This is a genomic window from Nocardia sp. NPDC056100 (assembly GCF_042266325.1).
Lineage (GTDB): Bacteria > Actinomycetota > Actinomycetes > Mycobacteriales > Mycobacteriaceae > Nocardia.
This window is the reverse complement of the sequence record NZ_JBHJVY010000001.1, coordinates 243,409-474,094: the sequence shown is the minus strand read 5'-3', so window position 1 is coordinate 474,094 and position 230,686 is coordinate 243,409. Positions and strand designations below refer to the sequence as shown.

Annotated in this window: 192 protein-coding genes, 3 pseudogenes and 2 riboswitches (2 of these 197 running past the window's edge); of the genes and pseudogenes, 82 read left to right on the top strand and 113 right to left on the bottom strand. The window is 67.1% G+C overall.

The window, feature by feature from the left end:
• Positions 1-333: the 3' end of an NAD(P)H-binding protein gene (locus tag ACFC0O_RS02165; protein WP_375953061.1), read on the top strand. It extends 498 nt beyond the left edge of the window; the window shows 333 of its 831 coding nt (coding positions 499-831); its start codon lies off the left edge, out of view; it ends in the stop codon at positions 331-333.
• A 38-nt stretch (positions 334-371) separates the two neighbouring features.
• On the opposite strand, the gene ACFC0O_RS02160 is transcribed toward ACFC0O_RS02165, so the two are convergent.
• Complete coding sequence (locus ACFC0O_RS02160) at positions 372-980, bottom strand: hypothetical protein (RefSeq protein WP_375953059.1); 609 nt, start codon at positions 978-980, stop codon at positions 372-374.
• A 697-nt stretch (positions 981-1,677) separates the two neighbouring features.
• A complete protein-coding gene (locus tag ACFC0O_RS02155; RefSeq protein ID WP_375953057.1) occupies positions 1,678-2,196 on the bottom strand; it encodes a winged helix-turn-helix transcriptional regulator in 519 nt (172 codons plus the stop codon).
• Positions 2,197-2,270: 74 nt separating this feature from the next.
• Here ACFC0O_RS02155 and ACFC0O_RS02150 point away from each other — a divergent pair, with 74 nt between their 5' ends.
• Both ACFC0O_RS02150 and ACFC0O_RS02145 read left to right on the top strand, forming a co-directional pair.
• The gene (locus tag ACFC0O_RS02150) at positions 2,271-3,146 is read left to right on the top strand and encodes an SAM-dependent methyltransferase (protein WP_375953055.1); all 876 of its coding nucleotides are present in this window, start codon (positions 2,271-2,273) and stop codon (positions 3,144-3,146) included.
• Complete coding sequence (locus tag ACFC0O_RS02145; RefSeq protein ID WP_375953054.1) at positions 3,134-3,754, top strand: TetR/AcrR family transcriptional regulator; 621 nt, start codon at positions 3,134-3,136, stop codon at positions 3,752-3,754. Before ACFC0O_RS02150 ends, ACFC0O_RS02145 begins: the two co-directional genes overlap by 13 nt.
• A 3-nt stretch (positions 3,755-3,757) precedes the next feature.
• On the opposite strand, the gene ACFC0O_RS02140 is transcribed toward ACFC0O_RS02145, so the two are convergent.
• The 7 genes from ACFC0O_RS02140 to ACFC0O_RS02110 form a co-directional block, all read right to left on the bottom strand.
• Complete coding sequence (locus ACFC0O_RS02140; RefSeq protein ID WP_375953053.1) at positions 3,758-4,465, bottom strand: hypothetical protein; 708 nt, start codon at positions 4,463-4,465, stop codon at positions 3,758-3,760.
• A gap of 82 nt (positions 4,466-4,547) precedes the next feature.
• On the bottom strand, positions 4,548-5,228 hold the full coding sequence (locus ACFC0O_RS02135) for a hypothetical protein (RefSeq protein ID WP_375953051.1): 681 nt from the start codon (positions 5,226-5,228) through the stop codon (positions 4,548-4,550).
• 374 nt (positions 5,229-5,602) lie between these two features.
• Entirely contained in the window at positions 5,603-6,346 is a 744-nt protein-coding gene (locus tag ACFC0O_RS02130; RefSeq protein ID WP_375953049.1) for an anti-sigma factor domain-containing protein, read from the bottom strand.
• Positions 6,339-6,995 carry an ECF RNA polymerase sigma factor SigK gene (sigK, locus tag ACFC0O_RS02125; protein ID WP_375953047.1) on the bottom strand — a complete coding sequence of 219 codons (657 nt, stop codon included), beginning with the start codon at positions 6,993-6,995 and terminating at the stop codon, positions 6,339-6,341. Before sigK (ACFC0O_RS02125) ends, ACFC0O_RS02130 begins: the two co-directional genes overlap by 8 nt.
• A 205-nt stretch (positions 6,996-7,200) precedes the next feature.
• Positions 7,201-8,499, bottom strand: coding sequence for a class I SAM-dependent methyltransferase (locus tag ACFC0O_RS02120; protein ID WP_375953045.1), 1,299 nt, complete (start codon positions 8,497-8,499; stop codon positions 7,201-7,203).
• On the bottom strand, positions 8,496-9,263 hold the full coding sequence (locus tag ACFC0O_RS02115) for a DUF1365 domain-containing protein (protein ID WP_375955905.1): 768 nt from the start codon (positions 9,261-9,263) through the stop codon (positions 8,496-8,498). Before ACFC0O_RS02115 ends, ACFC0O_RS02120 begins: the two co-directional genes overlap by 4 nt.
• Positions 9,264-9,288: 25 nt before the next feature.
• Positions 9,289-10,578: an NAD(P)/FAD-dependent oxidoreductase gene (locus ACFC0O_RS02110; RefSeq protein WP_375955903.1), complete on the bottom strand. Its 1,290-nt coding sequence runs from the start codon at positions 10,576-10,578 to the stop codon at positions 9,289-9,291.
• Positions 10,579-10,960: 382 nt separating this feature from the next.
• Between ACFC0O_RS02110 and ACFC0O_RS02105 the strand changes: the two genes are divergently transcribed.
• From ACFC0O_RS02105 to ACFC0O_RS02070, 8 genes are all read left to right on the top strand, one after another.
• The gene (locus ACFC0O_RS02105) at positions 10,961-11,593 is read left to right on the top strand and encodes a fasciclin domain-containing protein (RefSeq protein WP_375955900.1); all 633 of its coding nucleotides are present in this window, start codon (positions 10,961-10,963) and stop codon (positions 11,591-11,593) included.
• Positions 11,594-11,718: 125 nt separating this feature from the next.
• Entirely contained in the window at positions 11,719-12,378 is a 660-nt protein-coding gene (gene sigK, locus ACFC0O_RS02100) for an ECF RNA polymerase sigma factor SigK (protein ID WP_375955897.1), read from the top strand.
• Positions 12,375-13,124: an anti-sigma factor domain-containing protein gene (locus ACFC0O_RS02095; protein WP_375953043.1), complete on the top strand. Its 750-nt coding sequence runs from the start codon at positions 12,375-12,377 to the stop codon at positions 13,122-13,124. Before sigK (ACFC0O_RS02100) ends, ACFC0O_RS02095 begins: the two co-directional genes overlap by 4 nt.
• Before the next feature lie 33 nt (positions 13,125-13,157).
• Positions 13,158-14,726 carry a molybdopterin-dependent oxidoreductase gene (locus ACFC0O_RS02090; RefSeq protein ID WP_375953041.1) on the top strand — a complete coding sequence of 523 codons (1,569 nt, stop codon included), beginning with the start codon at positions 13,158-13,160 and terminating at the stop codon, positions 14,724-14,726.
• A 251-nt stretch (positions 14,727-14,977) separates the two neighbouring features.
• On the top strand, positions 14,978-38,167 hold the full coding sequence (locus tag ACFC0O_RS02085; protein WP_375953039.1) for a non-ribosomal peptide synthase/polyketide synthase: 23,190 nt from the start codon (positions 14,978-14,980) through the stop codon (positions 38,165-38,167).
• Positions 38,164-38,376: an MbtH family protein gene (locus ACFC0O_RS02080; protein ID WP_364635621.1), complete on the top strand. Its 213-nt coding sequence runs from the start codon at positions 38,164-38,166 to the stop codon at positions 38,374-38,376. Before ACFC0O_RS02085 ends, ACFC0O_RS02080 begins: the two co-directional genes overlap by 4 nt.
• Complete coding sequence (locus ACFC0O_RS02075; protein ID WP_375953037.1) at positions 38,376-38,969, top strand: fasciclin domain-containing protein; 594 nt, start codon at positions 38,376-38,378, stop codon at positions 38,967-38,969. The genes ACFC0O_RS02080 and ACFC0O_RS02075 overlap by 1 nt, the downstream gene beginning before the upstream one ends.
• A gap of 122 nt (positions 38,970-39,091) precedes the next feature.
• On the top strand, positions 39,092-39,769 hold the full coding sequence (locus ACFC0O_RS02070) for a hypothetical protein (protein ID WP_375953036.1): 678 nt from the start codon (positions 39,092-39,094) through the stop codon (positions 39,767-39,769).
• A gap of 201 nt (positions 39,770-39,970) precedes the next feature.
• Here ACFC0O_RS02070 and ACFC0O_RS02065 read toward each other — a convergent pair whose 3' ends face one another.
• From ACFC0O_RS02065 to ACFC0O_RS02050, 4 genes are all read right to left on the bottom strand, one after another.
• Positions 39,971-42,613, bottom strand: coding sequence for a LuxR C-terminal-related transcriptional regulator (locus ACFC0O_RS02065; protein WP_375953034.1), 2,643 nt, complete (start codon positions 42,611-42,613; stop codon positions 39,971-39,973).
• Between the two features lie 90 nt (positions 42,614-42,703).
• Positions 42,704-43,660, bottom strand: coding sequence for an amidohydrolase family protein (locus tag ACFC0O_RS02060; RefSeq protein ID WP_375953032.1), 957 nt, complete (start codon positions 43,658-43,660; stop codon positions 42,704-42,706).
• A gap of 1,531 nt (positions 43,661-45,191) precedes the next feature.
• Entirely contained in the window at positions 45,192-47,837 is a 2,646-nt protein-coding gene (locus ACFC0O_RS02055; protein WP_375953030.1) for an AAA family ATPase, read from the bottom strand.
• A 128-nt stretch (positions 47,838-47,965) separates the two neighbouring features.
• Complete coding sequence (locus tag ACFC0O_RS02050; protein ID WP_375955895.1) at positions 47,966-48,907, bottom strand: DUF1254 domain-containing protein; 942 nt, start codon at positions 48,905-48,907, stop codon at positions 47,966-47,968.
• A gap of 318 nt (positions 48,908-49,225) precedes the next feature.
• On the opposite strand from ACFC0O_RS02050, the gene ACFC0O_RS02045 reads away from it, so the two are divergent.
• Entirely contained in the window at positions 49,226-49,399 is a 174-nt protein-coding gene (locus ACFC0O_RS02045; protein WP_375953028.1) for a CsbD family protein, read from the top strand.
• A gap of 87 nt (positions 49,400-49,486) precedes the next feature.
• On the opposite strand, the gene ACFC0O_RS02040 is transcribed toward ACFC0O_RS02045, so the two are convergent.
• Together ACFC0O_RS02040 and ACFC0O_RS02035 are read right to left on the bottom strand one after the other, a co-directional pair.
• Positions 49,487-50,029: a DoxX family protein gene (locus ACFC0O_RS02040; RefSeq protein WP_375953027.1), complete on the bottom strand. Its 543-nt coding sequence runs from the start codon at positions 50,027-50,029 to the stop codon at positions 49,487-49,489.
• A gap of 27 nt (positions 50,030-50,056) precedes the next feature.
• On the bottom strand, positions 50,057-50,839 hold the full coding sequence (locus tag ACFC0O_RS02035; protein WP_375953025.1) for a dioxygenase: 783 nt from the start codon (positions 50,837-50,839) through the stop codon (positions 50,057-50,059).
• 92 nt (positions 50,840-50,931) lie between these two features.
• Between ACFC0O_RS02035 and ACFC0O_RS02030 the strand changes: the two genes are divergently transcribed.
• Positions 50,932-51,387, top strand: coding sequence for a MarR family winged helix-turn-helix transcriptional regulator (locus ACFC0O_RS02030; protein ID WP_375953023.1), 456 nt, complete (start codon positions 50,932-50,934; stop codon positions 51,385-51,387).
• 10 nt (positions 51,388-51,397) lie between these two features.
• Here ACFC0O_RS02030 and ACFC0O_RS02025 read toward each other — a convergent pair whose 3' ends face one another.
• Entirely contained in the window at positions 51,398-52,459 is a 1,062-nt protein-coding gene (locus tag ACFC0O_RS02025) for an alpha/beta hydrolase (RefSeq protein ID WP_375953021.1), read from the bottom strand.
• A gap of 285 nt (positions 52,460-52,744) precedes the next feature.
• On the opposite strand from ACFC0O_RS02025, the gene ACFC0O_RS02020 reads away from it, so the two are divergent.
• Positions 52,745-52,987, top strand: coding sequence for a hypothetical protein (locus ACFC0O_RS02020; protein ID WP_364635591.1), 243 nt, complete (start codon positions 52,745-52,747; stop codon positions 52,985-52,987).
• 109 nt (positions 52,988-53,096) lie between these two features.
• On the top strand, positions 53,097-53,912 hold the full coding sequence (locus ACFC0O_RS02015) for an alpha/beta fold hydrolase (protein ID WP_375953019.1): 816 nt from the start codon (positions 53,097-53,099) through the stop codon (positions 53,910-53,912).
• On the opposite strand, the gene ACFC0O_RS02010 is transcribed toward ACFC0O_RS02015, so the two are convergent.
• Positions 53,881-54,720: a helix-turn-helix domain-containing protein gene (locus tag ACFC0O_RS02010; protein WP_375953017.1), complete on the bottom strand. Its 840-nt coding sequence runs from the start codon at positions 54,718-54,720 to the stop codon at positions 53,881-53,883. The two genes, ACFC0O_RS02015 and ACFC0O_RS02010, sit on opposite strands and share 32 nt — an antisense overlap.
• 402 nt (positions 54,721-55,122) lie before the next feature.
• Between ACFC0O_RS02010 and ACFC0O_RS02005 the strand changes: the two genes are divergently transcribed.
• The 4 genes from ACFC0O_RS02005 (at position 55,123) to ACFC0O_RS01990 (ending at position 59,320) form a co-directional block, all read left to right on the top strand.
• On the top strand, positions 55,123-55,731 hold the full coding sequence (locus ACFC0O_RS02005; protein ID WP_364635582.1) for a DUF6907 domain-containing protein: 609 nt from the start codon (positions 55,123-55,125) through the stop codon (positions 55,729-55,731).
• Positions 55,732-55,821: 90 nt separating this feature from the next.
• Positions 55,822-56,133 carry a hypothetical protein gene (locus ACFC0O_RS02000; RefSeq protein WP_375953015.1) on the top strand — a complete coding sequence of 104 codons (312 nt, stop codon included), beginning with the start codon at positions 55,822-55,824 and terminating at the stop codon, positions 56,131-56,133.
• Positions 56,134-56,223: 90 nt separating this feature from the next.
• Entirely contained in the window at positions 56,224-57,828 is a 1,605-nt protein-coding gene (locus ACFC0O_RS01995) for an FMN-binding glutamate synthase family protein (RefSeq protein WP_375953013.1), read from the top strand.
• Positions 57,829-57,850: 22 nt separating this feature from the next.
• Positions 57,851-59,320, top strand: coding sequence for a hypothetical protein (locus ACFC0O_RS01990; protein ID WP_375953011.1), 1,470 nt, complete (start codon positions 57,851-57,853; stop codon positions 59,318-59,320).
• Here ACFC0O_RS01990 and ACFC0O_RS01985 read toward each other — a convergent pair.
• The 4 genes from ACFC0O_RS01985 to ACFC0O_RS01970 all read right to left on the bottom strand — a co-directional run bounded on the left by ACFC0O_RS01985 (position 59,311) and on the right by ACFC0O_RS01970 (position 64,358).
• Positions 59,311-59,766, bottom strand: coding sequence for a hypothetical protein (locus tag ACFC0O_RS01985; RefSeq protein ID WP_375953009.1), 456 nt, complete (start codon positions 59,764-59,766; stop codon positions 59,311-59,313). The genes ACFC0O_RS01990 and ACFC0O_RS01985 overlap by 10 nt on opposite strands.
• Positions 59,767-59,847: 81 nt before the next feature.
• Entirely contained in the window at positions 59,848-61,335 is a 1,488-nt protein-coding gene (locus tag ACFC0O_RS01980; protein WP_375953007.1) for a DNA mismatch repair protein, read from the bottom strand.
• On the bottom strand, positions 61,332-62,846 hold the full coding sequence (locus tag ACFC0O_RS01975; protein ID WP_375953005.1) for a DNA mismatch repair protein MutS: 1,515 nt from the start codon (positions 62,844-62,846) through the stop codon (positions 61,332-61,334). Before ACFC0O_RS01975 ends, ACFC0O_RS01980 begins: the two co-directional genes overlap by 4 nt.
• A 357-nt stretch (positions 62,847-63,203) precedes the next feature.
• On the bottom strand, positions 63,204-64,358 hold the full coding sequence (locus ACFC0O_RS01970; protein ID WP_375953003.1) for an FAD-dependent oxidoreductase: 1,155 nt from the start codon (positions 64,356-64,358) through the stop codon (positions 63,204-63,206).
• 74 nt (positions 64,359-64,432) lie between these two features.
• Here ACFC0O_RS01970 and ACFC0O_RS01965 point away from each other — a divergent pair, with 74 nt between their 5' ends.
• The gene (locus tag ACFC0O_RS01965) at positions 64,433-65,110 is read left to right on the top strand and encodes a TetR/AcrR family transcriptional regulator (protein ID WP_375953001.1); all 678 of its coding nucleotides are present in this window, start codon (positions 64,433-64,435) and stop codon (positions 65,108-65,110) included.
• A gap of 31 nt (positions 65,111-65,141) precedes the next feature.
• On the opposite strand, the gene ACFC0O_RS01960 is transcribed toward ACFC0O_RS01965, so the two are convergent.
• Positions 65,142-65,921, bottom strand: coding sequence for an alpha/beta hydrolase (locus tag ACFC0O_RS01960; protein WP_375952998.1), 780 nt, complete (start codon positions 65,919-65,921; stop codon positions 65,142-65,144).
• Positions 65,922-65,994: 73 nt separating this feature from the next.
• Positions 65,995-66,447, bottom strand: a complete 453-nt coding sequence (locus tag ACFC0O_RS01955) for a VOC family protein (RefSeq protein WP_364635556.1) — start codon at positions 66,445-66,447, stop codon at positions 65,995-65,997.
• Positions 66,448-66,582: 135 nt separating this feature from the next.
• Between ACFC0O_RS01955 and ACFC0O_RS01950 the strand changes: the two genes are divergently transcribed.
• The 3 genes and pseudogenes from ACFC0O_RS01950 to ACFC0O_RS01940 all read left to right on the top strand — a co-directional run.
• Positions 66,583-68,106 carry a sensor histidine kinase gene (locus tag ACFC0O_RS01950; RefSeq protein ID WP_375952994.1) on the top strand — a complete coding sequence of 508 codons (1,524 nt, stop codon included), beginning with the start codon at positions 66,583-66,585 and terminating at the stop codon, positions 68,104-68,106.
• 132 nt (positions 68,107-68,238) lie between these two features.
• Complete coding sequence (locus tag ACFC0O_RS01945) at positions 68,239-69,036, top strand: RNA polymerase sigma factor SigF (protein ID WP_375952991.1); 798 nt, start codon at positions 68,239-68,241, stop codon at positions 69,034-69,036.
• Between the two features lie 439 nt (positions 69,037-69,475).
• A pseudogene (locus ACFC0O_RS01940) lies at positions 69,476-69,910 on the top strand (M23 family metallopeptidase); the annotation flags it as partial.
• Positions 69,911-69,959: 49 nt separating this feature from the next.
• Here the strand turns inward: ACFC0O_RS01940 and ACFC0O_RS01935 are convergent.
• Positions 69,960-71,141, bottom strand: a complete 1,182-nt coding sequence (locus ACFC0O_RS01935; protein WP_375952988.1) for a cation:proton antiporter — start codon at positions 71,139-71,141, stop codon at positions 69,960-69,962.
• 161 nt (positions 71,142-71,302) lie between these two features.
• Positions 71,303-72,532, bottom strand: a complete 1,230-nt coding sequence (locus ACFC0O_RS01930; protein ID WP_375952985.1) for an alpha/beta hydrolase fold domain-containing protein — start codon at positions 72,530-72,532, stop codon at positions 71,303-71,305.
• Positions 72,533-72,641: 109 nt separating this feature from the next.
• Between ACFC0O_RS01930 and ACFC0O_RS01925 the strand changes: the two genes are divergently transcribed.
• The 8 genes from ACFC0O_RS01925 (at position 72,642) to ACFC0O_RS01890 (ending at position 79,775) form a co-directional block, all read left to right on the top strand.
• Entirely contained in the window at positions 72,642-73,076 is a 435-nt protein-coding gene (locus tag ACFC0O_RS01925; protein WP_375952982.1) for an alpha/beta hydrolase fold domain-containing protein, read from the top strand.
• Positions 73,077-73,085: 9 nt separating this feature from the next.
• Positions 73,086-74,312 carry an FAD-dependent monooxygenase gene (locus tag ACFC0O_RS01920; protein WP_375952981.1) on the top strand — a complete coding sequence of 409 codons (1,227 nt, stop codon included), beginning with the start codon at positions 73,086-73,088 and terminating at the stop codon, positions 74,310-74,312.
• Between the two features lie 95 nt (positions 74,313-74,407).
• Complete coding sequence (locus tag ACFC0O_RS01915) at positions 74,408-74,851, top strand: hypothetical protein (protein ID WP_375952978.1); 444 nt, start codon at positions 74,408-74,410, stop codon at positions 74,849-74,851.
• A 264-nt stretch (positions 74,852-75,115) separates the two neighbouring features.
• On the top strand, positions 75,116-76,189 hold the full coding sequence (locus ACFC0O_RS01910; RefSeq protein ID WP_375952975.1) for an ABC transporter substrate-binding protein: 1,074 nt from the start codon (positions 75,116-75,118) through the stop codon (positions 76,187-76,189).
• Positions 76,186-77,061 carry an ABC transporter permease gene (locus ACFC0O_RS01905; RefSeq protein ID WP_375952972.1) on the top strand — a complete coding sequence of 292 codons (876 nt, stop codon included), beginning with the start codon at positions 76,186-76,188 and terminating at the stop codon, positions 77,059-77,061. Before ACFC0O_RS01910 ends, ACFC0O_RS01905 begins: the two co-directional genes overlap by 4 nt.
• The gene (locus ACFC0O_RS01900) at positions 77,049-77,930 is read left to right on the top strand and encodes an ABC transporter permease (protein ID WP_375952969.1); all 882 of its coding nucleotides are present in this window, start codon (positions 77,049-77,051) and stop codon (positions 77,928-77,930) included. The genes ACFC0O_RS01905 and ACFC0O_RS01900 overlap by 13 nt, the downstream gene beginning before the upstream one ends.
• Complete coding sequence (locus tag ACFC0O_RS01895; RefSeq protein ID WP_375952967.1) at positions 77,927-78,997, top strand: ABC transporter ATP-binding protein; 1,071 nt, start codon at positions 77,927-77,929, stop codon at positions 78,995-78,997. The genes ACFC0O_RS01900 and ACFC0O_RS01895 overlap by 4 nt, the downstream gene beginning before the upstream one ends.
• A 13-nt stretch (positions 78,998-79,010) precedes the next feature.
• The gene (locus ACFC0O_RS01890) at positions 79,011-79,775 is read left to right on the top strand and encodes a GntR family transcriptional regulator (protein WP_375952964.1); all 765 of its coding nucleotides are present in this window, start codon (positions 79,011-79,013) and stop codon (positions 79,773-79,775) included.
• Here the strand turns inward: ACFC0O_RS01890 and ACFC0O_RS01885 are convergent.
• Both ACFC0O_RS01885 and ACFC0O_RS01880 read right to left on the bottom strand, forming a co-directional pair.
• Entirely contained in the window at positions 79,753-80,322 is a 570-nt protein-coding gene (locus ACFC0O_RS01885; RefSeq protein ID WP_375952962.1) for an HD domain-containing protein, read from the bottom strand. The genes ACFC0O_RS01890 and ACFC0O_RS01885 overlap by 23 nt on opposite strands.
• Entirely contained in the window at positions 80,319-81,452 is a 1,134-nt protein-coding gene (locus ACFC0O_RS01880) for a TauD/TfdA family dioxygenase (protein ID WP_375952959.1), read from the bottom strand. The genes ACFC0O_RS01885 and ACFC0O_RS01880 overlap by 4 nt, the downstream gene beginning before the upstream one ends.
• A gap of 111 nt (positions 81,453-81,563) precedes the next feature.
• On the opposite strand from ACFC0O_RS01880, the gene ACFC0O_RS01875 reads away from it, so the two are divergent.
• From ACFC0O_RS01875 to ACFC0O_RS01860, 4 genes are read left to right on the top strand one after another with little or no spacing between them, the layout of a single operon-like run.
• Positions 81,564-82,748: an anion permease gene (locus ACFC0O_RS01875; protein WP_375952956.1), complete on the top strand. Its 1,185-nt coding sequence runs from the start codon at positions 81,564-81,566 to the stop codon at positions 82,746-82,748.
• A 13-nt stretch (positions 82,749-82,761) separates the two neighbouring features.
• Positions 82,762-83,058, top strand: a complete 297-nt coding sequence (locus ACFC0O_RS01870; RefSeq protein WP_375952953.1) for a hypothetical protein — start codon at positions 82,762-82,764, stop codon at positions 83,056-83,058.
• A gap of 4 nt (positions 83,059-83,062) precedes the next feature.
• Entirely contained in the window at positions 83,063-83,371 is a 309-nt protein-coding gene (locus tag ACFC0O_RS01865; protein WP_375952950.1) for a DUF3349 domain-containing protein, read from the top strand.
• Between the two features lie 24 nt (positions 83,372-83,395).
• Positions 83,396-83,710 (top strand): DUF3349 domain-containing protein, encoded by a 315-nt coding sequence (locus ACFC0O_RS01860; RefSeq protein ID WP_375952947.1) that lies wholly within the window; start codon positions 83,396-83,398, stop codon positions 83,708-83,710.
• Position 83,711: 1 nt separating this feature from the next.
• Here the strand turns inward: ACFC0O_RS01860 and ACFC0O_RS01855 are convergent, their stop codons facing one another.
• From ACFC0O_RS01855 to ACFC0O_RS01825, 7 genes and pseudogenes are all read right to left on the bottom strand, one after another.
• On the bottom strand, positions 83,712-84,788 hold the full coding sequence (locus ACFC0O_RS01855) for a magnesium and cobalt transport protein CorA (protein WP_375952945.1): 1,077 nt from the start codon (positions 84,786-84,788) through the stop codon (positions 83,712-83,714).
• Positions 84,789-84,841: 53 nt separating this feature from the next.
• Positions 84,842-86,731, bottom strand: a complete 1,890-nt coding sequence (gene zomB, locus ACFC0O_RS01850; RefSeq protein ID WP_375952942.1) for a flagellar motor control protein ZomB — start codon at positions 86,729-86,731, stop codon at positions 84,842-84,844.
• On the bottom strand, positions 86,728-88,107 hold the full coding sequence (locus ACFC0O_RS01845) for a glycosyltransferase 87 family protein (protein WP_375952940.1): 1,380 nt from the start codon (positions 88,105-88,107) through the stop codon (positions 86,728-86,730). The genes zomB and ACFC0O_RS01845 overlap by 4 nt, the downstream gene beginning before the upstream one ends.
• Before the next feature lie 238 nt (positions 88,108-88,345).
• A complete protein-coding gene (locus ACFC0O_RS01840) occupies positions 88,346-88,879 on the bottom strand; it encodes a DUF4132 domain-containing protein (protein WP_375955892.1) in 534 nt (177 codons plus the stop codon).
• Between the two features lie 1,868 nt (positions 88,880-90,747).
• Positions 90,748-91,870, bottom strand: a pseudogene (locus ACFC0O_RS01835) (PQQ-dependent sugar dehydrogenase).
• A gap of 6 nt (positions 91,871-91,876) precedes the next feature.
• Positions 91,877-93,442 (bottom strand): adenylate/guanylate cyclase domain-containing protein, encoded by a 1,566-nt coding sequence (locus tag ACFC0O_RS01830; protein WP_375952937.1) that lies wholly within the window; start codon positions 93,440-93,442, stop codon positions 91,877-91,879.
• A 36-nt stretch (positions 93,443-93,478) separates the two neighbouring features.
• On the bottom strand, positions 93,479-93,916 hold the full coding sequence (locus tag ACFC0O_RS01825) for a GNAT family N-acetyltransferase (RefSeq protein WP_375952934.1): 438 nt from the start codon (positions 93,914-93,916) through the stop codon (positions 93,479-93,481).
• A 138-nt stretch (positions 93,917-94,054) separates the two neighbouring features.
• Here ACFC0O_RS01825 and ACFC0O_RS01820 point away from each other — a divergent pair, with 138 nt between their 5' ends.
• Positions 94,055-94,990: an alpha/beta hydrolase gene (locus tag ACFC0O_RS01820; RefSeq protein WP_375955889.1), complete on the top strand. Its 936-nt coding sequence runs from the start codon at positions 94,055-94,057 to the stop codon at positions 94,988-94,990.
• A 70-nt stretch (positions 94,991-95,060) separates the two neighbouring features.
• Positions 95,061-95,756: a DNA polymerase beta superfamily protein gene (locus ACFC0O_RS01815; protein ID WP_375952931.1), complete on the top strand. Its 696-nt coding sequence runs from the start codon at positions 95,061-95,063 to the stop codon at positions 95,754-95,756.
• A gap of 64 nt (positions 95,757-95,820) precedes the next feature.
• Here the strand turns inward: ACFC0O_RS01815 and ACFC0O_RS01810 are convergent, their stop codons facing one another.
• The 4 genes from ACFC0O_RS01810 to ACFC0O_RS01795 all read right to left on the bottom strand — a co-directional run bounded on the left by ACFC0O_RS01810 (position 95,821) and on the right by ACFC0O_RS01795 (position 102,301).
• A complete protein-coding gene (locus ACFC0O_RS01810; protein WP_375952927.1) occupies positions 95,821-96,207 on the bottom strand; it encodes a peptidase inhibitor family I36 protein in 387 nt (128 codons plus the stop codon).
• A gap of 128 nt (positions 96,208-96,335) precedes the next feature.
• Positions 96,336-97,889 carry a hypothetical protein gene (locus tag ACFC0O_RS01805; RefSeq protein WP_375952925.1) on the bottom strand — a complete coding sequence of 518 codons (1,554 nt, stop codon included), beginning with the start codon at positions 97,887-97,889 and terminating at the stop codon, positions 96,336-96,338.
• Positions 97,890-97,970: 81 nt separating this feature from the next.
• Positions 97,971-99,206 (bottom strand): hypothetical protein, encoded by a 1,236-nt coding sequence (locus ACFC0O_RS01800; RefSeq protein WP_375952922.1) that lies wholly within the window; start codon positions 99,204-99,206, stop codon positions 97,971-97,973.
• Between the two features lie 59 nt (positions 99,207-99,265).
• Complete coding sequence (locus ACFC0O_RS01795; RefSeq protein ID WP_375952920.1) at positions 99,266-102,301, bottom strand: alpha-mannosidase; 3,036 nt, start codon at positions 102,299-102,301, stop codon at positions 99,266-99,268.
• A 305-nt stretch (positions 102,302-102,606) separates the two neighbouring features.
• On the opposite strand from ACFC0O_RS01795, the gene ACFC0O_RS01790 reads away from it, so the two are divergent.
• Positions 102,607-103,659, top strand: coding sequence for a fatty acid desaturase family protein (locus ACFC0O_RS01790; protein ID WP_375952917.1), 1,053 nt, complete (start codon positions 102,607-102,609; stop codon positions 103,657-103,659).
• A 14-nt stretch (positions 103,660-103,673) separates the two neighbouring features.
• On the opposite strand, the gene ACFC0O_RS01785 is transcribed toward ACFC0O_RS01790, so the two are convergent.
• The 4 genes from ACFC0O_RS01785 to ACFC0O_RS01770 form a co-directional block, all read right to left on the bottom strand.
• Positions 103,674-105,407 carry a thiamine pyrophosphate-dependent enzyme gene (locus tag ACFC0O_RS01785; RefSeq protein WP_375952915.1) on the bottom strand — a complete coding sequence of 578 codons (1,734 nt, stop codon included), beginning with the start codon at positions 105,405-105,407 and terminating at the stop codon, positions 103,674-103,676.
• A gap of 57 nt (positions 105,408-105,464) precedes the next feature.
• Positions 105,465-106,574, bottom strand: coding sequence for a hypothetical protein (locus tag ACFC0O_RS01780; RefSeq protein WP_375952912.1), 1,110 nt, complete (start codon positions 106,572-106,574; stop codon positions 105,465-105,467).
• A gap of 194 nt (positions 106,575-106,768) precedes the next feature.
• The gene (locus tag ACFC0O_RS01775; RefSeq protein WP_375952909.1) at positions 106,769-107,995 is read right to left on the bottom strand and encodes a cytochrome P450; all 1,227 of its coding nucleotides are present in this window, start codon (positions 107,993-107,995) and stop codon (positions 106,769-106,771) included.
• Between the two features lie 148 nt (positions 107,996-108,143).
• Positions 108,144-109,607, bottom strand: a complete 1,464-nt coding sequence (locus ACFC0O_RS01770) for a glycoside hydrolase family 76 protein (RefSeq protein WP_375952906.1) — start codon at positions 109,605-109,607, stop codon at positions 108,144-108,146.
• A gap of 153 nt (positions 109,608-109,760) precedes the next feature.
• Between ACFC0O_RS01770 and ACFC0O_RS01765 the strand changes: the two genes are divergently transcribed.
• The gene (locus tag ACFC0O_RS01765) at positions 109,761-110,111 is read left to right on the top strand and encodes a hypothetical protein (RefSeq protein WP_375952903.1); all 351 of its coding nucleotides are present in this window, start codon (positions 109,761-109,763) and stop codon (positions 110,109-110,111) included.
• Between the two features lie 47 nt (positions 110,112-110,158).
• On the opposite strand, the gene ACFC0O_RS01760 is transcribed toward ACFC0O_RS01765, so the two are convergent.
• Positions 110,159-111,106: a MerR family transcriptional regulator gene (locus ACFC0O_RS01760; protein WP_375952901.1), complete on the bottom strand. Its 948-nt coding sequence runs from the start codon at positions 111,104-111,106 to the stop codon at positions 110,159-110,161.
• Between the two features lie 67 nt (positions 111,107-111,173).
• Between ACFC0O_RS01760 and ACFC0O_RS01755 the strand changes: the two genes are divergently transcribed.
• Entirely contained in the window at positions 111,174-111,821 is a 648-nt protein-coding gene (locus ACFC0O_RS01755) for a maleylpyruvate isomerase family mycothiol-dependent enzyme (protein WP_375952898.1), read from the top strand.
• 215 nt (positions 111,822-112,036) lie between these two features.
• Positions 112,037-112,204, top strand: a complete 168-nt coding sequence (locus ACFC0O_RS01750) for a hypothetical protein (protein ID WP_364635458.1) — start codon at positions 112,037-112,039, stop codon at positions 112,202-112,204.
• A 29-nt stretch (positions 112,205-112,233) separates the two neighbouring features.
• Here ACFC0O_RS01750 and ACFC0O_RS01745 read toward each other — a convergent pair whose 3' ends face one another.
• The 3 genes from ACFC0O_RS01745 to ACFC0O_RS01735 all read right to left on the bottom strand — a co-directional run bounded on the left by ACFC0O_RS01745 (position 112,234) and on the right by ACFC0O_RS01735 (position 114,432).
• Complete coding sequence (locus ACFC0O_RS01745) at positions 112,234-113,088, bottom strand: NAD(P)H-binding protein (protein ID WP_364635455.1); 855 nt, start codon at positions 113,086-113,088, stop codon at positions 112,234-112,236.
• A 5-nt stretch (positions 113,089-113,093) separates the two neighbouring features.
• On the bottom strand, positions 113,094-114,098 hold the full coding sequence (locus ACFC0O_RS01740) for a saccharopine dehydrogenase NADP-binding domain-containing protein (RefSeq protein ID WP_375952894.1): 1,005 nt from the start codon (positions 114,096-114,098) through the stop codon (positions 113,094-113,096).
• 166 nt (positions 114,099-114,264) lie between these two features.
• On the bottom strand, positions 114,265-114,432 hold the full coding sequence (locus ACFC0O_RS01735) for a hypothetical protein (RefSeq protein WP_364635449.1): 168 nt from the start codon (positions 114,430-114,432) through the stop codon (positions 114,265-114,267).
• Positions 114,433-114,617: 185 nt separating this feature from the next.
• On the opposite strand from ACFC0O_RS01735, the gene ACFC0O_RS01730 reads away from it, so the two are divergent.
• Entirely contained in the window at positions 114,618-115,307 is a 690-nt protein-coding gene (locus ACFC0O_RS01730) for a class I SAM-dependent DNA methyltransferase (RefSeq protein ID WP_375952891.1), read from the top strand.
• On the opposite strand, the gene ACFC0O_RS01725 is transcribed toward ACFC0O_RS01730, so the two are convergent.
• Positions 115,279-115,899, bottom strand: a complete 621-nt coding sequence (locus ACFC0O_RS01725; RefSeq protein WP_375952888.1) for a TetR/AcrR family transcriptional regulator — start codon at positions 115,897-115,899, stop codon at positions 115,279-115,281. The two genes, ACFC0O_RS01730 and ACFC0O_RS01725, sit on opposite strands and share 29 nt — an antisense overlap.
• 46 nt (positions 115,900-115,945) lie before the next feature.
• Here ACFC0O_RS01725 and ACFC0O_RS01720 point away from each other — a divergent pair, with 46 nt between their 5' ends.
• On the top strand, positions 115,946-116,794 hold the full coding sequence (locus tag ACFC0O_RS01720) for a phytanoyl-CoA dioxygenase family protein (RefSeq protein WP_375952885.1): 849 nt from the start codon (positions 115,946-115,948) through the stop codon (positions 116,792-116,794).
• Here ACFC0O_RS01720 and ACFC0O_RS01715 read toward each other — a convergent pair whose 3' ends face one another.
• Together ACFC0O_RS01715 and ACFC0O_RS01710 are read right to left on the bottom strand one after the other, a co-directional pair.
• Positions 116,795-117,436, bottom strand: a complete 642-nt coding sequence (locus ACFC0O_RS01715) for an antibiotic biosynthesis monooxygenase family protein (RefSeq protein ID WP_375952882.1) — start codon at positions 117,434-117,436, stop codon at positions 116,795-116,797.
• Between the two features lie 33 nt (positions 117,437-117,469).
• Positions 117,470-118,693: a PucR family transcriptional regulator gene (locus ACFC0O_RS01710; protein ID WP_375952879.1), complete on the bottom strand. Its 1,224-nt coding sequence runs from the start codon at positions 118,691-118,693 to the stop codon at positions 117,470-117,472.
• Between the two features lie 133 nt (positions 118,694-118,826).
• Here ACFC0O_RS01710 and ACFC0O_RS01705 point away from each other — a divergent pair, with 133 nt between their 5' ends.
• Positions 118,827-119,684, top strand: coding sequence for an alpha/beta fold hydrolase (locus tag ACFC0O_RS01705; RefSeq protein WP_375952877.1), 858 nt, complete (start codon positions 118,827-118,829; stop codon positions 119,682-119,684).
• 97 nt (positions 119,685-119,781) lie between these two features.
• The gene (locus tag ACFC0O_RS01700) at positions 119,782-120,072 is read left to right on the top strand and encodes a hypothetical protein (RefSeq protein WP_375952874.1); all 291 of its coding nucleotides are present in this window, start codon (positions 119,782-119,784) and stop codon (positions 120,070-120,072) included.
• On the opposite strand, the gene ACFC0O_RS01695 is transcribed toward ACFC0O_RS01700, so the two are convergent.
• On the bottom strand, positions 120,032-120,292 hold the full coding sequence (locus tag ACFC0O_RS01695) for a GlsB/YeaQ/YmgE family stress response membrane protein (protein WP_364635428.1): 261 nt from the start codon (positions 120,290-120,292) through the stop codon (positions 120,032-120,034). The genes ACFC0O_RS01700 and ACFC0O_RS01695 overlap by 41 nt on opposite strands.
• A gap of 265 nt (positions 120,293-120,557) precedes the next feature.
• On the opposite strand from ACFC0O_RS01695, the gene ACFC0O_RS01690 reads away from it, so the two are divergent.
• Together ACFC0O_RS01690 and ACFC0O_RS01685 are read left to right on the top strand one after the other, a co-directional pair.
• The gene (locus tag ACFC0O_RS01690; protein WP_375952871.1) at positions 120,558-121,052 is read left to right on the top strand and encodes a carboxymuconolactone decarboxylase family protein; all 495 of its coding nucleotides are present in this window, start codon (positions 120,558-120,560) and stop codon (positions 121,050-121,052) included.
• 134 nt (positions 121,053-121,186) lie between these two features.
• Positions 121,187-121,546, top strand: a complete 360-nt coding sequence (locus tag ACFC0O_RS01685; RefSeq protein WP_364635423.1) for a hypothetical protein — start codon at positions 121,187-121,189, stop codon at positions 121,544-121,546.
• Between the two features lie 11 nt (positions 121,547-121,557).
• Here ACFC0O_RS01685 and ACFC0O_RS01680 read toward each other — a convergent pair whose 3' ends face one another.
• A complete protein-coding gene (locus ACFC0O_RS01680) occupies positions 121,558-121,926 on the bottom strand; it encodes a hypothetical protein (RefSeq protein ID WP_364635420.1) in 369 nt (122 codons plus the stop codon).
• A 199-nt stretch (positions 121,927-122,125) separates the two neighbouring features.
• Here ACFC0O_RS01680 and ACFC0O_RS01675 point away from each other — a divergent pair, with 199 nt between their 5' ends.
• On the top strand, positions 122,126-123,133 hold the full coding sequence (locus tag ACFC0O_RS01675; RefSeq protein WP_375952867.1) for an LLM class flavin-dependent oxidoreductase: 1,008 nt from the start codon (positions 122,126-122,128) through the stop codon (positions 123,131-123,133).
• On the opposite strand, the gene ACFC0O_RS01670 is transcribed toward ACFC0O_RS01675, so the two are convergent.
• Entirely contained in the window at positions 123,130-123,975 is an 846-nt protein-coding gene (locus tag ACFC0O_RS01670; RefSeq protein WP_375952864.1) for a dienelactone hydrolase family protein, read from the bottom strand. The genes ACFC0O_RS01675 and ACFC0O_RS01670 overlap by 4 nt on opposite strands.
• A gap of 1 nt (position 123,976) precedes the next feature.
• Positions 123,977-124,582: a TetR/AcrR family transcriptional regulator gene (locus ACFC0O_RS01665; RefSeq protein WP_375952861.1), complete on the bottom strand. Its 606-nt coding sequence runs from the start codon at positions 124,580-124,582 to the stop codon at positions 123,977-123,979.
• A gap of 64 nt (positions 124,583-124,646) precedes the next feature.
• Here ACFC0O_RS01665 and ACFC0O_RS01660 point away from each other — a divergent pair, with 64 nt between their 5' ends.
• Entirely contained in the window at positions 124,647-125,666 is a 1,020-nt protein-coding gene (locus ACFC0O_RS01660; RefSeq protein ID WP_375952858.1) for a DUF3089 domain-containing protein, read from the top strand.
• A 114-nt stretch (positions 125,667-125,780) separates the two neighbouring features.
• Positions 125,781-126,185 carry a hypothetical protein gene (locus tag ACFC0O_RS01655; protein WP_364635405.1) on the top strand — a complete coding sequence of 135 codons (405 nt, stop codon included), beginning with the start codon at positions 125,781-125,783 and terminating at the stop codon, positions 126,183-126,185.
• Between the two features lie 50 nt (positions 126,186-126,235).
• Here ACFC0O_RS01655 and ACFC0O_RS01650 read toward each other — a convergent pair whose 3' ends face one another.
• Entirely contained in the window at positions 126,236-127,579 is a 1,344-nt protein-coding gene (locus tag ACFC0O_RS01650; RefSeq protein WP_375952855.1) for a M1 family metallopeptidase, read from the bottom strand.
• Positions 127,579-131,481: a Pls/PosA family non-ribosomal peptide synthetase gene (locus ACFC0O_RS01645; protein ID WP_375952852.1), complete on the bottom strand. Its 3,903-nt coding sequence runs from the start codon at positions 131,479-131,481 to the stop codon at positions 127,579-127,581. Before ACFC0O_RS01645 ends, ACFC0O_RS01650 begins: the two co-directional genes overlap by 1 nt.
• Before the next feature lie 168 nt (positions 131,482-131,649).
• Here ACFC0O_RS01645 and ACFC0O_RS01640 point away from each other — a divergent pair, with 168 nt between their 5' ends.
• A complete protein-coding gene (locus tag ACFC0O_RS01640) occupies positions 131,650-132,576 on the top strand; it encodes a cyclase family protein (RefSeq protein WP_375952849.1) in 927 nt (308 codons plus the stop codon).
• A 64-nt stretch (positions 132,577-132,640) separates the two neighbouring features.
• Here the strand turns inward: ACFC0O_RS01640 and ACFC0O_RS01635 are convergent, their stop codons facing one another.
• Positions 132,641-134,665 carry an MAC/perforin domain-containing protein gene (locus ACFC0O_RS01635; protein WP_375952846.1) on the bottom strand — a complete coding sequence of 675 codons (2,025 nt, stop codon included), beginning with the start codon at positions 134,663-134,665 and terminating at the stop codon, positions 132,641-132,643.
• A 43-nt stretch (positions 134,666-134,708) separates the two neighbouring features.
• On the opposite strand from ACFC0O_RS01635, the gene ACFC0O_RS01630 reads away from it, so the two are divergent.
• Together ACFC0O_RS01630 and ACFC0O_RS01625 are read left to right on the top strand one after the other, a co-directional pair.
• On the top strand, positions 134,709-135,575 hold the full coding sequence (locus ACFC0O_RS01630) for a hypothetical protein (RefSeq protein WP_364635390.1): 867 nt from the start codon (positions 134,709-134,711) through the stop codon (positions 135,573-135,575).
• Between the two features lie 99 nt (positions 135,576-135,674).
• Positions 135,675-136,178 (top strand): hypothetical protein, encoded by a 504-nt coding sequence (locus tag ACFC0O_RS01625; RefSeq protein ID WP_375952843.1) that lies wholly within the window; start codon positions 135,675-135,677, stop codon positions 136,176-136,178.
• Between the two features lie 12 nt (positions 136,179-136,190).
• Here ACFC0O_RS01625 and ACFC0O_RS01620 read toward each other — a convergent pair whose 3' ends face one another.
• The 3 genes from ACFC0O_RS01620 to ACFC0O_RS01610 form a co-directional block, all read right to left on the bottom strand.
• Positions 136,191-137,921, bottom strand: coding sequence for a protein kinase (locus ACFC0O_RS01620; protein WP_375952840.1), 1,731 nt, complete (start codon positions 137,919-137,921; stop codon positions 136,191-136,193).
• A gap of 135 nt (positions 137,922-138,056) precedes the next feature.
• The gene (locus ACFC0O_RS01615; RefSeq protein ID WP_375952838.1) at positions 138,057-138,992 is read right to left on the bottom strand and encodes a carbohydrate kinase family protein; all 936 of its coding nucleotides are present in this window, start codon (positions 138,990-138,992) and stop codon (positions 138,057-138,059) included.
• Positions 138,989-139,669: a class II aldolase/adducin family protein gene (locus ACFC0O_RS01610; RefSeq protein WP_375952835.1), complete on the bottom strand. Its 681-nt coding sequence runs from the start codon at positions 139,667-139,669 to the stop codon at positions 138,989-138,991. Before ACFC0O_RS01610 ends, ACFC0O_RS01615 begins: the two co-directional genes overlap by 4 nt.
• Before the next feature lie 53 nt (positions 139,670-139,722).
• Between ACFC0O_RS01610 and ACFC0O_RS01605 the strand changes: the two genes are divergently transcribed.
• Together ACFC0O_RS01605 and ACFC0O_RS01600 are read left to right on the top strand one after the other, a co-directional pair.
• Positions 139,723-140,355 carry a TetR family transcriptional regulator gene (locus tag ACFC0O_RS01605; RefSeq protein WP_375952832.1) on the top strand — a complete coding sequence of 211 codons (633 nt, stop codon included), beginning with the start codon at positions 139,723-139,725 and terminating at the stop codon, positions 140,353-140,355.
• A 23-nt stretch (positions 140,356-140,378) separates the two neighbouring features.
• Positions 140,379-142,442 carry a neutral/alkaline ceramidase gene (locus tag ACFC0O_RS01600; RefSeq protein WP_375952829.1) on the top strand — a complete coding sequence of 688 codons (2,064 nt, stop codon included), beginning with the start codon at positions 140,379-140,381 and terminating at the stop codon, positions 142,440-142,442.
• 14 nt (positions 142,443-142,456) lie between these two features.
• Here the strand turns inward: ACFC0O_RS01600 and ACFC0O_RS01595 are convergent, their stop codons facing one another.
• Entirely contained in the window at positions 142,457-142,633 is a 177-nt protein-coding gene (locus ACFC0O_RS01595) for a hypothetical protein (protein ID WP_375952826.1), read from the bottom strand.
• 239 nt (positions 142,634-142,872) lie between these two features.
• A riboswitch (M-box (ykoK) riboswitch) is annotated at positions 142,873-143,043 on the bottom strand.
• A gap of 175 nt (positions 143,044-143,218) precedes the next feature.
• On the opposite strand from ACFC0O_RS01595, the gene ACFC0O_RS01590 reads away from it, so the two are divergent.
• Positions 143,219-143,908 (top strand): respiratory nitrate reductase subunit gamma, encoded by a 690-nt coding sequence (locus ACFC0O_RS01590; protein ID WP_375952824.1) that lies wholly within the window; start codon positions 143,219-143,221, stop codon positions 143,906-143,908.
• On the opposite strand, the gene ACFC0O_RS01585 is transcribed toward ACFC0O_RS01590, so the two are convergent.
• The 6 genes from ACFC0O_RS01585 to ACFC0O_RS01560 all read right to left on the bottom strand — a co-directional run bounded on the left by ACFC0O_RS01585 (position 143,909) and on the right by ACFC0O_RS01560 (position 150,651).
• Positions 143,909-144,724 carry an SDR family oxidoreductase gene (locus ACFC0O_RS01585; RefSeq protein ID WP_375952821.1) on the bottom strand — a complete coding sequence of 272 codons (816 nt, stop codon included), beginning with the start codon at positions 144,722-144,724 and terminating at the stop codon, positions 143,909-143,911. It lies immediately after the preceding gene.
• Between the two features lie 40 nt (positions 144,725-144,764).
• Positions 144,765-145,796 (bottom strand): alpha/beta hydrolase, encoded by a 1,032-nt coding sequence (locus ACFC0O_RS01580; RefSeq protein WP_375955886.1) that lies wholly within the window; start codon positions 145,794-145,796, stop codon positions 144,765-144,767.
• Positions 145,797-145,959: 163 nt separating this feature from the next.
• Entirely contained in the window at positions 145,960-147,375 is a 1,416-nt protein-coding gene (locus ACFC0O_RS01575) for an amidase (RefSeq protein ID WP_375952818.1), read from the bottom strand.
• Between the two features lie 9 nt (positions 147,376-147,384).
• On the bottom strand, positions 147,385-148,848 hold the full coding sequence (locus ACFC0O_RS01570) for a sodium:solute symporter (RefSeq protein WP_375952815.1): 1,464 nt from the start codon (positions 148,846-148,848) through the stop codon (positions 147,385-147,387).
• The gene (locus tag ACFC0O_RS01565) at positions 148,845-149,045 is read right to left on the bottom strand and encodes a hypothetical protein (RefSeq protein ID WP_375952813.1); all 201 of its coding nucleotides are present in this window, start codon (positions 149,043-149,045) and stop codon (positions 148,845-148,847) included. The genes ACFC0O_RS01570 and ACFC0O_RS01565 overlap by 4 nt, the downstream gene beginning before the upstream one ends.
• Positions 149,046-149,070: 25 nt before the next feature.
• Entirely contained in the window at positions 149,071-150,651 is a 1,581-nt protein-coding gene (locus ACFC0O_RS01560; protein WP_375952810.1) for a carboxylesterase/lipase family protein, read from the bottom strand.
• Between the two features lie 79 nt (positions 150,652-150,730).
• On the opposite strand from ACFC0O_RS01560, the gene ACFC0O_RS01555 reads away from it, so the two are divergent.
• Positions 150,731-151,693, top strand: a complete 963-nt coding sequence (locus ACFC0O_RS01555) for an Lrp/AsnC family transcriptional regulator (protein WP_375952807.1) — start codon at positions 150,731-150,733, stop codon at positions 151,691-151,693.
• A gap of 6 nt (positions 151,694-151,699) precedes the next feature.
• On the opposite strand, the gene ACFC0O_RS01550 is transcribed toward ACFC0O_RS01555, so the two are convergent.
• Both ACFC0O_RS01550 and ACFC0O_RS01545 read right to left on the bottom strand, forming a co-directional pair.
• Positions 151,700-152,383, bottom strand: a complete 684-nt coding sequence (locus ACFC0O_RS01550; RefSeq protein ID WP_375952804.1) for a helix-turn-helix domain-containing protein — start codon at positions 152,381-152,383, stop codon at positions 151,700-151,702.
• A complete protein-coding gene (locus ACFC0O_RS01545) occupies positions 152,380-153,870 on the bottom strand; it encodes an APC family permease (protein WP_375952801.1) in 1,491 nt (496 codons plus the stop codon). The genes ACFC0O_RS01550 and ACFC0O_RS01545 overlap by 4 nt, the downstream gene beginning before the upstream one ends.
• Before the next feature lie 195 nt (positions 153,871-154,065).
• Between ACFC0O_RS01545 and ACFC0O_RS01540 the strand changes: the two genes are divergently transcribed.
• The 3 genes from ACFC0O_RS01540 to ACFC0O_RS01530 are packed head-to-tail and all read left to right on the top strand — an operon-like array spanning position 154,066 to position 157,939.
• Positions 154,066-155,520 carry an APC family permease gene (locus ACFC0O_RS01540; RefSeq protein ID WP_375952798.1) on the top strand — a complete coding sequence of 485 codons (1,455 nt, stop codon included), beginning with the start codon at positions 154,066-154,068 and terminating at the stop codon, positions 155,518-155,520.
• A 44-nt stretch (positions 155,521-155,564) separates the two neighbouring features.
• A complete protein-coding gene (locus tag ACFC0O_RS01535) occupies positions 155,565-157,523 on the top strand; it encodes a primary-amine oxidase (protein ID WP_375952795.1) in 1,959 nt (652 codons plus the stop codon).
• A complete protein-coding gene (locus ACFC0O_RS01530; RefSeq protein WP_375952792.1) occupies positions 157,520-157,939 on the top strand; it encodes a hypothetical protein in 420 nt (139 codons plus the stop codon). The genes ACFC0O_RS01535 and ACFC0O_RS01530 overlap by 4 nt, the downstream gene beginning before the upstream one ends.
• Here ACFC0O_RS01530 and ACFC0O_RS01525 read toward each other — a convergent pair.
• Complete coding sequence (locus ACFC0O_RS01525) at positions 157,914-158,567, bottom strand: TetR/AcrR family transcriptional regulator (RefSeq protein WP_375952789.1); 654 nt, start codon at positions 158,565-158,567, stop codon at positions 157,914-157,916. The genes ACFC0O_RS01530 and ACFC0O_RS01525 overlap by 26 nt on opposite strands.
• 82 nt (positions 158,568-158,649) lie before the next feature.
• On the opposite strand from ACFC0O_RS01525, the gene ACFC0O_RS01520 reads away from it, so the two are divergent.
• Positions 158,650-160,236 (top strand): FAD-dependent oxidoreductase, encoded by a 1,587-nt coding sequence (locus ACFC0O_RS01520; RefSeq protein ID WP_375952785.1) that lies wholly within the window; start codon positions 158,650-158,652, stop codon positions 160,234-160,236.
• 9 nt (positions 160,237-160,245) lie between these two features.
• On the opposite strand, the gene ACFC0O_RS01515 is transcribed toward ACFC0O_RS01520, so the two are convergent.
• Both ACFC0O_RS01515 and ACFC0O_RS01510 read right to left on the bottom strand, forming a co-directional pair.
• Entirely contained in the window at positions 160,246-161,400 is a 1,155-nt protein-coding gene (locus tag ACFC0O_RS01515) for a PucR family transcriptional regulator (RefSeq protein WP_375952782.1), read from the bottom strand.
• Positions 161,401-161,479: 79 nt separating this feature from the next.
• Positions 161,480-162,799, bottom strand: a complete 1,320-nt coding sequence (locus tag ACFC0O_RS01510; RefSeq protein ID WP_375955883.1) for a lipase family protein — start codon at positions 162,797-162,799, stop codon at positions 161,480-161,482.
• Positions 162,800-163,007: 208 nt separating this feature from the next.
• On the opposite strand from ACFC0O_RS01510, the gene ACFC0O_RS01505 reads away from it, so the two are divergent.
• Complete coding sequence (locus ACFC0O_RS01505; protein ID WP_375952780.1) at positions 163,008-164,024, top strand: LLM class flavin-dependent oxidoreductase; 1,017 nt, start codon at positions 163,008-163,010, stop codon at positions 164,022-164,024.
• 34 nt (positions 164,025-164,058) lie between these two features.
• On the opposite strand, the gene ACFC0O_RS01500 is transcribed toward ACFC0O_RS01505, so the two are convergent.
• Both ACFC0O_RS01500 and ACFC0O_RS01495 read right to left on the bottom strand, forming a co-directional pair.
• Positions 164,059-164,634, bottom strand: coding sequence for a TerD family protein (locus tag ACFC0O_RS01500; protein ID WP_375952777.1), 576 nt, complete (start codon positions 164,632-164,634; stop codon positions 164,059-164,061).
• 126 nt (positions 164,635-164,760) lie between these two features.
• The gene (locus tag ACFC0O_RS01495) at positions 164,761-165,183 is read right to left on the bottom strand and encodes a nuclear transport factor 2 family protein (RefSeq protein ID WP_375952774.1); all 423 of its coding nucleotides are present in this window, start codon (positions 165,181-165,183) and stop codon (positions 164,761-164,763) included.
• Positions 165,184-165,227: 44 nt separating this feature from the next.
• Between ACFC0O_RS01495 and ACFC0O_RS01490 the strand changes: the two genes are divergently transcribed.
• Positions 165,228-165,731, top strand: a complete 504-nt coding sequence (locus tag ACFC0O_RS01490) for a winged helix-turn-helix transcriptional regulator (RefSeq protein WP_375952772.1) — start codon at positions 165,228-165,230, stop codon at positions 165,729-165,731.
• Positions 165,732-166,049: 318 nt separating this feature from the next.
• Here ACFC0O_RS01490 and ACFC0O_RS01485 read toward each other — a convergent pair whose 3' ends face one another.
• The 10 genes and pseudogenes from ACFC0O_RS01485 to ACFC0O_RS01440 all read right to left on the bottom strand — a co-directional run bounded on the left by ACFC0O_RS01485 (position 166,050) and on the right by ACFC0O_RS01440 (position 187,596).
• A complete protein-coding gene (locus ACFC0O_RS01485; protein WP_375952769.1) occupies positions 166,050-167,453 on the bottom strand; it encodes a DUF222 domain-containing protein in 1,404 nt (467 codons plus the stop codon).
• Between the two features lie 215 nt (positions 167,454-167,668).
• The gene (locus ACFC0O_RS01480) at positions 167,669-168,100 is read right to left on the bottom strand and encodes a VOC family protein (protein WP_375955880.1); all 432 of its coding nucleotides are present in this window, start codon (positions 168,098-168,100) and stop codon (positions 167,669-167,671) included.
• Positions 168,095-168,802, bottom strand: a pseudogene (locus ACFC0O_RS01475) (haloacid dehalogenase type II); the annotation flags it as partial. The pseudogene ACFC0O_RS01475 and the gene ACFC0O_RS01480, both read right to left, overlap by 6 nt.
• A 59-nt stretch (positions 168,803-168,861) precedes the next feature.
• Positions 168,862-169,521 carry a hypothetical protein gene (locus ACFC0O_RS01470; RefSeq protein ID WP_375952766.1) on the bottom strand — a complete coding sequence of 220 codons (660 nt, stop codon included), beginning with the start codon at positions 169,519-169,521 and terminating at the stop codon, positions 168,862-168,864.
• 125 nt (positions 169,522-169,646) lie between these two features.
• The gene (locus ACFC0O_RS01465) at positions 169,647-170,918 is read right to left on the bottom strand and encodes a hypothetical protein (protein WP_375952763.1); all 1,272 of its coding nucleotides are present in this window, start codon (positions 170,916-170,918) and stop codon (positions 169,647-169,649) included.
• A 111-nt stretch (positions 170,919-171,029) separates the two neighbouring features.
• Positions 171,030-172,283, bottom strand: a complete 1,254-nt coding sequence (locus tag ACFC0O_RS01460; RefSeq protein ID WP_375952761.1) for a glycosyltransferase — start codon at positions 172,281-172,283, stop codon at positions 171,030-171,032.
• A gap of 3 nt (positions 172,284-172,286) precedes the next feature.
• Positions 172,287-173,576: a glycosyltransferase gene (locus ACFC0O_RS01455; protein WP_375952758.1), complete on the bottom strand. Its 1,290-nt coding sequence runs from the start codon at positions 173,574-173,576 to the stop codon at positions 172,287-172,289.
• The gene (locus tag ACFC0O_RS01450; RefSeq protein ID WP_375952755.1) at positions 173,509-174,657 is read right to left on the bottom strand and encodes an alpha/beta hydrolase; all 1,149 of its coding nucleotides are present in this window, start codon (positions 174,655-174,657) and stop codon (positions 173,509-173,511) included. The genes ACFC0O_RS01455 and ACFC0O_RS01450 overlap by 68 nt, the downstream gene beginning before the upstream one ends.
• A complete protein-coding gene (locus tag ACFC0O_RS01445) occupies positions 174,654-177,284 on the bottom strand; it encodes a thioester reductase domain-containing protein (protein ID WP_375952752.1) in 2,631 nt (876 codons plus the stop codon). Before ACFC0O_RS01445 ends, ACFC0O_RS01450 begins: the two co-directional genes overlap by 4 nt.
• Positions 177,271-187,596 carry an HAD-IIIC family phosphatase gene (locus tag ACFC0O_RS01440; RefSeq protein ID WP_375952749.1) on the bottom strand — a complete coding sequence of 3,442 codons (10,326 nt, stop codon included), beginning with the start codon at positions 187,594-187,596 and terminating at the stop codon, positions 177,271-177,273. The genes ACFC0O_RS01445 and ACFC0O_RS01440 overlap by 14 nt, the downstream gene beginning before the upstream one ends.
• Before the next feature lie 398 nt (positions 187,597-187,994).
• Here ACFC0O_RS01440 and ACFC0O_RS01435 point away from each other — a divergent pair, with 398 nt between their 5' ends.
• The gene (locus ACFC0O_RS01435; RefSeq protein WP_375952746.1) at positions 187,995-189,191 is read left to right on the top strand and encodes a cytochrome P450; all 1,197 of its coding nucleotides are present in this window, start codon (positions 187,995-187,997) and stop codon (positions 189,189-189,191) included.
• A gap of 56 nt (positions 189,192-189,247) precedes the next feature.
• Here the strand turns inward: ACFC0O_RS01435 and ACFC0O_RS01430 are convergent, their stop codons facing one another.
• The 6 genes from ACFC0O_RS01430 to ACFC0O_RS01405 all read right to left on the bottom strand — a co-directional run bounded on the left by ACFC0O_RS01430 (position 189,248) and on the right by ACFC0O_RS01405 (position 192,804).
• Entirely contained in the window at positions 189,248-189,691 is a 444-nt protein-coding gene (locus ACFC0O_RS01430; RefSeq protein ID WP_375952743.1) for a hypothetical protein, read from the bottom strand.
• A 55-nt stretch (positions 189,692-189,746) separates the two neighbouring features.
• The gene (locus tag ACFC0O_RS01425; protein ID WP_375952740.1) at positions 189,747-190,445 is read right to left on the bottom strand and encodes a cation transporter; all 699 of its coding nucleotides are present in this window, start codon (positions 190,443-190,445) and stop codon (positions 189,747-189,749) included.
• A complete protein-coding gene (locus ACFC0O_RS01420) occupies positions 190,445-190,774 on the bottom strand; it encodes a metalloregulator ArsR/SmtB family transcription factor (RefSeq protein WP_364635298.1) in 330 nt (109 codons plus the stop codon). The genes ACFC0O_RS01425 and ACFC0O_RS01420 overlap by 1 nt, the downstream gene beginning before the upstream one ends.
• Before the next feature lie 35 nt (positions 190,775-190,809).
• Positions 190,810-191,511 carry an HAD family hydrolase gene (locus ACFC0O_RS01415; RefSeq protein ID WP_375952737.1) on the bottom strand — a complete coding sequence of 234 codons (702 nt, stop codon included), beginning with the start codon at positions 191,509-191,511 and terminating at the stop codon, positions 190,810-190,812.
• The gene (gene ribB / locus ACFC0O_RS01410) at positions 191,508-192,128 is read right to left on the bottom strand and encodes a 3,4-dihydroxy-2-butanone-4-phosphate synthase (protein WP_375952734.1); all 621 of its coding nucleotides are present in this window, start codon (positions 192,126-192,128) and stop codon (positions 191,508-191,510) included. The genes ACFC0O_RS01415 and ribB overlap by 4 nt, the downstream gene beginning before the upstream one ends.
• A gap of 157 nt (positions 192,129-192,285) precedes the next feature.
• Positions 192,286-192,804 carry a hypothetical protein gene (locus ACFC0O_RS01405; RefSeq protein ID WP_375952731.1) on the bottom strand — a complete coding sequence of 173 codons (519 nt, stop codon included), beginning with the start codon at positions 192,802-192,804 and terminating at the stop codon, positions 192,286-192,288.
• Between ACFC0O_RS01405 and ACFC0O_RS01400 the strand changes: the two genes are divergently transcribed.
• Positions 192,803-193,588, top strand: coding sequence for a hypothetical protein (locus ACFC0O_RS01400; RefSeq protein WP_375952728.1), 786 nt, complete (start codon positions 192,803-192,805; stop codon positions 193,586-193,588). The genes ACFC0O_RS01405 and ACFC0O_RS01400 overlap by 2 nt on opposite strands.
• A 6-nt stretch (positions 193,589-193,594) precedes the next feature.
• Here the strand turns inward: ACFC0O_RS01400 and ACFC0O_RS01395 are convergent, their stop codons facing one another.
• The gene (locus ACFC0O_RS01395) at positions 193,595-194,290 is read right to left on the bottom strand and encodes a MerR family transcriptional regulator (protein ID WP_375955877.1); all 696 of its coding nucleotides are present in this window, start codon (positions 194,288-194,290) and stop codon (positions 193,595-193,597) included.
• Positions 194,291-194,402: 112 nt separating this feature from the next.
• On the opposite strand from ACFC0O_RS01395, the gene ACFC0O_RS01390 reads away from it, so the two are divergent.
• Entirely contained in the window at positions 194,403-195,614 is a 1,212-nt protein-coding gene (locus tag ACFC0O_RS01390) for an erythromycin esterase family protein (RefSeq protein WP_375952725.1), read from the top strand.
• Positions 195,615-195,660: 46 nt separating this feature from the next.
• On the opposite strand, the gene ACFC0O_RS01385 is transcribed toward ACFC0O_RS01390, so the two are convergent.
• Positions 195,661-196,242 (bottom strand): hypothetical protein, encoded by a 582-nt coding sequence (locus ACFC0O_RS01385; protein WP_375952723.1) that lies wholly within the window; start codon positions 196,240-196,242, stop codon positions 195,661-195,663.
• 89 nt (positions 196,243-196,331) lie between these two features.
• Positions 196,332-196,556: a hypothetical protein gene (locus ACFC0O_RS01380; protein WP_364635278.1), complete on the bottom strand. Its 225-nt coding sequence runs from the start codon at positions 196,554-196,556 to the stop codon at positions 196,332-196,334.
• A 195-nt stretch (positions 196,557-196,751) separates the two neighbouring features.
• On the opposite strand from ACFC0O_RS01380, the gene ACFC0O_RS01375 reads away from it, so the two are divergent.
• On the top strand, positions 196,752-197,630 hold the full coding sequence (locus ACFC0O_RS01375; RefSeq protein WP_375952720.1) for a helix-turn-helix domain-containing protein: 879 nt from the start codon (positions 196,752-196,754) through the stop codon (positions 197,628-197,630).
• Positions 197,627-197,836 (top strand): DUF397 domain-containing protein, encoded by a 210-nt coding sequence (locus tag ACFC0O_RS01370; RefSeq protein WP_375952717.1) that lies wholly within the window; start codon positions 197,627-197,629, stop codon positions 197,834-197,836. The genes ACFC0O_RS01375 and ACFC0O_RS01370 overlap by 4 nt, the downstream gene beginning before the upstream one ends.
• Before the next feature lie 38 nt (positions 197,837-197,874).
• Here the strand turns inward: ACFC0O_RS01370 and ACFC0O_RS01365 are convergent, their stop codons facing one another.
• Positions 197,875-198,459 carry a TetR/AcrR family transcriptional regulator gene (locus ACFC0O_RS01365; RefSeq protein WP_375952714.1) on the bottom strand — a complete coding sequence of 195 codons (585 nt, stop codon included), beginning with the start codon at positions 198,457-198,459 and terminating at the stop codon, positions 197,875-197,877.
• 93 nt (positions 198,460-198,552) lie between these two features.
• Here ACFC0O_RS01365 and ACFC0O_RS01360 point away from each other — a divergent pair, with 93 nt between their 5' ends.
• Both ACFC0O_RS01360 and ACFC0O_RS01355 read left to right on the top strand, forming a co-directional pair.
• Entirely contained in the window at positions 198,553-199,371 is an 819-nt protein-coding gene (locus ACFC0O_RS01360) for an SDR family oxidoreductase (protein ID WP_375952711.1), read from the top strand.
• A 60-nt stretch (positions 199,372-199,431) separates the two neighbouring features.
• Positions 199,432-200,457 (top strand): dihydrodipicolinate reductase, encoded by a 1,026-nt coding sequence (locus ACFC0O_RS01355; RefSeq protein WP_375955875.1) that lies wholly within the window; start codon positions 199,432-199,434, stop codon positions 200,455-200,457.
• Here ACFC0O_RS01355 and ACFC0O_RS01350 read toward each other — a convergent pair.
• A complete protein-coding gene (locus tag ACFC0O_RS01350) occupies positions 200,392-201,999 on the bottom strand; it encodes an AMP-binding protein (protein ID WP_375952708.1) in 1,608 nt (535 codons plus the stop codon). The two genes, ACFC0O_RS01355 and ACFC0O_RS01350, sit on opposite strands and share 66 nt — an antisense overlap.
• Positions 202,000-202,579: 580 nt before the next feature.
• Here ACFC0O_RS01350 and ACFC0O_RS01345 point away from each other — a divergent pair.
• Positions 202,580-202,915 (top strand): hypothetical protein, encoded by a 336-nt coding sequence (locus tag ACFC0O_RS01345; RefSeq protein WP_375952706.1) that lies wholly within the window; start codon positions 202,580-202,582, stop codon positions 202,913-202,915.
• A gap of 4 nt (positions 202,916-202,919) precedes the next feature.
• On the opposite strand, the gene ACFC0O_RS01340 is transcribed toward ACFC0O_RS01345, so the two are convergent.
• Positions 202,920-204,446, bottom strand: a complete 1,527-nt coding sequence (locus ACFC0O_RS01340) for an FAD-dependent oxidoreductase (RefSeq protein WP_375952703.1) — start codon at positions 204,444-204,446, stop codon at positions 202,920-202,922.
• A 194-nt stretch (positions 204,447-204,640) separates the two neighbouring features.
• Here ACFC0O_RS01340 and ACFC0O_RS01335 point away from each other — a divergent pair, with 194 nt between their 5' ends.
• Positions 204,641-204,871 carry a hypothetical protein gene (locus ACFC0O_RS01335; RefSeq protein WP_375955872.1) on the top strand — a complete coding sequence of 77 codons (231 nt, stop codon included), beginning with the start codon at positions 204,641-204,643 and terminating at the stop codon, positions 204,869-204,871.
• Here ACFC0O_RS01335 and ACFC0O_RS01330 read toward each other — a convergent pair whose 3' ends face one another.
• Entirely contained in the window at positions 204,872-206,047 is a 1,176-nt protein-coding gene (locus ACFC0O_RS01330; RefSeq protein ID WP_375952700.1) for a hypothetical protein, read from the bottom strand.
• A gap of 40 nt (positions 206,048-206,087) precedes the next feature.
• Between ACFC0O_RS01330 and ACFC0O_RS01325 the strand changes: the two genes are divergently transcribed.
• The 4 genes from ACFC0O_RS01325 (at position 206,088) to ACFC0O_RS01310 (ending at position 208,379) form a co-directional block, all read left to right on the top strand.
• Positions 206,088-206,477, top strand: coding sequence for a hypothetical protein (locus tag ACFC0O_RS01325; protein ID WP_364635248.1), 390 nt, complete (start codon positions 206,088-206,090; stop codon positions 206,475-206,477).
• A 65-nt stretch (positions 206,478-206,542) separates the two neighbouring features.
• Positions 206,543-206,687, top strand: a riboswitch (cobalamin riboswitch).
• A gap of 39 nt (positions 206,688-206,726) precedes the next feature.
• On the top strand, positions 206,727-206,942 hold the full coding sequence (locus ACFC0O_RS01320; protein WP_375952697.1) for a CbtB domain-containing protein: 216 nt from the start codon (positions 206,727-206,729) through the stop codon (positions 206,940-206,942).
• Between the two features lie 22 nt (positions 206,943-206,964).
• On the top strand, positions 206,965-207,813 hold the full coding sequence (locus tag ACFC0O_RS01315) for a CbtA family protein (protein ID WP_375952694.1): 849 nt from the start codon (positions 206,965-206,967) through the stop codon (positions 207,811-207,813).
• Entirely contained in the window at positions 207,810-208,379 is a 570-nt protein-coding gene (locus ACFC0O_RS01310) for a histidine phosphatase family protein (protein ID WP_375952692.1), read from the top strand. The genes ACFC0O_RS01315 and ACFC0O_RS01310 overlap by 4 nt, the downstream gene beginning before the upstream one ends.
• 1 nt (position 208,380) lies before the next feature.
• On the opposite strand, the gene ACFC0O_RS01305 is transcribed toward ACFC0O_RS01310, so the two are convergent.
• Together ACFC0O_RS01305 and ACFC0O_RS01300 are read right to left on the bottom strand one after the other, a co-directional pair.
• A complete protein-coding gene (locus ACFC0O_RS01305) occupies positions 208,381-209,256 on the bottom strand; it encodes an alpha/beta fold hydrolase (protein ID WP_375955869.1) in 876 nt (291 codons plus the stop codon).
• Positions 209,257-209,370: 114 nt separating this feature from the next.
• Positions 209,371-209,877 carry a hypothetical protein gene (locus ACFC0O_RS01300; RefSeq protein WP_375952689.1) on the bottom strand — a complete coding sequence of 169 codons (507 nt, stop codon included), beginning with the start codon at positions 209,875-209,877 and terminating at the stop codon, positions 209,371-209,373.
• Positions 209,878-210,073: 196 nt separating this feature from the next.
• Between ACFC0O_RS01300 and ACFC0O_RS01295 the strand changes: the two genes are divergently transcribed.
• On the top strand, positions 210,074-210,400 hold the full coding sequence (locus ACFC0O_RS01295) for a hypothetical protein (RefSeq protein WP_375952686.1): 327 nt from the start codon (positions 210,074-210,076) through the stop codon (positions 210,398-210,400).
• A gap of 165 nt (positions 210,401-210,565) precedes the next feature.
• Complete coding sequence (locus ACFC0O_RS01290; protein WP_375952683.1) at positions 210,566-210,982, top strand: pyridoxamine 5'-phosphate oxidase family protein; 417 nt, start codon at positions 210,566-210,568, stop codon at positions 210,980-210,982.
• Between the two features lie 5 nt (positions 210,983-210,987).
• On the opposite strand, the gene ACFC0O_RS01285 is transcribed toward ACFC0O_RS01290, so the two are convergent.
• The 4 genes from ACFC0O_RS01285 to ACFC0O_RS01270 form a co-directional block, all read right to left on the bottom strand.
• A complete protein-coding gene (locus ACFC0O_RS01285) occupies positions 210,988-212,202 on the bottom strand; it encodes a cytochrome P450 (protein ID WP_375952680.1) in 1,215 nt (404 codons plus the stop codon).
• The gene (asnB, locus tag ACFC0O_RS01280) at positions 212,199-214,139 is read right to left on the bottom strand and encodes an asparagine synthase (glutamine-hydrolyzing) (RefSeq protein WP_375952678.1); all 1,941 of its coding nucleotides are present in this window, start codon (positions 214,137-214,139) and stop codon (positions 212,199-212,201) included. The genes ACFC0O_RS01285 and asnB overlap by 4 nt, the downstream gene beginning before the upstream one ends.
• Positions 214,140-214,311: 172 nt before the next feature.
• Complete coding sequence (locus ACFC0O_RS01275; protein ID WP_375952675.1) at positions 214,312-215,655, bottom strand: TIGR01777 family oxidoreductase; 1,344 nt, start codon at positions 215,653-215,655, stop codon at positions 214,312-214,314.
• A 118-nt stretch (positions 215,656-215,773) separates the two neighbouring features.
• Positions 215,774-216,277 (bottom strand): hypothetical protein, encoded by a 504-nt coding sequence (locus tag ACFC0O_RS01270; protein ID WP_375952672.1) that lies wholly within the window; start codon positions 216,275-216,277, stop codon positions 215,774-215,776.
• 122 nt (positions 216,278-216,399) lie between these two features.
• Here ACFC0O_RS01270 and ACFC0O_RS01265 point away from each other — a divergent pair, with 122 nt between their 5' ends.
• On the top strand, positions 216,400-217,404 hold the full coding sequence (locus tag ACFC0O_RS01265) for a GlxA family transcriptional regulator (protein WP_375952669.1): 1,005 nt from the start codon (positions 216,400-216,402) through the stop codon (positions 217,402-217,404).
• On the opposite strand, the gene ACFC0O_RS01260 is transcribed toward ACFC0O_RS01265, so the two are convergent.
• From ACFC0O_RS01260 to ACFC0O_RS01240, 5 genes are all read right to left on the bottom strand, one after another.
• Positions 217,397-217,546 (bottom strand): hypothetical protein, encoded by a 150-nt coding sequence (locus tag ACFC0O_RS01260; protein WP_375952667.1) that lies wholly within the window; start codon positions 217,544-217,546, stop codon positions 217,397-217,399. The genes ACFC0O_RS01265 and ACFC0O_RS01260 overlap by 8 nt on opposite strands.
• A complete protein-coding gene (locus ACFC0O_RS01255; RefSeq protein ID WP_375952664.1) occupies positions 217,543-218,967 on the bottom strand; it encodes an amidase in 1,425 nt (474 codons plus the stop codon). The genes ACFC0O_RS01260 and ACFC0O_RS01255 overlap by 4 nt, the downstream gene beginning before the upstream one ends.
• A gap of 13 nt (positions 218,968-218,980) precedes the next feature.
• Entirely contained in the window at positions 218,981-219,814 is an 834-nt protein-coding gene (locus ACFC0O_RS01250) for a GntR family transcriptional regulator (RefSeq protein WP_375952661.1), read from the bottom strand.
• Positions 219,815-219,952: 138 nt separating this feature from the next.
• Positions 219,953-221,314, bottom strand: a complete 1,362-nt coding sequence (locus ACFC0O_RS01245) for an NtaA/DmoA family FMN-dependent monooxygenase (protein WP_375952659.1) — start codon at positions 221,312-221,314, stop codon at positions 219,953-219,955.
• Positions 221,311-222,423, bottom strand: coding sequence for an LLM class flavin-dependent oxidoreductase (locus tag ACFC0O_RS01240; protein WP_375952656.1), 1,113 nt, complete (start codon positions 222,421-222,423; stop codon positions 221,311-221,313). The genes ACFC0O_RS01245 and ACFC0O_RS01240 overlap by 4 nt, the downstream gene beginning before the upstream one ends.
• A 179-nt stretch (positions 222,424-222,602) precedes the next feature.
• Here ACFC0O_RS01240 and ACFC0O_RS01235 point away from each other — a divergent pair, with 179 nt between their 5' ends.
• Positions 222,603-224,234, top strand: coding sequence for an ABC-F family ATP-binding cassette domain-containing protein (locus ACFC0O_RS01235; RefSeq protein ID WP_364635207.1), 1,632 nt, complete (start codon positions 222,603-222,605; stop codon positions 224,232-224,234).
• A 1-nt stretch (position 224,235) separates the two neighbouring features.
• Here ACFC0O_RS01235 and ACFC0O_RS01230 read toward each other — a convergent pair whose 3' ends face one another.
• Complete coding sequence (locus ACFC0O_RS01230) at positions 224,236-225,408, bottom strand: P1 family peptidase (protein ID WP_375952652.1); 1,173 nt, start codon at positions 225,406-225,408, stop codon at positions 224,236-224,238.
• Positions 225,409-226,032, bottom strand: a complete 624-nt coding sequence (locus ACFC0O_RS01225; protein ID WP_364635201.1) for a TetR/AcrR family transcriptional regulator — start codon at positions 226,030-226,032, stop codon at positions 225,409-225,411.
• 116 nt (positions 226,033-226,148) lie between these two features.
• Here ACFC0O_RS01225 and ACFC0O_RS01220 point away from each other — a divergent pair, with 116 nt between their 5' ends.
• Both ACFC0O_RS01220 and ACFC0O_RS01215 read left to right on the top strand, forming a co-directional pair.
• Entirely contained in the window at positions 226,149-227,558 is a 1,410-nt protein-coding gene (locus tag ACFC0O_RS01220) for an APC family permease (protein ID WP_375952648.1), read from the top strand.
• A gap of 87 nt (positions 227,559-227,645) precedes the next feature.
• On the top strand, positions 227,646-227,897 hold the full coding sequence (locus ACFC0O_RS01215) for a helix-turn-helix domain-containing protein (protein WP_364635196.1): 252 nt from the start codon (positions 227,646-227,648) through the stop codon (positions 227,895-227,897).
• A 147-nt stretch (positions 227,898-228,044) separates the two neighbouring features.
• Here ACFC0O_RS01215 and ACFC0O_RS01210 read toward each other — a convergent pair whose 3' ends face one another.
• The 4 genes from ACFC0O_RS01210 to ACFC0O_RS01195 all read right to left on the bottom strand — a co-directional run.
• Positions 228,045-229,004: a hypothetical protein gene (locus ACFC0O_RS01210; RefSeq protein ID WP_364635193.1), complete on the bottom strand. Its 960-nt coding sequence runs from the start codon at positions 229,002-229,004 to the stop codon at positions 228,045-228,047.
• Between the two features lie 10 nt (positions 229,005-229,014).
• Positions 229,015-229,476, bottom strand: a complete 462-nt coding sequence (locus ACFC0O_RS01205; RefSeq protein ID WP_375952644.1) for a hypothetical protein — start codon at positions 229,474-229,476, stop codon at positions 229,015-229,017.
• A 170-nt stretch (positions 229,477-229,646) separates the two neighbouring features.
• Positions 229,647-230,063 (bottom strand): acyl-CoA thioesterase, encoded by a 417-nt coding sequence (locus ACFC0O_RS01200; protein ID WP_364635187.1) that lies wholly within the window; start codon positions 230,061-230,063, stop codon positions 229,647-229,649.
• 196 nt (positions 230,064-230,259) lie between these two features.
• On the bottom strand, positions 230,260-230,686 hold the 3' portion of the coding sequence (locus tag ACFC0O_RS01195) for a cupin domain-containing protein (protein WP_375952642.1). Its footprint extends 71 nt past the window's final position; 427 of the gene's 498 nt are visible here — the last part of the coding sequence; its start codon lies beyond the right edge, outside the window — the gene reads right to left on this strand; its stop codon occupies positions 230,260-230,262.

The window sequence follows — 230,686 nt, the reverse complement described above, 5'->3', positions numbered from 1 at the left end:
GCGAATGTCGCCGCGGCGGTACTGGCTCGGAAGGATCACTACGATCTCGCTCACGCCCTCAGCGGCCCGGCCGCGCTGCTACCCGCCGACCGCCTGGCCGCCCTGTCCGAAATCCTCGCTCGCCCACTGCATTTCGTCGCGCAATCCGACGCCGAAGCCAGGATCGAGATGACCCGAACCACCCCCGCCGAATACGTCGACGCCTTCTTCCGCTTCTTCGCCGACGGCGAGTTCGACGATTCGCCCGTCGTCCCCGCGGTCCGCGAGATCACCGGCCGAGCCCCGCACACCTTCGCTGACTGGGCCTCCGATCACGCGGACCAGTTCCGATAAGACCTGCCATCGCCCGCCATCTCGCGGTCGGTGGCGTGCTACTCCACCGCCGCGAAAATCGCCGGGTCGGCGTAGCGAGGGTCGCGAATGATGTCGAGGTGACCGGATTCGCCGACCTCCGTTGACGATTCGTATGCACCGGCCAGCTTGCCTATCAGATCGAAGAACTGATTCTCGGCCGGTTTGAGGGCCGAGATGGTTCGGGCCAGATCGGTATTCGTGACGAAACGCGCTCCTGACACGCCGACCTCGAGAGTTGACAGCCAGCCATTCCAGTTGGGTTCGCGTAGTGCGCAACTGGTTTCGGCCCAGAACAGGACCGTGCTATTCGCTGAGTCGGAGGTGAATTGCCCGGCCCCGGCAAGCATCAAGAGGGCGGTGTAGATATTCGATTCGCAGAACCCGAAATGCATCAGGTACGCCTCGAGCGCACCATCGCGGTGGGTGAGGATGTAGGTGAGGCCATCGCCCTCCTGAGCGAAGCAGTCCGCGAAGTATTCACGCGGGGTATCCCCGACCTCGGCCTGCTCCCAATCCGCGACCTTGCCATCCCAGTACCAGCCGGTGAACATCTCGGCGGGGTTGGCGATTGCGCTGGGCTCCGGTGCGGGCGTTTCGAGCCAGCGCTCGAAATCCGCCCGGCTCATAGGAATTCGAGCAGCAACCAGAAAGCTGTCCGACACAACCAACCCCTCATCCATAACGAGAACGCCCGCCGACGCGGACTCGCCGACCACCCTAGGGCCACGGTGCGACATCTCGCAGGGATGGGCCGGTCGATATCCATCGCCACGGATGCCGATGTGATGCCTCGTCGGACTCGGCTGGCCTGCGTGGTTGTCACGCCGTCCGACTATCGTGGAGATCTGCGATGTGGTGAGGAAGGGCTGACCGGGTGATGGCGATTCTGCGAGCGGGTGGGTGTGGTGACGGCTTCGCGTGAGATTCCCGATCCGTGGTCGGATGAGCGGGGGGTACAGCACTGGGTGCCCGCCCGGGGGTTGGCGAATGGGTTGCAAGCTCGGCAATGGGGGATTCTGGCCGATTTGGAGGAGGCGCAGGTTTATCGGGTGCTGTTCGCGCTGACCGATGCGGGGATCGCGGGGTATGTGATGCCGGTGCGGGCGACCGTGTTGGAGCGCGGGGATCCGGAGGTTTTGTGGCGGCTTCGGGTTGATCTATCGCGGTATCGGGCTGCGGAGGATTTGTTGATGGCGTTGTTGCGGTATGGGCGGCGGCGGTCGCCCGCGCCGGTGCAGGGGGTGCGGAAGCGCAGGCGTCGGCGGGTGGCGTTGGTTCGTAAGTCTGTGAGCGGGTAGGGATTTCGCGACGAGGTGGGATCGGCTACTTGGGGAGGGCGGCTTGGTAGGCGGCGGATAGTTGGGCTAGGACGCCGTGGGTGGGGGCGGGGGTGCGGGCCAGGTGGATGGTGCGGAGTTCGGTCATGAATTCGTCCCAGAGTGGGGGGCCGCCTTCGGCGAGCAGGAGTGCTCGGGCGGTTAGTTCGGGGGTGGTGTCGAGCCAGCGGGCGCCCCAGGCGCCCAGTTGGGCCATGACGGGGACGAGTTGGATGGCGGGCTCGGTGAGGTGGTATTCGACTTTTTGGCGGTGGCTGGGGTCGTCGTCTCGGGTGAGGAGACCGGCTTCGACGAGTTTGGCGAGGCGGGCGGCGAGGATGTTGGAGGCTATGCCTTCCATGGAGCGGGACAGTAGTTCGCGGAAGTGGGTGGTGTTGCCGAACATGATGTCGCGCAGGATGATCAGGCTCCAGCGGTCGCCGAGGAGTTCGACCGTCATATTGATCGGGCAGCCGGATTTTCCAGCGGGGACCGGGAGCTTGTCATTGGCAACTGGTTGCGGCATGGGATCAGTTTAGGTGGTTCGGATGGGTCGTGGACACCCTTGACCCTCGCGCAAACAGAATCTATCTTCTGTTTATGCGGCCCAGCTTCACCGCGCAGACCATGGCATTGCAACGAGCCATGGAGACGGCGCTACCCGAACGATCCCGGCTATTCAGTGATCCGCTGGCCACGGCCTTTCTGTCCGGTCCACTACGCGGTGCGGCGGCCCTGGTGAGGATGCCGCTGCTGGGGCGTACCGCTCCGCGCCTGTACGACCTGATCTGGCCGGGTCCGCGTCCGTCAGCGGTGGTGCGCACGCGCGTGATCGATGACGCCATCGACACGGCGGTGGCGGACGGGATCGATCAGGTCGTCATCCTGGGAGCCGGATTCGACAGTCGCGCATGGCGTTTGGATGCGTTGCGGCACACCCGCGTAATCGAGATCGATCGGCGCGAAACCCAGGAAATGAAAGTGGCGGCGTTGCGGCGGGCCCACGCGACAGTGGACTCGGTTCGCTTCGTACCGGTCGACTTCGAACGCGACGATCTCGAAAGCGCTTTGCGCACAGCCGAATTCGAGACGACGAAACCTGCATTGTTCCTGTGGGAAGGCGTCACCAACTATCTGACCGCCGAGGCCGTCGATCACACCCTCGATATCGTGCGCAGACTCAGTGCCCCGGGCAGCATGCTGGTTTTCACCTTCGTGCACGCGGGCGTGCTCGACGGCACCGCAGATTTCCCGGAAGCCGAACGCTGGGTACGTAGCGTCGCCAAGGTCGGCGAACCCTGGACCTTCGGTCTGAACCCCGCCGAATTGCACGACTACCTGGCCGAACGCGGCTTCGACCTGCTGTGGGAGGAGTCGACCGCGGCGGCGGGCCGCCGGTATTTCGCCCCGAGCGGGCGTGCGGACCGCGCATCCGAGCTGTACCGAATCGCGGCGGCGCGCATATGCCCAAGCTGACCGAACGCACGGCGCGGGAGCGCCGCCGCCGCATCCTCGACGCGGCGATCGAATGCTTCGCCGCCCGCGGACTGCACGCCACCACCATGGCCGATATCTGCCGCACCGCGAAACTGAGTCCCGGCGCGGTCTACTGCTGGTACGCCAGTAAGGAAGAGATCGTCGACGCGGTCGCGCGCGAGCGCCACGACCGCGAGCGGGAACTCCTCGAATCCGCACTCGGATCGGCGAATCCGAGTGCGGGCCTGCGCACGTTCCTGGACACCTATTTCGACTGGCTCGCCGATCCGGACGAACAGCAGCGCCGCCGGGTGGGCGTACAGGTGTGGGCGGAATCGCTTGTCAATGAACGCTTTCGGCCCTCGGTGGACGAGGGGATCGGCCAGCGCGGCCTAGCCCTCGACGCGATCCGCGCCGCACAGGCCGAGGGCGTCATCACCGCCGCGGCCGACGCCGACGGCATCACCCGCCTGGTGCTGGCCATCATCCAGGGCTTCATTCTTCAGCAGGCGTGGGAGCCCGATATCGATATCGAGAGCTACCGCCGCGCAGCGGATCTGGTCGTCGGTGCACTCACCGGCAATCCCGAAGCGCAGCAGAGTGATTGAGCGTCAGTCGATCCGCGCCGACTCATCGACACCCGCCCACCAGCGCTCGATCTCGTCATCCTCGATGAACCACAGCGGCGGCCGATAGCCCTCCGGCAGGTCGAAGGACACCGCACCGGTGCGAACGGCGACGTCTCGAATAGCCGCGAGAGCGGGGATTTCGGGCGCGGGCTCCAGCCAGACCTCGTCATCGAGCAGCGCCGAGTAGCCCAGTGCGTGCCAGAGCGCGATCAGTTCGATATCCCCGGAAACCGCTGCCGCGTCCACGATTTCGCGCACCACATCGAGCAGGCGCACCTTATGCGGCGGTTCGGCATCCGCACCCGATATAGCGCCGCGCTCGATCATCGTGCGCCAGAGAGACGTTCCGGCATCGCAGTACAGATACGGCGGATCGACGTACCCCTGATCGAGCCAGGCATCGTCATCGCGGCCATCCTCATCGGGCTCGGCGAGCGCGGTGAATTCGCGCAAACCATCGAAAAACGCCCGCCGACTCTCATATTCGGGATGCGCGCTTAGCTCGAACCGAAAGCTGAACCCGTGTTCGAGCAGAATCTCCAGCACCCGGAACCGGGTGAAGGAACAATCCTGCCCCTCCTGGAATCGATACAGCGCGGCAATGTGGTCCCGCAGGCGGCGTTCCCCTGCTGCCTCATGCAAAGCACGGATGGACGATTCGACCAGATCCTCGATCAAATGATTCGACATAGCCGATATCCGCCCATCCGTGTTCAGCGTGGAGACTGTACCGGCACGTTACGGCACCCGATCACCGCCCGGGCGGTCGCCGTCAGCGGAGCGCGAGCGGTTCGTATTCGGTAGCGGCGGGCGCTGTTTCGGCCGCCACCGGCGATGCCGCACTACCCGCCCCGAGCGCCGTGCTGCCGGTGGCGATCAGCGCAGCCAGACCGGTGCCCGCACCCGCGACGACCGGTGCGGCCGCCGCGCTACCCGCCCCGAGTCCCGCGCTACCCGTTCCCGCCAGCGCCGCGAACGGCGCGACGGCCGTGCCCGCCGCCGCGAGTCCGGCGCTGCCGGTGCCGAGTGCCGCACTGCCGGTGCCGAGTACGGCCAGCGGTGTGCCGAGCCCACCGGACGCGGCACTACCGGAGGCTCCGAGCGCCGCACTGCCGGTGCCCAAAGCCAGTGCCGCCGCACCCAATAGATCGCCGACGGGTGCCGCCGCCGCGCTGCCCGCGCCCAGCGCCGCACTGCCGGTACCGGCCCCGGCCGCCCACGGCGCGACCGCGACGCTGCCGGTACCGAGCGCGGCGCTACCGCTCGCGAGCAGTCCGGCGAAGCCGATTCCCGCTGCCGCACTGCCGGTTCCGGCGAGCGCGACGGGAGCCGCGACCGGTTCGAGCCGAAGGGGATCGCTGGTCGCCGGTACCGCCTGCGCGGTCATCGCCGCGGCGCTGATCGCGGCCATCGAGCAGGCCAGAGCGAGGATGGTGGTTCGTGCTGCCGACATGGTGAGCGCCTTTCCATCGAGAACCCGCGGGCCTCTCGTCGTGTGGAGAAGGCTGACCCTAGGGCGGATGGCGCATATCGGCAGCGCGTAGGCTACGAACCCGGCACCTGTTTGGCAACGGTAGCGGCTGGCTATATCTCAATCATGCGCGAACGAATTTCATTGCCACCGCGTGGTTTTCCAGACATTGGTACCGAATGGAAGTACAGTGACTGCTGTGGCGAACATTGAGCCAACCAAGGGTTACAGACTGGCAACCGAGACGGCGGCGCGGGCATGAGCCGCCGCCGCAGCCGCCCCGAAACATCGGTCCGCGCCGCGTGATCGCCAGGCTTATGACTTCGACCACATACGGCGCGGTTCGACGCGCGGCACTAACGCAGCTGCACCGCCACCAGGGGATCGGTGGTGGGTTGCGGGGAGCCACCCGCGGGTTCGACGGAGAGCGCGAGTTTGTCGGCATCGGTCAGCGGCATGAGCATGGGGTCGCGCGCGGTGGGCAGGGTCGCCAGCACCGCGAGTGAATGAGGTTGCGCCCCAGCGGGAATCACCCATAGCTGATAGGTGCGCCCGGTGGCGGGCGGAGGCACCGCGGCGAACGATACCGCCGCGGTATTCAGATCCCGTGACGCGCTGACCGTAATGGTCCCGCCCCCTCCGACATCCACGGTGGCCGTGCGGGTGTCGGAGTGAGTCTGGACCTTCTCGGCGGTGACCGCGCCGGAATCGGGGGAGTCGGAGCGGTACACCGCCACCGTCACCCCGAGCGCGATGACGGCGATGAGCGCCGCGGCGGCTGCCAGCCACCCGACCCGCCAAGATCTGCGAGCGGATGGCGATCCAGGTCCGCCTGTCCCGGAAGCGGATTCGGCCTGCTGCGCGTCGAGGGCGCGTTGCAGCGCGGTTTCCACCGCCGGTGGCGCGGGGCGCGCGTCCACTTCGGTCATGGTGGCCATGGTTTCGTGGATATCGCGGACGGTCGTCCGGAAGGCGGCCGCGGCCGTCTCATCGGCGGTGCTCAGCAGCTGCTCGACGGCGCGCCTGTCGTCATCGGACAGGGCGTCGAGGGCGTAGGGGTACGCCAGGTCGAGCAATTCGGTGTGTGGGTGCTCAGACATCGTGCGTTGATCCTGTCAAACAGTTCTGCAAGCGTTTGAGACCGTCGCGTATGCGTGTCTTGACGGTTGAGAGCGGAATGCCCAGATGTGTCGCGACCTCCGCGTAGGTGCGCCCGCCGTAGTACGCCAGCGCGAGGGTCTCACGCTGGGTGTCCGTCAGCGTGCGCAGGCAGTCCACTACCGCGCGTTCTTCCGAGCGCTGGCCGACCGTCTCGGCCACGATGTCGTGGTCACGGCCCAATTCGCGATGCCCGTAGGCGATATCGCGGGTGTACGAGCGCGATTCCACACGCACGCGATCGACCGCGCGCCGATGGGTGAGCATCATGAGCCAGCCGATGGGGCTGGCGAGCCGCCGGTCGTACTGCGCGGCGGCGTTCCAGACGTACAGATACACCTCCTGGGTGATCTCCTCGGCCACGTTCTCCCGGCGTAGGACGCGCAATGCCAGCCCGAACACCCGGTCGTGGGTGGAGTGATAGAACCGGGTGAAGGCTTCACGGTCCCCGGCGGCGATCGCGGTGAGCAACGTGATGAGACGGTTCTGCGCCTCGGGATCCGGTGCGGGCCGCGGCGTGGGACACGACGGATCCTCGGCGGGCCCGGCGCTATCGGTATGAATGGTGTACAAGCGGTGTTCGTCCGCCATGTGGTGGATTCTCCGTGGGGTTCGGCAACTCGACGATGGATCGTGCGGTCCGGACGCTCTCCCGAAGAGTAGTTCCACTTCGTGACGCATGGAAACCATATCGGCTGAGTTCATCGCGCCGGCCTCGGGCGGCAGTGGGCGGTGCGCCGCCGATGACCCCGATATCCGGGCCGGTCGGCCCCGGTTTGCTCGGGCCGCCGGGCGATCATCGGCAGTCCGCGATCTCGGACGCCCACGACTGTTCCTCCGGGCGATCGAGCACGATATGCCGGACATCGAGGTAGCCGGAGCGGAATCCGGCCTCGGAGTACGCGAGGTAGAACTGCCAGATGCGCCGGAAACGACCGTCGAACCCGAGCGATTCGATATCGGCGGTCCGACTGTCGAAGCGTTCGCGCCACAGCCGCAGCGTTTCCGCGTAGTGCGTTCCGAAGCCGAACTCCGAGCGCACCCGCAACCGGGTATGCCGGGCGGCGGTATCGGCGATCGCCTCCGAGGAGGGCAGGAAACCGCCCGGGAAGATGTACTTCTGAATCCAGGTGTAGGTATTGCGGGTGGCGAGCATGCGCCGATGCGGCATGGTGATGGCCTGCAACGCGATTCGCCCGCCCGGTGCGAGATAGCGATCCAGGCAGCGGAAATAGGTTTCCCAGTGCCGGTATCCGACCGCCTCGATCATCTCCACCGAGACGATGGCGTCATAGCTGCCCTGGATTTCGCGATAGTCCCGCAATTCGATGCGCACCGAATCCGCGTATCCCGCGGCCGCGACCCGCAGCCGCGCGAGTTCCTGCTGCCGCGCGGACAGGGTCACCGAATGCACCGTTGCGCCCCGCGCGGCCGCGCGGACACACAATTCGCCCCAGCCCGTGCCGATTTCGAGCACCCGGCTGCCCGCGCGCACCCCGGCCGCGTCCAGCAGCACATCGATCTTGCGTCGCTGCGCCCGTGCGAGCCGCTCCCAGCGCGCCGGTCCGGCGGCCATTTCGGCGGGATCGAACAACGCCGAGGAGTAGGTCATGGTCTCGTCGAGGAAGGTGTGGAACAGCTCGTTCGACAGGTCGTAATGGTGTTCGATATTGTCGCGCGCGTTATCCGCGGTGCCGATCTCACCGGCGGGCGGTGCGGGCAGCAGCGCCCGGAAGCGTTGCAGCGCAGGCGGTATCAGGCGGGTCAGATCGGTGGCGAGCACGGTGAGCACGGCCGCCGGATCCGGGGCGGTCCACTCCCCGGCGGTATAGGACTCTCCGAAACCGATCAGACCGTGCCTGCCCAGCCGTGCGAAGAACGCCGACGGATCGCGAATGATCATGCGCGGCAGCGGATCCGAATCGGCGTGCGCGCCGAGTACCGTGCCATCGGGGAATTCCACGCGCAACGGCAGTCCGGCGACCGCGCGGCGGAAGAGCATGGCCACCACCCCGGCGCTGATGCGGGCGCGAGTCCCGCTGGGCGGCAGGGGATTCCGGTGTTCGTCGGTGGTGGTGTGCAGGCAGGAGGTCACTGTGCTGTCCTTCGGGATGATTCGGCGAGTGGCCGCGGTGCGATCGGAAGTCCGCGCGCCCACAGCGCCACGCCGTGCTTGCGGATGCGGGCCGAGATGAGCAGGGGCGCCAAAGGTGTGCGCAGATGGGCGCGCACCACCGTGCGCGCGGTCACCGGAACGCGGTGGCCCGAGACCGATCCGGTGAAGGGCGGGCGATCCGCGCGCAGCAGCGCGATGCGCAGCGCGAGCGCGTCCTCGGGTTCGGGCAGGCGCAGCTGATAGCGGCCGTCGACCTCGTTGAAAGGTGAGACGTAGAACCGCTTATCGGTGTCCGCGCGGCCGAGTTCATCGGGCCGCACCAGGTAGGCGTGCCGCTCGCCATAGGTGTTGTGCACCTCCGCGATGACGCATCGCAGCGAACCGTCGGGCGCGTGACACCAGAAAACGGTGAGCGGATCGAAGACATAGCCCAGCGCCCGCGCGTTCATCAGCGCCGTGACGCGCCCGCCCGTGCAGTCGATGCCGTGCTCGGCCAGGAAGTCATCGACCCGGGCACGCAGGTCATCCCGTCGCGGGGGACCCTGCGCCGCATCGGTATTCGCTCGTGGCGGTGCGAGATGGTCCGCGGCGCGGAAGTAACTGAACGGGCGCAGCGCGATCGGCAGCACCGGCGGTCGCTCGATATCGAAATACCAGCTGTACCCGCGGTATTCGAACGAATGCCGCACCGGCTCGACGCGCGCATGCCGGATCCGCGTCAGGTACAGCGCGGGCTCGCGGATGTCGTTCACAACGCACCTGCCGGGTTCATCGCGCACCCACCGCGTCCGCCGTGCGCCCCGGCAGCAGGATCGGCCACCAGCCGCCCAGGCGTTCGGCCGCGCGCAGACCGGACAGCGCGCCGTCCTCGTGGAAGCCCCAGCCGTGGTAGGCCCCGGCGAATGCCATTCGGTCACTGTCGATTTCGGGCAGCCGGGCCTGTGCCGCGACCGATTCGGGGGTGTATATCGGGTGCTCATAGGTCATTTCGGCGAGCACCCGGGCGGGATCGACGAGTCCGGAACCGTTGAGGGTGACCAGGAATCGCCGATCGCGAATATGGTCGAGCCCCATCAGCCGGGTCAGATCGTAGGTGACCACCACGTCCTCGGCGCTGCCCGGCTCCCGGACCAGGTAGTTCCAGGAAGCGCGGGCGCGCGGCAGCGTCGGCAGCAACGATTCGTCGGTGTGCAATTGGGCGCGATTGATCGAATACGGCATGGCTCCCAGCACCGCCTCGGCGAGTTCGCTCGGTTCGCTGAGCAGGGTCAGCGCCTGGCGCGGATGGGTGGCGACGACCGCCGCGTCGAATCGGCGCACCCCGCCGCGATCGGTCACCAGCACCCCGTCGGAGTCCTCGTGAATCGCGATTACGGCTGTGCCCGTGCGAATCTCGTCGATGGTGGCCGCGATCTTCTCCACATAGCGGGCCGATCCGCCCACGACGGTGCGCCAGGTGGGCGAGCCGAACACGGTGAGCATGCCGTGATGGTCGAGGAACCGGAACAGATATCGCGCGGGATAGTGCAGCGCGACTTCCGGATCGCAGGACCACACCGCGGCCACCAGCGGCGTCATGAAGTATTCGGTGAAGTACGCCCCGAATCGATGCCGGGTCAGGAATTCCGCGAGGGTGAGTTCGCTATCACCGTCCCGTAACAGCTCGCGCGCGGCGCGATGGAATCGCGGCACTTCGGTGAGTAACCGCAGATAGCGCGGTTTCGCCAGCATTCGCGGGGCGGGGAATAGCCCGGATACTCCGCGCGCGCCCGCGTACTGGAGCCCGCGCGCGTCCGCGCGCACCGACATGGACATATCGGTGTCGTGGGTTTCCACGCCGAGTTCGGTGAACAGGCGCTGCAGCGTCGGATAGGTGCGGTCATTGTGGACCAGGAACGCCGAGTCGACCGATACGTGTTTGCCGGGAGCGAACTCCACCTCGTGGGTATGCGCGTGCCCGCCGAGTCGCGAATCGCGTTCGTACAGCGTCACCCGATCATGTTTGGCGAGCACATACGCGGCGGTCAGCCCGGCTACTCCGCTGCCGATCACGGCGATATTCCGGCCGGTACGACGGCTGTGATTCCGGCCGGTACGACGGCTGTGCGGCGCCGATCCCGAAGTGTCGTGAGCTGAACCCATACCCCGATTTCGACATGCCTCGCGGCCCGGTTTGGACGCGGCCGGAACTTTTTTACCGGATTCGGCGAGCGGGCTCTCACGAAAGATTTTGGAATCAGACCAAACCGGAGGAGGGTGCTGGGCGAAACCCTTTCCGCGCTCATCGGATACGGATGAGTGCCGGGGCACGAGCCGCCCCGCACCGGTCACCGGCCGACCATTCGCACCCCGACCAATCGGCCGGTGACCAGTGGCGGACTCGGGGGAGTTCGCGAAAACCCCTCCCTCCCTTATGCCTGAAGGAAATGACATGAAACTCATGCACCGTTCGCTCGTGTTCACCGCCGTACTAGCCGCCGCCACCGCCGGGATCGCCGGTTGTTCGAGCGACAAGTCCGACTCCAGCAGCGCCTCGACCACCTCGATGGCGGGCACCACCACCACCACCGCGGCGTCGGCCGCCAACCTGGTCGGCCCCGGCTGCAAGGCCTATGCCGAGCAGGTCCCGACCGGCGCCGGTTCGGTCAGCGGTATGGCACAGGATCCGGTCGCCGTGGCGGCCTCGAACAATCCGCTGCTCAAGACCCTGACCGCGGCGGTCTCGGGTCAGCTCAATCCGCAGGTGAATCTGGTCGACACCCTCGACGGCGGGCAGTTCACGGTATTCGCTCCGGTGGACGCGGCCTTCGCGAAGATTCCGGCGGCGACCGTCGACGGTCTCAAGACCGATTCGGCCACTCTCACCAAGATCCTCACCTATCACGTGGTGCCCGGCCAGATCGCGCCCGACAAGATCGCCGGTGCGCATAAGACGGTCGAAGGCGCGGACGTCACGGTCACCGGCAGCGGCGACACCCTCAAAGTCGGTGACGCATCGGTGATCTGCGGTGGTGTGCGCACCGCGAACGCGACGGTCTATCTGATCGACACCGTCCTGATGCCGCCCGCCTGAGTACTGGCCGACAGCTCATGGTCACGCACGTCCACCCCGTCCTCAGGAGGCGAGAGACAGATGTCGACGCCGCGAATCCCGTTCACCCCGGCAGGAACTGGAGGAATACCGCAGGTGCCAGCGTGATGGAGGAAGAGAATTCGCATGTCGTGCCCCTGCTCCGCGACCTCGGCGACGAGTCCGCCGCCGGACCCTCGTGTCCGGTCGGCGCACCCGAACGCGATGAGGAGCTGACCCAGCGCCTGACCGAACTGGTCGTGGCGGTGGGCGGCGGTGACCGGGACGCGTTCACCGAGCTGTATCGGCTGACCAGCCACCGGGTTTTCGGTCTGGCGCTACGCATGTCGCGCAATCGCGCGACGGCCGAAGAGGTCACCCAGGAGGTCTATCTCCAGGCCTGGTCCCTGGCCGCCCGCTATGACGAGCGAATGTCCAGTCCGATGGGCTGGCTGATGATGCTCGCGCATCGGCGCTCGGTCGATCGCATCCGAGTCGAGCATTCGGCCGCCGGACGCGATATCGCCTATGGCCAACTGCATTTGGGCCGCGATCACGATGTGGTGCTGGAGGCGGTGGAACAGCGTTTCGACGAGCGCGCGGTACAGGGCTGCCTGGCGACGCTCACCCCGATCCAGCGCGAGACCATCGCGCTGGCGTACTACGGCGGCCGCACCTATGCCGAGGTCGCCGAACAGCTGGGCACCCCGGTGCCCACCGTGAAAACCCGTATCCGCGACGGTCTCAAGCGCCTAGCGGCCTGCCTGACAGGAGGTGACCTCGGATGAGCACCATCGAGCGGCCGGACATGGATCTGCTCGAGCTCGCCTACCCGTATGCGATGGACGCCGTCACCGATTCCGAGCGTGGCGCCATCGAACAGCGGCGGGATCGCGCCGATCGGCTCACGGTCGCCGAATTCGACGCCACCGTGTCCTCGATCCGCGAGACGATGGCCGAACTCAGCATTGTCGACAGTTGTCCGGCCCCGGCCGATTTGGAAGATCGGCTCATGCGCGCCCTGGATCGGGTGATGGTGGCCGCCCTGGATCGCGATGATCGACGCCGAATCTGGGGGATGGGCCCGTTCTCCCGGCTGGATTGGCTGGCCGCGGCCGTCGTCCTGGTGGTGGCGCTCGGAATGGGCGTGGGCTTCATGGTCTTTCGGACCGGCGCGCACCCGACCGGTGATGTGCTGTCCGCGGCGATGATCGATCAGCAGCCCGATATGACGATTCGATTCGTTCCGGTCAGCACCGGCGGGCAACTCGAAATACATGTCTCCGCGGCGCTTTCCGCCGCCTCGGTGCGCTTTCGCGCGGTCCCGCAACCGCCGGACGCACATGCCTATCAGGTGTGGCTGGTTCCGCTCGGCGGTACCCCGCGCTCGGCCGCGGTGTTGTCCGGGTCCACCGGAGCGCCGCTGGTGACCCCGTTCCGATCGGTGGACACCCTCGCCGTCACCGTCGAACCGGCGGGTGGCTCCCCGGAGCCGACCACACCGCCGATCGCCAGTCTCAACCTCATCACCTGAGCCGGTAAATCCGGCCTACCGGAAGTAGCCGCCATGTCCGTCCCGAGCAGTACTCTCACAGCGCTCCAGCCGAATTCACCGGTCGAGCGCGGTCATCGGGTCAGGGGCGCGGTGGCCGGGCTGCTCGCGGCGGCGACCGTGCTGGGCGTGGGTCATCTGGTGGCCGTCCTCATCGATCCGGCGTCTTCACCGTTCTTCGTGCTGGGCTCGACCATGGTCGATCACACGCCACATGCGTTGAAGGACGCCGCGATTCGGCGCTTCGGCAGCAATGACAAACTGGCACTGTTCATTTCGATGGGTGCGGTGATGGCGGCCGGTGCCGCCGTGGCGGGCATGCTGGAGCGCCGGCGACCCCTGGGAAGTGTACTGCTGGTGGTGCTGGGCGTTGTCACCGCGGGGGCCGCGCTGCAGAGGCCGACGGCGGACATCCGGTTCGTGTTGCCCACCGCGGTGGGCATCGTCGCCGGAATCATCGCGTTGCGCCTGCTCGTCGGGGGCGCACCCGCGCTGCGGTCACTCGAACCGGTCGCGGTGTCGCGGCGCAGGTTCCTGGCGACCGCGGCGGGTGTGGGCGCGCTGGCACTGGTCGCGGCGGCGGCCGGGCGGCAATTGGGCGCGCGGTTGCACGATGTGGTCGCCGATCGCGCGCGGTTCCTGCTGCCTCGCCCGAATCGGCCCGCGCCCACGGTGTTCCCGGAGGTGCAGGCCCAGGTGGACGGTGTCACACCGTTCGTCACCGATGCCGCCGATTTCTACCGGGTCGACACCGCATTGCAGCTGCCCGCGCTGACCAGCGCCGACTGGCGGCTGCGGATTCACGGAATGACCGATCGCACCGTCGAATTCGATATGGATCGGCTGCGCATGCGGACCGCGGTCGAGCGCGTCATCACGCTCACCTGTGTATCCAACGAGGTCGGCGGCAATCTCGCCGGGACCGCGCGCTGGCTGGGCTATCCGATCGCGGATCTGCTGGCGGAGGCCGGAATTCATTCGGACGCCGATATGCTGCTGTCCCGCAGTATCGACGGTTTCACCATCGGCACCCCGCTGGCGGCGGTGCTGGACGGGCGTGACGCCCTGCTCGCCGTAGGTATGAACGGCGCACCGCTGCCGATCGCGCACGGCTATCCCGCGCGGCTGGTGGTGCCGGGACTGTACGGGTATGTCTCGGCCACCAAATGGGTGGTGGATCTGGAACTGACCCGCTTCGATCGGGTGCGCGCCTATTGGACCGAGCGCGGCTGGGCCGATCGTGCCCCGATCAAGACGGCCTCGCGGATCGATGTGCCCGCCGCCTTCGCGACGGTCCCGGCGGGCGTGGTGATGGTGGCGGGGGTGGCCTGGGCGCAGGGGCGCGGAATCGATGGCGTCGAGGTGCAGGTGGACGATCGGCCCTGGGAGACCGCCACTCTCGCGAGCGAGTACTCGCTGGACACCTGGCGGCAGTGGACCTGGCGCTGGGATGCCGCGCCGGGCAATCACACCCTGCGGGTGCGCGCCACCGATCGTTCGGGGGAGCAGCAGACCGATCGGCGCACGCCGCCGTTTCCCAGTGGGTCCACCGGCTGGCACAGCCGGGTGGTGACGGTGCGATGAGGACCGCCGTCTAACCCTCGGAAATTCAGCTCGGCCGGGCGCTTCGCGCACCGGCCGATTCTTGCTGCGCCAGTGAAGGAATCGCGCCGTTTGCCGGAATTGACCGGCTTATCAAGAGATTTCGGACGAATACCAATCCGGCCGCCTGGTCTGGACGACTCCCTACTCGGAGCTTTGCGGATGTGTTGCTGGCTGCCTCGAGCAAGTTCGGAGAAAGTCCTGATTCCTCTATCGGCGATTGGAGTGTTTTGATGACCGCCTTGGCCTCGGAGCCCGCAGGTCGTGACGCATCGGACACCGTTAGCTCTTTCCCCTTGTCAGAGGCGCAGACTGGTATCTGGAACGCCCAGCACATCGCGCCCGGTGTCCCGCTGACGGTCGCGCAGTACGTCGAGATCCACGGCGATTTCGACATTCCTCGCCTCGGTCACGCCATGCGTCTATGTGCTGATGATTTGCAGAGCTTTCGGCTGCGCATCGTCGAGGTAGCAGGCAGCCCACGGCAACTGGTCTTACCGGACGATTCCATCGATATCGACAGGCACGACTTCCGCTCCTGCGACGATCCGCGCGCCGCGGCCATGGCCTGGATGCGGCGCGACTGCGCCGAGCCCATCGCGCTGCTGGACAACCGGCTCTACGCCACGGCCGTATTGCGTACCGGCGAGGCCGAATACCTCTGGTACGCCAAGATGCATCACATCGCCATCGACGGTTACGGCGCCATGCTCTTGGTGGCGCGGATCGCCGAGCACTACAACGCGCTCACCGACGGCAGCGCGCCCAGTCCGGCCGCCGCGCCCGATCTGCGCGCGCTGTACGAACACGAATCCGCCTACCGCGAATCGTCGGCCTTCGAACAGGACCGGCGCTTCTGGCGCACCCAGCTCGACGCCATCGACTCCGCGTTCACCCTCAGCGACCGCTACGGTCCCGCCGAGGCCGATCGCTGGATTGAAGGCGGCATGCTCGCACCGGCCTGCCTCGCCGAACTCGATTCGGCGCGGGAACGACTGGGCGAATCGCGCGCGACGCTGCTCACCGCGGGCGTCGCCGCGTATCTGGCCGCGGTCACCGGACGCTCGCGGGTCACGCTGAGCCTGCCGGTCACCGCGCGCACCACCCATGAGCTGCGCATGTCCGCGGGCTACGTCTCCAATGTGATTCCGCTGCACATCGATATCGCCGCCGCCCGCAGCATCGCGGACCTGGCCGCGACGGTCGGCCCGAACATTCGGGACGCGCTGCGTCACCAGCGGTACCGGCACGAGGACATGCAGCGCGATCGCGGCGGCGCGGGCGAACACCGCAGCTTCTTCGGCCCGGTGCTGAACATCATGCTGTTCCACAACGGCATTCGCTTCGGTGACGCCGCGGCGACCATGCATCTGCTGTCCACCGGTGCGGTCGAAGATCTGTCGATCAATATCTACAACGGGTCCGGCCCGGGTGAGCTGCATGTCGACTTCATCGGCAATCCGGCCAGGTACACCGCCGAGGAGCTGCGCGCGCATCACCGCCGCTTCCTGGACTACCTCACCGAATTTCTCACCACCGCACCGGAATCCGGGCTCAATGAGGTGACGGTGCTGAGCCCGGCCGAACGTGAGCTGGTGCTGCGGGAATGGGCGCTGACCCCGGCCCGGTCACTGCCCGCGACCACCACCCTGGCCGAATTGTTCGACGCCGCCGTCGCCGCGCACGCGGGCGCGACCGCGGTGCTGCACGGTGATTCGACCCTGACCTACGCCGAACTCGACGCCCGGGCCAATCGTCTGGCCCGGGAGCTCATCCGGCACGGGGTCGGACCCGAAACGCTGGTCGCGGTGGCGCTGCCGCGCTCGATCGATCTCGTGGTCGCGCTGCTCGCGGTGATCAAGTCCGGCGGCGGATATCTGCCCGTCGATCCGGACTATCCCGCCGATCGCATCCAGTACATGCTCTCCGACGCCCGCCCGGCCTGCGTGATCACCACCGCCGCACTGCCTTCGGCGCTGCCGGGCGAGCTTCCGGTGATCATGATCGAGGCGGTCGACCCGGCCGCGGACGGCTCACCCGTGACCCCGGCCGACCGAATCGGCGCGCTCACACCCGGAAATATCGCCTACGTCATCTACACCTCGGGCTCCACCGGCCGCCCCAAGGGCGTACAGATCCCGCACGCCAATGTGGTCACCCTGTTCGCGAACACCGCCGCCGACTACGCCTTCGACCACCACGATGTGTGGACGCTGTTCCACTCCTACGCCTTCGACTTCTCGGTGTGGGAACTGTGGGGCCCGCTGCTGCACGGTGGCGCGCTCGCGGTGGTGGACTATGAGACCTCCCGCTCGCCCGAGCTGTTCCTGGAACTGCTGCGCCGCGAACAGGTGACGGTGCTGAACCAGACCCCGTCGGCGTTCTCCCAGCTGGTCGCCGCCGACCGCGCGGCCGCGGACCTCGATCCGAGCGCACCGCCACTGGCGTTGCGCTACATCATCTTCGGTGGTGAGGCGCTCGAGCCGCGCCGCCTGGCGGACTGGTATCAGCGGCATGAGGAGACCGCGCCGCGCCTGATCAATATGTACGGCATCACCGAGACCACCGTGCACGTCACCTATCGCGCACTCGATCGCGCGGCCGCGGCGGCGGGCGGCGGCGGTATCGGACACGCCATCCCCGGGCTCGGCATCTTCCTGCTGGACCATCGGCTGCGGCCGGTGCCGATCGGCGTCGCCGGTGAAATCTACGTCAGCGGTGAACAACTCGCGCGCGGCTACCTGGGGCAGCCCGCGCTGACCGCGACCCGGTTCGTGGCGGACCCGTTCGGCGCGCCCGGCACCCGGCTGTACCGTTCCGGCGATCTGGGGCGCTGGACCCCCGCCGGAGAGCTCGAATACCTCGGCCGCGCCGACGATCAGGTCAAGGTGCGCGGCTTCCGCATCGAACTCGGCGAGATCGAGGCCGCGCTGCTGGCGCAGGACCGCATCGGCCAGGCCGCGGTGATCGTGCGCGACGACGATTCCGGCGAACCCGCCATCGTCGCCTACGTGGTCACCGAATCCGCTGCCGCACTAGATATTCCGGAACTGCGGGCGGCGCTCGGCGAACGCCTGCCGGACTATATGGTGCCCGCCGCGTGCGTGGTCATGGACGCGATCCCCTTGACCGCCAACGGCAAACTCGATCGTCGCGCCCTGCCCGCGCCCGTCGCGGCGACCGTCAGCTATCGCGCACCGGTCACCTCGGCCGAGCGCGTGGTCGCGGCGGTGCTCGGCGAGGTGCTCGAGATCGAGCGCATCGGGCTGGACGACGGCTTCTTCGCGCTCGGCGGCAATTCGCTGAGCGCGACCCGGGTGGCCGCCCGCATCGGCGCGGAACTCGGTGTGGCCGTACCGGTCCGGCTGGTGCTGGAGGAGACCACGGTCACCGGTCTGGCCGCTCGGGTGGCCACGCTGCTGCCCACACCGGCGCATGCCGAGCTGGTCGCGCGCCCGCGTCCGGCGCATATCCCGCTCTCCCCGGCGCAGCTGCGCGTCTGGTTCATCAACCGCTTCGATCCGAGCGCCCGTACCTACAACATCCCCTTCGCGGTCCGCATGACCGGTGATCTGGATATCGCGGCACTGCGCGCGGCGGTCGCGGATCTGATCACCCGGCACGAACCGCTGCGCACCGTCTTCCCGGACAGCGCCGAGGGGCCGCACCAGTTGATCCTGGCCGCGGAGCGTGCGATACCGGCGCTCGAACTCGCGGAGGTGAACACCGCCGAACTCGATGATCGCCTGCGCGCCATCGGCTCTCGCGGATTCGACCTGACCACCGAGACCGCGCTGCGGATGGAACTGCTGCGCACCGGAGCCCGGGATCACGTGCTGGCCGTGGTCATTCACCACATCGCGGCCGACGGCTGGTCGCTCGCACCGTTTTTCGCGGATCTCTCGCACGCCTACACAGCGCGCACCAGCGGGCGGGCTCCCGGCTGGGCTCCGCTGGCGGTGCAGTACGCCGATTACAGCCGGTGGCAGGCCGAAACCCTCGGTGATGCCACCGATCCGTCGAGTCTTGCTGCGGCACAACTGGATTACTGGCGCACCCGGCTCGCCGACCTGCCCGATGAACTGTCGCTGCCCTACGATCGCCCCCGCCCGGCGGTGCAATCCTTCCGGGGTGCGAAGGCGGGCGTATCGGTGCCCGCCGCCGCGCACGCGGATCTGCTGCGGCTCGCGCGCGATACCGATGCGACCCTGTTCATGGCCGTGCACGCGGCTTTCGCGGTACTGCTGTCCCGGCTGTCCGGCGGCCTCGATATCGCGGTCGGCACCCCGGTCGCCGGTCGCGGTGAAGCACAGTTGGATGCCCTGATCGGCATGTTCGTCAATACGGTGGTGTTCCGGGCGCAGCCCGATCCCGCCGAATCCTTCCGCACCTTGCTGATCCGGCAGCGCGCCCTGGATCTGGCGGCGTTCGCGCACGCGCAGTTGCCGTTCGAGCGCCTGGTGGAGGAGCTGAACCCGGTGCGCTCCACCGCCCGGCATCCGCTGGTGCAGATCGGCTTCTCCTTCCAGAACCTGGGCCGCATCGGCATCGAACTGCCCGGGGTGACGGTGTCCGGCAGTGAGATCGAGACCGGCGTCGCCCAATTCGATCTGCAATTGGTGCTCACCGACGAGTACGACGAGTCGGGTGCGCCGGCCGGTATCACCGGCCACTTCGTCTATGCCACGGATCTTTTCGACGAGAGCACGGTGGCCGGAATCGCCGGTCGCCTGGAACGGCTGCTCGCCGATGTGGCCGTCTGCCCCGATCAGGTGATCGGTGAGCTGGAGCTGCTGGATCGGGCCGAGCGCAGGCGCATCCTGCAGCGCTGGAACGCCACCGGCCATCCGGTCGACCCGCGTCAAACTCTGGTCTCGCTGTTCGCCGCACAGGCCGCGCGCACACCGGGGGCGGTGGCCCTGGTGGACGCGTCCGGCTCGGCCGAACCGGGGTCGCTGACCTATCGCGAATTCTCCGAACGGGTGAATCGCCTTGCCCGCCATCTGATCTCACTCGGCGTCGGACCTGAGGTCCGGGTCGCGCTGGCCATGCGCCGCTCGGTGGAGCTGATCGTCGGCATGTACGCGGTATCCGCCGCGGGCGGCGCGTATGTGCCGTTGGATCCGGATCAGCCCGCCGAACGCCTGGCGGCCATCCTGGACACGGCCGCCCCGAACTGTGTGCTGACGGTGCGCGCGGACTCGGACAGCCTGCCGCACAACGGCATCGCGGTGCTCGAGATCGACGCGCTCGACCTGTCCGCACTGCCGCCGTACCCGGTACTCGACCATGACCGGATCACCTCGCTGCGCGCACTGAACACCGCGTACGTCATCTTCACCTCCGGCTCCACCGGACGACCCAAGGGCGTCGCGGTGCCGCATCGCGCGGTGGTCAACCAACTGCTCTGGAAACAAACCACTTTCGGCATTACCGGTGATGACACCGTGCTGCTCAAGACCGCCGCCACCTTCGACCTGTCGGTCTGGGAGTTCTACTCGGGTCTGCTCACCGGCGGCCGCACCGTGATCGCCGCCGCGGACGCCCAGCGCGATCCGGCCCGATTGACCGCGCTGATCCGGGAACAGCGGGTCTCGGTATTGCATCTGGTGCCGTCGCTGCTGACCGCGCTCACCGCCGGTTCGCAGGCGGAGCTATCGGATTCGGTGCGCGCGGTGCTCGCCATCGGCGAAGCGCTGCCCGCCGCGATCGCACAGCGCTTCCGCCGCGCCAATCCCGCTGTCCAGCTGTGGAATCTGTACGGCCCCACCGAGGCGGCGGTTTCGGTGACCGCGCACCTGGTCGACGACGCCGACGCGGACGGTGTACCGATCGGCCGCCCGGAATGGAACACCCGGGTCTATGTGCTCGACGCCCGTCTGCGCCCGGTGCCCGCCGGGGTGGTCGGCGATCTGTACCTGGCGGGAATCCAGTTGGCGCACGGCTATATCGGCCTGGGCGCGCTGACCGCGGAGCGGTTCGTACCGGATCCGTTCGCGGCCACCGCGGGCGAACGCATGTACCGCACCGGCGATCTCGCATCCTGGAGCGCGGCCGGAGAGCTGGAGTACCACGGGCGCACCGACTTCCAGGTGAAGGTGCGCGGATTCCGCATCGAACTCGGCGATATCGAGGCCGCGCTGCTGGCGCAGGACGATGTCGACGCCGCGGTCGTGCTCGCGCATACGGACGTGCGACGCGGTGAGCAGCTGGTGGCGTACCTCGCGCCCGCACCGGGCCGGGATATCGATCCGGACGCGCTGCGCACCCGGCTCGGCGCACTGCTGCCCGCCTATATGGTTCCGGCCGCGCTGATGGTGCTGCCCGAACTGCCGGTGTCCGCGACCGGCAAGGTGAACCGGAACGCCCTGCCGGAACCGGTGTTCACCGTGGCCCGCTTCCGCGCGCCCGGCACCCGCACCGAACGAGCGGTGGCCGCGACCCTCGCCGAGGTGCTCGGCATCGAACAGGTCGGTCTGGACGACGACTTCTTCGCCCTGGGCGGTAATTCGCTGCTGGCGACCAAGGTCGCGGGGCGACTCGGCCTGACCCTGCGTACCCGGGTGGAAGTACGGGCGCTGTTCGACGCGCCCACCGTCGGCGCGCTCGCCGAACTGCTGGACCGTTCGATGCCCGCGGTGGCGCGGCCGGTGCTGGAAGCGGGGGAGCGCCCCGCCCGGGTGCCGCTCTCGCCGGCGCAGCAGCGACTGTGGTTCCTCAATCGGTTCGACAGCACATCCGGCGCGTACAACATCGCGATCGGACTGCGACTGTCCGGAAGCCTGGAACCCGTTGCCCTGCACCAGGCTCTGGCGGATGTGGTGGGCAGGCACGAGGTGCTGCGCACCATCTTCCCGGAGGACGCCACGGGTCCGCACCAGGTGGTGCGGGCGACCACGGTGGAGGTGCCCTTCGCCGCCATCGACTCGGGCGTCGGCACCGCCGATGCCGATGCGCTCGAATTCGCCTCCGCCGGTTTCGATCTCACGACGCAACTGCCGATCCGCGCCGCATTGCTGCGGCTGAGCGCGACCGAGCACCTGCTGGTGGTGGTCATTCACCACATCGCCGCCGACGGCTGGTCGCTCACCCCGCTGGCCGCGGATGTGGCCACCGCGTACGCGGCCCGCCGTTCCGGGTCCGCGCCGCAATGGTCCGCGCTGCCGGTCCAATACGCGGATTTCAGTGTGTGGCAACACGATATGCTCGGCAGCCCCGAGGATTCGGACAGCCTGGTCGCGGAACAGCTCGGGTACTGGCGCGACCGGCTCGCCGAGCTGCCCGAATGCCTGGAACTGCCCGCCGATCGGCCCCGTCCCGCGGTGGCCTCGCAGCGCGGCGCGACCATCGACGCACCGCTGGACGCCGGATTGCACGCCGCGGTGACCACGCTGTCCCAGCGCTATGGCGTCAGCGTGTTCATGGTGCTGCACGCCGCGCTGGCGGCGACGCTGGCGCGACTGGCCGCGACCGAGGACATCGCCATCGGCACACCGGTCGCGGGCCGTACGGATCCGCGCCTGGACGATCTGATCGGCATGTTCGTCGGCACGGTGGTGCTGCGCACCGCCGTCGATACCGGCGCATCGTTCGCGGATCTGCTCGGCACCGTGCGCGAGGCCGATCTGGATGCCTTCGCACACGCCGAACTGCCCTTCGAACAGCTCGTGGACGCGCTGGCCCCGACCCGTTCGGCCGCACATCATCCGCTGTTCCAGGTGATGCTGTCGCTGCACAGCTCCACCCCGGCACCGCTGCGACTGCCCGGGCTGGAGGCTGTCGCCAGTGCCCTCGCCACCGGCGGGGCCCGCTGGGATCTGGAATTCACCCTCATCGAAAGGCAGACCGCACAGGGTGATCCGGCGGGCATCGACCTCGCCCTGACCTACGCCACCGATCTGTTCGAGGCGGAGTCCGCGCGCCGATTCACCGAACGGTTCACCGCGATGCTCACCGCCGCGGTGGCGGATCCGGAGCGTCCGGTCGGTGCGCTGCCGCTGCTCACCCCGGATGAAATCGCCGCTCTCACACCGGTTTCGGGTCCGGCGGCGGCCCCGGAGTGCACGCTGGCCGATATCTTCGCGGCCGCGGCCGCGATCGACCCGGCGGCCATCGCCGTGCGCTTCGGCGACGAGCAACTGACCTACGCCGAATTGGACCGGCGGTCCAACCGGCTCGCCCGCCTGCTCGTCGCGCACGGCGTCGGCCCGGAAACCATCGTGGCACTCGGTATTCCGCGCTCCATCGCCTCGGTGTGTGCCACGGTGGCGGTGGCCAAATCGGGTGCGGGATTCCTGCCCGTCGACCCCGCCTACCCGGAGCGGCGCATCGCGCACATGCTCACCGATTCGGGCACTCGCATCGGTGTGACCATGACCGCGCAGCGTGCCGCGCTGCCGGATCAGGGAGTCAGCTGGCTGGTCCTCGACGATCCGGCGCTCACCGCTCGCCTCACCGCACTGCCGGACGGTCCGATCACCGATGCGGATCGCACCGCACCGCAACGGATGTCGGATATCGCCTACCTCATCTACACCTCGGGATCGACCGGTACGCCCAAGGGCGTGGCCGTCACCCATACCGGGCTCACCAATTTCACCCGCACCATGGCCGATCGGTTCGGTGTGGAATCCGGCTCCCGGACACTGCATTTCGCCTCGCCCAGTTTCGATGCCGCGGTGCTCGAACTGCTGCTGGCCTGGGGTGCGGGCGCGACGCTGGTCATTGCCCCGGCACAGCTCTACGGCGGTGCGGAACTCGCGGAACTGCTGGAGCGCGAACACGTCACGCACGCCTTCCTCACCCCCGTCGTGCTGGCCGGACTCGATCCGGACGCGTACGCCCTGCCGGCGCTGCGCAGTCTGATCGTCGGCGGCGAGGCGGTGGGCGCGGAGCTCGTCGAGCGCTGGGCGGCCGGTCGCCGGTTGTTCAACGCCTACGGTCCCTCCGAGGCGACGGTCGCCGTCGCCATCTCGAACGCCCTGGTGCCGCAGCGTCAGATCGTGCTCGGCGGCCCGATTCAGGGCACCGGTCTGGCCGTACTGGATCGCCATCTGCGACCCGTTCCGGTCGGCGTGGTCGGCGAGCTGTACATCAGCGGCGCGGGCCTGGCGCGCGGTTATCTCGCGCGGCCGGGGCAGAGCTCTGCCCGTTTCATCGCGGATCCGTTCGGTGCGGCCGGTGCGCGCATGTATCGCACCGGCGATCTGGTGCGCTGGACGAGCGACGGTGAACTGGTCTTCATCGGCCGCGGCGATGACCAGGTCAAGGTGCGCGGCTTCCGGATCGAACTGGGCGAGATCACCGCGGTGGTCGCGGCCCTGCCCGGGATTCGCTTCGCGCACACCGAGGTTCGGCACGATGCGGCCGGGCGCGCGCATATCGTGAGCTATGTGCTGGCCGAGCCGCCGCATACGGTGGACCCCCGGGCGGTGCGCGCACACGTGGGCACCCGGTTGCCCGCGCATATGGTGCCGTCCTCGGTCACCGCGCTCGCCTCGATCCCCTTGTCTCCCAGCGGAAAACTGGATCGCCGCGCCCTGCCGGATCCGGAGTGGGACGCGGGCCTGACCGCGGGCCGGGCACCGGCGACCCCGACGGAGATCCTGGTGGCCGCGGAGATGGCCGAGCTGCTGGGCCGCGAGCAGGTCAGCGCCGATCACAGCTTCTTCGACCTCGGCGGCAACTCGCTCTCGGCGACCGGGCTGGTATCCAGGATCGCGGCCGCGTGCGGAATCCGCCCTGCGGTCCGCGATGTCTTCGAACATCCCACGCCCGAGGGCCTGGCCCGCGTGCTGGATCAGGCTGCCGGACAGACGTTCTCGGATCGGCCGCGACTGGGTGCGCTCACCCGGCCCGCGCGGGTGCCGCTGTCCTCGGTGCAGATGCGCCTGTGGTACCTCAATCAATTCGATCCCACCTCCGGCGCGTACAACATTCCGGTGGCACTGCGGTTGCGCGGTGCGATGGACGAGCCCGCGCTGCGCGCCGCCCTCACCGATGTCATCGCCCGGCACGAGATCCTGCGCACCCTGTACCCGCTCGACGATGAGGGCGTGCACCAGGTGGTCATGCCGATTCATGAAGCGCCACTGCCGCTGTCGGTGCTGGAGACCTCCCCGCTCGAACTCGAACAGCATGTCGAGGTCGCCGCCGAACAGGGCTTCGATCTGACCGCGGAACTGCCGTTGCGAGTCGAATTGCTGCGCACCGGCAATGACGAATACGCCCTCGCGCTGGTGGTGCACCACATCGCCATGGACGGCTGGTCGCTCGCACCGCTGGCGACCGATCTGATGACCGCCTACGCGGCCCGCCGCACCGGGCGCGCGCCCGAATGGTCGCCGCTGGCGGTGCAATACGCGGATTACTCGGTCTGGCACGCCGAACTGCTCGGCGACGAGGACGATCCGCAGAGCGTGGCCGCGCGGCAACTGGACTACTGGCGTACGCGCTTGGCCGGTATCCCGGACTGCCACGATCTGCCCACCGATCGGCCCCGGCCCACGGTGGCCACCCATTCCGGCGGTTCGGTGCGCGCCCGCGTGGACGCGGACCTGGCCGTGCGGGTGGCGGAACTGGCGCGTAAGCACGAGGTCAGCGAGTTCATGGTGCTGCACGCCGTGCTCGCGGTCCTGCTGGCCCGGCTCGGCGGCAGCTCCGATATCGCGATCGGCACCGCCATCGCCGGCCGCGCCGAACCCGAACTCGACCGGCTCATCGGCGCTTTCGTCGGCACCCTGGTGCTGCGCACCGGCGTCGACGGCGGCGCCTCCTTCACCGAGCTGCTGCGCACCGTGCGCGAGGCCGATCTGGAGGCGTTCGCGCACGCGGACCTGCCGTTCGAACGCCTGGTGAAGGCGGTCAACCCGGATCGCTCCACCGCGCACCACCCGCTGTTCCAGGTCAGCCTGTCGCTGGACAATTTCGCCGCACCGGCGCTGCGACTGCCCGACCTCGAGGTCGGCATCACCCGAATCGACCCGGCCGCGGCGAAATTCGATCTGCAATTCGCCTTCACCGAGGCGGCGGACAGCACCGGGCGGACCGGCGAGCTCGAACTGTGCCTGACCTATGCCACCGATCTGTTCGACCGCGGCACCGCGGTGGAAATGGCCCGCCGCTTCGTGCGCCTGCTGGACGCGGCGATCACCGATCCCGCTGCGGCCGTGGGTGATCTGGCACTGCTCACCCCGCTGGAGGCGCGGTCGCTGGCCCCGGTCCGCGGCGCGCTCACCGATACCGTCCGCACCCTGCCGGAGTTGTTCGCCGCCGCCGCGACCGATCCCGATCGGATCGCGCTGGTCTCGCGCACGCGCACGCTGACCTATCGTGAACTCGACGAATGGTCGAATCGCCTGGCGCGCACCCTGATCGCCCAGGGAGCCGGACCCGGTCAGGTGATCGCGCTGGGGTTGGCGCGCTCACTGGAATCGGTGCTGGCCACCGTGGCGGTGACCAAGACCGGTGCGGCCTATCTGCCGGTCGACGTGCGCCATCCCGAGGACCGGATCCGGCATATGCTCACCGACTCGGGTGTGCGATTGGGCCTGACCATCGCCTCGGATCGCGAGCGCCTGCCCGCCGAACCCGGCGTGTCCTGGCTGCTGCTCGACGAGCTGGATGCCACCGGATCCGTTGCCCCGGTGACGGATTCGGAGCGTTCACGACCGCTGCTGGCCGATGATCTGGCCTACATCATCTACACCTCCGGCTCAACCGGCCTGCCCAAGGGCGTTGCGGTTCCGCATCGCGGCCTGGCCGCCTTCGCCTTCGAACAGCGCGATCGATACGGCCTGGAATCACGCAGCCGCACCCTGCATTTCGCGTCGCCGAGTTTCGACGCCTCGGTGCTCGAACTGCTGCTGGCCTGGTCGGTGGGCGCGACCATGGTGGTCGCCGCCGCCGATATCTACGGTGGTGACGAACTGGCGGCCCTGCTGGAGGACAACGGGGTCACGCACGCCTTCATCACCCCCGCCGCGCTCGCGACCATCGATCCGGTGGCGTGGCCGTTGCGCGCGCTGCGCTGCCTGGTGGTCGGCGGTGAAGCCGTCAGTCCGGATCTGGTGGCGCACTGGGCGGGCGATCGCGCCATGTTCAACGCCTACGGTCCCTCGGAAGCGACGGTGGCCCCGGCGATTTCGGAGGCGCTGGCCCCGGATCGCCCGGTGGTGCTCGGCCGTCCCATTCGAGGAGCCGCCCTCGCCGTGCTGGACACCCGGCTGCGTCCGGTGCCCGTCGGAGTGGCGGGCGAGCTGTATGTATCGGGGATGGGTCTGGCCCGCGGCTATGTCGGCCGGGCCGCGCTCACCTCGGATCGTTTCGTGGCCAATCCGTACGCCGCGGCCCCCGGTGAGCGCATGTACCGCACCGGTGATGTGGTGCGCTGGAACGGTTCGGGCGAGCTGGTGTTCGTCGGCCGCAGCGATGATCAGGTGAAGATCCGCGGCTTCCGCATCGAACTCGGCGAGATCAGCGCGGTGCTGGCCGGATTCCCCGGAATCGGCTTCGCGCACACCGAGATCCGCGCCGATGACACCGGCACCCCGCGCATCGTCGGCTATGTGGTGCCGACCGGTTCGGAGCGACCGGATCGGGACGCGGTGCGCGCCCACGCCGCCACCCGGCTGCCCGGTTACATGGTGCCCGCGGCCGTCACGGTGCTCGAACGCATTCCACTCGCGCCCAGCGGCAAACTCGACCGCCGGGCATTGCCCGACCCGGAATACGAAGTGGCGCCGGGCCGGGCGGCGGAGACCCCCGCCGAGATCATGGTCGCCACGGCGATGGCCGAGGTCATCGGCCTGGACAGCGTGTGCGCCGACCATGACTTCTTCGAACTCGGCGGCACCTCGCTGTCGGCGACCCAGCTGGTGGCGCGCATCGCGACCGTGACCGGTCGCCGCCTCGGCGTGCGCGCGGTCTTCGAACATCCGACGCCGCAGGAGCTCGCCCGCTTCGTGGACGAGCTGCTGGCGCAGGACGATCCGGCACTGCCCGAACTCGGCCGGGCCACTCGCCCGGCCCGGGTGCCGCTGTCCCCGGCGCAGGCGCGACTGTGGTTCCTGAACCGGTTCGACACCGAGTCGGGGGCCTACAACATTCCGGTGGCGCTGCGGCTGCGCGGCACCCTGGATCGCGCGGCGCTGACCGCGGCACTGGGCGATGTGGTGCGACGGCATGAGGCGCTGCGCACCCTCTTCCCCCAGGACGCCGAGGGTCCGCATCAGGTGGTGCTGCCCGTGGACGCGGCCGAATTCGAACTGCCCGTGCGTGATTCGGCCGCCGAATCGGTGCAGGAGTGGCTGTGCGCGCTGGCCGTGCGCGGTTTCGACCTGACCACGGAGCTGCCGCTGCGGGCGGAACTGCTGTGCGTCGGCGAGCACGAGCATGTGCTCGCGGTGGTCGTGCACCACATCGCGGCCGACGGCGGTTCCACCGCACCGCTGGCCGGGGATCTGGCCGCGGCCTACACCGCCCGGCTGCGGGGCACCGCGCCCGACTGGGCCGAATTGCCCGTGCAGTACGCCGATTTCAGCATCTGGCAGCACGAATTGCTCGGCGATGAGGCCGATGCCGGAAGTATCGCCACCCGCCAGCTCGGGTACTGGACAGACCGCCTCCGTGGACTGCCCGAATGCCTGGAACTGCCCGCCGACCGGAACCGCCCGGCGCAGCCGTCGCAACGCGGCGCCTCGGTGACCACGCGGCTGGAGGGCTCCTCGCACGCCGCGCTGGCGCGCCTGGCCCGCGACCATGACGCGACGCTGTTCATGGTGCTGCACGCGGTGCTCGCGGTGCTGCTGGCCCGGCTGGCCGGTGTCGCCGATGTCACCGTGGGCACGCCTATCTCGGGCCGGTCCGATGCCCGGCTGCACCCGCTGATCGGCATGTTCGCCGGCACGCTGGTACTGCGCACCGAGGTCGATCGCGCCGCATCGTTCACCGAATTGCTGACTTCGGTGCGCGATCACGATCTGAATGCCTTCGCGCACGCCGATATTCCGTTCGAACGCCTGGTGGAGGCCATCGATCCGGTGCGCTCCACCGCGCATCACCCGCTGTTCCAGGTCATGCTGTCGGTGCACGACGCCATGCCGGGGCTGCCGCGCCTGGATGAGCTCGAGGTCACCGTGGCCGAGATCGAATTGGAGATCGCGAAATTCGATCTCCAATTCACCTTCACCGAATCCCGTACCGCACAGGGGGATCCGGACGGTATCGATATCCGCCTGACCTATGCCACCGATCTGTTCGACCGGGCGACCGCCGAACGGCTCGGTGCGCGGTTCATTCGATTGCTGGCCGGGGTGAGCGGCCGCCCGCATACCGCGGTCGGCGATATCGACCTGCTGTCGGTGCCCGAGCGCGCCGACCTGGTGCCCGCGCGCGGGGTGAACGGACCGGTCGCGGCGACCCTGCCCGAACTCTTCACCGCCGCCGCGGCCTCCCGCGATGCCCTTGCGGTAGTGGCGGATTCGGGATCGATGAGCTATGGCGAACTCGATCAGCGATCCAACCGGGTGGCCCGCGCGCTCATCGCGCACGGTGTCGGCCCCGGCGATATCGTCGCGCTGGGTCTGTCCCGGTCACCGGATTCTGTGCTGGCCACGGTGGCGGTCACCAAGACCGGTGCGGCTTTCGCGCCGATCGATATGCGCTATCCCGCCGAGCGAATCACCCATATGCTCACCGATTCCGGTGCGCGCGTGGGTGTGACGAATGCGCCCGATGTCACGGCTTTGCCGCGGGGGCCGCGCTGGCTCACGCTGGCCGAGCTGGAGCGGACCGGCAGCGCCGCGCCGATCGGTGAGCACGATCGCGTCCGGGGCCTGGGCATCGACGATGCCGCCTATATCGTCTACACCTCCGGTTCGACCGGTGTGCCCAAGGGTGTGGCGGTGACCCATCGCGGCCTGGGCGGCTTCGCGGTGGAACAGCGCACCCGCTACGGCATCGAAGCCGACTGCCGTGCACTGCATTTCGCCTCACCCAGCTTCGACGCCGCGGTGCTCGAACTGCTGCTCGCGTGGTGCACGGGCGCGACCCTGGTGATCGCCGCGCCGGAGGTGTACGGCGGCGACGAACTGGCCGAACTGCTCGAACGCACCGGGGTGACGCACGCGTTCATCACCCCCGCCGCACTGGCCAGCATCGACGCCACGCGCTGGCGGCTTCCCGCACTGCGCTCGCTGGTGGTGGGCGGTGAGGCGGTCGGCACCGAACTGGTGGCGCGCTGGGCGGTCGGGCGATCCTTCTACAACGGATACGGCCCCACCGAAACCACCATCATGAGCGTGATCTCCGAACCGCTGGCCGCCGATACGGCCGTCGTGACGCTGGGGCGGCCGGTGCGCGGCACCGCCGTGGTCGTCCTGGACGAACGGCTGTGCCCGGTGCCGCCGGGTGTGGCCGGAGATCTGTACATCAGCGGAGATGGGCTGGCGCGCGGCTACATTCGGCGTCCCGGCCTCACCGCGCACCGCTTCGTGGCGAACCCGTTCGCGACGGTGCCGGGCGAGCGGATGTATCGCACCGGTGACGTGGTCACCTGGACCGATACCGGTGAACTGGTATTCGTCGGCCGCAGCGATGACCAGGTGAAGATCCGGGGCTTCCGCGTCGAATTGGGCGAGATCACCGCCGTGGTCACCGAGGCCGAGGGAATCGCGTTCGCGCACACCGAGATCCGCGCGGACGCCGCGGGTCGTCCGGCGATCGTCTGCTACATCGTTCCCGCCGGTCCGTCCGATGCGGCCGCGGGGCAGAGTGGTGATCGGGACGGCTCCGGTGCGGCGGGCGCACGCCCGGCGATCCCGGATACCGCGCTGCTGCGCGACTTCGTCGCCGAACGCCTGCCCATCCATATGGTGCCGGCGATCTTCGTGCCATTGGCGTCGATTCCGCTGTCGCCCAATGGAAAACTGGATCGTCGCGCCCTGCCCGAGCCCACCTGGACGGCGGGTGCGCAGGGGCGCGCACCGCGCACCCCGGGGGAGAAGCTGGTGGCGCGGGTCATGGCCGAGGTGCTCGGCCATGATCAGGTGTGCGCCGATCACGGCTTCTTCGAACTCGGCGGCAATTCGCTCTCCGCGACCCAGCTGGTCGCGCGTTTGGCGGCGGCCTCCGGACAGCAGCTCGCGGTCCGCGCGGTCTTCGAACATCCGACACCGGCGGAATTGGCGCTGCTGCTCGATGATTCGGTCGGCGCCATCGCACGTCCGGCGCTGACCGGCGGTGCGCGGCCCGCGCGCATCCCGCTGTCCCTGGCACAGCAGCGGCTGTGGTTCCTGAACCGGTTCGATACGGTCTCCGCGGCCTACAACGTCCCGGTGGGCCTGCGGCTGACCGGACGCCTGGACGCGACCGCGTTGCAGCGGGCGGTATCGGATGTCGTAGAACGGCACGAGGTGCTGCGCACGATCTTCCCCGAGGACGCCGACGGACCGCATCAGCTGGTGCTGGACGCGGCCGAGGTGACGGTGCCGTTCACGCGCATCGTGTCCAGCCCGCACACCGTGGCCGCCGATGCGCTCGAACCCGCGCAGCCCGGATTCGATCTGGCCGCGCAGATTCCGATTCGCGCGGCACTGCTGCGCGTCGGCCTGGACGAACACGTGCTGATCCTGGTGATCCATCACATCGCCGCCGATGGCTGGTCGCTCACACCGCTGGCGGGGGATCTGGTCACCGCCTACCGGGCGCGCGGCGCCGGAGCCGCGCCCGAATGGTCGCCGCTGCCGGTGCAGTACGCGGATTTCAGTGTGTGGCAACGGGAATTGCTCGGCAGCGAGGACGATGCGGACAGCCTCGCCGCGCAGCAGCTGCACTACTGGACCGAACACCTCACGGGCCTTCCGGAATGCCTGGAACTGCCCGGTGACCGCCCGCGCCCGCTGGTGGCCTCGCATCGCGGCGAGAGCATCGTGACCCGGATCGACGCCGAACTCCATGCGCGCGTGCTGGATTCGGCCCGGAGCCACGATGTCAGCGTCTTCATGCTGTTGCACGCGGTGCTGGCGGTGCTGATCGCCCGCACCAGCGGGACCGGTGACATCGCCATCGGTACCGCCGTGGCCGGACGCGGTGACGCGGCGCTGGACGAGCTGATCGGCATGTTCGTCGGCACCCTGGTGCTGCGCACCGAGATCGACGGCGCGGCCGCGTTCACCGAGGTGCTGGCGGCGGTGCGCGAGGGCGATCTCGATGCCTTCGCCCACGCCGACCTGCCGTTCGAGCGACTGGTCGAGGTGCTCAATCCGGTGCGCTCGACCGCGCACCACCCGCTGTTCCAGGTGAGCCTGTCGCTGACCAATATGGGGTCGCCGACCGTGCGCCTGCCCGAGGTCGCGGTGGCCGAGTTCCCGGTCGATCCCGGACTGGCCAAATGCGATCTGCAGTTCACCTTCACCGAAAGCCATACCGCGCAGGGCGTTCCGGACGGTATCGAGATGTCGCTGACCTACGCCACTGATCTGTTCGACGCCGCGACGGCCGAGCATATGGGCGGTCGCTACGTGCGGCTGCTGGCGGCGCTGGTGGCCGCTCCGCGTACCGCGGTCGGCGATGCGGATGTGCTCTCGGCGTGGGAGCGCTCGACCCTCATGCCCGCGCGCGGTGCGGCCGCCGCCGCGTCGATCACCCTGGCGGAACTGTTCGCCCGGGCGGTCCGGGCCGATCATCCCGCGCTGGTCGCGGGCGATCGGACGCTCACCTACGGTGAACTGGACGCCTGGACGAACCGGTTGGCGCGCACGCTGATCGGCCACGGTGTCGGCCCCGGCACCGTGGTGGCGCTCGGGCTGTCCCGCTCGGTGGAATCGGTGGCGGCCTCGCTGGCCATCGCCAAGACCGGCGCGGCCTTCCTGCCGGTGGATGTGCGGCACCCCGCCGATCGCATCCGGCATATGCTCACCGATTCCGCGGTCCGCGTCGGGCTCACCCGCCCGGCCGATCGCGGTGCGCTGCCCGCCGATTCGGGTGTCGAGTGGATGCCGGTCGACGAGGCCGCCGAGCAGTCCGGCGCGGCGCTGACGGACCGGGAGCTGCGGCGCACCCCGAGCCTGGACGATATCGCGTATTTGATCTACACCTCCGGGTCCACCGGTCTGCCCAAGGGCGTCGCGGTCACCCATCGCGGTCTGCTCAACTGCGCCGAGGTGCAGCGGGTCCGGTTCGGTGTCGAACCCGCCTCGCGCACCATGCATCTGGCCTCGCCGAGCTTCGACGTGGCGGTGCTGGAACTGCTGCTCGCCTGGTGCGCGGGCGCGACCATGGTGATCGTCCCGACCGATGTCTACGGCGGCGATCCACTGGCCGAGCTGATCGAGGCCAATGCGGTGACCCACGCGGTCATCACCCCGGCCGCGCTGGCCAGTATCGATTCCGCGCGCTGGTCGCTGCCGAGCCTGCGCACCATGATCGTCGGCGGTGAGGCGTTCGACCGGGATCTGGTGCAGCAGTGGGGACCCGGCCGCGACATGGTGAACGGCTACGGCCCGTCCGAGGCCACCATCGCCACCACCTTCTCCGAGCCCATGCGCCCGGACCGGCCGATCGTGCTCGGCCGCCCGATGCGCGGGGTGACCACGGTGGTGCTGGACGCGCGCCTGCGGCCGGTGCCGCCGGGCGTGGTCGGCGAACTCTATGTCGGCGGTATCGGGCTGGCGCGCGGCTATCACCGCCGCGCGGCGCTCAGCAGTGCGCGGTTCGTGGCGAATCCGTTCGACGACAAGGGTTCCCGGATGTACCGCACTGGAGATCTGGTGCGCTGGAATGCCGAGGGTGATCTGGTGTTCGTCGGCCGCGCCGACGATCAGGTCAAGGTGCGCGGCTTCCGCGTTGAGCTCGGTGAGATCACCGCGGCCGTCGCGGCGTGCGCGGGAGTTCGATTCGCGCACACCGAGGTTCGCGATGACGAGGGCGGGCGCGCGCATATCGTGTGCTGGTTCGCCGTCACGGCGGACGCGGTGGTGACCCCGAAGGAGCTGCGCGATCAGCTCGCACAGCGACTTCCGGGCCATATGGTGCCGACGGCGTTCGTGCCGTTGCAGTCGATTCCGCTGTCGCCCAACGGCAAACTCGATCGCCGGGCACTGCCGGAGCCGACCCTGACGGTGGCCGACACCGGACGCGCGCCGGTCACGCCGAGTGAGATCACCATCGCCGCGGCCATGGCCGAAGTGGTCGGTCGCGAACGCGTCTGCGCCGATCACAGCTTCTTCGACCTCGGCGGCAATTCGCTCTCGGCCACCCAGTTGGTGGCGCGCATCGCCGCGAGTTCGGGCTGCCGCCTGGAGGTGCGCGCGGTGTTCGAACATCCGACACCGGAATCCCTTGCGGTGGTACTGGATCGGGCGCTGTCCGCGGGTGGTTCGCACCGCCCGGCCTTGCAGGCCCGGCCCCGGCCCGCGCGGGTGCCGCTGTCCCCGGCGCAGCAGCGACTGTGGCTGCTGAACCGGTTCGACGCGGTGTCGGGCGCGTACAACATCCCGCTGGTGCTGCGCCTGCGCGGTGCGCTGGACACCGATGCGCTGCGCGCGGCCGTCGCCGATGTGGTGCACCGGCACGAGGTGCTGCGCACCGTCTACCCGGCCGATGCGAACGGTCCGCATCAGATCGTGCTGCCCGTCGCCGATCCGGCACTGGCGGTGCCGGTGACCGAGGTCGCCGCCGCCGGGGTGCCGGAGTTCATCCGGTCCTTCGGGGCGACGGGATTCGATGTGACGCGCGAGCTTCCGATTCGCGCCCGGCTGCTGCGCCTCGCCGCCGAGGAGCATGTGCTGGTCCTGGTCGTGCACCACATCGCCGCCGACGGCGCGTCCGCCGCACCGCTGGCCGCGGATCTGGCACTGGCGTACACGGCCCGGGAGGCGCGCCGCGCGCCCGAATGGGCTCCGCTCCCGGTGCAATACGCCGATTTCAGTCTGTGGCAGCACGAGGTGCTCGGCGGTGAGGCGGATCCGGAGAGTCCGGCCGCCCGTCAGCTCGCCTACTGGACCGGCAAGCTCGCCGGTCTGCCCGATTGCCTCACCCTGCCGACCGACCGGCCGCGTCCGCCGGTGCCGTCCCAGCGCGGGGCCACGGTGCACACCCGCATCGACGCCGAATTGCACGAGGAACTGACCGAATTGGCGCGCCGCCACGGGGTCAGCGTCTTCATGCTGCTGCACGCGGTGCTGGCGGTGGTGCTGAGCAGGCTCGGCGGCACCTCGGACGTGGTGGTCGGCACCCCGATCGGCGGTCGCGTCGATCCGCGACTGGACAGTCTGGTCGGCATGTTCGTCGGCACCCTGGTGCTGCGCACCCGGGTCGCGGGCGCGAGTTCGTTCACCGAACTGCTCGACACCGTGCGCGAAACCGATCTGGATGCCTTCGCGCACGCCGATATTCCGTTCGAGCGGCTGGTCGAGGCGCTCGATCCGGTGCGCTCGGCGGCGCACCATCCGCTGTTCCAGGTGATGCTGTCGGTGCACAACACCGTGCCCGGACTGCCGAAGCTGGGCGCGCTGGACGTGCGCGCCGAGGATCCCGGTTTCGAGGCGGCCAAGTTCGATCTGCAATTCACGCTGACCGAAACCCAAGCCGGCGACGGGGTTCCGGACGGTATCGAACTGAGTCTGAGCTTCGCCGCCGATCTGTTCGACGCGCACAGCGCCGATCAGCTGTGCGGGCGGTTCGTGCGGGTGCTCGCGGCGGCCGTGGCCGATCCGGGCGCACCCGTCGGCAATCTCGACCTGCTCGACCCGGACGAGACCCGCCGCCTGGTCCCCGCCCGCGGTCCCGCCTCCCGGGGACCGGTGGCCTTCCCGGCGGTGTTCGGCAATGCCGTCGCCGCCGCGCCCCGCACCGTCGCGGTGCGCGATCGGGAGATCCAGATGAGCTACCAGCAGCTGGATCTGTCCACCAACCGACTCGCGCGGGCGCTGCTCGCGCGCGGTGTCGGACCGGAAAGCTATGTCGCGGTCGGTATTCCGCGGTCGGTGGACTCGGTGCGCGCCATGCTCGCGGTACTCAAGACCGGTGCGGCGTTCCTGCCCGTCGATCCGGCGTACCCGGCCCGGCGCAAGGAGCACATGCTCACCGATTCCCGCGCCGCGATCGGCCTGACCGTGGCGCGCTGCCGGGCGGAACTGCCGGACGGCGCGCACTGGCTGGTGCTGGACGATCCGTCCTTCGCCACCGAGATCCGCGCGTATTCCGATGCGGCGCTGGCCGATACCGAATTGCACGGCCGTCCGCATCCGGCCAATCCGGCGTATCTGATCTACACCTCCGGCTCCACCGGTCTGCCCAAGGGCGTGAGCGTCACGCACGCGGGCATCGCCGACTTCACCGCGGAGCTGGCCGAACGCGGCGGCGTCACCGGCGAATCGCGGGTATTGCATTTCGCCTCACCGAGTTTCGACGCCGCGATCCTGGAGTTGCTGCTCGCGCTGGGCTCGGCCGCGACCCTGGTGCTGGCCGACGCCACCGTGTTCGGTGGCGCGGAACTGGGCGAACTGCTGCGCTCGGAACGGATTACGCACGCCTTCATCACCCCGGCGGCGTTGGCCACGGTCGAACCCGAACAGCTCGAGGAACTCGAGATGATCATGGTCGGTGGCGATCGCACCGGACCGGAACTGGTGGAACGCTGGACCGCGGGCGCACCGCAGCGCACCATGCTCAATGCCTACGGGCCTTCCGAAGCGACGGTGGCGGCGACCATCAGCGCACCGCTGCGCCCCGGCGCGCCGGTCACCATCGGCGCACCGCTGCGCGGTTTCGGGCTCACCGTGCTGGACGACCGGCTGCGCCCGGTACCGCTCGCCGTCCCCGGTGAGCTGTACCTGGCCGGAACCGCTTTGGCGCGTGGCTATCACGATCGGCCGAGCCTGACCAGCGAGCGGTTCGTCGCGCATCCCTTCGGCGGACCCGGCGAGCGCATGTATCGCACCGGCGATCTGGTGCGCTGGGTGCTGCGGCCCGCCGGGCTCGAGCTCGAATACCTCGGGCGCGGTGACGATCAGGTGAAGATCCGCGGCTTCCGCATCGAATTCGGCGAGATCGACGCCGCGTTCGCCGGATATCCGGGCGTGCGGGCCGCCACCACCATCGGGTACGAAATGGGCAGCGGCGCCATGATTCTGGCGGCGTACGTCAGCGGTGACGCGGGACTGAACCCCGCCGAGCTGCGCCGGCACGTCGCGTTGAGCGTGCCGGGATATATGGTGCCGCAGGCGATCACGGTGCTCGATACGCTGCCGCTCACCCCGTCGGGCAAGCTCGATCGGGCCGCCCTGCCCGAACCGGTGCTGCTGTCCGCGGCCGGTTACCGGGCTCCGGCCGGCGCGGCCGAGGCACTGGTGTGCGAATGCTTCGGTGCCACACTGGGGCTCGACACCGTCGGCGCGGACGACAATTTCTTCGAGCTCGGCGGAAACTCCCTGCTGGCAACACAATTGGTGGCAGCCATCCGGGAGCGCGGCGGCATCGAAGTACCCATGCAGGCGTTGTTCCTGGATCCGACCCCGGCCGGGATCGCCGCCCGCATGAGCAGCCCGGACAGCACCGGCCCCGATCCCATCGAGGCCGCGCTGCTGCCACTGCTGCCCATTCGCGCCGAAGGTGAACTGCCGCCGCTGTTCTGCGTGCACTCGGTGAGCGGCGTGGCCTGGAGTTACACCGGGTTGCTCCCGCATCTGGAATCCGAGCGTCCGCTGTACGGTCTGCAACTGCCGCACCTCACCGAGGAGACGAGCGGGCTGGACACCATCGAGCAAGTGGCGCAACGCTATATCCGCGAGATCCGGACGGTGCAGCCGCACGGTCCGTACCACCTGCTGGGCTGGTCGCTGGGCGGTCTGATCGCGTACGAGATCGCGATCCGGCTGCGGGCGGCGGGGGAGCGGGTGGACCTGCTGGCCATGCTGGACAGCCGGGTGCTGGCCGACGAACCCGAGATCGCCGACCCCAGCGCCGGGGAGCTGCTCGCCGCGCTGCTGGGCGATGCGAGCCTGGCCGCGGAGAACGTCTCCTCCGAGCGGGCCGCCGAACTGCTGCACGAACATCAGGGCCCCTTCGGCTCGCTCGATGCCGCGCACGTGGAGCGGCTGTACGCGGCATATCTGGCCGGAACCAGCATGGGTTACAGCTTCCGGCCCGGCCGCTACGACGGTGATCTGCTGTATTTCACCGCCACCGAACAGGATTCGCCGATCATCGCCAACCGCCCGCCCGAGCCGATCCCCGGCGCCGGACCCTGGCGGCGCACCGTCGGCGGTGAGATCCACGAACGCTTCATCGCCTGTTCGCATGTCGATATGGGCTCACCCCGGGCGCTCGACGAGATCGGCCCGGTGCTGTGCGACCACCTGCGCGATATCGGCGGGCGGTCGGAGGTTTCCATCCACACCGGAGCAGAAAGGGACCATCGATGAGTGCCACCAATCCGTTCGACAACCCGGAGGGCCGCTTCGCCGTACTGGTGAATGCCGAAGGCCAGCATTCGCTCTGGCCGGACTTCGCCGCGGTGCCGGACGGCTGGCAGGCGGTCTACGAGGGCGATCGGGTCGGCTGCCTGGCCTATGTCGAAATGCACTGGACCGATATGCGCCCGAACAGCCTGATCGCCGCGACCGAAGAATGATGCGGTATCCGGCCGTGGCCGCGCTGGCACTCGCCGTCGCGGCCTCCGGCCCGTTCGGCAGTCCGCCCGAGCAGGCCGCGGGTGAGATCCCGGGCCCGCCGCTCGCCGCCGGGACCGGGGCGGCGCATTCGGAACCGCCCGAGCTGATCGGGCCCGGCTGCGACGAATACCGCTCCGCCGCAAAGGCATCGGGAGATCCGGCGGCCTTCACACCGCATACCGCGCTGCTGGACGCGCTGCTCTACCCGCCCGCGACGCCGACCGCCCGGTCGGCGCGGGCGGGCCGCGCGCCCCGGCGCATCACCATGTTCATCCCCACCGCCACCGCGCTGTCCGAGTTGGCTCCCGAGGCGGCCGCGACCTTCCGCACCGATCCGGCCGCCGTACTCAAACTCATCGCGTACCAGACGATTCCGCTCGAGCTCACGCCCGAGGCGCTGCCCGGTACCCATCCCACGCTGGAGGGTCACAGCCTGACCATCACCCGCTCGGGTTCGGTTATCCGGATCGGTGCGGCGGGTTTGGTCTGCGGTGGTTTCCACACCCCCACCGCCACCGTATATCTCATCGATCGGGTGCTCACCCCGTCATAGAAATGGTGATTTCGTGCAATTCAGGCATTAAAGGCGAATGTATCGACATTCATGGTTTCCACGCTGAAATACCCACCGCCGGTTAACATCTGCGATTGGTCGCACTACAGTGAGGAAATCGCGTGACTCAAACTGAGAACGAATCGCTGTCCTTCCCTCCGGTCGAGCCGCCACCCTTTCCGGAGCCCACCCCGCCGCCCGTCAAGGCCCCGATGTCGCGCCGAAAGCTCGCCGCACTCGCCGGGGTGCTGCCATTGAGCGCTGTCGCCGTCGGCTCGGCGTATTTCGTCGGAAATTCCGGTGATGACAATTCTTCCGCCCCCAAGCGCGCGACCGGTGCCGCGGTCAACAATGCCGGGGCCATTACGACCAGGTCCCAGCCCAACCCGGGGGTCGCGCCCGAGATCGCGAAAATCGGCAGTAGACATATCGCGGCCCTGCACGCCATTCATGTGCACCTCAAGAATATCGGCACCTACGATCCGAGATCGCTCGACGCCTATTTCGCCGGAGCCATCGCCGCGTCCACGGGGCCGTACCGTAAACAATTGCAGGAAACCAATACCGCCACTCGCGCGTATCTGCTCGCGAACAACAGCACCAGCGAAGTGGTCGACTTCAATTGCGGCCTGCGCGCGATCACCGACAATGTCGCCACGGCCGTGGGCTATATCAAACAGTCCACCACCACCGAGACCGCTCCCAATCCGGAAGTGGCGCTCACCGTCGCGGTCGTCACCGCCGAAGAACAACCCGACGGCCGCTGGCTCATCAGCGATATGCAACGAATCACTACGTGAGCCGGGAAGCGTGGACGTTACTCACTCTCGTATAGGTCGCCGTATAGGTCATGACCTGGCAGTCGAGGTGGACCGCGGGCACCATGGCAATGTCGGTCGGTTCCCTGCAGTCCGAACGGCGCCAACGTGAGAGAGGGACCGTACTCCATCCCAGCACAACCGCCGCCGGAGGCGGTCCGTCTCTTACGTCAGAGCGGGAATTCAGAGCAGGCCCACCAGGCGCGCCCGCTCCACGGCATTGCCCCGGGTATTCGCATCGAGCTTGCTGTAGATACCGCGCAGATGCGTCTTGACCGTATTGATGGACACCCCGAGATCCGCGGCGATCTGCCCGGTGGTGCGTCCCGACGGAAGATGTTTCAGGACAGTCGTTTCCGATGCGGTGAGCGGCGGAAGCGCCGCATCGCGCACGGCGGCCGGATGATGGCGCAGCCGTTCGGCGAAATCGTCCAGGCGGCCGAAACGCCCCGCGTAGATATCCAATAGCCCGATGGCCTCGGGCACATCGAGCCACGGTGAGATCAGTGCGTCGGGCTCCGATATCCGCAGCGCCGACTCCAGCGCCTCCGCCGCCTTGGCGGGCATGCCGAGTTTGTGCACGACGGCCGCATAGCGCAGCCACGCGGACAGTTCCGTCACCGAGTACAGCTGTTCGGTGCCGTGCAGCAGCGGTTCCAGCAGTGCGCGGGCCGAGCGCGGTTTATGCGCCGCGTCGGCGAGCATCGCCTGGAGCAGGATCACCTCGGCGCTGTCGCCGAGCACCGCCTGCGCGCGATCGGCTAGTTCCTGCGCCGGGCGCACCTCGCGCAATTGCAGCAGCGAACGCACCACCGCCGGAAGCTGCACGCCCTGATTGCCCGCGGGCAGCGGATCCGAAGCCAGCAGTCGCAGCAGTCCGGCCCGGACCCGATGCACGGCGAGGTATTTGTCCGGCGCGACGCGACTCAGCAGGAACTCGCAGGCGACCACCGTGGGCAGGCCGGTGGCGGGCATACCCGAGCGCTCCGGTTCGGACCACTGCTCCAGAATGTCGGCAATCGGCTCGGCATCGAAGGATTCGCCCTGCACATACCGGGTCAGCGCCGCCACGAGCAGCATTCGATGGGTGTCGGGGAAATCTCGCAGATCATGGTCGAACGCATAGCGAATCGCGACCTCGGAACGGGCGCGCGCGGCACCGATCGCGCCGGTGTACACCGAGGCGACCGCCAGCCGGGCCAGCGATCGCAGTACCAGGCGATGCCTGCCGGTGCGCTCTGCCAGGGTGATGCCCGAGCGCAAGAGCGCCTCACCGCGTTCGATTCGGCCGTGCAGCAGCATGGCGCTCGCTGCCTGAACCGCGAGATAGCAGTCGATATCGAGGTTGCCGGTGGCGGGCAGCTCGATGCGCGCGTCCACGTCGTCCACTTGCGCGCCCGAACTCAGCACCGCGTCGATGGTCACCGCGGAACCGAGGGCGTCCAGCCAATGTATCGGCGCGAGTGAGGGTTTCGTCATGGGCTGGGCGCGAATCAGTTCCAGGTACGCCAGCGCCGCCCGATCCTGGCCGCTGGTCACCGCGTCGATGGCCCGCAGCCGCCAGACGAAGGGATCATCGGCGACGGCGGAGCCGGATCGGTCGAGCGCATCGAACAGTCGCGGGCCGGAACCGTCGAAGACGATGCCGATACCGTTGTCGCGCAAGAAGTCCCGCAGCGGTTCCGGATCGGGCAGGGTCAGCAGCTGCGGTAGCGCGGCGGCCGGTGTGCCCGCCTCGATGAGCGCTCGCGCGGTGCGCAGCCGCAATTCCGACAGTGCGGCATCACCGCGACGGCGGGCCCGCGTCAGCAGGTACGCGCGCACCAGGGGGTGGTGAACGAACCACAGCACACCGCCCTCGGAATGCCGGGTGAGGGGAAATCCGGTGCGCTGCAACTCATCCAGCATGTCATGGGTGCGCGTATCGGAGAGTTCGTCGGCGAGTTGTTCGGTGAATCGCTCGGGCACGCCGGTGCCGATGAGGAATTCGAGCACGGGCTCGGGGAGGGGGCGCAGCACCTCGCCGACCACGAAATCCACCACCGCCGGGGCGGGACGGGCCAGCAGCGCCAGCGATGCGGCGCGATCGCGCGCACCGCCGGCCACCACCTGTGCGGCGATCCGGACCAGCGCGGTCCAGCCCTCGGTGAGTTCCATGACCGTATCCAATTCCGGTTCGGTCAGGGTGCAGCCGTGCCTGGTGAACAGTTGTCCCGCTTGGGATCTGGTCAAAGCCAGATGCCATCGGCGAATGCGGGTGAGTCGCCCCTCCACATGCAGGGTGTGCCAGCGCAGCGGCGGTTCGTACCGTCCGGACAGCACGATGGTCAGGGTGCGCGGTGCGTGCCGGATCAGATATTCGACGGCGACCAGTACGAACGAATCGGTGATCAGATGCGCGTCGTCGACCACCAGTAGCGCCGGGGTGTCACGTTCGCCGAGCGCTTCGATCAGATGTGCGGCGAAGGTGACACCCGGCGGCGGCGGGGGAGTGCCGAGCGCCTCGCACAGCGCCCGGGTGACCACGGGCCAGCGGCTGCGATCGCGGTCGAAGGCCGCGGTAATGGTCAGCCACGCCACCGCGGTCTCGGGGGCGCGTGCTCGAACGCGCTGTTCGATCCAGTCCAGCAACAGCACAGTTTTCCCGGATCCGGCGGGTGCGTTGAGCACCACCACGCGGGCTCCCGGCTGCGGCGGCCCGGTGTCGAGGCGGTCGAAGAGTTCGGACCGGGTGATCGGATCGCAGGTGAGCGTGGGTGGACGGTAGGGCGCAGAGCGTTCGAGTACCGATTGCGGACAAACAGATGTTCGTTGTGAAGTCGTCACCGAATCCTCCGGCTCGAGTGCAGAGACATCACAACCGCCACTGGCGACGTTACCGCAAACATTTATTGATCAATCGACCGATGAGGTACGTCACACCCGGGCGGACCGGTCCGGCGCGAATATTCGCTCGGCGTTCCCTTCCAGAATCGCCCGTGCGTCCGCGGCCGCGATACTCGGATCGGAGATGTAATCGATCGCGCGCACGAAGACCTTGTCATTCTCGTACGGGAAATCGGTGCCCAGGATCAGGCGGTCCGCACCGAAGGATTCGATGGCGGCCTTCAGTGCGGGCAGATGACCGTGCCCGACCGTGTCGTACCACATCCGGCGCGCCAGCACGCTCGGCGCTTCGGGCGTCTGCGGCGCCTCCCACAGGTACTGATTGTCGGCCCGCTGCAACAGCATCGGCAGTGCGCCGCCCAGATGTGAGTTGATGATTCTGATATTCGGATAGCGCAGCGGAAAACCGGCGGTGATCAATTGCATGACGCTGATGGTGTCCTCGATCGGCGCACCCGCCATCCAGGTGAGGTGGTAATCGCGAATCAGTGGCGAGCACGCGCTGTTACCGGCCGGATGCAGATACAGCACGGTCCCGCGCCGATCGAGTTCGGCGAATACCGGCGCGAATTCGGGATCCACCAGCGCGCGATCGAGCACCGTGGTGTTCATGGCCACGCCCACCATGCCCAAATCGTCCAGTGCCCGGCCTATTTCGGCGATGGACTCGCTGATATGCGGCAGCGGTGCGGACGCGAAGGCCAGGAATCGATCCGGATACGCGGCCACCACCCCGGCGTACTGGTCGTTCACGAATCTCGCTGCGGCGACGGCCTTTTCGCGGTCCGTCCCGTAGGGGTTCTGCGGTGCGGTGGACAGCACCTGCATATCGACACCGGCCCGGTCCATCAGCAGCAGCCGGGCCTCGAGTTCCGCGCCGCCGCCCGCGCCCATACCGCGCTGGGTATCGGTATCGGTCTTGCCGAGGTCCACCAGCAGGTCCAGATAGTCATCGGTCCAAAAATGCGCGTGCACATCGATTCGCATGCAATCCTCCTGTTCCGATTCCCGATCGGTCCTGCGCGCACACCCGTCGTATCCGAGCGGTGTCCGATCGACTGATCTCAGCCTAGGAGCGGTGTGCGTCGCCGCACGCCACCCATCAGGGGTGAAGACCGCACGGATGCCACACATCGGGCCCGGGTGGAGCGCGGTGCGGGCCTGTTCACCCGAAATGCGTGAGGCGCGGATACGCACTCGATTCGTAGCGTGCGAGCAGGCTCGATCACCGTGGTCGACGCGTTCCGGGAGGAAGGTCGCCATGACCGCTGGCAGGAGATATCGGCTGGAGGTTCTCACGCTGTGCCTCGCCGCCGGCGTCGCGGGGCTGGCGGTGACGGTGCCGATCGATTTCCGCTGGCTGGCGCACGGATCGGCGCTGGACCTGCAGATGCTGGTGTTCAGCACACCGCGTGCGACGGCGACCGCGGCCCTCGCGGCGGTCGGGGTGGCGGCGCTGTGCACCGCGATCACCATTCGCACGGTCTGGCTGCTCGCGTGGTTCTGCGGTCTGCTGCTCCTGCTCACCCACCTGGTGGCGCACCGGGTGACCTTCGGATTGGCGACCTTCGGTTTCGCGGACGCGATCGTGAGTGGCGCGCTGCTGGGCGCGCTGGTCGTACTGTCCGCGGGGCGGCGTGCGGCGCTGGCGGGCACGCTGCTCGGTGCGCTGTCCGGCATCGTGACCGGGAATCGAATCACCGTGCCGGGCAGTGGAGTTCAATCGCACGAGGTGGTGCGGTGGGCGCTGATCGATCCACCGCCCTTCCTGCTGATCGTGGTCACGGTGGGATTGCTCGGCGGCTGTGCGTGGCTGAACCGGGACGCGGATGCCGTTCCGGTGGTGGAGATTCCGCTGCGCCCGGTGGGCGCGGTGCTGGTCCTGGTCATCGCATCGCTGCTGCGGTCGGAATGGCTGGCGGCCCAGGAGGATTGGGCGGCGCGGATAATCGGCGGCAGTGTGCTGATCGTGATCGCGACCTCGGTCGCGGCACTACTGTTACCGGGCCGCGACGGTGTGCTGATCGCCCTCGCGGTGGCGTTCACCGCCGCGGGCGGGGCGGTGGGCCTGGGGCTGCGGCCGGGCTGGATGATTCCGCTGCTGGTTATCGCGGTGGCGGCGGGCCTGGCCGCGGGGATGCGTTGGCCGCGCCCACTGCTAGCGGTGCTGGCCACCATCGCATTGGCGGTGTTCGAAGCTCTCACCGTGGCGCCGGACGGATCCGCGTCCCTGTCGGCGGTCGGTGCCGCCGCGGTCGCGACGGTCGGCGGCTACTGTTTCGGAGTCGTAGTGCCGCAGGAGCTTTCGAGCATGACAGTGGCGTTGGTGACGTTGATCGCCCCCGCGCTGGTTGCCGTGGTGACCAGCAGGCGCTACGACCATGCGGGCCTGTCGAAAGTGTGGACGCACAGCCCGCCGGACGAGTCCTGGGTGCCGGGCTGGATCGCGGTCGCGGTCACCGTCGCCTGCGGTGCGCTGACAGTGACGCTGACGCACACCCGCGCCCGGCAGCATCGGTCAGGGTATGAGGCGGAAGCCGTTCTCGAAATCGACGTTCACCAGATCCCCGCGCCCGCCCAGTCCCAGCTTCGAGAAGATATGCGAGAGATGGTTTCCCACGGTCCGGGGACTGATCAACAGCCGCGCGGCGATCTCCCGGTTGGTGAGCCCGGTGGCCGCCAGCCGGGCCACCTGCAATTCCTGAGCGGTCAGCACGGTGGCGGGATCGGAATCCGAGCGAACGGCGCCCACGGTGGTGCGATCACCGGCCATGACGATTTCGCGCTCGGCGCGCTCGGCCCACGGAAGCGCACCCAGCCGTTCGAAGGTGTTGTGCGCCAGATGTAATTGCTCCAGCGCCGCCCGGCGGCGGCGCATTCGGCGCAGCCATTCCCCGAACTGCAGTTGGATACGGGCATAGGTGAACGGTCGCTGAGCGGGCGCGATGCGCAGCGCCTCCAGGAACAGCGCCTCGGCCTCCGCATCGGTCGCCAGCAGCGCGCGCACCCGGGCGGCGTCCGCCGATGCCCATGCGGCAGTGGTGAGTCCGGCGTGCGCGGTGAGAATCTCCAGGTATTCGCGGGCGGGCTCGAACCGGCCGAGCCGCACGGCGGCCTCGGCGGCATCGGCCGCGCTCAGCACGACGATGGTGGACTGATGCGCGAAATGCTCCGGGGCGCGGATCGTTCGGAGCAGTTCGAAGGCATCGTCGGGCCGTCCGGCGCCCAGCGCGGCGAGCGCTCGGCACCAGTACGCGTCCGCGGCGAGCGGATGGAATCGGATCGGGCGCGCGAAAGCCAGCGCCCGATCGGTGAGGTCGAGCGCGGTCGCCTCGTCACCGCGCAGCGCCGCTATGAAACCCATTGCGACATAACAGTATGCGGGCGTCTGGCGGCCGCCGAAGTCCTCGGAGAGCCGCAGTCCCTCGATGGCGTTCGCGATGGCGTCATCCCAGCGGCCGACCGTGATCTCGAGCATCGCCTGCTGGCCGAGTGAATAGCCGAGCCAGGTGACCGGTCCCTCGGTGCGCATTCGTTCGATACTTTCCCGATACAGGCGCAATGCGTGGGCTTCGCCTCCGACGGCGATCGCGACCTCGGCGATCGGCAACCGGGACGGCGGCAGGTCGGTGCCGCTGTCCACCGTGCGCGCGGCGATCGCGCCGAGCTGGGACGCGGTGAGCGGATCGCTCAGCGCCCAGCTCGCGCGCAGCGCCAAATGCCGGAGTTCATCGGCGAAGCGTGGTTCGGCGGATTCGGCGTCGCGCAACAGCAGTCGGCGCGCCCGCGCGGTATCGCCCTGCCCCAGTTCGAACAGTCCGGTCAGGCCACCGCCCGCCGCCCCGACCACATCGGCCCCGGCCCGATCCTCGGCCGCCTCGAGCAGTTCGCGCGCCGATTCGGTGTCACCGCCGTCCCAGGCCGCGCGTGCCGCCCGGGCCAGCCGGTGCGCGGCCGCGGCCGTATCGGGTGAGAGCGCGGCGGCCCGGCGATAGATCCGCGCCGCCGCCAGCGCGCCGCCCCGGGCCCAGGCCCGCTCGGCGGCATCGTCCAGCATCGCGGCGATGGTCTCGTCCGGTTCGGTGGCGGTCGCCGCCACATGCCAGTCATGTCGCTCGCGGTCGGTGTCCGCGTACACCCGGGCCAGTGCGGCGTGCACGGTGCGCCGCAGCTCCGGATCCGCGCTGTCGTACACCGCCGCGCGAATCAGCGGGTGGTCCACCGTTATTCGGCCGTCGGCGGGCCGCAGCAGCTCGGAATTCAGTGCGGCGGAGAAGTTTTCGGCGGTGACGCCGAGCAGTTCGGCCGCATGTGCGACGGTGCGGGCGTCCGCGCCGTCATCGGCGGCCGCGATGAGCGCGATGATCCGTTCGCTCTCGGGCAGTTCGCGTAGCCGCGCGTCGAATGAGGCTCGTAGGCGTGGACCGAGCGCGATATGGGAACTCGCCGCCGGGCTCAGCGTCACGCCCGCGTCGCGGCTCAGTTCCATCAGCGCGAGCGGGTTGCCGTCGGTGAGCCGGACCAGCGTACTGGTGCGTGCCCGGCTCAACCTCGGATTGTGTTCGGCGACAAGCTGTTCGGCACTCGCACTGTCCAGGCCACGGATCGGCAGGACGGGGGTCGGCTCACCGGTCTCGCTGTAGGTTCCCGGATGTGCCGCGACGAGCATGGCGATCGGTTCCTCCGCGATACGCCGCGAGACGAATCGAAGACAGTTCCGGCTCGGCTGATCGAGTAGCTGCAGATCGTCGATGACCACCAGGACGGGCCGGTCCCCGGCCAGTTCGGAGAGCAGTGTCAGCACCGCGACGCCCAGCAGTAGCCGGTCTCCGCTGTGCCCGCCCAATCCCAGCGCACCCCGCAGTACCGTCGCCTGCGCGCTCGGCAGCTCATCGATTCGATCGAGTATCGGCCACAGCAGTTGATGCAGTCCGGCGAAGGCCAGCTCGGTCTCACTCGGCACACCGCGGCAGGTCAGCACCCGGAAGTCGGCGGCCTGGGCGGTCGCGTAGCGCAGGAGCGTGGTCTTGCCGATCCCGGGCTCGCCCACCAGGATCATCGCCGATCCCTTCCCGTCCCGGGCCAGCGACAACACCCGATCCAGTTCCTCGCGTTCGCGTTCGCGCCCGTACAGGCGCGCTGCGGAACCAGTGTGCTGCGGCATCGGAGAGGAATGCTCCCTTCGCGATCGATCGACGCTGAACCGGGGCTGCCGTCGCAGCTTATCCAGGCCACCCGTGGGCAACTTGTTGAACGATATCGTCTAACAAATTCAAGATCGTATCCGATCCGCTATCGCACGGGTGTGGGCTGGGGAAATGTCCACTGCCCGTTGAGTATCGAGGGCTCCGGCTCATAGAGTCGGACCATGTAGTTCAATCCGGGCATGATCGGCAGGCAATTGCCGGGTCGCGCGTCGCAACCGCCGAAACGGATGTCGACCGAGCCGTCCGGATTGGTCGCGGCGGTGACATTGTTGATCGAATAGGCGTTCAGCGGGTTGGCTTGGAAGTAGCCCTCGGCGTTGTACAGGCTGATCGACCAGAATCCTTTCACCGGAACGTCTTTCACGTGCAGGGTGTAGTCCGTCGCGCCGTCGTTCCCGGCCGGGGTGACCGTGAGGTACACCGCGTCCCGCAGCGGATTGCCGCCCCAGGCGGAGGCCGCGCCGATGAGGTGCTGGATCGGATCGACCTCATCCCTCGGGCCGAACGCGCCATTGGTGTTCGGCAGGGTCCCCGCCAGGGTCAGCAGGGCATCGCGCACGACCTTCTGGCTCACCGGATCCCACTGCGGAATCTCGAATGTGCCGGGGCCGGTGGGTTGTTCGACCTTGATCGCGTCCTGTAACCGGTGCACGGTGTCCAGATCGGCGGGACTGTTCGGGTCGACGAAGGTGCGTACGGCGAGCATGAGATAGCGGGTGCCGATCTCGTCCCGGTCGAAGGTGTAGCTGCCGGATTTGTACACCACCTGGTGGGTGTACTCGTCCTCGTCGAGGACCTGCATGGCCATATATCGCGTACCGGAATCGGGCAGGGTGACGGTGACCGGACCGGCGTCGAGATCGAACACCGCCGAGGAGTACAGCGTGTCCCGGTTGGGACGCACGACCGTCTGGCCGTCGATCGGCATCAGCTCGCGATTGTGGTGAAATCGCCCGAATCCGCCCGACTCGACACTGCGCGAGAATTCCATATCTGTTTCGGCGCGCACGAAGTTCTCCGGCGTCACCGTCAGTGGTTGCCCGAGCGGATAGGTCGGCGCGGCTGCCGCCGAGGATGGCGAACCGGAGGATGTCGCGGTGCCGTCCGGCGATTTCCCGGAGCTGCCGCAGGCGGTCACCGCGACCAGTACGGCGGCGGCCAGGCCGGAGATCATCATGAGTTTCTTCACGACTGCGAGCGTGGCATCGCTCCAGGTCAGGCGGCTCACCCACAGCGGGTGATCTGTCCCGCGCGGGCCTCGCCCGTTTCGTCACCGAATAGCCGGGTAGGTCCGTTTCGGGTCGATTCCCGGCTCACCGAGTTCGCTCGATGGAAGGAATGACACATGAGTGCCACCGACAAGGCCAAGAACAAGGCTGAGGAAATCGCCGGTAAGGCCAAGGAGAAGCTCGGTCAGGTGACCGGCGATCGCGAACAGGAGCGAGAGGGTAAGACCGACCAGGTCAAGTCCGACTTCAAGGACGCGGGCGAGAAGGTCAAGGACGCTTTCAAGCACTGACCCGGGGCCCGTCCCGAAATCCGTGTTGCCCGGACCCCGAAGGTGTCCGGGCACTGCGGTTTTCGGGATAGCCGTGATCGCGATGTCCTAGGTGCGGATGAGCAGCACCAGGGCCGCCGACACCACCGCCAGCACCAGTGCGGCCAGGCCGTAGGCCAGGCGCGGTGTGCGGAGTGCGGGCAGGTACCGGTCCAGCGCGTAAGCGCCCGGACCGGTGAGGGTCAGCGTGGCCGCCGCCGCGGTCAGCAGCAGTTCGTATTCCACGCCCTTGGGCGCGAAGAACCCGCCACCCCATTTGACCGCGAGCGCATTGAGCAGCGTGCCGACCACGGCCGCACCCGCGAGTGGGGTCAGCAGGCCCAGCGCCAAGCCCAGACCGCCGAAAGTCTCGGTGAGACCGGCGATTACGGCCATGGTGCGCGCGGCGGGGTAACCGCTCGAATCGAAGAAGGCCGCGGTGCCGTCGATACCGCCACCGCTGAACCAGCCGAAGAGTTTCTGCGCACCGTGCGCGGCCATGGTCAACCCGACCACCAGGCGCAGCACCAGCAGTCCCACGTCGTAGGGTGCGGTGCGGGTGGTGTCGACGCCGATCGCGGCGGGTTTGGTCAGCGCGGAAATCGTGGACATGAGAACGCCTTTCGCGGAGGGCCGGGATCAGCCGAGTTGGATGGAGCGACGCGCCATGCCGAACCAGTAACCGTCGATGACGGTGCGGACGGTGTCCAGATCGGACTCGCCGGCCCCGAGGGCGACGAACAGCGGCGCGAAGTGTTCGGTGCGCGGATGCGCGAGTTCGGCTCCCGGTGCGGTGTGCCGGAAGTTCAGGAGTGCGTCGATATCGTTGGCGGCCAGCGCTTCCCGGCCCCACTGATCGAATTCGACGGTGAAGGAGTAGGCGTGCTCGTCATCGCCGGTCATGGCGCGCAGATTGTGGGTGAAGAACCCGCTGCCCACGATGAGCACGCCCTGTGCGCGCAGCGGTGCGAGCTTGCGGCCCACCTCGAGTAGCGCCCGCGGATCCAGGGTCGGGATCGACAGTTGCAGGATCGGCACGTCGGCGTCCGGATACATCTCCTTGAGCGGCACATAGGCCCCGTGATCCAGCCCGCGATCCGGGAACTCCTGCACGGTCGTACCGGGGCCGCTCAGCAGCGCCCGAACTTCGGCGGCGAGTTCCGGCGCTCCCGGTGCGGCGTATGTGACATCGTAATAACGCTTTTCGAAGCCGCCGAAGTCGTACACCAGCGGGGTCACGGTGGTGGCTCCGAGCGCGATCGGCGCGGTCTCCCAATGCGCGGACACCACCAGCACCGCGCGCGGCCGGGGCAGCGCACCCGCCCAGGCGGCCAATTCGCCGGGCCAGCGCGGATGATCCGCCAAAGGCGGCGCTCCGTGCGAGAGGTACAGCACGGGCATCGCCCGATCCTCGCCTGTCATCGCGTTCTCCTCCGCCGGTGATGTTCAAATTTGAACAACTAGCACGCTAGCAGGCTGTTCAAATTTGAACAACCGGGGCTATGCTGGCGGTTGTGCACGATCCACAGTGGTTGAACGATCGCGAGATGCGGACCTGGCAGAGCTTCCTGGCGGCCGGGGCGCTGGTGGGGCGCGAGGTGGAACGACACCTCAAACAGGAGGGTTTCTCGCACACCCAGTACGAGGTGCTGGTCCGGCTGGCCGAGGCCCCCGGCGGTGCGGTGCGCATGACCGAACTCGCCGATGCCCTCTACACCTCCAAGAGCGGCCTGAACTATCAGGTCACGCTCTTGGAGAAGGCCGGTCTGGTGCGGCGCGAGAACTGCCCGACCGATGTGCGCGGGGTGCTCGCGGTGCTGACCGATGCGGGCCGGTCCAGGCTGGCCGAGATCGCGCCCGGTCATGTCGACACGGTGCGCCGGGCGCTGATCGACGTGCTCACGCCCGCGCAGCAGCAGGCCATCGCCGATGGCCTGGGTGAGGTCGGCAACCGCCTCGCCGGGTCCTAGTCGGGGTGTCCTAGCCGATGCTGGCGGACAGGTCCGGGATCATCCGGTACGCCTCGTCCTGCCAGTTGTTCCAGGCGTGAATGCCGAAGGCCGGGAACGAGTACGAGACATTGCCCGCGCCCAGCGAAGCCATGCGAACCTGGAAGGCGCGAGTGTTGGCCAGTGCCAGCGCTTCCAGCGCCATACCGTTCACGGTGCCCATATTCGGGCCGTCCATGGCGGTGGGCCGCCCGCTCGCCGCGGCCACGTAGACCCGGGTGTTATTGGCGACCAGCTGCGGTGCGAAGACGAACGGATCCATCCGCAGCCACTGCGGTCCCCACGGCGGAGCCATCGAATCGACGTTGTAGCCACCGGCATCGATCATGGCCAGTCGAATGGCCTCGCGCATACCGGGCGCGGAGATATTGAGGTAGCCGGAGTACGAACCGGCGAAGCTGAACTGATCCGGGTGGTAGGCGGCCAGCGTGAGGGCCGCGCTGCCGCCCATGGACAGGCCGAAGATGCCATTGCGATTGGGGTTGAAACCCAGTCGATCGCGCAGTGCCCAGCGCAGATCATTGGTCAGGAAGGTCTCCCAGGTATAGCGGTAGCTCTTACCCGGACCACCCGACAGGGCATCGGTCGCACCGGAGCCGGTATTGGCCGAGCCGGTGCCCGCGGGGATACCCAGGAATTCGCTGGGTGCGTTCCAGTCGGTGTAGAAACTCGATTGACCACCCACGGGCATGACCACGTTGATGTTCCACGATGCCAGCGTCTCCGCGACATTGGTCTCGATTTCCCAGCCGTTCAGACCTTCGCCCGCGCGCATGCCGTCGAGGGCGTAGACCACGCGATTGGTATTGCCGTCCGCGGCGCGCAGCACGCGAGTCTTGATGGGGCCCATCGAGGGTGAGTCCACCCAGAAGTCGAACGCGGCGGGATTGAACGCCGCCGACGCTTTCGCGCCACTGCCCAAAACGGTTGTCCCCAAGGGGATGAGCAGCGCCAATGCCAGAAACAGCGCTGTTCGCCGGATCGGGCCGCCGCGTCTTTCGGTCGAATTCGTTCTACCGCGAATCGATCTCATCGATCGGGTCCTCTCGCTCGAGCGGTCATGGCGACCGCAGGGCCATTCGGATCCGGTCCCCGCACCGGGCGCGGAGCGAGCGCGGCGCCGGAGGCAGTTTCCGTCACCACGCTCGCTCGAACACCTATCGTCCTGCGGCACGGAAACGTTGCTAAATAGTTGCTTAAAGTTTGTGTGACGCAGCGCACGTGGCGATCGGACGAATCGGACAGGGCTCCGCGGCACATCACGTACCGCGCGGTACGCAAGTGGTACGTGCGCACCGTTCTGTGATCGCATGTGCGAGTGGGAGACGAGATCACACCCTCCGCCGGGTCTCTGGACGGAACCGAAACGGGTAGTTGGCGTTTCAGCCCCGGCGGGCGCGTCGATGATTTCGGCACGTACCGATTCGTCTGTCCGGTGCCCGGCTGTCCCTGGTTCCACGACGAGAACACCACGCAGGCGAATCCGGGCTGGCGCGATCGGGTCGGGGCCGCCGTCGACGCGCATATCGCCGCACTGCATCCACACTGGATCATCGAGTGATTCGACTTGAGCCACTGCGGCTTTCGCATTCCGCCGCGCTCGCGATCCACCTCTGCACAGAGTGTGCCCGGGCCGCGACAAGCACGCACCGCCCGGCTACGCTACGGCCATGCCGTACGTAAGTACCGATGGTGCCCGTATCTTCTACACCGATTCCGGTGGTCAGGACCGGCCGGCCGTGGTGCTGGGTCACGGGTTCTTCATGGACCTGTCGATGTTCGCGCCGCAGGCCGAGTACCTGGAGGCGCGCGGGTTCCGGGTGCTGTGCTGGGACGCGCGCGGCCACGGTGCGACCGACTCGGACCCCGAGCAGTCCTTCACCTACTGGGATTCGGCGCGCGATATGTTCGCCGTGATGGACGCCGCGGGCGTCGAGCACGCCGTACTCGGTGGCATGTCACAGGGCGGGTACGCGGTGCTGCGCGCCGCACTGCTGGCTCCCGAACGCGTCGACGCGCTGCTGCTGTTCGATACCGAGGCCAGCGATTCCCCTGAAGAGCAGCGGGAAGAGTATCGCGGCCTGTTCGCCGCGTGGACCAATCCCGAGGTGCCGATCGGCCAGCTGTCCGAGGGGCTGGCCGGTCAGCTCATCGGCGGTACCGTGGTCGATCAGTCGCCGTGGCGCTACAAGTGGGCCGCGAGCGACCGCACCGCGATCCGCGCCGCCGCGCAGACCCTGATCGAGCGCGAGTCACTGCTCGATCGGCTTCCCGAGATCACCTGCCCCGCACTGGTTCTGCGCGGTGAGCACGATGGTTCCAGTACCGCGGAGAAGTCCGCGGCGCTGGCGGCCGGACTGCCCGCCTCGGGTCCGGTGGTGACCATTCCCGATGCCGGGCACGCCGCCAACTGGACCGCGCCCGACCTGGTCAACGACGCGCTGGGGGAGTTCCTCACTCGGTTAACAAGCTCGCCGGTCCGTTGAACGGCTGCCGGATGCCGATGAACCATTGAAATGGCGCGTCGACACCCGGCACATCGGTGATCCGGACGCGCACGCTGTACGGCTCGAGCGTGTCCGGATCGCGCAGATGCATGAGCGGTTGATGCCGTTCGAAATCCACCCGCTCGGCCAGGTACATGGCCCGGAACTCCTCGCACGAGCTGAGCTGGGCGAGCAGTTCCATCGCCCATTCGGGATCCTGGTAGCGGCCCATATGCCAGCGGAACCAGTTTACCGTCAGGCGCGCCTCGTCCTCCCATTCGAGCATCACCCGGCGTGATTCGGGCACCAGGAAGAACCACACCAGGATATTGACCACATCCAGCAGCCGGGGATATGCGCGATCGTAGGTTTCATTGACCCACAGCACATTCCAGCGCTCGTCGATATAACCGGACAGGTGCGGCATGAGATCGTCCGCGGCGGCGCGCAGATCATCGGTGATCAGGGTGAGCATGGCGGTGACGGGCATCGGGTCGTGCGTGCGCGGACCGGGGGTTTTGGGGGCCGCGAGATTGTGCATGTGCTGTCGTTCGGCCGGGGTGAGTTCCAGTGCGCGGGCGATCGCGTCCACGACCTCGGGGCTGGGTGACACCTTCTCGCGCTGCTCGATCTGGGCGATATAGCTGGCGCTGACATCGCAGCGGGCGGCCAGGGCGGGGCGGCTGAGCCCCCGCGGATGTTCGGGCGGTCGCGGAAAGGTGCGGTGGGTTCGGACGAAGTCGGCAAGATTGGGGGCCAGCAGCTGGTCGGCTATGAATCCCCCCGGCGCGGAGTGGCCAGCATTCACGATCAGGACACTACCCGTTGGGCGGCCCCTCGACCGAGCGACCATCTGTTCCGGTTCACGAACCTCGCCCCGAAAGTTCGAATCTCGTTCGCCGCTCGGTGCCGCCCCGCGGCCGTACCCGGCACCACCCTCTGGTCAGAGGTACCTCTTGTCAGCGTGTCTCACACACCTTTACCGGCGCGATCTCCCGTGATGGGATTGCCTGCGGTCGCGATCTCTGATCGAGGCCGAAGTGAAGGGCAATTGCACTGCAGTACAGCACATTTCGCTAGTGCCTCGGCTGTGTCGCACCTCACAGTTCGCCCGCCCGGCGCCGTGCGGGAGTTCCGGCGCGAGGGCTGCGCGAAGGGGGCGCAGTCCTCGCGAACGGGCCGTGCTGCGGCTGATCCGGGGGCCGAGAAGATGACCGTTGTTCTACCTTGTCCGGCATGGTGCGTCGAGCATGAGGATCCGGACCCGTTCGACCCCTACGACGGCGGACGGCACGGCGGACAGGAAATGTCGGTGCTGGTCGGCCCGCAACCGCGTCCGGTATTGCCCGCTGTCTTCGTGCAGCTGAACGCGCACGACTGTGACGGTTTGCGGCACAACTGGATCGATCTGGTCGCCCCCACCCGCGCACATGCCGAACTCACCGAGGATCAGGCGGTCCGGGTTGCCGATACGCTCATCGCGGTGGCCGATCTCTGGGACTATCGGGTGCTGCCCGATACGCTGCTGCTGGCCGATGAGTGCCCGCCCTGGTGTGTGCAGCACGACGGCGCTCTCGAACAGGATCCGCTGGTGGAGCTGTCGCATCACGGCCGGGCGGCCTCGATTCCGGTCGAGGGTCCGCATCGCTGGAACGCCGAGATTCGAATCCGCCTGTGTGCCAGGGATACTCGTCTCGGCAGGCGGATCGTGATCGCACTGGTCATTCAGGACGACGAACCCACCGAGGTCACCGCGCCGGAGGCCCGCCGCATCGCCGCGGCCCTGCTCAATGCGAGCGATGAGATCTGCGTGCTCTGATCGGGGCCGCCCGCCCCAATGAAACGGCGGTGATTCCTCCGGTTATCGTCGAGGTGTTCGGATGGACAGCTCGGAGATGGAGGTAGTCAAATGGCTCGAATTCCCGCAGTACCAACGTCGTTGCTCGCGGCAGGCAGTCTGGTGGGCGGCTTCGCGCTCGCGCAGGCCACGAAACAGCGGCAACTCGGCGGCGTGGTCTTCGCCGCGGGTACCGCCGCCGCGATTCCGCAGTGGCGCAAGACGATCGGCGTCGGCGGCGCGGCCGCGCTGACCGGCCTGTCGATCGGGGCGATGGGCGCCTCGCATCCGCTGGCCAAGAAGATCGGCGCCTGGCCGTCGGTGGCGGTGGTATCGAGCGCCGTCGCGCTGACCGCCTGGGCCGCGGTGGATCGCAAGGCCTGATCCGGTTTCGCCCGGCGGTTTCGGCGGCCCGCTCACAGCAACGCTCGCTACGCTGCCGGAGTACGCCAGCCCAGCGATCCGAGGACGGTCATGCTCCGATTTTTCCTGATCGGGTTTCTCGCCACGGCCGTCCTCGCGGTCGGCGTGGCCGCCGCCATCGGCTCCTGGGCCTGGTACGTCCTGCTGGTGATCCTGGTGGCGCTGCTCGTGGTGGGTGTCTACGACGTGATCCAGACGCGGCATTCGATCCTGCGCAACTATCCGGTGCTCGGGCATATGCGCTATCTGCTGGAGAGTCTGCGGCCGGAATTGCAGCAGTACTTCATCGAGCGCAATTACGACGGCCGCCCGTACGACCGCGATGTGCGGACCATGATCTACGAGCGTGCCAAGGGCATCAACGGTGAGCTGTCCTTCGGCACCGAACGCGATGTCGAAGCGGTCGGCTACGAATACCTGGTGCACTCCATCGCCCCGGTGACCCAGCCCGCCGAGCCGCCGCGGGTGCTGATCGGCGGCCCGGACTGCACACGGCCGTATTCCATGGCGCTGCTGAATGTTTCGGCCATGAGCTTCGGCGCGCTGTCGGCCAATGCGCTGCGCGCGCTGAATCGCGGTGCGGCACTGGGTGGTTTCGCGCATGACACCGGAGAGGGCGGGCTCACGCCCTACCACCTGGACGGCGGTGGCGATCTGGTGTGGGAGATCGGCTCCGGCTATTTCGGAACCCGTACCGGCGATGGACATTTCGATCCCGCGCGCTTCAAGGACCGGGTCGCGCACGAGCGGATCAAAGCGGTCTCGATCAAACTCAGCCAGGGCGCGAAGCCGGGTCTGGGCGGAGTGCTGCCCGCGGCCAAGGTGACCCCGGAGATCGCCGAATTCCGCGGCGTGCCCGTTCACGAGAAATGCGTCAGCCCCGCCGCGCATTCGGCCTTCTCGACCCCGCGCGAACTGATCCGCTTCATCGCCGGATTGCGGGAGCTCTCCGACGGTAAACCGATCGGCTTCAAACTCTGCGTCGGCTCGCGCGTGGAAGTGCTCGCGCTGTGCAAGGCCATGCTCGCCGAGCGCAGCACACCCGATTTCATCATTATCGACGGCGCCGAAGGCGGCACGGCCGCAGCGCCTTTGGAGTACGAGGACCATATCGGGCTGCCGCTCACCGACGGCCTGATGATCATGCACAACGCACTGGTCGGCGCCGGGCTGCGCGATCGAATCAAACTCGGCGCGAGCGGCAAGATCGCGCTCGGCAATGACATCGTCAAACGGCTCATCCAGGGCGCGGACTTCACCATGGCCGCGCGCGCCATGATGATGGCGGTCGGCTGCATCCAGGCCCAGCGCTGTCACACCAATGAATGCCCGGTGGGTGTGGCGACCCAGGATCCGCGCCGCGCCCGCGCCCTCGACGTCGCGGACAAGAGCGAGCGGGTGTTCCACTATCAGCGGGCCACCACCATGCAGGCCGCGCAGATCATGGCCTCGCTCGGCGTCTCGGAGATCGCGCAACTGACCCCGCATCTGCTGCGCAAGCGCATCTCGCCGACCGAACAGCGCTCCTACGCGGAGCTTTACGAATGGCTCACCCCGAACCAGCTGCTGGAGGAGCCGCCCGCGACCTGGGTGCTGGACTGGGTGGCCGCGGATCCGGATTCGTTCCGCCCGCAATTCGCTGGCCTGGATCGGTAGCCCGGCATGTCATTCTGAGCGGATGGCCGCCGAACACGATCGGACCCGAACGTTCGACCTGCTCGCCCGAGCCGGGGACGCCAATGCCCCGGCCTCGGAACGGGCCGATGCCCTCCAGGCGCTGGCCGCGCTCGAGGACTATCGCGCCATCGAGCCGCTGACCGCCATGGTGCTCGATACCCAAGTGCCCGAACCGATTCGGACGCGGGCCTCCGATGTGGTCGTCGCCTACGAGGACGTCTCCACGCCCGCGCTCCGCCGAACCTGGTGGGGGAGTGGCGATCCGATCGTCATGCGGCACGCGCTGGGCCTGATGGGCCGTACCGAGGCCGATCTGCTCATCCCGGTCGCCGCCGATGACTCGCATCCGCTCCAGCGGGACGCCCTGGCCGCGATGAGCTTCGGTTTCGGAGAGCCCGAATTCATGCCGGTGCTGATTCGCGCCCTCGATCATCGTGATCGCGACATACGCGCGGTGGCGGCGGAAACGCTGCTCTGGGACGAGCCCGTCGCCGCCGAGGAGGGATTGCTCGCGGCGGCCCGGGATCGTTCGGCCGAACTGGCGGCGGTAGCCGTCAACACCCTGCGCTACTACCCGACCCGCCGGGTGCTGCGCGCCGTCGCCGAACTCCGGGATTCCGATGACGCGGGGGTCCGCGCCGCGGCGCTGGAGACATTCGAGGATCTGCGTGCCCAGTTCGAATCGTCCGTTCACACCGCGGGCGCGAAAGAGGCTGCCGCACTGCACGAATGGGTGCGGCCGGTGACCGATCTGCTGCGTCCGCCGCGGCCGGACCACGCACCGCATCCGGCCACGCCCCCGCAACCACCCGCGGAGTTATCGGAGCAGGCGGTGACCGCGATCCTCGGCACTCCGGATCAGGATTGGCTGGAGATGACCGCAACCCTGCGCCGAATCGACTGGGGCGTTTACGATTCCGGCGCACGAGCGCGGCTGACCGAGCGGTTGGCGGCGCACCCCGATCCACTCGTGCGGGAGTGCGCGTGCGCGGTGCTGGTCGGCTGGTCCGATCCCGGCACACTGCTGAAACTCACCGCGGATCCCAGTTTCACGGTCCGCAAGGCCGCCATGTACTCGCTGGTCCTGCTGCCGGTCGACGCCCGAATCGCCACCACCGCATGGGAATACCTCGCGACGGCCACCGGAACGGCGGCCCATGAGGCATTGCGTACCTATGCCGCGCACGCGCCCGCGCCGGAGGCGATCGATCGCCTGGTCGAACTGGCTCGCACCGACCCCCGGGAAGTGATCGGCCACACCGCTATTCACACGCTGGGCGAACTCGAGGCCGCGGATGCCATTCGCGCACTCGCTCCCCTCCTGCACGAGCAGCCGGGCATCACCTGGTCGACGCATATCGCCCTGTTGAACGAACTCGGCGACCTCGGTGCCCCCGTCAAACCGCCCGCCTATCTGGCCACGGTCGACAATCTGGATCTGGCCTGCTCCCTGGCCGAATATCAGAACTGACCGGCGATGAATCCGGCGAACAGCACCCCGAATCCGCCGACCTCGCCGATGATCAGCGCGATCATCGAGACAGTGGTGCCGATCTTGCCGGTCTGACCGTGGAACTGGTTGGTGGTGTCCCGCAGCAGGCCGTGCACGATATAGGCGGCGATGGCGGCGACGAAGAAGATCAGCACCACGATATCGGCGGTCAGATTCACCGCGGTCGGCCAGCTGCTGAGTTCGGTGAAGACCGCGAGCAGCAGGGTGGCGAAGGAGTAGAGCAGGGTCGCGCGGTGCGCGATATCGACGTATACATGCGCGGTCGCGTCCGGGGAGGTGCGGATCTGCTCGTACTTCCAGACCCCGAGCAGCAGCGCCAGCAGGAACAGCAGCCCGGCGGCGGCCAGGGTGATCCGGGTGTCGATACCCAGTTCGAACGCCGTCGCCAGCTCGCTCGTGTTCATGACTCTCCTCGTATCGCCCGCACCGTCGATCGCGAATGTAACCGGTTTCGGATGCCGGGAAAAGCCATTGGTTAACGGCGTTTAGTCGCTCTCGAGGTCCGCCGGGCCGAAGACGCCCCGGAAAATATCCGCGCCGTGACTGGTCGGTTCGGGCGGACCGGCGGTCAGCCGATAGGTGCGCCTGCCCTCGGCATCGCGCCGGGCACGCAGGAACAGATCGGTGCCGTGCGCGGCGAGATGGCGGCGGTGTGCGAACTCGTACAGGTGGGTGACCAGGATGATCTTGACGCCGGAATCGAGCAGTGCGGAGATGATCGGATCGGCGATGGCGGCCGCGTCGCGCTCATTGGTGGAGGCGAAGGGTTCATTGCACAGCAGCAGCGCGCCCGGGGTGAGGGCGTCGATGATCTCGCCCATGCGGGACAGCTCCTCGTCGAGGCGGCCGTGCGTCATGGTGGGATCCTCGGCGCGCACGAAATGCGAGAAGCTGCCCTCGCGGACATCGGCGCGAAAAGTCTTGGCGGTGACGAACATTCCGGCCTGCATCAGCAATTGCGCGGTCCCGGCGCTGCGCAGGAAGGTCGATTTACCGCCGCTGTTGGCCCCGGTGACGACCACCAGGGTCGACCCGTCCGCGTCGATGTCGTTGCCGATCACCTCGGACGTGTTCAGGCACAGCACCGCATCACGCAAATCCGTGGCGCGCATGAGGTTCGCACCCGCCGCGACCGGTTCCGGGAAGCAGACGGGCGCACCGGACCGGGTCAGTCGCTCGTGCAGGTTCACCCCGCCGAGATAGAAGGCCAGTTCGGTGCGCAGCTGCCGGAAGAAGTCCTGCACATTGTCGGTGACCCGGGAGATCACCTCGGCGACGCCGTCCAGCGGCGGTTCGATGACCGCCCGCAGCGGATCGCCGTCATGGAATTCGAAATTGTCGAAGGCCTCGAACACGGTCCCGGAACGGCGGCCCAGCCGCAGCCGTTTGGCGGCGGCCGGCGGCTCGTGCAGCATGATCCGATCGGCCTTGTTCCCGGTGCCCAGTGCCGCGCTGAAATGGATGCCGTGCTCGAAATACAGTGCGGCCACATGCTGTTCGAGACGCGCGAGATAGTCCTCGTCCAATTGCTCGGCCAGTACCCGCCGCAAGCGCCGCAGCCCGTCCGAGGTGCAGGATGCGGCGTATTTCTCCAGTGTCTGCCGCAGTTGCCGCAGGTGGCCGATCAACGCCTCCAGCGGTTGCAGCGCCAGCCCCAGTTTGCCGCGCGGTTCGCGGGTGCGCCCGGTGGTCCAGCGCCGCACCGTGGTCGCGGCGGCGGTCACCGCGTAGAGGGCGCGCGGCAGATCGGGATCGGCGCAGCAGTCCGCGAGCACGCCCTGCCGGTGCCGGATGATCGCGCAATCGGTGAGGCCCACGGGCACAACGGTTTTCACGACCTGGGCGATGAATTCGTCACCGGCCGCCATGGCCGCGTAGAGCTCGTCCAGGCCGAGATCATCGGTGAGCGCCGCACCATTGCGCGCACCGTGCACGATCGCGCCGGGTGGATGCAGCAGGCCGATCGGGATCATCGAATCCTCGCGCGAATCTCGTGGTAGGTCAGTCCGTGTCGCTGTGCGACCGCCGCCGCGTAGGCCAGTCCGTCGGGCAGGCGGCGTTCGATTCGGAAGGTGCGCACCGGATCATCACCGGATTCCACGCCCGCGACCATGCTGACCACCTCCGGCCGGACGGTGGCGAGTTCGTCCAGGAAGGTCACGTACACCGCCACCGCGCCGCGTTCGATGATGCGCCCGACCACGTCCGCGCCGATCGCCACGGCATCGGAAGCGGTGGTGGTACTGAAGCTTTCGTTCAGCACGACCACACTGCGCGCGGTGAGCCGGTCCAGGATATCGCGCATGCGGGTGAGCTCCTGCGCCAGCGCGCCGTGCGGATCCTCGATATCGTCCGCGCGGATGAAATGCGTGAACACGTTGTCCGGCAGCATGGTTCGCGCGCGCGTCCCGGGAATCGGGCAGCCGAGCGCGGCCAGATACAGCGACTGCCCGACCATGCGGGCGAATGTGCTCTTCCCGCCCTGATTGGGGCCGGTGACCGCGAGCACGCGCTCGCGGCCGTCGAGCCGAAAACCATTGCGCACCACGGTCGCCTGCCGTTTGGCGAGGGCGAAGCCGAGGGCCGCGTCGAAACCGTCCACCACCTCGATCCCGGCGAACTCGGCCGTGACCTCCGGATAGCAGAACGGCATACCGCGGGCGCGCAGCCCGCGCACCAGGCGCAGATAGTCGAGGTAGAAGCGCACCTCGGCGTCGAATCGCGCGATGACCGGATCGATGAAATCCCGATACCGCTCGGCATGGCGGCCCAGCCGTTCGAAGACGGCCGGATGCTGATCGATGACGGCCGCGATGACCTGCTCCTCGACCTCGTTCATATCCGGCCACGGATCCACCGCGGGCGGCCGGGCGGGATCACCCTCGGGCCGGAACCGCGCGAAGGCCGCCGCGATGGTCTCGCTGAAATCGGGCTGGCCGCCGTACCGGTCGATGACCAGCTGGCGGCCGGTCACCTGCACCGAATAGCGCACGGCATCGAGCTCCGCGCGTACCCCCGCCCCGTCCTCGGCGAAGCCGCGGAACGAATCGAGATCGACGTAGCCGGACAGCCACGCCGCCCACTCCCGCAATCCGGTCGAGTGCAGCGGCAGTCCCCGCAGCGCGATGCTCATCCCGCGCACCGTGCGGCAGTACACCGCCTCGGCGTCGATCTGCCAGCGATTGCGCTGCTGCGGATGAGTCAGCCGTCCCGCGCGCTCCAGATGCGCGCGCACCGAGCGCATTCCGTCGACGAAGGCTTCGAAGACCGAACGGACCGCGTCATCCTCGAGATCACCGAATACCCGCTGCCGGAATTCGACCAGTGCGATATCGCGGAGCGGCCGGTACTGCGCGGCCCGGTGTTCCGCGCCGCCGGTGGCCGCGAAGACCTGATCGAGATTCAGATCGGTGAGCGTCGTATCCTCGGCCGTCTCCGGCCCGGCAGCATCGGCATGGCCCCACAGAATGCTGCCGAAGTCCATCGATTCGCACTCCTGTCAGGCCGTATCGTGACGGCGGTGCCGCCCCCCGGTGTCCGGTTCGATGCTGATGCGCGGTAATTCGGTGGTGGTTTCGCCATCGCCGCGAAGGCGCGAGCAGAATTCCTCGACGCTCCCGTATCTGGAGAGCACCTCGCTCAGCAACTGATGTGTATTCGTCACTGCCACTGTTGTTTTCGCCACCTCTGATCGGATGAGCTACCGAGCAATAACCGCACAGCTTGTGGACCGTCGATCACTGTAGTGGCGGGGGCACGAGCGCGTGAATGGCCAGTTGATGACCATTCGTGCCAACTTACGGTGTGACCCGGGGTGTCGGCGCGGTGACCGGGCGGCCTGTCAGGACCGGGCGGACGGTTCGAGTTCGGGTTGCGGCACACCGTTGAACAGATCGACGAGTCCGTACGGCGCGCGATCGCCGAGGCAGAGGTCGAGGATCTCGTGTGCGTCCGCGTAGAACGCGGCGCTGCGCGGGAACAGGCTCGCCTCGTACGCGGTCAGGGCGGCCTCGATATCGCCGGGGTGCGCGGCGATGGCGAGTGCGAGTTCCGCGCCGTCGAGCATGGCCAGGTTCGCGCCGTCGCCGGAGGGCGGCATGAGGTGGGCGGCATCGCCGATCAGCGTCACCCCGCGCGTCCGGTCCCAGTGATGTCCGTCCGGCAGGGTGCGGATCATGCGCGGCACGGGTGCGGATTCACCCTCGGTGATGAGCGCGGTGAGTTCCGGTGCCCAGCCGTCGAATTCGGCCGCGATGCGCGCGGTCGCCGCGGCGGCGTCGGTGAAATCGATATCCGCGATCCAGGCGGCCGAGCGGTTGAGCTGCACGTAGGTGTGCAGTGTGCCGCCCGATTCCCGGTGCGCCGTAATGCCTTTGCCGGGTGTGGCCGCGTACATCGCACCGTCGCCGACCATGGCGGCGATGGCGGGATGCCGCTGATCGGCGTCGTACAGATAGGTTTCGATGAAGGTGGTGCCGATGTACTCGGGCGTCGCGTCCGAGAGCAGCGGCCGGATCCTGGACCACGCGCCGTCCGCGCCCACGAGCAGATCGCTGATCACGGTCGAACCGTCCGCGAAGGTGAGTTCGTGCCGTCCGTCGCCGAGCGGGCGCACGCCGGTGACCTTGTGGCCCCACCGAATCGTGTCCGCGGGCAGTGAATCGAGCAGGATCTGCCGCAACTCCCCGCGCAGTACCTCGGGCCGGGTCGCCAGTCCGTCGTCGGCGACGTCGAGCAGTAGCCGGCCGTCGCGGTCGAAGACGCGCTGTGCCTCCGCGCCGGCGTGGATGATCGCCCGGAATTCGTCGGTGAGCCCGGCCGCCTCGAGTGCGAACTGCCCGTCGTCCTGATGGATGTCCAGCTGACCGCCCTGGGTGCGGGCGGCGGCGGAGGCTTCGGCCTCGTAGATGGTGGCGGTGATGCCGTGTACGTGCAGGACGCGAGCCAGGGTCAGGCCGCCCAGTCCCGCTCCGATGATGGTGATCGATGTCGTCATGATGCGCTCCCTTCAAAGCTCTCTGGAACGTTGTTCCACAAACCAGTTTGGAACAACGTTCCAGACATGTCAAGATGAAGATTGTGACGACCAAGAAGCAGCGGCCCGAACGCCGCGCGGACGCACTGTCCAAGGAGCGGATCGTCGAGACCGCGATAGCGATCCTCGATACCGAGGGCGAGGCCGCGCTCACCTTCCGTGCGCTCTCGGCCCGCCTGGCCACCGGCAGCGGCGCGATCTACTGGCATGTCGCGAACAAGAACGATCTGCTCGCCGCCGCGGCGGACGACATCATCGCCCGGGTCATGACCGAGGTGCCCGCGGGCGCGGAACCGCGCGAATCCATTCGCGCCGTCGCCCTGGGCGTCTTCGACGCGATCGACGCCCACCCCTGGGTGGGAGCCCAACTCTCCAGTGAGCCATGGCATTCCGCGAATATGCGGATTCTGGAGGGCGTCGGCGGACAGCTCGAGGCCCTCGGCGTGCCCGAATCAGCGCAGTTCGACGCGGCTTCCGCCCTGGTGAACTACATCCACGGCCTCGCGGGCCAGTACGCCGCGGGCGCGCGCATAGCCCGCGAAACCGATCGCGCGGCCTTCCTGGCCACGGTCGCGGACCGCTGGACCCGGCACGATCCGGAGCGATACCCCTTCGTGCACAGGATCGCCGCGCAACTGGCCGACCATGACGATCGGGCGCAGTTCCGCGCCGGTCTCGACCTCATCCTGGCGGGTATCGACACGCTCCGATAGCCGGGTGGCCTACCGCCCGGCGTACTCGGAATCAGCCGCGGGCGGCCTGTTCGATGACATCGGCGACCGCGAGCGGCTGCGAGACCAGCGAGGCGTGCGAGGCCGTGATCTCGCTGGTGTGCGCGTGCATGCGCTGTGCCATATAGCGCTGGGACGCGGGCGGAATGACCTGGTCCTGGCTGGAGACCAGATACCAGCTGGGCGTATTCGACCAGGCGGCGGGACCGGACGGTTCGAGATTGGCGGTCAGCGCGAGCGAGCGCTGATGCGTGATCATGTCCGCGGCCGTGGCATCGGAGACGTCCTGGGCGAACACCTCGTGGAAGTACGCCGGATCGACGTAGGCGTCGAGGCCGCCGTCGGCCACCTTGACCGACAGGGCGGGCGGCAGCAGTCGACTGCCCGGGAATTGCACCGGATTGATCTCCAGCAGTGCGGGCTCGCCCGGTGTCGGCGCGAATCCCGCGATATAGACCAGGGCCGTGACCTTCGGATCGGACACATTGGTGATCACCGTGCCACCGTAGGAGTGCCCGACCAGCACGATCGGCCCCGACATTCCGTTCAGGGTGCGCTCGATGGCGGCCGCGTCATTGGCGGGTCCGCGTAATGGGTTGTCGGGCACCACGACTCGATATCCGTCGGCGCGCAATTTCGCGGCGACGCCGTCCCAACTGGTGGCGTCCGCGAACGCGCCGTGCACCAGGACGACGGTCGGCAGAGCGGGTTCCGCGTGCGCGGTGACCCCGGTGAGCCCCAGGACGGCCGCCGCGCTCAAAACGCCGGTCCGCAGTGTTGTCGGTATCCGCATGATCGTTCTCCTGTCCCAGCGGGCAGTTGACGAATGAAACGCTATACCTATCCGGCGCGCAATTCCGTGTCACCTAGGCGGCACAGAATTCATTGCCCTCGGGATCACGCATGACCCACCAGTGCCCGGCCGGTCCCTGGTCGACCTCGTGCACGCGCTCGGCCCCGAGGCTCTCCAGCCGCTTGACCAGTGCTTCCAGTTCACCCGGCACGCCGTGCACATCGATATGCAGGCGATTCTTCACGGATTTGGGTTCGGGGACGTCCTGGAAGAGCAGTCGCCTGCCGTGGCCCGCGCCGCTGAGCGGATCGAAGGGATCCTCGGGGTGCCGGATACCTGCCAGTCCGCGAAAAGTCTTGTGGCCATTGTGTTCTCGAACGGCCTCCGGCGGCAGGTGCCCCGCGGCGAGCAATTGTTCGATGAGCGGGCTCGGATCCTCGACCTCGTATTCCAGTGCGGCGGCCCAGAAATCCGCCAGGACCGGGGCGTCCGCGCTGTCGATGACAAGCTTCCAATTCAATGCCATACCGACTGTTATAGCGCCCCGGCGGGCGATTCACAGGAAACACCCAGCGCACATACAGCGTCACCGAGGTTGCCAACGCCACCATCTAGCCATGACGGTGTGGCACAACGATTCGGAACCGGGGCTGAGCGGGACGTGAACCTGCGGAAGACGCTGGCTCGGCGGGCCTCCTCGGTACCGCTCCGAATCGGCTTGGTGGTGGCGATGGTGGCGCTCGCGGCACTGGTGCTCCTCGCCTCGGGGGTGGCGCTGACCTCCGCTTTATCGCGTTCGCTGACCTCGCGAACCGATGAGCAACTCTTCGACGCCGCGCGCGGCTGGGCGCAGCCGCGCGCGATGAAGCAGATCACCACCGAGGACGGTCGTGCGGTGTGGGTGCCCACCGATGCGCCGCGTCCGCCGCAACCTGTGAAGACGACGGGCGAACAGCCCCGCCGATTCTATGAACTGCGCAAGGGCCCGGACGGCACGGTGTATTCGGAATTCCTTGCCGGAGGCGATGATTCGACCCCGGCGCTGTCGGATCTGCACGGCGACGGCCCGGCCACGGTGCGCTCCACCGATGAATCCATGCCGCGCTGGCGGGTGCTCACCATCGCCAACGAATACGGCTCGACGACCATCGGCATCTCGCTGGCCGAGAACCGCGAGACCATTTCCGGCCTGATCTATTTCGAACTGGCCACCGGCATAACGGCTTTGCTGGTGCTCGGCACCGGCGGCTATCTGGTGGTGCGCCGCAGTCTGCGCCCGCTGCGCCAGGTGGAGGAGACCGCCGCGGCCATCGCGGGCGGTGATCTGCATCGCCGGGTGCCGGTGCGCAATGTCGATACCGAGGTCGATCATCTGGCCCGCTCACTCAATGAAATGCTGGCCCAGATCCAGCACGGCGTGGCCGCGACCGAGGCGCAGGAGGAGGCCGCCCGGCGTTCGGAGGCGAAGATGCGCCGCTTCATCGCCGACGCCAGCCATGAACTGCGCACCCCGCTGACCACCATTCGAGGTTTCGCCGAGCTGTACCGGCAGGGCGCGAGCGCCGATGCCGCCGGAATTCTCACCAGGATCGAGGCCGAGGCCGCGCGGATGGGGCTGCTGGTCGAGGATCTGCTCATGCTGGCCCGGGTCGACGCGAACCGCCCGTTCGAGCGGAAGCCGGTGGATCTGCTGACCATCGGCTCGGACGCCGTGCACAACGCCCAGGCCATCGCCGCGCGCCAGCAGGTCACCGCGGACGCACCGGCCCGCCCGATCAAGCTCGAGGTGTGCCCGGGGGAGGGCACCCTCCAGGTCGTCGGCGATGAGGCCCGTTTGCGGCAGGTGCTGGCGAATCTGGTCGGCAACGCCCTGACCCATACGCCCGCCCCGGCCCCGATCACGGTGCGGCTCACACCGTCTCCCGATGAGGTCCGGATCGATGTCGAGGACAAGGGTCCGGGCTTGGCCCCCGATGCCGCCATGCGGGTCTTCGAACGCTTCTATCGCACCGATTCCTCGCGCACTCGTGCCAGCGGCGGCACCGGCCTGGGTCTGTCCATCGTGCAGGCCCTGGTGGCCGCGCACGGTGGCCGGGTGACGGTCGACACCGCCCCGGGCGCGGGGGCGACCTTCACGGTCCGGTTGCCGCGGGAGGTTCCGCCGGGCACGCCCGTCACGAGCTGACGCCGAGCCGCGATCGCGGTGTTTTCGCCCTCGGATACCCGCAGGTAGAGATCAATTCGGGCTGATTACGTTTTGATAACGACCGAGTGGGTACTCGGTATCTGTCGGATTCGTAGAGAAGTGAGGAACTTCATGAACGAGGCGATAGCCACCAAGGACAGCTATGACGATATCGAGGTGCGGTTCACCGAATGGTCGCACCTCGATCGTGATGACCCGCACTGGGAGGTGCTGCGCGAACGCATCATCGAACTGTGCCTGCCGCTGGCCGAGCACATCGCGCGCCGGTACAAGGGCCGCGGTGAGGAGTTCGACGATCTGCACCAGGTGGCTTCGATGGGATTGGTGGCGGCCGTCGACCGCTTCGACGTGACGCGCGGGAGTTCATTCCTGTCCTTCGCGGTGCCGACGGTTATGGGTGAGGTGCGGCGGCATTTTCGCGATAACACGTGGTCGGTGCGAGTTCCGCGCAGCGCCAAGGAATTACAGGGCCGCATCGCCCCGGCGGTCGAAGTACTGGCGCAACGGCTGGAGCGCATGCCCACCGCGCGGGAGATCGCCGCCGAACTCGAGGTCGAATTGGCCGAGGTCACCAAGGCTTTGGTGGCGCGCAATGCGTATCAGGCGAGTTCGCTCGACGCGACCCGCGATAGCGAATCCGGGGAATCCCCGCTGGTCGCCACGCTCGGCGCGGAGGAGCCGTCGTATCGGCTGCTGGAGAACGCGCTCGCGGTGGGCCCGCTGCTGGCGAAATTGCCCGCGCGCGAACGCCAAATTCTGCACTGGCGCTTCTTCGAGAATCGGACCCAGTCCGAGATCGGCCAGCGATTGGGCGTCTCACAAATGCAGGTTTCGCGATTGCTCACGCGCACCCTGTCCGACCTGCGTGAACAGGCACTCGGCCCGGAAGAGTTCGCGCGCACCGCGTAATCCGGCCGTCACGCACGCACGGTGCCGGCGCTCCGGTCCATACGGTTTCCTGGGAACGACTCACAGCTTCGTCTGTTACGGTCTCGCGGCCGACTCAGGGCAGAACGAGGTTGGAGGCGCAGTTCTATTGCACGGCAATACTTCCGGGATTCAGAATGGCCGGGGTGCGCACCGGCGCCAGCCCGCGATCAAGGTACTGCGCGGTCGCGCGGTGATAGCCGCGGTGGCCGCGGGCGCGGCGGTGGCCGCCACGCAGGCCGGTATGCAGCAGGCGCATGAACAACCCGCGGACACTTCCGCCACCGAGGAGTTGGCGGCCTTACAGCCGGCCACCCTGGATGGCACCGATGCGCATTTCCCGGAGATTCTCGATGCCGCCCAGGTGGAGAATCCCGAAGACTTCCAAGACATTCTGCGCAATGGCGAGCAATTCGAGGCCGATATCGCGGCCCGTGCCGCCTCGAAACTGCGCCCGCTGTTCGTGAAATTCGCCGAGGGCACCTTCACCTCGGGTTTCGGTTCGCGCTGGGGCGCGGAACATTTGGGCGTGGATATCGCCGCCCCGATCGGAACGCCGATCTACGCCGTCGAGGACGGCAAGGTGATCAGTGCTGGTCCGGCCTCGGGTTTCGGCATGTGGGTGCGACTTCAGCACGATGACGGCACCATCACCGTCTACGGGCATGTTGATACCGCGACGGTCGATGTGGGTCAGCGGGTGCTGGCGGGTGATCAGATCGCCACGGTCGGCAATCGCGGTTTCTCCACCGGTCCGCACTGCCATTTCGAGGTGTGGCTCAATGGCGCGGACAAGGTCGATCCGCTGCCGTGGCTGGCCAGTCGTGGCATTTCGCTGGGCCCCGAACGGGATTGACCGCCCCGGTGGCCGCCCGCGTCGAGCGGGCCACCGGCGGCGATCGTGGTCAGGCCGTGCGCACGCGCAGCTGATCCGCCCACCGCAGCGCGGGTTCGATCAATCGCGCGGCGACCGGTCCCAGTACGGCCATGATCAGCACGTAGGTGGTCGCGAGCGCCGCGAACGCGGGCGGCACCGCCCCGTACGCGACCGCGAGACCCGCGATGACGATGGAGAATTCACCGCGCGCCACCAGTGCCGATCCGGCGCGAGCGCGTCCGTAGCGGGAAGCCCCGGCCCGCCCGGCCGCCCACCATCCGGTCGCGATCTTGGTTCCGGCGGTGAGCACCGCCAGCACGATCGCCCAGCCGAGCACCGGCGGAATACTCGCCGGATCGGTGCTGAGCCCGAACAGTACGAAGAACAGCGCCGCGAACAGATCGCGCAGCGGTTCCAGCAGTTTGGTGGCATTGTGCGCGGTGGAATCGGAGATGGCGATACCGAGCAGGAACGCCCCGACCGCCGCCGAAACCTGTAGCGCGGAAGCGATTCCCGCGATCAGCAGGGCGGAGCCGAGCAGTTTGAGCAGGAAGATCTCCCGGTCCTGGCTGTCGACGATCTTGGAGACGTACTTCCCGTAGCGCAGCGCGACCACCAGCACCACGGTGACCGCGGTGAGCGCGATGGCGACCGTTTTCATACCCGCCGCGAATCCGGCCCCGGCCAGGATGGCGGTGAGCACCGGCAGATATCCGGCCATCACCAGATCCTCGAACACCAGGATCGACAGAATCGTCGGGGTCTCCCGGTTGCCAAGTCGCCCAAGGTCATTGAGCACCTTGGCGACGATTCCGGAGGAGGAGATATAGGTGACGCCCGCCATGGCGACCGCCCCGGTGGCTCCCCACCCCAGGATCAGCGCCACCGCTACGCCGGGCACCGCGTTGAGTACCAGATCCACCACGCCCGCAGCCCAGGAGCTGCGCAGCCCGGTCACCAATTCGCTTGCGGTGTATTCCAATCCGAGCAGCAGGAGCAGCAGTACCACGCCGATCTCGCTGGCCAGTTCGATGAACTGGTCCACATGCTGCAATTCGATCAGCCCGCCGGTGCCGAACACCAGCCCGCCGATCAGGTACAGCGGGATCGGTGACATCCCGATCCGCGCCGCCAATCGTCCGAGCAATCCCAATCCGAAGAGCACCGCGCCCAGTTGAACCAGTGACAGTGCGGTTTCATGCGCGACCATTCAGCTCAGCCGTCCGTGAGATCGCGGCCGGCTGGGCCGGAGGTGATCATCTTCAACTCGAACAGTGCTACGAACGAGCGCAATATCTGTGTTGCTGCAATATTCACGCCCCAACCCTAATCGGGCAAAACGGGCGAGGGGTGATTGTGGTGGTAGAAGGGCTATGCGCTGGACCGGACCCGCGCCCGTCCGGCCTGCTCCCGGATGAACTTCCCGGCCTGTTCGAGGGCGTCCGCGGCCTCGGGCAGGAACGACCAGAACAGGTGGAAATTATGGGTTTCCACCGGATAGAGCTCGAGCCGGGCCCGCACCCCGTGCGCCTGGGCGTGGTCCAGGAGTTGATGCGCGTCGGTGAGATGCGAGTCACCCGTGCTCGCCTGGATGAGCAGCGGCGGCAAGCCCGTCAGATCGGCCAGCAACGGGGCGACGATCGGATCATCATCGCGATGCCCGGCCAGATAGTCGGGCACGATGCGGCGGTGGAAATGCGCCCCCGACACCTTCCCCGGCTGCGCGTCCGGTAGCTGGGCATCGAGTGTTCCGCAGTGCAGATCGATTCCGGGGCAGAGCAATACGACGCTCGCGGGCTGCGGCAGTTGTTCCTCGCGCAGTCGCAGCAGGACCGATATGGTCAGGTGTGCACCGACCGAATCGCCTGCGAGCGTGATGTTCTCGGCCTCGACGCCGGTATCGAGCAACCAGCGGTAGGCGCTCACGGCGTCGTCGACGGCGGCCGGAAATGGATGTTCCGGCGCGAGGCGATAATCCGGGATGAGCGTGCTGCTGTTCGCGGCGACGGTGAGCGCACCGGCGAGCGAGCGGTAGCCGAACGCCGAGCCCGCGATATACCCGCCGCCGTGCAGATAGAGCACCGTGGTGTCGTTCGGTTGTTCGGTCCGCACCAGCAGACTCGGCACCCCGCCCGCGTTGGCCGGTCGCACGGTGACCTCCGGCGGCGGCGGGAATTGCGCGTGCAGGTCCTCGTAAGCCGTTCGCAGCACCCCCAATTCGGGATCCGGATCACCGAAAGGCTCCCAGTACTGCGCGATTCGCGCCAGCAGCTCCCCGCCGACCGCCCGGGTGGCCGATACCGCCTCGTCCACATCGTCGAGAATGCGCCGCGCGCGATCGAGCAGCGCCTCCCCGGCCAGCGTCAGCTCCACCCGATGCGTGGTGCGCCGCAACAGATCACAGCCCACCAGGCGTTCCAGTGCCCGAATCTGCCTGCTCAGTGCGGGTTGTGAAACGTACAGGCGGGTGGCTGCCCGGCCGAAATTGAGTTCCTCGGCGACGGTGACGAAGGCCCGCAGGTGGCGCAACTCGATCGCATCGGGCGCTTTGGGGAGCGGAGTCGGGCTTCCGGCCGTGTTCTCACCGGTCTGGACGTTCATGATCGTCAGTATTGCCCAGATCCGGTGCGAACGGTCATGCCGTGGACGCAAGACTGTTATGCGCATTCGGACCTTCCTTCGGTCGCGGAGCCGATGCGAATGTTCTGGCATGCCTTCCACCCCGGCCCGCCACCGGGTCGCCGACCTGCGATTGCGGTCCGCGATCGTCGACCGCGGCTCTCGTATCTACTGGCCCGGCCCCACCGGCCCGCCGCGCGCACTGCTGACGCTGTTCGAGGTCGGTGCGTCGAACCGATCGATCGATCTCGACGCGCTCTGCCGAACCTTGAGCGCCGCAGGCGATTTCGTCGTCCTCGCGGTGCGATACGACCTGCTGCCCGAGCAGCGCGCCGCCATGGAGCGCGATGCCCTGCGCACCCTCGAATGGGCGGCCGAACACGCGGCGGACCTGTCCGCGGATCCGGACCGCCTGCTGATCGGCGGTCGCGGTGCGGGCAGCGCCGTCGCCACCGCCGTGCGCAAGCTCGCACATGAACAGGGCTGGCCACCCATCCTGCGCCAGTTGATGATTCCCACCCTTTAGGAGCACCCGATGAATACCACCGCCCGTACCGTGCTGATCTCCGGCGGCAGTATCGCCGGTCTGACCCTCGCATACTGGTTGCGCCGCTACGGATTCGAGGTCACCGTTGTCGAACGCGCACCCGCCCCGCGTCCCGGCGGGCAGGCCGTGGATCTGCGCGGCGTCGCCAAGGAGGTCGCCGAGCGCATGGGCATTCTGCCCGAGATCGAGCGGGCCCGTGTGCACGAGCGCGGTCTGGCCTATGTCGACGCCGCCGGTGACTGGTCGGCGAGTATGTCCGCCGAACTCTTCGATGGTGAGGGCGCGGTCGCCGAGATCGAGATCCTGCGTGGTGATCTCACCGATATCCTTTATGCCGCAGCGCGATCCGGTGTCGAGTACCTCTTCGACGATACGATCACCGAGTTGCGCGAGACCGCGGACGGCGTGGTGGCCGACTTCGGCCGCAATGCCTCGCGCGTCTTCGATCTCGTCGTCGGCGCGGACGGTCTGCACTCCACGGTGCGCCGCCTGGCCTTCGGTCCCGAATCCGAATTCGTCCACCATCTGGGCGCGTATCTGTCCTATTTCACGGTGCCCGTGGACGGCCTCGACCTCGAGGACTGGTTCCTGATGTACAACGCGCCCGGTGGCCTGCTCGCCGCCATCCGGCCGGAGGGACCGGCCAGTGCCAAGGCCATGTTCGGTTTCAAGGCAACGGATCTGGTGTACGACCGGCACGATCAGGCGGGGCAGCAGCGCATTCTCGCCGAGCGGTTCGGCGAATTGGGCTGGCACGTACCGCGATTGCTCGAGGTGATGGATCAGGCCCCGGACTTCTTCTTCGACACCATCAGCCAGACCCGGATGGACAGCTGGTCTCGCGGCCGGGTCGCCCTGATCGGTGATGCGGGCTACTGCGGCTCGCCGCTCTCGGGCAACGGCACCGCGATGGCCATGGTAGGCGCGTACGTCCTGGCCGGTGAATTGGCCCGCTCGCGCGATGACCACCGGGCGGCCTTCGACCGCTATCAGCAGGAACTGCGCCCGTATGTGACCGAATGCCAGAAGCTGCCGCCGGGCGGTGTGAACGGTTTCCTGCCCGGTAGCCGGGCGGCCATCCGCATGCGCAATCTCTCGGTCCGGGTGATGACCTCGAAACCCATGCGCGGCCTCATGTCGAAGCAGTTGCAAAAGGCCGACGCCATCACACTGCGCGATTACACGGGTTTCGAAGCCCTGACACAGGGAAATTAGCTGACAATACGCTGATGGGTAACGCGGCGTCGCGAATGCCCGATATGGTCGGCAATGCTCGAGTCTGGTCCCTACCACCGCAGGAGATCTCCACGATGGCTTTGAGAACCACACCGGCTTTGAGAACCACCCTGGGTTTGTTCGCGATCATCGGTGCCGCGGCGGGGATGGCATCAACGGGAGTCGCCGCTGCCGATCCGGTCTCCATCCCCTTCCAGATAAATCCCGCTCCGTTCGGTAATCCGAACGGCAGCTTCGATGCCCCCGCGATGCGATGCGCGGCGGTGGTCGGTGATCAGCCCGGCGTAGTGCTGATCACCGGCGACAAACCCGGCGGCTGGGGCTGCCCCCTGTCGGCCGGGGTCAACTGGATCAACCTGGCCACCGGAGCCACCGGCGCGGCGCAACTGTCCAACGGCCTCAACGGCATTCCCGCCGCCGCGACGCTCAATACCGGTGGGGGACAGGTCGCTTTGATCCTCAATCCCGTCGGCGGCGGCATCGTCACTCCCGGTCTGGCGACCTTCTTCGTACCGTAGGGCGGCATTCGGCTGCGGCGCTTAGCGATTCAAGCGCAAGATGGGGTGAACAGAAAGTGGACCGGACATCACATTTTCTGTTCACCTTCCGTATGTTTCGGATATCTTGGCTATACAACTTTCGGGCCGAATGTATGTACGTGTTGCCGGGATCGTGATCGATTCCCGGTATTTGATCGAACGCTGGACCGGGAGTCGCTCGTGCGCATCGCATCTGCTCGCAATATTGGAATCTGTCTCGTCGCAGGGGCTTTGGTCCTGAGCATGGGAGCCTGCACCAAGAAGTCCGAGACGGCGGCGAGCAGTGCCGCCACCGCCACCTCGGCCGCGGACCTGGGTGGGATGGACGCGTTGATCGCCGCCGCCAAGAAGGAGGGGACGCTCAATCTCATGGCGCTGCCACGGGATTGGGCGGGCTACGGCGAACTGATGGACAATTTCGCCGCCAAGTACGGCATCAAGGTCAACGATGACAACCCGGGCGCGAGCAGCGCCGACGAGATCAATGCCATCAAATCACTGAAGGGGCAGGATCGCGCGCCGGACGCGGTGGACGTGGGCACCTCGTTCGCCATCAGCGGCGCGAAGGAAGGGCTCTACGCGCCCTACAAGGTGACCGGCTGGGCCGATATCCCGGATTCCCAGAAGGCTTCGGACGGAACGTGGTTCGCCGATTACGGCGGCTACATGTCGATCGGCTGCGATTCGGCCAAGGTGCAGGTGTGCCCGACCACCATCGCCGATCTGATCAAACCGCAGTACAAGGGTCAGGTCGCGCTCAGCGGCGATCCGCTCAAGAGCAATTCCGCGCTCATGGCGGTGTGGACGGCCGCGCTGGCCAACGGCGGTTCGCCGGACAATATCCAGCCCGGTATCGAGTACTTCGGAAAGCTCAAGGCCGCAGGCAATTTCGTCCCGGTCAAGGCGACCGCGGCGACCGTGCAGTCCGGTGAGACCCCGATCATCATCGACTGGGACTACCTGAACGCGGGCATCGCGCAGACCACCGCGAACACCGGCGTGAAGTGGACGGTCGCGGTCTCCACCGATGCCACCATCGGCGGCTACTACGCACAGGCCATCAGCAAGACCGCACCGCATCCGGCCGCGGCGCGCCTGTGGCAGGAGTACCTGTACAGCGATGAGGGTCAGAACGGCCTGCTCAAGGGTTTCGCCCGCCCGGTGCGCCTGCCCGCCATGCAGAAGAACGGCAAGGTCGATCCGGCGCTCACCAAGGTGCTGCCCGCGCCCAGTGACAAGGCGGTCTATCCGACCGACGATCAGGCCGCCAAGGCCAAGGATGTCATGACCCAGAACTGGGCGAACACTGTCAAATGAGTTCCACGGCCCGTTCGGCCCGAGCCCTGCGCTGGCTCGGGCTCGTTCCGTTCCTCGCCTACGTCGGCGTGTTCTTCCTGCTGCCCACCGGCGTGATCGCGTATTCCGCGTTCCAGGTGGGCGATAGCGGACATACCGGTTTCGGCACCGCGAATGTGGCGGCGGCGCTCAAGGGCGCGTACCTCACCGGTTTGAAGAACAGCGTGGTGCTGTCGCTGGTGGTCGCGGTCATCGCGGCCGTGCTGGGTATCGTGCTGGCACACGCGATTTCGAGCGGACGCGGGCAACTGCTGCAACGCGCGGTATCCACCTCTGCCGCCGTGCTGGCGAATTTCGGCGGACTGCCGCTGGCGTTCCTGTTCGTCGCGGCGATCGGCAATGCCGGCGTGCTGACGAAACTGGTGCAGGATCACCTGGGCGTCTCGCTTCGCGATGATCTGCACTTCGATCTCTACTCCCAGATCGGCGTGCAGTTCGTCTACCTGTATTTCCTTGTCCCGCTGATGGTTCTGGTGATCACCCCGGCGCTGGAGGGCCTGCGGCCGGAATGGCGCGAGGCGGCGGAGAGCCTGGGCGCGCGCGGCTGGCAGTACTGGCGCTACGTCGCGGGTCCGGCACTGCTGCCGCATTTCCTGGGCAGTGTGGCGCTGCTGTTCTGCACCTCGTTCTCCTCCTTCGCGACCGCGGATGCGCTCACCAACGGCACCCTGGCGATCACGCCCCTCCAGATCGAGAGCGCCGTTTCGGGCAATGTCCTTGTCGGACAGGAGAATCTGGGCGCGGCCATGGCTCTGAACATGATCGTGGTGGTGGTGCCGCTGACCCTGCTCTACCAGTACATGCAGAACAGGACCTCCCGATGGCTACAGTGACCGATCCCGCCGTGGTGCTGGGTGGCGCTGCGGGACAACCGAATTCGGGACCTCGGCGCGGTATCTCGCGCCCGACGGCGTACTGGCGGTGGATCGTGCTCGGCCTGGCCGGGCTCTATTTCATCGGCCCGTTCGCGGTGGCGTTCTGGTTCACCATCCACGACAAGAACGGGGTGAGTTTCCGCGCGTACGGGCACATCCTGTCCGCCGGTGGGCTCACCGACGCCCTGGGCACCTCATTGGCGCTGGGCCTGATCGCGGTGGTGATCACCCTGGTGCTCATGGTGCCCACCATGCTGCTGGTGCACCTGCGATTACCCGCCGCGCGCCCGCTGGTCGAGCTGTTATCGCTTCTGCCCCTGGTGATTCCGCCGGTCGCCCTGGTGGTGGGCGTGCGCAGTGTGCTCTCCTGGGGCAATAACAGCGATTACGTCGAAGTGACCCAGGTCTTCACCGAGCTACAGCGGCAACCGCTTTCGCTGATTCTGGCGCTGGTGTACGTGGTGATCGCGTTGCCGTTCACCTTCCGGGCCCTCGATGCCGGAATCCGCGGCTCGCGGATCGACGTGCTGGTCGAGGCCGCGCAAAACCTCGGCGCGGGCTGGTTCACGGTGCTGTGGCGGGTGGTGCTGCCCGCGCTGCGCACCTCCATCCTGAACGCGGCCTTCCTGACCTTCGCACTCGTCATGGGGGAGTACACGATCGCGAAGATCCTGATCTTCCGGACTTTCCCGGTGTGGCTGGCGCAGTCGGCCAATACCGACGGTCAGTTGCAGGTCGCACTGTCCATTCTGAGCCTGGTGCTGACCTGGCTCGTCCTGCTCATCGTCGTCTCGATCGCCGGTCGATCCCGGAAGGAATCCCGATGACCGCCCAGACCGTTCCCGAAATCAGCAGCACCGCGGTGAGTTTCGCCGATGTGCACCGGCACTACGGTGCGGTGCGGGCGCTGGACGGGCTCACCCTCGATATCGAACCGGGTGAATTCATCGCCCTGCTCGGTCCCTCGGGCTGCGGTAAGACCACCGCGCTGCGCATTCTCGCCGGATTCGATCACCCGAGTTCGGGGCAGATCCTGGTCGGTGGCCGCGATGCCGCCTCGATCCCGGCGAACAAGCGCGATATGGGCATGGTCTTCCAGTCCTACAGCCTCTTTCCGACCATGTCGGCGCAGGACAATGTGGCGTTCGGGCTCGGCCTGCGCGGTCGGCCCGCCAAGCGGCGGCGCGAGCGGGCGCGCGAACTCCTGGATATGGTCGGCCTCGCCGAACATGTGACGAAGTATCCGCATCAGCTCTCCGGCGGACAGCAGCAGCGCGTCGCACTGGCGCGAGCGCTCGCCATCGCACCCCGGGTGCTACTGCTCGATGAGCCGCTTTCGGCCCTGGATGCCAAGGTGCGCCAGCAATTACGCGAGGAGATTCGCCGCATCCAGCGCGAACTCGGCGTGACCACCGTCTTCGTCACCCATGACCAGGAGGAGGCGCTGGCCATCGCGGACCGGGTCGCGGTCATGCGCAATGGCCGCATGGAACAGTGCGCGAGTCCCGATCAGGTGTATCAGCGGCCCGCGACGCCGTTCGTCGCCGAATTCGTCGGCACCATGAACCGGATTCCGGCGATCGCAGTGGACGCCACCCACGTTCGGGTGGGGGAGCAGGTGCTGGTGTGCGACGGTGAGTCCACACCGGCGGGTGAGGTGACCGTACTGGCCCGCCCGGAAGCGGTGCTGGTGCACGAATCCCCGGACGGCACAACGACTGTGAAGTCCGGAACGTTCTTCGGCGCGACCACCCGCCTGCGCCTGACCCGGCCCGACGGTCTGGAACTACTCGCCGACGTGGCCAGCCACCGCGCCGCCGAGCTGACCCCCGGCACCCGGGTCGAGGTCTCGCTGCTGGACCGGCCGGTGCTGCTGGCCGCGGATTCGCGTTGAATACAGTTGCCGTGTGACCACTGAGCATCCGAAGGTTCCCCGCTACCGGGAGATCGCCGAGCAATTGCGCGCGGCGATCGAGAACGGTGAGTTCGCCGACGGATCCGCACTACCCTCGGAACATCGCCTGAGCGAACGCTACGGGGTATCGCGCGGCACCATCCGCCATGCGTTCGCGTTCCTGCGCGCCTCCGGTGTGGTCTCCTCACGCCAGGGCGCGCGCCGCCAGGTGCTGAGCGGTCCGCGCGCGCAGCCCATGACCGAACTGGTGAGCTTCGCGCGGTGGGCGCGCAGTATCGGTGAGACCCCGAGCAGTAGCACGGTCGGGACCGCGAGTGTGCTGCCGTCGGACGAGGTGCGCGAAAAGCTGGGTTTGGCCAAGGGCGAGAACGCTTTCCACGTCGAACGGGTGCGGCTGCTGAGCGGAACACCGACCATGCTGGAGAACACCTACTATCCCGAACGGCTCGCCGAGCCGATTCTGGCCATGGATCTGGACGCCGAATCCATCACCGATCACCTGGAGAACTACGGCATCGTCTTCGCCGACGCCGAACACTCCATCGATGCCATTGCCGCACCCGCCCGCACCGCCGGACTGCTCGGAATCCGCACCGGCACACCGCTATTGCGCACCATCCGGCGCACCACCGATCCGGCGGGTGAGGTGCTGGAGTGCTCGTTCGACACCTACGTCGGTTCGGCCGTCGCGTTCGTGGTGCGCAATTCGGTGGCCGCGGGCGCGGTCAGCCGGGTCAGGTCGCTGCTGGCGACCTGAGCGTGCGATCCAGGGCGTCGATCTCGGCGCGGAAGTCCGCCAGCGCAGGTATCGGCGCGTCCGGATCCTTTCCGGCATCGTCGAATCTGCGCAGGGCGGTGGCGGATTCGCAGTACGGCTCGGCCGCGAAGGCCGCGAGTTCGGCGGCGCTCATCTGCCCGCCCTGCACCGACATGGTGTATTTCGAGGCGGCCGAGAGCCGGTCGTAGTAGTCCGGGTCGGTCCCGCACAGATACCGCTTGGCCGCGACGTGCAACCGCACCGGTTCGGTGACATCGGCATCGAACCATTGCGAAAGCCACTGCGCCGCAATGAGATCATGGCGGTTATCGGTGCCGCGCATGAGTTCACGCCCGCTCATCGCACCGGAGAAGTGCCCGACATCGTGCACCAGCGCCGCCACGATCAATGCCGCCGATGCGCCGGATTCGCGGGCCACCCGCGCGGTTTGCAGCATATGGGTGGCCATCGACACCTGTTCGCCGAGATAGTCCGCCGCACCCTCGCTCTCGAAGAGTTCGGTCAGGACGTGATACGCGGAGGTCATCGCGCGTGCTCCTCGAGTCGGCGCAGGGTGCTGGTGAGCCCGTCCAGATCGGCGTACGCGCCCTGCAGGTGGCGGCCACCGGCGGCGGCGAACGCCGTGCGGGCGTGCAGTGCGCGGGTGTTGTCGAAGATCAGGCAGTCGCCGCTGTCCAGGCGGAAATTCAGGCGTGCCGCCGGTGCGTAGAGCAGTTCGGCGAAGGCGCGATAGGCGGCGTAGAACGCGCGCACCCGGGCCGGTTCGGCGAGCGGGACCGCCATGGACCGATTGTTGAACCGGATCTCGCGAATGCGCTGTTCGGCATCGAGTCCGATGAGCGGCACCATCGCGCCGAGCCGGGTTCCGTCACCCTCGTACCGGTAGGCGACCGGGGTCGAGGTGAGGACATCGAAGGCGGCGCGATCGGTCCGGCGCAGCGTGGCGGCGGCGGCGAACCCGTCCACCAGTCCGGAGTCGCCGCCCTCGGCCGCGTTGTGCAGGCAGAGCAGTAATTGCAGGGTGGGGACCGGCTCCCGATAGGGATTGTCGGTGTGCGGTGTGATGGCCAATCCCGTGAACGCCAGATTCACCGGATTCGGCTCGACTCGCACATCGAAAATGCGCCCGTAATTGGTCTCGCGCACATATCCGAAGGTATCGGCGACCGCGGTGACCTGTCCGGCCGCGGCCGGAACACCGTGCAGCAGTGCGAATCCCCACTCCACCACCTGGCGCAGTGCGGGCGCGGGATCGTTCAGATAGCTCTCCCATGCGATCGGCTCGAGCGCGGCCGCGTCGCGGGCGTCGATCCAGAGTCGTTTGGCGCGTTCGCTGCGCAGGTCGAGATTCGCGATCCGGTCGGCGTCGCCCAGCAGCGATTCCAGGGGGAACGAGGTCTGATGGTCATCGGGGGAGAACCGCACCCGCAGGCGGCCATCGGCGACGGTCGCCTCGGCGACCCGGATATCGGCGGGCAGGTCGACGATATCGAACAGCCGCTGCCCGCTCAGCACGTCCCGGCTGTCCGCGTCGGGTGCGTTGTCCCGCAACCAGATTGCGGGTATGTCAATGGTGTCGCCACCGGTTGTGAGCCGCACATCACCGCCGATCACAGCAGCCTCGACCCCGCACCCGCTCGAAACTTGGCTATACATGTTTGGGAGTATGGCACAGCTCGGACACACTGGGTGGTCGCGTTCTGAACTTCGAGTGAACAGCTGCGCGGAGCCGTAGCCGACGGCCCGGCGGCGACTGAAAATACGTGGGTGAGTGCAGAACTGATCGTGCTTCTGATCGTGATCATCACCGCGTTGGCTTTCGATTTCACCAACGGTTTTCATGACACCGCCAATGCGATGGCGACCTCGATCGCCACCGGGGCGCTCAAACCGCGAGTGGCCGTGGCCATGTCGGCGGTCCTCAACTTGATCGGCGCTTTTCTTTCCGTCGAAGTGGCCAAAACCGTCTCGGGCGGGCTGCTCAATATCGGCAATGTCCACCATATGGAATTGCTGCACATAGTCTTCGCCGGTCTGGTCGGCGGAATTCTGTGGAATCTGTTCACCTGGCTGTTCGGCATTCCGTCCAGCTCCTCGCACGCGCTGTTCGGCGGCCTGATCGGTGCGGCCGTTGCGGCGCTGGGCGCGAGCGGGGTGATCTGGACCGGCAATGAGAAGACCGGCCTGATCAGCAAGATCATCGTTCCGGCGGCGCTGGCCCCGTTCGTCGCGGCCATGGTGGCCGCGCTGGGCACCTTCCTGATCTACCGGCTCACCCGCACCGCGAACAAGAAGAAGGTCTCCGACGGCTTCCGCTGGGGCCAGATCGGTTCCGCCGGTTTGGTTTCGCTCGCGCACGGCACCAATGACGCGCAGAAGACCATGGGCGTGATCTTCATGGCCCTGGTCGCGCACGGCACCTTCACCAATGGCGACGATATTCCGCTGTGGGTCAAGGTCTGCTGCGCGCTGGCGATTGCCGCGGGCACCTATCTGGGCGGCTGGCGGATTATTCGCACGCTCGGCAAGGGGCTGGTGGAAATCGATTCCCCGCAGGGTTTCGCGGCCGAGACATCCTCGGCGGCAATCATTCTCACCTCGGCGCAATTCGGCCTGCCGCTCTCGACCACGCAGACCGCCACCGGCTCGATTCTGGGCACCGGGCTCGGTAAGCCGGGCGCGGAGGTGCGCTGGGGTGTGATGGGACGCATGGCGCTGGCCTGGTTGTTCACCCTGCCGCTGGCGGGTCTGGTGGGCGCGCTGTGCTGGTTCATCGCCGATCTGTTCGGCGGACTCGGCGGCGTGCTGGTCGATTTCGCGCTGCTGATCGCGGTGTCCGGCTACATCTACCTGCGGTCCCGGCGCAATCCGGTCGGCACCGACAATGTCAATGACGAATGGGAGGGCGGGCTCGCACCGTCTTCGGATATCAAGACCGGCGCGGCGGTCTGAGGAGCCACGATCCATGCATACAGTTACCGCCATCGCGAAATCCCTCGGCGAAGTCACCCTGATCGCGCTGCTGCTCGGTGTCGGACTGCCGCTGATCTTCTCGGTCGGCATCCGGTTCTGGGCGACCGACGAACCCGCCACCGCCAATGGCGCTCCCGCCGTGCGCAATCCGGCCGTACAGGCGGTCGCCTACCTCTGCTTCGCGGTCGTGGTCATCGCGGTCGGGCTCGGAATCCTGTACATCGCCAAGGATTTCATCAGCCACTCGTTCGATATCCAGCTCTTCGGCGCCAAACCTCCCAAGAAATGAAGCCATGACATCGAATACGTCAATCCTGGGTTCGGTGCTGCGCTGGCTGCGCGCCGGATACCCGCAGGGCGTTCCGTCCGAGGACTATCTCGCCCTGCTGGCGGTACTGCACCGCCGGCTCACCGAGACCGAGATCGGCCTGCTCGTGGACCAATTGACCGCCGAGGACACCGACGGCATCATCGAGCGCGCGGAAATCGAAGAGGCCATCCGGCGGCTTGCGCATGAAACGCCGGGGGACGACGATATCAATCGAGTCGCCGCGCGGCTCGCCGCCGCCGGGTGGCCGCTGGCACACCCGTCCGAAGCCTGATCACTTTCGCGAAACCGGAGACCAATGGCGCTGTCTGGTGTGCTCGCCCGAATTCTGGCCTGGCTCAGGGCCGGATATCCCCAGGGCGTGCCGGATACCGATTACATTCCGCTGCTGTCGCTGCTCGCGCAGCGGTTGCCCGAGGACGAAGTTCGTCAGGTAGCGGACGCACTCGTGCGGCAGGGCGCGATTCCGGCGGATAAGATCGACGCCGGGGTCGGGATCACCAAAGTCACCGACGATATGCCTTCCGAAGCCGATATCGCGCGGGTGCGCGCGCATTTATTGGCTTCGGGATGGCCCGTCGACGACAATTGGAACGAGCCCGGAAACCCCTGAGCTACAACCACTTGATGCGCCGGAACAGCACCAGCAATCCGGCGCAGAGGGTGAACATCAGCGTCAGCACCGCCGGATAACCCCATACCTGGTGCAGTTCGGGCATATGCTCGAAATTCATCCCGTAGATTCCGGCGATCATGGTCGGTACCGCGGCGATGGCGACCCCCGCCGAGATCTTCCGCATATCGGTGTTCTGCTGTACCGCGGTCTTGGCGACGGCGGCATTGACCAGGGCGCTGAGCGTTTCGTCGAAATCACGAATGCGTTCGGTGACCGAGGTGTGGTGGTCGGCGACATCGCGCAGATACCGCCGAACCTCTTTGGGCAGTGGGGTTTCGGGGCGGCCCAGCAATTGCAGCGGGGTCGCCAGCGGGCTCACCGCGCGCCGTAATTCGACGATCTCGCGTTTGAGCTGGTAGATCGATTCGATCGAGACATGGCTGTTCGGGGAGAACACCACCTCTTCGACCGCGTCCACCTCGGCCTCGAGTTTCCGCGTCACCTCGACATAGGCGTCGACCACATAGTCGGCGATGGCGTGCAGCACCGCACCGGACCCCAAAGCCAGCCGTTTCGGGTCCGACTCCAATTCCTGCCGGACGCCGGCCAGTCCCGAATGTTCGCCTTGCCGCACGGCCACCACGAAATCGGGCGCGGCGAATACCACGACCTCCCCGGTCTGCACGATCTCGCTGACCGTATGCATTTCATGTTCGACATAGGCGACGGTGCGCATGATCAACATGAGGGTGTCGTCATAGCGCTCGGCTTTCGGCCGATGCGAACCCTCCAGCACATCCTCGACCGCCAGCGCGTGCAATCCGAAAGTCTGCGCTATATCGGTCATCTGGATATCGTCCGGATCGTGCAGACCCACCCACACGAATCCGTTCCCGCGCTTGCGCACCTCGGCCAATGCCGCGGTATGCGTGAAATGCCCCCGCAACCGCTCCCCGTCCACGTACACCGCGCAATCCACAATCGCGCGCGCGGTGGGAATGCGAATGCGCGGCAACGGTACGGCCGACCGTCGCCTCGGTCCGCGGAACGAGGGCAGCGGTGGAATTGCGGGCACGCCCCGATGCTATGCCGATCGGGGCGAAATCTCTTGGTGAGGGGGTGCGGGAACTATTTCGGGATCGGGTCGGCGAGATCGCAGCGCTGCAACTCGTAGCGGGGGATGCGGTCGATGCGGGTGTTCGCGAAGGTGAGGGCCTGCATGAGGTTGTGGCGGAAGCGGGTGAAGGTGAGTGGGGCGCGGACCGAGGCGAGCAGGTCCTGGGTGGTGGGGCAGGACAGCGCGGCGCGGGAGCGGGCCACCGCGGATTCCTCGATGTGCGCGGCCATCCACGGGTGCTTGTCGACGACGCCGGTATCGGCGACGACCCAGCTGCCGTTCAGGTTCTTATCGTGTCCGATGCGGCCGTCGGTGACCCGATCGGTATGCGCCGCAAGGGGATACGCCAGACCCATCGGATCGATGACGCGTACGTGCAGTGGCAGGTTCATGCTCGTCATGCCGAGGTTCAGGAACAGCACGGTATGGCCCGCGCCGCCCTCGGGGACGGGTTGCGGCGGCGGGATGACGTACCAATAGGTTTGATCGGGCAGGTTGACGACGAGTCCGCCGTTGGGGGTGTCGCCGATATCGCGCAGCAGCGGGCGCATGCGGGGGTAATCGAGATAGTCCTCGGCCAGGATGGGATGGTCGTGACCGCCGTTGAGCACGTAGTAGATTCGCTCGTCGACGATACCGCTGGACCGGATCTCGGTACCGGAGGTGATGGCGGTGATATTGGCGGCGAACAGCGCCCAGCCCGCCGTGCAGGCCAGGGTCACCAGCGCGGTCACGGCCGTGCGATCGCGGCCGAGGCGGATGGGCAGCACCATGACCGGGGCCAGGAGGCAGAACAACTGGGGCAGCAGCATGCGGCCGTGCATGAAATCGCCGCCCACGCGGAGTTCATAGACGGTGAGCAGGATGCCGCTGCCGATCATGAGTGCGGCGATGGTGGCCGGTGCGCGCAATCGCCGTGCGGCCCAGCGGATTCGGCGCGCCCGGAGAGCCACCCCCGCCCAGATTCCCAGGATCAGCAGTGGCAGCCACAGCAGATACGGTCCGGCCAGATCCTGGAGGTAGATGAACCCCTGATGCCATTTCGCGCCACCGGCGTCCTTGGCCACCGCGGTATTCGGGAACGGCAGCGCGTAGTAGCCCATCCGCCAGATCTGATAGGCGATCGGCGTCAAACCGGCGACCACGCCGATCAGCACCCGGAACATCCACGGCCGCAGCCGAGTTCGGGGGACCGGCGCGCAGCACAGCAGCAGTACCGCGAGCCCGCCGACCACGGTCAGCTCCGGGCGGATCAGCGGTGCCAGTCCGGCCCAGAACACCAACCCGAAAAACGCCGCGGGACGCACTGTTTCGGCCTGGGCCCAGCGCATCAGTCCCCACCACAGCACCGCCAGCCAGAAGATGACCAGGCAGTTCTCCAATCCCGAGGTGGCGTAATCGCGGGCGGGCGGCAGGGCGATGTAGACCAGCGCTCCGGCGGGGACCAGCAGGGTGGATCGCGTTCCGCCCCACAGCCTTCCCGCGCCCAGCATGGCGATGACCACCGCGAGTACCGACAGCGTGAGCGCGATCGTCAGGACGACGTATTCGAGCCGTCCCTGGGTCAGCCAGCTGAAGAACCACACGACATAGGTCCATGCCGTACTCGTATTGGTTTCGACGCGTTCGCCCATATTGAAGACCGGGCCATTGCCCGCCAGCAGATTGCGGACGGTGCGCAGCACGATCAGCCCGTCATCGGCGATCCAGCGGCGCTGCCACGCTCCGGCGGCGAAAAGTATTGCCACGAGCAGGATTCCACCGCCGAATACGATGCGTGGCAGCTGCGGGAACGCGGTCGCGTGGTGCTCTGGCGGGGTACCGGTGCGCACGATCGGCAATTGCGCGGTGGCGGGCAGTCCCGGGTCGGCGACCGCATCGGGGGAGAGGGACAGCGTCATCGACTACTCCGATCATGGCGTCGGGCGATCACGTAGGCCGCCGTCACGATGAGCAGCAGCGGATAGCAACTCGCGTAGAACGGCACCGCCAGATACGACCACCAGTCCGGAATGTCGTCGCGCGGCAACATGAACAGCCCGATCCCGATCGGATGCGGGGACTCCGCCAGCGGCGGGCGGTCCGGATAGTTCCACCACCAGCAGAAGCTGATCGACAGCACCACCGCCAGGGCGATCCAGCGCTTTCGGTCGGTCGTGGTGCAGACGTGGTGTACCGCGAGAATGAACAGCGGTACGAACCACACCCAGTGATGCCCCCACGAGAACGGCGACGCGCACGCCGAGGTCATGCCCGCGATGGTGATGGCCAGCAGGTTCCGGCCGGTGCGATAGGCCAGGGTCGCGGCCGCCAGCCCGAGCGCGATCACCGGGATGACCGCCGCCAGCCACATCCACATCGGCGGGGTGTAGACGGTGCCGTAGGTGTGCGAGATGAACTTTCGCGCATCGGCAAACCGAAGCAGTTGCGCGACAATGCCATTGACCGATTGATTGCCCGGCGAGTCCACCGCTCCGATCCGCCCCGACGCGGTGACCTGCGCGCTCCAGTACTTCCAGGAATCGGTGGGCCGGATCAGGAATCCGACCGCGATGGTCGCGGCGAATGTCCCGGCCGCGATGCCGAGCGTGCGCCACTGCCGCGTGCACGCCAGATACAGCAGGAAGAACGCCGGTGTCAGCTTGATGCCCGCCGCGATCCCGACCCCGAGCCCGCGCAGCCGCGCGGTCGGCGGCCGGGTGAGGTCCCAGACGATCAGCAGCACCAGGAACACATTGACCTGTCCGAGCCACAGCGTGGTGCGCACCGGCTCCAGCGCGGTGCACACCACCGCCAGCACGGTCGCGAAAATCCAGGTGCGCGCGGTGTTCTCGTACCGCAGCACCAGCAGGCAGCGCCCCACCAGACCGATCAGCGCCGCCATGATCGCCACCCACCAGATCACCTTGGCCACGCTCACCCCGAAGAACGCCAGCGGTACGAACGTCAGCGCCGCGAACGGGGTGTAGGTGAACTCCATCTCGAACACGACGGGCCCGCTGTACAGCGGCGTGCGTTCCAGCAGCGAGAGCCCACCCGCGCGATACACCTGCAAATCCAGCGCATTGCTGAACAGCCCGTAGTAGGGATTGCCCATCGGCATCGCGAACACATGCCACACCAGCACCGCCACCGCGGCGATCGCGACGACGATCATCATCCGATCGCTCACCACCGGCCGCCCGGCGGCCCCGTGTTCTTCGGGTAGCTCCCCCCGCCGCGGCGAACGATCGGGCGCGAGTGTCCGCGTCGTAGTCCGCTGTGGGGCAGCCGTCACCGTCATCTCCTCTGCGAAAGATCCGAACTCGTCGATCCAGCCGAGGGCAGCAAAGGGCCCGCCGCGATATCTACTCGGCAGCGAAATGGGTATTCAATCGAGCGAATGCTAGCGGCAACCCACCCCCGAACCACGCCGCGAAACACCCCAAATCCGACGCTCCACCCCGGTTTCGACCGCCCGCGGCACAGCGAAACGATATTGCCCGTTTCGACCGATTCGATGTCTCCGAAAGGCGCTATGGAAGCGCGGGTGCGCCGAGTTGATCGAATGGCTGTGCAATGGCGTTGGCGGCGAAGCGGGTTCGCCACTCGGCCAGCTCCGGACCGAGCTGTGCCGGATGTGCGATCCCGATACAGGCACTGTCGGCCAACGTCACGGTATCGCCGTGGCGGTCGCGGAAGACCCGGTCGTCTTCGATCCGGAATGGGGTGGTGATCGCGCCGTCGACATCGAAACTCGCCCAGAGCAGGCGGCGGGTCAACTGCCACAGCACCGGATGAGTCATGAAGGTGTGCCGGTGGTACTCCACGGTCCATCGAGTGCCGGTTGTCATGGCTCTCTCGAGGCGCTGAAGCTGTTCGCTGGCAATGCTTTTCAGATCCTCCCGGAATTCCCGGTAGGCGCGGCGGGCGGCAGCCGCGAGTCGCGGATCATCGGTCGGCGTCGCTGTCGGCGGCAGTCTGCGCCGGATACCATCGATCGTCGGTCGCAATCGCTCGTCCACCGTCACCGTGAATCGGCGGGGGCCGTAGTCGAGGGTGAATGTCATCGCGGCGGGCCAACCCGTGCGGGACAGCAGTGCGTCGGACAGTTCCTCGGGAGTCAGGCCGCGTGCTGCCGCGGCGCGGTGGAAGTTCCGCTGGGTCTGCGCGCGAAGCTCTTCGGAGCTCGAGTACTTCGCGAGAGACCGGACGCCGCGCACTGCGGAGTCACCACCGATCGCGGCCAGTGCACGGGCACCGGCCATCGCGTGCTCGACCCTCGACCCGTTTGACCAGCGATGGATCGAATACAGTAGGCGCGGGACGATGGTGTCGTCGCCGAAGGAGCCGAGCGCCCGGAATATCCACCCGTTCCCCGGCGGACAGCCCACGGTCTGCCAGGCGTCCACCACCGCCCACGCGAACTCCGCCGCCGAACGACGGTCAGAGGCATCGGATATCGCGGTCAGCAGCGTATCGGTGTCCGCGTGTGCCGCCGCCGACGCGGCCGCGAGGTGACCCACTACTCGATCGGGCAATGCAGATCGGTTGTCGCGCAGGCGAATCTGCGGCAGGAACGCGGCCGAAAACCAGCATGGCGGCGCGGTGGATACCGGGATTCGTGCGAGCACGACCTGTAGATCCGATGGCACCCGGGTGGGCAGCCGATTCGAGTCGGCAAGCAACCGCCGTGCCCCCGGCTCGACCGAATCGGGCTCGGCAAGCAACTCGGCGTGCGTGTGCGCGAAGAGCCGAAACCATTTGCGGCGGAGCGGAGTACCGGTGTTCACGGCCTCTTCCGACAGCACTCGGAGCGCCCGCCGAGGATATCGCGCAGACGCGATGCGGAGAGGTTCGAGATCGTATTCATAGACGGCATGGTCGATCAGCGCTCGGTAGGCGGTGTCGGAGGGAAGCTGGGTGAGCACATCGGCGAGCTGGGCCGTTTGCTCGCGGTGGCGGTAGTACTCGCGGCCGCCTGCCAAATCCGCGGCGATTATCGCCGCGGACACGTTCGGCTCGAATTGGCTCAGCATGCTGAACATTCGTGCCTGGCCGACCAGGTAGGGAAAACGTCCACCGGCTGGTCGATCGTATGGCGTCGCCGCTGTCATCGAGGTGAACAACTGGTCCAGCGCCGGCTCCGCGAAGATCGGCGTCTTCAGGAGCAGGTCGGCCCGGACCCAGTCCTGTCGTTCGGGAAGCAGGTACGACGCCGCCAATCGCGCCCAAACACTGCTGGGCTTGACCCGCATAGCCTCGATTCGCCGAGCTGCCGCACGGTATTCGCAGTCCGGCGCACCCGCGAGGTGACCGCGCATGCGCGAACGCATATCAGCGGAGACCCAGCCGGGCTCATTGCGGTCGACGATCCGCACGTACAGGTCGCGCTCTCCCCAGTATTCGGCGTAGGGATCGCGTGGCCGCAGCGTCAAGCCGTGTCGCAAGATCACGATCTCGGCGGCCGTGGCCAAGCCGTATTCCGAAATCCAGCTGTCGACGAATAGTTGGGCTGTCGTGGCAGGTTGCGGGCCATGGCCCCACCCATAGTTCGATCGATCACCCGAGTCGCCCGCCATCGCGGCTACCGCCGCGGGTCCGAGTCTCGATACCGATGCGCGCGGTGCGTCCAGATAGGTCCGAGCCGCGTCCGCGAGATCGCCCATGCCGTCATGCCGAGCTCGTGCCAGCAGGACATCGATCGTGTTCCGCTGTGGGGTGATCTTCTCGATCAAGGTCGCGGTCGCGTCGGGAATGAGGGATAGGGACGGCGGATTGTTCACGCCGCGAAAAGGTTCGGCACGAGCCAGCCACTCCGCGGGTGCCTGCCACGCATCCTCGTCGTGGAGCCGCCCGCTTCGATCCATTCCGCAGATCGTGCCATAGGGCCGGTCATCGCCGGAATCGGATTTTCCTGGTCGGGGGCCGATTCGATTCAGTGGGCGGGGAAGCGGAGGATGCGGTCGTCGCCGGTGTGGATGTCGCCGCGGCCGTCGGTGTTGGAGGTGGTCAGCCAGAGTGCGCCGTCGGGGGCGATCGCGACGGTGCGCAGCCTGCCGAGGTGGTTGGTCAATTGGGGGGTGGGGCGGGTTGGGACGCCGTCTTGGAGGGGGAGGGTCCAGAGTCGTTCGCCGCGTAGGGCTGCCGCGTACATGGTGTTTCCGGCGATTGCGAGGCCGGAGGGGGAGGCGTCGGAGGGGGACCAGGTGATGAGGGGGTCGGTGTATTTGGGGGTTGTTCGCTATGCCTTCGACGTTGGGCCAGCCGTAGTTGTGGGCCGGTTCTATGCGGTTGATTTCGTCGAAGCGGTTCTGGCCGAATTCGGTGGCGTAGAGGCGGCCTGCCGAATCCCAGGCGAGCCCTTGGACATTGCGGTGGCCGAGGCTGTAGACGGGGGAGCCGGGGGTCGGATTGCCCGGTGCGGGTTGGCCTTCGGGGGTCAGGCGCAGGATCTTGCCGTTGGGGCTGGACGGATTCTGTGCCGCGGCACCGGTTCCGGCGTCGCCGGTGCCCGCATAGAGCATGCCGTCGGGGCCGAAGGCTATGCGGCCGCCATTGTGGTTGGACGCCTTGGCGATTCCGGTGAACAGCACCTCGGGTTGGCCGTCCAGCCGGAAGCGCACGATGCGGTTATCGGTGTCGGCGGTGAAATAGGCGTAGATATAGCCGTTTTCGGCATAGGCGGGGGATACGGCGAGACCGAGCAGCCCGCCCTCACCGGCGGCCGCCACACCGGGGACCCGGTAGACCTGTTCGGCGGGGGCACCCGGGGTGATCCGGAGTATCACCCCGGAGTCGCGCTCGGCGACCAGCGCACCGCCCTGCGGGAGGAAGGCGAGACCCCAGGGCACGTCGATGCCGTGGACGAGTTCCTCGGGCGCGGTGAGATCTATTGTTCCGCCGGACCGGCTCGGTGCGGTCGAGGTGGCCACCGCCGTCGGGCACTGGGCCGTGGTGGGCTGATCATCGGAGCACGCGGCGGTGATACTCGCCGCCGTGCATACCGCCAGCAGCAGCGATAGCGACCGGAAATGCCTTGTGCGCCATGAGTGTCGCATACGGGGTCAATTCTGTGGTCGGGCCAGGTGGGTGGGGGCGAGGCGGCCGCGCAGCGTGACCGATTCGCCCACGGTCCAGTATTTCTGTTCGGCGGCGTCGGCCGCATCCACGGTGGCCCCGGAGCCGAGGACCCGGTTGTCCTCGGATTTGGCGAGTTCGCACAGGCGGGCGGCCTCATTGACCGCATCGCCGATGACGGTGAACTCATAGCGGCGGTGCGCGCCGACATTGCCCGCCACCACACGGCCCGCCGCGACGCCGATCGCGGCGTCGAATCCGGTTGTCTCACTGGACAACCGACGGCGTATCGCACGCGATGCGGCCAGCGCGGACCCGGCGGCGTCGGACAGCGGTGCGGGGGTGCCGAAGACCGCGAGGGCGGCATCGCCCTCGAACTTGTTGACCAGCCCGCCGTGTCGTTCCACCTCGTCGACGACGACGGCGAAGAAGTCATTGAGGATGGTGACGATTTCACGGGCGGGGCGGGTCGCCGCCATGGTGGTCGATCCGATGATGTCGACGAAAAGTGCTGCGGCATACAGTTCTTCGCCGCCGAGCTCGGGATTGCGCTCCAGAGCGGCCGCGGCGACATCGTGGCCGACGTGGCGGCCGAACAGGTCGCGAATCTGTTCCCGCTCCCGCAATCCCTGCACCATGCGGTTGAAACCAGCCTGCAGTTCCCCCAATTCGGTGCCGTCGTAGACGGTGACCGCGGCCTCCAGATCACCGTCCTCGACCCGCCGCAGCGCATTGCGCACACCGCGAATCGGCGCGACCGCCGCTCCCAGCGTCTGCGTCATGAGGACACCGCCGAAGACCAGCGTCGCCCCGCCGAGCGAGAGTACGCACACCGCAAGCCTTTCGGTGCTGATGTCCACACCCGAGAGCGCCAGTATCGCCAGCACCATGAGCAGCGCCACCGGCGTCCCGGACCCGAGCATCCACACCAGCATCGACCGCCCGAACACCCCGACCCCGCGCGCCTGCCGCGACGGTGCGGCGTCCAGCACCCGCGCCGTGATCACCCGCAGCGCGAACTCGGCTGCCAGATAGCTGTTGGCGCACACCACGATCGCGCTGAATCCGATGCCGAGGACGAACTTGGGCACGAACGCCGGATCGGCGATCCCGTACAGCGGTGTCAGCACCGCCATACCGCCGAGCCACAGCAGCGCCTGCTGTAGTACCAGTCGCCGCGGCACCCGTGCGGCGGCATGCCGCTCGCGCTGATCGGGTATCCGATCCGGATCGGTGGACCAGCGCAGCGTCCGCAATCCCCAGACGGTGCCCCAGGTGAATCCGAGCACCAGCGCCAGCGCCGCGTACAGCGGCACCGCCACGAAGTTGAGCAGCACCAGTTTCCGGGTGAATACCGAGGGCCCGGGCAGAACCACCCCGATCAACACCATCGCCACGGCGATGCCGATCAAATTCGCCACGGTCAACGGGACGGTCAGCAATACCTGTACCCGAACCCGCCGGGACACGGCGCCTTCCTCGACGGGCCCCAGTAGTCGGGACCCCCAAGGAGCCTTCCCGAATGTTCCGGTAGCACCCGCACCCTCGGCCATTCGTGCAGCTTAGGGCAGAGCGGCGGGTGGAGTTGATCAGGCGGATCGGCCGTCGAGCAGAACCATCCACTTCTGCGGGTCCGGCAGCGCGACGAATCCGAGTTTGGCGTACAGCCCGTGCGCGTCGAGTGTCGCGAGCATGACCCGCCTGAGTTCGTAGGGCGCGAGATATTCGACAACGGTGGTGGCGAGCCGCACCCCGAGCCCGGATCCGCGATGATCCCGCGCGACATACACATCACACAGCCACGCGAATGTCGCCAGATCGGTCACCACCCGCGCATAGGCGACCTGATTCCCCTCCCGGTCGTACGCCCCGAAATTCAACGACCCCCGCACCGATCGCTCGACCACCTCGCGTTCGCGCCCGAGTGCCCAGTACGCGTCCGTGGACAGCCATTTGTGCACCAGGTCCACATCGATCCGCTCGGCGTCGATATCGAATTCGTATTCGTCCTCCACAGGTGTGCTCACCCACACGATGCTATCGAACGCCATTGTCGTGTAACGGTTTTGCCTCGGCCCGAGACGTAGCCGCACGTGAAGCTTTCTGTGCTGGGCGGCGCGACCGCCCTTCGGACCACCGCGGTGGCAGTGACCGCCGCGCTGTCCATGATGATGCTGGGCGGGGGCGCGTCGGCTGCGCCGGATAGAGCGTCCGGAATTACTTCCATCGCCAAAGAGGGCCGGACCTGGCATCTGCGGGTGTACTCACCCGCGATGGGCCGCGATATCTCGGTCGATGTGCAGCGGCCGGTCGACGAGTCCGTGCCCGCTCCCAATCTCTATATGCTCAATGGCCTCGACGGCGGTGAGGGCACCGCGAATTGGAAGGCCCAGACCAACGCGCTCGATTTCCTGGCGGGCAAACAGGTCAATGTGATTCAGCCGATCGGCGGTTTCGGCAGCTACTACACCGACTGGCAGCATTCGGATCCCGTTCTCGGGGTGAACAAATGGCGGACCTTCTTCACGCAGGAGCTGCCGCCGCTGCTGGACGACGCGCTGCACTCGACGGGTGTGAACGCCCTGACCGGCCTGTCCACCTCCGGCACGTCGGTACTGCAATTGGCCGAGGCCGCACCCGGTCTGTGGAAGGCGGTGGCCGCGTACAGCGGTTGCGCGCAGATCGCGGATCCGATCGGTCAGCAGTTCGTGAAACTGGCGGTGGAGACCTGGGCGGGCGGTGATACCGAGAATATGTACGGGCCGTCCGCGGATCCGCAGTGGGCCGCCAATGATCCGGTGCTCAATGCCGAGAAGCTGCGCGGCACAACGCTGTACATCTCCAGCGGTAGCGGCATCCCGGTCATGGAGGATGTGAAGTACTACCTGGCCAGCGGCGGCCCCACCACGCTCGCGCTGGGCATGATCATCGAGGGCGCGGTCAACGGCTGCACCGTGAACCTGAAGAATCGCCTGGACGCGCTGGCCATTCCGGCCACCTACCAGTTCACCCCGGTCGGCACCCACTACTACCCGTACTGGGAGAAGGCCCTGCACGATTCCTGGCCGATGCTCGCCCAGGGCATGAACGTGCCCGCCTGAAATATTCGGTATCGCTTCCCTCCCCGTCCCGGAATACTCGGTGCTTTCCGAAACCGGGGAGGGAAGTGTGATGAGCGATCGAAGCGATCTGTTGCTGGAAGGCGTGGTGGGGTCGTTCGCATACGGCCTGAATACGCCCGCGAGCGATATCGACTATCTGGGCGTGTATGTGGAGCCGACCCGGACCTTCCTCGGATTGCATCCGCCGACCAGCGATCGGGGCACCCGGCAGGGTCGGGATGGGGCCGATGCCACCTACCATGAGGTGGGCAAGGCGATCGGCTTGATCCTGTCCTGCAATCCGACGGCCTCGGAGATCCTCTGGCTCGACGATTACACGGTGACCACCGAATTCGGGGCCGAGCTGATCGAATTGCGGTCGTGTTTCCTTTCGGCGCAACGGGTTCGGCATTCCTATTTCGGTTATGCCATGGCCCAGTTCCGGCGCATGCTACATAGGCAGGAAACCCAGGGGCTGGGCGATACCCGGCTGGCCAAGCACGCCAGGCATACCCGCCGCCTGCTCTGGCAGGGCTATGAGCTGTACACGACCGGTGTGCTGCCCATCCGGCTGCCCGATCCGGAACCGTATTTCGAATTCGGCAGGCAGATGATGACCGAATCGGGTGCGGATATCGCCAAGGCGCTCATCGCCGAATACGAGGAGAAGTTCGACAGCGCGAAATCCGTACTGCCGCAACGCCCGAATGAGGCCCCGCTGGAGGATTTCCTGCAGCGGCTGCGGCGTGCGCACCTCGACGACTGATCGGAATCGCCGAAAAGGCCCCCGGGAATAACCCGGGGGCCTCACCGCGGCCGAGTAGTGGGACTCAGTCGCAGATCTTCACCGCATCGGCGATATTGTCGACGCTCTTGGGCATGGTGCCCCGGGTGTTGTCCGGAATGGTCACCAGCACTTGCCATTCCCGTCCGGTCCAGTTGTAGACGGTCGCCTGCTGGCCGGTGCGATTCCAGTACGAGCTCAGCCGATCGCCGACCCCGCCATTGCCGATATCGTGCAGGAAGCAACCCGAATCGACCTGCACGATCATGCCGGTGCCATTGGGATTGTCGTAGCCGCAGAACATGCCGCCGGGACAGTCGTAATTGGCCGATGCCGGTCCGGCGACGACGGCAGCGCCAGCGCCGAGTGTCAGCACGGCGGCGGCGAGCGGGACGATACGGCGAATGAACGTGGTCCGGTGGGTGATCGTCATGATGGTTCCCCTCGAGTGAATCGATGTCCAGCCTTCGGACGGCTCGGAACGACCCTGTCCGGGGACACCAACGAGGCACTAACGACCGACTAACGAACCAGGTCGAATCGACCGCCCGCCAGCGTTTTTCAGCTTCGGCCGATGAGATCCACATCCTCGACGAAGCCCGCGATGCGGCCGTGTTCGAGCAGGAACGCGCCGCGCGTGATGGGTGCGTTGCCGAACGAGTCGTCATCCCAGGTCAGTCGCACCAGATGCTGGAAGATCATGCGCTGGCGTTCGTCCAGGTCGTACGGGACCGCGGTGAGACAGGTTCGGCGCGGTGTGGCGACCCACAGGCGCGGGGTGCGAAGCGCGTTGTGCGCCACCAGCATCGCCCGCGGATCGAGCACCTTCTCCGCGGAGAAATCATGTCCCGAGCAGTTCGCGGTGGGCAGTCCGTACAGCTCGTCGAATTCCCATTCGTAGCGTTCCATACCGGAGAGCCGGGCCATGGCCGTGGGCAGCAGGAATTGGTTCTCGGGTGCGTGCTGGTCATAGCTCTGCATGGTGTAGCCGTCGGGGGTGTCCGCGGCGAGCACGATGATCGGGGCGTTGCCAGATGCGCTGGGCCAGTGCGGAATCTGATGCCGATGTGGCCAATCGGCCGGTTTCAGCAGCGGGTACGGATCGAAGGGCACCCACGTCTCGATGGGATCGGTCGCCGGTCCGTTCGCATCGTCGGCGGGGGACAGTTCGTGCGTGATCGGCGCCGGGGCAATCGAATCCGTCGCGCCCTCGAAGCCGTGCAGGCGAATCCGTTGTTCGGCGTCGATCTCCAGGATCGAGTACTCGATTGTGAGCCGGTCCTGGTTCAGCGCCTGTGCGAGTTCCGGCCGCCGGGCCAGCACCCGCCGGAAATCCGGGTCCGCGTTGACCATGGCGTGCGCGTAGGCCGGACTGCCCCGATCCACCATGCGCCCGTCGACCTCGATGCTCGCGGGCGGAATCGCCGTCAGCCCTTCGAAATTGACGAAGACGTCGATGACGATCAGCCGGTCGTCCGTCAGCCCGATGAAGTCCACCGTATGTTCGCGCACCGGCCAGTTCTCATCCCCGCCGACGAGCAGTTCGACCCCCTGCTGTTTCAGCACGTCGACGCCGCAGACCATGGCGATGGTGTGATCGTGGGTGCGGACCTCTCGATCCGCCTCGGCGAGCTGGCGCACCCAGTCCATGAGATCGAGCGCGTCATCGGCGTCCCGGCCCGGCGGTTCGTCGGCGAACTCCCCGAAACCGATTCCGCGCGTATCGAGTTGCTCGCCGGAATCCTCGATCCACGCCTGCGCGGTGAGCTCGAAGGGCAGTTCCGCGCCGAAGATATCGCGGAACGCCAGCGCCGTCATGGCGGTGAAGGATCGGTAGTCCTCGAACAGCGCGGGCCACGGCAGTCGCCTGCTGGGCAGATTGTCCTGTCCGGGCGCGAAGAGCGCCCATTCCAGTCCGCCGCCGTCGCGGGTGAATCGGGCGTTGCGACCGTGCCCGGGCGACAGCAGGATTCGACCCCCGAGCGGCAGGGTGAACAGCCGCCACGCCAGTGATTCGGTATACGAATCCCACAGCTCGCCGGCGATCTCCGGGGTGATCTCGCTCCCCGCCGTCCGCTGCTGCGGTTCGCGCCGCCAAAAGCTACCCAGCCCCACCGAATCTCCATCCGCTACAAGACAACCGCCGAAACCTAGCACTTGTTCGGTGATGCGGTGGGCATCGGCGCGGACGGAGTCTCAGCAGGTGCGATCGAGCACGGCCGCGAGCGAGCACACCGTGGCGCGCGGGTAGTAGGGGCCCATGATTTCAGCGGCCTGCGCCGGGGTGCCATTGACCGGTACGCTCTGCACCCCCTGCCGGAAATCGCTGGCGGGCAGCATATTCCGCAGCAGAATCGCTTCCTGGGTGGTGGGGTGCGCCGATGACAGCGGTACGAAGGTCGCACCCGGTATCGCCTCGATCCGTGCCCGCTGCGCCTCGGTGCCCAGCACATAGGTGTAGTCGCGGTCGGCGTCGAGCAGGGTCTCCCGATCCGATCGGCAGCCATTGTCGGTGGAACCGTCGGCGGCGGGATTGAGCACCACCGGTCCGGGCAGCGTGCTCAGGTTCGCGCACAGCGAGAAATAGCGGACATCGGCGCTCGCACCGGGCGGCCACACCGTCGGCCCGGTACCCGCCGGTGCGACCGGAGCTTTACCCCGCACCACGACCACCTTGTCGTCACCGGGCGGGGTGAGCGTGGCGACCAGATAGGCGTTGTCCGCGTTCGGAAACGCCCCCGCACCGCTGACCCGGCGGAATTCGAGATTGTCGGCGGTGGCCGGAGGCAGATTCGCCGCGGTGGCGCCGAGTGCGGACAGCGCCGATGCCAGTAGCGGCGAACCACCGCCCACACAGCCCCCGAGCGTCCGGGAGCCCGTGTCATCGGTGATGCGAATCTGCGGCAGCCGCACCGACGACGCCCCGCCGGAGGGCAGGTACTCGCGATAGATCAGGAATCCCACGCCCGCCGACTCGCCCTCGGGCGCGAGCGGAAGCGCGTTCGCCGCGGTGCGATCCGAACCGATCGTTACCGTGTAGGTGCCGCCGCCGCCCGGCCGCTGCCACGGATTGACCGATCCGGCGTCGGGGGCGATCAGGTAGTCGGGCAGTGCCGAGGACACCCCGCCATTGCTGAAACTGCTGAATCTCGCGTCGTAGGTATTGAACGAGATATACCGGGAGTCCGGGTACTGCCCGGTCGCGGTGATCGTCATACCCGGCCGCACCTGGTACGGCAGGATCCAGTACCACGCGCCGGTATCGGGATACGCGAAGTTCACCTGGGCGACCGTGCGCGGTGACAGCTCCGCCTGCCAGGCACAGCCCGGATCGGCCGCCGGTTGATCGGCGGCCGCCTGCGGACCCGCGCAGAGGGATGCGGCGACCAGGGCGATGATCGCACCGGGTACCGCGCGGCGGAGTCGAATCACCGGGCCGGGCCTTTCGTCGAAGCTGTGGAGCGGCTCGGATCGTAACCCCGCATGTCGGATCATTTATGCGTGGGCGACGCGCCGGGACGGGTGAAGCGGAGGGTGAGTAGTTGAAATGGCCGCAGCCGCAAGCGAATTCCGTCGTCATGAGAGGTCTCTGAGGATTCCCCGGCCAGCGGCCGCTCCAGCAGATCGCAGAACTCGACCCCGGTGTAATCGAAACCGGGCGATACCAGGGCTTGCGTGCGGTCGCCATGCGCCTCGTACACCCGCACGATCACATCCCCGCTCCCATCGTCCGCGAGTTTGACCGCGCTTGTCACCACGGCGGGATTGTCGATGCGGAACAGCGGTGCGACAGCCGAGGCGAAACCGGTGCGCGGCGCGGTGAGGTTGATCCGGTATCCCTCGCGCACCGCATCGCCGATGGACGCGCCGACGATCAGCGCGTGCCGGAACCGGTGCGCACCGTGATCGGTCTCGGGATCGGGGAAGCGCGGTGCGCGCAGGAGCGAAACCCGCAGCGTCGTGGTCGTTCCGCCGTCATCCCGGACGGTGCGGGTGACATCGTGCCCGTAGGTCGAATCATTGACCACCGCCACACCCCACCCCGGTTCTGCCACGTGCACGAAGCGATGGTTGCACGCCTCGAACTTGGCGTACTCCCAGCTGGTATTGGTATGCGTCGGCCGGAACATATGCCCGAACTGGGTTTCCGAGGCATAGCGATCGGCGTGAATATCGAGGGGGAACGCGAGTTTCAGGAATTTCTCGGTCTCATGCCAGTCGACGCCGGTGTCGATATCGAGGGCGCGTTCACCCGCGCGCAGGGTCAGGGTCTGTTCGACCGTGGAGGTTCCGAACGAGCGGGTCACCCGCACCGCGGCGCCCGACGTCGAATCCGGCTCCGCCGTCACCGAATCCGCGTCGACGAGATCGGTGACCCGGTTCCGGTAGAAGAGATCGACATCCCAGGCGTCCCATGAATTCGGCAGATCCGGATGCACTTGCAGCAGATTCGCGGTCGCACCGGGCGGCAATGCCTCCCGCCGCCGCTCGAGGTCGAATGCCGACACCACGAGTCCGCGTGCGTCCACCTCCACTCGCAGCAGCCCATTGTCGAGCACGAATCCGCCTTCGGTTCGAGCGGTCACCGAGCACGGGGGAGTGGCCTCGGCCGGACCCGCCGCACCGGCCGGAATCGATCGCCAGGTGTGCGGGGTGGAGTTGAAGACGTTCGGGCCCAGCGCATCACCGCCGAGCGCGCGCTGCGCCCGATCGATGATCGAGACCAGTTCCGTGGCCACCGCCGCATAGGTCTGCGCCGCCTCCCGGTACACCCAGGCGATCGCCGATCCGGGCAGGATGTCGTGAAACTGATGCAGCAGCACCGTCTTCCAGATCCGGTCCAGATCCGCGCTCGGGTACTCGAAGCCGCCGCGCACGGCCGCGGTGGCCGCCCAGAGCTCCGCCTCGCGCAGTAGATGTTCACTGCGCCGATTGCCCTGTTTGGTGCGGGCCTGACTGGTCAGGGTCGCGCGATGCAGCTCCAGGTACAGCTCGCCCACCCACACCGGCGGGTTCGCGTAGTCGGCCTCGGCCCGGGTGAAGAAGTCGGCGGGGGTGTCCCACCGCACCCTCGGTGACCCTTCGAGGTCCTTCATGCGCGCCGCCTTGGCCACCATCTCGCGGGTCGTTCCGCCGCCGCCGTCACCCCAGCCGGTCGGCGCGAGCGATATCGACGCGCGCCCCTTCTCCTTGAAATTCCGTGCCGCGTGCGCGATCTCGCGCCCTTGCATGGAGCAGTTGTAGGTGTCCACGGGCGGGAAGTGGGTGAAGATCCGGCTGCCGTCTATCCCCTCCCACAGGAACGTATGGTGCGGGAACTGATTGATCTGACTCCAGGAAATCTTCTGTGTCAGCAGCCATTTGGATCCCGCCGCCTTGATGATCTGCGGCAGTCCCGCCGCGAATCCGAAGGTGTCCGGCAACCACGCCTCCTGGTTCTCGACCCCGAATTCGTCGAGGAAGAACCGTTTGCCGTACACGAACTGCCGCGCCATCGCCTCCGACCCCGGCATATTCGTATCCGATTCGACCCACATCCCGCCCGCCGGAACGAATCTGCCCTCGGCCACCGCCTGCTTGACCTTCGCGTACACCTCGGGCCGATACTGTTTGATGAAGTCGTACTGCGCGGCCTGCGACATGGTGAAGATGAACTCCGGCGAATCCGCCAGCAGCGCGGTCATATTCGCGGTGGTGCGCGCGACCTTGCGCACCGTCTCGCGCAGCGGCCACAGCCAGGCGGTATCGATATGCGCGTGCCCGACCGCCGAAATCGTATGCGCGGAGCCGATGGCCGGTTGCGCCAGCACCTCGGTCAGGCAGGCCCGCGCGGCCGTCGCGGTGCCGTTCACATCGCGCAGATCGATCGCGTCCAGCGCCCGTTCGATGGCTCGCACGATGTCGTAGCGGCGCGCCGGATCCTCCGGCATCTCGTGCATCAGTTCGCCGAGCACCTCGAGATCCTGCACCAGCTGCCAGACCTCTTCGTCGAAGACCGCGAGATCCATTCGCCCCAGCCGATATTGCGGATCACCACCGGCGGTCAGCTTGTCCCCGAGCGCGGTCGGCCCGAAGAACGGAATGATCGGATTCGACGCCGCCTCCACATGCAGCAACACCTGCTCACCGCCGGTGACCGGGGATCCTATGCGCACCCACTGATTTCGCGGATGCAGCCCTTTCACCGGCGTCCCGTCCGCCCGGTAAACCAGTCCCTCACATTGGAATCCGGTCATGTTCTGATCGAAGCCCAGATCGATGAGCGCCTCGACGGTCCGCCCCGCCCACTCCGGGGGCACCGTGCCCTCGACGGTCAGCCAGCTCGTCCCCCAGGGCGCACCCCAGCGCGCACCCGATTCGACGGGTGTCCGCGGTGCCGCCAGCCCCTCGGCCACGTCCACGGGTTCCCCCGGCGCGACCCAGATCGAGGCCCGCAACGGCACCGATTCCGGATAGATGGCCGGAACGATCCGCTCACCGAGCACCCGTCCCAGGCGCGCCTCGATCAACCGACGATCATCGTGCATAACGGCAGCTCCGATCCAACCGGGAAAGTGGTCACCGAACCGCCTCATTGTCCGGCAGGGTCGCGATTTTCGCGGGCACGCCGCGTGGTGCATTATGTGCGGACGACGGCAGGGCGAATCGTCATGCAGATGTGTCACCGCTCGGCACAGATGTTCATCCGATGGTGGTCGCGGCGCGGCATGCTGTTGGCTAGGCAGGTGAGCGGCCATGTGCCGACGTCGAAATCCGGTGCGGCGGCGAACACCAAAGGGGTGCTCGCCGATCAACAGCGACAGCAGGATGTGCAGAGCCCGTGGTGATTGAGATGACGCAGCCCAGGTCTGCGTCGATTGTCCAGACGCGGCTGCCTATGGCGCGCGATACCGCGCCCATTCGCGGCAGCGAGTACGCGGTACTGCTGCGCCGGGTGCGGCAGGCGGGTCTGCTGGATCGGCGCGTGCGCGCGTACGGGGTGCGCAGTGCGATCACCGCGGCGGTGTACTTCGGCGGGTGGGCGGCGCTCGTGGCGATCGGCGATTCGTGGTGGGCGCTGGCCCCCGCGCCGGTACTGGCCGCGGTGTTCTCCCAGATCGCGTTTCTCGGGCACGATGCCGGACATCGGCAGATCTTCGGCACCCGCCGCGCCAACTACATCTACGGGGTCATCGCGGGCAATCTCGCGATCGGATTGAGCATCGGCTGGTGGACCAGCAACCACAACCGACATCACGCGCACCCCAATACCGAGGGCGCCGATCCCGATGTGTCGGGCATCCTGGCGCATTCCGGGGAGCGCGCCGCGACCGGAAAAGGCTGGCGGCGGTTCATCTTCCGGTATCAGGCGTGGCTGTTCTTCCCGCTGCTGCTGCTGGAGGCGGGCAGCCTGCACTTCTCCAGCGTCCGCGCGGTGGTGAAATGGCCGCTGCGGCACCGCTTCTGGGAGGGCGCACTGCTCGCAGCACACGCGGCCGGATATCTGGCGACCGTCTTCCTGGTGCTGTCACCGGTCAAGGCGCTGGTGTTCATCGCGGTTCAGCAGGGCCTGTTCGGCTTCTATATGGGCTGCACCTTCGCGCCGAACCACAAGGGCATGGAGGTCTTCGAGGAGGGCGAGGATCCGGACTTCCTGCGCCGCCAGGTGCTGTCCTCCCGCAATGTGCGGCCGAGCGCGCTCACCGATACGGCCATGGGCGGGTTGAACTATCAGATCGAGCATCACCTGTTCCCGTCCATGCCCCGGCCCAGCCTGCGCTACGCCCGGCCGATCGTGATGGATTTCTGTGCCGAGCGCGGACTTCCGTACGCCGAGACCTCTCTGCTCGATTCCTACGCCCAGGCGCTGAAGCACCTGGACGCGGTCGGCCACCACGCCCAGTGATCACACGCTGACCGCTACAGCAGCCGGATGTTGTGCGTGGCGGTGCGGCGCACGCTCTCGAAATCACCGCTCAGCGCCTGTTTGGCCATGCTGAGCGTGAAACCGGTGGCCGCGTCCATGGGCACGTGCTCGGGCAGGGCGAGAGCGTACTTGTCCACGACCACATCGAGCACGGTCGGCCCGCCGGTGTGCCGCAGGGCATTTCGCACCGCGGTGCGCAGATCGCCGGGGTCCTCGACCCGAATTCCATTGGCCCCCATGGCCTCGGCGACCTTACTGAAATCCGGGTTCTGGAAGTCGGTGCCGTAGGGGATCAACCCGGCTTCCTGCTGTTCGATATTGACGAAATCGAGCATGCTGTTGTTCAGGATGACGTGCACCACCGGTGTCTGCCGCTGCACCTCGGTGAGCAGATCGCCGAGTCCCAGCATGGTGAATCCGCCGTCCCCGCACAGCGCGATGGTCTGGCGTCCGGGATAGGCGAGTTGTGCGCCGAAGGCATTGGGCGAGGCATTGGCCATGGACGCCCAGGAGAACGAGCCGAACAGCCGCCGCTGCGGTCCGTAGCTGATGTGCTGGGAGGCCCACATGACAGCGGTGCCGGTATCGGCGAAGAACAGCGCGTCGTCCGCGGCTTCCTCGTCCAGGATCGACGCCAGGTACTCCGGCCGGATCGGGGACAGCTCCGGGCCCTTGGTGATGTAATGCCGCAGCCGTTCCCGCGAATTCACGGTCAGCTTCACGCATTTCTTCAGGAAGCGATCCTCGGACTTCTCGGTCACCATGGGTAGCAAGGCCGCGACGGTCGCCTTGACATCGCCGATCACCGCCAGCTCCAAGGGAATTCGCCGCCCCAGATGGCGGGCGTTGCGATCGACCTGGATCACCTTGACCTTGTCATGCGGCAGGAAGTTGGGATACGGGAAGTCCGTGCCGAGCATGAGCAGCACATCGCATTTATTGACCGCTTCCCAGCATCCGCCGTAGCCGAGCAGCCCGGTCATGCCGACGGCATTGGGATTGTCGTACTCCAGCCACTGCTTGCCCTTGAGCGAGTAACCCACCGGCGCGCGCAGCTTTTCGGCGAGTTCGCGGACCTCCGCGGTCGCGAACTCGCAGCCGTCGCCACCGAAGATGGCCACGGTGCCGCCCGAATTGATCAGCTCGGCCATGGCCGAAAGGTCTTGGCTCCCGGCCGGTCCCGGCGTCGTGGCCGGAAGTGCCAGGGGCAGTGTGATCTTCGGGGCCTTGCGCACCGCCACATCACCGGGCAGCGAGATGACCGTCGGTCCCCGCTCGGCCAGCGCGATGGTGACCGCACTGCCCACCACATGCGGCAGCTGCGCCGGATCGGCGATCCGCCCGGTGTACCGCGATGCGGTCTCGAAGAACTTGTACGGATTCAGCTCCTCGACCGTACTGCTGTCCCACATGGCGGTTTCGGTATCGCCCGCGATGGCGATGACCGGCGCGGCCTCCTTGCGCGCGTCCAGCAGCCCGTTGATCAGATGTGTCACGCCCGGTCCCGCCGTACCGCACACCGCCACCGGCCGCCCGGTCAATCGCGCCTCGGCGACGGCGGCGAACACCCCGTACTCCTCATGCCGGACATGGACGAAATCGATCTGCCCATTGCGGCGCATGGCATCGATGACCGGGTTGAGGGCATCGCCCACGATCCCGTAACACCTTCGGACCCCGGCGGATTCGAGCATCTTCCACATGGCATCGGCGACATTGTCGGACATGGGTGCGCGTCCTTCCTGGAACTGTCTGACTGTGGTCGGAGCAGGGCGGAATCGGCGTTACGGGGCGTAGCGCAGAATCGCCGCAGCCGGTGTCGATTCCGGCAGGTCGGCGGCGCGCACGGCCAGCACGCGGCCACCGGACAGCAGTACGCGCCGGGCGATCTCATCGAGCACGCCGGGTGCCTCGATATCGGAAGCCGTTGCCAGGGTGAGGGTTCCGTCATCCTCGGCGATCGAACCGTGCACGGTCGCGTCGATATCGACCATGAGCGTGTCGACGGTGCCGAAGGTGGCGGCGCGGGCGATATCCGCGAGATCGGTCGCACCGCGCCCCTCGGCGCGCCGCTGCTCGAAAAGCGCACGCAGATCGGCCAATTCGTGTTCGTAATGCCGGTCCAGGATCTCCCGCGCCCGGGCGGCGAGCTGTTCGTCGGTGAGATGTTCGGGATTGCCGGTGATGGTCTCGTCCAGCAGTCCGTCATAGCTGTTGACCGAGCGGAACAGCCCCTCGATCGGTTCGGCGGCGGCCAGGATGAGCGGCAGATCGCTGCCCGAAAGTATGGGCCGCAGTTCGGCATCCACCGCGCGGGCGTACTGGCGCACCCGGACCTTACGGCCCTCGGTGCCCTGGATGCGGCCCTTGGGCGCGCGCCCGCTCAGCGAAGCCTTGCGCGCGTAATCCGCTGCGCTGGTGGGCATATCGCTGACGCGCACATCCGCGGCGGGTCGATCGGGGGTGATCTGCACCAGCCGCACCGAACCCTCGGCGAGGGCGAGTACGAACGCGGACTGCGGGAAGGTGACTGCGCGCAGCAGCGGTTTGATGAAGAATCGGTCGCCGACCGTCACGCCCGCGTCGAGGCGATTGGGTACCCGGAAGGTCCGCATACGGTCCGGGGTGGCGTGCACGACCAGGGTGCGAGACTGGAAGCGCCAGAAGTCCTCATCGTCGATGAGATCGTCGAGTTCCTGCTCCAGCGCGGTCCGGGCCTTGCGGTCATCGATGCGGTCCAGTGCGTCGCGGGTCTGATTGGTGAACGCGATCCGGTTCTCCTCCGGGGTCGGGGTATCGGCCTCGGTGGGGGTGTAGATCGACACGGACCAGGGCGCGGACGCGTTGATCAGTGCTTCGATTTCGTGGCGGGTGGGGATATCTGTGTGCAGCATCTCTGCCCTTCCAGCTGATTCGTGGTCACCTCGAAGCTAGGACAAATATGTAACAAAGACATCTCGTGATGCATCGAAATTGTTCTACGATCGATGCCGGTGCGCGGTGGGACCGCCGGTCGGATGCCGGAAATCGCGCGGTGCGTGATCACCGACACCCGTCGTGTCGTGGTCCGGTCCTCGGTTCGATCTTGTCAGAGGGTCAGACGCACGGGGAGTTCGGCATGTCCGTTGGAGATGAAACTGCCTACCCGGGGCAGGGTGGCCGGGTCCGCGGCGAGTGCGAGATCCGGGAATCGGGCGAACAGTGCGGGCAGGGCGATGGTCGCCTCCAGCCGGGCCAGCGGCGCGCCGAGGCAGTGGTGCACACCGTAGCCGAACGCGAGATGCTGATCCTTGCTGCCGCGCGTCGGATCGAACTCGGATGCGTTGGGGCCGTGCACCTTCGGATCCCGGTTCGCGCCCGCGTAGGAGGCGAGAATGGCCTCGCCCTTGGGAATGCGATGATCGCCGATCTCGATATCCTCGACGGCATAGCGCAGCGGAAGATGGGCCACCGGCGCTTCATAGCGCAGCGTCTCCTCCACCAGATCGGCCCAGGTGATCCGGTTCTCGGCCAGGTCGGCCCGCACCTGCGGCCGGGTCAGCAGCGCGACAATCGCCTGGTCCAGCAGGTTCACGGTGGTCTCGTGGCCCGCGTTGATGATCAGCAGCAGGGTGTCCACCAGTTCCTTCTCCGAGAGTTCGGAGCCGTCGTCCTCATCGCGGGCGGCGATGAGCGCGCTGGTGATGTCCTCGCCCGGGGATCGGCGGCGCAGTGCCACGATCTCGGTCATCAGGCCGTACATCTCGAGGTAGTTGGCCAGGCCCTCTTCCGGCCCGAGTGAGCCGTCGAAGAAGCCGTCCACGCATTTGCGCAGGGCCGGATTGCGGTCCTCGGGCACGCCCATGAGTTCGCTGATCACCTGGATCGGCACCGGATAGCAGTAGCCCTCGCGCAGATCGACGGTCGCGCCGGATGGGGTGAGCGCCAGCCCGTCCAGCAGTTCCGCGGTGATCGCCTCGATGCGCGGTCGCAGCGCGGTGGTGCGGCGATGGGTGAAGGCGGGTGCGACCAGCTTGCGCAGCCGGCGATGATCGGTGCCGTAGGCGGTGAACATATTGTCGACCGAAACCCACGGCAGCAGTGGCCATTCGGCGGTGATCTCACCGTTCATATAGGCGGTCCAGTGCTGGCGCGCGTCCTTGGAGACGCGCGGATCGGTGAGCAGCTCCTTGAGCACCGTGGCATCGGTGACCGACCAGGCGCGCACGCCGCCGGGCAGTTCGACCAGCGTGATCGGTCCGTGTTCACGAATGCGGGCGGATTCGCCCTGAATATCGGATCCCATGGGGTCCAGGACAATTGGCTGTGCGTCCATCGTGCTCTCCTCGACAGTCCGGTGATGCCTGGGCATCGCCTAGCAGTCTCCCGCGCGCGAGGGTGCCGTGTCGACGTCGGCGGTTGATCGAAAGCCGCTGCGCGCCAATATGTTCACTGCGTTAGGGGAGTGGGCGCGGCGAATCGGGCTATGCCGGAGGTTTGCCTGAGGACGCGTCGAGTGCGTCCAGGGCCGCCGCCTGGGTCGCGAAATCCGGGCGGTCGTCGGGCTGCGGCTCACCCTGCCACCGGAAGCCGTATTCATCGCCGGTCGCGCGCAGTGAATCGGCCTGGCGGGTCAGGAAATCCGCCGTCGCGACCCGGGACAGACCGGTATCCAGCAGTTCTCGGTAGCTGCGCACGAATACGCCCTTATAGGTTTCCGCGTCAGCGCATTCGGGTCCGGGGCAGTTGGCGGCATTCGGCTCGATCAGCACACCGTCGCGCAGGAACACCGAGTCCGCACGGGTGGCCGCCGCCGCGATCGCATCGGCCGGGGCGAGTAGCTGCGTATTTCCCGAAACCCGATACAGCGCAACCAGTCCGGCGATCAGCTGACCCTGCCCGTAGGTCCAGCGCGTGTGCTCGTCGACCAGTACGCAGCTATCGCCGTAGCGATCCAGATGATCGTTGACCGCCCCCGAGGGATCCAGCAGCGCGCGGCCCGCCCGGGAGGTGAACCAGTCCCAGGTATCGGTGGCGCGGTCGCGATACCGCGCGAGATCGGGCTTGCCGACCCGGGTCGCCAGTCTCGCGCTCGCGGTGAGGTACAGCGCGTTGGTGATCGAGTTGACCTGCTCCCACGGCCGCGCCTGCGGATCCACTCCGGTGCGGGCCCACGCCAATCCGCCGTCGCAGAAGGACGCCCGCTGATCCTCGAGCCCGTCCACGATGGTCCGCGCGGCGGTGAGGTAGCGGTATTCACCGGTCAGGTCGTAGGCGTCGATCCACGCCAGCGCCCACCACAGTTCGTCATCGTTGTATCCGGTCGTCCTGGGCAGTCCGGTGCGCGCGATCTCGCCGTGCCGGTAGGTCTCGTCGAGATAGTCGAGGTACTGACGATCCCCGGTGCGGCGCATGTACCCGATGAGGGTGGTGAGCGCGTTCGCGCTCTGCCAGATGCTGCCATCGCGCTCCCACAGTCCGGTGTCGTGTTGGTAGCGATCGAGTAGTCGCTCCACCGCGCGCATGCGCTGATCGGGCGGCGCGTCCCCGGCCGCGATCCAGCGCGTACAGCGCACTTCCGGCCGGTCACCGGCTTTTCCGCAGGCGCGCAGCCGATTTCGGTCGTACCGGTAGAACTGTGTGGTGGCGGCGGTATCGGGCGCGGAAACCGTTGTACCGCCCAGATTCTCGTTGCCGGTCGGCTCATCGCCTCTACCGCGATCGAGCCAGACCGCGTCCCCGGGCCGTGCGTCCGCGATACTCGCCCAGCCGCCGCCGTCGGCCGTGGTCAGCGTGATGGTCCGCGCCCACACCCGCACCTGCGGAGTGGTGCTCCGGATATCGGTGGCCCGCTGCGGATCAGCACCGTCGGCCAGCCCGTGCGCACATCCCGTGGCAAGTGCGATCGAGCCGAATAGCGCCGCCCACCGAAGTCTGCCTCCTGTCATCACCCTGCCACGTTAACGGGGGTCGTCCGTTTCACAGCGGACCCGCGCGTGTGACCGAACCTGAGAGAACTCGTAGGAGAAGCTCAGGCTATGACCAGAACCGCGCGGCACTGTGGAGGGCAGGACAGTGAACGACGAGCGTGGAGGTGCGGGATGGTCGAACTGGAGATCACGGGGACGACCGTGACGGTGCACGTGACCGGAGCGCATCGGGTACTGGCCCTGCGCGAGCATCTGACGTTCGATCTATCGCAGGTCACCGATGTGCGCAAGGCCGAGGTGGATCTGCGGCCGCCGTGGGTCCGGGCGCCGGGCACCTTCTTCCCGGGCGTGATCGCGGCCGGCACTTTCCGGGGTAAGGGGCGCAAGGAGTTCTGGGATACGCATTTCACCGGGCAGGGTGTGCGCATCGAGCTGTCGGGCGCTGATTTCACCCGGCTGGTCGTCGACGTCGCCGAGCCCGAAGTCGTGGTCGCACAGCTTCGAATCGCGGCCGCCGCCTGACCGATTCGCGGTGACGCTGCCTGACCGATTCGCGGTGACATCGTGCTCTAGGCGAGCGGCATGCGGTCGCTCGTCGATCGGCGCACCGTGCGGTCCAGCGCCTGGAACAGCCAGCGCTGGCCCGCACCGGCCGTGGTCGTGGTGCCCATGATCTCGGCGGTGCGCTGCCAATAGCGTTGTGCGCGCGGATCGGCGTCATAGCGTCCGTGGCTGAGCTTGATCCGGAATTCCGGTGTGTCCCGGATATTTCGCGCGGCGGCGTGCGCGGCGACATAGCGGTCGAGGGCCGCCCCGGCGGTGGGTTCGACACCCGAGTCGATCAGGGTCTCGGCCATACCGCAGGCTTCTCCGGCCCCGGCGATCAAACCGGCGCGATCGCACAGCGTATAGCGATCCGAGCGCCAGAGCTGCTGTGCCACAACGATCCTGAATTGCTGATCGGTGACCAGCCTGACCAGTTCGGCGTAGCCGAGCACCTGCTCCGGTGTCGGATCCCGCAGCCGGTCGGGCACATTCATCTCCAGGAAGCCCTCGAACATCTCCGCGGGTACCGGACCGAGCACCCGTCGCCAGAACGCGACCAGCGTGTCATGTGCGGCGGCTCCGTCCTGTACCGCGGTGAGCAATTCGAGTCGCGCCGCGCGCTGCGCCGGATTCGCGTCCTCGATGGCGCGCAGACTCGCTCGCCTCCAGCTGAGCGCGTCGAGTTCGATATCGACCGCCGCGCGTTCGGCGGCCACCGCCTCGGCCAGTGAGCGCTCACCGGTGAGCACGGCGCGAATCATGGTCAATCCCATGCCCAGTGCGCGCAGTCTGCGCACCAGCAGCAGTCGATCGGCGGCGTGCGCGCCGTCGAACATGCGGTGACCGCCCGAACTGCGCGCGAAGTCGAGCACCTCGTTATCGCAGTAGAAGCGAATGGTGCGCACCGGAACCCCGGTCAGCTCCGCCAGCTCACCGATGCTCACCAGGCCGCGCTGTGTGTCGTGGGTCACGATGTCTTGAACCTCCACCCGGGTGGAGTTCCTACGGTACCGACGCCGAACCGAAAGGAACTCAACGATGTCCATGACCGACGACGAAATCTGGCGGGCCGTCGCCGCCCAGCGCGTCACCCTGGTGGAACTGCTCGAATCACTCTCCGCACCGGATTGGGATCATCCCTCGCTGTGCGCGGACTGGCGCGTGCGCGATGTGGTCGCGCACGTGGTGCTCTCCAGCAATCCGGAATTCTGGGTGCTGCTGATCAATCTGATTCGCGCGCGCGGCAGCATCACCCGGCTGGCCCGCGATACCGGCATCCGGCACGCCGACCGTGTCGGCGCACCGGAATTGGTGGCGCAGTTGCGCGCCGCGATTCCGATGCGCACCACCGCGCCCGGAACCACCCCGGCGGATCGTCTGATGGATGTGCTCGTGCACATCCAGGACATCGCCATCCCGCTCGGCCGCACGGTGGAAATGCCAACGGCCGCAGCGCGACTCGCGATCGAACGGGTGTGGTCCACCGGCTGGCTGTTCCGCTCCGAACAACGACTGTCCGGTTTCCATCTCCTCGCCACCGATTCCGGCTGGTCCGCGGGCAGCGGTGCGCTCGTCGAGGGCTCCACCGCCGATCTGCTACTGCTCGCCACCGGCAGATCCGCGCGCGTGCACGCGCTCACCGGACCGGGTGCGGCGGAGCTGATCCAACGGGCCGCCGTGGGCTGATTCGCTGTTGGAGAAGCGGTTTCGGCTCCGGTCCCGCACAATCAGTGAACAGGTTGACATGACCTGAATCAGGTTGCGGGATAACGATTCGGCCGCTTCGCGGTGAGCGGATGGACACGTCACGCGTGAGTGCGTACGTGCCGGGGAACTACTGCACTGTGGCCTTTCGTGACGAGGCAATGGGGCCTCTCGCGCACGAGACCTAGGAGGACGCCATGAACGAGCCGGTGTGTGTGGATTGCTGGCGGCGTGACAACCTCACCTTCGTACAGCGGCTGGACCCGGCCTTCTGCCGCCCGGGACCGGCGCATCGGTGCGCGATGCACCGTGCCATGTACGACGATCCCGGGGCCGGGACGGGCAACGATCAGCAGGCGGCCTGACCGCGCTTTCGCGAGTCGGCTACTCGCGATTATTCGCGGGATAGGTACTCGCGCAGCGTGATCGGTGGTCTGCCGGTGTACCGCTCGATGGTTTCGGTGACTCGGAAGAGTTCATGACCGGAGCCGATGGCGGCGAACATGGTCCAGAGGTGGGTGAGATGCTCCACCGCGACCGGATCGCGGTAGCGCGTCAGCGCGGTTCCGGACCATTCGTCGGCATCGACGTGTTCGTAGGGGACGCCGAGGATTTCGGCGGCCTCGCCGACGGTCATGACCTCGCCCGCCAGCCACAGCACGGGGTCGACGGATTCGCCGGTGCGCAGCACACCGCTGCCGACACCCGCGACATCCTCGGCCGCGATCAAGGGCAGCACAGTATCCGGGGATCCGAGGGGTAGCGCGAGCACACCGCTGTCGCCGATGGCGACGCGCAGGTTCTCGAAGAACACCGCCGCCCGCAGGTGCACCGCGCCGATCTCGGCGCGATCGAGGACCTGTTCGGCGACCCAGTGCCTGCGCATATGCGGCGTGCCCGCGTTATGCGCGGAACCGAGCTGGGATACCGCGACCACGCGCTCCATCGCGGACTCGCGGGCGGCCGCCGCGAAAACGGCGGTGGCGTCCAGCATTCCGGCGGTCACCGGATAGGTGAAATACGCGCGCCGCACACCCTCGGTGGCGGGTAGCACCGTGGCGATCTCCCGGAGATCGCCCAGTGCGATCTCGGCCCCGAGATCCTTCAATTCGGCGGCGCGGGCGTCATCGTGATGGACGAAGGCGCGCACCGGCAATCCCGCGTGCAGCAGGGATTCGGCGACCCGGCGGCCGGTGCCGCCCTGGGTGCCCCCGGCCGCGCCGGTGACGAGAATCGGTTCCGTTGTCATGGTGTTCACGCCTTCCCGGGCAGGTCGAGGGTGAATGCCCCGCTCGTCGCGAGGGCGGTGAGGAATTCGGTCGCGTCGAAAGCCTCGGCGGGACTGGACACTCCGGCCTTGGCCGCGCCCCCGGCGAGCCGGACCGCCGCCTCCACCGATGCCAGCGCCGCGGCGCGCCAGAGATTGTGGCCCCGGAGATTCCCGGCGGCCGATCCGGGTCCGGCCAGTACCTGTGCGGTGATGGTGAATTCGCTGTCGGCGCGGGCTTCGGGTGCCACCTGTTCGCTGGCGAACGCCTGCTCCTCGGCGAAGGTGGCGGCGGTGAGTTGCGCCTCCACCGCCCGGGTGCGGGTGTGCCGGGGAATGGTGACCGCCTCCGGGAAGGGCACCGGGGCGATCATCGGCCGCGGGCCGACCGGAGGCGGGAAGGCGAAGATCGCGCTGCGCGGCTCCACGAATCCGTACTGCTGTTGTCCGTCGAAAAATCCGATCCGGTCGGTATCCGCGAAAAGCAGCCGCGCGGTTTCCACCGCACCGTGCGTCATCATCCAATTGCTCACCGCGTACGCCACGGTGATGCGGTCGATATCCGGAATATCCCGCGCCACCGCACCCGCGAGCAGATCACCCAGTCCGCCGTAGAAACTCACGCTCGGCAGCAGGGTGACCCCGGCGCGCTGCGCGCGATCGGGAAAATCGTCGAACAAACGCTTGACGTGGTGCACCTCGACCGCGTGATCGACATAGTGACAGCCGCCCTCGACCGCGGCCGTGGCGAGCGGCAAGCCGGTGTCGGCGAAGGGCCCGGCGCAGTGAATGAGCACGTCGGCGGCCTCGGCCAGTGCGCGCAGTGCGACGGGATCATCCACCGCGGCGGGCATAGCACGGGTTGCTTCGAGCGCGTTGAGCGCGCCCGAATCCCGCCCGGAGACAATGACATCGGCGCCCCGGGCGAGTAGTTCGGCGGAAACCAGGCGACCGGTATGGCCGGTGGCCCCATAAACGGCAAATACAGTCATGAAGATCAACTCTTTACGCTGCTGGGCAAATGCGAATCTGCCCATCGAGCGTAGGCCCGCCCACCGACAAGTTCGGTTGTGCCGCATTCACGTTCGGCCGTGCGAGCCCACGGCCCGCCGTTGATCCGGAGCGGGCCGTGATCGAATCAGGTTCGTGCGTTTGGCTTCAGGCGATATCGCGCCGGCGGCTGCCGGCGTCCGCGCCGTCGAACATCACTTCTTCCCACCATGACGCCAGCGGACTCGGTTCGGGCCAACAGGCGTCCGCGCCGCTGAGGGTCTTCTGGGTCGTATCGTCGAGATCGAGTTGCGGGGTGTTCGCTTTCCTGCTCACGCTGGGTTGCTCCTGCGTTCTGCGCGTATGACTGCCGAGGACAGTTGGGCAAAGCAGCCATTCCCGTTTTGGTCGAGTTGAAACAAACCCCAGGTTAGGCGCTATCGCTGCGGTTCATCGGGTTTCGACGCGGCTGGCCGAAAATTACTTGGCTCGAGACCCATTCGACACGGAATACTGCCGCCATGCCGACCTTCGCCGACTTCGACCGCCGCAACTATCCGACCGTCGGGGTGGCCGACGGCTACGACGGCTGGGCGCCGACCTACGACCGCACCGTCATGGATGAGATGGATCTGGCGCTGCTGGATCGGGTGCGGGTGCGCTGGAGCGGGCGAGCGGTGGATCTGGGCTGCGGGACCGGGCGCACCGGCGGCTGGTTGCGCGCGCGGGGCGTCACCCATATCGACGGCATCGACCTCAGTGCGGGAATGCTGGACCGCGCGCGGGAACGCGGTGCGCACACCACGCTCACACTGGGCGATGTGCGTGCGACCGGATTACCCGGCGGCGCATACGATCTGGTGATCTCATCGCTGATCGACGAGCACCTGCCGGAGTTGGAGCCCTTCTATCGCGAGGCGCGCAGACTCGCGGCTCCCGGCGCGACCTTCGTCCTGGTCGCCTACCACCCGCAATTCATGATGGTGACCGGTATGCCCACCCACTACACGCCCGAATCCGGTGCGCCCCTTGCCATCAGCACACATCTGCACATGTTCGGCGAGCACGTGACCGCGGGCGTGGCCGCCGGATGGCGATTGACCGAGGTCGCCGAGGCGGTGGTGGATGACGCGTGGCTGGCGCGCAAACCCAAATGGGCCGAGCTGCGCGGTCATCCGTTCACTATGGCGCTGGTGTGGACGCTGGACTGATCGCGGACGCGACGGCCTCGACCCCGACCGCCGCGGCGATGAAGCGCCACAGCGCCTCGGTGGCGTCCTCGACCGCGGGCCGGGGGTGGCGGCGCAGCTGTTCGGCGATACCGTGCCGCAGTGCGCCCATAACGCAGGCCCCGGCCAGTTCCGGATCGATGCTCGGGTCCAGTTCGCCCGATTCCTGACCCGAGCGGATATTGCGGCCCGCCGATTCGATGATGCGTGCCAGCGTGGCGGCCTCCACCTCGGCGACCTCGGGTTCGGTGCTGATTCGGCCGAGCAGCAGTTCGGCCAGCGGATCGGCGAAGTGGTAGGCCACGAAATTGCGGGTGCGGGCGCGTTCGCGCGGACCCCAGCCGTGTTCATCGGCAATGGTGTCATCGGCGATGGCGGCCACCAGTCCGGCGTGGAATTCCTCGTAGATCGCCACCAGCAGAACGGCTTTGGAGCCGAAGTGGTGGTAGAGCGCCCCGGTGCTCAATCCGGAGCGCCGTTTGAGCGCGTTCAGATCGACCACGCCATTGGCGGCCACCAGCTCCGCGCGGGCGGCATCGAGAAGTTGTTGACGTCCCAGGGGAGCCCGTGCCATGCTCCGAAGCATAACAGAACTCAGTTATGTTAAACGGAGGTACGCAGTGAGCGCCGAAGTCTCATCCGTCACCGATCTGGCCGGTGACCTGGCCGGCAAGTACCGCCGGACGGAAAGCAGCGGGAGCACTGTCGATCCGGCCGTGGTGGAGGCCGATCTGGTCGCGGTACTGCGCGATGGGTACGTGATCCTGCCGGATCTGCTCACCGACGATGAATTGAAAGCCATTCACGACGATGTCGACTCGCTGCTGAACCTCAAGGGCCGCAATAACTTCGAAGGCCACGCCACCCAGCGCATCTACAGCGTGCTGAACAAGACCCGCAGCTGTGATCGGCTGGCGGCGCATCCGCGGGTGCTCGCCCTGCTCGATCGCCTGCTGATGCCGAACTATCTGCTGTCCATGCTCCAGGTCATCAATATCCTGCCCGGCGAAGCCGCCCAGATGCTGCACACCGATGACGGCTTCTATCCGCTGCCGCGCCCCCGCAAAGCCCTGAGCGCCGCCACCATCTGGGCCATCGACGAATTCACCGACAGCAATGGCGCGACCGAGATCGTGCCCGGCAGTCAGGAGTGGGGTTCGCAACTCCCGCAACCGGATTCGGAACGGCGGCCGGTGGTCATGTCCGCCGGATCCTGCGTCTTCTTCCTCGGCACGCTCTGGCACGGCGGCGGCCCGAACCGCTCCACCGCACCGCGCATGGCCGTCACCGCGCAGTACTGCGAGCCCTGGTTGCGGCCCCAGGAGGCGTTCACCCTGTCCACCCCGCACCACATCGCCCGAACCGTGGACGAGGACATCCGCCGCATGCTCGGCTACAGCATCCATCCGCCCTTCATCGGCCAGGTCGACGGTATGCACCCCAAACGACTGCTCGAAGCCTCGGAGTAGTCAGGCAGCCGGACCCAGGATCTCGGCGATGAGCTCGTAAACGGCGGGATTAGCGGTCGCGACGGTGCGGGCCTGCGCCCTGGCCGCGACCATGGTCGGCCGGTCCAGGGCATCGCGCCACTGCGCGACGGTGTCCCAGTGCGCGATATTGACCAATTGGAAGGTGGCGGTCGCGTCGAGGGCGCGATGCAGTCGCGCATGCCGGAAACCCGGTGCGGTGCTCATGAACCGGGCCCGCGTATCCCAGCCGACGGCGAAAGCGTCCGCCGCGTCCGGTGCGATCTCGAAGACGTTCATGAAAGTGACGCCCGGACCGTCGAATTCGCGCTCGGTCGCCGGGCCGATGTCATGGACGGTGCGGTAAACGGCAGTGCCGCGGTGGATTCCGTCGCCGAGCCGGTCGAGCCACGCTTCGCGCCGAGGATGGTCGAGCGCGCCCGCCGCCGTTTCGGCGCTGTCCCACAGCGTGTAGTCCGTGACGGTGAAGCGGGTGTCCGGTTCCAGTGCCCGATGCAGACGCGCGGCGCGGAAACCCGGTGTGGTGCTGAGATATTCGCCGAGATCGCGCCAGTCGCCGATCAGCGCGTCGAGGGCGGTGCCGGGGTCGAAGAAATCGATGGAGGTGACTTCGGTATCGGTCATCGCTCCAGTCTCGAGCCTCAACCGCGGTTGAGGTCAACTACCCGCTGTAGTTTCGGGGAGCAGGGCGTGCGCGCGCAGTGCGAGACCGAGTGCGGTGATATCGGCGGGGTCGGTGAGGGTGCGCCCGGTGAGCTCCTCGATCCGGCGCAGCCGATAGCGGACCGTATTGGCGTGCAGGAATAGGCGACGACCGGTTTCGGCGGCCGATCCGTGTGCGGCATACCAGGTTTCGAGGGTTTCCAGCAGCCGATGGCGTTCCTCGTACGGCAGCGCCAGGATCGCGCCCAATTCCACCCGCACCATGCGCGCGGCCTCGACGGGAGCGGCGGCGATCAACATGGCCGGCGGATTGTCGTCGAAACGCGCTACGCCGGAGGCGTGTCCGCGCAATCCGGCCAGGGCGAGGCGGGCGAAATGCAGGGCCTGCGGAGTCTCGGGCAGCGATTCGTAGGGCGGGCTGATGCCCACCCGGCTGCGGTGTTTGCGCACCGCTTTGAGCACCGCGTTCTCCTGCTCCGCGGGTACCGCCAACACCCCGATCTGCTGATCGGGCAGCAGCCGCCAGGCCGAGGTGACCCCGAGGACCCGGAGCGCGGATTCGATGCCGGGCAAAGCTTCCCGGCCCGTGGCGGGGACATCGGCGGCGGCGACCAGATATCTGCCCGTGGCGGGGAGGCCGAGAATGCGGGTCGTCTCGCCGAGCGTGGCGGGATCCGCGATCACCCCGGTGAACAGGGCCTCGACCAGCACCGAGCGCTCATGCTCACGCTGGAACAGTAGCTCGGAGGACATCTCGCGATAGGCCGTCGCCACCGCCACCGCGTATTCACCCGACAGCGCCCACACCTCGGCGGCGACGGCCACCAGCATGGCATCGGTGACGCCCGGATGCCGGCGCGCCTCGGAAACCAGTTCGGACCAGAGGAATTCGAAGCCGATGCGGAAGGCGTGCAGGGTTTCCGCCAGCGGCACACCCTGCTGTGCCCGCAGGCGGCCGGTCTCCTTCGGCGGTTCCGGATCCACCGGGATGGTGGAGGTGAAGTGCCGGATCATCAGCGTCAGATTGCGGGTGCAGGAGATGCGAATGGAATCGAACGGCACCTGCGCGGCATTGCGGTAGGACTCCAGCTCGAGCTGGAATCGGTGGGCCAGCGCCAACCCGAGATCATCGATGCGCTCCAGCAGTGCGTCGGCGACCTCGACAATCGCCGCGGGCGGCACCGTCCTGATTATCTCGAGCGGCGCTTCTCCGGGCATTCGCCCAGCGTACCGCCGGTGCGATTGTCCGCCGGAACAAGAGGTCGGCGGCGATGTTGTCGGCGCACCCATGGGCTCGGCGGCCGCGCACTGCGAGGATCGTCCGCGACCTGACGATTGCGAGGAGCCGACCGTGTTCACCTTCACCAGCAGCGACGGCGTGAAAATCCATGTGCGCGAATGGTTGCCGACCGGATCGCCGGTCGGCATCGTGCAGATCGCGCACGGTATGGGGGAGTACGCCGCGCGCTACGGCCACCTCGCCGAACGGCTCACCGAGCACGGGTACGCGGTCTACGCCAATGATCACCGCGGGCACGGGCACAGCATGGCGGGCGCACCCGGCGACCTCGGCGCGGACGGGTGGAATCTGCTGGTGAACGACCTGGTCACGCTCACCGGATTGCTGCGTGAACGGCACGCCGGGGTGCCCCTCGTGCTGTTCGGGCACAGTCTCGGGTCCTTCGCCGTGCAGCAGTACATTCTGGACCACTCCGCCCTGGTCGACGATGTGGTGTTGTGCGGCAGCACAGCGGTCGACGGACTCTTCGAGGTCATCGCCGCGACGGGCGGTGATCTGCTGGAGCTGTTCAACGCCGAGTTCCAGCCCGTGCGGACCACCGCGGATTGGCTCAGTCGCGATGAGGCGCAGGTCGACGCCTATATCGCGCATCCCTGGTGCGGGTTCGAGATCGATCCGGCCAATATGGGCGCGCTGGCCGAGGTTGCGGCGCAACGGCTTTCGGAGCCGACAACCGTACCGACCGATCTGCCCGTGTACGTCATGGTCGGCGATCGCGATCCGCTCAACGCCGGTCTGCGGCTGAGCGATCTGCTCGTCGAACGGTATCGCGCGGCGGGTCTGACCGATCTCACCTATCGGATTTATCCGGGCGCCCGGCATGAAATTCTGAATGAAATCAATCGCGAGGAAGTCGAATCCGATCTTCTCGCCTGGCTGTCCCGCGGCGACACGGCGCCGACACGCTGACGACGCGCTGACCGGCGCACATTGATCCGTTTGGCGCGAGCGCGGTCGGGCACTCCGGAGAGGTTGGGGAATCGACCAGCCGAAGGAGAACCCCTCGATGAGTCACCAAGCGAGCTATTCGAACACCGCCGGGATGCGCACCGGAGAATCCATCCTCGATACCGTCAATGGTCCGGGCCTGGCGCTGCTGCTTTTCGGAATTCTCGGCCTCGGATCCACCCTGACCGCCGCCGACTCCGGCTTCGACAACTGGTCTCTGATCGGCCTGGTCACCAGTGCGTTATGCCTGGCCACGGGCGCGGCGGTGGTGCGCATCGAGCATCACCGCGCGCGCCCGGGCAATTCGATCAGCGTCCCGCGAAACGGCTCACGAGGAATAGCAGAATAACCGCGCCGCCCAGGCAGGTGAAGAAGCTGAACCACAATCCACCGCCGTGCACATCGACCCCGAGCAACTTCAGCAGGAATCCGCCCAGCAAACCGCCGATAACGCCGACGACAATATTGAGCATGATGCCCTGCTGAGCATCGGTTTTCATCAACTTACTGGCAATCCACCCGGCAAGACCACCGATAATGATCCAACCCAGAATTCCGAGACCGAGCATGGGATCTTCTCCTATCCGAGTCCGGACGACCGCTCGACCTAGTCATTGAACGGTCGATTAATACTGATAGTAACTGTCCAGCAACCGAAGTAGCCGAATATCGCGGCGGCCATGCCCGGCACGGGTACGGCCGCCGATCCATTACTTCCGCCTGGACGCGCTGGCGTCGACTGTCCGCACCGTGGCGTCTCCCGTACCCCGGTGACCGCGCGCATCGCTCCTAGATTCGGTGACGCGCATATCGGTTCCACCGGAAAGGCCCGTCATGATCAAGCCCGTCGAAGCAGCCCCGCTACTGGATGAAGTGCGCAAGCGCATGGGCCGGGTGCCCAATATGACCAAGGTGATGGCCAATTCGCCCGCCGTACTGGAGGGCTACCTGGGTCTGGCCGGGGCGCTGAAGCGCGGCGCGCTTCCCGCCCCCACCTCCGAACGCATCGCCCTCGCGGTCGGCGCGGCCAATGACTGCGGGTATTGCGTTGCCGCGCACACCTTCACGGGCAGCCGCGTCGCCAAGCTCAGCGCCGCGGAAATCGAAGCCGCGAAGGCGGGCACCTCCGCCGACGCCAAAGAGGCCGCCGCGGTGGCCTTCGCCCGCGATCTCACCGAGAGCCGGGGTAAGGCGGATCCGAGCGCCGCGCTGGCCGCGGGCTGGACCGAGGAACAGATCCTGGAGATCATCGCCCTGGTGGCGCTGCAAACCCTGACCAACTACGTCAACAAGGTCGCGGACACCGAGAACGACTGGCCCGCGCCCTGATTCGAGCGCGTCGGCGCTGAGCGGGGCGGATCGTCGTGCACGACCCGCCCGGCGGTGCTCGCGGCGACGGTCCTGGGCGAACATCGATCGCGGTGACTCTACGATTCAGCTACGTGGAATCGGGAGGCGGACATATGCGCATCGAAACGGACGGGACCAGCGGACTGGTGCCCTGGACCGTCGCCGCCTGGGGGCTGATCGCCGCGATCCTCACGGCACCGCTCTCGGCGGCCATCATCGGCATCGCCTACCGCTTCCCGATTCCGTTCGGCGACAAGGCCACCGGACTCGCCGACGCGCTGAACGCGGCCGCGGCCTCGGTCTACTACCTGGTGATGGGCGAGGGGTTCGTGCTGGCCGCACTCGGCGGCCTCGCGGGCTACTTCATCGCCCAGGCACTGCGCCCCCGCCTGATCTTCTCCCTGGCGTGTGCCGTCGCGGCCGCGTTCGGCCTCTCGCTGCTCGCGGCCCTGACCCTCGCCATTCTCGCCTAGCTCTTCTTCGATCAGGACATGATCAGCAGCGGCTGGGTTTCGGTTGTGGGGGTGAGGGATTCGACGGCGGCGGTGAGCCGCAGGCGGACATTGGCGAGGTGGCCGGAGAACGAGCGGCGGCCTTCGGCGGCTTCCCGGTCGGTGGTCGACTCGACCATATTCAACGCGATGGCCCACTGCTGCAGCTGGGCGCTGGCCTCGATGGCGGGGATATCGGGGTCGATGGTGCCGCAGAATTCCGGATCGGTGTCGGTGAAGTGCGCGCAGCAATCCCACATCCACCGCACCCGGGGTAGCGGTCGCCCGGCGGCTTCGGCGGCGTGCGAATTCACCGTCTGGGAGAAGCTCTCTATCGCGGCCATCATCAGCGAGTCGGTCACAGCGGCAAGGGTCTCACCTGGGCGAACCGGTGGGCCGTAACCGGCGGGAATGCGCGTGTCGGGCATCGGTGCCGACGGGTGTGAGCGGACCGGCACTCACCGGTGGGCATAACTTCGGGTAGAGATGAATTGAAGGAAAGGTATGCGCGCGGACTTTGCGTCGCGCTGCCGATATTTCCGAATCAGAAAGGCGGCCCCGATGCCCGTCGCACTGTCCCTCCTCGACCTGGCGGTTATCGCGCCCGGTCAGACCGCGCGTGACAGTTTCGGCAACAGCGTGCAGCTGGCCCAGGCCGCGGAACGCAGTGGACATCGCCGGGTCTGGTACGCCGAGCACCACAATATGAAGTCCATCGCGTCGAGTGCGACCAGCGTGCTGATCGGGCATGTGGCCACCCAGACCGAGAGCATTCGGCTCGGTGCGGGCGGGATCATGCTGCCGAATCATTCGCCGCTGGTGATCGCCGAGCAATTCGGGACCCTGGAATCGCTGTTCCCGGGGCGCATCGACCTCGGTTTGGGCCGCGCGCCCGGCAGTGATCAGGCCACCATGCGGGCGCTGCGCCGCAATCCATCCTCCGCCGATACCTTCCCGCAGGATGTGCTGGAGTTGCAGGGGTACCTCTCCGGCAATTCGCGCATTCCGGGCATCAATGCCGTACCGCGCGCGGAAGGCATTGTGCCGCTGTACATTCTGGGCTCCTCGCTGTTCGGTGCGCAATTGGCCGCGCATCTGGGCCTGCCCTACGCCTTCGCCTCGCATTTCGCGCCGGACGCGCTGTACCAGGCCGTCGAGGCGTACCGGGAGGGTTTCAAGCCGTCCGAGCAGCTCGCCGAACCGTATGTGATGGCGGCGGCGAACGTCTTCGCCGCCGACGATCACGAGCAGGCCCAGGAGCAGAAGCAGATCGCCTACCGCGCGCGGGCGCGCGGCATGCTCCAGCGCGGTGCGGCCGCACAGGAGTTCTCCGATGAGGAGATCGATCTGTTCCTGAGCACGCCCAATGGTTCACATCTGGCCAAGATGACCACCTACACGTTCGCGGGCACGCCCGCCGAAGTCGTTGCCGGACTGGAGGATTTCGCCGCCGGAATCGGCGCTGACGAACTCATCCTCGCCCACCACGCCACGAAGATCGAAGACCGCGTCCACTCGGTGGAGCTCACCGGGCGGACCATGGCCGCTCGCGAACCGGTCGCCAACTAGGCCCGTCCGGGCCGCATTGCCGCGCCCACGGTGAGTCGCTGCCTGAAGAAGGCGAGAATCTCATCGCGGGCGGCGATGGTGGGCTGTCCGGCCTCATCGATCAGGTGGGCGGTGACAACGCTGTGCGGACTGTCGACGTGCACCGAAAAGAACGGGGCCGTATCGGTATTCGCGGCTTCGTCGGGTAGCACCCGCCCGACGAACCGATCGCCCAGCGCGTCCTGATAGGCCGCGAAACGCTGTGCGCGGCAGAACTTATCGCCCGCGAAGCGATACGCCAGCACGGTGAGGTCATCGCGTTCGAGCCGATCCCGCACCGCCACGAGCTCATCGGGCGCGATCTCCAATCCGGCCGGATCGTTCAGCGGCAGCGTGGGCTGGGACAGCACCGGCGCGAGTACGGACGGCTCCAGCATCATGGTGAGCGCGAAGTTCCCGGTGAAGCACATACCGATCGCACCGACGCCCGGACCGCCGGACTCCGCATGCGCCAACCGCGCCAGCGCGCGCAACCAGACGGTGACCGGACTGGATTCGCCGGCGGCGAAAGCGCGGAATTCCGCACTGACACAGGCCTTGCGGAAGACCCGCATGCCCTCGTCCGCGCTCGCGACCACACCGTCCCGGCCGAACAGCGACGGCATGTACACCGTGAATCCGGCATCGCGCACCCAGCGCGCGAAGCGCGCCACATGCGGGCTGATGCCCGGCATCTCGGTCATCACGATTACCGCCGGGCCGGTTCCCGCGAGATAGACCCGCTTGCTGACGTTTTCGAGGGTGATCTCACGAATGGTGAAGTCCGCCAGCGCATCATCGGCGGACATATCCTGCTGGGCCATCTCAGAACTCCTGATTTCCTGCCGCGAACGCGGTGAGCATGGGTAGAAGCAGCATCGAAAGCGCTTGTCGCTGACGCTCGGCGGGCCAGACCTCGGGCTCCAGCACGGTCCGGCACCCGACGCCGTCGACGGCCGCGAGCACCGCGTCCGCACAGGCGATCGCCTCCGCGCGAGTCGGCGGCGTCGTCCGCAGCGTCGAGACCCGGTCTGCGATGCGCTCGACGATCGCGGTGTAGTACCGCCGATGCACCGCGCGCAATCGCTCATCGGTCATGGCCCGTGCCCAGAAGGCCAGCCACACCCGCCATTCGCCGAGGCTCTCGGCGGTCAGGGGCAGATAGCTCGCGGAGATGTCGATACAGGCCCGGACATCGGCGGGGGAGTCGGTCTCGGGTCGTTCGAGCACCCGCCGCACGACCTCTTCGAGCGCGGCCTCCAGCACCGCGTCCTTACCGTCGAAATAGTGCGTGACCGCGCCCGTGGTGACATTCGCGGCGGCGGCCACATCGCGTAATCGCGTCCCGTCGATCCCGGCGGTTCCGATCACCGCGACCGCCGCGGCGGCGATGGTCCGGCGCTGTTCCACCACATCGACCTGTTTTGGCATAACGGTGATTATGTATCAATCGGCGGTACTTGCCAACAAGGGCGGCAAGGGGTTTGGTGTTGAAATGCGCATCCCCGCCGTAGCGTCCGTCCTGAGCGGTGCGATCCTCACCCTCGTCTCGGCGTTCCTGGTCGCCGCCCCGCCCGCCGCGGCCGACTCCGGCACCACCTGGCTGTGCCGTCCCGGGCAGTCGGGCGATCCGTGCGGCGGCCGCTCGGGCGCACCGATCGACTGCTTCTACGTCTATCCGACCGCCTCGCTCGAACAGTCGACGAACGCGGACTTCGCCACCTCGGCGGAGTTGCGGACGGTCGCGGGCATGCAGGCCGGACCCTTCGATGCCGACTGCAATGTGTGGGCTCCGGTGTACCGCCAGGTGACGCTCAAAGCGCTGTTCAACCCGCCCGCCGAAGGCGTCGCCGCCGCACGGGATCTCGCGTACCAGGATGTGGTGAACGCGTGGAACGACTACCTGGCCAACCACAATGGCGGCCGCGGTGTCGTGCTCATCGGCCATTCGCAGGGCACTCGCATGCTGCGCTCCCTGATTCGCAATGAGATCGACGGGAAACCGGTGCGGGCGCAATTGGTTTCGGCCCTGCTGATCGGTGGTGACGTCCTGGTCGCCAAGGGCTCGACGACGGGCGGAGACTTCCCGACCGTTCCGGCGTGCACCGAGGTGGCGCAAACCGGCTGCGTCATCGCCTACTCCTCCTTCACGCGCACGCCCCCGGCGAACACCCGCTTCGGCCGCTCACCCGCGACCCCGGACGTCTCCGAGGTGCGCGGCACCCTGCCCTACGGCCCCGGCTACGAGGTGCTCTGCACGAACCCGGCGTCCTTGCGGGACAATGCCGATGCCCCAATACACGCGGTGGTCGCGGGCCGTGAATTCGATACCCTGCACGCGCGGTGCACCACCGGAGACGGACCGCACGTCCTACTGGTCGAAGGCCCCGGCGCGGGACTGCTGCCCGCGGTCCCGGATCAGACCTGGGGTACCCATCTGCTCGATACCAATCTCGCACAGCAGGATCTGGTCGATCTGGTCGCCGCACAGAGCCTGGCCTATCAGCGCCGCTGAGCGATTCGGCCGGTTGGCGCACCGGGACCGCATCCTGGCGTGTTCTGCGCCCGGGGGAGGCCGTCGAATCGTTCTAGATTCGAAGGCCCACCCCTTGGAGCAGGAGTCGTACCAATGCCGTTCGTGCGCATCACCATTGCCGATCCGGAACTCGCACCGGACACCCAGGCGGCGCTCGCCGCCGATATCACCGCCCTGCTGGAGAAGGATCTCCTCAAGGAGCCCGAGGTCACCGTCGTGCACCTGAACCTGGTCCCGGCCGACCGCTGGTTCGTGGGCGCGAGCAGGCTCACCGGAGTCACCGGCGCTCACCTCGAGGTCAGTATCACCGCGGGCACCAACACATCCCAGGAGAAGGCCGCCTTCATCGATCACGCCTACGACGCGTTGAACACCCGCCTGGGCGCACTGCCCGGCGCGGCCTACGTGGCCCTCTACGAACTCGACGGTGAGAGCTACGGCTACAACGGCATCACCCAGCTGGCCCGCCGCCGCATCGACCCCACCGAAAAGGACTGAGCGGCGGCGCTTTCCACAACCCGGAGGGCTCTGAGCGCGTAGACGCGGGGTTACGCGCTCAGTACCCGGGGCGGCGGCAGATGGGGGAGGGGCAGGCTGTAGAGCCAGCCGTCCCACAGCGGTCGCAGCGGGGTCGAGCTGTAATGGCCTGCCAGATCGGTGAATTCGTCGGTGGTGACCGATGAGTGCCGATAGCGGGTGGTCCACTCGCGCAGCAGGTTGAAGAACTTCGGATCGCCAAGGTGCAGGCGCAGCGCGTGCAGGGCGAGGGCCCCGCGCTTGTAGACCCGATCGTCGAACATGCGGGTGGGGCCCGGATCGCCGATCAGGATGTCCTGCGGATGCCGCGAGAGCATATGGTGGGCCGAGCGGGCCAGCTGGTCCGCGCTCTGCCCGCCCGACGCCTCGGACCAGATCCATTCGGCGTAGCAGGCGAAACCCTCGTGCAGCCAGATATCGCGCCATTGGCGCAGGGTGAGGCTGTTGCCGAACCACTGGTGGGCGAGTTCGTGCGCGACAAGGCGTTCCGAGCCGCGGTGGCCGTCGCAGTGGTTCGCGCCGAAGATCGAGATGCCCTGTGCCTCGATCGGGATCTCCAGTTCGTCATCGGTGATGACGACGGTGTACCCGTCGAACGGGTACGGGCCGAACCGGTCGGTGAAGACCTCCATCATATGCGGCTGCCGCGCGAAATCATGATCGAAGGCGGCGCGCAGCCGGACCGGCAGCACCGCCTGCATGGGGACCGCGCCGCGCGGGGCCTCCAGCCGATGTTTGCGATACGGCCCGATCTGAATGGTGGCCAGATAGGTGGCCATCGGCTCGGTCTGCTCGTACACCCAGGTGGTCTGGCTGGCCTTGGTCTGCTTGCGCATCAGGGTGCCATTGGCCAGGGCGTAGTACGGGGTGTCGGTGGTGATCGAAATCCGGTAGGACGCTTTGGAACTCGGATGATCGTCACACGGGTACCAGGACGCCGCGCCATTGGGCTGACTGGCCACCAGCGCGCCCTCGGTGAGCTCCTCCCAGCCGACCTCACCCCACGGCCCGCGCACCGGTTTGGGCACGCCGGTGTACTGGATCACCAGCGCCAGCACACCCCCGGCGGGAATCCGCTGCGCGGGCGTGATCACCAATTTGCCTTGCTGGTGCGCGTATTTCACGGCCCGGGTGCCATTGACGAACACCTTCGACACGGCCAGCGCCTGCGACAGGTCCAGTGCGAACCGCTCGCGCACCTCGGTGGTGACCGCGGTGATCTCCGCGCGCCCGCTGAGCCGGTTGCTGGCTACCTTGTAGACCAGCTCCAGCTCATACCTGGACACCCGGTAACCGCGATTACCGTTCTGCGGCAGGTAATCATCGATGGGCTCATCGGCGAACTTGCCGGGCATCACTCGGCCGCTCCGGTGTGCGGCCACGGCGCGATGGGGTTGCCCCACCATCTCGTGGACGGCGGCACGGTGTCACCGCGCATCACCAGCGATGCGGGGCCGACGGTCGCGCCCGCCCCGATGCCGGACGCGGGCAGCGCCACACAGTGCGGACCCAAAGTGGCTCCCGCGCCCAGGGTTACGGTGTCCATGGCCATGATTCGATCGTGGAACAGATGGGTCTGCACCACACAGCCGCGCTCGACGGTCGCACCATCACCGAGAGTCACCAGGTCAGCCTCCGGAAGCCAATAGGACTCGCACCATACCCCGCGCCCGATCTTCGCGCCGAGTCCGCGCAGCCACAGATTCAGTACCGGCGTACCCGTTGCGGCGCGCGCGAACCACGGTGCGGCAACATGTTCCACGAATGTGTCCGCGACTTCATTGCGCCATACGAACGAGCTCCACAGCGGATGCTCCTCGGTGCCGATCCGCCCGACCAGCAACCATTTGGCGATGACCGAGACAACACCCGCCACCGCACCGGCGGCCAGCAGCACCAGCCCGCTCAGCAGCGCGGTGCCCAGATGCCCGATCTGCTGGGCGAGCCAGGCCAGGGTGAACAGCACGCCCAGGCCGATGGCGAAGGTCACCAGCACCGGGATCAGGCGGCAGGTCTCGACGATGCCGCGCGCCACCCGCAGCCGCCAGGACGGATCGAAAGTGCGTGCGGTATCGGAGGTTCCGGCGGTGCGACGCAGGCGTACCGGCGGACTGCCCAGCCACGAGGAACCGGCCTTGGCCTTGGACGGCGCGGCCGAGAGCACCGCGACGAGTCCGTTCTTGGGCACCCGGCGGCCCGGCGCGGTCATTCCGGAATTGCCGAGGAAGGCGCGCTTGCCGACCTTGGCCTCACCGATATGCAGCCAGCCGCCGCCGAGTTCGTAGCTGGCGATCATGGTGTCATCGGCCAGGAACGCGCCGTCGGCGACCGTGGTGAACTTGGGCAGCAACAGCACCGTCGAGGCTTCCACGTGCTTGCCGACCTTCGCGCCGAGCAGCCGCAGCCACACCGGGGTCAAAAGGCTTGCGTAGAGCGGGAAAAGGAAGGTGCGCGCGGAATCGAGCAGTCGTTCGGTGGACCACGCCTGCCAGCCCACCCGGCTGCGCACCGGGTGGTATCCGGCGGTGAGGCCGATGCTGAACAGTCGCACCGCGATGATCGTCACCGCGGCGTACACGCCCAGGCACAGCAGCGCCGCGACCGGCAGGATGGCGAACGCGCGCCCGAGTCCCGCTGTGAGCGTGGCGGTATCGCGAATCCACCAGGCGATGAACGCGCCACCGGTGCCCAGCGCCAGGATCGGCACCGCCGCCAGCGCCATCGAGGTGATACCGAAGACGGCGACCCAGTGCGACGCCCGCGCGGGCGTGTTGTCGGGCCAGCCGTGCTGTGCCTTACCGACTTTCACCGCCGGTGATCCGGCCCAGGCCTGTTCGGCCTTGACCCGTCCGGAGACCGCCGAACCCGGTGCGATCTCGGCATTGCGGCCGATCCTGGTGCCGGGCAGCAGAATCGAGCGCGCGCCGACCACGGCGCCCGGCCCGATGGTGATCGGGCCGATATGCACCGTATCGCCGTCGATCCAGTACCCCGACAGATCGACCTCGGGTTCCACACTGCATCCGTCACCGAGTTCGAGCATGCCGGTGACCGGCGGCAGGGTGTGCAGATCGACGCCCTTGCCGATGCGCGAGCCCAGGGCGCGCGCGAACGGCACCATCCACGGTGCGCCGGACAGATTCTCGGCACCGCTGGCCTCGGACAGCCGCACGGCCGTCCACAGCCGCAGATGTACGAGTCCGCCGCGCGGATAGTCACCCGGCTGCACATTGCTCAGCAGCAGCCGGGAACCGGCCACGCACAGTGCCATTCGGCCGGGCGGCGAGATGAACAGCAGGAAGGCGATCAGCGCCCACCACCATGACAGGTGCGGCAGCCACGGCAGCGACCCGTTCCAGGACGCGATATTGCCGACGATGGCCAGCCAGGTCAGCCACTGCAATCCGGTCAGCGTGGTGAGCGGGATGGTGGCCAGCACCTGGAACAGCTGCGCGGGCAGCGGCACCGGTGCGACCACCCGGTCCTGCACCGCCGCGACCGGAGCCCGGGCGTCCAGCATCGCGGCCAGCGCGCCGAGCCGGGGCTGATCGTAGAGATCGGCGACGGTGATCTGCGGATGCCGTTCGCGCAGTCCGGTCACCAGCTGTGCGGCCGCGAGCGAACCGCCGCCGAGATCGAAGAAGTCGGCATTGGGATCGGTGACCTCCGCGCCGAGGATCGAATCCCACAGTCCCGCAACCCATTGTTCGGTCGGGGTGAGTCCCGGATCGACCTCGGTCACCTTGGGCAGCGGCCAGGGCAGCGCATCGCGATCGACCTTGCCCGACGTGCGGGTGGGCATATCCGCCACCACCGCGAGCCGGGGCACCAGTGGCGCGGGCAGCTGTTCGGCGAGAATGGCGCGCGCGGCCTTGACGTCGTAGTCCGCGCCCGGTCCGGTCAGATATCCGACCAGAATCTTATTGCCCGCCTTGGTGGTTCGAATCGCGGCCGCACCGCCGGTCACACCGGGCAGATGCTGCAGCGCGTTATCGATCTCACCGAGTTCGATGCGCCGCCCGCCCAGTTTGATCTGATCGTCGGCGCGGCCCAGGAACACCAGTCCGGCACTGTCATTGCGCACCAGATCGCCACTGCGATAGGCGCGTTCCCAGCCGACCGACTCCAGCGGTGCGTACTTCTCGGCATCCTTGGCCGGGTCCAGATAGCGGGCCAGGCCGACGCCGCCGATGACCAGCTCACCGGATTCGCCCTCGGCCACCGGATTTCCGGCGGCGTCGATGACGGTCAGATCCCAGCCGTCCAGCGGCAGGCCGATGCGCACCGGCCAGTCGCCGTTCAGCAGGGCCGCACACGCCACCACGGTCGCCTCGGTGGGGCCGTAGGTGTTCCACACCTCACGATCGGCCGTGCCCGCGAGCCGCTCGGCCAATTCCGGCGGCACCGCCTCACCGCCGAAGATGAGCAGGCGCACCGAATCCAGCGCTTCGGCGGGCCAGGTGGCGGCCAGCGTCGGCACGGTGGAGACGATGCTGATCTCCCGGCGCACCAGCCACGGACCCAGATCCGCACCGGTCCGCACCAGCGCGCGCGGTGCGGGCACCAGGCAGGCCCCGTGCCGCCACGCCAGCCACATCTCCTCGCAGGAGGCGTCGAAGGCGACCGAGAGCCCGGCCAGCACCCGATCACCCGGGGCGATGGGCTCGCCCTGCAGGAACAACCGGGCCTCGGCGTCGACGAAGGCGGCGGCGTTGCGATGGGTCACCGCAACGCCTTTGGGGGTTCCGGTCGAGCCGGAGGTGAAGATGATCCAGGCGTCATCGTCCGGGGTGGGATGCGCGGTCGACCCCGGCGTCGCCGATTCCTCCGCCGATTCCGTTGTCGCGCCGGTGCTTTCGATGCCGTCGCCGGTGACGATGGCGCTCACCTTCGCCTCGCCGAAGACCAGCCGCGCGCGTTCGTCCGGATCGTCGGCGTCCACCGGGACGTATGCCGCACCGGCGTGCAGCACCGCGAGAATGGTGATGTAGAGCGCCCGGGTGCCGGACGGCATGCGCACGCCCACGCGATCACCGGCGCGCACACCCGCCGCGGCCAGGCGGCCGACCTCGTGATCGATCTCGGTCAGCAACTCCGAATAGCTGAGAATCGCCTCGCCGTCGTCGATGGCGGCGGCCTCGGGGAACTCGGCCGCGGTGGCGGCCAGCAACTCGACCAGCGTCCGCACAGGTGGCGCCAATGTGGCCCGCAGCAACGGGCTGGCGCCCATCGCCGTATCGACCGGGGACTGCTGCATGGCGTCGTGCCCACCTCTCATAGAACTGCCCAGCGCTTGTGCGTCTGTTGTTTCACACGAGGGTTACCAGCGGGCGAACTCCACGGTGACCAATGGTCCACGGTACTAGGCGTGTGGATTGTCTGGTGTGTGCGGATCGCCGGAGTGCGGTGGGTAAGTTACCCCGGTATGGCTTTCCCACCCGAATTCCTCGCCCTCGCCAAACGCGTGAACAATTGGGGCCGTTGGGGTTCCGACGATCAGATCGGCACGCTCAACCTCATCACCGACAATGTGGTGCGCGCCGCCGCGGCCACGGTACGCAGCGGGCGGCGCGTCGCCCTGGCGGTACCGCTGAGCCAGCAGGGCATTCAGACCGGCATGATCCGGGGCCGAGTCAACCCGCTGCACAGCATGATCGCGATCAACTGGGAGATGTTCGGTCCCGACACCGTTGCCACCAGCGATGACGTGGTCACCATGGCATTGCAGGCCGGGACCCATTGGGACGCTTTACCGCACGTGTCGTACAACGGGCGCATCTACAACAACCGCCCCGCCGACAGCATCACCGCGCACGGCGGCGCGACGTACAGCGCCATAGACAAGGTGCGCCATATCGTCTCGCGCGGCGTGCTGCTGGATGTGGCCGGCGCGCTGGGGCTCGAACGCCTGCCCGCGGACCACGCGGTCACCCCCGAGGACCTCGAACTGGCCGAGGAATACGGCCGGGTGCGGGTGCGCGCGGGTGATCTGGTGCTGGTGCGCACCGGTCAGATCCGGCTCTTTCTGGCCGGTGACCGGCACGGTTACGGCGTTCCGTCACCGGGGCTGTCGGTGCGCTGCCCGGAATGGTTTCATGCCCGCGATGTCGCGGCCGTGGCCAATGACACGCTGACCTTCGAGATCTTCCCGCCCGAGATCGAGAATCTATGGCTGCCGGTGCACGCGCTGCATCTGGTGGAGATGGGCATGCTGCAGGGCCAGAACTGGAATCTGGAGGAACTGTCCCGGGTCTGCGCCGAGGAGCAGCGCTATGAATTCCTGCTCTCGGCCACACCGGAACCGTTCGTCGGCGGCACCGGCGCTCCGGTCGCGCCGATCGCCATTCTCTGAGGCGTGATCGATGCCCTCCCGCATTCGTGTGCGGGAGGGCATCGAGAATTGGTGCGCCGTTTACCTACTTGTGGTGATGCGAACCGTGATCCTCGGGCTTGTGCGGCTTTGTGGGCTGCTGTGGCTTATGGGGCTGTTCGGGCTCGAGTGACTTCGCCACCGAACCGATCGCGTGGTTCTTGGTTGCGGCGGTAGCCGAGCGCGCATAGGTCAGGCCGACGACCGAGGCATTCATATTGAAGTAGTACGGCTCTGCCAACCAGGTGTTGGGTGAGTAGACGGCCTGTAGGATTTCCAGTGCCAAACCGGGTGCCGAACCCTGCCTGCCGACCACCGTGTAGCAGGCCGAGCCGCCCTTATCCGGATAGCCGACGAATTTCTTCCACCCCTGCATGGTCGCGCCGATGCTCAACAGCCAATGCTGGAAATCCTGCGAGGGATAGTTCAGCAGATCGATGCCGAAGCCGGTCACCGCGGCGATGTAGCCGGTGCTCTTCACCCCATTCAGATCCTTCATCATGGCCTTGTAGATGGCTGGATCCGGAGTGAGTGAATTGGGCTGGTACGTCTGGTAATACAGATGCACCATGAGCGGTTCGAAGGTTGTCGAGTCATATAGTGCCAGCTGATAACCGCCGACCGGCGCCACCTCTCCGGGAGCAATGACCGTCGGGGCCGGCGGATCCACTTCCGGTACCGGAGTCGCGACTCGGCCATTGGTGATGATGCCCCAGCTGGTGCTGACATTGCCGCCGCCCGGTGCGCGATGCGGGGTGTAATCGGTTGCGGCATAGGTCAGAATCGCGCCATTGGTATAGGCCTCCAGCGCCTGGGCCACCGCGGTCGCCTGATTGCCGGAGAACAGCATGTTCAGCGGGCGCAGATTGAAATCGATGACCGACGGGTTCTTCATCAGCGCCGCGGACCACGCGTCGAACACTCCCACCTTGGAATCGCCATAGCCGGGTGTGAGTGCGTTGAGTGCGGAGGCGTCGCCGCCGGTCGCGTTCACCGTGACTAGCCGGCTGTCCGACCAGGTCTTGGTGAGTTCTTCCCACTGCGTATGGGATTCGGCCTTGCTGGAGGTGAACACGGCCTTGTACTCGAGCTCGATATTGGCGCTGACCTGCGACTGGTTGGAGGTGTACATGGTCTGCACCGCCTCGTAGTAGTCCAGGCTGCCGCCGACCACCACCTGTCCCACGAAATGGGTTCCCCACTTGCGGAATACGGCGAAGAATTGCTCTTGATTGGCGGAGTTGAAGGTGCTCGGCAGGTTCTTGATGTCGGGATCATCGCGGAAGTCCGCACTCAGCCATTGGGTGGACGTATGGTTGAGATTGAGTTCCCAGGCGGTGAAATCGGCTTCGTAAATGCCGTAATAATATGACTGGTCGGTATTTACGGTCTTACTGTAAGCGGCATTGAACTGCGCGCTGAACGCACCGTACGAGGCCTGGACTTCGGCCTTCTGCGAGAAGTGCGACTGGAACTGCGAGACCGTGTTGTATACGTAGGACGAGCCCATCGTATTGGTGTACTCGATCGGAGTGGCGTTCTCCGGCACCTGGTAGGTGATGCCACTCGGCGGGTATTCCCAGTTCCGGGCGTCGGGGCCGAGATTCACGATTTGCTGTGGCATCAGCGATCGGGTGCTGTATGTGCCGAGGATGTTGAATCCGCGCCCGATTGCACTGGCGCCGGGTATCAGCGACATGGTGTGTTCCTTCCGTAGCCGTCCCCGCGACAAGGATACGGTTGTCCAGTTCGAATCCAATGGGTTACAACTTAATTCGAAGGTATTCCGCAATACACCCCACGAAAGCGTGAACAACGCCATGTCATTCGACACGGCGCGGGTTTTCCGCGTTCTCCCACAGCCTTTTTGCGCGACAGTAGCCCGCATATAACGGCCGGAGTGGTCTGCTACCGGCGGTGCTCGCGCCGCGTGGTTGCCGGTGCGGAGATCCTCCCCGAATCGTCCCGGCACCTCGATCGATGTACTATCGTTCCACTCTGAAAGGAGTTGTTCTGCAACTCTTTTGGGCAGCGGCAAGGGGGTATGCGCGCAGTAACCGAAGAACTTCATCGATACCGCTCGAACAGATGCCGCTCGAACAAAGGAATCTCGAGTGTCCCTGAGCTTTCCCGATCACCCCGCCGCGCTCTCCAACACCCCCACCGATCTGTCCGTACTGCTGCGCCCGGCCCCGCCCGGCGCCCCCACCGATGTGGTGCGCCTGCGCAGCTCCAATGGGTTCCTGCTCTGGGCCGATCTGCCGCCTGTACTGGTGCTGGGCAGTTCCGGCGGCGCGGGGACCACCACCACCGCGCTCGGGGTGGCCACCGCCGCCTCCTATAACTATCGCGAGCATTCGCCGATCGTGGTGGACGCCACCGCCACCGGCGGCGATCTGGCCCGAAGGGGTTGCGACGCAATCGATGCCGCGGGCACGGTGCAGTCCTGGCTGAATATGAGCCACCGCGGGCTGGCCTCGGCGGTGCTGGACAGCTGCGGTGAGAACACCTCCAGCGTCGGCATTCTGCCGCGCGGTCCCGAAGCGCTGCCCCGCAGGGAGAGCTATGCCTCGGTGCATCGGAGTCTGTGTGATGCGGGTTGTCTGCCCGTGTACGACGGCGGGTCACCGGTGACCAATCGCATGGTCGCGCCGCTGCTCGCGGATTCGCGCATCGCGCTGGTGATCACCCTGGCCGCGCGTTCGGACGCGGTGAACCGGTTGCGTCCCGCGCTGATCTGGCTGGATGACAATTACAGCGAGTATCACCTGGCCGAGGCGGTCATCGTGGTGACGCGACAGAATCCGACCGATGGTCCCGGTTATGCCAAACATATCCGGCAGTACCTCGGAAAGTATGTCCGCGCGGTCACCGAGATCCCGTATGACGCGCATCTGGCTACCGGCGGCGCGGTGAGCTGGTCGAAGCTCGCTCCGCCGACTCGCACCGCGTATCGTCAGATTGTCAATCTGCTGCGGTAGTCCTCACGTTATGGTGCAGGTCACTGGCAATTATTCAGCTAACTGATACTTTCGGTTACACGAAATTGTCGGGGACCCGCGAACGAGAGGATGACGACCATGAAGCTTGTCTGGACCGCAGTGCCCCTGCTGATCGCCACCGCCGCCGTCGCAGGCTGTTCGAGCAGCGATTCCGGCAAGACCGAGGCGAGCGGATCGACCACGACCACCACCTCTGCCACCGGCACCCCCACGGCCGACCCGCTCGCCGACGATGACGCCGAACGCGGCGGCGGCGTCCGCGTACTGATCGGGCAGACCAAGACGGTGCCGATCCCCGCCGACGCGGTCATGGATATCAAGGTCCCGGAGAGCTGGAATCCCGCCACCGCGACCGCGCTGCGCTGCACCGCCACCGATCGCAATGGGACCGTGCTCGAACTGCGCAGGCCCGACGGGGTGTACCGCGAGCAGGTGCGCGAAACCTCCTGGGTGACACAGCAGACCTTCTCCGCGCCGGCCGGTGACGAGGTCACCGTCGGCTGCCAGGATCCCGAATCCGCTGTCGCGCCGGACAGTTCGATCACGTTCATCCGCGTGGTGCCGCGCGGGGTGATGCCGTAACCGCGGCGTGCGTTACTTGCTGTTGTAGACGCTCACGATGCTGCCGTCGACATTGGCCGCGACATAGCCGCCGCCGTTGTACTCGTCCGAGTAGTACACCAGCAGGGTCGGCTTGTTGTCGTTGAACGTCCAGGCCGGATCAATGATGATGTAGTGGTTCTTGGGGTTCGGGACGGCGAGCTTGTCCTGGGCGGTGCTCAGCAGCGCCGGGAGAATATCCCAGTTGATACCGCCCAGCGCCACGGTCGGATGACCGGAGAGTTGGCCGCCCGGACCGGATCTGGTGGTCGTGCCATTGCGATAGGTGTACTCGTCGTAGACGGTCGGCCGATCCTTGACCGGAGCTCCGGTGTTGATGAACTCCGGGTAGATGGTGGTTTCGGTGAAAAGCTGTCCGCCCGTTGCCTGTTCGAGGGAGGCGATGGCCTGGCGGACCGCGATCGGGGTCAGCAGGTCGACGGTGCCTGTACTCGCCTTGGTTTGCGTGATCGGCGGGACCGCGTTCGTGCCGCGCACGATGCTGGTGCCGCCGGGCACGCTCGGCAGCGCCTGCGGATTCGGGTCACTACCGGATCCGCTGGGCCGAAGTGCCACCGCCGCAACGACTATCAGCGCGATCACGACCGCACCCGCGGCTCCGGCGAGGATCCAGTGCCGCTGCGATCGGGGGGCGGTATCCGTCGCGATGCCGGGGGAGGAGGCGGTCGGTGCCGTGTAGACCGGCGCTGCGGCATACCCCGGATAACTCGGCTGACTCGGATGTCCGCCGTACGCCAGCGGCTGTACGGGTCCCGAATAGGTGGTCTGGCCGGAGGTGGCCAGCGGGTGATGCGGGCTCGACACCCCGGGCATATGGTGCGGCACGGATAGTTGCTGCGGTGCGGACATCTGATGCGGCCCGGGCATCGGCATCGGTGTGTTCGGAGCCGTAATCGCCTGGGACAGCAGCCAATCCACCTGTTCTGAGGTGGGCCGCTGATCGGGCTGCGGTACCAGCACCGCCTGGAGCGCGGGGGTGAGTGCGCCCGCGCGGCGCGGCGGCGGGACCTCACCGCGCATGACCGCCGCCAGGGTGGCGACCGAGGTCTCCCGGCGCATCGGGTGATAGCCCTCGACGCAGACGTAGAGCAATAGCCCGAGCGACCACAGATCCGAGGCCGGATGCCCCTCCTGCCCGCCCAGTCGTTCCGGTGCCACGTAATCCAGTGATCCGACCACGCTGCCGGTGGAGGTCAGCCCTTCCAGCCCGTTGATCGCGGCGATGCCGAAATCGGTGAGCACCGGCGAACCGTCCTCGCGCATGAGCACATTCGCGGGCTTGATATCGCGATGCAGTACCCCCACCGCGTGCGCGGCCCGCAGTGCCGCGAGAATTCCGCGCCCGATCTGCGCGGCCCGATCCGGCGGCATCGGACCCAGATCGAGTTGATCGGCCAGGCTGCGCCCGCGCACGAGCTCCATGACGATCCACGGATGCTCTTCACCGGGCGTATCGACAATATGGTGGATGGCAACCACATTCGGATGCCCGATCCGCGCCAGTGCCCGCGCCTCGCGCAGCACCCGCTCCCGCTGCACCCCCGGCGAACTGGCCTTGTCCGGATCGGCCGCCCGCACCTCCTTGAGCGCCACCTCCCGATGCAGCGCCAGATCATAGGCCCGCCACACCGTCCCCATACCGCCACTGCCGAGCGGTTCGAGCAATTCGAAGCGCCCGTCGACCACTGTCCGCCCGGAAATCACCGCGCCAGCCTATTAGTCATGTCCGAACCGTGCGACCCCGCCTTCCCCGTGCACCAGCCCTCGTCATCCCGGCATGCTTTCGGCCGGGATCCACACGTGCGGAACAGGGGCAGACCGAAATGGATTCCGGTCCGGCTATCGGGTTGTGACGGTCGGGGTTTGCGCGGCGAAAGCGTCTGCGGTTGCCAGTGTGAATTCGCCGTGATCGCTGCCCAGACCCTGTGCGACCAGCGCCGCGACCGCGTTGCCGAGGATGGCCGCGGCGGCGGGCTCGCGGCCGAGGGCCAGCCCGCGCAGGAAGCCCGCCGAGAAGGCGTCGCCGCAGCCGGTGGTGTCGACCACGTCCACGGCGAAGGCCGGGACGGTGTGCGTGCCCTCGGGGGTGGAGAGGAGGGCTCCGGCCGCGCCTTGGGTAATCGCCAAGGTGTGCGCCCCCGCGTCGTGCAGGATCTCGCAGGCGGCGGAAAGCGTTGTCGCGCCGGTGAAGCCGAGCGCCTGTTCATCATTGGGCAGGAAGTAGTCGACGTGGGGGAGCGCGGCGGCGATGGCGTCGAGGCTGCCCAGTGCTCCGGGCGCGATGAGATCGGCTGAGGTGGTGGCGCCATTGTCCTTGGCGTGCCGCAGGATTCGCGCCGCATTGGGTGCGCCGAGCAGTTCGGGACCGCCCAGGTGCAGGAAGTCGGTGGCCGCCAGCGCATCCCAGTCGACATCGTCGAGGGTGTAGAAGGGATTCGCGCCGAGCAGGTGCAGGCTCGGGCGTTCGCCATTGGGGCGGATGGGCAGTACCGAGGCCGAGGTGGGCTGCTCCGACTTGCGGACGATGAGCGCGGTATCGATTCCCGCCGTATTCAGCAGGGAGACAAGGAAATCCCCGGTCGAATCGGTGCCGACGGCTCCTGCGGTGCGGACCCGCGCCCCGAGCTTGGCCAGCGTCAGCGCGGTTCCGGCGGCCGTGCCCGCGGCGGTGATGCGAATGTCCTGCACCAGCGCGGTCTGCTGACCTTCCGGAATCCCGTCGACCGGTCGGACCAGAATATCCAGGACGTGCGCGCCCAGTGTGATGACCTTCATCTGTTATCCCTATCGAGCCGGCCGTCGAGCGGTTTGCGGGTGCCGTATCCGGTGCGCCAGGCGACTTCGATGACGGCGGCCTGCTGTTCGGCCGTCAGCGGGCGCGGCGTTCCGATGGTCCGGGCATCGAGGTAGAGGGTGCACGCCCACTCCAGCAGCAGCGCGTACTCGACGGCCTGATCGAGATCCGCGCCGAGCGCCACCGCGCCGTGATTGGCCATCAGCGCGCACTGCTTGCCCCGCAGGGCTTCTCGCACCGCGGACGCGAGTTCCGGGGTGCCGAAGGGATGGAAGGGCACGACCGGTGTCGCACCGCCGAGCACCAGCTGCTGATAGTGCAGCACCGGCAGCTCATCGAGCACGCAGCCGACGGCCGTCGATTTCGGCGCGTGCGTATGCACGATCGCGCGCGCCGGATAGGCGCGGTAGATATCAAGGTGCAGACCGAGTTCCGAGGTCGGCGCGTATTTTCCCGCCACGATTCCACCGTCCAGATCGACCACGGTGATATCGGCCGCGTCGATGTCGCCGAGCACCGCACCGGTGGGGGTGACCGAGACAAGATCGCCATGGCGCATACTCACATTTCCGGCGGTGCCGATCAGCAGCCCCTCCTCGGCCAAACGCCGGGAAGCGGCTGCGACACGGGCGCTTTCGGCTGGCGCGGGACTGCTCATGGCGGCTACCCTACCCAAACCTGAATTCGATTCACATTAACTTCGGAGCCGAAATGTCCGCCTCGCTGGAGCTGCCCGACGCCCTGCTGCGCCGCGTGCCGCGCCAGGCCCGCAGTCGGCAACGCCTGGCCCGGGTGCTCGAGGTCTCGGATCGACTACTCGGGACCGAAGGCGTCGAATCGCTGACCATGATCAGAGTGGCGGCCGAGGCGCGCATTTCGGTCGGTTCGCTCTACCAGTACCTCCCCGATCGCGACGCCATTATCGAGGCGCTCGCCGGGTCCTATCTCGCCATGATCGAATCCCGCATGGCCGCACTGCTGGAACTCGCCCGCGCCGCACCCTGGCCGGACCCCACCGATGTGCTGATCGATGCCTTCGCGCACCTGTATCGCAGTGAGCCCGGATTCCGCGCACTCTGGTTCGGCCGGCACCTCACCGAGGCGGCGCGCGCGGCGGACCGCGAGCATAAACGCCGAATGGCGGTTACGCTCCGCGAGATCATGATCGCGCAGGGCGTCGCCGCGGACACCGCCGATCTGGATACCGCCTGCCGCACCGCACACCTGATGGGAGATGCGGTGATGCAGGAAGCCTTCCGTTCCGATCCGGACGGCGATCCGGATCTGCTGCGCCAGGCCAAGATCGCGCTGCGCGCGTACGCGAGTCAGTGGACCGGTCCGTGACCGACATACGTAAGGAGTATTCGATGAGAGTGTCCCGGCGATCCGCGCTGGCAGGCGCGGCCGCTTCCGCCGCCGCGCTGGGCGCGACCGGCTTCCTCGGCGCGGGTACGGCCGCGGCCGAACCGGGCGGCGGCGCGGACTATCTCGTCGGTTGCGGTATGGCCGATATGACCGGTGCGCCCGCGGGCCAGGGCATGATGGGCTACTCCGAACTGGATCAGGTCACCACCGGTCTGCTCATGCGCTGCTGGGCGCGTGCGTACATCATCGTCGATCAGGTGACCGGTGATCGGGTGGCGTTCGTGAACACCGATAACGCCTGTCTGTTCCAGTCGGTGCACCTGGCCGTGATGGTGGAGCTGGCCAAGCGATTCGGTGATCTGTACACCGAGCGCAATGTGAATCTCAATGCCACGCACAATCACAATTCCTGCGGCGGCACCGCTCGCGAGTACGCGTATTCCCTTGCCGCGCAAGGGTTCCAGCAGAACTCATACGACGCCGAGGTGAACGGCATCGTCACCGCCATCGCGAACGCGCACGAGCGCCTGGCCCCGGGCACCATCATGATCGGCCACGGTGAGCTGCACGATGCCAGCGCCAATCGCTCCCGGGTGGCCTTCGACCTCAATCCGGCCGATGACAAGGCCGAATTCCCGGATGCCATCGATCCGGCCGTCACCGTGCTGCGACTGAAGCAGGGCGGCAGGGACGTCGGCGCGATCACCTGGTTCGCCACGCACGGCACCTCGCTCACCGATCACAACACGCTCATCTCGGTCGACAACAAGGGCTATGCCAGCTACCGCTGGGAGCACGATGAGATGGGCGCGCGGTATCTGGACGGGCAGCCGGGTTTCATCGCCGCGTTCCCGCAGACCAATCCGGGCGATATGACCCCCAACCTGTGGACCCGCCCGTGGCATCCGGCCGGGCCGACCGAGGACAATCGCGCCAACTGCGCCATGATCGGTGAACGCCAATATCAGGCCGGGCGAACGGCTTTCGCCGCCGCGCGCGCCATGTCCACCGGCGGTGTCGATTCGGTCATCCGCTATGTGAATATGGCCGACACCTTCATCGACGGCTCGTACACCCCGGACGGTAAGGCCGCCCGCACCGCACCCGCCATGATGGGCGCGGCCGCGGTCGCCACCAGTTCCGAGGACAACTACAACACCCAGATCCCGTTCCTGCACGAGGGCGATACCAATCCGATGGTGGCCGCGCTCGGCGGCGTCGACGCGCCCATCGAAGAGTGGATGCGCGATGTGCAGGCCCCCAAGCTCGCCATCGTCCCGCTCGGCATCCTGCCGCCGCGCCCGTGGGTGCCGCAGGTGGTGGCGATCCAGATCATGCGCATCGGTGATCTGGTATTGGCTTCGGGCCCAGCGGAATTCACCATCGTCTCCGGCCTGCGGGTGCGCCGGGTGGTCGCGCGCGCCCTCGGGGTGCCGCTGGAGAACGTGCTGATGCAGGGGTACGCCAACGGCTACTGCGGCTATGTGACCACGCCCGAGGAGTACGTCTCCCAGCAGTACGAGGGCGGTGAAACCCTGTACGGCCGTTGGACATTGTCGGCCTATATGCAGGAATTCGATCGGCTCGCCCGCGCGGTGGCCGCGCGCACCGATATCGGCCGCGGACCCGCGCCGCTGGACTGGAATTTCGGCCTGCAACCCAATCTGCTGGCCCCGGTCCCGGCCGACGTCCCGGTCGCCGGCCGCGCCTTCGGTGATGTGCTGACCCAGCCGCCCGCGAACAACACCGCCGGAGATCTGGTGTCGGTGGAATTCGCGGGCGCGCACCCGAACAACGACTTCCGTTTGGGCGGCACCTATTTCGAGGTGCAGCGCTCGACCGGGGACGGCTGGGAGCGGGTATTCGACGATAACGACTGGTGCACCGAATTGCATTGGCGGCGACCCGATGACAATCCGGCGGCCTCGCTGATCCAGGTCCGCTGGACGATCCCGGCCGGGACCAGGATCGGGAAATATCGGATCCGGTATTTCGGCGACAGTAAGGACGCCGCCGGCCAGACCGCCGGATTCACCGGCACCTCAATGGAATTCGTGGTTTCGTAGCTCGATTCGGCAGGTCAGTGGTGGAACGGGTGCCCACCGAGCGATGCGGTGTGCACCGCCACCCGATCCCGCGACAGCGACATATTGTGCCGCTCCTGCGGGGTCAGGGTGTGGCGCTCCCTGATGCGCTGGGCGGATTCGCCGAGCACCGACAGTACCGACATCGGGCGCTGGAAAGCGATAAAGGTCATGACAGCCTCCTTGGAGGAAAAGTCCGCTGCCGCAACCTGATTCAGCGCATGACTGAATAACCGCGGCAGGCGGGTATGAACGTGAATGGTGTATCCGTACTCGGATACGGACTATCGCCGGAACTCACTTCACTCCTCACCTCCTTGCCGCCGGGACGCACGCGGGCGTCGATCACGTCAGACCGCGCGGTGCGAACCACGCGACACAGAGGGAGAATCCGCCAATCCGAACGATATGGCGAGCACCCCTCTCGTCAGAGCTTCGGCACTGAACGACGTATCCCCGGCTGGGGAAGCCACTTTGGATAGCCCCTTAATCCGGAGCGATCTGTCCTAACCCTGGGCGTCTCTCGACGTCGTCGGATCAGTGGCCTGTGTTCGAACAGGAGCCTCGCCTAGCGAGGTGCTGACTCGACCATGCTGCCCGTGGATCGCCGATGTGTCAAACAGCTGCGCGCCGGGCGGCCGACGCGTAGCGTCCCGGAATTGCGCCGGGAATTCGCAGAATTCGCCTCTTTCGCAGCGCGGATGCACGTGCAACAGTGGTGCGCAACAGCACGATCGATCGGACGAGGAAGTCTAACCATGATGTATCTGTTGTGGGTCTTCCTGCCTGTCGCCGCCGTGCTGTGTTGTGTCGGGGGACACATCTGGCGCTTCCGTCGCGATCGGTTCCTGAGCTACCTCTACGGCCCGCATATCGATCGGCCGCAACGCTTCGGCAGCCTCGCCTTCCGGACCGGCGTGCCGGTGCTGTTCACGGTGCGGATCGCCGAAGTCGTTGTCTCCGGGCCGCATTCGCGCTCGCACGGCACCGTCGACGTGATTCTGACGCTGGCGCAATGCATTGCGATACCGCTGGCGGTGATCGGCGCGGGCCTGATCCTGATCCCGCCGCTCATCACCGCCGAATCCCGTCCGCACGTCACCCCGATCGATCGCATGACGCTGCCGGTGCTGGTGGCCGCGCTGCTGTCCTCGGTGCTGGTCACCTTCGATCCGTACTCCACCGATGATCGCTATCGCACGGCCGAGACGCTGTACACCTGGTGCCGTTCGCTGGTCACGCTGCATCCGAATCCCGAGGTCATGCAGCATGCGCCGGTGATCTATCAGGCGCGCGGGCTGATCGTCATCACGCTCATCGCGATTTGGCCGTACACGCGTTTGGCGGGCATCTTCACGGTGCCGGTGTCTCGGATGCTGCGGCGCGCCGCGGGCGTGTTGCGCGGGATGCCGATCCCGTTGTCGCGCAAGCAGCGTCGGCCCGCGTAGCTACAGCGAATCGGCCTTGCTGATCCAGCCGACGACGGTCCGGTTGAGCCAGGCGGGGGAGAGCTGGGTGGCGGCGGCGGTGATTTTGGTTTGCAAACCGACCAGCACGTGTGAACCGCGCACCGCTCGGCGGTGAGTCGCGGTGTGCCACACACTGTTCGCCACATCATCGGCGGTAAGGCGCACGCCCAGCGTGGCCGAGGATTTCGAGCCCCGGGTCACCTCGGTCATCATGTCGGTGGCCACGAACAGCGGCAGCAGATCCCGCACGGCGATGCCGTAGTGCCGCCATTCCAGATCGAGCGCCTCGGTGAGACTGCGGACCGCCGCCTTGGTCGCCCCGTAGACCGCCAGACCGGGCTGGCCGTACAGCGCCGAGGCCGAGGCCAGATTGATGACCTGGCTGCCGGGTGTGCGGCGCAGATACGGCAGCGCGGTATGGCAGCCGTTCAGCACGCCCTTGATATTCACATCGACCAGACGGTGCTGACGCTCCAGGGAGATATCCCCGAACGGGCCGGAGTGCAGGATGCCCGCATTGTTGACCAGCAGATCCAGCCGGCCGGTGGCAGCTGTGAAGTCCGCGAGCGCCTGCTCCCACCCCGCCGGATCGGTCACGTCGAATGCCCCCGTGACCGTGGTCCCGCCGATCTCCTTGGCGGTGCGCGCCACGGCCTCGGCATCGATGTCGTACATGCCGACCGTCCAGCCCTGTCCCGCGAATTTGGCCGCGATGGCGCGGCCGATGCCCGCCGCCGCCCCGGTGATCAGGACGGCGGGCTGGGAAGCCTGGGAAGCATTGGCGGGCTGGGACATTCGGGCCTCCCTGGCGATAGCGGTCGAGGGTGGCGAGGGCTCAGGCCGCGCTGCGTCCCGTACTCGCCTGTTCGATCATCGCACGGTGGAATCCGGCCGCGTCGCGGGCGGCGTCGCGGCCGTCGGCGAGCAGTTCCGCACCCAGGTGAATCAGGGTGTGCGGGGCGCTGGCCCGGATCTGCAAGGTCATCGGGACATTCGCCTCCTCGCAGCGACGCGCGACTTCGAGGGCGTCGGAGAGCAGCATTTCGCGCGAGCCGACCTGCAACAGGATGGGCGGCAACCCGGTGAAATCGTGATTGACCACCGACCAGCTGGGATCGAGTACGCCGTCGATGGCGATACCGCGGCGCACCACCATGGCCGGACCCGCCGCGGGCAACACCGCATCGGTATTGGCATTGGGGTGCGCCATGCGGGCGGTGGAGTCGAAATCGGCCCACGGTGAGGTGACCGAGATGCCCGCGGGCAGCGGCAGGCCCAGATCGCGGGCGGTGAGCACCATCCGCAGTGCCAGCCCGCCACCGGCGGAGTCGCCCGCCGCGATGATCTTCTCGGGCGCGAAGCCCTCGTCCAGCAGGTACTGATAGGCGGTCAGCGCGTCATCGAGGCTGTCGTTCGGATGTGCGTCCGGCAGCTGGCGATAGTCCACGGTGAACACCGGCAGCGCGCTTTCGCTGCCCAGCCGCGCGGTATGCCTGCGGTAGCTGTTCAGTCCGCCCGCGATGAACGCGCCGCCGTGGAAGTACAGGATGGCCGCGTCCCGGTCGACGCGCGGGTCGGAAACCGGTGCGGTCCAGAGCCATTCGGCATCGAACCGTTCGAAGAACACCGGATGCCGATGGGTCCCGCGCGGTGCGCCCAGCATGCGGGCGGGCGCTTCGGACAACCGGGTGGCCCGGAAGATCAGTTCGGCGGGCCCCGGCCCGAAATCGGCGACCCACGCTCCGGCACGCAGGAACTGTTGCAGCGTCGTGCGCAATACCGGATGTGCGATGCGGGTGCCGATCCGGGCGGGCCGGGTCGATTCGACGATCACGGACGTAACGGATTCCGAGGTCTGCGGCGTCATTGCCACGGGGCTCTCCTGTCCGCGCCGCGAAGCCGAAGCGCTGGAACTGTCTGACAACATTGTCGTTTCTGGCCTGGGCCATCGACCATCTTGACGTCCCCGGCGCGGATTGTCATGTCCGAGAGGGAAATTCCCGCCATTTCGAGACCTTCCTACCCTTGGTTCAACGGCCGATGGTGGGACGGATCTTCCCGAAACCGGTGGCCTGTTCGAAAGCGTGACCGACCTCCAGCACGCGCCGGTCGGCGCGATGCGGTCCGATGATCTGCACGCCCACCGGTAGCCCGGTGGCCGTGAAACCGCCCGGCACCGACAGCGCCGGGCAGCCGGTGGCGCTGATGAAGTACGCCGAGCGCATCCAATCCAGGTAGGTGTGCATGGGTTCGCCCGCGATCTCGGCCGGATACTCCAGCTCGATATCGAACGGCGGCACCTGGCTGACCGCGGCCAGCAGTACGTCGTAGCGGTCGAAGAATTCGCGCATCCGATGGAAGAGCTCGGCGTGCCGGAGCTCCGCGGCGGCGATATCGGTCCCGCTCAGGGCGAGTCCGGCTTCGATATTCCACACCAGTGACTTCTTGATTCGATCCCGTTGTGTTAGCAGCGGACCCAGAGCGAGGGCGAACTGCCAGGCCCGCAGGGTGCGGAAGACCTCTTCCGCCCCAGTCAGATTCGGACAGTCGAGCGTGACATCCGCGCCCAGTTCGGCGAACGTCGCCACCGTGGGCTCCAGGGCCGCGCGCACCGCCGGGTCCACGGGTACCGCCCCGCCCAGATCGGGTGCCCAGGCCACCCGGAGACCGCGCATATCCCGGTCCAGTTCACCGGTGAAGACCGAACCGCGCTCGGAAATCGCGATGGGACTGCGGGAATCGGGTCCGGCGAGTACCGAGAGCAGCAGTGCGATATCGCCGACCGTGCGCGCCATCGGCCCCTGGACCGCCAGCGTCGACCAGGGGGCCTGCGTCGGCCAGGACGGCACCCGGCCGGGGGAGGGCCGGAATCCCACGACATTGCAGAACGATGCCGGATTGCGCAGTGAGCCACCCATATCGCTGCCATCGGCGAGCGCGTGCATACCGCAGGCCAGTGCCGCCGCCGCGCCGCCACTGCTGCCGCCCGCGGACTTTCCGAGGTCATAGGGATTACGGGTGGCGCCGAACAGTTCGTTGAACGTGTGCGAACCCGCGGCGAATTCGGGCACATTGGTCTTGCCCAGCGTGATCGCCCCGGCGGCCCGGATACGCTCGATCACCAATTCGTCACGGACGGGCACGTTCTCGGCCAGCAGGACACTGCCCGAGGTCGTGCGTATTCCGGCGGTATCGTGGGTGTCCTTGTGCGCCATGGGAATACCGTGCAGCGGTCCCACCGGAGCCTTGGCGGCCATCCTGGCATCGGCGGCGCGGGCCTGATCCAGCGCCCGGTCGGCGACCAGGGTGACGATCGCGTTGACCCGCGGGTTGGTCGCCTCGATCCGCTCCAGGTGGGCCCGGGTGAGCTCGACGGCCGATATCGCGCGGGTGCGCAGCAGCCGGGCCTGTTCCCGCGCGGTGGCGAAGCAGATATCCGAATCCATCGGTGTCTCCTAGAGTTCGGCGGTCAGGGCATCGGATTCCGCGATCGGCTCCCCGGTGCGGCTCGTGCGCAGCAGCATCCAAATACATTGGGCCACCAGACATACCGCGAGGTTCACCGCCAATCCGATGATTCCGGAATTGATGTTGTGCACCGCGGCATAGTGCTTTCCGATCTCCACCCAGGCCACCACGCCGATGCCGGACAGCAGTCCGGCCATGGCGGGATACTTTCCCAGCAGCCGCCGATCACCCAGCGCGGCAAGGAAAGCCGGTGCGGTCTGCGCCAATCCACTGAAGGTCAGCAGCAGCAGATCGGCCAGCGCACTCGGTCGCTGTATCGCCAGCAGCAGGGTCAGGCACGCGACCACGATCACCGTGCCGTGATTGAGCGCCAGCGTCGCCCGCGCACCGCGCAGCGGAATCAGATTGCGCGCCACCAGCGAGGAGATGCCCAGGCTGATCGCGGCCGCGGGCACCATGGCCGCCGCCGCGGCCGCCACCGCGATCACCCCGACCAGCCAATCCGGCAGCGCCTCGCCGGTCAGCCACAGCAGCACCCCGCCCGGCGGCACCCGGAAGCCGTGCAGCGCGGCCAGCACCCCGGTGAAGCCGATGATGATCGGCAGAATGATCACCACCTGATACAGCGGCAGCCAGGTGTTATTGCTGCGGATCACCTGTTCGTCGCGCGAGGCCAGCAGCGGCGGCCACAGGTGCGGCAGGGTGAAGAACGCGCTGCCGATCGCGGAGATGAGCACACCGCTGATCCACCAGTTCGATCCCGCCGGACCGTCATTGTGCGGCACTGTGAGCAATTGCGGTGCGCTGTGCTGGATTTCGCGGAAGACATCCCCGATACCACCGGCGAAATGCGCCGGAATCGCGATCACCAGCACGATCATCGCGCCGATCATGAGGGCGTCCTTCAGATAGGCCGTATTGGCGATGCCGCGAATACCCGACCACAGTACGAACGCCACCATCAGCGCGGTCGCGATCACCATGCTCCAATGGCCCGAACTTCTACTGCCGGTGACCAATTGCACGATGGTGCCCAGCCCGGTGATCTGCAATTGCAGATACGGCAGCAGGAAGATCACCCCGATCAGCGCGACCAGCTTGCCGAACAGCGGACTGCGATAGCGATCCGCGAAATAGTCGGCCTGCGTGAGGTATTCGCGCGCCTTGGCGAGCCGCCACAGTCGCGGCCCGAGAAAATACACGCCGATATAGGACAGCGGAATGTACGGGATGGCGTAGGTCGCGGTCGCGCCGCCGACGAAGGTCCGGTTCGCCACCCCGAGGAAGGTGAACGTGGTGAAACCCTCTCCGGCCTGGAGGAACCACGTCGCGCCCTTGCCGAAATTCCTGCCGCCGACAGTCCATTCGGATAGATCGCGGCTGCTGCGCCGCCCGCGGATGCCGAGTGCGGCGATCACCGCCATACCGATCAGTGCGATGGTGAGAATCATCGGTCCCGCCCTCCGTTGCGGCCGCGCTCGGCCAGCAGCAGCGCCGGGGTGATCAGCAGCACCCACGCCGAGAGCCAGACGAACAGTGCGGGCAGGCCGAACCACAGGTGCGGGGTGTTGACGAACGGCAACCAAATCGCAGACAGCAGCGCCACCGCGGGTACGACGGGGGATAGGGACAGAAGTGCTCGATTCATGGCTGCTCCGTGTGTATTTCGAGGGTCACCAGGTGATGAAGGAATTCCAGAACCCGCAGTGGTGATCCGCGGCGAACCGGGTGTAGTCGCGGGGCCCGTCCGGTGCGAACCGGAGCATTCGTCCCGATGCGGCATCGAAGCGCGGCGCGGCCGGACGGCCCGCGCCATCGGGATCGCCGGTGCGGGCGAACGCGGTCCAGTAGTCGATCATCTGTTCCGACAGCCGCCGCTGGGCATCGGTGAACGCCGGTGTGACGCCGTTGGTTTCATACAGGTAGGGCAGGTCGAAAGCATGTGCCGCGCCGAGCGGGAAGCTGGCCGGTGGAATGCCCGGCAGCGCGGGCGCGGTGTCGTCGGCGAATTCGGCGGCATAGGTCGGAACATGCTGGGCCAGTAGTCCGGCCGTGGTCGGTACGCCGCAGATGTAGTCGAAATCGCTGCGCGCGGCGGCGTAGGCCAGCACCGGTTGGGCGTAGTCCCGCAATGGATAGCGCTCGATCACCTGATTGGCCTTGTCCGCGCCGAAGAAATCGCGCACGGCCTGCGGATAGGCATCGGCGGTGAGTGTGGTGCCGAGCCCGTACTGGAACAGCACCATCAGGCGTTCCTCATCCTTGGCGTCGGTGATCAGCACGGGCACCCTGTTGAAACGCCCGGACCCCAGCGCATCCCGCAGCGGTTCGGTCAGCACCCGGCCGTCGATATCGGGAAACCATTGGTACGGAGCCTGTGCCGCGATCAGCTCGCCGACGGGCTTGGCGCGCAGGCAGATTCCCGCGGTGCGCGGATCCGCGCAGCCGACCGCCGCGGCGTAGGTCTGTCCCTTCACATCGGCCTGCGCCCGGGTCGGCCACGCACCGAAACCGTCACCGGCACACGGTGCGCTCTGCACGATCGCGCGCTGGAACAGTCCGGCCGCCAGTGGCGATCCGAGCTGTGAGCACACCGATACCGCCCCGGCGGACTGTCCGTCGATGGTGACCGATCCCGGATCACCGCCGAAGGCCGCGATATTGCGCCGCACCCAGCGCAGCGCGGCCTGCTGATCGAGAATGCCGTAGTTCCCGGTGATTTCGGCTCCGGAGTCCGCTGCCATGGACAGCCCGCCCAGCACACCGAGCCGATAGTTGACGGTGACCACCACGACATCGCCGCGTGCCACCATCCGATGCGCCGCATAGTCCCGTCCGGAACCGGACACCATCGAGCCGCCGTGGATGAACACCATGACCGGCAGCCCGCGCGCCGCGCGCCGAGGCGTCCAGACATTGAGGTTCAGGCAATCCTCGGTGGTCACATCGGTTCCGCCGAGCGCGCCCGCAGACTGCGGGCAGGCATTGCCCGGACCGGTCGCCTCCCGCACGCCCGGCCACGGGAGCGCGGGTTGCGGCGGCTGCCAGCGCAGCGGGCCGATCGGTGGCGCGGCGTAGGGGATTCCGAGGTAGGACCGATCGGTATCAGTGGTGGTGCCCCGAATCTGTCCGGTATCGATGGTCACGATCGTCGGGTCGGAGCCGGAGCCCGTATCAGCGGGGGCGGGGGCGGCTGTTCCGAGACCCGCCGCGCAGATGAGAGCCAGGGCCGACAGCATGTGCCGAATTCGCATGCGTATCACCGTGCCCGGTCAGCGAGATTTCGGACAAGGTCGGCTGGCTGATCGACGGATACCGCCACATACTTGGCCGATGCTGGACGAATTGGACCGCAGAATCGTTGGGGCGCTACAGATCGACGGCCGCGCGGCCTGGAGTCGCATCGCGGCGGTACTGGGCGAACCCGAGCGCACCGTGGCCCGGCACGGCAATCGACTCTTGGAGAGCGGGGCGGTGACGGTGACCGCGCTCGCGCCACGCGGGGATTCGGTCCTGGTCCGCATTCGATGCGCACCGGGTACGGCGGGGGTGTGCGGGCGCACGCTCGCACATCGCCCGGACGCGATCTTCAGCTATGTGCTGACCGGTTCGGTGGACTGCGTCGCCGAAATCATCTGTCTGCCCGAGCAGGTCGCGGATCTGGTGTTGCAGGAACTGCCGGGGATCGCGGGACTGGTGGAGAGCAATACCCTGCCGGTGCTGCGGTATTTCCGCACCGTGCACGAATGGCGGCCCGCGCTGCTCACCGCGGCCGAGGTCGAGGCGCTGACCGAGCAACCGCCGATCACGCCCGAGCCGACCGGGGTGGGCGGGCAGCGGCTCGGCCGCGAGGAACGGCTCATGCTGCGCGCACTGGCCGAGGACGGTCGCCGCACCTATGACGAAATCGCTCGTATCGCAGGCGTTTCCGAGCCGACCGCGCGCCGCCGAGTGGAGGCGCTGCGGCGTACCGGGGCCGTGCACATTCGGGCGGTGGTGGCCCCGGCCGCGCTCGGTCTGGGCGTGGAGGCGCTGCTGTGGATCCGGACGCAGCCGGGCACGGTGGAATTGGTGGGGCAGCTGCTGTTGAAGTCACCGTACGTGCGATATGCGGCGGTGATCATGGGCGATCACCAGATCGTCGCCGATGTGGCGGTACCGGACAAGCTCAGCCTCTATCAGCTGCTCACCTCGGCCGAATGGGTCGCGCACGTGGACTCGGTGGAAACCTCGATGGTCATCGACGTGCTGAAAACCAGTGGGGTGCAACGGCAATCGAGTGCATCGCGACGCTGAGCAGGGCTACCGGTCGCCGAAGGCGGCTTCGAGCAGATCCCGGCCGGGACTGAGCAGCCCGACCGCTTCATCCACATCGCGGAGCCGTGCCGAACTGGTCGAGAGCGTGAGCCCGGCGACCAGCACTCCGCGCCGATTGCGGATCGGGAGCGTCAGACACCCTGCCCCGGAACGCAATTCATTCACCTGCAAGGCGTATCCGCGAGCCCGGGCGAGGGCGTCGTTCTCGGCCAGCGCGAGCCGCCCGATGGCGGATGCGGTGAGATCGCCGGTGATCACGTGTTCGTGCTCGATCGGATACTCCGGATCTGCGTCGAGAATGCGGACCCGGGGTCGTTCGGTGCCGGTGCGGTGATATCCGGCCAGATGCACACCGCCGCGGGTGTGATCGCGCAATCGCGCGAGCGCCTCCAGTGCCGCACCGGGAAGCGGTGCGGGCGTCGCCATTCCGGCCAGTTCGGTCACCTTGCTGCCGAGCGCGAATCCGCTCAGATCCGGTGTGCGCACCAGATACTCCTGCTGCACCAGCAGATTCAGCAGCCGGTACGCGGTGGCGCGCGGCATACCCAGATTGCGGCTGATCTCGCGCGCGGTCACACCCGGACCGCAGGCGGCGACCTCCTCGAGCACCACCAGGGCGCTCAGGACCGCCTTGGGCTGGCGGCCGCCGATACCGTCCGAAGCGCTCACGCCGCGTCTCGCTCCTCGCGTGCGGAACCGCCCAGCACATCCGCGCCGATCGGAATGTCATGGGTGCCCACCAGGAGTGCGCCGCGTCGCCGGGCACGGCGGAACACCATGAGCCCGACCGCGACTCCGAGCAGGAACAGCACCACCCCGGCCGCGCGCGGACCCTGCCATTCGGTACCCAGGAAGACCACCAGGCAGCCGGCCAGCGCCAGCGCGGCCACGGTCGCCACCAGCACCGGACCCACCATGAACTCACCGATGCGCCGCAGGAAGAACGGCACCGCCGCGCACACCAGCGTGTAGGCCAGCACATATCCGCCCGCCGACACCACCAGCAGAATCCCCACCGCCTGCCGGTTCGTGATTCCGGCGGCGAGCAGCAGTGCGGGCACCACGGTCACCACCGGCATCGACACTCCGATCGCGATATGCGGGGTGCGATGCACCGGATGGGTGCGGCTCACCGACCGCGGCAGCACCCCGTCGATGCCCATGCTCAGCAGCACCCGGACCAGCGCCGTCGCCGAGGCCAGCGCACACGCGAAAAACGATGCGGCCACACCGCAATCGAGAATCGGCGAGATCCACCCGACCCCGTAGTACGACGAAAGCTGATGCACCGGTGCGGAATCCTGATCCAGCGCCACCCCCGCCGCGCGAAACCCGGTGGTCTGCACCGAGGTGGCCGCCACCACCAGCACCCCCGCCGCGATCGGCGACCAGATCAGCACCCGCGGCACCGCGGCGAACGGGCGGCGCGCCTCCACCGACAGCGAAGCCGCGCTCTCGAATCCGACGAACGCGGTAATGGCGATGACCGCACCGGTGACCAGCCCGGCGAACGACAGATGCGGTGGCGCGAGCAGCTCCCGGGCGATCGGCCGATGCCCCTGACCAAGGAACAGCACGATCACCAATCCGGCCAGCACCGCCACCGCGACGGACTCCACCAGCAGACTCAAACGCGCCGAGACTCGCACTCCGCGCAACATCACCGTCGCGCACATCAGGCCGCAGCACAGTACGCACAGGATCGGGATCAGCACGCCCTGCGCGCCCAGCAGATTCGATACCTGCAGACCGATATTCGCCAGTGAGTACATGGCGATGAAGGCGTAGCCGAGGATCATGCCGACCCCGCACAGGAACGCCGCCGTTGGGCCGAGACCCTTGGCGGTGAACGTGTACAGCGAGCCCGCCGTGGTCATGCGCTTGGTGAACTGATTGATCGCCGCCGCGACCGGCAGCGTCATACCGATACCGAGCACCGCCGCCCACAGCGCCCCGTCACCGCTGGCGGTCACCAGCATGGCGGGCACGGTGGCCGCCGCCGCGCACGGCGCGACTGCCGAAACCGATTGCGCCAGTAGATCCGGAAACCCCAGGCTGCGCCGGTGCAATCCGGACATGGGCGAGGTGTCGCGCACCCCGGAGACCGGCGGGGGATCGGCGATGGCCTGATCTAGTGCGCTGCCGCGTGAGCTCATACGCCCGGAACGTACGAAGGCAATGTGTCGCGAATGTTGCCGTGATGTCAGCGCTCGGTGTTGCCGAACGAGACAGCGCGCGGGCGGAGGGTCTCAAAAGCGGCTGCCGTGACCGTTACCGCCGGGTCATGGTCCGGCAAAGGGATGCGCCAACAGTGTTGGGAGTTCCAGGTTTTCGCTCTGCGAGGTGCACCCATGACATCCATATCCAGTCCCGGCCGAGGGACCTCCGCGTCACCCGGCGGGTTACGCGGCTCACTCGGGCCCGGCGCCATCATCTTCATGGTGGTGGCCGCGGCGGCCCCGCTCACCGTGATCGGCGGCAGTGCGCCGATCGCCATGCTGATCGGCAATGGCGCGGGTTTCCCGGCCATGTTCGTCGTGTCCGCCGTTGTGCTGCTGCTGTTCTCGGTCGGCCTCAGCGCCATGAGCAGGCATGTGCCCAAAGCCGGGGCGTTCTTCACCTATATCGGCTACGGCCTGGGGCGGCCGCTCGGATTGGGCGCGGCCTACCTTGCGCTGCTGACGTATACGACGGTGCAGGTCGCGGTGTACGGGTTCCTGGGCGCGGCACTGCGCAGGTCCGTGCTCGATATCGGGGGACCGGACCTGCCGTGGTACGCCTACGCGCTCACCGTGGTGGCCGTGGTCGGAACGCTCGGCTATCGCCATATCGAATTCAGCTCGAAAGTGCTGGGGCCCCTGCTGATCGCCGAGGTGGGCATCGTGCTGCTGCTCGGTCTGGTGGTCGTGGCGCGCGGGGGAGCCGAGGGCTTGTCGGCGCAGCCGTTCACCCCGCATCTGGCGCTGTCCGGCTCGCCCGGACTGGGACTCATGATGGCGCTCGCCGGATTCATCGGATTCGAGGCGACCGCCATCTTCCGGGATGAGGCGCGCGATCCGGCCCGCACCATTCCGCGCGCCACCTACGGTGCGGTCATCTCGATCGGACTGTTCTACACCTTCGGCACCTGGGCGCTGGTCATGGCGTGGGGACCGGATCGGGTGCTCGATGAGGCGGCCCAGGATCCGGGCGGGCTGATCGTGCGCACGGCACAGGAGTACCTGGGGACCGTCGGCGCGGTCGCCATCAATGTCCTGTTGCTTACCAGCCTGTTCGCCTGCGTGCTGTCCTTCCACAATGTGATCGCGCGCTATCAGCATTCTATGGGCGCGACGAATGTGCTGCCGGGCGCGTTGGCCCGGGTGCACGGGCGGCACTCCTCGCCGTACCTGTCCTCGGCGGTGCAGACGGTGACGGCGGCGACGCTGATCGCGGTGTTCGCGCTGTGCGGGCTCGATCCCGAACTCGAGGTATTCACCTGGTTCTCGGGTGTGGCGAGCCTCGGGGTGGCGCTGCTGATGGCGCTCACCTGTGCCGCGGTACTGGTGTATTTCGCGCGCACCCGGGCGGATACTCGGTTGTGGCACACGCGAATTGCGCCCGCCCTGGGTGTGGTCGGCCTGACTGTGGCGGCCGGGCTCATCGTGCTCAATTTCCGCACGCTGATCGGCGGATCGGCCACCCTGTCGACGGTATTGCTGCTGATCACCTTCGCCTGCCCGCTGGCGGGCATCGCACAGGCGTACGCGCTGCGGCGCGGCAATCGCGGTGTGTACGACGGCATGACCGATGCCATCGCCGCGTGACCCCGGCTCGTTCTCCTATTTCCCTTCTCATCAGGAGTTGTCATATGTCCACTGTCGAATCACTCGCGGCATCAACCGATTCCGGGTTACGAGTGCTGGAGAGCCTGTCCGCCGACGAGATCGGTGCCGTGCGTGAAATCCTCACCGCGGCAGGCAAGGTCGGTCCCACCGGACGTTTCGTCTACGTCGGACTGAACGAGCCGGACAAGGCCGAGGTACTGGCCCATCAACTCGGTACCGCGCCCGCACCCGAACGCCTGGCCCGGGCGCTGCTGCTGGATATCGCGACCGGCGCGTCCCGGGACGTCCTGGTATCGCTCACCCGTGGCGAAATCCATTCCGACACAGCGATAGACGGCGCACGCGGTCAGGTGCCGATTCTGGAGGAGGAATTCGCCGAGGTCGGCGTGGTGCTCGCAGGGAACGACCGTTGGTGCGCGGCACTGCGCGCTCGTGGCGTCGATTCGGCCATGACGGTGTGCGTACCGCTGTCGGCCGGGCACTACGACATCCCGAATGAGCAGGGCCGCCGCATTATTCGCGTCTTCGCCTTCCGGCAGGACCATCCCGAGGATCACCCGTGGGCGCATCCGGTGGACGGGCTGTGCGCCTACGTCGACATCATCACCCGCGAACTGGTCGATCTGATCGACGACCGCATTCTGCCGGTGCCCGAGGAGCACGGCAATTTCCAGGATCCCGAATTGGCGCTGCCGGGCTACGAGGGCCTCAAGCCTATCGAGATCACCCAGCCGCAGGGACCGAGTTTCACCGTCGACGGTGACAGCATCGAATGGGCGAACTGGCGGCTGCGCATCGGATTCGATGCCCGCGAGGGACTCATCCTGCGGCAGTTGAGCTTCCGCGACGGCGATCGCGATCGCGATCGCCCGGTGCTCTACCGCGCCTCGATCGCCGAAATGGTGGTGCCCTACGCCGATCCGTCACCGAACCGGTTCTGGCAGAACTACTTCGACACCGGCGAATACCTGTTCGGCCGCTTCACCAATTCACTGCGGCTGGGCTGTGACTGCCTGGGCGAGATCCACTACTTCGACGCCACCCTCGCCGATGAACTCGGCATGCCCCGCACCATCGAGAACGCCATCTGCCTGCACGAGGAGGATTACGGCACGCTCTGGAAGCACACCGACCTGTTCACCGGCGTCAGCGAGGTGCGGCGACAGCGGCGGCTGGTGATCAGCTTCTTCACCACCGTCGGCAATTACGACTACGGGTTCTACTGGTACCTCTACCTGGACGGCACCATCGAATGCGAGGCCAAACTCACCGGCATCGCGTTCAGCGCCGCCTACCCGCCCGAGGGTTCGCCGTATCAGAGCGAGGTCGCCCCCGGGCTGGGTCTGCCTTACCACCAGCATCTGTTCAGCGTTCGGCTGGACATGACGGTCGACGGGACCGCCAACGCGGTGGACGAGGTGGAGGTGAGCCGGGTGCCCGTCGGGCCGGACAACCCGTACGGAAACGCGTTCACCGCCAAGACGACTCGACTGGCGAGTGAGTCGGAGGGCGTGCGTGATGCCGATGCCGCCAGCGGTCGGGTGTGGCATGTGGTCAGCACCGAGCAGACCAATCGCATGGGCAAGCCGACGGGCTACGTGCTGCACCCGCAGCAGACCCCGACCTTGCTTGCGGACCCGTCTTCCTCCATCGCCGCCCGCGCCGCCTTCACCACCCGCCAGCTGTGGGTATCCCGGTACTCGCCCGAAGAACGCTATCCCGCAGGCGATCTGGTGAATCAGAACGCGGGCGGGGACGGCCTGCCCGCCTATATGGCCGCCGATCGCGGTATCGACGGCGAGGACATCGTGCTGTGGCACACCTTCGGCCTCACCCATTTCCCGAGGCTGGAGGACTGGCCCGTGATGCCGGTCGACTACGTGGGTTTCACGCTGAAGCCGTACGGATTCTTCGACCGCAATCCGGTGCTGGGCGTGCCCGCGTCGACGCAATCGCACTGCTGCCATCCGGAGCCGCGGTGACCGTCGATCAGCATGCGCCGCAGCGGTATTCGCTCCCCCCGAGTGATCGCGCTCGAATCGCGGGCCGCTGCGGCGCGGTCCTGGCGGTGGGATCGGCGGGACTGCACGCCGCCGGTTCCTCCGGTCACGGCTCGGTGGCCGCTCCCGGCGTCGTACTGCTGAATCTGATGATCCTGGCGTGCCTGGTGTGTGCCTGGCACCTGTGGACCCGGCCGACCATACGGGCATGGGCGCTCACGGCCGCCATGAGCGCGGGCATGATCGTCCTGCACACGATGCCGATGGGTACGGCGATGCATCACACGGAAATGCCCATGCTGCGTGCGGCGACCGGGACCGCTGTCCTGGAAATCGCTGTGGCGGCCGCGGTTCTGATCACTCGGACAGTGGTTACGCCTTGTGCGCGGAGTCGATAGCGTCCGGCAGTAGATCACCGAGTTCGACACCACCGGGTCGCACCCCGGTGGCCGTCGGCAGGCCGAACTCCAGCAGATCGAACACCGCGTGCATGGCAGTGACCGCATCGGGTTCGCCGCCGACGAACTGCGGGATCTCCAGTACATAGCGCGCGGTGGCGCGCGCGGTGATATCGCCTGCGGGACGGCCGATTTCGGCGGCGATGGCCTCGGCCAGGGGCTCTTCGCAGCGAATCCAGAGCTTGCGGGAGTAGTCGCGCAGGGCCGGGGTGTTCATGATCAGCTCGGTGCGCCGCCGGAAGTCCGGGGACTGATCGGCGGCGAAAGGTCCACGGCTGGAGATGAACTCGCGCAGCGCCGCCATCACCGACTGACCGGCGGGGCGGTCATGCACCGCGGCCAGCAGGCGCTCGCGGCGTTCGACGCCGTCGTCGAACATGAGCGCCTCCTTGCCGTCGGGGACGTGTTTGAACACCGTCGGCACCGAGATGTCCACCGCGTCGGCGATCTCCTTCACGCTCACCGCGTCGTACCCGCGTTCGAGGAACAGTCGCAGTGCCGCATCGGCCAGCGCTTGACGGGTCTGGGCGTTCTTGCGTTCGCGGCGTCCCATGGTCGGCGTGGTCATCGGCCCATCGTATCAGGTCTGTTAACTCACATAATTAATTAACTCAGTTGCTGTTTTAACTGAGTTGTGTTTTTCTGGAAGCATGACAGAAGAGAAGCTGGAGACAACGCCCGTACTGATCGTGGGTGGTGGCCTGGTCGGGCTGTCCGCCGCTGTTTTCCTGCGCCGCCGAGGTGTGCCGACCGTGCTGGTCGAGAAGCATCCGGGCAGCTCAGCGCATCCCCGGGCCATCGGATACACGACCCGCACGATGGAGCTGTTTCATGCGGCGGGTGTGGAGCTGCCGCCCGTCCACGGCGGCAAACCGCGCCGGGCGCGCGTGGAGAGCCTGGCCGGAGAGTGGTTCGAGGAGTACCCGTGGTCGCCCGCCGGAGCCGCTTCGCGCCCGGAGATCGACTATTCGCCCATGCGGGCCACCGCTCTGGCGCAGGACGCGCTCGAACCGATCCTGCGGGACAAGGCGATCGAACTCGGCGCGGATATCCGCATGAGCACCGAACTCGTCGAGTTCGCGCAGGACGACTCCGGGGTGACGGCAACCCTGCGTCGACGCACCGACGGGCACGAATATCGGCTCCGCGCACAGTATGTGGTGGCCGCCGACGGTGTGCGCAGCCCGGTTCGCAAGGCGCTCGGCATCGATCGCACGGGTCGCGGTCTGCTCTCCGAACAACGCAGCATCCTGTTCCGCGCACCGCTGGACGAGTACCTGGTGCACGGGGTGAACCAATTCGAAATCGAGCAGCCGGATCTCACCGGCTTCCTGACCACCTACAACGACGGCCGCTGGGTCTTCATGATCGCCGACGACATCGAGCGGGACGAGAACGCGCAGCGTGCGCTGCTTCGCAAGGCCATCGGGCGGGACGATATCGATATCGAGCTGATCACCACCGGTCGCTGGGAGCTGGCCGCGCTCATCGCCGACCGATTCGCGGACGGCCGGGTCTTCCTGGCCGGGGATGCCGCGCACCAATTGCCGCCCAACCGTGGGGGCTACGGCGCGAACACCGGTATCGAGGACGTGCACAATCTCGCGTGGAAGCTCGCGGCGGTACTGGCGGGGGAGTCGGGGCCGGAGCTACTGGACACCTATGACGCCGAGCGTCGGCCCATCGCCTGGCTGCGGCACGAGCAGATCTTCGCGCGTGCGGATTACAAGGCGCACTTGGAGACCGGAGCCGCGACGGCGGAGATCATCGACGATGACGCGATGGAGCTGGGGCAGCTGTACCGCTCGGCCGCGATACTCGGCGCGGGTCCGGAATTGCCGCGTGCCCAGCGGCCCGAGCAGTGGGCCGGACAGCCGGGGACGCGTGCCCCGCATATTCCGGTGCGCGCCAACGGTTCCGAGTTCTCGATTCTCGAACTGTTTCAGCGGGGCTGGGTGCTGCTGAGCGCGGATGCGCGTTGGGCGTCGGCGGCAGCCGGAATGGCCACCGAACTCGGTATCGACGTCACCTTCGTACATATCGGCGAGGATGTGGAACCGGTTGTGCCCGAGGCATTCCAGACCGCGTACGGCATCTCGGCACAAGGCGCGTCGCTGATCCGTCCCGATGGCTACATCGGATGGCGTGCGGTTACCGCGCCCGGCGATCCGGACCGCGCCCTGCGTGATTCCCTGGCCGAAATCTCGTGTGCGGTACGTCAATTCGCCGAGCGCTAGTCGACTCTCTCAGAGCCGGAACGACTTCGACTCCAGCCGCCGAGCCGTGCGCGCCGCCATCAGGGTCGAGATCCCGGTGGGATGCAGCGGATCGTAACCGGTGAGATCGGCGATCCGGCTCAGCCGATAGGTGACGGTATTGCGGTGGATGAACAGCGCGCGAGCCACCGCATTGTGATTGAACTGATTGTCGATGAAGGCATCGAGGGTCTGCCCCAGCATGGGCTGATCATCGAGCGGATCGAGCAGCGCCGCCAGCGCGTGCCGGGTGGAACCCGTTGTGGCGATGGCGTATTCGAACATCATATGCTCGCGACGGCAGACCACCTCGGGCAATTGCAGACTGCACGCGACCTCGGCCACCGCGGTGGCCTCGGCATAAGCCGCCGGGATGGCGGTATGGGTCGAGGCCGGGGCGACACCGATCCAGAACTGCGGGTGCGGATCGGAATCACGCAGTGCGAGTGTATGAATGAGCCCGCTCACCGGATCACCGGCGCTCTCGCGCATGGGCACCAGTGCCGTCCAGCCGCCGCTGTCCCGGTGCAGCAGGGTGCCCGGCAATGTCGCCAGGCGACTGCGCAGCCGGGTGAGCGTGCCGGGTGCGGGTTCACCGAGGCGGATCACGGCCACGAGAAACGCCGGGGCGGGCGGTGATTCGGGATCGACGGCCCATCCCGCGGGTTCGCGCCCGGTCAGCAGTGCGTCCGCGATCTCGCGCTGGCGTTCGAGCAGATCCCAGCGCGGCTGGCGTGCGTCCTCGACCAGCGCGCCTGCGATGCGGCCCATGATCAGGCCCAGATATTCGGTCAGGCGTAGCCCGACCTGCGGGACGACGCCGTACTCCCGCACATCGAGCAGCGGCATCAGTTGCGCCCAGAAGAAGGCCGCGCCCACCCGGTAATTGGCCAGTACCTCATCGAGGGACATGCCGTCGTGCACCAGCGTGAGCGCCCGATCGATGAGCGGCTGGGTATCGGCGACCGAGGGCTCGATGTCCTCGATCAGATATCGGAAGAACAGTTCGAGGTTCAGGGTGGCGCCGGGGACGAAATCCGCGTCTCGAAAGGAATGCGGAAGTTCGTCATACGGCTGCGTAGCACCGCTGACCGCGGTTGCCAGCGCGGTAGCGCGCTCCCGCAGCAGCTCCAATGTGTCGCCCATGCCACCTCCTTGTGCCCGAGCGCATACAGTGTCTCGGACACTGTATGCGATACAGGATGTTACAGATAGCCCGGCTACCTCAGCTGCCCGGGAAACCGGCCGGGAGCGGCTGGAACGCGGCCATGAACTTCGGCCCGGGCGACAATCCGCGCAGCACCGCACTGGTCCAGGCGACCGCGGGCAGCCAGCCGGTGACCGCGTTGGTGATGTGCTCGGGCACCGGAACGGTATAGAACCGCACGTCCGCGCCCTGATCCCAGTAGGACTGCACGGTCGGGATGACCACCGACGGCGGAATCAGCTCATCCCAGACACCGTGCCACCACAGAATCGGGGTGTCCGGGATGTGCTTGCCGAGGCTGTTATCGCTGAGCACCTGCAAGACCTCCGGCGAGGTATTGAGCGATTTACCCGGCTGGAAATAGTCGCTGATCGGGCGATACACGCCCTGCAACGCGATGGTCGCATAGCAGCGGTGCTGCATATCGGCGAGCAGCCCCTGCCCTTCGGGCGTCAGGAATTCCTCGGGCTTGAACACATCCGGGTACTCCCGCGACAGCGAGGCGAATCCGAGCCACATGGTGAAATTACTGGTGCCGGTCAGACCGGGCTGATTGCGGGTGGCGTAGTCCGCCTCGGCCACCAGGTTGCCGGGGGTACCGCCGATGGAAGTGCCGAGCAGCCGCACATCCGGTGCGTAGCTGGCCCGCAATTCGGCCGCGCGAATGGAACCCGAACCGCCGCCGGAGTATCCGTACAGCGCGATCCCGGAATCGGTGAGACCCAGCGAGGTGTCATTCTTCATGGCGCGCAAGCTGTCCAGCACCATCTTGCCCTCGGCATAGGTGTTGAACGTATTGAACTTGCCATCGAAGTCCGGGACGTTGATCGCGAATCCCTGTGCCAGCCAATACACCACGAGGGTGGATTCCTTCATGGTGCCGGTCTGCAGGGTGTGCGAGGGGTTGCACGCCGAATCGGTGGAGTCGATGGCCTCCTGGAAGGACACCACCGGCCGCGCGCTGCCCTGCCACGGAATGCCCGGGACGATAACGGTCGACGCGGTGACGATCGGATTGCCGTGCACATCCTCCGAGCGGAACAGCAGCTGTTTGGTGTACACCGGAACCGGCAGGCCGAGCAGGCGGGTCTGCACTTCGCGCGAGCGCACGATCTCGCCGGGCTGATAGTCGGCGATGTTCTCCGGGTCGTTGTACCAGGGGTCCTGATCCGGGGACGGAATCGGCAGCAGATCGTAAATCTGTGGCTCCGTGGGCAATTGCGGCAGTTGATTCTGATTCGGCGGGAACGTCGGCGGGAAATCCGGTTCGGCGCCCGCCGCGCCCGCACCCGCCGTCACCAAACAAGCCGACGTAGCCAACACCAGCAGCCGCCGCATTCGAGCCCTGTTCACCCGAGCCTCCAAAACTCCATTGTTTCCACACCACCGGCTCAGACACTCCGGTGCATGCGATCCAGCTCACACCACCGCCACCCCGCGCGCAATCGGCGTCATGCCGATCATGCATCGCCGAATTTGTGCATGTGCACGAGTGAGCCGCATTACCGGGCCGGAATCAACCCGGGCCGAATGCGTTGCCATGGCTATGAGCTCCGCACAGACCACCCGCTTCTCGATCCTGGACCGTTCGCGCGTCCGGGACGGGCAATCGCATCCCGAGGCGTTGCGCGAGACCGTCGAATTCGGCAGGCTCGCCGAGGAGTGGGGCTATCACCGATTCTGGGTGTCCGAGCATCACAGCGTGCCGGGTGTCGCGGGTTCCGCGCCCACCGTGCTCGCGGCCGCGATCGCCGCGGTCACCGATCGCATTCGAGTGGGAACCGGCGGCGTCATGCTGCCCAATCATCAACCGCTGATCGTCGCTGAGCAATTCGGAACGCTGGAGGCATTGTTTCCGGGCCGAATCGATATGGGACTCGGGCGATCCGTGGGATTCACCGACGGCGTGCGGCGGGCGCTCGGGCACGGCAAGGATGACGCCGAGGACTTCGACGCGCAATTGACCGAGGTGCTGGAGTATTTGGCGCGCGGGCGAAATGGCGTGCACGCCTGGCCCGCCGAAGGCTTGCGGGTTCCGGCGTATCTGCTGGCAACCGGATCGGGTGCACAGCGAGCGGCGGAGTTCGGCCTGCCGCTGGTCATCGCCGCCGTCGCCGGTGAAGACGCGATGGTCGAGGCAATCGACAACTATCGCAAGGCTTTTCGGGTGACCGAATGGGGGAGCGCGCCGTACGTGATCGTCTCCACCTCGGTGGTCATCGCGGACACCGTCGAAGAGGCGCACCGTTTGCTGCTGCCCGAGGCATGGTCGGCGGCGTACTCCCGTACGCGTGGTGAGTTTCCGGCGTTGATCTCACCGGACAGAATCGAGCGTGAACCGATGACCGATCGCCAGCGCGGAATCTTCGAGGACTCGCTGCGCGGGCACATTCACGGCCCCGAATCAGTGGTGATTCCGGAGTTGGAACGTCTGATCGCGCATACCGGAGCGGACGAAATCCTGGTGCACACCAGCACTTTCGACCGCACCGCGCGGCTCGAGTCGCATCGGCGACTGGCCGCGGCGGTGTGGGCGGGCGCTTCCGCGCCCGCCCCGGCCTAGCAGTCCGGGGCTGTCAGGCCAACCGCTACCGCACTCAGATGGTGACGCCGAAGTCCTGCGCGATGCCGGCCAGACCGGAGGTGTAGCCCTGACCGGTGGCGCGGAACTTCCATTCGGCGCCATTGCGGTACAGCTCGCCGAAGACCATGGCGGTCTCGGTGGAGGCGTCCTCGGACAGGTCGTAGCGGGCGAGCTCGGTGCCGTTGGAGCGGTCGACGACGCGGATGTAGGCGTTGCGGACCTGGCCGAAACTCTGTGAGCGGGTGTCGGCTTCGTAGATCGACACCGGGAAGACGATGCTGTCGATGGTGGCCGGGGTGTTGGCGAGGTCGACGTTGATGACCTCGTCGTCGCCTTCGCCCTCACCGGTCTTGTTGTCGCCGGTGTGCTCGATGGTGCCTTCCGGCGACTTCAGGTTGTTGAAGAAGACGAAGTGGCCGTTGGAGACGACCTTCTTCTCCGGGCCCAGGGCGATGGCGCTGGCGTCCAGGTCGAAATCGGTTCCCGTGGTGGTTCGCAGGTCCCAGCCCAGACCGACGGCGACGGCCGTCAGGTTCGGAGCCGCCTTGGTAAGCGAAACATTGCCACCCTTGGTCAGACTGACACCCATACCGATTTCTCCTAACGATCTCTACGGTGGCCGGCCACCGGCCCTACCGGATTATTCCTCGGAGATCCGCTCCGCATCCCGTCAACGTCGTTGTTGCCGGGAAGGTTCCGGGACCATCCGAGGGAATCATGCCGGAAGTGCGTGCTGGCGGCGCAGTGCGGCGTCGAGGGCGAGGGTGTCTTCCAGGACCAGATCGTCGGTGAGGCGGCCCCAGCGCAGGGTGAGCCATTGGATTGCGGTGTTGCGGTAGGGGGTTCCGTCGGCGAGCGTGCCGGTGACGTTGAGTTGGGCGGCGACGGTGGTTTTCCAGGGCCAGCCGTTCGCGACGACGTCCACGAGTTCGAGGCGGACGCCCGGCAGATGCTGTTCGAAGGTGTCGAACCAGTTCCGGAAGGCATCACGGCCGCGCAGGTCCGCGCCGAGCGCGGTATCGCCGAGGAAGCGGAATCGAATATCGGGCGCGGCCATCGCCACTGCCGCGTCGAAGTCGCCCGCGCCTGCACGGCGCCATGTTCTCCGGACCAGGGTTCGCACGATAGCGTGGTACATATACTCAAGCTAACCTGCTGACTTGCTTATAACAAGGGACTGTCATGGCTAGGACGGACTTCAGTCGGATCGCCTGCTCGATCGCGCGCTCGGCCGCGATCGTCGGCGATCCGTGGGCGCTGCTGGTGGTGCGGGATATCGCTGTCGGTCTGCACCGGTTCGATGAGCTCCAGCGAGATCTGGGAGTCGCCACCAACGTGCTGAGCGATCGACTGCAGCGGTTGGTCAATGCGGAAGTGCTGGAACGGCATCTGTATGAGCGGAATCCGGACCGGTTCGAGTACCGGCTCACGGAGAAGGGGCAGGATCTCGTTCCGGCGCTACTGGCTTTGATGGCGTGGGGTGATCGGTGGGAATCCGGTTTCGATGGTGCGCCTTTGCGTGTGCACCATCAGGACTGCGGGCACGTCACCAATGCCGTTGTGGCATGCGAACAATGTGGGGAGCGGTTGACAACCGAGACTGTCGATTACCTGCCCGGGGCAGGGGGCCGAGTTGCGCCTGGCACCGCACTGATCGGACACCTGCTTGGAAAGACAAAAGACTAGAAGAACTAAGAGCTAAAAGAACAAAAGAAAAAGACGCCCGGACAAGAAAGAACAAAACAAAAAGAACCAAAACATTTGGGCGGCTTGGTTCTTAGGTCCTGGAAGGTGACCACAGCCAGTCACCACGTCGGGTGCGTGAGGTGCGTGCCTGGGTTGCGGGAGAGCAAGTCGGGTACGGCAGGCGAAGTAACCAGCACTGCTTCTTTGTCCGGAGTGCGGGAGGGCTGGAACCGGACATCCGCACCCCGAAGTTCGATGCGGACATGCCTGTAGGACCGGCAGGAGGGTTCCTGACGGTGAATGCAGGTGGGGTGGAACCTATTGCCGGGCTGGGCAAGCCGGGCGAGGCAATACCCACGGTCGCGCTTGGCGCATCCGGTTCGACGCACACGCCCGAGAGGGGCGAGCAGGCAGTGGTGGCGCGGGCGGGGCGGTGGCCATCAACTCGTCCGGGTGGTGAAGGTGGTTCACCTTCGGTGTCCGGGTCGGGTCGATGTGCGCTGGTGCGATCCAGGCGGTGCGGCCCGCAAAGGCCGAATCCGCGCCGAGCTTTATGGTGGTCCACCCGGTCGGGGTGTCGTTCACCAGGGCGTGGCAGTGATCGCAAGCCAGCGTGAGGTTCTCGATGTCCGTCGGGCCGCCTTTGACGTACTCGGTCACGTGGTGCACGGCGGCCATGCTAGCGGGTGCGGTGCAGCCCGGGCGAGTACAGCCACGCTCGGTAGCGATCAACGCCATCCGCTGTGCCGGGTTCGCCAGGCGGGCTTCCCCGATGTGCAAGGGCATCGCGTTGGCGTCGGTGACGACGGAGAACGTCTTGCTCTTGCGCGCAGCCATTTCCAACGCGACCGCGACCGGCACCGTCCCACCGGTAGCCGTGGTGGCCACACCGGCGGCGCGCTCCACATCGGCGATGGACATGGTCAGGATCGTGGTCACCGGCAGGCCCCGGTGCGAGCCCAGGTGTGCGGGGTTGAAGTCGGGGTGCAGGAGCGCGAACAACGCATCGTGCTGACGCTGCACCGTGGTGCGCATATCGCGTGCGGCCGCAGCCTTCACGACCTCCGGATCGAGCTTGTCATCCACCACGAACGGGCTTTCGGGATCGGCCGGGTTGCACAGGCCGGGCCGGGCGAGCTTGGCCAGCACAGCGTCCATCGCCGCGCGGGCTTCGGGGGTCAACACCACGGTCATGGTGGACATCAGGTCGAAACCCTGCGGGCTCAACCGCATGCTGCGCATACGTGCACGGTCTGCATCATCGGTCAGGGTGCCATCGGGGTCGAGATGCCCCAGGATCCGGTCACCGATCTTGGGCAGTTGGTTCGGGTTCAACGCCCGTGCGTGCCGGGCGAGGTGCTCCTCGGCGAGGGCGCGGTCTTCGACAGATACCTTGCTCGGCAGCCGGTCCATGACCTGCCGGATCACGCGCACATGATCGAGACCGATCGCGCCTTCCTCTTGCGCCAGCGCGGTATTGGGCAGCACCGGCGCAGGTACGGAGATTTCGTTGTTGTCTCCCACGCGCGGCCAGATCGCGGCCTGCTCGGCGCAGTGCCACCGGTTCAGCGCGTCCCCGTGCGAAATCCGCAGTGTGTCTTGCAGGAACAGTGCGACGCTGCCCGCGCCTGCGCGCTTGGGCAGCGACCGCGAGCAGGTCTGCACCACCAAATCGAGCTTGAGCGCGTCGAGTTTGCGGGTGGCGGCCTCGATCTGCTGCATCAATTCGACAATGTCGTTGTCCGACACGGGAATAAGCGGCTGAGAAACAAGGGACTCGATCGCAGCGGACAGTGCGCTTGCACTCTCCGTGATTGCGATGTTCTCCCCTGAATTCATACCCCTATTCTACTCCCGCAAGAAGCCTTCCGAAAGCTTAATTCTATTGTGATACAAAGCTATTCAGAATATCGAGATCTTCAAATTCAATTCCTGCCCTACTCGTATACGGCGATCTCTACGAGATTCCCGTCGGGGTCGTAGCAGTAGTGCGATGTCATTTTGCCGAGAGCACCTTCCTTGGTCACCGGCCCGTTGATGATTTCGACCCCCGAGGCGGTGAGGTGCGCGGCCACAGCCTGCGGGGAACCGCCGGTAATGAAGCAAAGATCTTCGGACCCAGCGGCTTCGGTCGTGGCTGTCGTCCAGGCCGGGTCGATCTCGAGTGCCCCGATGGGGCGCAGGTTGATCTTCTGATTGCCGAAGCTGAGGGCGGTGCGGCCGCTGGGGCCGAATTTGGTGATGGTCATACCGAGGACCGCCGCGTACCAGGCGGCGGTGGCTTCGACATCGCGGCAGTTGATGACGATGTGGTCGAAGCGGTTGACCGCGAAGGAATTCGCCGGTTGCGGTGGCCGAGGGTCGAGGATGGCTGCCAGTTCCAGGAGGCTGGCGGCGTTGATATCGAAGGTGTCCTCGTAGGTGACGTCCGGGCGTTCGCCGGGTCCGAATTCGAGCGGCCGGGCGATGAACGCGGTGCGGAATCCCAGCTCGGCGGCGGCTCGAATGTCGTACTTGTGGCTGGCCACCATCATGATGTCGGCCGGGTCGAGGCCGAGGTAGCGTGCTGCCATCAGGTATGTGCCGGGCGCGGGTTTGAACGCGCCCGACATTTCGGCGGTGAAGATGGCGTCCCAGGGGAGGTTGGCGCGCTTGGAGATTCGCACGACCGCGGCGACATCGGCGTTGGACAGCGCGGCGATGGTGTAGCGCTCGCGCAGGGCCGCCAGTCCCGGAACCGTGTCCGGCCAGGGGATGAGGCGCTGCCAGGCCGAGGTGAGTTGTTCGCGTTCGGCGTCGTCGAACACCGTCGCGTCATAGGTGATGAGCAGCTCGTCCAGAGCAGTGCGGTAGACCTCGTGCACCGGCTGCCAGTCGCTCGCCGGATCGGATCGCGCGATTCGATCGGAATAGGCTTTGCGCCAATCGTTTACGAATCGCGGACCATCGATATCCACCCCACGCGCCGCGCAGAGCTGCCGGACCTCGGTCAGGATCGTGGTGAAGAAGTCCGTCACCGTCCCCTGAACGTCGAACAGCAGCGCTTTCGGTGTCGCCTCGCTCATATGCATCCCCTTCCGGGACAAGCGTATTCAGCCCCGCCGATCGGATCGCGGATCGGAGGGACTTCTCACACCAGCGCCGCCCGGGATTGGACGTAGGCGATGACGTCGGCCGCGTAGTCCGACGCCTCCTGATCGTGGCAGCACAGCCGCAGGCGCTCGAGCGCGTTGTCGAGCTCCGGGCCGGAGCCGTTGTCGGCGAGCAGAACCGCGATGGCTTCCCAGGTGCCGAGTTGCGGATCCGGTTGGGCCAGTAGTTCGTCGAGGTACGCGTCGGGTTCGAGCAGGCGCAGTGCGCGGCGGGCGTAGGCGTGCACGCGGCGGGGGAGTTCGGCGCGAATGGTGTCGATATCGGCCGGGTCGATGTGCCCCTGTGCCTCGGCGGGCAGGTTCATGGACCACATCTCGGTGAGATGGGCGGGCAGGCCGTCGGGGATCAGGCCGGGCCCGGTGGCCGCTTCGAAGGGTATGGGTGGGCGGCTTAGTCGGGTATTGCGCCAGTTGCAGAACTCCCACCAGGGCGCGGGGGTGGCGCTCATGGTCAGCCCGAATCGCAGGATTTGCTCGCCGCCGGTGAAGGTCCGGAAGGTTCGGGTGCGCCCGACCGTCGCCACGCCCGCATCCACGACCCGTGTCCACGTGGGCTCCGCACCGTCGAATCCATACGGCTGCAGCAGCTTTCCGGTATCACGCATCAGGCGGCGCAGAGCCGATTCGGGTTTGACCATGTCCGCAGATTAGCGGTGGGCGCTGACAGATCGGTGGAACCGGAGATCGTGCCGCGCCCCGCGACACAGGACCGTGACGCCGCACCCGCGGTGGCGCGCCGCACCGTCCGTGCGCCGTCACATCGCTATGACGGTGCGCGCCAAGCCCACTTACCCGGCGAACCATTGACCGGCATACAGAACAACCCGGTCCCGGTGGCCGATTTGGCGACCTTCCCCTCCTGCGAACCGGCGCAGCTCTCCCCGGACTGATGCTGTCCGTCCACCAGGGTTCCGGGGTCGCCCCAGGCGTAGACCCGCCCCGAGGTGACGCTGGAGCACATCAGCAGCTTGCCGTTGGCGGTGTAGCCGAATGTTCCGGCTTCGCCCGCGGAGCACGAGGATCCGGAGACCGGCTTGTTCTCGTTGAGCCAGCGCAAACCGCTGTCACCGGCGGCGTCGCAGGTCAGCATCGCGCCGCTGGCGGCCTTGGCCTGTTGCCCGGCCGTATCGCAGCTCTCGCCGAGCGCGACCGGACCATTGCTCTTGGTGGTCGTGGTAGTTGTCGTGGTTGGAGCCGCACCGCCGCAGGAGTATTCGATGCCGTAGTTCTGCGCGGTGGCCGCGCCGAGGCAGCCGAACGGCACCGCACCTGAGGAGCTGAGCTGGAGTGCGGATTCGGCGGATTTGTTCACGCAGAACAGTCCGGTCTGATCCATGCGGCAGTCGAAGTCGTCGAAGGTGATTCGGCTGCCGTACGCCAGGGCCGGACCATCGCCGAGCAGGAACTGTCCCGGATCACCCTTGACCGCGCCGACGCCCACGCGCTCGCCCGGATAGTCGACCCAGCCGCCGACCCAGTTGCCGAAATTGCGTGACGTCGGCCGCGAAGGCGGATTGTCCAGCGCCACCATGCAGGACAGCCCGCCCTGATCGACCGTGGTGGCCTGTTTCTGGGTCATGCACTGAATCTTCTTGGTCGGGCTCACGAACGCCACGGCCGAGCCCAGATTGTTGATGGTCCCGTCGCTGGTGGTCGCGGTGTGATAGTTGGTGACGTCGACCGTCTTACCCGCCTGCACCCAGGCGACCACCGACGCCAGCGGAGCACCCGCCGCGGGCGGTGTCGCCGGGCCCGCCGCCGAAGTGGTCGGCGCGGGCGTGGTGCGCTGGGTCGTCGCCGCGGTCGCGGTCTCGGTATTCGGCCGGAAATGCTTGGCGGCGAACAGTCCCGCCGTGATGAGCAGCAGTGCGGCCAGCACCGCGGAGAGTCCGATGATGGTGTATCGGCTCGCCGGTGATCGCTTGCCCGAGCTCGCCGCCGGCGCGGCCTCGGGCGGCTCGTAGCCGTCTACGATCGGCAGTACCTCGGTGGCCTGATTCCACAGGTCATCCGGCCGATGGTAATCCGGTGGCATCGACGTTCCCCTATCACAAAATCCGCGAGCGCATCGGTGCTCTCGACCGCTCCGAGACGCAGCATACGGTCAGCGTTGCCGGAAGGCGCAGTAGGCCAGTGAGATTGGCGGTCACGACGGCTTTCCCGAGGTTTCCGCCTCGGTGGATTCCGCTCGCGTGGCGCGATAGACCGACAGGATGCCGGCGATGTGCCGGGACTGGCGGGGCTCATCGGCATGGGGTGCGAGCGCGGTGCGCAGCCGCGTGAGCTGGGCGCGGTCATCGGCGACGGCCCGCACGGCGTGTGCGAAGGAATCGACGGTGCCGTCGGTCGTGCGGATGCCGCCGCCGGCCGGAATCGTCTCGGAAAGCTCGGGATCGCAGTAGACGATCGGCAGGCCGGTGGCGACCGCCTCGAGCAGCACCATGCCCTGGGTGTCGCAGTCCGAGGTCAGCAGCAGCAGATCGTGGGTGCGCATGGCCGCGAGACAGGTGGCCTGATCGACTTCGCCGTGCAGGTGGACGCGATCACCCAGGTTCGAGGCATCCACTGCGAGCCGTACCCGCTCGGCGAGTGGCCCGCCGCCGTAGACGTCCAGGGTGCAGCCGGGGACCGCGCGGATCACCTCGATGGCTTCCAAGGGACGCTTCTCCGGCGAGAATCGGCCGCACCACAGGACGCGCAAAGGCGCTCCGGCGACAGCGGCCTCGACGGGTTCCGCACGGACTCGATCCAGCAGTGCGTCATCGATTCCATTGGACACCACGTGAATCGGCCGATCGACGCCGCGCGCGGCCAGTCGCCGGGCGAAATGTTCGGTCGGCACGGTCACCCGATCGGCGGCCTGTGCCTGGGCGATCATGGGCCGCCAGGCCAGCCGGGTGGTGCGGGTATCGCCCGGATGCGCGGGCTGGTGGCGAAGCGGTACGAACCAGCCGTGCAGCAGCCGCATCGTCAGGGCGGCGAAATACGGTGACGGCGAATACTTTTCGATCATCGTGTCATCGCGGCTCTGCATGGTCTGCACCACGGGCACGCCATGCCTGCGCGCGGCGCGGATGCCCGCGATGGCGCAGCCGTACGCGGTGAGGGTGTGCACGACATCGACCGGGCCGCGCGCGGCGAACTCGGCGTCGATCAGCCGCCGGTTGGCGCGGGTGGGCAGCACCACGGGCAGACCGGTGGCCATCTTCGCCGGAATCGCCGACAGCACCACGGTATCGGTGTCGACCGGCGCGGATTCCGGTGCGGGAGCGCAGAATACGGTCACCCGGTGGCCCCGCTCCCGCAATCCGTCGCACAGCGACCGCATCGCCGTCTGCACCCCGCCCAGGGTGGCGGGGTGGAAATCGGTGAAGAGCGCGATATGCATGGTGTCGGCCATGATTCAGGCCGGGGCGTTGGCGGCGAGCTTCTCCACCGCGTCGGCGGTCGCGGCGATGCCGTTCTCGGCGGACACCCGCTTCCCGAGTTCGGCGGCGCGGTCGCGCGCCTCGGGTGTGAGCGTGCGGACCAGGGCGTCGTACAGGCGATCCGCGGTGAGCGACGGGTACGGGAAGTCCGCCCCGATGCCGAGCGCGGAAATCCGCCAGCCGTAGAAGAATTGGTCGCTGTGCACGCCGATCACCACCGCGGGCAGTCCGGCGCGCAGTACATCGTGGGTATTGCCGCTGCCGCCGTGATGCACGACGGCGCGGCAGCGCGGCAGCACCCGGTCGTAGTCGAAGGAGTCCAGTACGAACAGATTCCGGTCGTAGCCGATACCTCGCGGGTAGCCCTCGCCCTTGACGGTGATGAGCGCGCGAGCACCCAGCCTGCGGCAGACATCGGCGATGAGATCGCAGGAGCCCGCCGGGTCCAGGATCGGCATTCCGGTGAGGCAGAAGTAGATCGGCGGCTCACCCTCGCCGAGCCACTCGTCGAGTTCGGGGGACACCACCGCTTCACCCCAGGCGTCGCGCATATGCGCGGGCAGGGTGGGCGCGCCCACGACGATCGAACGATCCGGCCAGTCGGCGGGTTTCGGGAGCAGCACCGGACTCACCATGTGCACCAGCGGAATTCCCTCGGCCCGCATGCGGCGGAACGGATTCTGCGGTTTGCCCTGCAACCCCATCAACTGCCGCACGCGCCGGTCCATCTTGCGGTAGGCCACGCCGTAGGCGAGTTCGAAGGCGGAGTAGCTGGCCAGCCGCAGCCGCCGTGACGAGATCATCTTCTTGACCGTGAACGAGGACGGGAACTCCGCGGTGCGCTCCAGCGGATACGGCAGGCCGCCGACCACGGTCTGGCCGGTCTTCTCCCGCCGTTCCATCGCCCACGGCAGCGTCGAGGCGCAGGAGACGATCACATCGGCGGATTCGACAGCGCCGCTGAGCACTTCGTGCATCTGCGCGCCGCGCTCGCCCGCCATGATCTTGACGGTGTCGAGCATGATCTGCAGGAACGGCAGCGGATTGCCCGAGGACAGCCCGCGTTTGGCGGCGGGCGATTCCAGCAGCTCCGCCGAGTTGAACGGGATGACATGCGGTTCGAAACCCGAGCGCCGCACCACATCCGCGTAGTTCTCGGTCGCGGTTATCTCGACATGGTGGCCGCGCGAACGCAATTCATCGGCCAGGGCCAGATACGGCTGATGGTCGCCCCGGGTTCCCGCCGTCAACAATGCGATTCGCATACTCTCGACTTTCGTTCGTGATCTGGGCGGAGGTCTCATCGAGGAAATCGACGATATGCCCGAACACGTCCAGGGCCGCGCCGCGGCCGATGAAGGTGTCCAGGTGTCCGTAGGACGGAATCTCGGTGTAGCGCACGTCGACCCCCGGATTGCGGGCCGAGAGCACCTCGTGGCACAGCCGGTTGGAGTCCAGCCAGGCTTCATTGCGGCTGCCCGACAGCAGCAGCACTGGGCAGTCGATGCGACCGGCCTGGTCCAGGGCGTTCTCCGGGAGCGCGTGATAGCGCTCATCGTCGACATTCCAGCGGACCACGGCGTGCGCCAATTCCATCTGCCGCAGATGCGGCAGCACCGAAAGCGGTACCGCGCCGAACAATTCGGCCAGGCGATCGTGGGTGCGGGCGTGCAGGTGATCGTGTTCGAAGAGTTTCGCGCCCATACCCCAGCCGTGCTGCACCATACGGCAGGTGGGGTCCGGGCAGTCGCCCTTGCGGGACAGGGCGGCGTAGAGCAGGGTGCGCTTGGACCACAGCCCGACCTTGCGGAAGTCCGAGTCCAGGTGGGTGACACGCGAACCCAGCAGTTCGCTGCCCAGCAGGACGCGCATGCGGGCGGCGGTGCTGACCTTCGGGGTCAGGAAGACGCCCTGCGCGACCACGCCCGCCAGACCGGGCAGCAGGCCGCCGGTGAGGCTGAGCGATAGCGCCAACGCGCCGATGCAGTGCGCGACCACGAACAGCGGACGGTCGCCGATATGTGCGCGGACCTCCGCTACCGCCGCGGGCAGGTCGTAGAGCGCGACGTCATCGAAGGTGTACGGACGGCCGGATTCGTTATAGGGCAGGCGGCAGCTGCCGCGCCAATCCAACAGCCAGGATTGATAACCCGCGTCGGCGAGCACATCGGTGATATTGCGGATCTCGGGCAGCGCGAACATCTCCGAGGAGACGCCGTGCCCGTGCACCAGCAGCACCGCCGGACCGTCGGACGGGCCGACGCGGCGCAGGCGCAGGTCGATGCCATCGTCGGTGCGGAATGAGATCACCTCGGCGGCAGTGAGTTCGGCTCGTGAATCTGTCACCGGCGGTGCTCCTTACGCATGGCGCGGCGCAGATCCAGCAGATCGGTACCCACGCGCAGGACCGGTTCGAGCAGACTCTTGCCGAGTTGACCGCCGAACCAGCTGAGCCACAACATCTTCGCCAGCCGCTGCTGGCGTTCGGGCAGGCGTGGATCAATCTGGATGCCGTCGATCTGATCGGGCAGGTAGGTGTGCATGGGGACGGCCACCTCGCCGGTGAACGACGCCGGTTCGCCGGTGCGGCCGATCTCGATCAGCTGGGTGCCGAGCTGGCGCACCAGTCTGCGCCGGGCGGCGGCGAACTTGTACCCCTCCAGCCACCATGTGCCGCCGGACGAATCCCGCAGGGTGAGTTGGTAATGCATGATCGGATGCCGGGTCTCACCGGGCAGCGGGGTGCCGTCGTGCGGGCGGACGATGGCCGTGCCCTCGACCGTGAGCGGCTCGTCATGCAGTGCGGCGCACATCAATTCGCCGCTGACATCGAGCGTGCGGGCGGAGAACACCTGTGCACTGCTCGCGACGGACAGAGCCAACCGCAGATCGCACGGGATGTCCGCAGTAGAGCCGGTGAGTCCGATTGTGCCGGTGAGTGTCTCGTGGAAGCGCAAGTAGGGTGCATCGCCCGGGCGCGGCCCTATTCCCGCCATGGTGGCGAGCATCTTGCCGCGCTGCGCCGGGCCGGAGACGACCGGCGCGGGTAGGCCGTGTGCCGCGACGAAGGCGTCGGTGCGCGCGGCCGTGGCGGGTGGTGCGGTCACCATGGAGGCCAATTGCCTTCTGGCGGCGGGGCTTTGCAGGACCTGTGCGAGCGATTCCAGTTCGGGTACCGGCCCGTCCCGGATCTCGCGGACTACGTCCTCGCACCACTGTTCCCAGTGCTGAACGCGAATCCCCAAGCCGCCCAGTGTGGTTTCGGCGACGATCTTTTCCAGCGAGGTGGGTGCGCCGGTCAGGTGATAGGTGTGCCCCCACGCGCTCGGGGTGCCTACGATCTCCGCGGTCACCCGGCTGACCCAATCCACCGGGGCGGAGTTGAGGTACCGGAAACCCGGCACGGTGCGAAACCGCATGAGTGCGGCGGTGATTCCCGCGTTCAGATCGCGCGGATTGTGCGCACCGGTCTCGGGATGGCTCCCGATCCCACCCGGCCGCATGATCGTCACGACGAGCCCGTGCTCACTCGCGCGTCGCAGCAGCGCTTCGGCGGCCCACTTGGACCGGTCATAGCCGATCGGCAGCTTCGCGACATTGGCGGTCGCCGCGTCCTCGCTGAGCGTCTCCGCCTCGGACCCGTTGAACACCGCCATCGACGAGATGTGATGCAGTGGCTTAGGTCGTCCCGTACAGGCCAACTCCGCCAATGTCAGCGGCCCGAGCACATTGCTCCGCCGCAGCGACGGATACCCGCGCAGGAAGTCCACCGCCGCACCCACATTGACGACCGAATCAACCTCGGCCGCAAGTGCTTCCCACCGCTCATCGGTCAACCCGAGCCGAGGCAGCCGCAGATCCGCCGCCAGCGGTATCACCCTCCGCAACACCTCCCGCGACCACGGCAACGCATACCGCCGCACCGCATCCTCGAGCCGCCGCGCAGCCGCCTGATCATCATCGGCCCGCACCACACACACCACGTGCGCCTGACTGTGCCGCAACAAATCCAGCAGCACATGACTCCCGAGAAACCCGGTAGCCCCGGTCAACAGAACCCGCCGCGGCGCGACCCGCTCCACCTCCGCCACGATCGGCAGCCGATCCGCCCCCGCGAGATCCGCGAACAACAGCGCCAAATCATCCGTGTCGATGAAGCCTTCAACGGGATCACGTGCCACAGATGTGGTCGAATCCAGCGCGCTCGTTTCACCGAGGCCCACGCCGCCGAGGCCCGGCTCGGTAGCGGTCGCGCCCGGATCATCGCCGTTGGGACGCGCGGAGATCCGTCCCGGCTGGTCGGCCGTAGCCGAACTCTGCGGGAGGCCGCCGGTTGGACCGCCCGAACTCCGATCGAGGTCCTCGACAGGGCCACCGCCCTTGGGCGAGGAGTGCTCCGGGCTCAGGTTGTCCGGCGGCCGCTGGACGGCCTCGGGGTGGTCGGCGAGCCAGCGGAGTGCGAGCCTGCGCGGGCGAGCGTCGAAGAAGACCGTGTCCAGGTCCGGGTGGATATCGAGTTCACGCGCGAGCGCCGCGAGCAGTTCGACCGCAGCGAGGGAGGTGCCGCCCGCGTCGAAGAAATCGGTGTCCGCGTCGATGGGGTCGGCGGTGAACCGATTCGCCAACGCGGTGATCGCCTCGGCCAGGGCGTCGGCGTTCCACGCCCGCGGGCCAGGGCCGTCCGCAGCGATCCCGAGTGGTGATGACCGGTTGACGTCTCCCGGGGCCTTCCGCACATCGAACCGCTTTGTGTGGTCGGTGGACGACAGGACACCCGTTCCGCTGTGTGGTGCGGGAGGCTCGCGTGGCGCGTCTACGGTGCCACCGGGCTCGCTCGCTCGCCCGTTGCCTCCGGTGCGGGCCAGGAGGGCGGCGATGTCCAGTGCGCCCGTGCCGCGTTCGAGGGTTTCGGCGCGGGTGCGGCGGTCGACGGATTCGTTGCGGACCGGGGGGCGTTCGTCAGGTGCGGTCACTGGTCAGCTCCTCGGTGTTCGGGTGTGCGTCCCAGGATCGGAAGTGGCGCAGGCGATCCGGGGTCACCGAGACGTCGTAGCCCTGACCGTCGTCGGGGACGCCCAGCAGGCGGGCGGCGAGGCGGCGGGCGGGTTCATTGCGGGCGGTGCGCTCGAACGATATCCGGATGGTGTTGTGGCCCAGGGCCTCGGCTCGGTCGGCGGCCCAGGTGAGCAGGCGTTCCTCGACGCCGCGGCCTAGGGCGCGGCAGCTGAGTTGCCAGCCGGTGATGACCAGGGCGTCGCCGTCGGTGCGCACGGCCAGCAGGGAGATGAGGCCGTAGTCGCCGAAGCGGTCCCGGGCGGTGGCGGTCCAGACTTCGCCTTCGGCGCGCCAGCGGTCGAGATCGGCCGGGGTGACGGTGGCGAGGGTGAACTGGGTGGTGCGGCGAACCAGCTGCTGTGCGCGTTCGAGGGTGGCGTCGGTCAACGGTTCGATGTCGACCTCGAGTTCGAGCTGCTCCAGGAAGTCCGCGAATTCGGCTGTGGCGCGGGCACGGTCGCGTTCACCGTCCTGGCGGTAGAAGTCGGCTCGCATCCGGTCTTCCGCCGTCGCGGCGATCGGGGTCATGGGCCACAGCCGGGTGAGGAAGGATTCCAGCTCGGCGGCGGGCGGGCAGGTCACCGACAGCACCTCGGGGAGTTCGGTGCGCATGCGCGCCACTTCGACCGGATTGTCGTCGAGGTAGCAGAAGGTGTCCAGGCTCAGCCCGAGCGTATGCGCGACCTGTTCCAGCCGTTCCGGCTTCGCTTCCCAGCCGGTGGAGATGTCCGCGAAATCCTCACGTCGCAAGGGACTTTCGGGCCGATCGAGAATGGCGTCGACGATATCGGCGTCATTGTTGGTGACCAGCACCAGCAGCGTTCCCGCCGCACGCCACTGGGCCAGCCTGCGCGCCAACGCCAGTCGCGGCACGTCGAAACCGACGGCGGCGGAGCCGATTTCGCCCGCTGTTCCACTCCACAGGGTGTCATCACCGTCGACGGCGATCACCTTCGGTGCTGGTTCGATGACCGCTCCCACGGTCGCCACCAGGGTGAGCGCGACCGCGGCCTGGAACTCCGGGGTGAAGGGCAGATGCGCCAGGATCTCGGTGCGATCGTCGAAGGGGTTGTCCACCTGATGGTTTCGAGTCCAGTCACCCGGTTCGAGCGCCGCGACACCCGGCACCTCCCGCAGGTTTTCGGTGACGAGTCGCTCCCAGGTCAGCAGCCGTTCCTCCGCTACCGCCGACGGCAGCATGCCCACGATCACCGGCTTGCGGTTCCGCTCGGCCAATTCCTTGATGGCCGCCGGATATTCGGTGGCGAGTTCGGTCAGCAGCTCATCGGACAGTCCGCCGAACCGTTCCAGATCCGCCGCCCGCAACAGCACGATGCTCAATGCCATGGACGTCTGCGCGAATACGCCCGACGGATCGCGCAGGCTCGACAGCACATGGTGGTACGGGGCTTCGGCGACCGTGATCGCGGAGCTGTCGGCCGAGGCCGCGGTCAGCAGTTCGGGCAGCCTGCCGAGCGCGAAGGTCGCTCCGACCGCCGCGCGAACTCCGGAAACCCCTTGGGCGTCAGCGAGTTCGGGCCGGGCGGGTGCACCCGGATCGGCGATGGCCGCCGCCACGGTCGCCAGATACTCCGTGCCGAAGTCGGTGCAGCTGTCAGCGTCGATGATGTCGCTGTTGTAGGTGAACCACACCTGCCCGGTATCGGGCAGCACCGCCACCATCAGATCCAGGTCGGAATATCCGGTGCTCACCGGCACCACCTCGGCCGCCGCCACGGCGGAGTTGGCGCGCAGATAGTTGAAGTACACCTCGATCATCGGCGCGTTATCGCGATGCAGTCCCTCGGCCGCGAGCGCGGCCAGCACATCGGCGAAACCCGCACCGGGGGCGAGCAGACTGCGCAGGCGTTCACCGGTGCGTTCGAGCACATCGCTGACGGAGTCCCCGGCGTCGACGGCGGCCGGGAACGGCACCGGCAGACCGAAATACCCGACGGCATCGGTCGCGTCGGCGTGCATGCGGGTGTCCACCGGCACCGCGAGCGCGAAGCGGTCCGCGCCCTGGCGTCGCGCCAGCAGCACACTGAGCGAACCCAGGAAGATCGCGGCCGGGGTGACGCCCAGATCGCGGGCGCGATCCGCGACCCGATCGTGCAGTCCGGCGGGCATATCGAGGGCGAGTGATCCCGCGCCATAGCTGCGCTGCGCCGGACGCGGTTGTGCCAGAGTCAATTCCAGGCGGCGGGCACCGGCGAAGAGTTCACGCCAGCGGGCCGCGGCGATCTCGTCGCCCTCGCGTTTGCCCGGCTGCGCGGTGAGCAGCTGATGCATATCGCGATTGGTGACGGTGTCGATGAGCGGTTCACCGGACAATTCGGCGGCGATCTCACCCGCGACCAGCAGCATCGACTGCACATCGCTCATGCTGTGATGCGCGCCGAAAAGCAGTACGGGTGAATCGGATTCGCTGTTCAGGAGCTCGAATCGCCAGAGCGGCCCGGTCTCCAGATCGAACGGTCGCGCCATGAGTTCCCGGAAGCGCTCCCGCACCACGGCATCGTCCAGGTGGTCGAGATCGAGCCAGCTGGTGAGCGCACCGGGCTCGCGATGGATCTCGAGCTGACGGCCGTGCTCCTCACTGCGCCGAATGGTCGTGCGCAGCGCGGCGTGTCGATGCGCCAGCCGCGTGATCGCCTGCTCCAGCTGTGCGCGCGTGATCGGAATGGGGATGCGTACGGCGACGCCGCCGGTCTGCGCGGCGCTGGGAATGCCGAGCTGTTCGGTGCGCAGCAGCCGCATCATATCGCGGCTCACCGGCAGGACCTCGATATCGGGGACATCGGCGGCGACGGCGTCGGCGGTCGAATCCGATTGCCGCAGTAGTTCATCCACCAGGAATCCGGCGAGATCGGTGAGGTTCTGTTCGGCCAGAATGGTGCCGAGAGGCACTGAGACGCCGGTGTGCTCGCGCACCTTGTTGCGCAATTCGATCGCCATCAGCGAATCCAGGCCCAGGCTCTGGAAATTCGCCTCCGCCGATACCTGTGCGGTTCCCGCGTGGCCGAGCACCTGCCCGGTCCATTCGGAGATGGCGGCGATGGCCAGGGTCACGGCCTCGGCGCGTGGAACGGTCCGAAGTCGTTCGGCGAAAAGGGATTCCGCCACCACGTCCTCGGCGGATCGATCGGCGACGGCCCGGCGCACGGTGCGGCGCACCAGTCCGTGCAGCAGGCGCGGGACGCCCGGTTCGCGGCGCAGCACCTCGGTATCGAGCAGCAGCGGGACCAGCATCGGATCACCGGACCGGAGTGCGGCGTCGAAGCACGCCATACCGTCGGCGGTCGAGAACGCGCGAACCCCTGCTCGTTCGAAGCGTTGCAGATCGGCGCGCGCCATGTACTCGGTCTGGTTGACCTCCCAGGCGCCCCAGGCCAGCGATTGCGCGGGCAGTCCGATGGACCGGCGGTACAGCGCCAGCGCGTCGAGATAGGCGTTCGCGGCGGCGTAATTGGCCTGTCCGGGTGTGCCGAACAGGCCGCCCGCGGCGGAGAACAGCACGAAGATCGACAGGTCGCGGTCGGCGGTCAATTCGTGCAGATGATGTGCCGCATCGACTTTCGGGCGCAGCACGGTATCGAGCTGTGCCGGGGTGAGCGAACCCAGCGTGCTGTCATCGAGCACGGTCGCCGCGTGCACGACACCGGCCAACGGCAACCCGTCGAGCAGGACCGCCAGCGCATTGCGGTCGGTGATATCGCACTGTGCGAATCGCACTCGCACACCGCGGTTTTCGAGATCCGCCCGCAATTGGTGTCCGCCGGGGCCATCGATGCCCCGTCGGCTGACCAGCACCAGATCCCGCACCCCGTATGCCTCGGCCAAATGCCGGGCCAGTGCCGAGCCGAGCCCACCCGGCGCGCCGGTGACCAGCACCGCGCCCTCTCCGAGACCGACCCGGCCCTCCAGCATTCGAGTCGCGTTCTCCGGCAGACGAGCCAGTCGCGGCACGAAGGCCACGCCGCCCCGCACGGCCAGCTGCGGCTCCTCGGTCGCGAGCAGCGCGGCGATATCGAGTTCCGAATCCTCGGAATCGATCAGCACGATCCGTCCCGGATTCTCGGACTGTGCCGATCGCACCAGACCCCACGCAACAGCGCCCGCCGGATCCGGACTCGCGTTATCGCCCCGCGTGATCGGGGCAACCGCGCCGCGCGTGCGGACGACCAGCGTCGCCCGCTCGAATCGGGGGTCGCCGATAATGGTTTGCAGCGTCGCCAGCAGATCCTGGGTGACGGTATGCACCTGCTCGGGCGAATTGCCCTTGGGCACAAGAAGAATGACCGCATCCGCGTTCTCGGCGGAGGCTGAGCGCCACGTGGGCCGAGCCGTGTCCTGCGCGGGCGCGTGGACACCGTTGGTGGCCGTCGAAGTCGCCACCGTTCCACTTCCGCTCGCCGCCGAGGTGGATTCCGATCCGGCCGTGGTGAGGTCGGGGGAATGCCATTCGGCGACCGTTAGTGCGCGGTTCCCGGTGCCGAGCGTGCGCTCGGTCCAGTTCAACCGGAATAGGCGGCGGTAGGCGGGAGCCAGGGAGGCGGCATCCCACTGGGTCGCCGCGACCGGGCGCAGCAGCAGTGAACCCACCGAGACGACCGGGTTGCCGGTGCGGTCGGTCGCCGACATCGAGACGGTCTCCGCGCCCGAGCGGGTGAGGCGCACGCGCAATGCGGTCGCGCCGGAGGCCCAGAGCGTGACATCGGTCCAGGCGAAGGGCAGCAGGGCGTGCGTGCCGTCGTCGGCGTAGAGCGCGGTGGCGTGCAGGGCGGCGTCGAGCAGGGCCGGGTGGATGCCGAATCGCGTGGCATCACCGTGAGCGGATTCCGGGAGTTCGATCTCAGCGAAGATCTCATCGGCGCGTCGCCAGGCGGCGCGCATGCCCTGGAAATAAGGGCCGTACTGGTGACCGCGAGCGTGCAGTGCGGTGTACAACTCCGCCACATCGATGCGTTCCGCGCCCTGCGGTGGCCAGGTCGCGGTATCGGAGTGCGCCTGTCCCGGCGTCGCGGGATCCGGTGCCACCCATGCGTCGGCGTAACCCGATGTCCGCAGCGGTGAATCGGAGTGCGCAGGCGCGAGAGCCGATTCCTTCGCCAGCAGACCGTCGGCGTGCAGCGTCCACTGCGCGTCGGGGTCTTGTTCGTCGCGGGCGTAGATGCGAACGGTGCGGCAGTCCTGCGCGTCGAGTCCGCCGACCACCGCCTGGACGCGCAGCGCGCCGCGTTCGGGGACGAGCAGCGGTGCGCGCAGCAGCAATTCGCGCACCACCGGGCTGTCCACCTCATCACCGGCCCGGATGGCCAGTTCGATCAGCGCCGCGCCGGGCATGAGCACCGCGTTCGGGCCCGCGTGGTCGGTCACCCAGGGTTGCAGACGCCGCGATACCCGGCCGGTGAGGATGATGCCGCCGGAATCCGGTTGCGGCACAACCGCACCCAGAATGGGGTGCTCGATATCGCCGAGGCCCAGGGCGGTGGAATCGCGGTTGAGCCGTTCGGTCCAGAAGCTGCGTTCGTCGAAGGCGTAGGTGGGCAGATCCACCCGCGCGGCATCGGGCAGCAGGCTGGTCCAGTCGAGTTCGTGTCCGGCGACGTGCAATTCGGCCTGGGCCCGGGCCAGCGCGGTCGGCCCGTCCTGATCGCGCAGCAGCGAGCCCACGGCGATGACCTCGCGGGAGAGCTCATCGGAGAGGGATTTCACGGCGGCGGTGAGCATCGGGTGCGCGCCGAGTTCGACGAAATAGCGGAAGCCGTCGCCGATCATGCGCTCCACGGTGTCGGCGAATCGCACCGTCTGGCGGGCATTGCGGAACCAATAGCCGGGCTCGACCGATTCGGTGATCGGCTCGCCCGTGACAGTCGAATACCACTGTGTGACAGGGGCTTCCGCCGTCATACCGGCGAGTGCGGCGGCCAGCGGTTCGCGCAGTGGCTCGTACATGGGACTGTGCCCGCCCAGGCTCGGCCCGGCGGCGCGCAGTTTGTTGTAGATCCCGGCCTCGGTCAGTTCGGCCAGGAATTCCTCGACCGCGGCCTGCTGTCCGGTGACGAAGGTCGAGCGCCGGACATTGACCGCCGCGATCGACACCCGGTCGCTGAATTTCGCGAGTCGCGGAATGACCTCGGCCTCGGGCAGGCCGACCACGGCCATCGCGCCCGGCTCCTCGATATCCTGGATCAGGCGGCTGCGGGTGACGACAATCCTTGCGGCATCGCCCAATTCGAGGACACCGGCGCAGTAGGCCGCCGCGACCTCGCCCTGGCTGTGACCGATCACCGCGTCCGGCGTCACGCCCGCCGCGCGCCAGGTGGCGGCGAGTCCGGCCATGATCATGAACAGCAGCGGCTGGATGAGTGGATGGTCCCAGAGATCCTCGACCGTCATGGTGGCCAGCCGCTCCTGTGGCGACCAGCCGAGCAGCGCGCTGAAAGCCTTGTCACAGCGCTCGAATTCGGTGCGGAACTCCTCGGAGGCGAGCAGCATATCGCGCGCCATACCGACCCACTGGGTGCCTTGACCGGGGAAGATGAACGCGGTCTTGGCATTGGTGAGCACCGCGCCGTTGCCGGTCACGGCATCGGGCGATTCGCTACCGTCGACCAGGGCGCGCAGTGCGTCGATCATCTGCTCGCGATCGGCGGCCACCACCACGGAGCGGCGCTCGAACCTGGTGCGGCGCAATGCGAGTGAGCGGGCGACCGGTGCCGGTTCCAGGGTCGGATCGGCGCTCACCAGATCCAGCAGGCGCTGTGCCTGACCGTGCAGGGATGCCTCGCTGCGCGCCGAGATCGGCAGCAGTGCGACTCGCTGATCGGCGGTCGCGGCCTCGGCAGCCGGGACCGGTACTGCGGGAGCCTCTTCGAGAATGAGATGCGCATTGGTGCCGCTGAGCCCGAAGGCGCTGACCCCCGCGCGTCGGACGCGCTCGCCGCGCCGCCACGGCAGCTCCTCGCCCGCCACCGCGACGCCGCTGCGTTCCCAATCCACATGCGGTGATGACGTTTTCGCGTTCAGGGTGGCGGGAATACGCTCATGTTGCAGGGCGAGAACGAGTTTGATGACGCTCGCGACGCCCGCGGCGGCCTGGGTGTGTCCCACATTGGATTTGAGTGAACCGATACCCAGCGGGCGTTCCGGATCGCGGCCCGGTCCGAATACCCGGGCCAGGGCGCGCGCCTCGATGGGATCGCCCAGCGCGGTGCCGGTGCCGTGCGCCTCGACATAGTCGATATCGTGCGGGCTCAACCCCGAAACTCGCAGCGCCGAACGCAGGACCTGTTCCTGTGCCGCGCCATTCGGGGCGCTCAAGCCCTGACTGCGCCCGTCCTGATTCACCGCCGAACCTCGGATGACGGCCAGTACCCGATCACCGTCGCGACGGGCATCGTCGAGTCGTTTCAACAGCACCAAGCCCGCACCCTCGGCCCACACCGTGCCGTCGGCTTCGGCGGAGAACGGGGCGCATTTACCGGTGGGGGACAGCACTCCGAGCTTGCACAGCTCGATATGCGCGATCGGCGACATCAGCAGTGTGGTGCCGCCCGCCAGCGCGAGATCGCATTCGCCCGCACGCAAGGCCGCCATGGCCGAATGCATAGCCACGATCGAGGATGAGCAGGCGGTATCGAGGGTGACCGCCGGACCGTGCAACCCGAGCGTGTAGGAGATACGCCCGGAGGCGACACTCGGCGAAAGTCCGGTTCCGACTTGACCATTGAGCTGTTCGGGCGCGGGATCGGCGAGGTATCCGGTCGCGTACACACCGAGGTAGACGCCGGTTGCGCTGCCGTGCAGGGTGCGCGGATCGCGTCCGGACCGCTCGATCGCCTCCCAGGCCAGTTGCAGCATCATGCGCTGCTGCGGGTCCATGACCGCGGCCTCACGCGGGCCGATGCCGAAGAAGGCGGCGTCGAATCGATCCAGCCCCTCCACGTAGCCGCCGCGGAAGGTGTACGCCTTACCGCTCGCGGTGGTGTCCGGATCGTAGAGATCCTCGATATCCCAGCGGCCCTCGGGGACTTCACCGAGGGCGTCGCCGTTACCGTCCAGCAAGCGCCACAGCGCCTCGGGTGAATCGGCGGCACCGGGGAACCGGCAGGACATGGAGATGATGGCGATGGCGTCCTCGTCGATGCCCTCGCCGTCCGCGTCGGTGGTTTCCGCGGTGGCCGTGACCTCGGGCGCGACCGTCTCCGGAACCGTCTCGGCGACAGGGGAGAGCGCGCGGGCCACGCCGTCGATGGTGGGATTGTCGAAGAACAGATTGGTATCGAGGAATTCGCCGTAGAAATCCGAGAGATCGATCACCAGCTCGACCAGATCCGCTGAGCCCAAACCGAATTCGACGATCGGCTGATGGATGTCGATGCGCTCGGGATCGAGTGCGGCCTGCTGCGCGATGGTCTTCACCAGCCATGCGCGCACGGCCTCGGTGGACGGTCCGGTGGTGGCCTCGGCGATAGCCGCGACCTCCGATTCCTCGAAATCGAAGAGCTCGTCCTCGGGGGAACGCAGTGGCCCGGCGGTCAATTCGAGCAGTTCACCGGAGCCGTACGCCGCCCGGCACGCCTGCCGCTGGATCTTGCCGCTACTGGTCTTGAAGATGGTGCCCGGCCGAATCAGCATGAGGGTGGCCAGGGTGAGGCCGTGTTCGGTCGAGACCGCACCGCGCACGGCGGCCTCGATGGAGGCCAGCTCATCGGGTTCCTCGGTGCGCACCTCGGCCACCACGACGGGTTGTTCACCGCCGGAACCGAGTTCCACCGAGAACGCGGCGACACAGCCCGCGCGAACACCGCTGTGCGCGGCCTCCACCGTCGATTCGATGTCCTGCGGATAGTGATTGCGGCCGTCGATGATCAAGAGGTCTTTACTGCGGCCGGTCACGAAAAGCTCGCCGCCGGAAACGAATCCCAGGTCGCCGGTGCGCAGATAGCGGCGTTCATCGCCGGGCAGGCGCGCGCCGAAGACGTCGGCGGTGGCCTGGTCATCGCGGAAATAGCCCGCGGCGACGCTCTTTCCGGCGACCCAGATCTCGCCCTCGGTCCCGTCGGAACGCTCGGTGCCGGTCTCCGGATCGACGATCGCGAGCGACATACCGCCGACCGCTCGGCCGACCCCGACAAGTTCCGCACCGCGGGCGCGATCGCCCAGTGCGTCCTTCACCTCGTGGAAGGTCGGCGGCACGCCGATGGACGGACCGGTCACGATCAGCGTGGCCTCGGCCAGGCCGTAGACCGGATGCTGGGTTCCGGCGCGGAATCCGGCGCGCGCGAAGGTGTCGGCGAAGCGGCGAATGGTGGCCGCGCGCACCGGTTCCGAACCATTGAACGCCACCCGCCAAGTGCTCAGATCCAGGTCATCGATCTGGTCGGCGGCGATGCGGCGCACGCACAGCTCGTAGGCGAAGTTCGGGCCGCCGCTGGTGTGGGCGCGGTAGTCGGAGATGGCGCGCAGCCAGCGCTCGGGGCGCTGCAGGAAGTGCATGGGGGACATGAGCACCGAGTTCGCGCCCAGGTAGACCGTATGCAGCAGCGGTGCGATCAGGCCCATGTCGTGGTACATGGGCAGCCAGCTCGCGAACAGCGCGCCGTCCCAGGATTGCGCGAAATCGCGGGGGTGGCCGAGGCCGTCGGCGATCGCGCCCTGATTGTGCAGCAGGTTCTCATGGGTGATCAGCACACCGCGCGGGGCGCTGGTCGAACCGGAGGTGTACTGGATGAACGCGATCGAATCGGGGCCGAGTTCGGGCTCGCGCCAATCATTCGCGTGCTCACCGGGGATCTCATCGGTGGCCAGCCAGCGCAGGCCCGCGAGTTCGGGAATCTCCGCGCACAGCGCGGCCGAATCCGCGGCCACCCGTGCCGGGGCCAGCACCACCTCGACTTCGGCGTGCGTGACCATGCGCCGCAGCCGGCGCAGGGAGCGGTTATCCCATTCGGGCAGCGGTGCGGGGACGGCCGCGACGCCGGCGGCGAGGCAGCCGAAGAACGCCTCGGCGAATTCCTGTCCGGCGGGGTAGAGCAGCAGTGCGCGCCGCGGTCTCGAATCCTGTAGGGCCGCGCCTATCGCTCTGGCGCGTATGCCCAGCTCCGCGTAGGTCATTTCGCGGACGACACCTTCGACCTCAGCACTGTCCAGGAACCGGTAGACCAGTTCGTCCGGTCGGCTCGCAATCTGAGCGAACAGTGTTTCAGTAAAAGTGTTGAGCACGAAATACCTTCTCTACCTGGTAAATCTCATTATTCGGTCGTGCTGTGTACTGATGCGCGCGAAGAGGGCGCGGCGGCGCGTTGCGACCCGTGTGCGCCAACCCTAGCCATCTTTACACGTCCGCACCGGACCTCGGCGAGATCAATCCGCGCCCCGAAAAGTAGGGGCAGGGCAGGCGCGACACTCGTTGGTACGGCAAGGATTTCATGATTGCCAGACGCCGGATCAGCGGTGAAGATGGCTGCGTGTCACAGACCCCGATAACGCTGCGCCAACTTCCCCGCCTACGCAACCGCCGTCTCGGGCAGTTGGGGGGCTTGATTCGCCCCGGTGCTCATAGCTCCCCGCTATTGGAATTCGGGAAGCGTTTCGTCGCTTCGCCGCCGGGGTTCCCGACCATGTTCATCACCCATGACATGGCCGATGTCCGTGAGGTGTTCACCAATCACGAGGATTTCTCGGTCGGTCAGTTGATGGCGCGGCTGTCGAGTCACGATCTGGTGTTCGGCAAGGAGACGCTGATCTTCCTGGAGGGTGACGATCATCGTCGTGAGCGCAAACTGTTCTCGCCGCCGTTCCAGAACAAGGCGCTCAAATCCTATGAGGAATTGATGATCGAGGTCGTCGAGCGCGAGCTGCCCAAGTGGCCGGTCGACGAACCGATCGAATTCCTCAAGGCTGGTTATGATCTGGCTATCGGGGTGCTGCTGAGTGTGGTGTTCGGTGATGTGGCGCCCGAGCGCAGCGGGCGGCTCAAGGATGCGGTGAGCGCGTGGTTCGGGGAGATCGAGAGTCGCGGGTTCCTCGCGGTCACGCTGATCACCCCGCTGCTCGGTGGCTACACCCCGCCGTATCGGCCGCTCATGCGCGCGCAGGCCAAGGTCGACGAGGTGATCATCGAGGAGATCGCCGCGCGCCGTGCCAATAACGAGGACGGCACCGATCGCCGGGATGTGCTGGCGCGCTACGTCGGCACCGATCTCGATCAGCACGATGATGTCGCGCTGTCCCGCAATCTGCGCGGAATCCTATTGGGCGCGTACGAGACCACCGCCATCACCCTCGGCTGGATCGCCACCATGCTGGCCGCGCATCCGGACGCCATGGCCGAACTCGACGCCGCCGTCGACTCCGGTGACGAGGCGCGCCTGGACGCCTATCTGGACGCGGTCGTAGCGGAAACCATGCGGCTGCGCCCGGTATCACCGTTCACCGGCCGAATCGCCCTGCGCGACACCGTGGTCAACGGCGTCGCCATTCCCGAGGGCACCATCGTCATCATCCCCATCCTGCTCATCCACGAATCCGAACACATCTACCCCGACCCCCTCTCCTTCCGCCCCGAACGCTTCCTCGACAAACGCCCCGACGGCCACACCTGGCTGACCTTCGGCGCCGGCCCGCACCGCTGCCTCGGCGCACAATTCGCCACCGTGGAAGCCCGAATCCTCTTCCGCGCCATCATCGAAAAGCGCCGCATCGACCCCATCCCCGGCCCCATCGAACCCGCCCGCCGCTACCACACCGGCCTGAGCCCCTCCCGCAACGCCCTCATCACCCTCCGCCACCGCGAACCCACCCCAGCGCCGCAGTAGCCACCGAAGCCCCGGTTCGACCCGCCCGGCATCGTCATCGACGTGCCGGACTGGGATCAATCAACCGCGAAATGGCGTGCGAGGTGTCCGCATAGCTCGGTCAGCGCGTTCTCGCCGATTCGCGGGCCCTCGGCCCAGGAGTCGATATCGAACCAGTGCAGCGTGTTCGGAGCTCCTTGCGGTCGCACGAATACGTGCTGATGGAAATGCGCCACGCTTCGGCCGGTCACCGCTGAGAAGACGTACTCGGGGTCCAACTCCAGGCGCAACGCTAGCGCCGCCCGGCGGGCGGCCCATCCGGCTTCGGCGGCCTCGTCATCGGTCAGGTCGGCCAAAGTAGCGGCGTGCCTGACAGTTTCGACAAACAGGTATCCCGGCATCGGTGCTCCCTCCGACAGCGGGCGATGCGTCACCATGACCAGTTCGCTCGCATATATGACCGGGCCGACCAGCGGACCGACACCCCGATGCTTATCGCAGATCAGACATTGACTCCCCATCCGGTGACGGTACCCGAGCAATGCCGTTGTCGTCGAAGAGGATTCGGCTGGTGAATCAGCAGCAGGAGCAATCGTGGTCGGCGGGTGTGCTGCCCGCGTCGCGGTGCGGCGTTGTGGGGCAGCAGGTTTCGCCTTGCCAGGCGTTGATGCCTTCTTTGATGGCTATGGCGGCGATTGTCAGGGCGGCTAGGGGGTCGGCCCAGGACCAGCCTAGGAGGGTGTTGAGGAGTAGGCCGATTAGGAGGATTGCGGAGAGGTAGGTGCAGAGGAGGGTTTGTTTGGAGTCGGCTACGGCTGAGGCGGAGCCTAGTTCTCGGCCTGCTCGGCGTTGGGACCGGGACAGGATCGGCATGATGGCCAAACTCAGTGCGGCCAGGGTGATTCCGATGGGGGAGGGGGCGGCTTCGTGAACGCCCAGCAGGGCGCGGAGGGAGTCGGTGGTGACGTAGGCGGCGAGGGCGAAGAAGGAGAAGGCGATGATGCGGAGGGCGGTTTTCTCGCGGCGCTCGTGGTCGGGGGTGGCGAACTGCCAGGCGATGGCGGCGGCGGAGGAGACCTCAATGACCGAGTCGAGGCCGAAGCCGATGAGGGCGGTGGAGGAGGCTCGGGTGCCTTCGGTGAGGGCGATGATCGCTTCGATGATGTTGTAGGTGATGGTGGCGGCTACCAACCAGCGGATTCGGGTTGCCAGTTGTGCGCGTCGCCGGGGGGATGGGCCGAGGGGGCGCGCGGGCATGCCGAGGGACTGGGACATCAGCAGCAGCCCTCGGTGCCGGAGTCGGGGCAGCAGGCCGGATCCACGGCCAGGACCAGGCCGGTCAGATCGTCCAGGGCGCGCCCGATTCTCGGATCGGCCAGTTCGTAGCGGGAGCGACGGCCCTCCGGCACCGCCACCACCAGACCGCAACCACGCAGGCAGGCAAGGTGATTCGAGAGGATCTGGCGTGAGACGCCGATCTCCTCGGCCAGCTCGGACGGGTATCCCGGGGTGTGCCGCAGGCTCATCAGGATCTGCGTGCGGGTCGGGTCCGACAGGGCATGGCCGAAGCGGGCCAGGGCGTCGCGGTGCAGCGAGGTGTCCACACCGCGACTGTACATCAGAATCTGTATTCAGAAAATCATGAACTATTGGCGGCGCTGACCTCGTACATGCCGGCGATGGTCGGCTCGAGTGCGGTGCGCAGCCACTCGTCGGCCCGGAAGGCGTCGGGGGCCAGGTATTCCGCGAGAGCGGCTTCGGGTGCGGGCGAGTGATCCGCCCAGCTCGGAATGGCCAGTACGCGCAGGCCCGCCGTTGCGGCGGAGCGAATACCCGCTGCCGAATCCTCGACCGCCACACAGTGTTTCGGGAGCACGCCGAGCCGGGCCGCGGCATGCAGATACGGGGCCGGGTCGGGTTTGGTCTCGGTCAGATCCTCGCGGGTCAGGGTGAGATCCCACCGGCGGTGCAGCCCGAAGTGTTCGAGGGTGGCGTGCACGAACCGATGCGGTGATGCCGACACCACGCCGGTCGCCGCGGCATTCGTCGCGGTCCGCACCAATTCCCTCACCCCGGGCAGCAATTCGATACGCCCGGCCCGCACCTGTTCGACCATCAGATCGGTGCATTCCTCGATAACCCGTGCCGCGGAATCGATTCCGCAGACCTCGGCGAGGTGATCCGCCCAGTCGCCGTGGCCGTGGGTGCGCCGCCGGTCGGTATCGGTCCAGGCGTGCCCGTGCCGGGCCGCGAAATCGAACCAGCACCGATCCCACGGTTCCATGGTCGCCACCAGTGTGCCGTCCAGATCGAACAGCACCGCGTCGATGGGCACGCTCATCCCGGAAGGTCCCCGGCTCCCGCGCACCCGGCACCGAGCTGATCGATCGAAATCAGTGTCAGCCCATGGGTATCGGCGAACGCGCGCAATGCGTCCAACCGCATCACCGAACCGTCGTCATGGCAGACCTCGCTGATCACCGCCACCGGAGCCACCCCCGCCAGCCGCATCAGCTCGACCCCGGCCTCGGTATGGCCCTGCCGCCCGGCCAGGCCCCGCGGGTGCGCGCGCAACGGGAACACATGCCCCGGTCGCTGTAGATCCCCGGTCCGGGTCGTCGGATTCGCCAGTGTGCGCAGCGTCGTCGCGCGATCCTGCGCGCTGATACCCGAAACCACGCCCGCCACCGCGTCCACGGTGACCGTGAACGCGGTCTGGTTCAGATCCTCGTTCGCCGCGACCATGGGCGGCAGCCCCAGCAGGTCCGCCCGCTCGGCGGGCATGGGCGCGCAGATCACCCCGCCGGTATAGCGAATGAAGAAGCCGAGCGCCGCACCCGTCGCGAGTTCGGCGGACATGATCAGATCGCCTTCGTTCTCGCGATTCTCATTGTCGACCACGATTACCGCCCGCCCGGCGGCGATGTCGCGGACCGCGGTCTCGACCTGGTCGAACATGCTCTCTCTGGATCGCGTACCGATGGAAACGGTCATTGTCGGTGGCCTCCGCCCTGGTTGGTGGAATGGAGCGCACAACGCAGCAGACGCTAGTCGAATCAAGATCGAATTCTACCGAGGCACGCGTATCGCACCGGCGGGCGGGAGGCCCGCCGATTCACACGCCGAAGTCCATCACCACCACATGGTCGGTCTCGTATTTGTCGAGGTCGGCATCGTGCCAGGACTCCCCGGACCGGATGCGGTGGAAACGGAACGTGCCATTGGTGTCATTGGCCGAGATCACACACCGGATCGATTGCGGCACAGCCAGTTCGCCCGCCAGGCGGCCGATCTCGCGCGCCAGCACGATGCCCTGCCGGAGCAGTTCGCGCTGATCGTCCGGCCCGATCAGCGGCTCCCCGCCCTCCTGCGAAACCGTCACCGGGACAAAATCATCGAGATGCAGCACGGTATGCGCGCATTCCCATCCGGTGAGATCGCCGAAATCCGCGGGCGCGTCCGCGGCGTTGAACGGCACCGGCTTCCAGGAGAGCACCTCATCCCGGACTTCCAGGCCGCGGTCCGCCCAGTCGCGTAGTCCGGCGGCCAAACCGTCGGCGGGGTCCAGCACCGCGAATCCGGTCCGGAGATCGAACAGTTCGCGGGCCCGATCGTTCATTGCCATCGTGAGCATGACCGGGACTATGCCATCAACCGGTATCACCGCCCGTGGTGTGCCCGGCTGGCTCGCCGAGATAGCCAACCTGGATGATGGGCGCATGCTTCCCACCGAGCACCTGGACCAGGCGGACCGGCACCCAGCCGTGATCGACACACCCCTCGGCGCCGTCAGGTTCGGCGTGCGGCTCGGTCCGGATGCGCTACCCGCAGCACCGGATGCGCTGTGGCGCTTGGCCAATGGCTCACATCTGCATCGCTGGCAACATCGCGGGGCGACCGTGGATCTGCTGATCGGGAGCATCGATGTGCAGCCTTGGGACGGTGGTGCGGCGGTGCCGATCTGGGCAGCGATCTGGCAGGTGCAGGCGCCGTCCGGGGTGCCGGGTCTGGTGGTGTCGGCGGAGTTGAGCGATTTGCCCGCCGGGGCGTACGGTGGCCGGGATTCGGGCGAATGCCTTGCGGCGGTGAGTGTCGAGAACGAGCATTTCATGGTGTCGATCGGCGGTCCGGATTCCGAACTGCTCGGTATGCAAGCGGCGGATGGGCGGCTGATGCCCTCGGATTGGGTGGATCTGCTGCCCGCCGACGGAGATGACAGTATGTCCGAATACGGTGTGCGATACGAGGATCCGGCGCGCATCGCCTGGCATTTGCCCGGGTTGGGCGGCCTGGAGGTGGCGCGGCTGTGCATCGCTACCGCATGGTGCCCGCGCGATGACGAGAGACCCGCGGCCTGGTACGCGGTCGATATACCGCTGGATACCGCGTATCTGCATTTGATCGCGGATCCGCACTGACAGGCGCTATGCCTGATCGAGCATGGTGAGGTAGGCGTCGAGTTGGGCAGCGCCGCACAGGAGAGCGCGGCTGCGGGCCTGAAGCCGATCCTGCCAGGCGTCGAGGAAGGTGCGTAGCGCGTCCGCGCCGCCCGCCTCGCGCAGCGCGTCCAGGAATGTCGCGACCCGATCGAGCGGGTAGTCGCCGCGCCGTAGTTGCCGCGCGATATCGGCATCCCGCACGCATTCCGGACCGTAGCGGCGGTAGCCCGTGGTCCGATCGCGCTCCGGTCGCAGAATTCCCCGCTCCTCCCAGGCGCGCAGCGTGGCGGGATGCACCTCGATTCGGTGTGCGAGTTCACCCACCGTCAATGGCGGGCCGGGAATCGGGGTCGGTGGCGTACTCGACAGGCTACCAAGGGTTTTCGCGACATCGGAGCGAGTATCTCGCTCCGTCCGCAGCGCGATGTGTGAGGCGTCGATCAGGCGGAAGGCGGACTCGCTGTCATCGCGATTGCACGCACGCATGATCGCCATGGCCCGCTGATGACCGTGGCCTGCGCGCAATGCGAGGAAGGTGCGCAGGGCTTGCGCGTGCAGCGGGGTGTAGCGGCGGTACCCGGTCTCGGTGCGTGCGGAAGGCGGGAGCACTCCGGCATCGTCGTAGTTGCGGATCGCCTGGGTGGACAATCCGTGTTCGCGGGCGAGATCGATGGGGCGCAGATTTACCTCCGATTGAGGCTTTTCGACAGTATGTGGTCGTTGGAGGCGGAAAAGCTTCAAAGGATTCTTCAACGATATCGTCGAGGGGAGTTCCTTCGGAAAGGGGTGCTCCATGTCCACCGCACTGCGTGCGATCGGCCGCCAACTCGATGACCTGGCAAGCCTGGGTCGCGCGCTCGATGAATTGCTCGCCGGACGAACCGAACCACCGGCATTGCTCGCCCTGGGCGAACCGACGCACGGGATCGAGGCATTCCCGGTGCTGCGCAACGACATCCTCGCCCATCTCGTCGAACGGGGTTACCGCTCAATCATTCTCGAGACCGATTACTTCGCCGCCGCCGTGGTCGACGACTACGTGAATGGGGCGGACACCGATCTCGACACCGTGCTGAGCACCGGATTCAGTCACGGATTCGGCGCGATACCGGGTAATCGCGAACTTCTCGAATGGCTTCGCGCCGCGAACGAGGACCGTGCAGCCCGGGATCGGATTCACTTCTACGGCTTCGACGCCCCGACGGAGTACTCCGGCGCACCGAGCCCCCGGCAGTTCCTCACCGATGCCATCGACTATCTGCCGTCCGCATTCCGGCCCGAATCGCTCCCCGATACCGACGCACTCTGCGGTGCGGATGCCGACTGGACCAATCAAGCCGCCATGTACGACGCGGCCGCCTCCATCGGCGGCTCGGCGCAAGCCCATGCCCTGCGCCTCATCGCTGATGACCTGGTCAGCGTCCTGCACCGGGCCGGACCGACCTTGCGTCCCGCCGACCCCGGCGGTTACGACCGCGCCTTCGCCCGGGCGCGAACGGGATTGGCGCTACTGCGCTATCACTCCGCGATGGCAACCCCCGCGACCGATCGCATCGGCACCCTGGCCAGCCACCGCACCGAAATGATGGCTGACAATCTCCTCACCATCCTGGCTCGGGAACGCCACCGCGGGCCCAGCCTGGTCTTCGCGCACAACGCCCACCTGCAACGCGCCCGGCCCCACCCGCAATCCGGTGCCGATGCCCCGACCTGGGGGAGCGCAGGCGCTTTGACGGCACTGACCCTCGGCGACCGCTACCTCTTCGTGGCAACCGACGCCAACCCCACCGCCGACCCCGGCACCCTGCACCACCTGCTTGCCGAGGCGACCACCCGCCGTGCCCTATTCCCCGTCCCGCCTCTCCTCACCGCCCTGCCCCCGGCGGCGCAATCCGCCAAACCGTTTCTCCCGGGCCACATCCCATTCGGCCCCGCAGACCTGACCAGCGCCGATGCGATGATCTTCATCACCGACACCGACGGGACGCGCCACCAATACTGGTAGTGGTCGTCGGCCCTGCGTCATGTCGACCGTGTCGCAGCACGGCCGGTCAGGATTTGCGGATCGTGTAGGACGGGCGATGGCCGATCAGGTCGAGCGCTTGCCGGTGAACGTCTGGTCCGAAGTGTTCGACGCTCGGCCAATTCCCGAGCATCACACCGCAATTCGTTCTGAAGATCATCGTCGTGTACAGCGAGAAGTCCCCGGCGAGTGCGGTTCGGCCGCACCCGTCACAGGTGATGGTCGGTTCGGTGCCGTCGTCCAGCCAACTCTCGCACTGGTCGCTGTCGAGGTGGACATCAATCCCGCAGTCCAGACACCGCGGCAAGCTCATGTGGGATCCCGAATGGCCCCAGTCGAATCCGAGCATCGGCAGGATTCCCGATGCTCGCGGGGAGTTCCGCTGGTCCTGATCATCGTGTGCCGTGTCCATATGGGCGATTCCCCAGTCCATCAGGGCATCCAGTTCGGACTGGAGCACCGGTGCTCCGGCGGCGATTACCACGCCGACCGGATCCGGATTCCAGGTCTCGCGGCAACTCATGAAGAGTCGCACTGTCTCCCGCACCCGCGCGATCGCACTCTCATCAGATTCGCCGAGCGCGTAGTAGTACTGGTAGAAATCGCCCACGCCTGGACCGTACGGCACTCCGCTCCAATCAGTTCGGCCCGAATCAGTTCCGGTCGGTGTGTTCGAGGCGGGACCCCTCGGTCTGGCTGTCAGAAGGAGCGGCTCGTCCAGATATTCCAGGTACCTCGGATATCGCCGGTGCCGTGGGAGCTTCTGACCGTGCGGAGTTCTCGGCTGAGGCGGAGTGCGACCTTGTCGAAATAGGCTTTGGCGGAGCAGGTTTCGGGGTCGCAGTGCTGGTGGGCGAGTTGGCCGCGCTGTGCGACAGTCAGATTCATGATCGGGTAGTCGGGCGGCTCGTGACTGATGTACATGACCTTTACCTCCTGTAGCGGGGAATCGGGTCGGGGACTTGGGATCTCCTGTCCGCCGGGGTGATTACAGGTCTACGCCGGCACGCGAGCGCTTGGAATGATCCAGGGTGGAAAATCGGCGAAAAGATCTCCGCCTTCCAAAGTTGTTGGGAGAATCATTCCAAAATTGCATAAGACCGATAGAGAGGCTAAGAGATGGCAGCCGGTTCCACCGTTCCGCGCCGCCTGATCGGCCGTACCTTGAAGCAACTGCGCGAGCAGTCCGGGGTTCCGGCGGTTCAGGCGTACAAGCTCATCGATGTTTCGGCACAGACACTTTGGCGCATCGAGACCGGACAGCCCGGTCCGAAGATTCGAGAGCTGGATGTCGGTGCGCTCTGCCAGTTATACGACGCTGACGAGGACACGCGCGCCGCACTACTCGGTCTGGTGGCCGAGACGAAGAGCCCGGGGTGGTGGCACAACTACGGATCGGCGGTGCCGAATTACTTCGATCTCTACCTCGGGATGGAAGAAGCGGCGTGCAAGCTCACCACGCTTCATCCGAATCTGCTTCCCGGACTGCTTCAGACGCCGAGCTATCGTCGCGCGGTGATCTGGGCCGCGATCCCCGGGATGCCGACGGTGGAAGTTGAACAGCGCATTGAGATTTCGGCCAGGCGACAACAACGACTGACCGAAGATCCGGCTGATTTCAGCGTAACGATGTACATCTGTGAGTCGGCGCTGCGGTGGGCGGTTGGCGGCCCGGCGGTCATGGCGGAGCAGCTGCGACACATCGCGACCGTGTCCAAGCTTCCAACGGCGTCAATTCGGTTGGTGCCCATGGGTATCGCAACGCCGTTGCCGCTGATCGTTGGTACGTTCACACTGATGGAGTTCCCCGTGTATACGGGCACTCGACTGACCGAGCCCGCCTTGGTCTATGTGGAGGGCTTCACGGGTGCGCTGTACCTGGACAAGCCAGAAGAGATGGACCAGTACCGGGCCGCCTGCAAAACTCTTCGCGCTACGGCGCTGAGCGAGCAGGAGACCAGACAACTGGTTCTGAGCATCGCAGAGGAGTACGAGTGAGCGCCGATTTGCCCAACGCGGATTGGTTCAAGAGCAGCCGAAGCGGTCCGAATCAGGACTGTGTCGAGGCCGCGCACCTGAGTGGGGGCTCGGTCGGGGTGCGGGATTCGAAGTTGGGGGAGGGCGGGCCGGTGCTGATATTCGGCCCGGCCGAATGGGACACGTTCAATGATGCCGTGCGGGGCGGTAGGTTCGATCGGCCTTAGGCATCGTCGGGGAATGGGAGTTCGCTTCTACCGCAGTGTTATTCGGTGGGGCGGGCTCCCATGATGCCGTAGAGGAGTAGATCCTCGAGGGAGTCGGCGAAGGTGTCGAGGTCGGCTATATCGCGGATGCACATGGCGAAGAGTGCCGCGCCGGCGATGGTGTCCAGGACCGTGTTGGGGTCCAGGCCCGGGCGGGGGGAGTCGGGGTCGGCGGGGAGGTAGTCGGCCAATTCGGCGCGGGTGGGGGTGTCCAGGCGGGTGGCGAGGTTTTCGTAGAGGCCGGGGTCTTGGCGCATCTCGGACATAAGGCCGGGCATGGCGGCCCGGGTCTCGGCGGAGCCGAAGAGCTGGATGGTGCCTCGGATGATCTTGCGGATCTCCGAGATGAGGTCGGGGGCGACCTGATCGGAGCCGACATCGGGGAAGACGGCCTTGGCGATGAGGTGCGCTTTCGTCGGCCAGCGCCGGTAGATCGACGGGCGGCTCACGCCCGCGCGCGCCGCGATGGCATCGATTGACGTTGCGGCATAACCGCGTTCGATGAGCAGCTCGCGGGCCGCGTCCAGGACGGCGGCATCCACCGCGGGGTCGCGGTGCGGGCCCAGGCGGTGGCGTTCGGTCACGAAATCCGTCCTTGTCAGTGCGGTCGGGAGTCGTTACAGTCTGTCACAACAAAGTCGTTACACTCTGTAACTGCTGCGGCTCGAGGAGTTATCGTGTCTGCTGCCCCGGAAATCGCCGATACCTATCGGGCGGTACCGCTCCTGCAGGACAAAGTCATCGTCATTTCGGGCATCGGTCCCGGACTCGGTCATTCGCTGACCATCGAGGCGGCCCGGATGGGCGCGAATCTGGTGCTGGTCAGCCGCACCGAGAAGCGCCTGGAGAAGCTCGCCGAAGAAGTGCGCGCCCTGGGCGGCACCGCCCTGGTCGCACCGACCGATATCACCGATGAGGACCAGCGCCGCTCGCTGGTGGAGCGCGCGCTCGCCAAATTCGGCCGGGTCGACTGCCTGATCAACAACGCGTTCGCCATCCCGCCGATGAACCCGATCACCGAGATCGAACTGGAGGCGTTGCGGGTCGCCAACGAGACCAATGTCTTCGCCCCGCTGCGACTTTCGACGTTGTTCGCCGACGCGCTCTCGGCCTCCCGTGGCTCGGTCATCATGCTGAACTCATGCGTGGCCTACAGCTCGCAGCCCGAGTTCTCCGGCTACAAACTCTCCAAAGGCGCACTGGCACACCTGGCTTCGTCACTGGCCACCGAACTCGGCCCGCGCGGCATCCGCGTGAACAGCGTCGCCCCGTCCTACGTCTACGAGGACATCAACAAGGCCTACTTCGACTGGCTGGCGAGCCAGGCGAACACCACGCACGAGGAGATCTACCGGCAGAAGGCCGAGCCCACCGATCTCAAACGGCTCGCCGGACCCGAAGAAGTCGCACGCGCCGCACTCTTCCTGGCCAGCGACCTCGCCAGCGCGGTCACCGGCCAGATGCTGACCGTCGACTGCGGCGAATTCCACCGATGAGCACAGGAGAAACCCGTGACCAAGCGAATCGTGCTGTGGGGCACCGGAGTCGTCGGCTCCATGGTGCTCACCGAGATCCTGCGCCATCCCCTGTTCGAACTGGTCGGCGTCGGCGTGAGCAACCCCGACAAGGTCGGCAAGGATGCCGGAGACCTCTGTGGCCAGCCGAAAACCGGTGTCCTGGCCACGAATTCGGTCGACGAGCTGATCGCGCTGCGCCCCGACGCACTGGTGCACTACGGCCCCACCGCCCAGTTCGCCGATGAGAACATCCGGGTCATCACCGCGTTCCTGCGCGCGGGCATCGACGTCTGCTCCACCGCCATGACCCCGTGGGTGTACCCGAATATCAAACAGCTGCCCGATGTCTGGCGCGATCCCATCACCGAAGCCTGCGCGGCGGGCGGGGCGTCCTGCTTCACCACCGGCATCGATCCCGGCTTCGCCAACGACCTGTTCCCGCTCACCCTCATGGGCCTGTGCGGTGAGGTGGAGTCCGTGCGCGCCTCGGAACTGCTGGATTACACCGACTACGAGGGCGACTACGAATTCGAGATGGGTATCGGCCATCCGCCGGAATTCACCGCGCTGCTGGAACATCCGGACCTGCTGATCATGGCGTGGGGCCCCACCGTGCCCATGATCGCCACCGCCGCCGGAATCGAACTCGACGACATCACCACCACGTGGGAGAAGTGGGTGACCCCGGAGGATCGCCCCTGCGCCAAGGGCACCATCAAGGCGGGCACCGTCGCGGCGATCCGATTCACCATCAACGGCATCTACAAGGGCCGCGAGGTGATCACCCTGGAGCATGTCAACCGCATCGGCCTGGACGCCGCCCCCGACTGGCCCGCGGGCACCCGCGATGACGTCTACCGCGTGGATATCCTCGGCTCCCCGTCGATCTCGCAGGAAACCTCGTTCCGGTTCACCGACGGCTCCGGCCGCGCCCCGGCGGTCGCCGGATGCTTGTCCACCGGTATGCGCGCACTGAACGCGGTACCGGCGGTCAACGCGCTACCGCCCGGTTGGGTGACCGCCCTGGACCTGCCGCTCATCCCCGGCGCGGGCACCATTCGCTGATACCCAGCCGTCCCGGAGCAGTCGCTTGTAGACCTTGCCGCTGTCGTCCCGGGGCAGCGAATCGACGATCTCGATGTGGGCGGGCAGCTTGTAGGCGGCGAGCTGCCCGGACAGGGATTCGCGCACAAGGGCTTCGGTGAGCGTCACACCGGGGCGCGGCAGGATGTGCGCGGCCACCTGCTCACCCAGATCGCCGGAATCGGGCACCCCGAAGACCGCCACATCCTCGACGCCGTCCAGCGCGGCGAGGGCGCTCTCGATCTCGGCGGGGTAGATGTTCACCCCGCCGCGGATCACCACCTCGGCATCGCGCCCGGTCAGGTACAGATAGCCGTCCTCGTCGAGGTAGCCGAGATCGCCGACCCACAGCATGTCCGGCACCGGGGATTGCGGTGCGCCCTGATTGAGGTACTCGAAGCGGGGCCAATAGTCCGCGCCGCGCACCCACACCCGGCCGATCTCCTTGGCGGGCAGCGGATTTCCCCGCTCATCACCGATCAGGACGGCGGACCCGTCCACGGCCCGGCCGACACTGCCGGGATGCGCCATCCATTCGGTCGCATCGATCCAGGTGATCGTGCCCGCCTCACTGCACCCGTAGAACTCCCACAGCGCATCCCCGAACAGTTCGATGGCCGCGCGCTTGAGTGCGGGCGGACACGGTGCGGCGGAATGAATCACATGGGTCAGGCTCGACAGATCGTAGTGTGCGCGCTCCTCGGCGGGCACGCTCAGTATGCGCGACACCATGGTCGGCACGATCTTGACCTGCCGAATGCGATGGTGATCGACCAGCCGCAGGAAGTCGCGTGCGTCCCATCTGGGCATGAGCACGATCTTCGCGCCCATTCGAAGGCCCAGCACGGCAATGGCATTGGGTGAGGTGTGATAGAGCGGACCGGCGACCAGCATCGGGACACCCGGGGCCAGGCCCATGCGCTGTGCGGTCGCGCCCGCGATACTCAGCAGCTGATGCGGCGTCATCGACTCCCGTGCAACACCTTTGGGCCTACCGGTGGTGCCGGAGGTGTAGATGACGCCCATCGAATCCGAGATCGCGCCCTCGATATGGCCTACCGGCTCGGGCTGCCCGGCGATCCAATCCTCCAGCAGCTCATGGCGTCCGGTCGGCCGCGCGAGCCCCGCATCCCAGCCACCGGCGGCCAGCAGTTCGGCGGGCATCGCGATTTCCACGATGCGCGCCGCGGTGCCCGCCAGTTCGCGCGCCGCCTCCACCACCGGAATGAATTCGGTATGGGCGAAGATCAACCGGACCTCGGCGTCGGCGAGCACATGGGCGACCTCACCCGCGGTCCACCGGGTATTGATCGGCAGCGGATTCCCGCCGGTCGCCGCGATACCGACCGAGACCTCGAGGAACTCGATGTCATTACGTGCCATCACCACACATTTGTCACCGCGCCCGATCCCGACGGCCACCAGCGCCGCTCCGAGCCGTCCGGCTCGGGCCAGGGCATCGGGCTGGGTGCGCACCCGATCTCCGCAGATGATGGTGGCGATTTCCGGCGAAGCAGCGGTCATGCCGCGTAAGTCTGCCACCGCCAAGATCTTTCGCGTATCGCGTTTCGAGCACCTGCGCCGATGCCGGGCACCGATCCCGCGCAGTGGACAACGGCCCGGAAGCCGAGGGGGCTTCCGGGCCGTCTCTTGCTCCGGACACCAGCACCTTGGAGCCGACGCCCCGATGGGCACCGCCGGATAGGCGTTCACATCGCCGGAGCCGTCTGCGTGGGCCACGGCGACACGAAGTGCCTTCCCTGCACAGTGCGCGCTTCGGTGCGCCGCGCCATGCCCGGAGCAAACCGGAAGTACGAATCACCGCCGGTCACAATGAGTCTCACCGACATAACCGCGCCCGTCGAACCGGGGAAAGCCGCTGGCACTGCGGGTCTGCGAGTTGGCACACCCGGTCGGTCTTCGGCGCGCCGCCGCGACTCGCCGAAACACCTGGTCTACGGTGCTGTCGCCCCACCCGCGTCACCCGGACCTGCGCTGATACCGGAACACCGTTTATCCGCCGGTCCAGCGGATATTGCCCCGGTAGCAATGTCGCTGAATTCCTCAGCATGAACGCCACCGAACATCCGACGATGGAGGACCCATGCGATTCCGACCGATGCGCGCCGCGACCGCGACCGCGCCCCTGGCGGCGCTGCTGCTGACCGGCCTGCTGATCACCGGCTGTGACCAGGCGAAAGAAGCGGTGAACAAGGGCGGCGACACCCCGTGCAGTGAATTCGTCGCCCAGGATTCGGATAAGCAACACGTCACGGTGCGCAAGTACCTGGAGAAGGACACCGAGATCAGCGCCACGCCCAGCCCGGACTCGATCGACGGGGCGATCACCGCCATCGGGCTCATGTGCAAGGCGCAGGCCAATCCGGATACCCCGATCAAGAACGCCGATCTGACCGGGATTCTGCTGCCCAAGAAGTAGTCGGCTAGAGCCGCGGGCCGGGCAACCGGTTCGCGGCGTCCAGCGGCGGAGCCAGCGGGCGCAACGGGTGCGAGGCGGGGCCGTCGAGCAGGGTCCCGTCCGGTGCGAAGCGCGAGCCGTGCAGCGGGCAATCCCAGGACAGCGCGGCATCGTTCCAGCACAGGATGCCACCCAGGTGCGGGCACACCGCAGAGATCTCGGTCGTGACGCCGTCCACCGTGGAGACGGCGGTGGGGATGACGCCGTGGCGTTCCACCCGGCCCTGTCCCTCGGCGGGAATACCGTCCCGGCCCGAGCCGAGCGCATGCCGCCAGCCCGTCAGAAGTTGCTGGGCCACACCGGCATTGGCGGCAACGGCGGTCGGGAGTGAGCGCAATTCCGAGGGCCGCCAGCTCGCGAGCGTGCCCGCCCAGGCCGGTGGCTTACCGGTAATGCGTCCCGTCAACGCGAGCGCGGCCGCGACGCCATTCGTCAAGCCCCACTTGGCATATCCGGTGGCGACCAGGATCCGATTCCGGCCCGGTAGCAGCGGGCCGACATAGGGGAGTTCGTCGATCGGAAGATAGTCCTGTGCGGACCAGCTGTGCAGCGGCTCGGCATCGGGGAACCAGCGCCGAGTCCATTCGATCAACTCCTCCGCGTGATGCCGCGGCGAGCGGACGCGGCCCACCGTATGGCCGTGACCGCCGACGAGCAGCACATCGCCTTCCGGCGTCGGCGCATAGCGCAACGACCGGGTGGGACTGCCCGCGCTGAGGAACATATGCCGTGGAATCGGCTCGGCCACGCGGAACGCGGTGAGATACGAGCGCTGCGCGATCAGCCGGGCGAAATAGCCGCCGCGATCGAGAATCGGTGTGCCGGTGGCGATCACCACCGTCCGGGCGGTGAGCTCGCCGTGCTCGGTCTCCACGATCAGATCATCGCCGCTGCCCTCGCGCACATCGTGCACCAGGGTCGATTCGAAGATCGACGTGGTGTGCGCCTCGATCTCGAGGGCCAGCGCCTCCAACAGGGCGGCCGGATCCAATTGGGCCTGATCCGCCAGCGCTATCGCGTCCTGGGCCGGAAACGGCATATCCAGCGCGAGATCGGTCACGGGCAGGCCCGCCATCCGCAGGGCGTCGAATTCCCTTCGCACCGCCTTCTTTTCGGCGAAGGTCTGCGCGTAGGTCACCGCCGATTCCCGTTGCACCGGCAGGGAATGCTCCTCGCAGAATCGGATCAGCCATTGCTGCGCTTCACGATTGGCCTCGAGATAGTCGAGCAGTGCGCGATCGCCGTGGCGGCGGCGAATGCGCTGGGCGCGGGTGCCCTGCAACAGACTGAGCTTTCCGGTCGACGCACCACTGGTGGAATCGCCGATCCGGCGGGCCTCGACCACCGCCACGTCCGCACCGCTTTCCGCGAGCAGCAGCGCGGTCGCCAAACCCGTGATGCCCGCGCCGATCACGACGGTATCGAAACGCGATCCGGGCGTCAGCCGCAACCGCGCCGGCGCATCAGCGTTTTTCAACCACAGTGAAGTCATGGTCGGGTTATAGCCGTCCGCTCCGCGCTCAAACAGCGGGAAAAACCGCCGCGATACGGGGGATTGAGGTCGCGGCGAGCGGGTATTGCGGCAACTAGCGCAGCACGTAGGAATTGACCGATTCGAAAGATGAACCGGCACTACATGATTCACCCTGGAGTTGGACAATGAGAAGCTATCCGAACGATCGCCCGATGGTCCGCGGCCGCAGCGGCCTGGCCGGTATCGGCACCTTCCTGGTGCTGGTGTGGCTGGTCATCGGCGCCGTCGCCGCCGGACAGCGGCACTACTTCGACGACGCGCCGACCAACTGCGCAGGCACCTCGACGATCGCGGTGACGATCCTGGCCGGGCCGCTCAATTACATGGGCGTGAACCCCAAGATCGACGACTGCAATGTCAACGTGCCGCAGCCCAGCCAGTAGTCAGTACTGACGCCGGTCGCCGTGCGCCTCGCACAACCACCCGGCGGGGCCGCGCGGATTCGCACACCAGGCATCGAAATCGATTGGCACTATGCACTTTCCATTCGATGCCTGGTGTAGCGCGTCTCGCAGGGCATGCATGGCCGCGAGATACAACTCGGTCATTCCGGCATCGGCCCCGGAACCCCGGGCCTTGATCAGGAGTTCGAGTCGTAACTCGGCAGGGGGATGAGTTCTGAAGCAGTGCCGATGTTCCCGGATCGCCGCGGGCGCGATCGGCAGTGGCACGTTCGACGGTATCGCGGTCGATCGCTCCAGAATGCCCAGGTAGGCCGTCGCGACCGCGCAGGCGGTGAACGCCACCGGGCGTGCGACTTGCGAGACCCCGGCGGTGACGAGATTCCGGGCGAACCGATCCGCGCTCAATTCCTCGGCCCAGTCCTCGCGCACCTGCGCGGGGAGGTCCGGGAAATCGCGATCGATCAGGGCGATGATGCCCGGTGTCGCCGTCAGGCGTTCCAGGCGGAACAGCGCGTGCGCCAACTCGTGTCCGATCAGAAAGCGCTCGCCGAACCACAGCAGCTTGCCGAAAGCCGCTGCGCCGCTGTACCAGCCGTCACCCGCCGGTGGCAGATCCGAATGCTCGAATCCTCGTGCTGGTTGCCGGAACGCCCAGATCAGCCGGGCCGCCGCGCGCACCGTGCCCGATTCGGGGGGATCCACGAAAACCCGTCCCGGTGCTTGACCGATCAGGGTCATCGCGTGCCGGACCATATCGGCGAACATGAGCAGCATCGCGCCGTCGAGCAAGACGACCACCCCCTCACCCCGATACGGGGTACTCGTGCCATGCGCCCGGCCACTGCGACCGGTCTCGACCACCACGCAATCCCGCAGCGTTCGCGCCAACTCCGGTCGCCGCCGCGCGATTTCGGTCAGAAATGTGGAAACGAGCAGTTCCAGGGCCTCCGGCACACCGAATTGCGCGTGATTCGCCAGCTGACCCACTCCCGGCGGAACACCGAGCAGTGCGCATTCTCGCGCCAATTCCCGCTCGGACAGCGGCGTGGCGGGCGGCCAGGCCCAGCCGCGATCGGAGATCAGCCGGGCCGCCCGCGCACGCAGGAGTTCGGGCTGACAGCCGGGCGAATCGGCTTCCGATCCGGCCTCGATCACGGAATAATTCTCTATCATCGCCGACCGGCCGGAGCCCGTTATGACAGCGGAACAAGTATTCAATGTCGAAGTGCGCGCGGGTGACCGCGACATAGCTGAAGAACTCGGCCAATGGCTGGAGAAGTCCGGGATCGAGGAGGTCAGCGTCACCCGCGAGCGCGGCATGATCGATCTGCAGGCGCTGGAATATCTCATCTCCGCCACCCTGGTCGAGCTGTCCGTGCTGGCCCGGCTCGGCTTCTGGATTCGCGAAAAGACGCACTGCCGAACCGTTTACGATGTGCGCGCCAAAACCGTGCTGACAGAGATGGATTGCCGGATTCGGGACGGCAAGATCGTGGTGATCACCAAAAAGGGCGCGACCGTCTACGAACCGGGAACGCCGGTCGATCTGAACAAGATCCTCGGTGACGCACTCGGATCCGCCTGAGCGTTACCAGGAAATTCACAGGTATCGATAGCTCGGCAATAGCCATTTCACGGTGCGGTTCCGCGTTTGACCTGCGCGCACGCGGTTTCGTATCGTTGAGGAACGATGCCTCGAGGAATCCGGTGCAACTCCGGAACGGTCGCGCCACTGTGAACTCCCGCCATCCGGCGGGGGGCGAGTCAGACCCTCGCATCGCGTTCAATTCACCGACGGGGACGCGCACAATCCCCACGAACTCGAGGAGTCATCGTGGCAACCTCATACGTCCCGCGTTCCGGTCTCGGAACCGGATCCCTGGCCCTGCCCACCACCGCGCTATGGCTGACCGGCACCGCCATCCTGGCACTGCTCGCGATCTACTTCATCGGGATCGACCAGGGCGCGGTATCGATCTTCGGCAGCGATATGCACGTGCACGAGTTCGTCCACGACGGCCGGCATTTCCTCGGATTCCCCTGCCACTAGCAACGGGAATCGAGCACACACAATGGAAAAGCGAATCATCGGCCGAGGCGTCCTGCTGGGCGGACTCGGCGGACTGCTGGCGTTCGCGTTCGCGCGCATTCTGGCCGAACCCATCATCGGCCGCGCCATCGATTACGAAACCGGGCGCGATGACGCCCAAATGGCCCTGGACAAGGCCGCCGGACATCCCATGGGCGATATGGCCGATACCGAATTGTTCACTCGCACCGAACAGGCCAATGTCGGAATCGGTTTCGGCATGGTCGTCTTCGGCCTGGCACTGGGCGCGCTGTTCGCGGTGGTCTACTACCTGGCGCTGCGCCGGGCCGGGAACATCACCCCGCGCAATCTCGCACTGCTCGTCGCGGGCGGAATGTTCCTGACGCTGTACGCGGTTCCGTTCCTGAAGTATCCGGCCAATCCGCCCTCGATCGGGCATCCGGACACCATCAAGGAACGCACGGCGCTCTACCTGGCGATGATCGTGATCACCGGGGTGGCGCTGATCGCGGCGATCTGGCTCGGCCGCAAACTCGCTGCGCGACTGGGCAATTGGACCGCGACGATCGCCGCCGCAGCCTCCTTCGTGGTGGTCATGGCGGTGGTCATGCTCATACTGCCGCCGCTTGGACATCTGTCGGCGAACAGTTCCTTCGGCGACTTCGACACCGAGACGCCACAGCCCCTCACCGATCCGTCCGGCAAGATCGTCTATCCGGGGTTCCCGGCCGACGACCTGTATCACTTCCGGCTGTATTCCTTTGCCGCACAACTCATCATGTGGGCGGTCATCGGCATCGGCTTCGCGTGGCTGGCCCCGCGCCTGCTCGGTGAACGGGCCACCGAACCCAGCACCCCCGCGACGGCATGAGCGCGGTCACCCGGCTCACGCTGATCACACACGCGATCACCGATGCCACGCAGAACGCCGCTTTCCCCCTCGACGAACCGCTCAACGCACTCGGTGAACGCATGATCGGAAAGGTCGGCGCCGTCCCCGGCGCCGACCGCACCGTGACCTACCACGCCCCCGAAACCCGAACCCGGGACACCGCATCGGGCCTCGGCCTCATCGGCACCCCCGACCCGGCCCTGCGCGATCTCGACCACGGCGACTGGTCCGGCCGCACCATGGACACCCTCCCGCCCGAGCAGCTGATGCCCTGGCTCACCGACCCCGAATTCCGTGCGCACGGCGGCGAATCGATCACCGATCTCATCGACCGCACCCGGGCCTGGCTGAACACCCTCGCCGGTCGCGGCGAGCACATCACGGCCATCACCCATCCCGCACTGGTGCGCGCCGCGGTCCTGTGCGCTCTGCAAGCACCCGCACAATCCTTCTGGCGCATAGACATTGCACCCCTCACCGCCACCACCCTGCATCACCGCGCCCCGGCGTGGACCCTGCGCACCACCGCCCTCCCGCTGACATGAGTCAGCGCAGGCAGAGGGAATCCAGGATCTCCGCGGCGTAGTCGATGAAGAGCAGGTGACCCGCGCCCGGGATCAGGTGCAGGTCGGTGTGGGGGAGCAGGGTGGCGAGGCGACGGCTCTCCGAACAGGGGAGGTTCAGGTCGGCGTCGCCGTGCCAGATCTGTACGGGGGCGGTGATATCGGTGAGATCGAAACCCCAGGGTTTGCCGAACAGCGAGCGCAGGTCCGTGGCGAAACCGCGTGGGCCCTGGCGGAACGCCTCGGCGAGGTTGGCGGCCATCTTGGCCGCGAGTTCGGGATCGGCGGCCACGCGGGCCTGATCCACCTGGGCCATTTGCGAGATCAGGGTGTCTATGCCGCCGCGCTTGCGGACGGCCTTCTCCAATTGGGCGGCGGCGGGGCCGGTGAGGAAGGGAAAGCGTTGCAGCATGGCAAGACTCCGACGGCGCTTACGAGCCGCGGCGTCCAGATCGCCGTCCGGGTGTTTGTCGAAGGGGGCGGGAGCGGAGACCACCGCGATACCGGCGACGCGTTCGGGCAGGCGGTAGGCGCAGGCGAGGGCGTAGGGGCCGCCGCCCGATACGCCGATGACCGCGAACTGATCCCAGTCGAGGTGATCGGCGAGTTGGACGGCGGTATCGGGCCAGTCCACCACCGGCTGGGCGGCGGCCGGGCTGGAATCGCCCATACCGGGTCTGTCCACCGCCACCACGCGGATACCGGCGGCGGCCGCCGCCTGATCGAAAGCCTCCGCCTCCACATGTGATCCGGGGACGCCGGGGCAGTACAGCAGCGGAACGCCCGATGGATCGCCGTATTCGGCGAAGCCCACCGTGCCATCGCCAAGAGTGATCGACCGGGACACGCTCGATGACATCACCAGGGCAGGGTAAGGGCAAAGCCTCGTATGGACCGCGCGACGCACGCACCGACATTCCGTCCGCACCGAACACGCCGGAATTGTCTGATACTTCGCTGATTCGAGTCCCGGTCAGCGCGAACGCAGCCGGGAGTTCCGGCGGTCCGGGCGAAGCGCCATCTCGTGGAATCCGGCCGGGGTCTCGATATGGCTGGGACCGCGTAACCGGTTGTGCCGCATACGCTGCGTGCGCTCCTGGAGCGAAATCGGATGCGCGAAATGGATTTCCGCCTGCCGATCGGCGGTCACCACCGTCGCCTCCTGTTCGGGGCCGCGCCATTCGGTGATCCACAGATTGCCGAACACCATGACCTCCGGCCGGGTCTGATCATCCAGGGTGACCTGGACATCCGCCCCGGTGTACTCGCCCCAGACCGCCCACCACATCGCTTCCGGCTCCTCGGGGATGGGACCCGCCGCGCCGACCGCCATATCGTTGTGCCCCAGCCACGTTCGCCACGGCGGAGCCGCCTCACCCTCGGAATCGTTGTGGGACGGGCGAATTCGGAAATGCTCATCGGCCGGCCGCCACTGCACGCACAGCCCCGACACCGGTAACACCATCTCGTCGAACTCCATTGCTTTCCTTCCGCCGGTCGGGATCGGTGCGCTCGTCACCGGCCGATCTATCGCTTCAAGGTCATATCCATGGGTTACCCCACCTCGGGCGTTATCAAACCGTGATACCTCGCCGTCCTCCCGTTTGATCCGGCCCCGGCTGGTCATCCTGCTGAAAAGGGCACCCGGACATCCCGGTTGAACATGAGGATGCGATATGACAAGTGAAGGAGCGGTGGAGTTCCCGCCGCTGGACGACGCACCGGACATCTCCCGCGAGACCCCGGTGGCAGCGGAAAGGCTGGGGGACAACGGCAATCGGATCGGCTACGCACTACTGGGCGTGGGTGTGCTCACCGCCTGCGCGACACTGCTGGCCGGATTGGCCGGTGCGAACGCCATCGGATTGGCCGCCGCCGTGATCACGGTGATCTGCCTGCTCATCGGCACGGCACTCACCACCGCGGCGCGTCGCAGAAATGCGGCCGTGAGCGCCGAAGGTGAGGAAAACAGCAGGTGGCAGGTCATTCCCCGCGAGGAGTGAGCCTGGTCGACACTGGGCCTGAAGTTGGACGACTGATCCTCGGACGCGGAGAAATAGCGACCCTGCGACCGCACTCACGTACCGATCGACGAGCGATATGCCGTAGATGCGGATTGTTGTCCCAATGCGGGCCTGCGTGTCCGGATTGTCTACTAGCCTGGGTCGATGAGCACCCAGGCGCTCCCGTCCGAACTGGTCGAAGCCATCGGCCGATACCGGCTCGCCTTCCTGATCACCATCGGGCCGCACGACGGCCCGCACACCACTCCGCAGCAGACGATTCTCGACGCGAATCGCGTGCACCTGCCCGGTATCGGGCCGACGACGCGGCGCAATATCGCTGCGAGCCCGGCGATTACGATCCTCTGGCCGCCCGCCACCCCGGATGGTCATGCGCTCATCCTCGATGGCATCGCGACCGTGTCCGGTGCGGATCTCGACATCCGGGCGACCCGGGCCGTACTGCACCACACCGTCGCACCGGAATCCGGCGCGGCACGCTGCTCGGGCTGCCGCCGCTTCATACTCGACAGCCCGGACGATATCGCCGCGCCCGGAATACAACCCGTGATCATGGCTTGATCGGCTCACCCGCCGGTATCGGCCGCCAATTCGATATCGAGCCGCTGGTACATCGGAACGAAGGTATTGATCCGGTACCGCCGCCTGATGATCGACCAGGGGCGACCGGCGGCCAGCAGCGTCTCCAGGAAACGCGTCAGTTCGACCTGGCTCAGGGCCGCGCCCGGGCACAGGTGTTTACCGCCGCCGAACCACAGCTGACGAATCTCGTTGATATGACCCAGGTTCGGATCGAAACGGCCGGGCGCGTTGGCGATGGTCCAGGTCATGATCTTGACCCGATCGCCCGGGCGCAGCACCCGGCCCGCCAGTTCCACCTCGCCCACCACGCCGCGGCCGACGACCGGCATGGAACTGGTGACCCGCAGACCCTCGCGAATCGCTGCCGGTAGCGCGGTGGGATCGGCGCACAGCCGTTCGTGCTCACCGGTGTCGTGCAGCAGGGCCACCAGGCGGCCCATCGTGCTCGCCAGCGTGGCGGTGCCCGCGACGATGAGAAGTACCGCGGTGCCACGGGTTTCGCCGGCGTCGAAGCCGAGTGCGCGGCATCTGCCGATCACCGTATCCGGCGGGGCCGTGTCGTAGACATCGGCGACGGCCGCGCCGATTCGGGCGGCGATGGCCCTTCCCTTGCGGGCATTGCGGGCGGGTACGACGGTGGTCGCCCAATTGCCCTTACCGAGATCGGCGAGTTCGGTGACCGCCCGGAACAGCTCCTCGTACGCCGCGTCATCGGGTAGCGCGGGCAAGCCCACCAGATCGGTCATGATCCGTCCGGTGAACACCCGGGAGAAGGCCGCGATATCGACGGTGCGCCCGGCGGCGAGATCGGTCCGCAGCCGCGTCAGCATCGGGCCGACCGCGCGTTCCACCATCGCCTCGGATCGCGCGCGGGTGAACAGATCGTTGACCCGCGCGCGGAACGCGGTGTGATCGACCCCCTCGAAGTGTTCGAGCACGAAATCGCCGAGCATCTGCGACCACCAGTGCCCGGACGCGCCATCGTGCACGATGCTGAAATTGTCACTGTCGGAGTGGATCTCACGTGCCAGCCGGGGTTCGGTAACCACCCAGCCGAGACCGGGCACCTTGCGCAGCGGGCGGGCCAGCGGCGCGGCGGTGAGCAGTACGGCCAGGCCCGGCTGTGCGCAGGCGTGCAGCGCGAGTTCATGCCATTCGGCGGCGCGGCGAGCGGTGACGGGTGTGCCGGTGATGGTCATGCCGTGGCTCCGGTGCCGGTCCACGCGGTCGCGGCGGCCGATTCGATTCCGGCCGTGGTGAATTGATCCAGTACCAGATGCGTGCACAGCACCGCCATGCTGGCCCATTCGGCGGCCGCGCCCTCCCAGGTGCCGGACCTGTCCACCGCGGTGCGCCAGATCCGTTCGGTGGCAACGGGATCGAACAGTCCGTAGCGCTGAACCGCCGACTGCGACAGATGATCCCCGGCCAGCTCCGCTCCGGGGCCGCTCAGATACCAGGCGCTGATCGGCGTCATGAACGGTTTCTTGCGGCGGCGCACGATCGGCTTCGGCAGCACATCGGCGACCGCGCGTTTGAGCACGTATTTCTCGGTGCCCAAGTGCACCAGCATATTCGGATGGATCTCGGCGCAGATATCGATGACATCGCGATCCAGGAACGGCACCCGCACCTCGATGCCATTGGCCATACCGAGCCGATCCGAGATGGGCAGCACCCAGTGCGGCAGACGGGTGTGGAATTCGAAATGCAGCTGCCGATGCAGGGTGGTGTGCGCGGGCGGGGCCGGTAGCGCCGAGGGTTCGGGAAGTCGTCCGGTGCTGGCCGGTGCGATGGCGTCACCCAGGGCACTCCACAGATAGATCCACGGCGGCACCTGTCCGAAGCGGTCGGTGTACTCGCCGAATCGCGTTGCCACGCTCGTGATATGGCGGTCGATACCGCTCGGCGCGCCGATCCACTTGGTGGCCTGCTGCCACAGCATCGGCTGCAACGCACCCAGTTTCAGCGATTCGAGCTTCGCGCTGACCTTCATGAGCCGGTAGAAGTCGTATCCGGCCAGGAGTTCATCGGAGCCGTCACCGCTCATGGCGACCGTCCAGCCGTGCTCGCGCGCCATCCCTGTCAGCTCCAGGAACGGCGTCGCCACCCCGCCGTACCAGAACGGGGATTCGAAGTGCCACATACTCTTCGGCAGCAGCTCGCACGCGCGGGCCCCGGTCATCGCGGCTTCGTCATTGCGCACGCCCAGCGATTCCGCGACCAGGCGGGACATCGAGGTCTCATCGTGTATCTCGCCCGGGAGCGCGAGACTCAGGGTCGGGAGCGGGGAATCGCAGCGGCGGGCCGCCACCGCGGCGATCGCGGACGAATCCAGACCACCGCTCAGGGCGACGCCACCGCGCACCTCCTCGGGAATTCGTTTGGCCACGGCGGCGGTGAAGCGCTCATTGAACGCCTCGATGGCGGCACGACCCGTGAGCAGTGGCTTATCGGGATCCGGGCGCTCGAATACCGTGAAATAACGCCGTGATCGGACTCCGGTGGCATCGATGGTGGTGATCGTGCCCGGCTGGAGATCGTTCACCTCCCGCCAGAAGGTGTGCGGCGCGATGGTGTGCCCGTAGAACAGGCAGTCGGCCATGCCCTGCGGATCTACCTCGATCGGGCAGCGTCCGGAAGCGAAGATGCCCTTGATCTCCGAGGCGAAAACGATTGCGCTGCCGCGGCGGTGGTAGAACAGCGGTTTCACCCCGACCCGGTCCCGGGTCAGCAGCAGTCGCTGTTTTCCCGTGTCCCACAGTGCGATTCCGAAATCGCCGTCGAGATGTTCGACGAACCGATCGCCGTATTCCTCGTACAGGTGCGGTATGACCTCGGCATCGCTGCCGCTGTGGAAGCGATGCCCCCGCGCCGCCAGCGACCGCCGCAGCTCGCGATGGTTGTAGATCTCGCCATTGCACACCGCCAGTACGGTGCCGTCCTCGCTGCGCACCGGCTGATCCCCGTGCGCCACATCGACAATCGCGAGCCGCGCGAACCCGAACGCCGCGTTCCGATCCGACCACACCGCGGTCCGATCGGGTCCGCGATGCCGCATGATCGCGTTCATCGCCTCGATGGGCCGGGGATCAACCGCACCGGCGAAGTCGACGATTCCGCTGATTCCACACATTTGCTGTTCCTCCGCGGGGGTAGGCGATCGCCTACCCGATCATAGGTTCGCGGTGCGGAAGAACAACTCGGCGGAGACGAATTGGCTTGTGTGACAAAATATGTGCGGAATGTTCTTCGAATCGAAGAGCGATCGGGCGATGGTGACGCTCAACCTGGAACAGGTTGCAGGATTATCGCCCGAGTAGATGCCGCAGGGTCTTTTCGAGATCCGGTGTGCGGAAACGATGTTCGGCGGCCGTGAGCCGGGCCGGGGTCACCCGCTGGCTGGCATTGGCGAGTTCCTGCGCACCCTGCTTGCCGAGCAGCAGTGCGGGGCCGAATCCCGGCACCGGCAGAATCGCGGGGCGGTGCAGCACATGGGCAAGCGTGGCGGTGTACTCGCGATTGCGCGCCGGATTCGGGGCCACCGCGTTGACGGGTCCCGACAGTGTTTCGTCCCAGAGCGCACGGTGATACACGTCGACGAGATCATCGATGCCGATCCACGAAAGCCACTGTGCGCCATCACCGATTCGCCCACCCAACCCGGTGGTGAACAGCGGGCGCATGAGCCGCAGTGTGCCGCCGCGCGGTGACTGCACGATGCCGGTGCGTACCCGCACGACCCGGGTTCCGGCGGCGGACGCAGGCTCGGTGGCGTCCTCCCACGCCTCGACGACATCGGCGAGGAACCCGTCACCCCGGGCGCTGGCCTCGGTCAGGACCTCATCCCCGCGGTCATAGCCGTAGATGCCGATGGCCGAAGCGCAGACGAAGGTTCCCACCCCAGCCTCACCGACCGCCCGCGCGAGCAGTCGAGTCGGCTCGATCCGGCTGTCCGCGATCGCGCGCCGATGCCGCTCGGTGAACCGCCCCGCGATCGATTCCCCCGCGAGATGAATCACCGCATCGACCCCGTCGAACAGCTGCGCCGCCGGAGCCGCCGGATCCCATTGCCGCTCAGCGGAATTGCGCGGCTCATGCCGCACCAGCCGGATGACCGTATGTCCGCCGGTGCTCAGGAACGCCGACAGCGCCGAACCGACCAGCCCCGACGCCCCGGTGATCGCGATCGTGGATGCCTTCAGCCCCCGGCCCGCCGCCAGCTGATGCGCGGCCAGATCATCGGCGAGCTGCCGATACCGATAATCGAACGTGGCATTCAACGCCGCGGCGGGAACCGGCGTCTCGACCCGATCGATAACGCGCGTATGCCCCGCATCCACGGCCTCGAACTCATGAATATGCCGCCACCGCACCGCGATTCCCGCCGGAATCGACGCCACCCCGTCCACCGCCACCTGATCCGCGAACCGATGCGGCGGATCGTAGGCCGCCGGATCATGCGCCGCCACCCATCGCAGCCCACCCGGCAACCCCAGCACGGCTCGCCCATCAGCCAGCGAATCCGCCTCCGTGATCAGCGTCATCGGCTGCCACGGCGGCGACAACCGACTGAACGCCCCCGGCCGCCCGAACCAATCGAACACCTCGGCCAGCGGTGCTGAGACAACGCTCGAACGTTCGATTCCCATGCCTCGACCGTAGTCCGCCCATCGCCCCGGCACCCGCTGTCGGCGTGTCGATCCGGCCTCACCGCGTGTCACCCGTGGATGCGGTATCGCTGCCCCTCCGCCGGAACGGCCCCCATGGTTACTGACCCGCGGTGGGAACGAGGTCGAAGTGGTCGGTTTGGTATTGGAACAGCAGGCATTCCGCGCCGGGGGCGCAGCCGCTCAGGTGAGGGATGTCGGCGGTCAGGGTGTAGAAGGAACCGGCGGGGTAGTCGATGCGTTTGCCGTCGAAGATGGCGTAGAAGGTGCCGCTGAGGACAACGGTCGGCAGGTCACTGGTGTGGGTGTGGCGCGGATTGTCCTTTCCGGCGGGGAATTTCACGAAGGCTTCGTAGGGACCGTGGCCCGCGAGGTCGCCCCGCACATTGGCGTATCGGACACCACCGCTGCCGGGGAGTTCGGTCCAGGACAGGTCGGCCGCGGGGAACGAGATGGCGGGGCCGCTAGCCGCCGGGGGCGGGGTGGTTGTGGGCGGTTGGGCCGCGGAACCGCTCTCGCAGGCGGTTGCCGCGATCGCCACCGCCAGTGCGGGCAGGGCGACGCGGGCGATGCGGTGAGCGGGCTTCGGGGCGAGCGATGTCATCGAGAATCTCTTTCCACTGGCTATCGGATCGCGTCCACGATCTCGCGGCCGGCCTCGGCTCGACAGTGGCTCGCGTGCCTACAATCAACGGATTCGGGCCAGCGGAGTGTGGGAGTTCAGCAGTGGATGTGATCGCCGTCGTGGCCTTCGACCGGATCAATCCGTTTCATCTATCGGTGCCGTGCCTGGTGTTCGGTGAGGAACAGCCCTCGCCCGAATTGCCGCCGTGCGAGATCCGGGTGTGCACGCCCGATGCCGCGCCGATCGTCACCACCGCCGGATTCACCGTCAGCACCGGGCACGGGCTGGACGAGGTGGCGGGCGCGTCGATGGTGATCGTGCCCAGTTGGCCCGATCCGGATCTGCCCGCCCCGCCCGCGATCATCGACGCGATCCGCACCGCGCACGACAATGGTGCCCGCGTGGTGGGGTTATGCCTGGGCGCGTTCGTTGTCGCCGATACCGGACTGCTGGCGAACCGACCGGCCGCCACCCACTGGAAATGGGCCGATGTCTTCGCCCGCCGGTTCCCGGATGTGCTGCTGGATCGCGAATCGCTGTATGTCGATGACGGCGATATCGTCACCTCGGCCGGAACCACGGCCGCGATCGATACCTGCCTGCATCTGCTGCGCCGCCAGCACGGCGCGGAACTGGCCAATCGTGTCGCACGGCGGCTGGTCGCGCCGCCGCATCGCGAGGGCGGGCAAGCGCAGTTCATCGAACATCCTTTGCCCGCAACGGGTTCCGGACATCCACTGACGAGCACGCTGCACTGGGCGATAGCGCATCTCGATGAGGATCTGTCCGTCGATCGCCTGGCCGCGCGTGCGAATATGAGCCGCCGGACATTCACCCGCCGGTTCCGCGAGACCGTGGGCACCGGAGTGGCCGCATGGGTGGCCACACAGCGCATAGCCATGGCCCAGCGCCTACTCGAAACCGGTGACCATCCCATAGACCGCATCGCAGATCTCTGTGGCTTCGGCAGTGCGGTCACGATGCGTGAACAGTTCTGGCGTGCCCTCGCCACCACCCCGTCGGCGTACCGCCGCACCTTCCGGGGTCCAGCCCTTCCCGTTGCCGAGCGGCCCGGCGGCCCGGCCCGGCCCGTACCGGTCAGCTGAGCACGTATCCGCCGCTGGGGTTGGAGTAGCGGCTGTCGTCGACATTGTGGAGCATGGCCGCCATCGCGCGCAGGTGCTCGCCGAGGGCGGCGACCGCGGCGTTCTCTTCCGAAGCGGCGGAACAGGTTTCGGGGTTGGTCATCGGTGGCCTTCCGTGGTGGCGGGGGTGCGCAGGTGATGGTCGGTCAGTCGCTGATAGGCATCGCCCGCGCGCAGCACGGTCGCTTCGGCGAACGGCCTGCCGCTCAGGGATGCGGACAGGGGCGTGTGTTCGCTCGACATGCCTATCGGGACGGCGAGTGTCGGGTTGCCGAGGGGGTTCCAATACGGCGTGTGCAGGGAGGAGAGCACATCGAGGGGCCGCAGCTGATCGATGGCGTCCAAGGCCGGTGCGCCGAGGTGACCGGTCGGGGTCAGGACCAGATCGACGCGGGTGAACAGTTCGGCCATCCGCTGCTGTGCGATGCGTCGAACCCGTTGCGCCTGAATGTAATCCGCACCGCTGACGGCGTCACCCGCGGCGAGGATCACGCGGGTGCCGCGACCGTAGTCGGTCCATCGGCTGCGCAGGTCCCGGCGATGATAGGTATGCGCCTCGGCAAGCATGACCAGCACATCGATCGCGGTGACCTCCGGGTACATCGGGATCTCCACGGGCACGACGGTCGCTCCGGCCTCGCGTAGCGCGGTGATCGCGTCGGCGAAGAGCGCGGGTTGCGCCGGGTCGATGCCGCCGGTGGCGTAGCGGTCCAAATCGTCTACGCCGATGGTGATTCCGTGCAGATCACCGGTCAGGGCGGCGGGATAGTCGTCGAGTGCGGCGGGGGAGCTGTACGGGTCGCCCGGTTCGTATCCGGCGATCACCGATAGCAGCACGGCGCAGTCCGCGGCGCTGCGCGCCATCGGCCCGACATGGTCGAGGGTGTATCCGAGCGGCACCACTCCGGATTTGGGCACTCGGCCGAAAGTTGGCTTCAGCCCGGTGATTCCATTGAAGGCGGCGGGAATTCGAATGCTGCCCGCGGTATCGGTGCCGATCGCGCCCAGGAACATCCCCGCCGCCACCCCGCTGCCGGAACCCGAGCTGGAACCGCCCGCCCAGCGGGTCCTATCCCAGGCATTGCGCGGAATCGGGAAGGGCTTCTCCGGATCGGGTGCGCCGATCGCGAATTCCATGGTGGTGGTCTTACCGGTGACTATGGCCCCGGCCTGTTCGAGCCGGGACACGACGGCGCAATCGCCGGTGGTGGTACCCCATTCCGGGGCCAGTACGAGGCTCTGCGCGGTGGTGGGAGCGTGTGCGTGCGCGAGAATATCCTTGACGCCCAGGGGAATTCCGTCGAGCGGGGCCAGCGGTTCGCCCGCCGCGAGCTTGGCGTCGACCTGTTCGGCCCGCGCACGCGCGCGGTCGTCGAATCGAGCCAGGAAGACGCCGAGATCGGGATCCGCGTCGGCGGCGGCCAGGGCGGTGTCGACCAATTCGACCGCGCTCACCTCACGGCGGCGCAGTGCGGCGGCCGCGCTGGTGACCGTCGAAAACGCCACGGGGACAGTCGTAGTCATCAATACCTCACTGTTATCGGGGGAGGGTGCCGGTCAGATCGATGCGGGGGATGGCCCCGATTCGGAGCTGAATTTCGCTGCGACAGGTGCCCAGCGCGTAGTCGATCGCCTGACCGTCGTGATTGCGAATGGTCTGCTCCAGCAGCAGTACGGGCTCACCGGGCAGCACGTGCAGCAGCGCTGCCGCGTAATCGTCGGCGCGCGCGGCTTGCAGGCCGACATCGAAGGCGGTGAAGTCGATACCGCCCGCGTGCAGCAGGGAATAGAAATCCTCGCGAAAGACGGTCAGGTCGACCCGCGCGGCTTCGGGTGCGCGCAGATAGTTGGTGAACAGGCCGATCGGCCGCTGATCGAGCAGCAGCACGTATTCGATGCACAGGCAGTCATCGCCGACCGAGATGCCATCCAGATGGTCGGCGATCACCCGGGTCGCCGGAACCCACGCCCAATGCAGCAGGCGCGGGGATATCCGGCCCAGCGCCAGATGCTCCTCGAGCGAACGGCCCTCGGGCGGAAGTGCGCCCGCGACAAGGTATTCCGCGCGGACCGGCACGGTGCCCACACCGCGCCGCCGCTCGATCAATCCGGCATTGCGCAGCAGGTCGAGCGCCTCGCGGACCACATCACGCGAGGCTTGGTACTGAGCCATCAATTCGGCTTCGCTCGGCAGCCTGCCGGAGGCGAAAGCGCCGTCGCGCAGGGCGGCACGGAGCAGATCGTGCAACCGCCGGGCAATCAGCTGGGAGGAGGCCGGTAGGCACTCCCGCACCTGCGCGCCGAACAGGGTGCGTTCCAGTGCGGTATCGGGTGCACCGGTTCGGCTGGGGCGCTGTTCGCTGGAGGACATAGTCGTACTGTGCCCAGGGGCAGGTTACGCGACAAGTAGTTGCCGTAAAGGTCCAGTTACGCGGCCGAACAGTGCGACGGAGTGGGCTTTGAACTGCGAAAAGAGTCTGCCCCGCGAGAGATTCGCGGGGCAGATCCGTCAACGTCGGGTGAGCGGCGGTCGCAATCCGAGATGTTCGCGGAGGGTCGTGCCCTCATACGCGGCCGGGTACGAACCGCGTTCCTGCAATTCCGGAACGAGCAGGTTCACGATGTCGTCCAGGCCGGTCGGCACCAGATACGGGGTGATATTGAAACCATCGCTGGCGCCGTGCCGGACCCAGCGGGTCAATTCGTCGGCAACCTGTCCGGGAGTACCGGCGAAGCCGAATCGCGCGGTGGTTTCGATGGCCACCTGGCGCAGCGTGAGATTGCGGGATTCGGCGAGCGCGCGCCACTGCGCGACGAGCGCGCCGCGGTCCTGTCCGTCACGCTGCGTGCCGCGGGTGCCCGAGATCACCGACTGCTCGGCGTCCTCGGCGGGCAGCGGCCCGTCCGGATCCAGGTGCGAGAGATCGCGGCCCCAGACCTGACCCGCTAGCGAGAGCGCGGTAGCACCGGTGATCTGCTGTTCGAGCACCCAGCGCTTCTTCTCCTCGACCTCGGATTCCCGCTCGGCCAGCACGATTTGGGTGCCGGGCAGGATGCGGATGTCATCGGCCGGGCGACCGGCCGCCACCAGTCGCGCGCGAATATCGTCGGCGAATTCGAGGGCGGGATCGAAATTGGTTCCGAAGGGGGAGAAGATGACTTCGGCGTGCGCGGCCGCGAAATCGCGGCCCTGCGGTGAGACTCCAGCCTGGAAGATCACCGGGTGGCCCTGCGCGCTGCGCGGCAGGGTCGGGGTGATGGACACCCGGAAATGCTCGGTCTCGCGTTCGACGGTGCGCACCGAACCCGGTGTCAGCCAAGATGAGTCGCGGCGCGAGGACGCAATGGCGTTGTCGGACCAGGAATCCCAGATCTCGCGAGCGGTGCCCAGGAACTCGGCGGCACGGTCGTAGCGGTGCGCATGGTCCAGAAACCCACCGCGCCTGAAGTTTTCGCCGGTCCACGCGTTATCGGTGGTGACGACGTTCCACCCGGCGCGGCCGCCGGAGATCACATCGAGTCCGGATAGTCGCCGTGCCAGGTCGGCGGGCTCGTTGTAGGTGGTGTTCTGGGTGGCAACCAGGCCGATGCGGTCGGTGATGCCCGCCAGCGCCGCAAGCTGGGTGATGGCATCGGGGCGGCCCGCGATATCGGTGTCCAGGAGTTGCCCGTCCTGTTCCCGCAGCCGCAATCCCTCGCCTAGGAAGAAGGCGTCGAACAGTCCGCGTTCGGCGGTGGTCGCGACGCGGCGGAAGGTTTCGAAATCGATCTGCGAACCACTGCTGGGATGGGACCAGATGGTGTGGTGATTGACGCCCTGGAAGAAGACACCGAAATGCACTCGGGCATCGGGGAAACGGACCTCGCTCATCGGGTGAGCTCCTTCGCGTAACGGTTGGCGGGACGGGGGAGTCGCAGGTTCGCGCGCAGGGTCGAACCGGGCACCGGGCGATGCGCGATACCCGCGCGCAGCAGGGCGGGCAGGACGTAGTGCGCGAGGGCGGGCAGGTCCTCATCGATCACCGCGAGGTGCAGACGCACGCCGTCGGCGTGCGCGGACAGCTCGGTCAACAGCGCGATGAGATCGGCGGTGCTGCCCGAAAAGTGCAGTCGCGCGGCGTGATCCGCGACGGTATCAGCGTCGAGTTCGGCGAGTCGCTCGCTTGCGCTCGCACCGGGGATATCCAGAGCGACGGTGAGATCGACCAGCACCCGCGGCACACCGGCCTCGCGTGCGAGCCGCACCGCTGTCAGTGTCTCCGCCACCGTCACACCGCTCACCAGCGCCACATCGAGACCGGATCCCGCTGTGTCGTAACCGAATACGACCACCTGTCCCTGCGGCGGCCGCGGCACGATCGACGGTCCCTTCACCGAGAACGTCTCCCCGATGAAATCGATGTGATGCAACCGATCCCGGTTCAGGAACTTCCCCGCCGCGTAATCCCGGACAACCGCGTCGTCCTCCCACGAATCCCAGAGCCGCCGCGCCACCTCGATGGAATTCACCCGCTCACGGCGTATCTCGTCATCGCCTACGCGCGGCGCGGCACCCCAGGTGCGCGCCGAACCCGGATCATCGGCGGCCAGCCACCCCGCACGTCCTCGCGACGCGTAATCCAAGCTCGCCAACTGCGAGGAGATATGGAACGGCTCGGCATAGGTAGCCGCCACCACCGGTACCAGCCCGAGCGTGCTGGTTCCGGCCGCGACGAACCCGGCGCGAGTCACCGCATCGATCCGTCCACCGATCGCTGTCGCGGACGGTGTGATCGAATCGTCGAAGCTCGCGAAGGTGAACCCAGCGTTTTCCGCCGCGGCCACCCGCGCTCGCAATACCTGTGGACCGAGTAACCGCTCCGGCTCATGGTCGGCGCGTCGCCACGCACCCGGGTGGTAACCCTCGCCGTCGAGCTCGATCCCCAGCGCGAACAGGCTCTTCCGGACTTCACTTTCGCTGCCCATACGTTCGATGCTCATCGAACCTGGCGGCATCCACCACGGTTGCCATCACTGTGATCCGAACCGCTCGCACCGGCCGGGTGCCCCTGACCGTGGGGTTCCGAGGTGGACAGCTAAAATTGGTGGTTCTTGTGTGTCCGGAGGGCGCACAATCGATCAGTTATCTGTCAGCACACCACCGCACGAGGAGACCGTCTGTGATCACCGCGACCGACCTGGAGGTCCGGGCCGGAGTCCGCACCCTGTTGACGGCGCCCGGGCCGGCGCTGCGGGTGCAGGCCGGTGATCGAATCGGGCTGGTCGGCAGGAACGGCGCCGGGAAGACCACTACGTTGCGCATTCTTGCCGGTGAGGGAGAACCTTACGCGGGCAAGGTGATTCGTTCGGGCGATTTGGGCTATCTGCCGCAGGATCCGCGTGAGGGCAATCTGGATGTGCTCGGGCGCGATCGGGTGCTGTCGGCGCGGGGGCTGGACACGCTGATCCGCGATATGGAGAAGCAGCAGACCATCATGGCCGAGGTGGCCGATGACGCCGCCCGGGATAAGGCCGTTCGCAAGTACGGGCAGCTCGAGGACCGGTTCTCGGCGCTGGGCGGATATGTGGCCGAGAGTGAGGCGGCGCGGATCTGTAGCAGCCTGGGGTTGCCGGATCGGGTGCTCGCCCAGCCGCTGCGCACGCTGTCCGGTGGTCAGCGGCGTCGAATCGAATTGGCGCGCATCCTTTTCGCCGCCTCGGACGGCAGCGGCGGCAAATCCGACACCACACTGCTGCTGGACGAGCCCACCAACCACCTCGACGCCGACTCCATCACCTGGCTGCGCGGATTCCTGCAGAACCACGAGGGCGGGCTCATCGTCATCTCCCACGATGTCGAACTGCTCGGTGACGTGGTCAACAAGGTGTGGTTCCTCGACGCCGTGCGCGGTGAGGCCGATATCTACAACATGGGCTGGAAGAAATACCTCGACGCCCGCGCCACCGATGAACAGCGCCGCCGCCGCGAACGCGCCAACGCCGAGAAGAAGGCCAGCGCGCTCAAGCAGCAGGCCGCCAAACTCGGCGCCAAGGCCACCAAAGCCGCTGCCGCACATCAGATGATCAAGCGCGCCGAACGCATGCTCTCCGAGGTCGATGAGTTGCGCGTGGCCGACCGGGTCGCCCGCATCAAGTTCCCGAACCCGGCGACCTGCGGTAAGACCCCGCTCATGGCGGAGAACCTGACCAAGATGTACGGCTCGCTGGAGATCTTCGCGGGTGTGGACCTGGCCATCGACCGCGGTAGCCGCGTGGTGATCCTGGGTCTGAACGGTGCGGGTAAGACCACGCTGCTGCGCCTGCTCGCCGGGGCCGAACAGCCCACCGCGGGCACGCTGGTGCCGGGCCACGGGCTCAAGGTCGGCTATTTCGCCCAGGAGCACGACACCCTCGACGACAACGCCAGCGTGTGGGAGAACATCCGGCACGCCGCACCCGACGCGGGCGAACAGGATCTGCGCGGACTGCTCGGCGCGTTCATGTTCTCCGGACCGCAGCTGGACCAGCCCGCGGGCACGCTGTCCGGCGGTGAGAAGACCCGTCTGGCGCTGGCCGGACTGGTGTCCTCGGCCGCGAACGTACTGCTGCTGGACGAGCCGACCAATAACCTCGACCCGATCTCGCGCGAGCAGGTCCTGGACGCGCTGCGCAGCTATGCGGGCGCGGTCGTCCTGGTCACCCACGATCCGGGCGCGGCCGAGGCGCTCAACCCGGAGCGGGTCATCATGCTGCCCGACGGCACGGAGGATCACTGGTCGCAGGATTACCTGGAGCTCATCCAGCTCGCCTGAGTCAGTGTGCCTCGGCCAGCAGCGTTTTCAGCTGGTCATGCGGGAGCGCGGGGGAGAAGTGTCCGTCGCGCCCCGTCATATCCGAGTTCACGATGAGCGCGTTCAGCACCGCCTCCTCGACCGCGTCGACAACCGCCGCATAAAAGCGGTCCATGCGATTCCACGGCAGCCGGGTCGTGGTGATCATCTCGTCGGCGCTCGGATCCCCCACGGGGAAACCGGTTTCCGACGGCCGGTCATCGGCGGTCGAGAACGCCAGGAACAGATCACCGGAGAACAGACTGCCGGTGGTTCCGGTGCGCGCCAAGCCGAATGGCACTCGACGCGCCATCGCCGTGCATTGCAGCGCGTGCAAAGGCGCGTCGGTTGCCACGATGACGATGACCGAGCCCGCACCGCCGGGGGCGGCCGGGGAACTGTCCGGTGCGGTGCCCCACGCCGTGGTCTCCTGCGGATTGCCCGTGCCGATCCGATCGCCGATGCGCCGCCCCGCGATCGTGAGTTCTTGGCGCGAACCGAAATTCGCCTGCAGGAAGACCCCGACCGTATAGGTCTCCGCACCGAAATCGACCAGCCGCGAGGCGGTACCGCTGCCGCCCTTGAAGGCGTAGCAGTTCATGCCCGTACCGCCGCCGACCGAACCCTCTTGAAGCGGACCGGATTCTGCGGCATCGAGGGCCTCGATGACGATCTCCGGCGTGATATGCCCGCCATTGATGTCATTGAGGTACCCATCCCAGGTCTCCGCGCACACGGGTAGCAGCCACTGCCGCGCCCATTCCGGATGCGTTCGATTGATCCATTCGATGGTCCCGCTGTGGCACGGCCCGATGGCATGGGTATTGGAGATGGTGATGGGCATGGTCAGCTCACCCACCTCGTCTATCCATGCGGTGCCGGTCATTTCGCCATTGCCGTTGAGCACGTACCGGCCCGCCGCGCACGGCCTGCCGACACCGGCGCGCCCGCGCGGGAGGATCGCGGTCACCCCCGTGCGCACCGGGCCCTGACCGCGCCGCAGCGGCCCGTCTCCGGAAATCAGCGTGCGATAGCCGACTTCGACCCCCGGCACATCGGTGATGGCGTTCCACGGCCCGGGGCGACCGCCCGGCTCGATGCCCAATGCCCGCGCCCGCGGCCGTCCATCGGGTGAAAACGCTTGGGTATCGGACATTTACAGCTCCTTCGGCGGTGTGACTATCTCGGGACAGCAGGTGGCGGTGCGGGCGTACGAGCAGATCAGCTGGGCGGCGCGGTTCTTGGTCATGGTGCGATTGCCGCTCACGATGTGCAGGCCGTACGCGTCCTCGAGCGCCACCAGATTCGCGGCCACGTCCAGCACCGGCGCGTCGATCAGGAAATGGCCCTGCGCCACACCGACTTCCAGCGCGTTCAGATAGACCGCGACCTGCTTGTCGAACAGCGAGGTGATCAGATCCCCGTGCTGCGGCGCGAGATTGGTGTACCCCTCCAGCCGGTACAGCGCGACCACCAGCGTGTCGGCATCGGAGGCCGGAAGTCCGGCCCAGATCAGCGCGCCCATCTTGCGGCGGGCATCGGCGATCTGGGTGACCATCTCCAGGCGAGCGGTGAAGAACCGGTCACTGGCCTCGTGATGCACCGTGCGCAGCAGGTTCTCCAGATCCTCGAAGTAGTAGTGCACCGTGCCCGGGGACACCCCCGCGAACTCGGCGACATCGCGAATCCGGACCTTGCCGACACCGCGGTCCACGACCGTGGCCAGGGCCGCGTCCAGAATCGTGCGGCGCGCCCGCTCCTGATCCTTCCGTCGTGCCATAACTGCCCTCCCGCTGTATTCATTGACAGCCAGTTAAGTGATTGTTACGTCGAAAACCAGGTATTGCCAGCGACTCCAGCTCATTCTTTGATTGTAAGTCAAAGAAAGGTCCGGTCATGACCACTCCCGTTCCCGCCGGTCGCGATGCCGACGAAACCACCACCAGCTACCGTCAGCAACTCTCGCGTGCCCTGGGCATGGGCGAGAACATCCTCATCACCCTGTCCGCGGTGACACCGGCCTCCAGCGTGTTCATCATCATTCCGGCGATCCTGCTGGCGGTCGGCGGCGCATCGGTGCTCACCCTGGGCATCGCCGCGATCGTCTCGGTCTTCGTCGGCCTGTGCTATGCCGAACTGGCGGCGCGCTATCCGATCACCGGTGGTGAATACACCTGGGCGGCACGGCTATTGGGACGGCCCATGGGATTCGCGCTGTTCCTGCTGACGCTGGTCAACGGCGTGCTGATCATCGCGGTGATCGCGCTGGGCACCGGAGACTATCTGGGCGTGGCCTTTTCACAATTGAGCGGCAAATGGGTCGGCGTCGGGGTGATCGTGGTGACGACCGGCGTCGCGGTGCTCAATATCAAGACCAATGCCTGGGTCACCGGGGTGTTCCTGGCCATCGAGGTCGCGGCCATCACGGTCCTGGTGTTCCTCGGCTTCGCGAATGTGGAACGTGGTCCCTCCGAATGGTTTCGGGCGACGACCGCCGGAATGAACGGGCTCGAACACGTCGGGGCGAGCGCGCTGGTGCCGCTGATTCCCGTGGCGCTGTTCGCATTCAACGGCTACGGGGCCGCGGTCTACTACGCCGAGGAGACCAAGAACGCCTCCCGGACCATCGGGCGGGTCATCATGGTGTGCCTGGCCGCGACCGTCGTGATCGAGATCGTGCCGCTCGCGGCCGTCGTGCTGGGCGCGCCGTCGATGGACGAATTGCTCACCAGCGCGGCCCCACTGAACTATTTCCTGACCGCGCGCGGCGGTTCGGTGATCAACACCCTGGTGAGCGTCGCCATCGCGATCGCCATCGTGAACGCGGTCATCGCCATCATCCTGCAGATCGCGCGCCTGGTCTTCGCCTCCGCCCGCGACCGCAGCTGGCCCGATCCCATCGACCGCGCCCTGAGCGGTGTGCACCCGCGCTGGCAGACACCGGTCGCCGCCACGCTCGTCACCGGAGCCATCGCCGCGATCGCCGCCGCCACACTGCCTTTGAACTGGTTGATCACCGCGACCGGCGCGGGATTGATCGTGGTCTACTTCTTCGTCGCGCTGGCGGCGCTGCGGGTGCGCCGCGAAAGGGCCACGGGCACCTATCGGATGCCGCTGTGGCCGCTGCCGCCGCTGCTCGTCATCGGCGTGATGGTTTATGCCGCTTATAGTTTGGGTCGCGATTCGGCCTCGCAACTGGTCGTCGCCGGGGTCACGCTGGTGCTCGGATTCGCCTACTACCTCGGCTATCTCCGTCCGCGCGCCGCCGATCGATGGGTACTGCCCGATCCGATCGCCGAGACCTGAGGTGACTCCGATCACAATGATTCATTGATCACAGCCGTCCGAGTCTCTAACCTGGAATGAGGCGCCCACGGCGACTCGGAGGAAGTCATGAGTGACAGGCCCGCACAGGGTAAAGCCGTATTGGGTAAAGGCACACGCGTGACGGGAAAGTCGCGAGACCGCCTGCAAACCCAGCTCAAGAAACAGTACGAAGCGGGGGCCAGCATTCGCTCCCTGGCCCGGGAGACCGGCCGCTCGTACGGTTTCATCCACAATGTGCTGGTGGAGTCGCATGTGCAACTCCGCAGCCGCGGTGGTGCGAACCGCCGGAAGGCGGCGGCGAAGGCCGGCAGCAAGTAATCGACACCGGGTCGGAAGTGGGTCGGCGGTGAAAACCGTTCGACCACTTGCGATATCGTGCGGCCACCGGCGAGGTGGTACGGCCGCTCACCGATATCGCGGACACCGGTGGATCCGGCATGGCCGCGGTCGCGACGCACGCGGCCGCTAGTCGGTGACGGTTCCGTCGCCGAGCACCAGCAGATTGGCCAGGCTCTCGAAGATCGGCAGACCGGTCTTTATCTCGAGATAGGCGAACTGGCCCTGCGGGTTCACCTCCAGGAACCAGAACTCGCCGTCCCGGCCCACGCGCAGATCCAGCACGCCGAAAGCCAATCCGAGCGCGCCCATCAGTGTGGTCAGCGATTTGCTCACCGAGGCGGGCAAGCGGTCCGCGGTGAAGGCCACCGAGGTGTCCAGGCGCGAATCCACCCGTCCCACACCGGATTGCGAATCGATCCGCACCACCCACTCGATACCGTCCACCCAGACGATCCGCAGATCGCATTCGGCGTGGATGTAGTCCTGGAAAATGGTGGGGGAGTCGCGGATTCCGCGCAGCAGATCGGTATCCGCCGGGGTCACCAAACGGGTCTCGGTGAACGCGCCGCGGCCGGTGCCGGTGCGCTTGAACACCACCGGCCCGGGCCGCGAATCGATGAACGAGCGCGCCTCGTCGGGATCATTGGTGATGAGCGTCTCCGGCACCGCGAAACCGGCGCGGTAGGCCGTTTCCAATTGCACCAGTTTACGATTCGCGGTCCGATCGGCCCCCGGATCGTTCACCCACAGCGCGGGCATGGACCAGAGCAGACCCTGTAGGAAGCCGTCGCATTCGGCCTGCCGGTAGGCGTCGTCATCACTGCGCAGACTGCCGGGCACCGCGCACGGATGCGGTCGTCGCCACCAGACCGCGGAGACCGCGTCGAGTCCGAGCACATGGGAGAGGCTGCGCGAGGTGCCGTCCCGGCTCACCCGGAAAGTACCGTTCTCCCGGGGGAAGTCGCGCATATCGAGCCGAATCGGACTGAGCGCGTGGTGCTTCCGCAGGGTGGCGGCGAGCGCATCGCCGTGAAGGTCGTCGGCTTCGGTGACTACGAGTACCGAACCCGTTGTGCGGGCGGGCATCTGGGCCCCGTCAGTCGAGACTGTCGGCGGCTATGCCGTCATCACTGCCGTGCAGCGATCGGGTTTGGCAGCAGGTCATGGTGGCGCCGCCGACGCCGGGATGAGCGGTGAGTTCCAGGCCGCGGGCCCAGGCTTCGGTGAGCGCCTGTAGTTCCTCGTCACCGCGCGCGGGGGAGTAATCGGCCGGAATGGTGGGCGGGCGCTCGGTGAGTTCGACGCGGCGCCGCTGCGTGAAATCCGCTGTGGTGCCGTTGCGTACTCGCACGAAAACCGGGCTGCCCTCGCAGATTCCTTGCGGCGCCACAACTTCCCTTGCGGTGAGGTCCAGAACATCTGCCCTGCGGAAGGTCCAGGTGCCGTCGGAGACGCGCACACTGATGTACCGCTCGGTGGATGCTACGAGATAGCCAGATAGCGGTGGCGCGGTAGCGTCGATATGCGCTGACGCGAGGTGATGGAGGGCGCCGGTCATGCTTAACTCCGATCTGCTCGGGATTTGCTGCGGGGCCGAGCTTGATCTGAATCATATCCCGCGACGCCGCTGAAACGGTTCGCAACGAAATATTTCCAACGCTCCGGCAAACCCTACCGAGGCGTCGGAAACCGCTCAGCCTGAGACTTTTTCGCTACCCCGAGCGCGAATCAGAGTCCAAGTGTCCCGGGCGATTCGGCGAGTCCTCGCAGTGCGGCACCCGGATCGGAAACGAGCTTGCGAGCCTTCAGATCCATAATCCCGGCAATCACCGTGATCTCCGCGGACACCGTTCCGTCCAGCTTGCGGATCAGCTGGCGCATGGTGAAAACCTTGCCGCCCTGCCATTCGAATTCGCAGCTCACGGTCACTTCATCACCGAGATGCAGTTCCCGGAAGTACTTGATGTTGTTCTCCAGCACCACCGGTCCGATCCCGGCGGCGACCAGCTTCTCGCCCGGCGTCCCGGCCGCCCGCAACATCTCCCAGCGCGCGTGCTCGGCGTACTGCAGGTACACGGCCTGATTGAGGTGGCCGTTGATATCGAGTTCATAGCCGCGAACGGTGACCGGTACGGAGAAAGCCATGAACCGAACAACCCGGGCATTCGGTCGCGCATTCCGGAAATTCAGTGGTCTGCGGCACAATCCGGCGATTGCCGGGCTACCCGCGGCCGATATCGCCGCGGGTGTATTGCCGCAGGTTGGCGCGCCGCTGTGCAATTGGTCGGGCGGGAGCGCGGGCGGCCGACCGGTATGCGTTCAATGTTCGGCCGCGCAACGTTCAGCGGCGGTTGGCATTGCGCTCGGCCCACCACTGCGGGGCGTCCACGAAATGGTTGTCGAACTCCTCCTGCGCTTTCGCCAGTTCCTCGAAACCGGATTCGCCCTTGGCAATCCGATCCAGGGTGCGGAAGTACTCGAAACGCTGCACGCCCGGCATGAGCGCGATCGCGATGCGGGCCGAACTGTCCGGCGTCGCGCCGAAGGCGTGCGGCATGAGCTTGGGCACCACGATGGAGCCGCCCGCCGCGACGGTGACGATGCGATCGCCCGCGAGCACCTGCAGTTCGCCGTCGGCGACGTAGAACAGCTCATCGGACAGTGTGTGGAAGTGCGGGGCCGCACCGTCTGCGCCCTGCTTCATGGTGACCTCGAGGGTGCTGACCGAACCGCCGGTGTCGTTCGCGTCCAGCATCAATCGCATGGTG

What these genes read in the sequence shown, in the direction of transcription:
- ACFC0O_RS02160 (WP_375953059.1), bottom strand. Translation starts at nt 980, where the DNA reads ATGAGCCGGGCGGATTTCGAGCGCTGGCTCGAAACGCCCGCACCGGAG.
- ACFC0O_RS02155 (WP_375953057.1), bottom strand. Translation starts at nt 2,196, where the DNA reads ATGCCGCAACCAGTTGCCAATGACAAGCTCCCGGTCCCCGCTGGAAAA.
- ACFC0O_RS02150 (WP_375953055.1), top strand. Translation starts at nt 2,271, where the DNA reads ATGCGGCCCAGCTTCACCGCGCAGACCATGGCATTGCAACGAGCCATG.
- ACFC0O_RS02145 (WP_375953054.1), top strand. Translation starts at nt 3,134, where the DNA reads ATGCCCAAGCTGACCGAACGCACGGCGCGGGAGCGCCGCCGCCGCATC.
- ACFC0O_RS02140 (WP_375953053.1), bottom strand. Translation starts at nt 4,465, where the DNA reads ATGTCGAATCATTTGATCGAGGATCTGGTCGAATCGTCCATCCGTGCT.
- ACFC0O_RS02135 (WP_375953051.1), bottom strand. Translation starts at nt 5,228, where the DNA reads ATGTCGGCAGCACGAACCACCATCCTCGCTCTGGCCTGCTCGATGGCC.
- ACFC0O_RS02130 (WP_375953049.1), bottom strand. Translation starts at nt 6,346, where the DNA reads ATGTCTGAGCACCCACACACCGAATTGCTCGACCTGGCGTACCCCTAC.
- sigK (WP_375953047.1), bottom strand. Translation starts at nt 6,995, where the DNA reads ATGGCGGACGAACACCGCTTGTACACCATTCATACCGATAGCGCCGGG.
- ACFC0O_RS02105 (WP_375955900.1), top strand. Translation starts at nt 10,961, where the DNA reads ATGCACCGTTCGCTCGTGTTCACCGCCGTACTAGCCGCCGCCACCGCC.
- sigK (WP_375955897.1), top strand. Translation starts at nt 11,719, where the DNA reads ATGGAGGAAGAGAATTCGCATGTCGTGCCCCTGCTCCGCGACCTCGGC.
- ACFC0O_RS02095 (WP_375953043.1), top strand. Translation starts at nt 12,375, where the DNA reads ATGAGCACCATCGAGCGGCCGGACATGGATCTGCTCGAGCTCGCCTAC.
- ACFC0O_RS02090 (WP_375953041.1), top strand. Translation starts at nt 13,158, where the DNA reads ATGTCCGTCCCGAGCAGTACTCTCACAGCGCTCCAGCCGAATTCACCG.
- ACFC0O_RS02085 (WP_375953039.1), top strand. Translation starts at nt 14,978, where the DNA reads ATGACCGCCTTGGCCTCGGAGCCCGCAGGTCGTGACGCATCGGACACC.
- ACFC0O_RS02080 (WP_364635621.1), top strand. Translation starts at nt 38,164, where the DNA reads ATGAGTGCCACCAATCCGTTCGACAACCCGGAGGGCCGCTTCGCCGTA.
- ACFC0O_RS02075 (WP_375953037.1), top strand. Translation starts at nt 38,376, where the DNA reads ATGCGGTATCCGGCCGTGGCCGCGCTGGCACTCGCCGTCGCGGCCTCC.
- ACFC0O_RS02060 (WP_375953032.1), bottom strand. Translation starts at nt 43,660, where the DNA reads ATGCGAATCGATGTGCACGCGCATTTTTGGACCGATGACTATCTGGAC.
- ACFC0O_RS02055 (WP_375953030.1), bottom strand. Translation starts at nt 47,837, where the DNA reads ATGCCGCAGCACACTGGTTCCGCAGCGCGCCTGTACGGGCGCGAACGC.
- ACFC0O_RS02045 (WP_375953028.1), top strand. Translation starts at nt 49,226, where the DNA reads ATGAGTGCCACCGACAAGGCCAAGAACAAGGCTGAGGAAATCGCCGGT.
- ACFC0O_RS02040 (WP_375953027.1), bottom strand. Translation starts at nt 50,029, where the DNA reads ATGTCCACGATTTCCGCGCTGACCAAACCCGCCGCGATCGGCGTCGAC.
- ACFC0O_RS02035 (WP_375953025.1), bottom strand. Translation starts at nt 50,839, where the DNA reads ATGACAGGCGAGGATCGGGCGATGCCCGTGCTGTACCTCTCGCACGGA.
- ACFC0O_RS02025 (WP_375953021.1), bottom strand. Translation starts at nt 52,459, where the DNA reads ATGAGATCGATTCGCGGTAGAACGAATTCGACCGAAAGACGCGGCGGC.
- ACFC0O_RS02015 (WP_375953019.1), top strand. Translation starts at nt 53,097, where the DNA reads ATGCCGTACGTAAGTACCGATGGTGCCCGTATCTTCTACACCGATTCC.
- ACFC0O_RS02005 (WP_364635582.1), top strand. Translation starts at nt 55,123, where the DNA reads ATGACCGTTGTTCTACCTTGTCCGGCATGGTGCGTCGAGCATGAGGAT.
- ACFC0O_RS02000 (WP_375953015.1), top strand. Translation starts at nt 55,822, where the DNA reads ATGGCTCGAATTCCCGCAGTACCAACGTCGTTGCTCGCGGCAGGCAGT.
- ACFC0O_RS01995 (WP_375953013.1), top strand. Translation starts at nt 56,224, where the DNA reads ATGCTCCGATTTTTCCTGATCGGGTTTCTCGCCACGGCCGTCCTCGCG.
- ACFC0O_RS01990 (WP_375953011.1), top strand. Translation starts at nt 57,851, where the DNA reads ATGGCCGCCGAACACGATCGGACCCGAACGTTCGACCTGCTCGCCCGA.
- ACFC0O_RS01985 (WP_375953009.1), bottom strand. Translation starts at nt 59,766, where the DNA reads ATGAACACGAGCGAGCTGGCGACGGCGTTCGAACTGGGTATCGACACC.
- ACFC0O_RS01980 (WP_375953007.1), bottom strand. Translation starts at nt 61,335, where the DNA reads ATGATCCCGATCGGCCTGCTGCATCCACCCGGCGCGATCGTGCACGGT.
- ACFC0O_RS01975 (WP_375953005.1), bottom strand. Translation starts at nt 62,846, where the DNA reads ATGGACTTCGGCAGCATTCTGTGGGGCCATGCCGATGCTGCCGGGCCG.
- ACFC0O_RS01970 (WP_375953003.1), bottom strand. Translation starts at nt 64,358, where the DNA reads ATGACGACATCGATCACCATCATCGGAGCGGGACTGGGCGGCCTGACC.
- ACFC0O_RS01965 (WP_375953001.1), top strand. Translation starts at nt 64,433, where the DNA reads ATGAAGATTGTGACGACCAAGAAGCAGCGGCCCGAACGCCGCGCGGAC.
- ACFC0O_RS01960 (WP_375952998.1), bottom strand. Translation starts at nt 65,921, where the DNA reads ATGCGGATACCGACAACACTGCGGACCGGCGTTTTGAGCGCGGCGGCC.
- ACFC0O_RS01955 (WP_364635556.1), bottom strand. Translation starts at nt 66,447, where the DNA reads ATGGCATTGAATTGGAAGCTTGTCATCGACAGCGCGGACGCCCCGGTC.
- ACFC0O_RS01945 (WP_375952991.1), top strand. Translation starts at nt 68,239, where the DNA reads ATGAACGAGGCGATAGCCACCAAGGACAGCTATGACGATATCGAGGTG.
- ACFC0O_RS01935 (WP_375952988.1), bottom strand. Translation starts at nt 71,141, where the DNA reads ATGGTCGCGCATGAAACCGCACTGTCACTGGTTCAACTGGGCGCGGTG.
- ACFC0O_RS01930 (WP_375952985.1), bottom strand. Translation starts at nt 72,532, where the DNA reads ATGAACGTCCAGACCGGTGAGAACACGGCCGGAAGCCCGACTCCGCTC.
- ACFC0O_RS01925 (WP_375952982.1), top strand. Translation starts at nt 72,642, where the DNA reads ATGCCTTCCACCCCGGCCCGCCACCGGGTCGCCGACCTGCGATTGCGG.
- ACFC0O_RS01920 (WP_375952981.1), top strand. Translation starts at nt 73,086, where the DNA reads ATGAATACCACCGCCCGTACCGTGCTGATCTCCGGCGGCAGTATCGCC.
- ACFC0O_RS01915 (WP_375952978.1), top strand. Translation starts at nt 74,408, where the DNA reads ATGGCTTTGAGAACCACACCGGCTTTGAGAACCACCCTGGGTTTGTTC.
- ACFC0O_RS01910 (WP_375952975.1), top strand. Translation starts at nt 75,116, where the DNA reads ATGGGAGCCTGCACCAAGAAGTCCGAGACGGCGGCGAGCAGTGCCGCC.
- ACFC0O_RS01905 (WP_375952972.1), top strand. Translation starts at nt 76,186, where the DNA reads ATGAGTTCCACGGCCCGTTCGGCCCGAGCCCTGCGCTGGCTCGGGCTC.
- ACFC0O_RS01900 (WP_375952969.1), top strand. Translation starts at nt 77,049, where the DNA reads ATGGCTACAGTGACCGATCCCGCCGTGGTGCTGGGTGGCGCTGCGGGA.
- ACFC0O_RS01895 (WP_375952967.1), top strand. Translation starts at nt 77,927, where the DNA reads ATGACCGCCCAGACCGTTCCCGAAATCAGCAGCACCGCGGTGAGTTTC.
- ACFC0O_RS01885 (WP_375952962.1), bottom strand. Translation starts at nt 80,322, where the DNA reads ATGACCTCCGCGTATCACGTCCTGACCGAACTCTTCGAGAGCGAGGGT.
- ACFC0O_RS01880 (WP_375952959.1), bottom strand. Translation starts at nt 81,452, where the DNA reads ATGTATAGCCAAGTTTCGAGCGGGTGCGGGGTCGAGGCTGCTGTGATC.
- ACFC0O_RS01870 (WP_375952953.1), top strand. Translation starts at nt 82,762, where the DNA reads ATGCATACAGTTACCGCCATCGCGAAATCCCTCGGCGAAGTCACCCTG.
- ACFC0O_RS01865 (WP_375952950.1), top strand. Translation starts at nt 83,063, where the DNA reads ATGACATCGAATACGTCAATCCTGGGTTCGGTGCTGCGCTGGCTGCGC.
- ACFC0O_RS01860 (WP_375952947.1), top strand. Translation starts at nt 83,396, where the DNA reads ATGGCGCTGTCTGGTGTGCTCGCCCGAATTCTGGCCTGGCTCAGGGCC.
- zomB (WP_375952942.1), bottom strand. Translation starts at nt 86,731, where the DNA reads ATGACGCTGTCCCTCTCCCCCGATGCGGTCGCCGACCCGGGACTGCCC.
- ACFC0O_RS01840 (WP_375955892.1), bottom strand. Translation starts at nt 88,879, where the DNA reads ATGACATTCACCCTCGACTACGGCCCCCGCCGATTCACGGTGACGGTG.
- ACFC0O_RS01830 (WP_375952937.1), bottom strand. Translation starts at nt 93,442, where the DNA reads ATGGCCGAGGGTGCGGGTGCTACCGGAACATTCGGGAAGGCTCCTTGG.
- ACFC0O_RS01820 (WP_375955889.1), top strand. Translation starts at nt 94,055, where the DNA reads ATGATGATGCTGGGCGGGGGCGCGTCGGCTGCGCCGGATAGAGCGTCC.
- ACFC0O_RS01815 (WP_375952931.1), top strand. Translation starts at nt 95,061, where the DNA reads ATGAGCGATCGAAGCGATCTGTTGCTGGAAGGCGTGGTGGGGTCGTTC.
- ACFC0O_RS01810 (WP_375952927.1), bottom strand. Translation starts at nt 96,207, where the DNA reads ATGACGATCACCCACCGGACCACGTTCATTCGCCGTATCGTCCCGCTC.
- ACFC0O_RS01795 (WP_375952920.1), bottom strand. Translation starts at nt 102,301, where the DNA reads ATGCACGATGATCGTCGGTTGATCGAGGCGCGCCTGGGACGGGTGCTC.
- ACFC0O_RS01790 (WP_375952917.1), top strand. Translation starts at nt 102,607, where the DNA reads ATGACGCAGCCCAGGTCTGCGTCGATTGTCCAGACGCGGCTGCCTATG.
- ACFC0O_RS01785 (WP_375952915.1), bottom strand. Translation starts at nt 105,407, where the DNA reads ATGTCCGACAATGTCGCCGATGCCATGTGGAAGATGCTCGAATCCGCC.
- ACFC0O_RS01780 (WP_375952912.1), bottom strand. Translation starts at nt 106,574, where the DNA reads ATGCTGCACACAGATATCCCCACCCGCCACGAAATCGAAGCACTGATC.
- ACFC0O_RS01775 (WP_375952909.1), bottom strand. Translation starts at nt 107,995, where the DNA reads ATGGACGCACAGCCAATTGTCCTGGACCCCATGGGATCCGATATTCAG.
- ACFC0O_RS01770 (WP_375952906.1), bottom strand. Translation starts at nt 109,607, where the DNA reads ATGACAGGAGGCAGACTTCGGTGGGCGGCGCTATTCGGCTCGATCGCA.
- ACFC0O_RS01765 (WP_375952903.1), top strand. Translation starts at nt 109,761, where the DNA reads ATGGTCGAACTGGAGATCACGGGGACGACCGTGACGGTGCACGTGACC.
- ACFC0O_RS01755 (WP_375952898.1), top strand. Translation starts at nt 111,174, where the DNA reads ATGTCCATGACCGACGACGAAATCTGGCGGGCCGTCGCCGCCCAGCGC.
- ACFC0O_RS01750 (WP_364635458.1), top strand. Translation starts at nt 112,037, where the DNA reads ATGAACGAGCCGGTGTGTGTGGATTGCTGGCGGCGTGACAACCTCACC.
- ACFC0O_RS01745 (WP_364635455.1), bottom strand. Translation starts at nt 113,088, where the DNA reads ATGACAACGGAACCGATTCTCGTCACCGGCGCGGCCGGGGGCACCCAG.
- ACFC0O_RS01740 (WP_375952894.1), bottom strand. Translation starts at nt 114,098, where the DNA reads ATGACTGTATTTGCCGTTTATGGGGCCACCGGCCATACCGGTCGCCTG.
- ACFC0O_RS01730 (WP_375952891.1), top strand. Translation starts at nt 114,618, where the DNA reads ATGCCGACCTTCGCCGACTTCGACCGCCGCAACTATCCGACCGTCGGG.
- ACFC0O_RS01725 (WP_375952888.1), bottom strand. Translation starts at nt 115,899, where the DNA reads ATGGCACGGGCTCCCCTGGGACGTCAACAACTTCTCGATGCCGCCCGC.
- ACFC0O_RS01715 (WP_375952882.1), bottom strand. Translation starts at nt 117,436, where the DNA reads ATGACCGATACCGAAGTCACCTCCATCGATTTCTTCGACCCCGGCACC.
- ACFC0O_RS01710 (WP_375952879.1), bottom strand. Translation starts at nt 118,693, where the DNA reads ATGCCCGGAGAAGCGCCGCTCGAGATAATCAGGACGGTGCCGCCCGCG.
- ACFC0O_RS01700 (WP_375952874.1), top strand. Translation starts at nt 119,782, where the DNA reads ATGAGTCACCAAGCGAGCTATTCGAACACCGCCGGGATGCGCACCGGA.
- ACFC0O_RS01695 (WP_364635428.1), bottom strand. Translation starts at nt 120,292, where the DNA reads ATGCTCGGTCTCGGAATTCTGGGTTGGATCATTATCGGTGGTCTTGCC.
- ACFC0O_RS01690 (WP_375952871.1), top strand. Translation starts at nt 120,558, where the DNA reads ATGATCAAGCCCGTCGAAGCAGCCCCGCTACTGGATGAAGTGCGCAAG.
- ACFC0O_RS01685 (WP_364635423.1), top strand. Translation starts at nt 121,187, where the DNA reads ATGCGCATCGAAACGGACGGGACCAGCGGACTGGTGCCCTGGACCGTC.
- ACFC0O_RS01675 (WP_375952867.1), top strand. Translation starts at nt 122,126, where the DNA reads ATGCCCGTCGCACTGTCCCTCCTCGACCTGGCGGTTATCGCGCCCGGT.
- ACFC0O_RS01670 (WP_375952864.1), bottom strand. Translation starts at nt 123,975, where the DNA reads ATGGCCCAGCAGGATATGTCCGCCGATGATGCGCTGGCGGACTTCACC.
- ACFC0O_RS01665 (WP_375952861.1), bottom strand. Translation starts at nt 124,582, where the DNA reads ATGCCAAAACAGGTCGATGTGGTGGAACAGCGCCGGACCATCGCCGCC.
- ACFC0O_RS01660 (WP_375952858.1), top strand. Translation starts at nt 124,647, where the DNA reads ATGCGCATCCCCGCCGTAGCGTCCGTCCTGAGCGGTGCGATCCTCACC.
- ACFC0O_RS01655 (WP_364635405.1), top strand. Translation starts at nt 125,781, where the DNA reads ATGCCGTTCGTGCGCATCACCATTGCCGATCCGGAACTCGCACCGGAC.
- ACFC0O_RS01650 (WP_375952855.1), bottom strand. Translation starts at nt 127,579, where the DNA reads ATGCCCGGCAAGTTCGCCGATGAGCCCATCGATGATTACCTGCCGCAG.
- ACFC0O_RS01645 (WP_375952852.1), bottom strand. Translation starts at nt 131,481, where the DNA reads ATGCAGCAGTCCCCGGTCGATACGGCGATGGGCGCCAGCCCGTTGCTG.
- ACFC0O_RS01640 (WP_375952849.1), top strand. Translation starts at nt 131,650, where the DNA reads ATGGCTTTCCCACCCGAATTCCTCGCCCTCGCCAAACGCGTGAACAAT.
- ACFC0O_RS01635 (WP_375952846.1), bottom strand. Translation starts at nt 134,665, where the DNA reads ATGAAGTTCTTCGGTTACTGCGCGCATACCCCCTTGCCGCTGCCCAAA.
- ACFC0O_RS01625 (WP_375952843.1), top strand. Translation starts at nt 135,675, where the DNA reads ATGAAGCTTGTCTGGACCGCAGTGCCCCTGCTGATCGCCACCGCCGCC.
- ACFC0O_RS01615 (WP_375952838.1), bottom strand. Translation starts at nt 138,992, where the DNA reads ATGAAGGTCATCACACTGGGCGCGCACGTCCTGGATATTCTGGTCCGA.
- ACFC0O_RS01610 (WP_375952835.1), bottom strand. Translation starts at nt 139,669, where the DNA reads ATGAGCAGTCCCGCGCCAGCCGAAAGCGCCCGTGTCGCAGCCGCTTCC.
- ACFC0O_RS01605 (WP_375952832.1), top strand. Translation starts at nt 139,723, where the DNA reads ATGTCCGCCTCGCTGGAGCTGCCCGACGCCCTGCTGCGCCGCGTGCCG.
- ACFC0O_RS01600 (WP_375952829.1), top strand. Translation starts at nt 140,379, where the DNA reads ATGAGAGTGTCCCGGCGATCCGCGCTGGCAGGCGCGGCCGCTTCCGCC.
- ACFC0O_RS01595 (WP_375952826.1), bottom strand. Translation starts at nt 142,633, where the DNA reads ATGACCTTTATCGCTTTCCAGCGCCCGATGTCGGTACTGTCGGTGCTC.
- ACFC0O_RS01590 (WP_375952824.1), top strand. Translation starts at nt 143,219, where the DNA reads ATGATGTATCTGTTGTGGGTCTTCCTGCCTGTCGCCGCCGTGCTGTGT.
- ACFC0O_RS01585 (WP_375952821.1), bottom strand. Translation starts at nt 144,724, where the DNA reads ATGTCCCAGCCCGCCAATGCTTCCCAGGCTTCCCAGCCCGCCGTCCTG.
- ACFC0O_RS01580 (WP_375955886.1), bottom strand. Translation starts at nt 145,796, where the DNA reads ATGACGCCGCAGACCTCGGAATCCGTTACGTCCGTGATCGTCGAATCG.
- ACFC0O_RS01575 (WP_375952818.1), bottom strand. Translation starts at nt 147,375, where the DNA reads ATGGATTCGGATATCTGCTTCGCCACCGCGCGGGAACAGGCCCGGCTG.
- ACFC0O_RS01570 (WP_375952815.1), bottom strand. Translation starts at nt 148,848, where the DNA reads ATGATTCTCACCATCGCACTGATCGGTATGGCGGTGATCGCCGCACTC.
- ACFC0O_RS01565 (WP_375952813.1), bottom strand. Translation starts at nt 149,045, where the DNA reads ATGAATCGAGCACTTCTGTCCCTATCCCCCGTCGTACCCGCGGTGGCG.
- ACFC0O_RS01560 (WP_375952810.1), bottom strand. Translation starts at nt 150,651, where the DNA reads ATGCGAATTCGGCACATGCTGTCGGCCCTGGCTCTCATCTGCGCGGCG.
- ACFC0O_RS01555 (WP_375952807.1), top strand. Translation starts at nt 150,731, where the DNA reads ATGCTGGACGAATTGGACCGCAGAATCGTTGGGGCGCTACAGATCGAC.
- ACFC0O_RS01545 (WP_375952801.1), bottom strand. Translation starts at nt 153,870, where the DNA reads ATGAGCTCACGCGGCAGCGCACTAGATCAGGCCATCGCCGATCCCCCG.
- ACFC0O_RS01540 (WP_375952798.1), top strand. Translation starts at nt 154,066, where the DNA reads ATGACATCCATATCCAGTCCCGGCCGAGGGACCTCCGCGTCACCCGGC.
- ACFC0O_RS01535 (WP_375952795.1), top strand. Translation starts at nt 155,565, where the DNA reads ATGTCCACTGTCGAATCACTCGCGGCATCAACCGATTCCGGGTTACGA.
- ACFC0O_RS01525 (WP_375952789.1), bottom strand. Translation starts at nt 158,567, where the DNA reads ATGACCACGCCGACCATGGGACGCCGCGAACGCAAGAACGCCCAGACC.
- ACFC0O_RS01520 (WP_375952785.1), top strand. Translation starts at nt 158,650, where the DNA reads ATGACAGAAGAGAAGCTGGAGACAACGCCCGTACTGATCGTGGGTGGT.
- ACFC0O_RS01515 (WP_375952782.1), bottom strand. Translation starts at nt 161,400, where the DNA reads ATGGGCGACACATTGGAGCTGCTGCGGGAGCGCGCTACCGCGCTGGCA.
- ACFC0O_RS01510 (WP_375955883.1), bottom strand. Translation starts at nt 162,799, where the DNA reads ATGCGGCGGCTGCTGGTGTTGGCTACGTCGGCTTGTTTGGTGACGGCG.
- ACFC0O_RS01505 (WP_375952780.1), top strand. Translation starts at nt 163,008, where the DNA reads ATGAGCTCCGCACAGACCACCCGCTTCTCGATCCTGGACCGTTCGCGC.
- ACFC0O_RS01500 (WP_375952777.1), bottom strand. Translation starts at nt 164,634, where the DNA reads ATGGGTGTCAGTCTGACCAAGGGTGGCAATGTTTCGCTTACCAAGGCG.
- ACFC0O_RS01495 (WP_375952774.1), bottom strand. Translation starts at nt 165,183, where the DNA reads ATGTACCACGCTATCGTGCGAACCCTGGTCCGGAGAACATGGCGCCGT.
- ACFC0O_RS01490 (WP_375952772.1), top strand. Translation starts at nt 165,228, where the DNA reads ATGGCTAGGACGGACTTCAGTCGGATCGCCTGCTCGATCGCGCGCTCG.
- ACFC0O_RS01485 (WP_375952769.1), bottom strand. Translation starts at nt 167,453, where the DNA reads ATGCAGCAGATCGAGGCCGCCACCCGCAAACTCGACGCGCTCAAGCTC.
- ACFC0O_RS01470 (WP_375952766.1), bottom strand. Translation starts at nt 169,521, where the DNA reads ATGGTCAAACCCGAATCGGCTCTGCGCCGCCTGATGCGTGATACCGGA.
- ACFC0O_RS01465 (WP_375952763.1), bottom strand. Translation starts at nt 170,918, where the DNA reads ATGCCACCGGATTACCATCGGCCGGATGACCTGTGGAATCAGGCCACC.
- ACFC0O_RS01460 (WP_375952761.1), bottom strand. Translation starts at nt 172,283, where the DNA reads ATGGCCGACACCATGCATATCGCGCTCTTCACCGATTTCCACCCCGCC.
- ACFC0O_RS01455 (WP_375952758.1), bottom strand. Translation starts at nt 173,576, where the DNA reads ATGCGAATCGCATTGTTGACGGCGGGAACCCGGGGCGACCATCAGCCG.
- ACFC0O_RS01435 (WP_375952746.1), top strand. Translation starts at nt 187,995, where the DNA reads ATGTTCATCACCCATGACATGGCCGATGTCCGTGAGGTGTTCACCAAT.
- ACFC0O_RS01430 (WP_375952743.1), bottom strand. Translation starts at nt 189,691, where the DNA reads ATGGGGAGTCAATGTCTGATCTGCGATAAGCATCGGGGTGTCGGTCCG.
- ACFC0O_RS01425 (WP_375952740.1), bottom strand. Translation starts at nt 190,445, where the DNA reads ATGTCCCAGTCCCTCGGCATGCCCGCGCGCCCCCTCGGCCCATCCCCC.
- ACFC0O_RS01415 (WP_375952737.1), bottom strand. Translation starts at nt 191,511, where the DNA reads ATGAGCGTGCCCATCGACGCGGTGCTGTTCGATCTGGACGGCACACTG.
- ribB (WP_375952734.1), bottom strand. Translation starts at nt 192,128, where the DNA reads ATGTTCGACCAGGTCGAGACCGCGGTCCGCGACATCGCCGCCGGGCGG.
- ACFC0O_RS01400 (WP_375952728.1), top strand. Translation starts at nt 192,803, where the DNA reads ATGACCGGGACTATGCCATCAACCGGTATCACCGCCCGTGGTGTGCCC.
- ACFC0O_RS01405 (WP_375952731.1), bottom strand. Translation starts at nt 192,804, where the DNA reads ATGCTCACGATGGCAATGAACGATCGGGCCCGCGAACTGTTCGATCTC.
- ACFC0O_RS01390 (WP_375952725.1), top strand. Translation starts at nt 194,403, where the DNA reads ATGTCCACCGCACTGCGTGCGATCGGCCGCCAACTCGATGACCTGGCA.
- ACFC0O_RS01380 (WP_364635278.1), bottom strand. Translation starts at nt 196,556, where the DNA reads ATGTACATCAGTCACGAGCCGCCCGACTACCCGATCATGAATCTGACT.
- ACFC0O_RS01375 (WP_375952720.1), top strand. Translation starts at nt 196,752, where the DNA reads ATGGCAGCCGGTTCCACCGTTCCGCGCCGCCTGATCGGCCGTACCTTG.
- ACFC0O_RS01355 (WP_375955875.1), top strand. Translation starts at nt 199,432, where the DNA reads ATGGTGCTCACCGAGATCCTGCGCCATCCCCTGTTCGAACTGGTCGGC.
- ACFC0O_RS01350 (WP_375952708.1), bottom strand. Translation starts at nt 201,999, where the DNA reads ATGACCGCTGCTTCGCCGGAAATCGCCACCATCATCTGCGGAGATCGG.
- ACFC0O_RS01345 (WP_375952706.1), top strand. Translation starts at nt 202,580, where the DNA reads ATGCGATTCCGACCGATGCGCGCCGCGACCGCGACCGCGCCCCTGGCG.
- ACFC0O_RS01340 (WP_375952703.1), bottom strand. Translation starts at nt 204,446, where the DNA reads ATGACTTCACTGTGGTTGAAAAACGCTGATGCGCCGGCGCGGTTGCGG.
- ACFC0O_RS01335 (WP_375955872.1), top strand. Translation starts at nt 204,641, where the DNA reads ATGGTCCGCGGCCGCAGCGGCCTGGCCGGTATCGGCACCTTCCTGGTG.
- ACFC0O_RS01325 (WP_364635248.1), top strand. Translation starts at nt 206,088, where the DNA reads ATGACAGCGGAACAAGTATTCAATGTCGAAGTGCGCGCGGGTGACCGC.
- ACFC0O_RS01315 (WP_375952694.1), top strand. Translation starts at nt 206,965, where the DNA reads ATGGAAAAGCGAATCATCGGCCGAGGCGTCCTGCTGGGCGGACTCGGC.
- ACFC0O_RS01310 (WP_375952692.1), top strand. Translation starts at nt 207,810, where the DNA reads ATGAGCGCGGTCACCCGGCTCACGCTGATCACACACGCGATCACCGAT.
- ACFC0O_RS01305 (WP_375955869.1), bottom strand. Translation starts at nt 209,256, where the DNA reads ATGTCATCGAGCGTGTCCCGGTCGATCACTCTTGGCGATGGCACGGTG.
- ACFC0O_RS01300 (WP_375952689.1), bottom strand. Translation starts at nt 209,877, where the DNA reads ATGGAGTTCGACGAGATGGTGTTACCGGTGTCGGGGCTGTGCGTGCAG.
- ACFC0O_RS01295 (WP_375952686.1), top strand. Translation starts at nt 210,074, where the DNA reads ATGACAAGTGAAGGAGCGGTGGAGTTCCCGCCGCTGGACGACGCACCG.
- ACFC0O_RS01290 (WP_375952683.1), top strand. Translation starts at nt 210,566, where the DNA reads ATGAGCACCCAGGCGCTCCCGTCCGAACTGGTCGAAGCCATCGGCCGA.
- ACFC0O_RS01285 (WP_375952680.1), bottom strand. Translation starts at nt 212,202, where the DNA reads ATGACCATCACCGGCACACCCGTCACCGCTCGCCGCGCCGCCGAATGG.
- asnB (WP_375952678.1), bottom strand. Translation starts at nt 214,139, where the DNA reads ATGTGTGGAATCAGCGGAATCGTCGACTTCGCCGGTGCGGTTGATCCC.
- ACFC0O_RS01275 (WP_375952675.1), bottom strand. Translation starts at nt 215,655, where the DNA reads ATGGGAATCGAACGTTCGAGCGTTGTCTCAGCACCGCTGGCCGAGGTG.
- ACFC0O_RS01270 (WP_375952672.1), bottom strand. Translation starts at nt 216,277, where the DNA reads ATGACATCGCTCGCCCCGAAGCCCGCTCACCGCATCGCCCGCGTCGCC.
- ACFC0O_RS01260 (WP_375952667.1), bottom strand. Translation starts at nt 217,546, where the DNA reads ATGACCAACCCCGAAACCTGTTCCGCCGCTTCGGAAGAGAACGCCGCG.
- ACFC0O_RS01255 (WP_375952664.1), bottom strand. Translation starts at nt 218,967, where the DNA reads ATGACTACGACTGTCCCCGTGGCGTTTTCGACGGTCACCAGCGCGGCC.
- ACFC0O_RS01250 (WP_375952661.1), bottom strand. Translation starts at nt 219,814, where the DNA reads ATGTCCTCCAGCGAACAGCGCCCCAGCCGAACCGGTGCACCCGATACC.
- ACFC0O_RS01245 (WP_375952659.1), bottom strand. Translation starts at nt 221,314, where the DNA reads ATGAGCGAGGTCCGTTTCCCCGATGCCCGAGTGCATTTCGGTGTCTTC.
- ACFC0O_RS01240 (WP_375952656.1), bottom strand. Translation starts at nt 222,423, where the DNA reads ATGAGCATCGAACGTATGGGCAGCGAAAGTGAAGTCCGGAAGAGCCTG.
- ACFC0O_RS01230 (WP_375952652.1), bottom strand. Translation starts at nt 225,408, where the DNA reads ATGTCCGATACCCAAGCGTTTTCACCCGATGGACGGCCGCGGGCGCGG.
- ACFC0O_RS01225 (WP_364635201.1), bottom strand. Translation starts at nt 226,032, where the DNA reads ATGGCACGACGGAAGGATCAGGAGCGGGCGCGCCGCACGATTCTGGAC.
- ACFC0O_RS01220 (WP_375952648.1), top strand. Translation starts at nt 226,149, where the DNA reads ATGACCACTCCCGTTCCCGCCGGTCGCGATGCCGACGAAACCACCACC.
- ACFC0O_RS01215 (WP_364635196.1), top strand. Translation starts at nt 227,646, where the DNA reads ATGAGTGACAGGCCCGCACAGGGTAAAGCCGTATTGGGTAAAGGCACA.
- ACFC0O_RS01210 (WP_364635193.1), bottom strand. Translation starts at nt 229,004, where the DNA reads ATGCCCGCCCGCACAACGGGTTCGGTACTCGTAGTCACCGAAGCCGAC.
- ACFC0O_RS01205 (WP_375952644.1), bottom strand. Translation starts at nt 229,476, where the DNA reads ATGACCGGCGCCCTCCATCACCTCGCGTCAGCGCATATCGACGCTACC.
- ACFC0O_RS01200 (WP_364635187.1), bottom strand. Translation starts at nt 230,063, where the DNA reads ATGGCTTTCTCCGTACCGGTCACCGTTCGCGGCTATGAACTCGATATC.